204 protein-coding genes, 1 tRNA gene, 1 pseudogene and 3 riboswitches (1 of these 209 running past the window's edge) are annotated in these 230686 nt (G+C 65.6%); of the genes and pseudogenes, 128 read left to right on the forward strand and 78 right to left on the reverse strand.

Translation table 11 applies throughout. The annotated features are described in order from the left end of the window. Window positions 1–114: 114 nt before the first annotated feature. Window positions 115–1629: an efflux transporter outer membrane subunit gene (locus U5768_RS17090; protein WP_322031581.1), complete on the forward strand. Its 1515-nt coding sequence runs from the start codon at window positions 115–117 to the stop codon at window positions 1627–1629. Between the two features lie 43 nt (window positions 1630–1672). On the opposite strand, the gene U5768_RS17095 is transcribed toward U5768_RS17090, so the two are convergent. From U5768_RS17095 to gspG, 8 genes are read right to left on the reverse strand one after another with little or no spacing between them, the layout of a single operon-like run. Next, window positions 1673–2452 (reverse strand): type II secretion system protein N, encoded by a 780-nt coding sequence (locus tag U5768_RS17095; protein ID WP_322031582.1) that lies wholly within the window; start codon window positions 2450–2452, stop codon window positions 1673–1675. A 51-nt stretch (window positions 2453–2503) separates the two neighbouring features. Next, window positions 2504–3043 carry a type II secretion system protein M gene (locus U5768_RS17100; RefSeq protein WP_322031583.1) on the reverse strand — a complete coding sequence of 180 codons (540 nt, stop codon included), beginning with the start codon at window positions 3041–3043 and terminating at the stop codon, window positions 2504–2506. After that, window positions 3019–4395, reverse strand: a complete 1377-nt coding sequence (gene gspL, locus U5768_RS17105; protein ID WP_322031584.1) for a type II secretion system protein GspL — start codon at window positions 4393–4395, stop codon at window positions 3019–3021. The genes U5768_RS17100 and gspL overlap by 25 nt, the downstream gene beginning before the upstream one ends. A gap of 34 nt (window positions 4396–4429) precedes the next feature. Further along, complete coding sequence (gene gspK, locus U5768_RS17110; protein ID WP_322031585.1) at window positions 4430–5557, reverse strand: type II secretion system minor pseudopilin GspK; 1128 nt, start codon at window positions 5555–5557, stop codon at window positions 4430–4432. Beyond that, the gene (locus U5768_RS17115) at window positions 5554–6237 is read right to left on the reverse strand and encodes a prepilin-type N-terminal cleavage/methylation domain-containing protein (protein WP_322031586.1); all 684 of its coding nucleotides are present in this window, start codon (window positions 6235–6237) and stop codon (window positions 5554–5556) included. Before U5768_RS17115 ends, gspK begins: the two co-directional genes overlap by 4 nt. Next, window positions 6215–6643 (reverse strand): type II secretion system minor pseudopilin GspI, encoded by a 429-nt coding sequence (gene gspI / locus U5768_RS17120; protein ID WP_322031773.1) that lies wholly within the window; start codon window positions 6641–6643, stop codon window positions 6215–6217. The genes U5768_RS17115 and gspI overlap by 23 nt, the downstream gene beginning before the upstream one ends. A 13-nt stretch (window positions 6644–6656) precedes the next feature. Next, window positions 6657–7181: a GspH/FimT family pseudopilin gene (locus U5768_RS17125; protein WP_322031587.1), complete on the reverse strand. Its 525-nt coding sequence runs from the start codon at window positions 7179–7181 to the stop codon at window positions 6657–6659. A 21-nt stretch (window positions 7182–7202) separates the two neighbouring features. After that, window positions 7203–7685 (reverse strand): type II secretion system major pseudopilin GspG, encoded by a 483-nt coding sequence (gene gspG, locus U5768_RS17130; RefSeq protein WP_322031588.1) that lies wholly within the window; start codon window positions 7683–7685, stop codon window positions 7203–7205. Between the two features lie 216 nt (window positions 7686–7901). On the opposite strand from gspG, the gene U5768_RS17135 reads away from it, so the two are divergent. Next, window positions 7902–8315, forward strand: a complete 414-nt coding sequence (locus U5768_RS17135; protein ID WP_322031589.1) for a hypothetical protein — start codon at window positions 7902–7904, stop codon at window positions 8313–8315. A 47-nt stretch (window positions 8316–8362) separates the two neighbouring features. Here U5768_RS17135 and gspF read toward each other — a convergent pair whose 3' ends face one another. The 3 genes from gspF to gspD form a co-directional block, all read right to left on the reverse strand. Continuing rightward, a complete protein-coding gene (gene gspF / locus U5768_RS17140) occupies window positions 8363–9580 on the reverse strand; it encodes a type II secretion system inner membrane protein GspF (protein WP_322031590.1) in 1218 nt (405 codons plus the stop codon). A gap of 70 nt (window positions 9581–9650) precedes the next feature. Beyond that, window positions 9651–11147: a type II secretion system ATPase GspE gene (gene gspE / locus U5768_RS17145; RefSeq protein WP_322031591.1), complete on the reverse strand. Its 1497-nt coding sequence runs from the start codon at window positions 11145–11147 to the stop codon at window positions 9651–9653. Continuing rightward, window positions 11144–13504, reverse strand: coding sequence for a type II secretion system secretin GspD (gspD, locus tag U5768_RS17150; protein ID WP_322031592.1), 2361 nt, complete (start codon window positions 13502–13504; stop codon window positions 11144–11146). Before gspD ends, gspE begins: the two co-directional genes overlap by 4 nt. A gap of 517 nt (window positions 13505–14021) precedes the next feature. On the opposite strand from gspD, the gene U5768_RS17155 reads away from it, so the two are divergent. Next, entirely contained in the window at window positions 14022–14468 is a 447-nt protein-coding gene (locus U5768_RS17155; protein ID WP_322031593.1) for a lytic transglycosylase domain-containing protein, read from the forward strand. A gap of 176 nt (window positions 14469–14644) precedes the next feature. Then, the gene (locus tag U5768_RS17160) at window positions 14645–15991 is read left to right on the forward strand and encodes a GTP-binding protein (RefSeq protein WP_322031594.1); all 1347 of its coding nucleotides are present in this window, start codon (window positions 14645–14647) and stop codon (window positions 15989–15991) included. Between the two features lie 135 nt (window positions 15992–16126). Here the strand turns inward: U5768_RS17160 and U5768_RS17165 are convergent, their stop codons facing one another. Next, complete coding sequence (locus U5768_RS17165) at window positions 16127–16405, reverse strand: HU family DNA-binding protein (protein WP_027815965.1); 279 nt, start codon at window positions 16403–16405, stop codon at window positions 16127–16129. A gap of 464 nt (window positions 16406–16869) precedes the next feature. Here U5768_RS17165 and mnmC point away from each other — a divergent pair, with 464 nt between their 5' ends. The 7 genes from mnmC (at window position 16870) to U5768_RS17200 (ending at window position 26460) form a co-directional block, all read left to right on the forward strand. Continuing rightward, complete coding sequence (mnmC, locus tag U5768_RS17170) at window positions 16870–18849, forward strand: bifunctional tRNA (5-methylaminomethyl-2-thiouridine)(34)-methyltransferase MnmD/FAD-dependent 5-carboxymethylaminomethyl-2-thiouridine(34) oxidoreductase MnmC (protein WP_322031595.1); 1980 nt, start codon at window positions 16870–16872, stop codon at window positions 18847–18849. An 859-nt stretch (window positions 18850–19708) separates the two neighbouring features. Then, a complete protein-coding gene (locus tag U5768_RS17175; protein ID WP_322031596.1) occupies window positions 19709–20914 on the forward strand; it encodes a cation:proton antiporter in 1206 nt (401 codons plus the stop codon). 55 nt (window positions 20915–20969) lie between these two features. Continuing rightward, window positions 20970–22085, forward strand: coding sequence for a YbdK family carboxylate-amine ligase (locus U5768_RS17180; RefSeq protein WP_322031597.1), 1116 nt, complete (start codon window positions 20970–20972; stop codon window positions 22083–22085). 796 nt (window positions 22086–22881) lie between these two features. Next, window positions 22882–23520, forward strand: coding sequence for a MarR family winged helix-turn-helix transcriptional regulator (locus tag U5768_RS17185; protein WP_322031598.1), 639 nt, complete (start codon window positions 22882–22884; stop codon window positions 23518–23520). 312 nt (window positions 23521–23832) lie between these two features. Then, the gene (locus U5768_RS17190) at window positions 23833–24561 is read left to right on the forward strand and encodes a glutamine amidotransferase (RefSeq protein WP_322031599.1); all 729 of its coding nucleotides are present in this window, start codon (window positions 23833–23835) and stop codon (window positions 24559–24561) included. A gap of 106 nt (window positions 24562–24667) precedes the next feature. Next, window positions 24668–25780: an NADH:flavin oxidoreductase/NADH oxidase gene (locus tag U5768_RS17195; RefSeq protein ID WP_322031600.1), complete on the forward strand. Its 1113-nt coding sequence runs from the start codon at window positions 24668–24670 to the stop codon at window positions 25778–25780. A gap of 173 nt (window positions 25781–25953) precedes the next feature. Continuing rightward, complete coding sequence (locus U5768_RS17200; RefSeq protein WP_322031601.1) at window positions 25954–26460, forward strand: SET domain-containing protein; 507 nt, start codon at window positions 25954–25956, stop codon at window positions 26458–26460. A 71-nt stretch (window positions 26461–26531) separates the two neighbouring features. Here the strand turns inward: U5768_RS17200 and U5768_RS17205 are convergent, their stop codons facing one another. Together U5768_RS17205 and U5768_RS17210 are read right to left on the reverse strand one after the other, a co-directional pair. After that, window positions 26532–28100, reverse strand: a complete 1569-nt coding sequence (locus U5768_RS17205; RefSeq protein ID WP_322031602.1) for a sensor histidine kinase — start codon at window positions 28098–28100, stop codon at window positions 26532–26534. A gap of 194 nt (window positions 28101–28294) precedes the next feature. Continuing rightward, entirely contained in the window at window positions 28295–28981 is a 687-nt protein-coding gene (locus U5768_RS17210) for a response regulator transcription factor (RefSeq protein ID WP_027815974.1), read from the reverse strand. A gap of 106 nt (window positions 28982–29087) precedes the next feature. On the opposite strand from U5768_RS17210, the gene U5768_RS17215 reads away from it, so the two are divergent. Then, a complete protein-coding gene (locus U5768_RS17215) occupies window positions 29088–29318 on the forward strand; it encodes a DUF3717 domain-containing protein (protein ID WP_028203283.1) in 231 nt (76 codons plus the stop codon). A 67-nt stretch (window positions 29319–29385) separates the two neighbouring features. Here the strand turns inward: U5768_RS17215 and U5768_RS17220 are convergent, their stop codons facing one another. Then, the gene (locus tag U5768_RS17220) at window positions 29386–29745 is read right to left on the reverse strand and encodes a 4a-hydroxytetrahydrobiopterin dehydratase (protein ID WP_322031603.1); all 360 of its coding nucleotides are present in this window, start codon (window positions 29743–29745) and stop codon (window positions 29386–29388) included. A gap of 171 nt (window positions 29746–29916) precedes the next feature. After that, window positions 29917–30810 carry a phenylalanine 4-monooxygenase gene (gene phhA / locus U5768_RS17225; protein WP_322031604.1) on the reverse strand — a complete coding sequence of 298 codons (894 nt, stop codon included), beginning with the start codon at window positions 30808–30810 and terminating at the stop codon, window positions 29917–29919. Between the two features lie 141 nt (window positions 30811–30951). On the opposite strand from phhA, the gene U5768_RS17230 reads away from it, so the two are divergent. Continuing rightward, on the forward strand, window positions 30952–31443 hold the full coding sequence (locus U5768_RS17230) for an Lrp/AsnC family transcriptional regulator (RefSeq protein WP_028203286.1): 492 nt from the start codon (window positions 30952–30954) through the stop codon (window positions 31441–31443). A gap of 39 nt (window positions 31444–31482) precedes the next feature. Here the strand turns inward: U5768_RS17230 and U5768_RS17235 are convergent, their stop codons facing one another. Together U5768_RS17235 and U5768_RS17240 are read right to left on the reverse strand one after the other, a co-directional pair. Continuing rightward, window positions 31483–32007: a class IV adenylate cyclase gene (locus U5768_RS17235; RefSeq protein ID WP_322031605.1), complete on the reverse strand. Its 525-nt coding sequence runs from the start codon at window positions 32005–32007 to the stop codon at window positions 31483–31485. A gap of 224 nt (window positions 32008–32231) precedes the next feature. Then, the gene (locus tag U5768_RS17240) at window positions 32232–33119 is read right to left on the reverse strand and encodes a LysR family transcriptional regulator (RefSeq protein WP_322031606.1); all 888 of its coding nucleotides are present in this window, start codon (window positions 33117–33119) and stop codon (window positions 32232–32234) included. A 112-nt stretch (window positions 33120–33231) separates the two neighbouring features. On the opposite strand from U5768_RS17240, the gene U5768_RS17245 reads away from it, so the two are divergent. From U5768_RS17245 to U5768_RS17375, 27 genes are all read left to right on the forward strand, one after another. Continuing rightward, window positions 33232–34755, forward strand: coding sequence for a CoA-acylating methylmalonate-semialdehyde dehydrogenase (locus U5768_RS17245; protein WP_322031607.1), 1524 nt, complete (start codon window positions 33232–33234; stop codon window positions 34753–34755). Between the two features lie 96 nt (window positions 34756–34851). Beyond that, entirely contained in the window at window positions 34852–36570 is a 1719-nt protein-coding gene (locus U5768_RS17250; protein ID WP_322031608.1) for a GMC family oxidoreductase, read from the forward strand. A gap of 369 nt (window positions 36571–36939) precedes the next feature. Then, a complete protein-coding gene (locus U5768_RS17255) occupies window positions 36940–37719 on the forward strand; it encodes an ABC transporter ATP-binding protein (RefSeq protein WP_322031609.1) in 780 nt (259 codons plus the stop codon). Beyond that, window positions 37716–38486, forward strand: coding sequence for an ABC transporter ATP-binding protein (locus U5768_RS17260; RefSeq protein ID WP_322031610.1), 771 nt, complete (start codon window positions 37716–37718; stop codon window positions 38484–38486). The genes U5768_RS17255 and U5768_RS17260 overlap by 4 nt, the downstream gene beginning before the upstream one ends. 109 nt (window positions 38487–38595) lie before the next feature. Next, complete coding sequence (locus U5768_RS17265; RefSeq protein WP_322031611.1) at window positions 38596–39813, forward strand: ABC transporter substrate-binding protein; 1218 nt, start codon at window positions 38596–38598, stop codon at window positions 39811–39813. A 128-nt stretch (window positions 39814–39941) separates the two neighbouring features. Beyond that, entirely contained in the window at window positions 39942–40826 is an 885-nt protein-coding gene (locus U5768_RS17270) for a branched-chain amino acid ABC transporter permease (RefSeq protein WP_322031612.1), read from the forward strand. Next, window positions 40826–41797, forward strand: coding sequence for a branched-chain amino acid ABC transporter permease (locus U5768_RS17275; RefSeq protein WP_322031774.1), 972 nt, complete (start codon window positions 40826–40828; stop codon window positions 41795–41797). Before U5768_RS17270 ends, U5768_RS17275 begins: the two co-directional genes overlap by 1 nt. 694 nt (window positions 41798–42491) lie before the next feature. Next, window positions 42492–43658 (forward strand): ABC transporter substrate-binding protein, encoded by a 1167-nt coding sequence (locus tag U5768_RS17280; protein WP_322031613.1) that lies wholly within the window; start codon window positions 42492–42494, stop codon window positions 43656–43658. A 295-nt stretch (window positions 43659–43953) separates the two neighbouring features. Beyond that, a complete protein-coding gene (locus tag U5768_RS17285) occupies window positions 43954–45123 on the forward strand; it encodes an ABC transporter substrate-binding protein (RefSeq protein ID WP_322031614.1) in 1170 nt (389 codons plus the stop codon). Window positions 45124–45292: 169 nt separating this feature from the next. After that, entirely contained in the window at window positions 45293–46348 is a 1056-nt protein-coding gene (locus U5768_RS17290) for a branched-chain amino acid ABC transporter permease (protein WP_322031615.1), read from the forward strand. A gap of 4 nt (window positions 46349–46352) precedes the next feature. Beyond that, a complete protein-coding gene (locus tag U5768_RS17295; RefSeq protein WP_322031616.1) occupies window positions 46353–48140 on the forward strand; it encodes a branched-chain amino acid ABC transporter ATP-binding protein/permease in 1788 nt (595 codons plus the stop codon). Continuing rightward, window positions 48137–48886: an ABC transporter ATP-binding protein gene (locus U5768_RS17300; RefSeq protein ID WP_322031617.1), complete on the forward strand. Its 750-nt coding sequence runs from the start codon at window positions 48137–48139 to the stop codon at window positions 48884–48886. The genes U5768_RS17295 and U5768_RS17300 overlap by 4 nt, the downstream gene beginning before the upstream one ends. Window positions 48887–49083: 197 nt before the next feature. Further along, complete coding sequence (mnmG, locus tag U5768_RS17305) at window positions 49084–51051, forward strand: tRNA uridine-5-carboxymethylaminomethyl(34) synthesis enzyme MnmG (RefSeq protein ID WP_322031618.1); 1968 nt, start codon at window positions 49084–49086, stop codon at window positions 51049–51051. After that, a complete protein-coding gene (gene rsmG, locus U5768_RS17310) occupies window positions 51048–51746 on the forward strand; it encodes a 16S rRNA (guanine(527)-N(7))-methyltransferase RsmG (protein ID WP_322031619.1) in 699 nt (232 codons plus the stop codon). The genes mnmG and rsmG overlap by 4 nt, the downstream gene beginning before the upstream one ends. 96 nt (window positions 51747–51842) lie before the next feature. Beyond that, complete coding sequence (locus U5768_RS17315) at window positions 51843–52613, forward strand: ParA family protein (protein WP_254355731.1); 771 nt, start codon at window positions 51843–51845, stop codon at window positions 52611–52613. Window positions 52614–52633: 20 nt separating this feature from the next. Continuing rightward, entirely contained in the window at window positions 52634–53521 is an 888-nt protein-coding gene (locus tag U5768_RS17320) for a ParB/RepB/Spo0J family partition protein (protein WP_322031620.1), read from the forward strand. Window positions 53522–53591: 70 nt separating this feature from the next. After that, window positions 53592–54740: an SLC13 family permease gene (locus U5768_RS17325; protein WP_322031621.1), complete on the forward strand. Its 1149-nt coding sequence runs from the start codon at window positions 53592–53594 to the stop codon at window positions 54738–54740. A gap of 263 nt (window positions 54741–55003) precedes the next feature. Then, the gene (locus U5768_RS17330; RefSeq protein ID WP_322031622.1) at window positions 55004–55585 is read left to right on the forward strand and encodes an ATP synthase subunit I; all 582 of its coding nucleotides are present in this window, start codon (window positions 55004–55006) and stop codon (window positions 55583–55585) included. Window positions 55586–55756: 171 nt separating this feature from the next. Continuing rightward, window positions 55757–56608, forward strand: a complete 852-nt coding sequence (gene atpB, locus U5768_RS17335; RefSeq protein ID WP_322031623.1) for a F0F1 ATP synthase subunit A — start codon at window positions 55757–55759, stop codon at window positions 56606–56608. A gap of 67 nt (window positions 56609–56675) precedes the next feature. Next, window positions 56676–56945 (forward strand): F0F1 ATP synthase subunit C, encoded by a 270-nt coding sequence (atpE, locus tag U5768_RS17340; RefSeq protein WP_028203308.1) that lies wholly within the window; start codon window positions 56676–56678, stop codon window positions 56943–56945. Window positions 56946–57085: 140 nt separating this feature from the next. After that, window positions 57086–57556: a F0F1 ATP synthase subunit B gene (locus tag U5768_RS17345; RefSeq protein ID WP_322031624.1), complete on the forward strand. Its 471-nt coding sequence runs from the start codon at window positions 57086–57088 to the stop codon at window positions 57554–57556. A 2-nt stretch (window positions 57557–57558) separates the two neighbouring features. Beyond that, complete coding sequence (locus U5768_RS17350) at window positions 57559–58098, forward strand: F0F1 ATP synthase subunit delta (RefSeq protein ID WP_322031625.1); 540 nt, start codon at window positions 57559–57561, stop codon at window positions 58096–58098. A gap of 67 nt (window positions 58099–58165) precedes the next feature. Continuing rightward, window positions 58166–59707, forward strand: coding sequence for a F0F1 ATP synthase subunit alpha (gene atpA, locus U5768_RS17355; RefSeq protein ID WP_322031626.1), 1542 nt, complete (start codon window positions 58166–58168; stop codon window positions 59705–59707). A gap of 85 nt (window positions 59708–59792) precedes the next feature. Continuing rightward, entirely contained in the window at window positions 59793–60674 is an 882-nt protein-coding gene (gene atpG / locus U5768_RS17360) for a F0F1 ATP synthase subunit gamma (RefSeq protein WP_322031627.1), read from the forward strand. An 80-nt stretch (window positions 60675–60754) separates the two neighbouring features. Beyond that, complete coding sequence (gene atpD / locus U5768_RS17365) at window positions 60755–62149, forward strand: F0F1 ATP synthase subunit beta (protein ID WP_322031628.1); 1395 nt, start codon at window positions 60755–60757, stop codon at window positions 62147–62149. Window positions 62150–62293: 144 nt separating this feature from the next. Next, complete coding sequence (locus U5768_RS17370; protein WP_322031629.1) at window positions 62294–62719, forward strand: F0F1 ATP synthase subunit epsilon; 426 nt, start codon at window positions 62294–62296, stop codon at window positions 62717–62719. A gap of 340 nt (window positions 62720–63059) precedes the next feature. Continuing rightward, window positions 63060–64820, forward strand: a complete 1761-nt coding sequence (locus U5768_RS17375; RefSeq protein WP_322031630.1) for an AMP-binding protein — start codon at window positions 63060–63062, stop codon at window positions 64818–64820. A gap of 766 nt (window positions 64821–65586) precedes the next feature. Here U5768_RS17375 and U5768_RS17380 read toward each other — a convergent pair. Beyond that, window positions 65587–66402, reverse strand: a complete 816-nt coding sequence (locus U5768_RS17380) for a transporter substrate-binding domain-containing protein (protein ID WP_322031631.1) — start codon at window positions 66400–66402, stop codon at window positions 65587–65589. A gap of 227 nt (window positions 66403–66629) precedes the next feature. Between U5768_RS17380 and hemE the strand changes: the two genes are divergently transcribed. Together hemE and U5768_RS17390 are read left to right on the forward strand one after the other, a co-directional pair. Further along, on the forward strand, window positions 66630–67721 hold the full coding sequence (hemE, locus tag U5768_RS17385) for a uroporphyrinogen decarboxylase (RefSeq protein WP_322031632.1): 1092 nt from the start codon (window positions 66630–66632) through the stop codon (window positions 67719–67721). Between the two features lie 417 nt (window positions 67722–68138). Next, window positions 68139–70394 (forward strand): primosomal protein N', encoded by a 2256-nt coding sequence (locus U5768_RS17390; protein WP_322031633.1) that lies wholly within the window; start codon window positions 68139–68141, stop codon window positions 70392–70394. 92 nt (window positions 70395–70486) lie between these two features. On the opposite strand, the gene U5768_RS17395 is transcribed toward U5768_RS17390, so the two are convergent. After that, window positions 70487–70636: a hypothetical protein gene (locus U5768_RS17395; RefSeq protein ID WP_322031634.1), complete on the reverse strand. Its 150-nt coding sequence runs from the start codon at window positions 70634–70636 to the stop codon at window positions 70487–70489. A 291-nt stretch (window positions 70637–70927) separates the two neighbouring features. Between U5768_RS17395 and putA the strand changes: the two genes are divergently transcribed. Further along, entirely contained in the window at window positions 70928–74887 is a 3960-nt protein-coding gene (putA, locus tag U5768_RS17400; protein ID WP_322031635.1) for a trifunctional transcriptional regulator/proline dehydrogenase/L-glutamate gamma-semialdehyde dehydrogenase, read from the forward strand. A gap of 96 nt (window positions 74888–74983) precedes the next feature. After that, a complete protein-coding gene (locus tag U5768_RS17405) occupies window positions 74984–76132 on the forward strand; it encodes a branched-chain amino acid ABC transporter substrate-binding protein (RefSeq protein ID WP_322031636.1) in 1149 nt (382 codons plus the stop codon). A 123-nt stretch (window positions 76133–76255) separates the two neighbouring features. Here U5768_RS17405 and U5768_RS17410 read toward each other — a convergent pair whose 3' ends face one another. The 8 genes from U5768_RS17410 to U5768_RS17445 form a co-directional block, all read right to left on the reverse strand. Further along, window positions 76256–77959, reverse strand: a complete 1704-nt coding sequence (locus U5768_RS17410; protein WP_322031637.1) for a thiamine pyrophosphate-binding protein — start codon at window positions 77957–77959, stop codon at window positions 76256–76258. 74 nt (window positions 77960–78033) lie between these two features. Continuing rightward, entirely contained in the window at window positions 78034–79422 is a 1389-nt protein-coding gene (locus tag U5768_RS17415) for an L-serine ammonia-lyase (protein ID WP_322031638.1), read from the reverse strand. Window positions 79423–79519: 97 nt separating this feature from the next. Next, window positions 79520–80656 carry an alginate lyase family protein gene (locus tag U5768_RS17420; protein ID WP_415913921.1) on the reverse strand — a complete coding sequence of 379 codons (1137 nt, stop codon included), beginning with the start codon at window positions 80654–80656 and terminating at the stop codon, window positions 79520–79522. A gap of 118 nt (window positions 80657–80774) precedes the next feature. After that, window positions 80775–83759 carry an aminomethyl-transferring glycine dehydrogenase gene (gene gcvP / locus U5768_RS17425; RefSeq protein WP_322031639.1) on the reverse strand — a complete coding sequence of 995 codons (2985 nt, stop codon included), beginning with the start codon at window positions 83757–83759 and terminating at the stop codon, window positions 80775–80777. Between the two features lie 81 nt (window positions 83760–83840). Continuing rightward, entirely contained in the window at window positions 83841–84221 is a 381-nt protein-coding gene (gene gcvH / locus U5768_RS17430) for a glycine cleavage system protein GcvH (RefSeq protein ID WP_322031640.1), read from the reverse strand. A 74-nt stretch (window positions 84222–84295) separates the two neighbouring features. Further along, window positions 84296–85414, reverse strand: a complete 1119-nt coding sequence (gene gcvT, locus U5768_RS17435) for a glycine cleavage system aminomethyltransferase GcvT (protein WP_322031641.1) — start codon at window positions 85412–85414, stop codon at window positions 84296–84298. A 100-nt stretch (window positions 85415–85514) separates the two neighbouring features. Then, window positions 85515–85631, reverse strand: a riboswitch (glycine riboswitch). A gap of 58 nt (window positions 85632–85689) precedes the next feature. Next, window positions 85690–85790: riboswitch (glycine riboswitch) on the reverse strand. A 204-nt stretch (window positions 85791–85994) separates the two neighbouring features. Beyond that, complete coding sequence (locus U5768_RS17440; protein WP_322031642.1) at window positions 85995–86363, reverse strand: hypothetical protein; 369 nt, start codon at window positions 86361–86363, stop codon at window positions 85995–85997. A 177-nt stretch (window positions 86364–86540) separates the two neighbouring features. Continuing rightward, entirely contained in the window at window positions 86541–87602 is a 1062-nt protein-coding gene (locus U5768_RS17445) for an oxidoreductase (RefSeq protein ID WP_322031643.1), read from the reverse strand. A gap of 291 nt (window positions 87603–87893) precedes the next feature. Between U5768_RS17445 and U5768_RS17450 the strand changes: the two genes are divergently transcribed. Both U5768_RS17450 and U5768_RS17455 read left to right on the forward strand, forming a co-directional pair. After that, the gene (locus tag U5768_RS17450; protein WP_322031644.1) at window positions 87894–89984 is read left to right on the forward strand and encodes a UvrD-helicase domain-containing protein; all 2091 of its coding nucleotides are present in this window, start codon (window positions 87894–87896) and stop codon (window positions 89982–89984) included. Between the two features lie 95 nt (window positions 89985–90079). Beyond that, window positions 90080–90649: a hypothetical protein gene (locus U5768_RS17455; RefSeq protein ID WP_322031645.1), complete on the forward strand. Its 570-nt coding sequence runs from the start codon at window positions 90080–90082 to the stop codon at window positions 90647–90649. Window positions 90650–90741: 92 nt separating this feature from the next. Here U5768_RS17455 and U5768_RS17460 read toward each other — a convergent pair whose 3' ends face one another. Further along, complete coding sequence (locus U5768_RS17460) at window positions 90742–91665, reverse strand: c-type cytochrome (RefSeq protein WP_322031646.1); 924 nt, start codon at window positions 91663–91665, stop codon at window positions 90742–90744. A 294-nt stretch (window positions 91666–91959) separates the two neighbouring features. Here U5768_RS17460 and U5768_RS17465 point away from each other — a divergent pair. After that, window positions 91960–92035 (forward strand) — tRNA-Arg (locus tag U5768_RS17465). Between the two features lie 155 nt (window positions 92036–92190). Here the strand turns inward: U5768_RS17465 and U5768_RS17470 are convergent. After that, a complete protein-coding gene (locus U5768_RS17470) occupies window positions 92191–93468 on the reverse strand; it encodes an ATP-grasp domain-containing protein (protein WP_322031647.1) in 1278 nt (425 codons plus the stop codon). Between the two features lie 66 nt (window positions 93469–93534). Then, entirely contained in the window at window positions 93535–94530 is a 996-nt protein-coding gene (locus U5768_RS17475; protein ID WP_322031648.1) for a hypothetical protein, read from the reverse strand. Between the two features lie 253 nt (window positions 94531–94783). On the opposite strand from U5768_RS17475, the gene U5768_RS17480 reads away from it, so the two are divergent. Then, the gene (locus tag U5768_RS17480; RefSeq protein WP_322031649.1) at window positions 94784–95500 is read left to right on the forward strand and encodes a WbqC family protein; all 717 of its coding nucleotides are present in this window, start codon (window positions 94784–94786) and stop codon (window positions 95498–95500) included. 45 nt (window positions 95501–95545) lie between these two features. Here the strand turns inward: U5768_RS17480 and U5768_RS17485 are convergent, their stop codons facing one another. Further along, window positions 95546–96700, reverse strand: coding sequence for a DegT/DnrJ/EryC1/StrS family aminotransferase (locus U5768_RS17485; protein ID WP_322031650.1), 1155 nt, complete (start codon window positions 96698–96700; stop codon window positions 95546–95548). A 375-nt stretch (window positions 96701–97075) separates the two neighbouring features. On the opposite strand from U5768_RS17485, the gene U5768_RS17490 reads away from it, so the two are divergent. Next, entirely contained in the window at window positions 97076–99376 is a 2301-nt protein-coding gene (locus U5768_RS17490) for a glycosyltransferase family 4 protein (RefSeq protein ID WP_322031651.1), read from the forward strand. A gap of 72 nt (window positions 99377–99448) precedes the next feature. Here U5768_RS17490 and U5768_RS17495 read toward each other — a convergent pair whose 3' ends face one another. The 4 genes from U5768_RS17495 to U5768_RS17510 form a co-directional block, all read right to left on the reverse strand. Further along, complete coding sequence (locus U5768_RS17495; protein WP_322031652.1) at window positions 99449–102535, reverse strand: tetratricopeptide repeat protein; 3087 nt, start codon at window positions 102533–102535, stop codon at window positions 99449–99451. 271 nt (window positions 102536–102806) lie between these two features. Further along, window positions 102807–103106 carry a flagellar protein FliT gene (fliT, locus tag U5768_RS17500; protein ID WP_322031653.1) on the reverse strand — a complete coding sequence of 100 codons (300 nt, stop codon included), beginning with the start codon at window positions 103104–103106 and terminating at the stop codon, window positions 102807–102809. 23 nt (window positions 103107–103129) lie between these two features. After that, window positions 103130–104713 (reverse strand): flagellar filament capping protein FliD, encoded by a 1584-nt coding sequence (fliD, locus tag U5768_RS17505; protein ID WP_322031654.1) that lies wholly within the window; start codon window positions 104711–104713, stop codon window positions 103130–103132. Window positions 104714–104867: 154 nt separating this feature from the next. Next, window positions 104868–106037 (reverse strand): flagellin, encoded by a 1170-nt coding sequence (locus U5768_RS17510; RefSeq protein WP_322031655.1) that lies wholly within the window; start codon window positions 106035–106037, stop codon window positions 104868–104870. 334 nt (window positions 106038–106371) lie between these two features. Here U5768_RS17510 and U5768_RS17515 point away from each other — a divergent pair, with 334 nt between their 5' ends. Both U5768_RS17515 and rpsU read left to right on the forward strand, forming a co-directional pair. Continuing rightward, entirely contained in the window at window positions 106372–107313 is a 942-nt protein-coding gene (locus U5768_RS17515) for an aldo/keto reductase (protein WP_322031656.1), read from the forward strand. A 395-nt stretch (window positions 107314–107708) separates the two neighbouring features. Beyond that, entirely contained in the window at window positions 107709–107921 is a 213-nt protein-coding gene (gene rpsU, locus U5768_RS17520; protein WP_004198205.1) for a 30S ribosomal protein S21, read from the forward strand. A gap of 106 nt (window positions 107922–108027) precedes the next feature. On the opposite strand, the gene U5768_RS17525 is transcribed toward rpsU, so the two are convergent. Next, window positions 108028–108486 carry a hypothetical protein gene (locus U5768_RS17525; RefSeq protein ID WP_322031657.1) on the reverse strand — a complete coding sequence of 153 codons (459 nt, stop codon included), beginning with the start codon at window positions 108484–108486 and terminating at the stop codon, window positions 108028–108030. 314 nt (window positions 108487–108800) lie between these two features. Further along, entirely contained in the window at window positions 108801–109397 is a 597-nt protein-coding gene (locus U5768_RS17530) for a DNA-3-methyladenine glycosylase I (RefSeq protein WP_322031658.1), read from the reverse strand. A 186-nt stretch (window positions 109398–109583) separates the two neighbouring features. Between U5768_RS17530 and U5768_RS17535 the strand changes: the two genes are divergently transcribed. Together U5768_RS17535 and U5768_RS17540 are read left to right on the forward strand one after the other, a co-directional pair. Continuing rightward, a complete protein-coding gene (locus tag U5768_RS17535) occupies window positions 109584–110480 on the forward strand; it encodes a BadF/BadG/BcrA/BcrD ATPase family protein (protein ID WP_322031659.1) in 897 nt (298 codons plus the stop codon). A 93-nt stretch (window positions 110481–110573) separates the two neighbouring features. Continuing rightward, entirely contained in the window at window positions 110574–111395 is an 822-nt protein-coding gene (locus U5768_RS17540; RefSeq protein WP_322031660.1) for a Cof-type HAD-IIB family hydrolase, read from the forward strand. A gap of 36 nt (window positions 111396–111431) precedes the next feature. On the opposite strand, the gene U5768_RS17545 is transcribed toward U5768_RS17540, so the two are convergent. Together U5768_RS17545 and aqpZ are read right to left on the reverse strand one after the other, a co-directional pair. Beyond that, entirely contained in the window at window positions 111432–112154 is a 723-nt protein-coding gene (locus U5768_RS17545) for a histidine phosphatase family protein (RefSeq protein WP_322031661.1), read from the reverse strand. Window positions 112155–112366: 212 nt separating this feature from the next. Next, entirely contained in the window at window positions 112367–113113 is a 747-nt protein-coding gene (gene aqpZ / locus U5768_RS17550; RefSeq protein ID WP_322031662.1) for an aquaporin Z, read from the reverse strand. A gap of 286 nt (window positions 113114–113399) precedes the next feature. On the opposite strand from aqpZ, the gene U5768_RS17555 reads away from it, so the two are divergent. After that, window positions 113400–113696: an H-NS histone family protein gene (locus U5768_RS17555; RefSeq protein ID WP_322031663.1), complete on the forward strand. Its 297-nt coding sequence runs from the start codon at window positions 113400–113402 to the stop codon at window positions 113694–113696. A 216-nt stretch (window positions 113697–113912) separates the two neighbouring features. Here the strand turns inward: U5768_RS17555 and U5768_RS17560 are convergent, their stop codons facing one another. Beyond that, window positions 113913–114977: a glycosyltransferase family 4 protein gene (locus U5768_RS17560; RefSeq protein ID WP_322031664.1), complete on the reverse strand. Its 1065-nt coding sequence runs from the start codon at window positions 114975–114977 to the stop codon at window positions 113913–113915. Window positions 114978–115572: 595 nt separating this feature from the next. On the opposite strand from U5768_RS17560, the gene flhD reads away from it, so the two are divergent. The 22 genes and pseudogenes from flhD to U5768_RS17670 all read left to right on the forward strand — a co-directional run bounded on the left by flhD (window position 115573) and on the right by U5768_RS17670 (window position 139787). Next, window positions 115573–115890: a flagellar transcriptional regulator FlhD gene (gene flhD / locus U5768_RS17565; RefSeq protein ID WP_028203344.1), complete on the forward strand. Its 318-nt coding sequence runs from the start codon at window positions 115573–115575 to the stop codon at window positions 115888–115890. A 107-nt stretch (window positions 115891–115997) separates the two neighbouring features. Next, the gene (gene flhC / locus U5768_RS17570; RefSeq protein ID WP_322031665.1) at window positions 115998–116540 is read left to right on the forward strand and encodes a flagellar transcriptional regulator FlhC; all 543 of its coding nucleotides are present in this window, start codon (window positions 115998–116000) and stop codon (window positions 116538–116540) included. Between the two features lie 343 nt (window positions 116541–116883). Further along, complete coding sequence (gene motA / locus U5768_RS17575; protein WP_322031666.1) at window positions 116884–117744, forward strand: flagellar motor stator protein MotA; 861 nt, start codon at window positions 116884–116886, stop codon at window positions 117742–117744. A gap of 9 nt (window positions 117745–117753) precedes the next feature. Further along, the gene (gene motB, locus U5768_RS17580) at window positions 117754–118827 is read left to right on the forward strand and encodes a flagellar motor protein MotB (RefSeq protein WP_322031667.1); all 1074 of its coding nucleotides are present in this window, start codon (window positions 117754–117756) and stop codon (window positions 118825–118827) included. Between the two features lie 13 nt (window positions 118828–118840). Continuing rightward, window positions 118841–119215 (forward strand): response regulator, encoded by a 375-nt coding sequence (locus tag U5768_RS17585; protein WP_322031668.1) that lies wholly within the window; start codon window positions 118841–118843, stop codon window positions 119213–119215. 65 nt (window positions 119216–119280) lie between these two features. After that, window positions 119281–121587 carry a chemotaxis protein CheA gene (gene cheA, locus U5768_RS17590; protein WP_322031669.1) on the forward strand — a complete coding sequence of 769 codons (2307 nt, stop codon included), beginning with the start codon at window positions 119281–119283 and terminating at the stop codon, window positions 121585–121587. Between the two features lie 59 nt (window positions 121588–121646). Further along, window positions 121647–122183 carry a chemotaxis protein CheW gene (gene cheW / locus U5768_RS17595; RefSeq protein ID WP_322031670.1) on the forward strand — a complete coding sequence of 179 codons (537 nt, stop codon included), beginning with the start codon at window positions 121647–121649 and terminating at the stop codon, window positions 122181–122183. Between the two features lie 150 nt (window positions 122184–122333). Continuing rightward, window positions 122334–124223 carry a methyl-accepting chemotaxis protein gene (locus tag U5768_RS17600; RefSeq protein ID WP_322031671.1) on the forward strand — a complete coding sequence of 630 codons (1890 nt, stop codon included), beginning with the start codon at window positions 122334–122336 and terminating at the stop codon, window positions 124221–124223. Window positions 124224–124451: 228 nt separating this feature from the next. Next, window positions 124452–125393, forward strand: a complete 942-nt coding sequence (locus tag U5768_RS17605) for a CheR family methyltransferase (protein WP_322031672.1) — start codon at window positions 124452–124454, stop codon at window positions 125391–125393. After that, the gene (gene cheD, locus U5768_RS17610) at window positions 125390–126190 is read left to right on the forward strand and encodes a chemoreceptor glutamine deamidase CheD (protein WP_322031673.1); all 801 of its coding nucleotides are present in this window, start codon (window positions 125390–125392) and stop codon (window positions 126188–126190) included. Before U5768_RS17605 ends, cheD begins: the two co-directional genes overlap by 4 nt. Window positions 126191–126195: 5 nt before the next feature. Beyond that, window positions 126196–127302: a chemotaxis response regulator protein-glutamate methylesterase gene (locus U5768_RS17615; RefSeq protein WP_322031776.1), complete on the forward strand. Its 1107-nt coding sequence runs from the start codon at window positions 126196–126198 to the stop codon at window positions 127300–127302. Between the two features lie 130 nt (window positions 127303–127432). Beyond that, window positions 127433–127828 (forward strand): chemotaxis response regulator CheY, encoded by a 396-nt coding sequence (gene cheY / locus U5768_RS17620; RefSeq protein ID WP_028203354.1) that lies wholly within the window; start codon window positions 127433–127435, stop codon window positions 127826–127828. Between the two features lies 1 nt (window position 127829). Next, window positions 127830–128597 carry a protein phosphatase CheZ gene (gene cheZ / locus U5768_RS17625; protein ID WP_322031674.1) on the forward strand — a complete coding sequence of 256 codons (768 nt, stop codon included), beginning with the start codon at window positions 127830–127832 and terminating at the stop codon, window positions 128595–128597. 299 nt (window positions 128598–128896) lie between these two features. Continuing rightward, the gene (locus tag U5768_RS17630) at window positions 128897–129421 is read left to right on the forward strand and encodes a DUF2844 domain-containing protein (RefSeq protein ID WP_322031777.1); all 525 of its coding nucleotides are present in this window, start codon (window positions 128897–128899) and stop codon (window positions 129419–129421) included. 16 nt (window positions 129422–129437) lie between these two features. Then, window positions 129438–130745: a DUF3443 domain-containing protein gene (locus U5768_RS17635; protein ID WP_322031675.1), complete on the forward strand. Its 1308-nt coding sequence runs from the start codon at window positions 129438–129440 to the stop codon at window positions 130743–130745. A gap of 251 nt (window positions 130746–130996) precedes the next feature. Beyond that, on the forward strand, window positions 130997–132304 hold the full coding sequence (gene flhB / locus U5768_RS17640) for a flagellar biosynthesis protein FlhB (protein ID WP_322031676.1): 1308 nt from the start codon (window positions 130997–130999) through the stop codon (window positions 132302–132304). Continuing rightward, window positions 132301–134400, forward strand: a complete 2100-nt coding sequence (gene flhA, locus U5768_RS17645) for a flagellar biosynthesis protein FlhA (protein WP_322031677.1) — start codon at window positions 132301–132303, stop codon at window positions 134398–134400. The genes flhB and flhA overlap by 4 nt, the downstream gene beginning before the upstream one ends. 306 nt (window positions 134401–134706) lie before the next feature. Beyond that, window positions 134707–136824, forward strand: coding sequence for a flagellar biosynthesis protein FlhF (gene flhF / locus U5768_RS17650; protein ID WP_322031678.1), 2118 nt, complete (start codon window positions 134707–134709; stop codon window positions 136822–136824). After that, window positions 136817–137674 (forward strand): annotated as a pseudogene (locus tag U5768_RS17655) (MinD/ParA family protein); the annotation flags it as partial. The gene flhF and the pseudogene U5768_RS17655, both read left to right, overlap by 8 nt. 308 nt (window positions 137675–137982) lie before the next feature. After that, complete coding sequence (locus U5768_RS17660) at window positions 137983–138714, forward strand: RNA polymerase sigma factor FliA (RefSeq protein WP_322031679.1); 732 nt, start codon at window positions 137983–137985, stop codon at window positions 138712–138714. Between the two features lie 292 nt (window positions 138715–139006). Further along, complete coding sequence (locus tag U5768_RS17665) at window positions 139007–139339, forward strand: DUF1778 domain-containing protein (protein WP_322031680.1); 333 nt, start codon at window positions 139007–139009, stop codon at window positions 139337–139339. Next, complete coding sequence (locus U5768_RS17670; protein ID WP_322031681.1) at window positions 139302–139787, forward strand: GNAT family N-acetyltransferase; 486 nt, start codon at window positions 139302–139304, stop codon at window positions 139785–139787. Before U5768_RS17665 ends, U5768_RS17670 begins: the two co-directional genes overlap by 38 nt. Before the next feature lie 101 nt (window positions 139788–139888). Here the strand turns inward: U5768_RS17670 and U5768_RS17675 are convergent, their stop codons facing one another. From U5768_RS17675 to flgA, 3 genes are all read right to left on the reverse strand, one after another. Then, the gene (locus U5768_RS17675) at window positions 139889–140332 is read right to left on the reverse strand and encodes a flagellar protein FlgN (RefSeq protein ID WP_322031682.1); all 444 of its coding nucleotides are present in this window, start codon (window positions 140330–140332) and stop codon (window positions 139889–139891) included. 48 nt (window positions 140333–140380) lie between these two features. Beyond that, window positions 140381–140737 (reverse strand): flagellar biosynthesis anti-sigma factor FlgM, encoded by a 357-nt coding sequence (gene flgM / locus U5768_RS17680; RefSeq protein ID WP_322031683.1) that lies wholly within the window; start codon window positions 140735–140737, stop codon window positions 140381–140383. A gap of 175 nt (window positions 140738–140912) precedes the next feature. Beyond that, window positions 140913–142217 (reverse strand): flagellar basal body P-ring formation chaperone FlgA, encoded by a 1305-nt coding sequence (gene flgA / locus U5768_RS17685; protein ID WP_322031684.1) that lies wholly within the window; start codon window positions 142215–142217, stop codon window positions 140913–140915. 257 nt (window positions 142218–142474) lie between these two features. On the opposite strand from flgA, the gene U5768_RS17690 reads away from it, so the two are divergent. The 12 genes from U5768_RS17690 (at window position 142475) to flgL (ending at window position 154731) form a co-directional block, all read left to right on the forward strand. Continuing rightward, window positions 142475–142990 carry a flagellar basal body protein gene (locus U5768_RS17690; RefSeq protein WP_322031685.1) on the forward strand — a complete coding sequence of 172 codons (516 nt, stop codon included), beginning with the start codon at window positions 142475–142477 and terminating at the stop codon, window positions 142988–142990. Window positions 142991–143092: 102 nt separating this feature from the next. Continuing rightward, complete coding sequence (gene flgC / locus U5768_RS17695; RefSeq protein WP_322031686.1) at window positions 143093–143518, forward strand: flagellar basal body rod protein FlgC; 426 nt, start codon at window positions 143093–143095, stop codon at window positions 143516–143518. Between the two features lie 185 nt (window positions 143519–143703). Then, entirely contained in the window at window positions 143704–144354 is a 651-nt protein-coding gene (locus U5768_RS17700) for a flagellar hook assembly protein FlgD (RefSeq protein ID WP_322031778.1), read from the forward strand. A 38-nt stretch (window positions 144355–144392) separates the two neighbouring features. Continuing rightward, on the forward strand, window positions 144393–145664 hold the full coding sequence (gene flgE, locus U5768_RS17705) for a flagellar hook protein FlgE (protein WP_322031687.1): 1272 nt from the start codon (window positions 144393–144395) through the stop codon (window positions 145662–145664). Window positions 145665–145691: 27 nt separating this feature from the next. Then, the gene (gene flgF, locus U5768_RS17710) at window positions 145692–146450 is read left to right on the forward strand and encodes a flagellar basal-body rod protein FlgF (protein WP_322031688.1); all 759 of its coding nucleotides are present in this window, start codon (window positions 145692–145694) and stop codon (window positions 146448–146450) included. Between the two features lie 63 nt (window positions 146451–146513). Further along, complete coding sequence (flgG, locus tag U5768_RS17715; RefSeq protein ID WP_321915340.1) at window positions 146514–147302, forward strand: flagellar basal-body rod protein FlgG; 789 nt, start codon at window positions 146514–146516, stop codon at window positions 147300–147302. 34 nt (window positions 147303–147336) lie between these two features. After that, window positions 147337–148050, forward strand: coding sequence for a flagellar basal body L-ring protein FlgH (locus tag U5768_RS17720; protein ID WP_322031689.1), 714 nt, complete (start codon window positions 147337–147339; stop codon window positions 148048–148050). Continuing rightward, window positions 148044–149243 (forward strand): flagellar basal body P-ring protein FlgI, encoded by a 1200-nt coding sequence (locus U5768_RS17725; RefSeq protein WP_415913922.1) that lies wholly within the window; start codon window positions 148044–148046, stop codon window positions 149241–149243. Before U5768_RS17720 ends, U5768_RS17725 begins: the two co-directional genes overlap by 7 nt. Before the next feature lie 9 nt (window positions 149244–149252). Next, the gene (flgJ, locus tag U5768_RS17730; protein ID WP_322031690.1) at window positions 149253–150242 is read left to right on the forward strand and encodes a flagellar assembly peptidoglycan hydrolase FlgJ; all 990 of its coding nucleotides are present in this window, start codon (window positions 149253–149255) and stop codon (window positions 150240–150242) included. A 268-nt stretch (window positions 150243–150510) separates the two neighbouring features. Next, a complete protein-coding gene (locus U5768_RS17735) occupies window positions 150511–151281 on the forward strand; it encodes a flagellar brake protein (protein ID WP_322031691.1) in 771 nt (256 codons plus the stop codon). A 166-nt stretch (window positions 151282–151447) separates the two neighbouring features. Continuing rightward, window positions 151448–153475: a flagellar hook-associated protein FlgK gene (gene flgK / locus U5768_RS17740; protein WP_322031692.1), complete on the forward strand. Its 2028-nt coding sequence runs from the start codon at window positions 151448–151450 to the stop codon at window positions 153473–153475. Between the two features lie 11 nt (window positions 153476–153486). Next, entirely contained in the window at window positions 153487–154731 is a 1245-nt protein-coding gene (flgL, locus tag U5768_RS17745) for a flagellar hook-associated protein FlgL (RefSeq protein ID WP_322031693.1), read from the forward strand. Between the two features lie 140 nt (window positions 154732–154871). Here the strand turns inward: flgL and U5768_RS31975 are convergent, their stop codons facing one another. After that, the gene (locus U5768_RS31975; RefSeq protein WP_415913923.1) at window positions 154872–155486 is read right to left on the reverse strand and encodes a DUF3592 domain-containing protein; all 615 of its coding nucleotides are present in this window, start codon (window positions 155484–155486) and stop codon (window positions 154872–154874) included. A 300-nt stretch (window positions 155487–155786) separates the two neighbouring features. Between U5768_RS31975 and U5768_RS17750 the strand changes: the two genes are divergently transcribed. Beyond that, window positions 155787–156785: a hypothetical protein gene (locus U5768_RS17750; protein WP_322031694.1), complete on the forward strand. Its 999-nt coding sequence runs from the start codon at window positions 155787–155789 to the stop codon at window positions 156783–156785. A gap of 25 nt (window positions 156786–156810) precedes the next feature. Further along, window positions 156811–157275 (forward strand): hypothetical protein, encoded by a 465-nt coding sequence (locus tag U5768_RS17755; RefSeq protein ID WP_322031695.1) that lies wholly within the window; start codon window positions 156811–156813, stop codon window positions 157273–157275. Window positions 157276–157484: 209 nt separating this feature from the next. Here the strand turns inward: U5768_RS17755 and fliR are convergent, their stop codons facing one another. From fliR to fliF, 13 genes are all read right to left on the reverse strand, one after another. Then, window positions 157485–158276, reverse strand: a complete 792-nt coding sequence (fliR, locus tag U5768_RS17760; protein ID WP_322031696.1) for a flagellar biosynthetic protein FliR — start codon at window positions 158274–158276, stop codon at window positions 157485–157487. Between the two features lie 37 nt (window positions 158277–158313). Then, entirely contained in the window at window positions 158314–158583 is a 270-nt protein-coding gene (gene fliQ / locus U5768_RS17765; protein ID WP_322031697.1) for a flagellar biosynthesis protein FliQ, read from the reverse strand. A gap of 10 nt (window positions 158584–158593) precedes the next feature. Then, window positions 158594–159337 carry a flagellar type III secretion system pore protein FliP gene (gene fliP / locus U5768_RS17770; protein ID WP_322031780.1) on the reverse strand — a complete coding sequence of 248 codons (744 nt, stop codon included), beginning with the start codon at window positions 159335–159337 and terminating at the stop codon, window positions 158594–158596. A 102-nt stretch (window positions 159338–159439) separates the two neighbouring features. Next, window positions 159440–160081, reverse strand: coding sequence for a flagellar biosynthetic protein FliO (gene fliO / locus U5768_RS17775; RefSeq protein ID WP_415913924.1), 642 nt, complete (start codon window positions 160079–160081; stop codon window positions 159440–159442). Further along, the gene (fliN, locus tag U5768_RS17780) at window positions 160078–160548 is read right to left on the reverse strand and encodes a flagellar motor switch protein FliN (RefSeq protein WP_415913925.1); all 471 of its coding nucleotides are present in this window, start codon (window positions 160546–160548) and stop codon (window positions 160078–160080) included. Before fliN ends, fliO begins: the two co-directional genes overlap by 4 nt. Continuing rightward, the gene (gene fliM, locus U5768_RS17785) at window positions 160541–161539 is read right to left on the reverse strand and encodes a flagellar motor switch protein FliM (protein WP_322031783.1); all 999 of its coding nucleotides are present in this window, start codon (window positions 161537–161539) and stop codon (window positions 160541–160543) included. Before fliM ends, fliN begins: the two co-directional genes overlap by 8 nt. A gap of 46 nt (window positions 161540–161585) precedes the next feature. Then, window positions 161586–162089 (reverse strand): flagellar basal body-associated protein FliL, encoded by a 504-nt coding sequence (fliL, locus tag U5768_RS17790; RefSeq protein WP_322031698.1) that lies wholly within the window; start codon window positions 162087–162089, stop codon window positions 161586–161588. A gap of 263 nt (window positions 162090–162352) precedes the next feature. Continuing rightward, a complete protein-coding gene (locus tag U5768_RS17795) occupies window positions 162353–163933 on the reverse strand; it encodes a flagellar hook-length control protein FliK (protein WP_322031699.1) in 1581 nt (526 codons plus the stop codon). 35 nt (window positions 163934–163968) lie between these two features. Then, on the reverse strand, window positions 163969–164421 hold the full coding sequence (fliJ, locus tag U5768_RS17800) for a flagellar export protein FliJ (protein ID WP_322031700.1): 453 nt from the start codon (window positions 164419–164421) through the stop codon (window positions 163969–163971). Next, entirely contained in the window at window positions 164418–166145 is a 1728-nt protein-coding gene (gene fliI / locus U5768_RS17805; RefSeq protein ID WP_322031701.1) for a flagellar protein export ATPase FliI, read from the reverse strand. The genes fliJ and fliI overlap by 4 nt, the downstream gene beginning before the upstream one ends. Then, window positions 166139–166816, reverse strand: a complete 678-nt coding sequence (gene fliH / locus U5768_RS17810) for a flagellar assembly protein FliH (protein ID WP_322031702.1) — start codon at window positions 166814–166816, stop codon at window positions 166139–166141. Before fliH ends, fliI begins: the two co-directional genes overlap by 7 nt. Continuing rightward, entirely contained in the window at window positions 166809–167804 is a 996-nt protein-coding gene (fliG, locus tag U5768_RS17815; protein ID WP_028203385.1) for a flagellar motor switch protein FliG, read from the reverse strand. Before fliG ends, fliH begins: the two co-directional genes overlap by 8 nt. Next, window positions 167794–169599: a flagellar basal-body MS-ring/collar protein FliF gene (gene fliF, locus U5768_RS17820; RefSeq protein WP_322031703.1), complete on the reverse strand. Its 1806-nt coding sequence runs from the start codon at window positions 169597–169599 to the stop codon at window positions 167794–167796. The genes fliG and fliF overlap by 11 nt, the downstream gene beginning before the upstream one ends. A 215-nt stretch (window positions 169600–169814) precedes the next feature. On the opposite strand from fliF, the gene fliE reads away from it, so the two are divergent. From fliE to U5768_RS17845, 5 genes are all read left to right on the forward strand, one after another. Continuing rightward, entirely contained in the window at window positions 169815–170150 is a 336-nt protein-coding gene (gene fliE / locus U5768_RS17825; RefSeq protein ID WP_322031704.1) for a flagellar hook-basal body complex protein FliE, read from the forward strand. A 156-nt stretch (window positions 170151–170306) separates the two neighbouring features. Continuing rightward, on the forward strand, window positions 170307–170753 hold the full coding sequence (fliS, locus tag U5768_RS17830) for a flagellar export chaperone FliS (RefSeq protein WP_322031705.1): 447 nt from the start codon (window positions 170307–170309) through the stop codon (window positions 170751–170753). Continuing rightward, window positions 170750–171082 (forward strand): flagellar protein FliT, encoded by a 333-nt coding sequence (locus U5768_RS17835; protein WP_322031706.1) that lies wholly within the window; start codon window positions 170750–170752, stop codon window positions 171080–171082. Before fliS ends, U5768_RS17835 begins: the two co-directional genes overlap by 4 nt. An 86-nt stretch (window positions 171083–171168) precedes the next feature. Then, window positions 171169–172638, forward strand: coding sequence for a flagellar hook-length control protein FliK (locus U5768_RS17840; protein WP_322031707.1), 1470 nt, complete (start codon window positions 171169–171171; stop codon window positions 172636–172638). Then, complete coding sequence (locus tag U5768_RS17845) at window positions 172638–173048, forward strand: EscU/YscU/HrcU family type III secretion system export apparatus switch protein (protein WP_322031708.1); 411 nt, start codon at window positions 172638–172640, stop codon at window positions 173046–173048. The genes U5768_RS17840 and U5768_RS17845 overlap by 1 nt, the downstream gene beginning before the upstream one ends. On the opposite strand, the gene U5768_RS17850 is transcribed toward U5768_RS17845, so the two are convergent. Together U5768_RS17850 and U5768_RS17855 are read right to left on the reverse strand one after the other, a co-directional pair. Beyond that, window positions 173026–174468 carry a coniferyl aldehyde dehydrogenase gene (locus U5768_RS17850; protein ID WP_322031709.1) on the reverse strand — a complete coding sequence of 481 codons (1443 nt, stop codon included), beginning with the start codon at window positions 174466–174468 and terminating at the stop codon, window positions 173026–173028. The two genes, U5768_RS17845 and U5768_RS17850, sit on opposite strands and share 23 nt — an antisense overlap. A 67-nt stretch (window positions 174469–174535) precedes the next feature. Next, entirely contained in the window at window positions 174536–176293 is a 1758-nt protein-coding gene (locus U5768_RS17855; RefSeq protein ID WP_322031710.1) for an isovaleryl-CoA dehydrogenase, read from the reverse strand. A 291-nt stretch (window positions 176294–176584) separates the two neighbouring features. Here U5768_RS17855 and U5768_RS17860 point away from each other — a divergent pair, with 291 nt between their 5' ends. Both U5768_RS17860 and U5768_RS17865 read left to right on the forward strand, forming a co-directional pair. Continuing rightward, window positions 176585–178213: a GMC family oxidoreductase gene (locus U5768_RS17860; RefSeq protein ID WP_322031711.1), complete on the forward strand. Its 1629-nt coding sequence runs from the start codon at window positions 176585–176587 to the stop codon at window positions 178211–178213. A 213-nt stretch (window positions 178214–178426) separates the two neighbouring features. Further along, window positions 178427–180202, forward strand: coding sequence for an OmpA family protein (locus U5768_RS17865; protein WP_322031712.1), 1776 nt, complete (start codon window positions 178427–178429; stop codon window positions 180200–180202). A 90-nt stretch (window positions 180203–180292) separates the two neighbouring features. Here U5768_RS17865 and U5768_RS17870 read toward each other — a convergent pair whose 3' ends face one another. Next, a complete protein-coding gene (locus U5768_RS17870) occupies window positions 180293–181240 on the reverse strand; it encodes a LysR family transcriptional regulator (RefSeq protein ID WP_322031713.1) in 948 nt (315 codons plus the stop codon). Between the two features lie 153 nt (window positions 181241–181393). Between U5768_RS17870 and U5768_RS17875 the strand changes: the two genes are divergently transcribed. The 6 genes from U5768_RS17875 to metF all read left to right on the forward strand — a co-directional run bounded on the left by U5768_RS17875 (window position 181394) and on the right by metF (window position 186584). Further along, the gene (locus U5768_RS17875; RefSeq protein ID WP_322031714.1) at window positions 181394–181870 is read left to right on the forward strand and encodes a CidA/LrgA family protein; all 477 of its coding nucleotides are present in this window, start codon (window positions 181394–181396) and stop codon (window positions 181868–181870) included. Window positions 181871–181906: 36 nt separating this feature from the next. After that, the gene (locus tag U5768_RS17880) at window positions 181907–182629 is read left to right on the forward strand and encodes an LrgB family protein (protein ID WP_322031715.1); all 723 of its coding nucleotides are present in this window, start codon (window positions 181907–181909) and stop codon (window positions 182627–182629) included. A gap of 153 nt (window positions 182630–182782) precedes the next feature. After that, window positions 182783–183553, forward strand: a complete 771-nt coding sequence (locus U5768_RS17885) for a glycosyltransferase family A protein (RefSeq protein WP_322031716.1) — start codon at window positions 182783–182785, stop codon at window positions 183551–183553. Between the two features lie 93 nt (window positions 183554–183646). Next, window positions 183647–183777, forward strand: a riboswitch (S-adenosyl-L-homocysteine riboswitch). A 33-nt stretch (window positions 183778–183810) separates the two neighbouring features. Beyond that, entirely contained in the window at window positions 183811–185229 is a 1419-nt protein-coding gene (gene ahcY, locus U5768_RS17890; protein WP_322031717.1) for an adenosylhomocysteinase, read from the forward strand. A gap of 160 nt (window positions 185230–185389) precedes the next feature. After that, complete coding sequence (locus tag U5768_RS17895; RefSeq protein WP_322031718.1) at window positions 185390–185743, forward strand: phage holin family protein; 354 nt, start codon at window positions 185390–185392, stop codon at window positions 185741–185743. A 10-nt stretch (window positions 185744–185753) separates the two neighbouring features. Beyond that, the gene (gene metF, locus U5768_RS17900; RefSeq protein WP_322031719.1) at window positions 185754–186584 is read left to right on the forward strand and encodes a methylenetetrahydrofolate reductase [NAD(P)H]; all 831 of its coding nucleotides are present in this window, start codon (window positions 185754–185756) and stop codon (window positions 186582–186584) included. Here metF and U5768_RS17905 read toward each other — a convergent pair. After that, complete coding sequence (locus U5768_RS17905) at window positions 186527–186880, reverse strand: hypothetical protein (protein ID WP_322031720.1); 354 nt, start codon at window positions 186878–186880, stop codon at window positions 186527–186529. The two genes, metF and U5768_RS17905, sit on opposite strands and share 58 nt — an antisense overlap. Between U5768_RS17905 and U5768_RS17910 the strand changes: the two genes are divergently transcribed. The 8 genes from U5768_RS17910 to U5768_RS17945 all read left to right on the forward strand — a co-directional run bounded on the left by U5768_RS17910 (window position 186879) and on the right by U5768_RS17945 (window position 197298). After that, window positions 186879–189056: a tetratricopeptide repeat protein gene (locus U5768_RS17910; protein ID WP_322031721.1), complete on the forward strand. Its 2178-nt coding sequence runs from the start codon at window positions 186879–186881 to the stop codon at window positions 189054–189056. The genes U5768_RS17905 and U5768_RS17910 overlap by 2 nt on opposite strands. A 194-nt stretch (window positions 189057–189250) precedes the next feature. Further along, complete coding sequence (locus tag U5768_RS17915) at window positions 189251–190885, forward strand: ABC transporter substrate-binding protein (protein ID WP_322031722.1); 1635 nt, start codon at window positions 189251–189253, stop codon at window positions 190883–190885. A 137-nt stretch (window positions 190886–191022) separates the two neighbouring features. Continuing rightward, entirely contained in the window at window positions 191023–192036 is a 1014-nt protein-coding gene (locus U5768_RS17920) for an ABC transporter permease subunit (RefSeq protein WP_322031723.1), read from the forward strand. 54 nt (window positions 192037–192090) lie between these two features. Next, entirely contained in the window at window positions 192091–193008 is a 918-nt protein-coding gene (locus tag U5768_RS17925; protein ID WP_322031724.1) for an ABC transporter permease subunit, read from the forward strand. A 2-nt stretch (window positions 193009–193010) separates the two neighbouring features. Further along, the gene (locus U5768_RS17930) at window positions 193011–194009 is read left to right on the forward strand and encodes an ABC transporter ATP-binding protein (protein ID WP_322031725.1); all 999 of its coding nucleotides are present in this window, start codon (window positions 193011–193013) and stop codon (window positions 194007–194009) included. Beyond that, window positions 194006–195040 carry a peptide ABC transporter ATP-binding protein gene (locus U5768_RS17935; RefSeq protein WP_322031726.1) on the forward strand — a complete coding sequence of 345 codons (1035 nt, stop codon included), beginning with the start codon at window positions 194006–194008 and terminating at the stop codon, window positions 195038–195040. Before U5768_RS17930 ends, U5768_RS17935 begins: the two co-directional genes overlap by 4 nt. 190 nt (window positions 195041–195230) lie before the next feature. Beyond that, window positions 195231–196388 (forward strand): TraB/GumN family protein, encoded by a 1158-nt coding sequence (locus tag U5768_RS17940; RefSeq protein ID WP_415913926.1) that lies wholly within the window; start codon window positions 195231–195233, stop codon window positions 196386–196388. 112 nt (window positions 196389–196500) lie between these two features. Further along, complete coding sequence (locus U5768_RS17945) at window positions 196501–197298, forward strand: glycosyltransferase family 2 protein (protein WP_322031727.1); 798 nt, start codon at window positions 196501–196503, stop codon at window positions 197296–197298. A 54-nt stretch (window positions 197299–197352) separates the two neighbouring features. On the opposite strand, the gene U5768_RS17950 is transcribed toward U5768_RS17945, so the two are convergent. The 5 genes from U5768_RS17950 to pxpB form a co-directional block, all read right to left on the reverse strand. Continuing rightward, window positions 197353–198306 carry a DUF979 domain-containing protein gene (locus U5768_RS17950; protein WP_322031728.1) on the reverse strand — a complete coding sequence of 318 codons (954 nt, stop codon included), beginning with the start codon at window positions 198304–198306 and terminating at the stop codon, window positions 197353–197355. Then, window positions 198303–199070: a DUF969 domain-containing protein gene (locus tag U5768_RS17955; protein ID WP_322031729.1), complete on the reverse strand. Its 768-nt coding sequence runs from the start codon at window positions 199068–199070 to the stop codon at window positions 198303–198305. The genes U5768_RS17950 and U5768_RS17955 overlap by 4 nt, the downstream gene beginning before the upstream one ends. Before the next feature lie 212 nt (window positions 199071–199282). After that, window positions 199283–200038 carry a 5-oxoprolinase subunit PxpA gene (gene pxpA / locus U5768_RS17960; protein WP_322031730.1) on the reverse strand — a complete coding sequence of 252 codons (756 nt, stop codon included), beginning with the start codon at window positions 200036–200038 and terminating at the stop codon, window positions 199283–199285. A 44-nt stretch (window positions 200039–200082) separates the two neighbouring features. Then, window positions 200083–201186, reverse strand: a complete 1104-nt coding sequence (locus tag U5768_RS17965; RefSeq protein WP_322031731.1) for a biotin-dependent carboxyltransferase family protein — start codon at window positions 201184–201186, stop codon at window positions 200083–200085. After that, a complete protein-coding gene (gene pxpB, locus U5768_RS17970; RefSeq protein WP_322031732.1) occupies window positions 201183–201842 on the reverse strand; it encodes a 5-oxoprolinase subunit PxpB in 660 nt (219 codons plus the stop codon). Before pxpB ends, U5768_RS17965 begins: the two co-directional genes overlap by 4 nt. Before the next feature lie 203 nt (window positions 201843–202045). Here pxpB and U5768_RS17975 point away from each other — a divergent pair, with 203 nt between their 5' ends. Continuing rightward, a complete protein-coding gene (locus U5768_RS17975; protein ID WP_158758835.1) occupies window positions 202046–202558 on the forward strand; it encodes a winged helix DNA-binding protein in 513 nt (170 codons plus the stop codon). 15 nt (window positions 202559–202573) lie between these two features. Here U5768_RS17975 and U5768_RS17980 read toward each other — a convergent pair whose 3' ends face one another. Continuing rightward, window positions 202574–203188, reverse strand: coding sequence for a 5-formyltetrahydrofolate cyclo-ligase (locus tag U5768_RS17980; protein ID WP_415913927.1), 615 nt, complete (start codon window positions 203186–203188; stop codon window positions 202574–202576). 20 nt (window positions 203189–203208) lie between these two features. Between U5768_RS17980 and U5768_RS17985 the strand changes: the two genes are divergently transcribed. From U5768_RS17985 to U5768_RS18000, 4 genes are all read left to right on the forward strand, one after another. Then, on the forward strand, window positions 203209–205182 hold the full coding sequence (locus tag U5768_RS17985) for a lytic transglycosylase domain-containing protein (RefSeq protein ID WP_322031733.1): 1974 nt from the start codon (window positions 203209–203211) through the stop codon (window positions 205180–205182). Between the two features lie 142 nt (window positions 205183–205324). Beyond that, window positions 205325–206281: a complex I NDUFA9 subunit family protein gene (locus U5768_RS17990; protein ID WP_322031734.1), complete on the forward strand. Its 957-nt coding sequence runs from the start codon at window positions 205325–205327 to the stop codon at window positions 206279–206281. Between the two features lie 54 nt (window positions 206282–206335). Continuing rightward, window positions 206336–206986, forward strand: coding sequence for a glutathione S-transferase family protein (locus tag U5768_RS17995; protein WP_322031735.1), 651 nt, complete (start codon window positions 206336–206338; stop codon window positions 206984–206986). Next, the gene (locus U5768_RS18000) at window positions 206983–208224 is read left to right on the forward strand and encodes a multifunctional CCA addition/repair protein (RefSeq protein ID WP_322031736.1); all 1242 of its coding nucleotides are present in this window, start codon (window positions 206983–206985) and stop codon (window positions 208222–208224) included. The genes U5768_RS17995 and U5768_RS18000 overlap by 4 nt, the downstream gene beginning before the upstream one ends. A 17-nt stretch (window positions 208225–208241) precedes the next feature. Here the strand turns inward: U5768_RS18000 and U5768_RS18005 are convergent, their stop codons facing one another. Together U5768_RS18005 and U5768_RS18010 are read right to left on the reverse strand one after the other, a co-directional pair. Beyond that, entirely contained in the window at window positions 208242–208436 is a 195-nt protein-coding gene (locus U5768_RS18005; protein ID WP_224015803.1) for a DUF2905 domain-containing protein, read from the reverse strand. Window positions 208437–208459: 23 nt separating this feature from the next. Beyond that, the gene (locus tag U5768_RS18010) at window positions 208460–209707 is read right to left on the reverse strand and encodes a class I SAM-dependent methyltransferase (RefSeq protein WP_415913928.1); all 1248 of its coding nucleotides are present in this window, start codon (window positions 209705–209707) and stop codon (window positions 208460–208462) included. A 19-nt stretch (window positions 209708–209726) separates the two neighbouring features. Between U5768_RS18010 and U5768_RS18015 the strand changes: the two genes are divergently transcribed. The 6 genes from U5768_RS18015 to U5768_RS18040 all read left to right on the forward strand — a co-directional run bounded on the left by U5768_RS18015 (window position 209727) and on the right by U5768_RS18040 (window position 216632). Continuing rightward, window positions 209727–210545, forward strand: coding sequence for an SDR family oxidoreductase (locus U5768_RS18015; protein ID WP_322031786.1), 819 nt, complete (start codon window positions 209727–209729; stop codon window positions 210543–210545). A 209-nt stretch (window positions 210546–210754) separates the two neighbouring features. Continuing rightward, window positions 210755–211150 (forward strand): dihydroneopterin aldolase, encoded by a 396-nt coding sequence (locus tag U5768_RS18020; protein WP_254318755.1) that lies wholly within the window; start codon window positions 210755–210757, stop codon window positions 211148–211150. 3 nt (window positions 211151–211153) lie between these two features. After that, window positions 211154–212125, forward strand: a complete 972-nt coding sequence (gene ttcA, locus U5768_RS18025) for a tRNA 2-thiocytidine(32) synthetase TtcA (protein WP_322031738.1) — start codon at window positions 211154–211156, stop codon at window positions 212123–212125. Window positions 212126–212327: 202 nt separating this feature from the next. Further along, window positions 212328–213689, forward strand: a complete 1362-nt coding sequence (gene glmU / locus U5768_RS18030; protein ID WP_322031739.1) for a bifunctional UDP-N-acetylglucosamine diphosphorylase/glucosamine-1-phosphate N-acetyltransferase GlmU — start codon at window positions 212328–212330, stop codon at window positions 213687–213689. Window positions 213690–213761: 72 nt separating this feature from the next. After that, complete coding sequence (gene glmS, locus U5768_RS18035) at window positions 213762–215588, forward strand: glutamine--fructose-6-phosphate transaminase (isomerizing) (RefSeq protein ID WP_322031740.1); 1827 nt, start codon at window positions 213762–213764, stop codon at window positions 215586–215588. 276 nt (window positions 215589–215864) lie between these two features. Further along, the gene (locus U5768_RS18040; RefSeq protein ID WP_322031741.1) at window positions 215865–216632 is read left to right on the forward strand and encodes an SIR2 family NAD-dependent protein deacylase; all 768 of its coding nucleotides are present in this window, start codon (window positions 215865–215867) and stop codon (window positions 216630–216632) included. Between the two features lie 449 nt (window positions 216633–217081). Here the strand turns inward: U5768_RS18040 and U5768_RS18045 are convergent, their stop codons facing one another. After that, the gene (locus U5768_RS18045; RefSeq protein WP_415913931.1) at window positions 217082–218005 is read right to left on the reverse strand and encodes a DMT family transporter; all 924 of its coding nucleotides are present in this window, start codon (window positions 218003–218005) and stop codon (window positions 217082–217084) included. A 447-nt stretch (window positions 218006–218452) separates the two neighbouring features. On the opposite strand from U5768_RS18045, the gene U5768_RS18050 reads away from it, so the two are divergent. Beyond that, window positions 218453–218662 carry a hypothetical protein gene (locus U5768_RS18050; protein WP_322031743.1) on the forward strand — a complete coding sequence of 70 codons (210 nt, stop codon included), beginning with the start codon at window positions 218453–218455 and terminating at the stop codon, window positions 218660–218662. A gap of 73 nt (window positions 218663–218735) precedes the next feature. Here the strand turns inward: U5768_RS18050 and U5768_RS18055 are convergent, their stop codons facing one another. Together U5768_RS18055 and U5768_RS18060 are read right to left on the reverse strand one after the other, a co-directional pair. Next, window positions 218736–219020 carry a hypothetical protein gene (locus U5768_RS18055; protein ID WP_322031744.1) on the reverse strand — a complete coding sequence of 95 codons (285 nt, stop codon included), beginning with the start codon at window positions 219018–219020 and terminating at the stop codon, window positions 218736–218738. Window positions 219021–219137: 117 nt separating this feature from the next. Then, the gene (locus U5768_RS18060; protein WP_322031745.1) at window positions 219138–219947 is read right to left on the reverse strand and encodes a Mut7-C RNAse domain-containing protein; all 810 of its coding nucleotides are present in this window, start codon (window positions 219945–219947) and stop codon (window positions 219138–219140) included. Window positions 219948–220083: 136 nt separating this feature from the next. Between U5768_RS18060 and U5768_RS18065 the strand changes: the two genes are divergently transcribed. Then, window positions 220084–220956, forward strand: a complete 873-nt coding sequence (locus U5768_RS18065; protein ID WP_322031746.1) for an NAD(P)-dependent oxidoreductase — start codon at window positions 220084–220086, stop codon at window positions 220954–220956. A 261-nt stretch (window positions 220957–221217) separates the two neighbouring features. Next, entirely contained in the window at window positions 221218–221583 is a 366-nt protein-coding gene (locus U5768_RS18070) for a response regulator (protein WP_322031747.1), read from the forward strand. A 247-nt stretch (window positions 221584–221830) separates the two neighbouring features. Here the strand turns inward: U5768_RS18070 and argC are convergent, their stop codons facing one another. The 3 genes from argC to U5768_RS18085 all read right to left on the reverse strand — a co-directional run bounded on the left by argC (window position 221831) and on the right by U5768_RS18085 (window position 224239). Next, window positions 221831–222778, reverse strand: a complete 948-nt coding sequence (argC, locus tag U5768_RS18075; RefSeq protein WP_322031748.1) for an N-acetyl-gamma-glutamyl-phosphate reductase — start codon at window positions 222776–222778, stop codon at window positions 221831–221833. Between the two features lie 145 nt (window positions 222779–222923). After that, a complete protein-coding gene (locus tag U5768_RS18080) occupies window positions 222924–223505 on the reverse strand; it encodes a flavodoxin family protein (RefSeq protein WP_322031749.1) in 582 nt (193 codons plus the stop codon). A 146-nt stretch (window positions 223506–223651) separates the two neighbouring features. Then, window positions 223652–224239 (reverse strand): YbhB/YbcL family Raf kinase inhibitor-like protein, encoded by a 588-nt coding sequence (locus tag U5768_RS18085; RefSeq protein ID WP_322031750.1) that lies wholly within the window; start codon window positions 224237–224239, stop codon window positions 223652–223654. Between the two features lie 267 nt (window positions 224240–224506). Between U5768_RS18085 and U5768_RS18090 the strand changes: the two genes are divergently transcribed. Beyond that, a complete protein-coding gene (locus U5768_RS18090) occupies window positions 224507–225214 on the forward strand; it encodes a response regulator transcription factor (protein WP_322031751.1) in 708 nt (235 codons plus the stop codon). 96 nt (window positions 225215–225310) lie between these two features. On the opposite strand, the gene U5768_RS18095 is transcribed toward U5768_RS18090, so the two are convergent. Continuing rightward, window positions 225311–225997 (reverse strand): orotate phosphoribosyltransferase, encoded by a 687-nt coding sequence (locus U5768_RS18095; RefSeq protein ID WP_028203433.1) that lies wholly within the window; start codon window positions 225995–225997, stop codon window positions 225311–225313. Window positions 225998–226384: 387 nt separating this feature from the next. On the opposite strand from U5768_RS18095, the gene U5768_RS18100 reads away from it, so the two are divergent. Together U5768_RS18100 and U5768_RS18105 are read left to right on the forward strand one after the other, a co-directional pair. Next, window positions 226385–227626 carry an MFS transporter gene (locus U5768_RS18100; protein WP_322031752.1) on the forward strand — a complete coding sequence of 414 codons (1242 nt, stop codon included), beginning with the start codon at window positions 226385–226387 and terminating at the stop codon, window positions 227624–227626. A gap of 215 nt (window positions 227627–227841) precedes the next feature. After that, window positions 227842–230127, forward strand: coding sequence for an NADP-dependent malic enzyme (locus tag U5768_RS18105; protein WP_322031753.1), 2286 nt, complete (start codon window positions 227842–227844; stop codon window positions 230125–230127). A 101-nt stretch (window positions 230128–230228) separates the two neighbouring features. Here the strand turns inward: U5768_RS18105 and U5768_RS18110 are convergent, their stop codons facing one another. Continuing rightward, on the reverse strand, window positions 230229–230686 hold the final stretch of the coding sequence (locus U5768_RS18110) for an indolepyruvate ferredoxin oxidoreductase family protein (protein WP_322031754.1). The gene runs 3157 nt beyond the window's last position; only the last 458 of its 3615 coding nucleotides appear in the window; the start codon falls outside the window, past its right edge — the gene reads right to left on this strand; its stop codon occupies window positions 230229–230231.

A 230686-nucleotide genomic window follows, 5' to 3' on the forward strand; every position in this document is an offset into this window, starting at 1 on the left:
GCGCGCGCCGGTTGCATCGACAGGAATCCTTGCATGCCTTGCCGTTTTGTCCGTCCCGGCGCCTCCGTTGGATCCGCAGGGTCCGGGGCGCGCCGCGCGCCCACGCCGCTCTCCATGTTGGCGCTGTGCGCCGCCGCCGCGCTCGCCTTCCAGTTGACAGGCTGCGCCGTCGGCCCCGACTATCACCGGCCGTCCGCCGCCGTGCCCGCCTCGTTCAAGGAAGCGCCCGAGGGCTGGAAGGTCGCGCAGCCCGCCGATACCGCCGATCGCGGCGCCTGGTGGCTGATCTACGACGACGCGCCGCTCAACGCGCTGATGGATCAGCTCAACACGAGCAACCAGACGGTCGCGCAATATGCCGCCGCCTTCCGCCAGGCGCGCGCGCTCGTGGGCGAGGCGCGGGCCGCGTACTTCCCCGTGATCAGCGGTTCCTTCTCGGGCACGCGCTCGCACACGCCTACGCGCGTGGCCAATTCGAGCGGCGGATTATCGAGCGGCAGCATCACCAACAACATCAACCTGGGGCTCGACGCCACCTGGGAGCCCGACCTGTGGGGCAAGGTGAGCCGCACAGTCAGTTCGCAGGAGGCGAGCCAGCAGGGCGCCGCCGCCGATCTCGCGAATGCGCGTCTGTCGGCCCAGGCCACGCTCGCGCAGACCTACTTCACGCTGCGCTCGCTCGACGCGCAGCAGAAGCTGCTCGACGACACGGTCGCGGCGTACCAGAAGTCGCTGCAACTCACGCAGAATCAGTACGCCCAGGGCGTAGCGGGCCGCGCCGACGTGATTCAGGCGCAAACGCAACTGCAATCCGCCCAGGCTTCCGCAATCGACAACGGCGTGGCGCGCGCCCAGGACGAGCACGCGATCGCGGTGCTGGTCGGCCAGCCCGCCTCCACGTTCTCGATTCCGCCGTCGCCGCTCGCGGCCACGCCGCCCACAGTGCCGCTCGCCATGCCTTCGGCGTTGCTCGAACGCCGGCCCGATATCGCGTCGGCCGAGCGCAAGGCGGCGTCGGCCAACGAGCAGATCGGCGTCGCCATCGCGGCGTACTTCCCGGCGCTCACGCTTTCCGCGAGCGGCGGCTTCGAAAGCTCGGTGATGTCGCAGTTGTTGCAGATGCCGTCGCGTTTCTGGACGCTCGGGCCGTCGCTGGCCGGCACGATCTTCGACGCCGGTTTGCGCCACGCGCAGACCGAAGCCGCGCGCGCCGCCTACGACCAGCAGGTCGCCACCTACCGTCAAACGGTGCTAGCCGCGTTCCAGGACGTGGAGGACAATCTCGCGTCGCAGCGCATCCTGGGGCAAGAGGTCGTGGTGCAGCAGCAGGCGGTGGATTCGGCGCAACATGCGCTCGCGATCGTCACGAACGAGTACAAGGCGGGCACGACCGACTTCCAGAACGTGCTTTCCGCGCAGGCCACGGCCTTTACCGCCCAGCAAAAGCTCGTGAGCATCGGCGGGCAGCGCATGGTGTCGTCGGTGGGACTCGTGAAGGCGCTGGGCGGCGGCTGGGATGCCTCGCAGATGGATCGCGAGACGGGCGGCGTCGCCGCGCCCGCGGCGGCTTCTGCGGCCTCCGCGCCGGCGGCCGTTGCGGCCACCGCAACGGGCGCGCAGTCGCAGTAATGCATACGCGCGCGCAAGCGGGCGCGCGCTCAAACCCGGAACGTCAGCGCATGAAGGTCAGCGCCACGGTTCCCGGCCCGACCGGCCGGCCCAGCAGATTCAACAGGCCGGCCAGGTTGTCGCGCTGATCCGGCGTCGCGCTCGCGGTCCCCTGGAACGACGCGGACTCGCGCGAGAACGAGCCGCGCCCCTCGAGCATCAGCGGTCCTTTTTGCGTCGACAGATCGAGCGTCGACGTCGCCCCCTGCGCCTGCACCACTACCTGATACGTGCCGAGCGGCTTCACGAGCGAAACGCGCGAACTCATGTCCGCGAGCGAGACGGTTAGTCGTCCGAACGCATCCGTGCCGAACGTGCGCCACGGACTCCACGAAAGCCGCACCTTGCCGTCCAGATCGAGCGTGTTGAACGGCGCGCCGAGACCCGCGAGCAGCGATGCCGGCACGGCGATCGCGCCTGCGCTTACATTCGCGCCGCGCAACGACGCATCGACCGTCACGGCGTCGGGCATCGCCTCGGTTTGCAGCATTTCCATGCGTACACGCGCGACGAACAGCGGCCAGAACGCCGTGCGCCAGACGATGCGCCCCGGCAGCAGCGTCGCGCCGCGCGCGTCCTGGCCCGCGGCGAGCATCAGCGTCGCGGAGCCGTGCCAGAGCGAGCCTTCGGGGTCGATCAGATTTACGTGCCCTTGAGTCGCGCGCGCGAATTGCGGCGCGATCCACGCGGCAGGCAGCCGGGCGAGCAGCACGACCGCGATCGACAGCACACCCACGATCAACCAGGGCAACGCGGCGAGCAGCCGCCGCATCCAGTAACTCATTGCGTATTTCTCCGGCGCTTCCTGACGCGCGCTTTTTCTTTTAATGCGTTGTTAACGCGTATTCGCCGGTTGCAGCGAGGCGGTGAGATCGACCTGGCCATCGGTCTTCAGCGCGGTGATGTGCGCCTCGACCACCTGCACCTTGAACTGCTTGCGCACGTCGTCGACCCACGCGGCCCACGCCGGAAACGACGCATTCTTCATCTGCACCTGAACCGTCGTGCCGATTAGCTGAATCTGCGCGCCCGCGAGCGCATGATCGGCCAGCGAAGCGGCGATCGCGTCCTTGAGCGCCTGGCCGCCCGGCGCCACGCTCGCCGCCGCGCCCGCAAGCGAGCGCGCCTCGTCGGCCTCGGCCGTCATCAGCGCGAGTTCGCGCTGCATGCCGGGCAGGCTCTCGCGCAGGCGCGCGCGGCCGTCGGCGGCCGGCTGCCACAGCACCGACCAGACGATCGCCAGCGCGAGCACCGCGCCGCCCCATGTGAGCAGCGTTTTTTCGCGCGTCGTGCGCGCCTCCCAGAAGTTCGCCCAGGCCTCGGCCCATGCGCCGCTCGTAGCCGTTGTCTTCACGATGCGCTCCTGATAGTCCATTTACCCGTGCTGGTATCCGCCGTGCCCGCAAGGCCGTTGGCCGCGAGGCGTTTGGCGAGATCGGCGTCGACGTCGACGCCTGGCTTGAAGGTCACTTCCAGACGCCGGTCGTGATAGTCGAGCGCCGCAATGCCGTTCGCGGGCACCGGGCCGAGCGAGCGGGCGAAGCCGTCGGAGAGCGCGAGGAAGTCGTCGGGCGAGGGCTCGCCCGCGGCCAGGCGCAACTGCTGCAACTGGCGCGCCATCTGCCCGGCGGGGTCGAGTACGACGGTCGTTTTCGGGAACGCGTTGAGGAGCAGTTCGGTCATCTGCGCGCTGATGGCGTCGCGCTGGCGCGCCATCATGAGCCACTGGATATTCGCGCCGACGACCGCCACGACGAGCGACGCCGCCACGAGCACGATCGGCACGCGCAGACGACGCAGCGTCGCGCGGTCGAGCCGCCACGGCTGCGAGGCGAATTCGAACTGGCACAGGTCGAAGCGGCACGCGAGCGCGCGGCGCGCGAGCGCTTCGAACGTGAGCGTCTGCGCACCGGGCAACGCGGCGGCCAGCGACGCGCGTGCGGCAGCGCTCGCCGGCTCGCCCGGAAGATTGGCGAGCACATAGCCCGAAACCGGCGCGTCGCCCGCGAGCGCCGCCACGGTGGGGGCCACGCTTGCGGCAGGCACCGCGAAGCCCTCGGCAAGCGCGCCGCGCACGATCGCGAGTTCGAGCGGCGCTTGCCCCACGGCGGCCGCCGGCTCCAGGGCGACGCCAGGCAGCAGCGCCGGGGCGGTCGAGACGACATGGCCCAGCACGCACGCGGTCACGGGTTCGAGTGCTGGCGTGGCGGACTTTGCGACACCGGGCGCGGCGCCCGGCTCTGCAGGCTCAGTCAGCGGAATTTCGTGAGCCGCCTCAACCGTCTGAGCGGCAGGCAGACAGCGCGCCACCGGCACGGCGCGCAGATTGCGGTGCCCCGCGGCGGCAAAGCCTTCCAGGAGGAAGCGGAACCAGCCGCGATCGATGGCCGCCACGACCTGGCGTCCGTCGGCCAGACGCTTCGGGTCGAGCGCGAGATGGCAAGTCTGCGCGTCCTGGATCAGATGATCCTCGACCACATTCGGCAGCGCCTGACGCAGCCGCGGGCCTCTGAGCGGCGGCACGGCGGCGGCGAGCATGAGCAGGTCGCGCGCGGCGATCAGCAGGATGGTGGTCGAAGCCTTCGGCAGCAGCCCGAGCGCGGAGCGGCCCGCGCGCTGCGTGTTGCCCGTCTTGTCGAGCAGCACGAAGGGCAGTTCCGGCAGTTGCCATTCCTGCGAGTGGACCGCCGGGTCGCGGGGCGGCATGAGAACGATCAGCGTGCTCAAACGCACCTCTTTTCGATGTGGATCGGGGACGGATTCATGGTTCGTCGCTCACGCGCACGATGCGCGTCGAATGGGTGAGCGGATCGCGCCAGACAAGCGTGGTGCGGTCCACCTCGGCGCGCTCGTGCTGCACGCGCCCATGTACCAGAAAATAACTCGTGTTGACGTCGATCTGCGTGGTGTCGATCGAGACCTGCTTCACGCCCACGCCTTCGAGCGCGAGCTGCACGTCGCCCACGTTGCGGAAAAAAACGTTCTGTCGATGTGCGACGAGGGCCTGCGCGCTCGACAGGCTCATGCCCGTCACGACGGAGGCGATCACCTCGGCGCTCGCCGTGTTCATGTTCACGGGCGTCACGGTGGGGAGCACCGTCACGAACGGGCGCAGGCGCGCGACGGTGTCGGGCGTGAAGCCGGGCACGTCGAGGAGCGAATCGACGCTCGTCATCAGAAGCGGGGCGACGCCACTGTTGTTGTCGGAATCGGCGAGACCGGGATTGTCGGTGTAGTTGCCGCCGCCCGTCGTTCCGCCGCCTGCGAGCGCCTCCGTTGGCGAACTCGTGTTCGTCGTCGCGGTTTGCGTCTGGAAGCGCGTTGCCGAGTAACTGAGACCCGAGCGCAGGTACACGGCGGTGTTCTTCGCGAGCGACTGGTCGATGCCGAGAATCTGCAACAGGCGCGCAAACGCTTCGATCTCCGTAAGATTCAGTTGCAGCGAGCCGGGCGCGCTGGTCGCCACGAGATCGCGCAGATTGAAGCGCGCCTGAGCGTCTTCGATCGAGCCCGAGAGCCAGGTGTCCGCGCCCTGTTGCGCGCGCGCCTCGCCGATCTGGCCGAGAAAGTCGGACAGGCGCGTTCTCGCGAGGGGCACGCCCCACGCGCCGCCAAGATAGGTGATGCCCGCCGACGTGTCCGCTTCGGAGCGCAGCACGAGGCGCGTCCAGTCGAGCGAGGCGCGCGAGATCCACTGCGCCTGCGCGAGCAGCCGCTGGTTCTCGATGCGCCGCAATTGCACCTGCTGGCGCCACAACATGCCCGAAACAAGGATCGCCGAAAGCGCAACGACAAGCAGCGCGCTGATGATGGCCGCGCCGCGCCGCGCACGCGGGGAGCGGCGGCGTGCGAATGGCCCGGTGGAGGTTCGTTGTGCGCGCAACGTCATTCTCCCACCAGGAAAACGCGGGTCACCGGCTGCTCGAGCGAATGCGAGCCCACGCTCACCTGCACGCCCGTCACCGAGCGCGGCAGCGGCGCGTTGCCGAGTTGCGGCACCTTGAGATCGTTGTTGTTGCCCGCTATCTGCGAGCGCACGTCCGCCATGTTCGCCGTCCAGCCGGTTTTCGGCACGTAGAGGCGCGCGTTGATGGCGCTCACGCCGCTCATCATCGGCAGCGCGGCCCAGTTGCCGCCTTCGCCGCCGCGCAGCGCTCGCCGCAGTTCGCCGAGATTGGCAAGCGGCGGCGAGGCATAGCGCACCACCTGGCCGCCCGTCACGCGGTAACGCACCACTTGCAGGCGCGGCGCGGCGCCCGGCGGCACTGCGAACGCGCGCACGATCTGCAGCGCGCCGCCCTCGAGCGAGACGGCGACGCCGCCCGCTTCGTCGTCGGAGGCCGCTTCGCGCAAGTCGATGCGCATCTGGTCGAACATCTGCGCGAACACGCGCTCTTGCGCCATCGCGCGTGTGATGGTCTCGCGCCCGCGCACGATCTCGTCGAGGCCGCGCCACGAGAGAATCGCCACCACGGCCATGATGGCGATCGCCACGAGCAGCTCGATCAGCGTGAAGCCGCGCGCTGACGAGGCGGCGCGCACGCGGTCACAACGAGCGGTTCGTCTCATTGGCGAGCACCGTGACGAGTTGCGCGAGATTGCCGGCGCGGCCGGGCGTCGCCACCGACACCTCCACGCGCCGGAAGATGGGGTTGGGCGTCGCCGCGACGCGCTGCGTGCAGGTCAGCCGCAGATTGCCCTGCGAGCAGTCGAAGCGGCTCTCGCCGAGGTCCGGCCACGCGTGCACGAGACGCAGTTGCGCAAGCGCGTTGTCCGCGCTCCAGCCCGCGAGCAGGCGGTCGTGCAGATCGGATTCGCTCGCGGCGAGACTGCCCACGGCGCGCAGCGAAGCGGCAAGCGCAATCGCGATGATTGCGAGCGCAACCAATACTTCGATCATCGTGAAGCCGCGCCCACGCGCGCAATGAGCCTTATGAGCCGGACGAACGCATTGGCCGCGCTTTTGCGCGCGCATCGAAAACCGCATCTCAGCGCACCTCGAAACGGCCGGTGCCCGTGCCGACTATCGTCGCGCGGCCGGCTGCCGAGAAGAGCGTGACCTGCACGGGCACGTCCACGGCTTCCGTGCCGAAGATGAGCCGGTTGGCCTGCGTGTCGTCGCTGCCGGGGTAGGTGATCGCCACGCCGGTCACGCCGCCTTCCCACTGGCGCGGCCCGAGCAGATCGTCGCGCAGCGGGCGCCAGCCGTCCTCGGTATGCACGTCGAAGCGAAACCCGCCCGCGAGCGGCTGCCATGCGATGGGCCGCGCGCGCACCTGCGCCTCGTCGCCCGCCGATTCGAACAGGAGCGCGAGCCGCTGCGCCTCTTCGTTGAGGTCGGTGCGCGGATTGCGCGTGAGCGTGAGCGAGGCGAGCGAAATGAGAATCCCGGCGATCAGCAGCACCACGAGCATTTCGAGCAGCGTGAAGCCCGCCGCGCGCGAGCGCATGCGCGCGCTCGCGGTGCGCGGCGCCCGGCGGTCCCGGCAAGGGGAAAGGCGGCTCGGTTGCATGGATGCGTCGTGGCGGTGGACTTACTGCCAGGACCCTACGTCGGCGTCGTTGCCTTCACCGCCGGGTTTGCCGTCTGCGCCATAACTGAATACGTCGATCTCGCCGTGCACGCCCGGGTTCAGGTACTGATACGGATTGCCCCACGGGTCGTTGGGCAGGCGTTCCAGATAGCCGCCGTCCTTCCAGTTGTTCGGCACGGGGTCGGTGGTCGGCTTTTGCACGAGCGCCTGCAGCCCCTGGTCCTGAGTCGGATAGCGGCCGTTGTCGAGGCGATAGAGCTTCATCGCCTGCATGATCGTGCCGATGTCCTGGCGCGCGGCGACGCGGCGCGCTTCGTCGGGGCGGCTCATGATCTTCGGCACGATCAACGCGGCCAGAATGCCGAGAATCGCGATCACGACCATGATTTCGATGAGCGTGAAGCCGCGTTGGCGGCGCGCGCGCGCACCTTCACGCGTTGACTCGATTTCGGCGCGGCGCTGGGTCCACAATTTGGCCGACATGGGCATGAGTTCTTTCCTCCCTCGCTAGATATGGTTGCGGTGCACGCGAGTGCGCCGCGTTTCGTCCTGCCTGCAATCGGACCCGCCGCCTGAATCGGCCGGTCCTCGCACGCATGACGGGTCATTGTAATGTCACACGATGACGCCTTTCCGACGCCTTGCGGGCATGGCAAACGCGTACATCAAAATTTTCATAAACCTTCGTACAATGGGCGCATGAACCCACTGCAAATCCGCCTTCTTTCCCTCGCCGCGTTTGCGGTGTTCTGCGCCACGGCCACGTGGTGGACGATCACTCTCGCCGCGAACCGCGCGGCGCCGGTGCAGGCCGCCGCCGCCCAGCCGCCGGTCTCGCTCGACCAGGCCGGCACGCTGTTCGGCGGCAAGCTCGAACGCAACCCCGTGCAAGACATTCACCTCTTCGGCATCCTCGCGCTCGCGCAGGGCGCCGCGGCCATCGTGAGCGTGGGCGGCGAACCGCCGAGGGCCATCTCGCTCGGCGGCCCGCTCGACCAGAACTCGAAACTCTTCGAAGTGCGTCCCCGCTCGATCATCATCGACCGCCACGGCGCGCACTCCGAAATCTTCCTGCCGCCCAACGCCGCCGGTCCCACCATCTACGTGCGCTAGTTTCCGCGCGCTCAACCTCGCGCAGGTCGCAAACCTGTCCGGGCGCCTTACTGCACGAGGTTGTTCAGCTCGATGATCGGCAGCATCACCGCGAGCACGATCACGAGCACCACGCCGCCCATCGCCAGAATCAGCAGCGGTTCGAGCAGGCTCGTGAGGAACATCGTGCGCCGCTCGAGTTCGCGCGCCTCGCCTTCGGCCGCGCGGTCGAGCATGGTCGTGACGTCGCCGGTCGCCTCGCCCGAGCGGATCAGATGCACGAGCACGGGCGGAAACGTCTTCGTGTTGCCGAGCGCGCGAGAAAGCGACGTGCCTTCGCGCACGCGCACAATGGCATCGTCGATGTTCGTGCGCATCGCCTTGTTCGAGAGCGTTTCGCCCGCCGCCTGGAGCGCGCGCAGGATCGGCACGCCCGCCGCGCTCAGAATGCCGAGCGTGCTCGCGAAGCGCACGGTGTTGTAGCCGCGCACGAGCTTGCCCGCGAGCGGCGCGGTGAGCATCCAGCGGTCGAATGCGAGGCGCGGGCCGGGCCGGCGCAAGATCGAGCGCACGATCCACGCCGCCACGGCCACGGCGATCAGCACCGCCCACCACCACTGCCGCACGAACCCCGAGAGCGCCATCATCACGATGGTGAGGAAGGGCAGTTGCTGCTTGGTGCTCGCAAACACGTTCACCACTTGCGGCACCACATAGCTCAACAGGAACGTGACGATGCCGAACGCGATGATCGTGACGATCGTCGGGTACGTGAAGGCGAGCACGATCTTCTGCTTGAGCGCGTTGCGCTGCTCGATGTAGTCGGCCAGACGCGAAAGCACGATGCCGAGCTTGCCGGTGTGCTCGCCAGCGGCCACGAGCGCACGGTAGATGTCCGGAAAGTCGCGCGGATGCTGTTCGAGCGCGCTGGCAAGCGAATGGCCGCCGAGCACTTCGGCGCGAATCGCCGCCATCAGTTCGCGGATGTAGTCGCGCTCGGACTGCTCGGTGAGCACCGCGAGCGCCTCGCCGAGCGGCAGGCCCGCCACCAGCAGGCTCGCGAGCTGACGCGTGAGGATGGCCTGTTCGCGCTGCGAGAGCTTGCGCCCGAGCGCGAGCCGCTGCGCTCGCGCGCCGCGCGTGCGGCTCGCCGCGGGCTCGACCACGAGCGGCGTGAGGCCCTGGCCGCGCAGCAGCGCGCGCGCGCCGCGTGCGCTGTCGGCGTCGAGCACGCCTTTTTGCGCTTTGCCCGTGGCGTCGATGGCTTCGAAGCGAAATGCCGGCATGTTGCTGATCGCCCTCGCTTTTATTGAGCGTCCATCTTGTGGTTCTTCCTGTGCGTCATCGTGCGGCCCGTCATGCGCCGCCCGTCACGCGCAGCACTTCTTCGAGCGACGTGCTGCCCGCGTCGATCCAGCGCTCGCCGTCTTCGCGCAGCGTGCGCATTCCTTGCGCGCGGCCGGCCTCGAAGATCTCCGCATCGGCGGCATTGCGGTGGATGAGCGCGCGAATCGGCTCGTCGATGAGCAGCAGTTCGTACACGCCGCGCCGCCCCGAGTAGCCCGAGTGGCCACAGCGATCGCACCCCACGGGGTGCCAGCGCTTTCTGCCGTCGTCTTCCACGCGTTCTTCCTTGCACACGGGGCAGAGCTGTCGCACGAGGCGCTGCGCGAGCACGCCGAGCAGCGACGACGCGAGCAGATACGGCTCGACGCCCATGTCGGTCAGACGCGTCACGGCCGAGGCGGCGTCGTTGGTGTGCAGCGTGGCGAGCACGAGGTGGCCCGTGAGCGAGGCCTGCACGGCGATCTGCGCGGTTTCGAGGTCGCGGATTTCGCCGATCATGATGATGTCCGGGTCCTGACGCAGGATCGAGCGCAACGCGCGCGCGAACGTCATGCCGATGCGCTCGTTCACCTGCGTCTGTCCGATGCCCGCGAGGTCGTACTCGATCGGGTCTTCCACGGTCATGATGTTGGTCGTGGCCGTTTCCAGACGTGACATCGACGCATAAAGCGTGGTCGTCTTGCCCGAGCCCGTGGGGCCCGTCACGAGCACGATGCCGTGCGGCTTCGCGATGAGCTGGTCGAACTTGCCGAGCGTGTCGCCGGCCATGCCCAGTGCTTCGAGATTCAGGCGCTGCGCGTCTTTTTCCAGCAGACGCAGCACCGCGCGCTCGCCGTGGCCCGTGGGCAGCGTGGAGACGCGCACGTCCACCGGACGCCCGCCCACGCGCAGCGTGATGCGGCCGTCCTGCGGCAGGCGTTTCTCGGCAATGTCGAGCTGCGCCATGATCTTGATACGCGAGATGAGCGCGCCGTGCAGCGCCTTCTTCGGGCGCACGACGTCGCGCAGCGTGCCGTCCACGCGAAAGCGCACCACGGACGCATTCTCGAACGGCTCGATGTGAATGTCCGATGCCTGTTCGCGCGCGGCTTGCGTGAGCAGCGCGTTGATCATGCGGATGATCGGCGCGTCGTCTTCGGATTCCAGCAGGTCTTCCACTTCGGGAATGTCCTGCATGAGGCGCGACAGATCGACTTCGCCTTCCACTTCGCCCACCACCTGCGCGGCGCTGCCGTCCTGGCGCGCGTAGGCCGTGTTGATCGCCTGCGCGAGTTCGTCCGCGGGGACGCGCACGAGCGCGAACGCGCCGAAATTGCGCGCGACTTCGGCGATGGCCGCTTGCGACGTGCGCTCGCTGATCCACACCTCCAGCCCCTCGGCGCGCTGCTGGGCGACGAGAATCTGGCCGCTGCGCGCAAAGCCGTACGGCACGAGGCGAGCGGCGAGCGGCGAGGGCGGCTCGCGGTCCGCGCCGCCGACTGCCGCGCTCGCGTGAGGCGTGCTCACGGCTGCACCCGCGTCGTGGCCGGCGCCGCCCCTTGCACCGGCGTGGTTTCCACCGGGGCGGTTTGCACGGGCGCGGTTTGCACCGGTTCCGCGGGCTGCATCTGCACGGCGTTCGACGGATAGACCGTTGCCGCAGGCGCCGCGGGCTGCACGCCCACCGCCTGTTGACGGCGCATCTGGTCGAGATCGAACAGGTTCAATGCCGAACCGCCCTGACTCGGGCCGAGCGGCATCGGCGGCACGACCGGATCGTCCCGGTCCTTGATCAGGTTGTTGTCGGACTTGTACGCGCCCGTCACGCCCTGGATGTAGTCGTAGCGATTCGATGTCACCGCTTGCGCCGTATCGCGGTCGCTGATGATCACCGGACGCAGGAACACCATCAGGTTCGTCTTCTCGCGCGTCTTGTTTTCGGAGCGGAACAACTGGCCGATCCACGGAATGTCGCCGAGCAGCGGCACCTTGCTGTTCGCGACCTGATAGTTGTCCTGCATCAGGCCGCCGAGCACGATGATTTCGCCGTTGTCGGCCAGCACGGTGGACTGGATCGATCGCTTGGTGAACTCGGGACCCGCCGGATTGGTCGTCGCGTTGGTCGTGCCCGTCACGATCGCCGAGTCTTCCGTGTATAGCTGCAGCTTGAGAATGCCGCCGTCGGTGATCTGCGGCTTGATGTGCAGCGTCAGGCCGACGTCCACGCGGTCGTACGTGTTGAACGCCGTGCTCGCCGTGCCGCTCGTGAGGTTGGAATACGAACCCGTCTGGATCGGCACGTTCGTACCCACGACGATCTTCGCTTCCTGGTTGTCGAGCGTGATGAGGTTAGGCGTGGACAGCACGTTGGCGTCGGCCGTCTGCGAGAGCGCCTGCAGCAATGCGCCCAGCCCCTGCACGCCGAAGATGTTCTTGATCCAGCCGACATTCAGGCCCTGCTGGAGACCGGAACCGAGCGCGGTGGCGAGGCCGCCGGTACTCGCCGCCGCCGCCGCGGCAGCCGTCACGTTGACGATGCTGTTGCCGCTGCCCGTGGCCAGATTGGTGTTCGCGTACACATTGCCGCTCGCCACCTGCCACTGGATGCCGAGGTTGGCGTTCGTGGTCGAGTTCAGTTCGACGATCAGCGCTTCGATGTAGACCTGCGCGCGCCGCGCGTCGAGCTGGTTGATCACGGCGCGCAGGTTGCGGTACACCGCGTCAGGCGCCGTGATGATCAGCGAGTTGGTGGCCGGGTCCGCCTGGATCATGCCGCCGGGCTGGTTGTCGTCGCCCTTGTCCTTGTCGCCGCCGAGGAACGGCGCTTCGTTGTTGCCCCCGCCGCTGCTGCCGTATCCGCCGCCGCCGCCGAGCGAGCTGCCCGACGAGCTTGCGCCGCCGAGCGAATTCGACGGCAGCGGCGGCGTGCCGGAGGTGCCCGTGGACATGTTGCCGCCACCGCCGCCGCCGCTGTTGCCGCTCTGGTTGAAGCCGTTCGCATTGCCCGACGACGTATCGTTGCCGCCCTTGCCGAGCATGCCGCGCAGCGTCTTGGCGAGTTGCGTGGCGTCGGCGTTGCGCAGCGGGACGACGTGAATGTTGCCCGGCATGCTGGTCGGCGCGTCGAGCTGCTTCGAGAGCTGGACCGCGGAGGCGAGGCGTTGCGCGTTCGAGGCGCGCAGCATCAGCGAGTTGGTGCGCGGGTCGGCGATAACCGAAACCTTCAGCGACGGGTCGGAGGCGCCGATCGCGCCCGGGTCGAGCATCTTCGCGATTTGCGGCGCGATGTCGAGCGCATTGGCGTTGTGCAGCGGCACGACCTGCACCTGCTGACCGGCGGCCGAGTCCACGCCCGCGATGATCGAGGCGATGCGGCGCACGTTGTCCGCATAGTCGGTCACGATGAGCGTGTTGTTGGCCGGATAAGCGGCAATGGTGTTGTTCGGCGAGATGAGCGGGCGCAATACCGGCAGCAGGTTGTTCGCCGATTCGTGCCTGAGCGTAAACACCTGCGTCACTACCTGGTCGCCGCGCGCGACAGGCGCATTCCCCACATAGGTGGGCACGCCTTGGAGCTTGGCGTCGGCCTCCGGCACGACCTTGAGTACACCGTGATCCTGCACGAGCGCGAAGCCTTGCATGCGCAGCGCCGACTGCAGGGTCTTGAGCGCCTGGTCCTCGGGTACGGGGTTTTCGGAAACGAGATTGAGCTGCCCCTTTACACGGGGATCGACGATGATCGTTTTGCCGGTGGCGGCGCCGATTGCCCTCGCCACCTGGTCGATGTCGGCGTTGACGAAATTGAGCGTGACCTGCGCGTAGGCAAGTTGTGCCGTAATGAGTCCGCTCACGAGCAGCGCCGTGGCGACGCGACGCAAAGCCATACGATTTCTTCTCATGGATGTCTTATCGAAGCCGGCGGCAGACGCGCGCGGCTATTCGTCCTCGACGTACGGCTGTGGGGCCGACTCGCCTGTACTTTCCGACTGGTGCCGGCGCCCGCTCTCCTCAGCCCGGACGTCCGTCAGTCAACAAAAGATGGAACAGTAGCAGTTTTTCATGTCGAATTTGTCACAAAAAAGGCTCTCCGGGGAATTCTTCTAATCGCCGGGCCGCGCCAGCCGCCATTCCCAAGGTATTTGTAAGCATGCGGGCCGCGTCGCGCGCGGCTCCTGGGTCCAAGCGCAGCGCCTTGGCCGGGCGGGTAGCTTGACGCGTCATCGGTGACCGGTATCATACGAGCGGCCCGAAGGATGGCCAACGCACTTTTCCCCCGTCTTTATGTGGGAATTCCCGCATTGTTCGCCAGAAAACCGGCCAGGCGGCGAGAGATTGCGTCATTCTTCAAGCTACCCGTTCGTTGCTTCGATTGTCTTTTTGTCAGCTTCCGCGCGAATCGCCATGCAAAACCTCTGGTCCGCTACGCTTGCCGCCGCCGTGGTGCTCGTTACCGCGAGCGCCAGCACGCTCGCACGCGCGGACTGCTTCGACGAGGCGGCGCATTATCAAAAGGTCAATCCGCTGATCCTGCGCGCCATCGCCTGGCAGGAGTCGCACAACCGCCCCGACGCAGTACACAGGAATGCGAACGGTTCGACCGACTACGGCGTCATGCAGATCAATTCCGTGCATCTGCCCGTGCTCTCGCAGTACGGCATCTCGCAAAGCACGCTCATGGAGCCGTGCAAGAACGTCTATATCGCCGCGTGGCACCTGCGCCAGAAGATGAACAAGTACGGCAACACGTGGGCGGCCGTCGGTGCTTACCATTCCGAAACGCCCTCGCTGCGCGACCAGTATGCGCAGGATATCGCCGACATTCTGCGCAAGTGGCATCTCATGCAGTAGCGCTTTCGGGCGCGCGTTGACGGCGCGCGGCGTGCTCGCGCCCCCAGAGCGGGGCACGCGCGTCCTGCGCCGCCCGCGTGCATGGTGCAAAATGCTGGCTGGCGCCGCGCCCTGACGAAGATTTCGGTCCTTTCGCGCGGCGCGCCTCCCGACCCACTTTCTGCACCCCAACTGCGATGAACCAGCCGCCACTGCCCGTTACCGTGCTTTCGGGTTTTCTGGGCGCGGGCAAGACCACGCTGCTCAACCATATCCTGTCGAACCGCGCGGGCCTGCGCGTGGCCGTGATCGTCAACGACCTCGCCTCGGTCAACATCGACGCCGCGCTCGTGCGCGACGCCTCGGCGCTCTCGCGCGTGGAAGAGCGCATGGTCGAAATGTCGAACGGCTGCATTTGCTGCACGCTGCGCGACGATCTGCTCACCGAGATCCAGCATCTCGCCGACCCCGCGCGCGCCGGTCAGCGCTTCGACGCCATCGTGATCGAATCGACCGGCGTGGCCGAGCCCATGCCGATTGCCGAAACCTTCACGTTCGCGGGTGAAGACGGCGTCGCGCTCGACGCGTTCGCGCGCCTCGACACGATGGTCACGGTCGTAGACGCATTCAATTTCCTGCGCGACTACGCGAGCGCCGACCAACTCGCCGAGCGGGGCGTGGCGGCGAGCGAAGAGGACGACCGCGCGATCGTGGAGCTGCTCGTCGATCAGGTGGAGTTTTGCGACGTGCTCGTGCTCAACAAGGCCGACCTCGTGAGCGACGACGAACTCGCGCGCCTGCAGCACATTCTCGCGCGCATCAATCCGCGCGCCGTGCAGGTGGTGAGCCGCTTTGGCCAGGTGCCGCTCGAGGAAGTGATCAATACCGGGCGTTTCGATTTCGATGCGGCGTCGAGCGCGCCGGGCTGGCTCGCATCGCTGCACGAGCACGACCATTGCGACGACCCCGCGCATTGCCACGATCCGGCGCATACGCATCCCCACACGCATCCCGATACGCACGCGCCGCGCAAGGACGCCGACGAATATGGCATCAGCAACTTCGTTTATCGCGCGCGCCGGCCGTTTCACCCCGAGCGCTTCTGGGCGCTGCTCAACCAGGAGTGGAAGGGCGTGCTGCGCTCGAAGGGCTTCTTCTGGCTCGCCACGCGCAACGACGTGACAGGCACGCTCTCGCAGGCGGGCGGCGTGTGCCGTCACGGTCCGGCGGGCACGTGGTGGGCGGCGCTGCCGCGCGAGGAGTGGCCTCAGGACGCCGGGCTTGAAAAGGAAATCGCCGCCGACTGGCAAGGCGATCTCGACGACCCCAGCATCGGCGACCGTCGCCAGGAACTCGTGATGATCGGCGTGGATCTCGAGCGCGACGCATGGCGCGCGAGGCTCGACGCGTGTCTGCTGACCGATGCGGAGTATGCGGCGGGCCCCGAAGCCTGGCTGAGCTACGCCGACCCGTTCCCGTCCTGGGAACTCGAAGACGACGACCACGACCACGATCACGACGAAATCGTCCACCGTCCCAAGTAGGCGGAATGATGCACTGAAAGAGCAACGGCGCTGCAACCACGCAGCGCCGTTTGCTTTTGCGCCCGCGATGCGTACGAACCGCGCAGGCGAAAAAAAACCCGCCAGGGGCGGGTGTCAACTTAAAGCGGGAATGCCTTAGCGCTTGTTGACGGCGTCCTTGAACGCCTTGCCAGCCGTGAACTTGACGGTCTTGGCTGCGGGAATCTTGATGGTTTCGCCGGTCTTCGGGTTGCGGCCCGTGCGGGCTGCGCGCTTGCCCGAACCGAAGCTGCCGAAGCCGATCAACTGAACCGCGTCGCCCTTCGACACAGCCTTCTTGACCACTTCGAGGAGCGTGTCCAGCGTTTCGCCGGTTTGTGCCTTGCTAGCGCCCGTCTGTGCTGCGACGGCGTCGATCAGTTCCTGTTTATTCATTGAGAAGTTCCTTTCTGTGTTTAGGTTGACACGAACAGCGCGAACGCGCCGATTATACGGACGCGTGCCGCGCCGTCGAGCAGCGACGGACCCGGAGCACCCCGGCGTTTTTCGCGTTGCGGCGGCTAGCGTGTGCCTGATGCCGCAACGTCCGTGCTGCCGCTTCCCTGGGCGGCGCTTGCTATGATAGCGCAGCGCAAACCCAATAACGACAAGGGTTTCGAAGAATTCGCGGGGGACATGCGGGTTTTTTGGCGCTTGCCGATGTTTTTGGGCTTTCCACCCCCGCAAATCGCTCGACCTGCGACGTTTTTGCCACCGTACGCGTTGCGCCGCGCCAACGCAGCATGCGCGCAAACCCCGGCCCGGCAAGCGTTTGCGGCGATACGGCCAGGCTTCGCCGCACGCTTTTTCGAGCCTCGCTCCATGTCCGTTTCGTCCTCATCTCTGGCTTCGCGCTCCTCATGACCGCCACCCTGACACCCGCCACGCTCGCTTTTCGGGAAGACGGCACGCCGTTTTCCCCTGTCTACGGCGACGTTTATCACAGCACTGCAGGCGCATTCGCACAGGCGCATGCCGTCTTTCTGAAGGGCAACGCGTTGCCTCAGCGCTGGCAGAACCGCCGGATCTTCACCGTGGTCGAAACCGGCTTCGGCATGGGCGTGAATTTTCTCGCCACGTGGTCGGCATGGCGCGATGATCCGGCACGCTGCGAGCGCCTGCACTTCGTTTCGGTCGAAAAACATCCGTTCTCGCGCAAGGACCTGGAGCGCGTGCTCGACGCAATCGTTGCGCACGCACGCGAAGCACCGCTCGCGCGCGAACTCGTGGACGCGTGGCCGATGCTCGTGCCGGGCACGCATCGGCTCGAATTCGAGGGCGGACGCGTCACGCTCACGCTAGTTTTCGGCGATGCGCTCGAGGTATTTCCCAAAATGTGGATGCGCGCCGATGCGATCTACCTCGACGGCTTCGCGCCCGCGAAGAATCCCGATCTCTGGTCGCCGGCCATCTTCAAGGCGCTCGCGCGCATCGCAGGCGACGACGGCACGTTCGCCACCTGGAGCAGTTCCGGCGACGTAAAACGCGCGCTGGAGCAAAGCGGTTTCGAATACCGCAAGGTCGAAGGCTTCAACGGCAAATGGGCGATGCTGGTCGGACGCTTCGCGCCGCGCTGGCGCGTGCGCCGCTACGAACCGCCGCTGCCGCTTGCGCTACGCGAGCGGCACGCCGTCGTCGTGGGAGCGGGACTCGCCGGCTGCGCGCTGGTCGAGCGCCTCGCCGCGCGTGGCTGGCGCGTGACGCTCATCGAACAAAACGCCGCGCCGGCGCTCGAGGCATCGGGCAATCCGGCCGGTGTGTTTCATCCGCTGATTTCGCGCGACGACAGCAGCGCGTCGCGCATCACGCGCGCGGGGTTTCTCTACGCGCTGCGACGCTGGGCCGCGCTCGAAGCCGCGGGCCACGCGCCAAGGCGCTCGCACGCGGGCTTGCTCCATCTCGCCACCGACGACGAATCGCGCGCCGTGGCCGCCGCTCTCGAATCGTTCGGCTATCCCGAAGAATTCGCGAGCGCCGTCACGCGCGAGCAGGCCCAGGCGCTGGCCGGCGTCGCGCTCAATCAGGGTGGTTGGTTCTATCCGCAGGGCGGCGCGATCGACCCCGCATCGCTGTGCCGCGCGCAATGCGCCTACGCCGCCGCGTTGCCTCAAGCGCAGGTCGAAATACGTTTCGGTGTCCGTATTGGTCGCATCGCGCGCGCGGGTTCTCAGGAATCCGACGGCGAATGGCAGGTGTTCGACGATGCCGGTCAGCTCGTCGCCCAGGCGGGGGCGGTGATCTTCGCCAACGCCCAGGACGCCTCGCGCGCCGCCGCGCTCGCGCATGCGCCCACGCGCATCGTGCGCGGCCAGCTCACGCTCGTCGAGCCCAGCCCGCTCGCCAACCTGCGCGTGCCCGTGATCGGCGAAGGCTACGCGGTGCCGCTCGACGGCGGCGTGACACTCGCGGGCGCCACCTACGAAGTCGACGACGCCGACGACGCGCTGCGCGCCGCCGGCCACACCGAGAATATCGAACGCGTCGCCCGCATGCTGCCCGAGCTTGCGGCGGCGCAAGGCGAGCGCGACTTCGGGGGCCGCGTGGCGTTTCGCTGCGTCACCAGCGACCGCATGCCGATGCTCGGCCCGCTCGCCGACGAAGCCGCCGCCCGCCGCGACGCCCAACGTCTGGCGGGCGCGTGGCCGCTCGATCTGCCACGCGCGAGCGGCCTCTATGGCGCGTATGCGTTCGGCTCGCGCGGGCTCGTATGGGCGGGGCTCGGCGCGGAACTGATCGCGTCGCAACTCGAAGGCGAGCCGTGGCCGCTGGAGCGCGAACTCACGGACCAACTCGATCCGGCGCGCTTCCTGCAGCGCGCCTTGCGCCAACGCAGTCTTTGAGCGCGGCGCGCGCAAACGTGCCGGCCAGGTTATCCACGCGAATCTGTGGATAACCGCGCGGATTGCCGGCGAATCGAGTGTGGAACCGATGTGGACGTAAACGGGGTAACTCTGCCTGCACTGTTTTAGTCCCGAAAGTTGTTCTCCGAAGCTCTCGCGGACCGCACACACTTTGCGCCCGGTTGTGCGAGCGCCAAGTCGCGGATTCCTATCGGTAAACCAAGGTTATCCACAGGAAACGCAGGCCCTTGTTAACTTCTACTACGTATACATACGGTAAACCGTAAACCCGAAGCCAAGGCCACCGCTGCCGGCAAGCACGGGCAGATCGGGTCTCGAAAACCCCCTGATGAATGCGTCCTGCGCATGCGGTCATTTTTTCCGCATGCGTCGCCAAAATCGCGTAATGAGGACGCTATTACCGCCTTTGTGCAGGCTTTCGAAGAGGCGGGACAATTGCAAAAAAGCTATGGCACAATCGCCGTTCTTTCCGCGTCCAAGCCGCGTCAGACGGCCGGCGCATCCAAGGAACGGTTGTCCCTCATCCCGAATCTGAATGCTCAGGGGAGAGGGCGGCGTTCATTCATCCAACGCGGGCGCAGCCACACCATACGCAAGGCGCCCGTACCGGCTATTCGCCGTCTCGTCAGATCGTTGCTCCAGCCGGGTTGCGGCAGTGGCGCGCCGCGCCGCGCGCAAAGCATGCAGGCGCCAAACGGGACGTAGAGGCGGAAACAGGGGCGCCTTCTGGCTCGCGCGGCACGCGGCTTGCCTGAGAGCCAGCCGTATTGTCGATCTGACGCCGGATAGCCGGAATCGATCCCCCGCAAGATGTCGGTGCCAAGGAGAAGCCACCACGATGAAGTCGGCGTTTTCGTTTTTTCCCGCCTGGCCATTACCGCTCGACGGTATTTTCTGGGCCGGGCTCGCGCTGCTCGCCGCCGGTTTGTGCGGCGAGCTTTGTTATCGGGCGTGGCGCTTGCCGCGGATCTCGGGCTATGGGGTAATCGGGCTCATTGCCGGATCGGCCGGATTCGGCGTGATCGACGCCAATGTCGGCACGTCCGCGCGGCCGCTGCTCGACGTCGCGCTCGGCCTGCTGCTGTTCGAACTGGGCAGCCGGCTCGATTTGCGCTGGATCCGGCGCAATCCCTGGCTCATCCTTTCGAGCCTCGCCGAAGCCTCGCTCACCTTTGTGCTCGTGCTCGCAGTGCTGCTATTCCTCTCGGTGCCGACGATGATCGCGCTCGTCGTGTCGGCGATCGCCATGGCCACGTCGCCCGCCATGGTGATCCAGCTCAAGACCGAGTTGCGCGCGGAAGGCCAGGTCACGCAGCGCCTGCTCACGCTCACGGCGTTGAACAGCATGTACGCGGTGATCGTGGAAAAGCTCGCCTCGACCTGGCTGCATCAGGAAATGTACGGCAACGTGTTCGCGACCATCTTGCAGCCGCTTTATCTGCTGATCGGCTCGCTGATTCTCGCGTACGTGCTCGCCCGTGCGTGCACGCTCTTTTACCGTCGTCTGAGCCCGCAGGACGAGCACTCGTTCGTCGCGCTCTTCGGCCTTGTGCTGCTGGCGATCGCCATTGCGCACCTGCTCAAGCTTTCGACGATCCTGAGCCTGCTTGCCGCCGGCATCATCGTGAAGAATCTGGAGCCGCGCCCGCAGCTATGGCCGCAGCATTTCGGCACGGCCGGCTGGCTGCTGACGGTGATTCTGTTCGTGCTCACGCTCACCACGTTCGAGTGGCACGACATTCTCGTAGGCGGCGCAGCCGCGGCGGGGCTGATCGTCGCGCGCCTCGTGGCCAAACTCGTCGGTGTCCTGATGTTCGCCAAACCGAGCGGGCTGCACTGGAAGCAGGGTATCGCGCTCGGCATCGCCTTGACGCCGATGTCGGCGCTCGCGTTGCTGCTCGTCGAGGACACCTACGAGCTGTACCCGACGTTCGATCCGCGCCTGAGAGCGATCATTCTTTGCTCGATCGTCGTGCTGCAGCTTCTCGGACCGTGGTTGGTCTATCGCGCGCTTGCGCTCGTTGGCGAGCGCGACGAGAAATGAATTTCGCGTCGCGCGCGGCGTGCGGTTCGCGCGCGACGCCCTGATAGGAAACGCCATGTCACTCGAAACATTTGTCAATTCGAAGCCGTTCACGTTCGGCATCGAACTCGAAATGCAGATCGTCAACACGCATGACTACGATCTGACCAAGGCGGGCAGCGACCTGATGCGCCTTGTCAAAGATCAGGAGATTCCGGGCAACATCACGCCCGAAATCACCGAAAGCATGATCGAACTCTCCACCGGCATCTGCACGAATCACGAGCAGGCCGTGACCGATCTGCGCAAGATTCGCGACGTGCTGGTCGCCGCGGCCGATCGTCTCAACGTCGGCCTGTGCGGCGGCGGCACGCACGCGTTCCAGCAATGGAGCGACCGGCGCATCGTCGATACGCCGCGCTTCCAGTATCTTTCCGAGCTGTACGGTTACCTTGCGAAGCAATTCACGGTATTCGGCCAGCACGTGCATATCGGCTGCCCGGACGCGGACAGCGCGCTCTTTCTGCTGCACTCCCTTTCGCGCTTCATCCCGCATTTCATCGCGCTCTCGGCGTCATCGCCCTATGTGCAGGGCGTGGACACCGGATTTCATTCGGCACGACTGAATTCCGTGTTCGCGTTTCCGTTGTCTGGCCGCGCGCCGTTCGTGCTGAGCTGGGAAGAATTCAAGGAGTACTTCTCGAAGATGGTGCACACGGGCGTTGTCAACAGCATGAAAGACTTCTACTGGGACATCCGCCCGAAGCCCGGCTTCGGCACGATCGAGGTACGCGTGATGGACACGCCGCTTTCGGTGGAGCGCGCCGCTGCTATCGCCTGCTACATCCAGACGCTCGCGCGCCATCTGCTGACCGATCGACCGATCGCGCCGCTCGAGGACGACTACCTCGTGTACACGTTCAACCGCTTCCAGGCGTGCCGCTTCGGTCTGGCCGGCACCTGCGTGAACCCGCAAACGGGCGAGCGACGCACGATTTCCGAAGACATTCTCGAAACGCTGGACCGGATCGCGCCGCACGGCGAAGCGCTCGGTTCGACGCGCGCGCTCACCGAAATCGGCACGATCGCGCGCGCGCAGAACAACGACGCCACCTGGTTGCGCAGCGTGGTGGCCGAGGAAAAATCGCTGCACGAAGCCGTGCGGCAACAGTGCCTGCGCTGGCGCGCCTGACGGAAATCAAACGAGGAGCCGGCCGACACAAAGGACCCCTGACCGATTTTTTCCGGGTGGAGAAGCGCCCGGCCTCGGCAAAACAGGACGTAAGGGCAGCTTTCGGGCTGCCCTTTTTGTTTTCCGGAGGCAGCAAAGCGGGCGGGTAGCACCGCAAAAGCGCGCCAGAAACAGGCTGGAAGCGGGCCGGGAGCGGGCCGAAAGCGGGCCGCGTTGGTTCGGCGCACCACTTTTTTCGAGGCAGACGAAATTTTTTTTGCCGGCGCAAAACTACCTGGGGGTTCTTATTTTTTTGACCTGGGTCCCGACATGGGCCATATTCATGCACATATGGCCGCGCCCGCTGTGCGTAACCTTCGATTTCCCTGCAAACTCAACGGACTACGTAATGATTGGTTAGCTACAATCGTGCAGATTCCAGTTGCGTTCAAGACGGAAATCCGCGATAACCTGCAGGGGCCACGGGGCGAAGGCGGCGAGGGGTCCGCAAATTGTTCACAGTGAGATAGCGTGCTTATCAACGGGTTATCCACAATTCACGCTGGATAAGTTAGCTGTGCGATTTGCCGCTCTCGCATAGAATGTCGGTTTGTTGCACCGGCGTCGGGTCTTGAAGGATGTTTTCGGCGCCTGCGGCAATAAAAATGAAGATGCAACGCATACCATGGCGTACGCGAAGCAGAAATTTTTAGATGGTGCGGCGTTCGGGACAACCGGGCGCCAGCGTTCCCACAGGCCGTCGGTCAAAGCGGCGGCTGACGATGCAGCGCAAGCTGCCAATAACCAGCGAAAGACTATGAGCGAAGGCGTATACGGAGAGCAGGCAGCCGGGCGGGTGACCCATAGCCTGCTGCGACTTAGCACGGCTATGCGGAGCCAGGCGTGGGACTGGGCCGAAGGGGCAGGACTCACGCCTACCCAGGGCGAAATTCTCGTGCTGCTGATGCAGCGCAAGGGGCCGATGCGTCTCGGCGAGATCGCGCGTGAAACGGCCCTCACGGCCGCAACCACCAGCGACGCGGTGAGCACGCTCGAAACCAAGGGGCTCGTCGAAAAGCGCCGCGCGCTCGACGACGGCCGCGCACTCGCGGTGCGTCTTAGTTCGCGCGGCCGTACGGCAGCGAAGAAGGCGTCGCAGTGGCCCGACTTCCTTTCGAAGGCGGTCGGCACGCTGAAGGCGGACGAGCAGTCCACGCTTTATCGCACGCTGCTCAAGACGGTTTATCTGCTCGAATCGCAGGAAACCAGCCCGCAACACCGCATGTGCCTGACGTGCTCGCATTTCGAGCCGAGCAAGAACCCGAAGAAGACGCCGCATCACTGCCAGTTGTTGAACATCGACATGGCTGACACGGATCTGCGTCTCGACTGCTCGGTCTACGCACAGGCCGACGTGACGACCCAGAAGAAAAACTGGAAGATCTTCGCGGTTTAAGGCTGAAGCTGCGCGCCGCTCCAACGCGGGCGGCGCGCGCCGACAACTGCGCGCCATGCGTGTAATGCGCAGTAATGCAAAGCATTGCGATGTCGATTGCGTGCAGGCGCGGCGTACGTTAGACGTGTGCGCGGCAATTTGTGTAGTTCTCGCAAGTATTTGCCAGACTCATTCGCCGCCGCATTTGTCACACTCATTTGCCTCACTATTTGCCACAAGTTTCTGTCACGACCGGTAGGCGCAAACGTTCGCCCGCGCCGTACTAACAACGGTAACGTGCACGCCGTCCACAGCCGACCCGGGAACTAGCCGATGAATCGCGAAGTATTGGCTGTGCGCCATGTCTATTTCGAGGACCTCGGCAGCTTCGAGCGCGTGCTCGGCGACCGTGGCCGCCCCGTGCGCTACGTCGATGTCGGCTTCGCGCGGGTCGGTGCGCTCAATCCGTTGTCGGCGTCGCTCATGGTCGTGCTCGGCGGCCCGATCAACGCGTGCGACGACGCACGCTATCCCACTCTCGTTCCGCTCGCCGCGATGATAGAAAAGCGCATCGCAGCGGGTCTGCCCACGCTCGGTATTTGCCTCGGCGCGCAGCTCATCGCGCGCGTGCTCGGTGCGCGCGTCTATGCGGGACCCCAGCCCGAAATCGGCTGGACGCCGCTCACGCTCACCGACGCGGGCCGAGCCTCGCCGCTGCAACACATCGACGGCGCGGCAACCTCCATGCTGCATTGGCATGGCGATACCTTTGATCTGCCGCAGGGCGCGACGCGTCTCGCATCCACGCCCCTGTGCGCTAACCAGGCGTTTTCGTGGGGCGAGCACGTGCTCGGCCTGCAATGTCATCCGGAAGTGCGCGCCGACCGCTTCGAGCCCTGGCTGATCGGTCATGCCGCCGAAATCGCCACTGCGGGCGTGGACGTGAACGCGCTGCGCGCCGACACGGCGCGCCACGGACCGACGCTCGAAGCGCAAGCGAGCCGCATGTTCGGCGAATGGCTCGACGTAGTCGATGCGTTGATGGCCGCGCGCCAGCCCTGAAGCGCGGCTGCTACGGCGCGCGTGTCAGCGTGCTGTTCCCGCTCCAGCGCGTGAAAAAAGCGCGTGCTATTCTCGGACGCTTCTGCCAACCGTCCGTGGACTTCCCATGAGCAAGCTCTTCACTCCGCTCGAACTGCGTGGCGTGACGCTCGCCAATCGCATCGTCGTTTCCCCGATGTGCCAGTACTCTGCCGAGCGCGGCGAAGCCACCGACTGGCACATGATCCACCTCGGCCACCTGGCGCTTTCGGGCGCGGCGATGCTGTGCATCGAAGCGACGGCCGTCGAACCCGACGGCCGCATCACGCCGGGCGATCTCGGCCTGTGGGACGACGCGACCGAAGCGGCGCTCGAACCGGTGCTCGCTGCGATCCGCCGTCATTCGCCGATCCGCGTCGCCATGCAGATTTCGCACGCGGGGCGCAAGGCGTCGAGCCATGTGCCCTGGGAAGGCGGCCAACTGATTTCGGTCGCCGACGGCGGATGGCTGCCGCACGCGCCTTCGGCGCTCGCGCACAAGGAGGGCGAGGCGTCGCCGCTCGCGCTCGACGTCGCGGGTCTGAATCGCGTGCGCGATGCGTTCGTCGCGACCGCGCGGCGCGCCGCGCGTCTTGGCATCGACGCCCTCGAAATACACGCGGCGCACGGCTATTTGCTGCACCAGTTTCTCTCGCCGATCGCGAACCAGCGCAGCGACGAGTATGGCGGCTCGCGCGAGAACCGCATGCGGTTTCCGCTAGAAGTGTTCGATGCCGTGCGCGCCGAGTTTCCCGCCGATCGCCCGATTGGCGTACGCGTTTCGGCAACGGATTGGGTCGAAGGAGGCTGGACGCCCGAAGACACGGTCGTCTTCGCGCAGGCGCTCAAGGCACGCGGCGCGGACTGGATCGACGTATCTTCGGGCGGCGTGTCGCCGCTGCAAAAGATTCCGCTCGAGCCCGGCTATCAAGTGCCGTTCGCGCGCAAGGTGAAGGCCGAAACCGGCATGACGACGATTGCGGTGGGACTCATCACCGACGCCTTGCAGGCCAACCAGATCGTCGAGGACGGCGAAGCCGACATGATCGCGATGGCGCGCGCCATGCTCTACGATCCGCGCTGGCCGTGGCACGCCGCGGCGCAACTCGGCGCGAGCGTGAGCGCGCCGCCGCAATACTGGCGCTCGCAGCCGCGCGAGTTGAAGAAGCTGTTCGGCGAGACGACGCTCGGCCAGCGCTGACGCGTTGCGCACGGCGCTTTCTCACGGCGCATTTGGGTTGAAGGAAAGAGGCGCGAGCGTGTACGATGCCGTCTGTGGCGCGCCGGGCGTCGCATGAGCGCGGCGCCCCATCGGCGCCGCGTTTGCGTACGGACCGCGACGAGCATCCCCCAGTACTTCAAAGGATTCATTCAATGAGTGAACGCAGGATCGTCGTGCGCCAGTCGGGCGTGCACGGCAAGGGCGTGTTTGCGGCGGTCCCCATTGCGACCGGCGAGCGACTGATCGAATACAAGGGCGAGCGCATTTCCTGGAAGGAAGCGCTGCGGCGTCATCCGCATAATCCCGACGAACCGAATCACACGTTTTACTTCGCGCTCGACGACGGCGACGTGATCGACGGCAAGGTCAAAGGCAACAGCGCGCGCTGGATCAATCACTCGTGCGCGCCGAACTGCGAAGCCGAGGAAATCGAAGGACACGTCTACATTCACGCGCTGCGCGATATCGCCACGGGCGAGGAGCTTTTCTACGACTACGGCCTCGTGATCGACGCGAAGCAGACCAAGAAGCTCAAGCGCGAATACGAATGCCGTTGCGGCGCCCGCAAGTGCCGCGGCACGATGCTCGCGCCGCCCGACGATGGCAAGCCCGCGAAGGGCGCAAAAGCGGCGAAGGGCAAGGGCAAAAAGAAGAAGTAAGCAACACGCCTCGCACAAGCACAAGGGCCGCATGATGAGCGGCCCTTGTCGTTTTCGTGTCGTATGCAGCGTCAGAGATCGATGCTCGCCTGATGGCTGGGTTTCTTCTCGCGCGCCGCTTCGTCGGACTCGATCGCCACGACCGGGTTGGTTTCGGCGGCGCTGCCTTCCTTGCTGTCGCGCTTGTCATTGGCGTCCTCGCGCACGGGCGCGCGCAGGTTCGCGAGCGGCACGCGCACGATGAAGCGCGCACCGCCTTCCGGCGCATCTTCGTAATGCACGCTGCCACGATGCAGCGCCATGATGTCGTGAACGATCGCGAGGCCAAGGCCGGCGCCGCTGTCCACGCCGTTCTCGCTCTGGGCGTCGCCGCGGAAGAAGCGCTTGAAGAGATCGGCTTGCTGTGAGGCGGGCACGCCGCTGCCGTTGTCCTCAACGACGATCTCGGCCATCTGCATGCCGTCAGCGCAGGACTGCGAAACAGTCACCGTGATCCGGCCGCCTTCGAGCCGCGCGTGCGGCAAATACTTGAGCGCATTGTCGAGCAGGTTCGCGATGACCTCGTGCAGCAGCACGGGGTTGCCGCGCACCATCAACGGCGTGTCGTTTTCGGGGTCGTCGAGGCGCTGGAAACCAAGGTCCACATGATTGGCCAGCGCACGCGGCACCCACTCGGCGCCCGTTTCGAAGGCGAGCGCGGCCATGTCGATATCGACGAAACGCGCGGCCTGTTCACCCGGCTCCGCACGCGCGAGCGAAAGCAACTGATTCGACAGACGCACTGCGCGATCGGCGGCCGCCCGCAACTCGCGCACGGCGTCGTTGACCTTTTGCGGCTCGCGCGCGTTCACGGCCTGCTCGGCGTGCAGCTTCACCGCGGTGAGCGGCGTGCGTAGCTGGTGCGCCGCGTCGGCGATGAACTTGCGCTGCGCGTCGAGCGCGGTCTTCAGGCGGCCGAGCAGCGCGTTGAGCGCGCCAGTCAGCGGACGGATCTCTACAGGCACGTAGGTCTCGTCCACGGGTTCGAGCGACGTGTGCGTCTGGCGATTGAGCGAGTCGGCGAGCGCGGTGAGCGGATTGAGCTGCTGGTTGACGACGCGCCACACGATGACCCAGCCGGCGAGCAGCAGGAGCAGCAACGGCATCATGATCGCGACAAGAAATTCGGCCGCGATGCGAAAGCGATGATGCACAGGTTGACCGACTTCCACGACGATCGGATTGCCGTGCGTCTGCGGCACGCGCACCTGGGCGACGCGCACGGTTACGCCCTTGTAGATCGTCTCGAACACGTACGCGTAGTGCATGCGGCGCACGTTGGTGCCCTGTAGAGGCAGGTCGTGGTCGCCCGCGATTTCCGTTTCGCCGTTGCTGATGCGATAGATGAGGTGCTCGACGGGGTCGGAGAACATCGCCTGCGCGAGCGGCGGGACGGTATTGGCGGCATCGTCGCCGGCGATCTGGATTTGCCGGGAAATGGCGGTGGCGAGGTCGGCGAGCGAGCGGTCGACCACGTGCTGCGTGTACTGCCAGGCGAGCCAATAGGCAATCAGGCCGCTCATCAGCGCGAGCAGCGAAAGCGGGGCGGCGAGGCGCCGTAGCAGCGTGCGCCGCAGACTCGTTGCGGCCGGTGAGGACATGATGGCTTCGGGGCGAATGAGGGATCGTGGGTGCGGCGGCATGCGCGGCACGGGACCGATCCATTGTACGCGGGCCGCGGGCGTGGCGGCTGAAGCGCCGGTGAGGCCCCGAAAGCGGGTACGGAAAACGGGCGCCAAAGCGCTGACGGCGGCGGAATGATCCGCCGCCGCTGGCTTTCAAGAAATGGGGCGGATCAGGCCGCCTGGCGGATTTCCTGCAGCAGATAGCCGAAGCCGCGCACCGTGACGATCTCGACGCGGCAGTTTTCGAGCTTTTTGCGCACGCGGTGCACGTAGACTTCGATCGCGGTGTCGCCGAGGTCGCCGCCGAAATGCGTGAGGTGGTCCTGCAGTTGCGCCTTGCTCACCACGCGGCCATGACGCAGCAGCAGCATTTCGAGCACGGCGAATTCGCGCGGCGAGAGTTCGAGCGGCTTGTCGTCGTTGAAGATGCGGCGATCGACGCCCGACAGGCGCACGCCGCCCAGCGACACTTCGGGGCGCGGCACGTCGCCGTGCGGGCCGCTGCGGCGCATCACGGCGCGAATGCGCGCTTCGAGTTCGGCCGGTTCGAACGGCTTGAGCATGTAGTCGTCGGCGCCCGAATTCAGGCCCTGGACGCGATCGTTCAATTCGTCGCGCGCGGTGAGCACGATGACGGGCGTGTGCCGGTTGCTCTGACGAAAGCGCGAAAGCAGCGTCATGCCGTCGATGCCGGGCAGCCCGAGATCGAGAATCACCAGCTCATGGCGATTTTGCGTGAGAGCCTGTTCGGCGAAAATGCCGTCGTGGACCATGTCGACCGTGAAGCCGGCTTGTTCGAGGCTGGACTGGATGCCGCGTGCGATAGGGCGGTCGTCTTCGATCAGAAGGAGTCGCATGGGATTCGCTCAAGTACAATGGGTTTTAGCGTTCAGGCACGCAGTTCGCGAAGCGTCGCTTGCTGACATGACGGCACACTCCGACGGTTGCGCGATCACGATCCACATGTCCGATATTTCGATCACCGAACTCGAAGCCGCCATCAACTTCTGGCGCAACCGCTCGCCTTCGATTGGCGATGAACTCGCGTTGTGCCAGGAGGCGAGTGCGCTCTCCAAGCCTTATGCGCTGCTGATTGTACAGCGTCAGAACGCCATATCGCCGGAACGTTTGGACCCGATTGCCCGCGCTGCCTGGGAGTCTTACGTATCCATCAAGAATAGCCTTCAAAGCTGAAGGTTTGAAGGCCTGACAACCTGCATTATGCTTTCACGGCGCTGCGCTCCTACCGCTCCTAAGTTACTTACGCGCTAAGCGGTCCCGGAGCAATCGAGTCGATGAAACGCGCCAGTTCGATGTCGCGCGAGGTGAGGCCGTCGGCTTCGTGGGTGGAAAGCGTGATTTCCACGCGGTTGTACACGTTGAACCACTCCGGGTGATGGTTCATTTCCTGGGCCTTGATGGCCACGCGCGTCATGAAGCCGAATGCCTCATTGAAGTCGGCGAAGCGAAAGTGGCGCTGGATTGCGTCGCGGCCGGCGACGGCTTGCCAACCGCGCAGGTCGGCGAGTTGGGATGCGCGCTCTTCGGATGTGAGTCGGTTGATCATCGTTGCACCTGTGTGAGCTTGGGGCCTGGCGTGTGCCGTTAGCCGATCAGCCATTTTTTCACTTCTGGGACGCGTGTGCGAGCGCGCCGGTCAAGGAATGTGCGCGTGCTGCGGCGCAAAGCGCGATTGCGCCCCGCGTTGCGTTCATTTTGCGGCCGGTTGCGTCTATGTGCCACGCCGCCCGGCCCGGTCTACCCGACCGGGTCTACCCCGACCGGCTCTGGTTCAGACATCTCCGTCGTCGAGCCAGCCTTCGCGGGTGCCCCGCGTGATGATCGTGTCGCTGTGCAGCACGTCGCCCGCTGCGTGAGGCTGCGTTGCGACGATGGCCGCGGGGTCTGCGAGACGCGACGCAATGCCAGCGCCCAGCGCATCGAAAAGCTGTGCGAACGAATCGATCACGAAGTAGGTCTTCTGGAACGTGTCGATGCGATAGCGTGTACGCAGCACGCGGTCGAGGTCGAACGCCAGCCGGTTCGGCGCTGCGCTTTCCACGCTGTAGAGCGTTTCGCCCTTGCTCGACACGATGCCCGCGCCATAGATCTTCACGCCGTTGGGCGCGCTTGCGTCGCGCATCAAACCGAATTCCACCGTGTACCAGTAGAGCCGCGCGAGCAGCGGCAGCGCGTTCGCTTCGACCGCGAGCGCGGCGCGGCCATAGGCGTGGATCGCATCGGCGAAAGTGGGGTCGGTGAGGAGCGGCACATGGCCGAACAGGTCGTGGAAACAGTCGGGTTCCTGCAGATAGTCGAGCTGATCGGGGCGGCGCATCCACCAGGTGACCGGAAAGCGCCGGTTCGCAAGGTGTTCGAAGAAAATGCGATCGGGCACGAGGCCGGGCACGGCGACGATGCGCCATCCGGTTGCCGCCATCAGGCGCTCGCTCACCTGCGCGAAGGAGGGAACGTGGGAGACGTTCAGGCCGATGCGCGTGGCGCCTTCGAGGAACGCCTCGCAGGCGCGGCCTTCGAGCAGCGCGCGCTGGCGCTGGTAGAGCTGGTTCCATACGGCGTGATCGGCCACGCCGTAGCGCTCGAGCGGCTGGTCAATGGTGAAATCGGCGCGGGTGGTGAGACCCGCGTCGAACTGCTCCTGTAGTTTGGCGGTGGCGGCGGCCATGTTCGTAACGCTCCACTAAAAAGGCTTGCTGTTACGCAAGTGTAGAGCGTTCGACACGCGGCATGCGCGCGTACTAAACGAGATTCGCGTTCAATATGCAATAATCGAGCGTCAATTATCCAATTAACGCGGATTCCATTCATGCTCGAACTCGACCACTTCGATCTGGCGCTTCTCGACGTGCTCCAGCGCTTTGGCCGCGCCACGCACCAGCAACTCGGCGAACAGGTGCCGCTCTCTCCCTCGCAGATCGGCAGGCGCCTGCAGCGCCTCGAGGCCTCGGGCGTGATCGACGGCTATCGCGTGGTGCTGCGGCCCGAAAAGCTCGGGCTGGGCGTGACCGCGTTCACGAGCCTCAAGCTCAAGCACCACGGGGATTCGATCATCGAGCAGTTCCAGCAGCAGATCGACGTGCTGCCCGAAGTGCTCGAATGCCATGCGGTGGTGGGAGACGCCGATTATTTACTGCGCATCGTCGCGCCCGATCTCAATGCGCTTTCGACTTTCGTCATGAAGAAGCTCATGCGCGTGCCCGGCGTGGACAGCGTGCGCTCGAACATCGTGCTGACCACGTTCAAGCGCAATGGGCCGCTGCCGCTCGGGCATCTGGAGCCGGGCGCGCCCGCTGCATGAGCGCGGGCCCGCTTGCTGCCCAGCTTGTTGCCGAAGCTGTCAGGCCGCGCTGGCCTTGTTGAGCAGATCCACGTAAGCCACCGCGACCAGATCGCTTTCGTCCACGCCGAGCTTCGCGAACACCGCGTGCGCTTCGGCCTCGCCCCCTTGCTCGTCGTCCTCGGGGCCGAGCACCACTTCCAGTTCGACGAAATCGCCCAGGCCGTCCACGCGGTCCAGATGGATGCGCGTGCGGCCTGCCAGATACACATGCCGCTCCTTCGAGACGATGCCGCGCGTGGTGAGCGCTGTGGCGAGCAGCGAGTGCATGGCCTCGGCGTTGGTGACGGGGCTGCGCGTGTAATACGACGCCTTCGGGCCGTCGCGGTCGTCGCGCTGGTAGAAGATCAGTTCGGGCGGCGTGCCGTCGTCGAACTGGCGCAGCTTCAGGCGGCCGCGCGGTACGTCGTAGAAGAAGTCCTGCTGGCGAAAGATCAGCGGCGCGTCGGTGGCGAGCTGGGAAGCGCGCTCGCGCAGGGCGTCGAATTGGCGGGCGCGAGCTTTGATTTCGATGTTGCGGGCCATGCAAGGCTCCTGTCGTGCGAAGGGAACGGGAAACAAGGGGAAAAGCCTGAACGTTGGGAGAGGCTGGCAACGCGCCGCGCTGATCGCACGCGCCGTGGATATGCGTGCCGAAAACGCGGAACGAATTCCCAATCTATCAAAACTCGTGTGACAGCGCTGTTACGCGACCCGCTCGGCGCTTACGTCAGACCTGAACGGCGCACGCCCCGCTTCATGAGCGCCGCTCATATCGCCCACTGCGTTTCGATCGACTTGAGCGCGGCCGCGATGGCGGGCTCGTCGCGCCGCGCGGCGAGCGTGATGAAGGTGAGTTCCGTGGGCACCGTCACGCCTTCGACGATGGTGAGCCCGTGCGCGTGCGCTTCGGCGAGCGCCGTGGAGTCGCGGGCGAGCGTGAGGCCCACGCCCGACTTCACGAGATCGAGCATCGACGGCTCCTGGTCCACTTCCGCCACCTTGATGGGCTTCGCCTGCGCGGCCTCGAACAGCGTGGTGAGCAGGCGGTTATGCGCCGATGCGGGCGGCGTCCAGATCCACGGCAGCGCGGCGAGCGCGCGCCAGTCGCGCGCGTCCTTCACGCGATCCTTCCAGCCTGCGGGCGCGAGCACGCGGTACTGAAAGCGCGTGAGCGTGATGGCGTGGAAGGTGTCGGGATCGGGCGCGGGCTGGCCGATGTAGTAGCCCACGTCGAGTTCGCGCGAGCGCACCTGATCGAGCACCCAGCCCGACATGCCGTGGCGCAGCGCCGTTTCGATCTGCGGCCAGGTCTCGACGAGCTGACGCAGAAAGCCGCCGAGGCGCAGGAACGCGGGATCGAGAATGGTGCCGATGCGCAGACGCCCACGCACCTCGTGCCGCAGCGCCGCCGCCGCGCGCTGCACGTCGCCGGCGGCGGCGAGCGCGCGTTCCGCGTGCGGCAGCAGCGCCTGGCCGTCGCGCGTGAGCGCAAGGCCGTGCGAGGTGCGCGTGAAGAGCGAGACGCCGAGCGTCTCCTGCAAATGCTTGATCTGCAGGCTCACGGCCGGCTGCGTGAGATGCAGATGCGTGGCCGCGCGCGTGAGGTTGCCCTCGCGCGCGACCGTGACAAACGCTCGGAGCAAGGTCAGGTCCATATCCTGATATTAAACCGCCTTATATGGCTGTTGAGCATTAATCATTGGATCGCGCCCCGGCCTCCCGATTACGCTAACCGGATTGAGGCTTCACGACAGAAGAGGCACGCACATGGGCGAGACACATCAGAGCGATGCGGGCGTACGCACGCTCACGCACTTCGTCAACGGCAAGCCGCTGGCCGGCACGAGCGACCGTTATGGCGACGTCTTCAATCCGGCGTTCGGCAAGCTGAGCGCGCGCGTGCCGCTCGCCACGGTGGCCGAAGTCGACGCCGCCGTTGCCGCCGCGCAGGCCGCGTTTCCCGAGTGGGCGGAGATGGCGCCCATCAAGCGCGCACGCATTCTCTTCAAGTTCAAGGATCTGCTCGACCAGCATCACGACGAACTGGCCGAACTGATCACGCGCGAACACGGCAAGGTGTTTTCGGACGCCAAGGGCGAGGTGATGCGCGGCATCGAGGTGGTCGAATTCGCGTGCGGCATTCCCAGTCTGCTGAAGACGGATTTCACCGACCAGATCGGCGGCGGCATCGACAACTGGAATCTGCGCCAGCCGCTGGGCGTCGTGGCGGGCATCACGCCGTTCAACTTCCCGATGATGGTGCCGTGCTGGATGTTCCCCATCGCGCTCGCGTGCGGCAACACCTTCGTGCTCAAGCCTTCGGAGCGCGATCCCTCGGCTTCCGTGCGCCTCGCCGAACTGCTCAAGCAAGCGGGTCTGCCCGACGGCGTGTTCAACGTCGTGCACGGCGACAAGGTGGCCGTGGACGCGCTGCTCGCGCATCCCGAGGTCACGGCGCTGTCGTTCGTCGGCTCGACGCCGATCGCGGAATACATCTACACCGAAGGCACGAAACGCGGCAAGCGCGTGCAGGCGCTGGGCGGCGCGAAGAATCACCTCGTCGTGATGCCCGATGCCGATCTCGACCAGGCCGTCGACGCGCTGATCGGCGCGGCCTATGGCTCGGCCGGCGAGCGTTGCATGGCGATTTCGGTCGCGGTGGCCGTGGGCCATATCGCCGACGAACTCGTCGAGCGGCTCACGCCGCGCGTGAAGGCGCTGCAGATCGGCAGCGGCATGGACGGCGCCTCGGAAATGGGGCCGCTCGTCACGGGCGCGCATCGCGCGAAGGTGCAGGGCTATATCGAGGCAGGCGTGGCGGCGGGCGCGAAGCTCGTGGTGGACGGGCGCGGCCACGAGGTGGACGGCCATGCGGACGGCTTCTTCATGGGCGGCACGCTGTTCGACGACGTGAACGCCGGCATGACGATCTACAAGGAAGAGATCTTCGGGCCGGTGCTCTGCGTTGTGCGCGTGCCCGATTTCGCGAGCGCCGTCGAGTTGATCAACGCGCACGAATTCGCCAACGGCGTATCGTGCTACACCTCGGACGGCGGCGTCGCGCGCGCGTTCTCGCGCCAGATCAAGGTGGGGATGGTGGGCATCAACGTGCCGATCCCGGTGCCCATGGCGTGGCATTCGTTCGGCGGCTGGAAGCGCTCGCTGTTCGGCGACCACCATGCTTATGGCGAGGAAGGCGTGCGCTTCTACACGCGTTACAAGAGCATCATGCAGCGCTGGCCCGACAGCATCGCCAAGGGCGCGGAGTTCACGATGCCGGTGGCGAAGTAGTTGTGCGGGAGCCGGACGGTTTATCAAGCATAACGAAGCATTCGACGAAGCATTCGAATCCGTCCGGCGCGGCAATCATGGCTGGAGACATACATCATGCCTGCAACGAGTGAAGCTCAAGGCGCACGCGGCGCGTCCTCGCGCCGCCTCGAAGGCGAATTCGACTACGTGATCGTCGGCGCGGGCACCGCGGGCTGCGTGCTCGCCAGTCGCTTGACCGAAGACGCGGATGTATCCGTCCTGCTCATCGAGGCGGGCGGCACGGACGACTATCACTGGATCCACATTCCCGTCGGCTACCTGTATTGCATCGGCAATCCGCGCACGGACTGGCTCTATAAAACCGCCGCCGAAAAGGGCCTCAACGGACGCGCGCTCGCGTATCCGCGCGGGCGTGTGCTGGGCGGCTCGTCGTCGATCAACGGCATGATCTATATGCGCGGCCAGCGCGAAGACTACGACAACTGGGCGCGTGAAACCGGCGACTCGGCCTGGTCGTGGGACAGCGTGCTGCCCGTGTTTCGCCGCAGCGAAGACCATCACGGCGGCGCGAACGAATTCCACGGCGCGGGCGGCCCTTGGCGTGTGGAAAAGCAGCGTTTGAAGTGGCAGATTCTCGAATCGTTCGCGCACGCGGCGCAGGAACAGGGCATCGCCGCGACCGACGACTTCAATCGCGGCGACAACAGCGGCGTGGGCTATTTCGAGGTGAACCAGAAGCGCGGCGTGCGCTGGAACGCGTCGAAAGCATTCTTGCGCGCGGCGATGAAGCGGCCCAATCTCACGGTCGTCACGGGCGCGCTCACGCAGCGCGTGATTTTCGAAGGCAAGCGCTGCGTGGGCGTGGAGTATCGCGGCGACGTGGATTACGTGGCGCGCGCGCGTTGCGAAGTCATCCTGAGCGCGGGCGCGGTGAATTCGCCGCAACTGCTCGAACTTTCCGGCATCGGCGACGCAGATCGGCTCGCGCGGCTCGGCGTTGGCGTCGTGCAGGATCTGCGCGGCGTGGGCGAGAATCTTCAGGATCATCTGCAGTTGCGCATGGCGTTTCGCGTGAACGGCGTGCGCACGCTCAACACGGCCTCCGCGCGCTGGTGGGGCAAGCTGATGATCGGCATGGAGTACGCGTTTTTCCAGAGCGGGCCCATGTCGATGGCGCCCTCGCAACTCGGCGCGTTCGCGAAATCGGACCCGAGCGACCCCGCGCTCACGCGGCCCGACCTTCAGTATCACGTGCAGCCGCTGTCGCTCGACCGCTTCGGCGAGCCGCTGCATCGCTTCAACGCGTTCACGGCCTCCGTGTGCAACCTGCGGCCCACCTCGCGCGGCAGCATCCACGCGGTATCGGCGGACCCGTCGCAGGCGCCCGCGATCGCGCCCAATTATCTTTCGACCGATCACGACTTGCGCGTGGCAGCCAACTCGATACGGCTGACGCGGCGTATCGCGGCTTCCGCGGCGCTCGCGCGTTACGAGCCGCACGAAATTCTGCCGGGGCTCGCGTTCCAGTCCGAGGAAGAACTGCGCGAGGCGGCGGGCAACGTCGGCACGACGATCTTCCATCCGGTCGGCACGTGCCGCATGGGCCGCGCCGACGATCCCGACGCCGTGGTCGACGCGCGCTTGCGCGTGCGCGGCGTGGAAGGCCTGCGCGTGGTGGATGCGTCGGTCATGCCGACCATTACCTCGGGCAACACGAATTCGCCGACGCTCATGATCGCGGAGCGCGCCGCTGAGATGCTGCGCGCCGAGCGCCGCGAGGGCGCGCGCGCGCAAACGGAGGCCGCCGCCGGTGCCACGCTGACGACCGCTTGAGGGTATGGAGCGGCGCGCAAGAAAGCGCCGCTTTCACGCGGATGCGGGATGCACGCGGAAGCGCTTCCGCTGGCACGTTCGCCCCTGTCTGTCAGAGGTCTTTTTGCGTCAATTTGGTGCGTAACTGCGCGCAACTTTTGTCGAATGGTCGTCAACTGTCGATTTGAATGTTCGCCGTTCTTGTGATGCGCCCTTAAGTGCAAATCCCAATGATTGCGCTGCATCAATGGCGAGACAATGACGCGAAAGTCGGCAGGCGCGCGTTGCGCGCATCGGGAGGCGCGCCGCCACGTCCGCGCCGGACCAACCCGTGCACCACAAGTCACGGACGGTCTGCAGTGTTACGCCTTACCACGCTCGGAAGGGGACATGATTCTCGGCGACACGATTCTGGAAACGCGCGACCTCACGAAACAGTTCAAGGGCTTCACAGCCGTGAACGGCGTGAATCTGCGCGTGTGCCGCAGCTCGATCCATGCGTTGATCGGACCGAATGGCGCGGGCAAGACCACCTGCTTCAATCTCCTCACCAAATTCCTCGTGCCCAGCGCGGGGCGCATCGTCTTCAACGGCATCGACATCACGCATGAGCGGCCCGCGCAGATCGCGCGGCGCGGCATCATCCGCTCGTTCCAGATTTCGGCCGTGTTTCCGCACCTCACGGCGCTCCAGAACGTGCGCGTGGGCCTGCAGCGCTCGCTCGGCACCGCCTACCACTTCTGGAAGAGCGAACGCACGCTCGCGGAACTCAACGACCGCGCGATGGACCTGCTCACGCAGGTGGGCCTCACCGATTTCGCCGACGTGCCCACGGTCGAACTCGCCTATGGCCGCAAGCGCGCGCTGGAAATCGCCACGACGCTCGCCATGGAGCCCGAACTGATGCTGCTCGACGAACCGACTCAGGGCATGGGCCACGAAGACGTCGACCGCGTGACGGCGCTCATCAAGAAGGTTTCGAGCGGCCGCACGATCCTCATGGTCGAGCACAACATGAACGTGATTGCGGGAATCTCCGACACCATCACGGTGCTCCAGCGCGGCGAGGTGCTCGCGGAAGGCAGCTACGCGGAAGTCTCGAAGAACCCGCTCGTCGCCGAGGCCTATATGGGCAGCGCTGACGCGGCGCTCACGGGGGCGCACGCATGAACACGGTCACCGAACGCGAGACCGCCGTCGCCGCGGGCGCGGCCGAAAGCGCGCAGGCGCTGGAAATCGCGGGGCTGCAGGCGTGGTATGGCGAATCGCACATTCTGCACGGCGTGGATCTATCGGTTGGGCGCGGCGAAGTCGTGACGCTGCTCGGGCGCAACGGCGCGGGGCGCACCACCACCTTGCGCGCCATCATGGGCCTCACTGGACGGCGCACGGGCTCGATCCGCATTGGCGGGCGCGAGACGATCCAGATGCCCACTTATCGCATCGCGCACTGCGGCGTGGGCTATTGCCCCGAGGAGCGCGGCATTTTTTCGAGCCTTTCGTGCGAAGAAAACCTGCTTCTGCCGCCGCATGTCGGCACGAAAGGGGCAAAGCTGGCCGAGGGCATGTCGATCGACGAGATCTACGCGATGTTTCCCAATCTCGCGGAGCGTCGCCACAGCCAGGGCACGCGGCTTTCCGGCGGCGAACAGCAGATGCTGGCCGTGGCGCGCATTCTGCGCACGGGCGCCAATCTGCTGCTGCTCGACGAGATTTCCGAAGGTCTCGCGCCGGTGATCGTGCAGACGCTCGCCCGCATGATCCTCACCCTGAAGGCGCGCGGCTACACGATCGTCATGGTCGAGCAGAACTTCCGCTTCGCGGCGCCGCTCGCGGACCGCTTTTACGTGATGGAGCACGGGCGCATTGTCGAGCACTTCGGCACGGCCGAACTCGAAGGAAAGATGCCGGTGCTGCACGACCTGCTGGGCGTTTAATTTTCGGTATGGGTTTGCGCGACGTGACACGCTCGCCGCGCGAATCGTTTTGCCTCCAGTGTTCATGGAGTATTCCTGAATAACTACGCAACCAAGGAAGGAGACTGCAATGAAAAAAACCACGTTCGCGCGGCTCGCGGGCCTGTTTGCCGCCTCGGCAGCCGCGATGGCGTTCAGCGCGGGAAGCGCGCAGGCCGCCGACGACGCGGTGAAGATCGGCTTCATCACCGACATGTCCGGCCTCTATGCCGACGACGACGGCCAGGGCGGCCTCACGGCGATCAAGATGGCCGTCGCCGACTTCGGCGGCAAGGTGCTCGGCAAGCCGATCCAGATCGAGTACGCGGATCACCAGAACAAGGCCGACATCGCCGCATCGAAGGCGCGCGAATGGTTCGACCGTGACGGGCTCACCATGCTGCTTGGCGGCACGAACTCGGCCACGGCGCTGGCGATGAACCAGGTCGCGCAAGAAAAGAAGAAGGTGTACTTCAACACGGGCGCGGGCACGGACGCGCTGACGAACGAGCAGTGCACGCCATACACGGTTCACTACGGCTACGACACCGTGGCGCTCGCGAAGGGCACGGGCCTCGCCGTGCTCAAGCAGGGCGGCAAGACGTGGTTCTTCCTCACGGCCGACTACGCGTTCGGCAAGTCGCTGGAGAAGAACACCGCGGACGTCGTGAAGGCGAACGGCGGCCAGGTGCTGGGCGAGGTGCGCCATCCGCTTTCGGCGTCGGACTTCTCGTCGTTTCTGTTGCAGGCGCAGTCGTCGAAGGCGCAGATTCTCGGCCTCGCGAACGCGGGCGGCGACACGGTCAACGCGATCAAGGCCGCGAAGGAATTCGGCATCAACAAGACGATGAAGACGGCGGCGCTGCTGATGTTCCTGCCCGACGTGCACAGCCTCGGGCTCGACACCACGCAAGGCCTCGTGCTGACGACCGGCTGGTACTGGGACCAGAACGACGACACGCGCAAGTGGGCGCAGCGCTACTACGACCAGACGAAGAAGATGCCGTCCGAACTGCAGGCGGCCGACTATTCGGCGGTGACGACGTATCTGAACGCGGTGAAGGCGGCCGGCACGACGGATTCCGACAAGGTCATGGAGCAACTGAAGAAGACAAAGATCAACGACTTCTACACCAAGGGCGGCTATATCCGCCAGGACGGCGTGCTGATTCACGACATGTATCTCGTCGAGGTGAAGAAGCCGTCCGAGTCGAAGAAGCCGTGGGACTACTACAAGGTCGTGCAGACGATTCCGGGCGAGCAGGCCTATACGACGAAGCAGGAGAGCAAGTGCGCGCTGTGGAAGTAAGCGCGAGGGCGTAAATACCGCAGTCGCGCCGCAGTCGTATGCCGCGCCCGGCGCCCGAGGTTCGTGCGCCGGGCGCGGCGCGATTGCGTAATCCGTTAATGCGTTAATGCCTCGAAAGGGCGGCTTTCATGATGATTTTTGGCATTCCGCTTCCGGCAATGCTGAGCCAGTTGCTGCTTGGGCTCGTGAACGGCTCGTTCTACGCGATCCTGAGCCTTGGCCTCGCGGTGATCTTCGGCATGCTCAACGTGATCAACTTCGCCCACGGCGCGTTGTTCATGCTGGGCGCGATGCTCACGTGGATGGGGCTCGCCTACTTCAATCTGCCGTACTGGGTGATGCTCGTCGTCGCTCCGCTCGTGGTCGGTGCGTTCGGCGTCGTGATCGAGCGCACGATGCTGCGCTGGCTCTACCGGCTCGATCATCTGTACGGACTCCTGCTCACTTTTGGGCTCACGCTCGTGGTGGAGGGCGTGTTCCGCTCGATCTACGGCTCGTCGGGGCAGCCTTATGACGTGCCCGATCTGCTTGCGGGCGCAACCAATCTCGGCTTCATGTATCTGCCGAACTATCGCGCGTGGGTGGTGGTGGCGTCGCTCGCCGTGTGTTTCGCGACCTGGTTCGTGATCGAGAAAACGCGTCTGGGCGCCTATCTGCGCGCGGGCACGGAAAATCCCAAGATGGTCGAGGCGTTCGGCATCAACGTGCCGCTCATGATCACGCTCACCTACGGCTTCGGCGTTGCGCTCGCGGCATTCGCCGGCGTGCTCGCCGCGCCCGTGATCCAGGTGTCGCCGCTCATGGGGCAGTCGATGATCATCACGGTATTCGCCGTGGTCGTGATCGGCGGCATGGGCTCGATCATGGGCTCGATCGTCACGGGCCTCATGCTCGGCGTGATCGAGGGCTTCACGCGGGTGTTCTGGCCCGAAGCCTCCGCGACGGTGGTGTTCGTCATCATGGCGATCGTGCTGCTGATTCGCCCCGCTGGCCTCTTTGGCAAGGAACGATGATGCAAAGAAAAGCGCTCTATGGTTTGTTGCTGATCGGGTTGATCGTCGCGCCGTTCGCGGGCGCGTATCCGCTCTTCGTGATGAAGGTGCTGTGCTTCGCGCTATTCGCGGCAGCGTTCAATCTGCTGATCGGCTACACGGGCCTGCTTTCGTTCGGCCACGCGATGTTTCTCGCAAGCGCGGGCTACACCGCCGGCTACGCAATCCAGTCGCTCAATTTCACGCCCGAGCTGGGCGTGCTCGCGGGCACGGCGGTGGCCACGCTCCTCGGTCTCGTGGTGGGAATCTTCGCGATCCGGCGGCAAGGCATCTACTTCGCGATGGTCACGCTCGCGCTCGCGCAGATGGTCTACTTCGTGTTCCTGCAGTCGCCGTTCACGCATGGCGAAGACGGGCTGCAAGGCGTGCCGCGCGGCAAGCTGTTCGGCGTGCTTGCGCTCGATTCCGACCTCACGCTCTATTACGTCGTGCTCGTGGTGATGGTGCTCGCGTTCGGGCTGATCGTACGCACCGTGCATTCGCCGTTCGGGCAGGTGCTCGTCGCGATCAAGGAGAACGAGCCGCGCGCGATATCGCTCGGCTACGACACCGACCGTTTCAAGCTGCTCGCGTTCGTGTTGTCTGCCGGGCTCGCGGGTCTGGCCGGTGCGCTCAAGGTGCTCGTGCTCGGCTTCGAAACGCTCGGCGACGCTTACTGGACCATGTCCGGCCTCGTGATCCTCATGACGCTCGTGGGCGGCATGGGCACGCTGTTCGGGCCGCTGCTCGGCGCGACGCTGATCGTGGCGCTGGAGGACCGGCTGGGCGACATCGGCACGGTGCTCGCGCGAGGAACCGGCGTGGACTGGTTCCGCTCACTAGGTGAGTCCACAACGATCGTCACGGGCATCATCTTCATTGCCTGCGTGCTGGCGTTCCGGCGTGGCATTGTGGGCGAGATCGTGGCGCGCGTGCGGCCGTTGCGCGCGTGACGATCTGGCGTGACAGGGCGCGTCTGGGCTGCGATAGAATGAGTGCCCATCTACCCCGGACCGGTAAAACGAGCCAAACGTGCCGCGCTGCGGCATGCCGGCGCGCCCCGCCGTGCGACAAACCCGTGGCGCCGCGCCCCATTTCGGTGCCGCACTGCACCACTAGGGTAAATGCTAGTTGCTGCCAGGGGGGGTGAAGTTTAAAGTTGCACCTAGTTCTGATGCACCGAATTTGCAGGTGGAGAACGAGGAGACAACTGAGGCACCAAGTGCCCGGACAAGGAAGCGCTGTTGGATGAGAGTCCAACAGCGCTTTTTATATTTCTACGCGCCTTCTTTCAGCGTCGCGGCGATTATCTTTTCTCCGCTCCCGCACGCCTGCTTTGCGCACTTTCATACGCGCGAATTACCCCTTTCCAATTACGCATATCGGCGCGTGCAACCTGCTTTCGGCCGCTGCATAAGCGTTTGCGCATTACGCGAAGCGAGCGCGTTAATAGCCCCTCTGTAAGCGGATGGAAAGCGCTTGCCATCCGAATACGCAGACCGCTACACTCGCCAGTCACCGACCATGCGGTCAGCATTTTTGCGTCGATTTCCCGCAGCCGATCATCGGCTTTGCCTGTGAAGGAATCGGCTGCGGTGCGCCACAAAATCCGTAGCAATAAAGAAAACGAATATCGAAGGAGTGGAGATGCAGTTGGTTTTGCGTTGGGTAGGGGCGGCTTGCGTCGCGACCGGGGTGCTCGCGGCCACAGCCGGCGGAGCGTATGCAGACGTGAAGATCGGCGTGACGCTGTCGGCTACGGGCCCGGCGGCCTCGCTCGGCATTCCGGAAAAGAACACGGTTGCGCTGCTGCCCAAGGAAATCGCGGGCCAGAAAGTCGATTACATCGTGCTCGACGACGCCACGGATTCCACCCAGGCGGTGAAGAACGCGCGCAAGCTCACGAGCGAAGATCACGTCGACGCACTGATCGGCTCGACCGTCGTGCCCAACTCGCTCGCCATGATCGACGTGGCCGCGGAAACGTCCACGCCGATGATCTCCATGGCCGCCGCGGCCACCATCGTCGAACCGATGGACGCGAGGCGCTCGTGGGTCTTCAAGACGCCGCAAAACGACGCGCTGATGGCCGGCGCGATCGCGCAGCACATGGCCGCGCACGGCGTGAAGACGGTGGCCTTCATCGGCTTTGCCGACGCCTATGGCGAGAGCTGGTACAAGGAATTCGGCGCTGCCGCCGCGAAGCAGGGCATCAAGGTCGTCGCCAACGAACGCTTCGCGCGTAACGACGCCTCGGTCACGGGCCAGGTGCTCAAGATGATTTCGCAGCACCCCGACGCGGTGCTTGTCGCCGGCGCTGGCACGCCGGCCGCGCTGCCGCAGAAAACGCTCAAGGAGCGCGGCTACGCGGGCAAGTACTACCAAACGCACGGCGTGGCCAACAACGACTTCCTGCGCGTGTGCGGCAAGGATTGTGATGGCACCTATCTGCCGGCCGGGCCGCTGCTCGTCGCCGATCAATTGCCTGATTCGAATCCCGTGAAGCAATCGGCGCTCGCGTACAAGGCCGCTTATGAAAAGGCCTATGGCGTGGGCTCCATTTCGACCTTCGGCGGTCACGCGTGGGACGCGGGCCTCCTGCTCCAGCACGCGATTCCGGTCGCGCTCAAGGCCGGGCAGCCAGGCACGAAGGCGTTCCGCGAAGCGCTGCGCGCCGCGCTCGAAAACTCGCGCGACGTGGCGGGCGCGCACGGCATCTTCAACATGAGCGCGACAGACCATGCGGGCCTCGACCAGCGGGCCCGCGTGATGGTGGAGATCGTCGGCGGCAAGTGGAAGCTCGCCGGCGATTGAGCGCCGGGTGAATGACACGCGAAACACGAAAAGGCACGCTCGTTTGAGGTGCCTTTTTTGTTGTCGTCGCAACAGATTCGCAGCAGCAGGGAAGGCAGGGCAGCAGGCAGTCGATAAAAAGGGAGAGCGCACCCACGCGTGCGGCGGCTTGTGCGGTGCCGCAGGCAGGGAAAACCATGCATTACACGCGCGATCCCGATTACTACACTCAAAGGCCAGCGCCGATTTACGAATATCCTAGTAATCGGCGCAGGATCAATCGACAACACGCAGACCAGGCGTTTGGAGACGCGCAATGAAAACGAAGAAGTGGGTTTCAAGCTCGATTAGTGCCGCACTCGCAGCGGCGCTGATGGGCACGGCAGGCATGGCCACCGCGCAGGTGAAGATTGGCGTGACGCTCTCGGCAACGGGGCCGGCCGCGTCGCTCGGCATTCCCGAGAAGAACACCATCGCGCTGCTGCCCAAGGAAATCGCGGGCAAAAGCGTGCAGTACATCGTACTCGACGATGCCTCGGACACGAGCAAGGCCGTGCAGAACACGCACAAGCTGATCGACGAAGACCACGTGGATGCCATCATCGGCTCGTCGGTCACACCGAACTCGCTCGCGATGCTCGACGTCGTCGCGCAGGGCAAAACGCCGATGATCTCGCTCGCCGCGTCGGCCGCGATTGTCGAGCCGATCGACGCGAAGCGTCAGTGGGCCTTCAAGACGCCGCAGAACGACAGCCTGATGGCCGACGCGCTCGCGAGCTACATGGAGAAGCAGGGTGTGAAGACGGTGGGCTTCATCGGCTTCACCGACGCCTACGGCGATAGCTGGCTCAAGGAATTCAACGCCGCGGCCGCGAAGCACAACCTGAAGATCGTGGCGAGCGAGCGCTATAACCGCACCGATTCGTCGGTGACGGGCCAGGCGCTCAAGCTGATGTCTGCGAACCCCGATGCCATCCTGATCGCGGGCTCCGGCACGCCCGCGGCGCTGCCTGCGACGACGCTGAAGGATCGCGGCTACAAGGGCAAGATCTATCAGACGCACGGCGTGGCGAATAACGACTTCCTGCGCGTCTGCGGCAAGGATTGCGACGGCGAACTGCTGCCCGCAGGCCCGATCCTCGTGGCCGACCAACTGCCCGATTCGAACCCCGTGAAGAAGTCGGCGCTGGCCTACAAGGCGGCCTACGAGAAGGCGTACGGCGTTGGCACGGTGGCGACCTTCGGAGGCCATGCGTGGGACGCAGGCCAGTTGCTCCAGCGCGCGATTCCTGTTGCGCTCAAGGCTGGCCAGCCGGGCACCGAGGCGTTCCGTGTGGCGCTGCGCGCCGCGCTCGAAAACTCGCAGGACGTGGCGGGCGCGCACGGCATCTTCAACATGAGCGCGACCGATCATGCGGGCCTCGACCAGCGCGCGCGCGTGATCGTCGAGATCGTCAACAACAAGTGGAAGCTGCAGAGCGAATAACGTGTGGCGCGCGGGAAAGCGCGGCGCGTTTTCCCGTGAAACACGCGCGCGCGTCACGGCGTCATTCTGGCCGCTGACAATCATGCGCAAGCACGAACAAGTGTGACCGGTGTGCGGCTTCGTGCTGCACACCGGCTTTCGCACGTGAAGGTTTCAGGAAGAGGGGAGTATGGATTTATCGATCGCCGCGATCCTCGCGCAGGACGGCATCACCACCGGAGCGATCTACGCGCTGCTCGCGCTCGCGCTGGTGCTGGTGTTCTCCGTCACGCGGGTGATCTTCATTCCGCAGGGCGAATTCGTTTCGTATGGCGCGCTCACGCTCGCCGCGCTGCAATCGCAGAAGTTTCCGGCCACCTGCTGGCTGCTCGTCGCGCTCGGGGCGGCGTGCTTCGTCGTCGAGACAGCCGCTCTCGTGCGTCACGCCGAACGGCGCCGCCACGCGGCGCGCACGCTCGTCACGCTCGCGGGCAAGTATCTGCTCTTTCCCATCGCGCTCTACGCGGTGACGCGCGGCGTCGCCAGCCAGCCACTGCCCATGCTCGTGCAGATTGCGCTCACGCTCGCGATCGTGGTGCCGATGGGATCGTTCATCTATCGCCTCGCGTATGAGCCCATTGCCGAGGCGACCACGCTGCTGCTGCTGATCGTCGCGGTGGCCGTGCACTTCGCGATGGTGGGCCTCGGGCTCGTGATGTTCGGCGCGGAAGGCTCGCGCACGAACGCGTTCTCCGACGCCACGTTCAACATCGGCAGCCTGTCCATCTCGGGGCAAAGCCTTTGGGTGATCGGCACGGCGGCGGTGCTGATCGTCGCGCTGTATCTATATTTCGACCGCACGATTTCAGGCAAGGCGTTGCGCGCGACGTCGGTGAATCGCCTGGGCGCGCGGCTTGTCGGCATCGGCACCACGCAGGCCGGCCGGCTCGCGTTCACGCTCGCGGCGGGCCTCGGCGCGCTGTGCGGCATTCTCGTCTCGCCGCTTACCACCATCTATTACGACTCGGGCTTCCTGATCGGCCTCAAGGGCTTCGTGGGCGCCATTATCGGCGGCCTGGTGAGCTATCCGCTGGCCGCGGCGGGTTCGGTGCTCGTGGGCCTGCTGGAGTCGTACTCGTCGTTCTGGGCGAGTTCTTACAAGGAAGTGATCGTGTTCACGCTGATCATCCCCGTGCTGCTGTGGCGCTCGCTCTCGACGCCGCACGCCGAAGAGGAAGAGGAGTGATGCGATGAAACGATTCGTCATGCACAACCGCTTCTTCTGGCTGTTCCTCGTGGTGATGTTCGCGCTGCCGGTGCTGCCGCATCCGGTGCACGTGCCCGAGTACTGGATCACGCTGCTCAACTACATCGGCCTGTATTCGATCGTCGCGATCGGGCTCGTGCTGCTCACGGGCATCGGCGGGATGACGAGCTTCGGGCAGGCCGCGTTCGTCGGGCTCGGCGCGTATGCGACCGCGTATCTGACGACGCAGTACGGCGTTTCGCCGTGGCTGGCGCTCATCGTCGGCGTGGTCATTACGGGGCTCGTGGCGCTCGTTCTGGGGCTTGTCACGATGCGTCTGTCGGGCCACTTCCTGCCGCTCGGCACGATTGCCTGGGGCCTCGCGCTGTTCTTCCTGTTCGGCAATCTCGACATGCTCGGCAAGTACGACGGCATCAACGGCATTCCCGTGCTGAACGTGCTGGGCGTCAACCTCGAATCGGGTCGCCATATCTACTACCTGATCTGGGTCGTGGTGCTCCTGTCCGTGGTGTCTGTTCAGAATCTGCTTAATAGCCGCATGGGCCGCGCGATTCGCGCGCTGCGCGGCGGCGGGCTGATGGCCGAGGCCATGGGCGTGAACACCGGCTGGATGCGCGTGGTGATCTTCGTCTACGCGGCCGTGCTCGCGGCCGTTTCCGGCTTCCTGTACGCGCATTTGCAGCGTGCGGTGAACCCGACGCCGTTCGGTCTGAATCACGGCATCGAGTATCTCTTCATGGCTGTGGTGGGCGGCGTGGCGCACGTCTGGGGCGCCGTACTCGGCGCGGCGATTCTCACCGTACTGCAGGACTGGCTGCAAACGCTGCTGCCGAAATTGCTGGGCGAGAACGGCAACTTCGAGATCATCGTCTTCGGCATTCTGATGGTGCTGTTGCTGCAATATGCGCGGCGCGGCGTCTGGCCGTTCGTGGCGCGCTTTTTCCCGAGCGGCCCCCAGGCGCACGTGCCCGAGCACGCCGAAGCGTTGCCGCAGCGCAGCAAGCCGGCCAGCGGCGAGATGCTGCTCACGGTGAACAAGGCGCGCAAGCAGTTCGGCGGCCTCGTGGCCGTGAACGATGTGAGCTTCGAGGTGAAGGCGGGGCAGATTATCGGCCTGATCGGTCCCAACGGAGCAGGCAAGTCGACGACCTTCAATCTCGTGACCGGTGTGCTCCAGCCTACCAGCGGCGAGATCACGTTCCGCGGCGAGCGCATCGACCGGCTGACTTCACGTGAAATTGTCGCGCGGGGCATCGGCCGGACATTCCAGCACGTCAAACTGCTGCCGACCATGACGGTGCTCGAGAACGTCGCCATCGGCGCGCATCTGCGCGGTCACGCGGGCGTGCTGCGCAGCGTCGCGAAGCTCAACGCGGCGGAGGAAGGGCGGCTCATGAAGGAGGCAGCGCAGCAGATCCGCCGCGTCGGGCTCGAGCAGCATATGTATGACGAAGCGGGTAGCCTGGCTCTGGGCCAGCAGCGCATCCTCGAAATTGCGCGCGCGCTTTGCTGCGATCCGACTTTGCTGCTGCTCGACGAACCGGCGGCGGGCCTGCGTTACCAGGAAAAGCAACAGTTGGCGGCATTGCTGCGAAAGCTGCGGGAAGAGGGGATGAGTGTGCTGCTGGTCGAACACGACATGGATTTCGTTATGAATCTCACCGACCGCCTCGTCGTGATGGAGTTCGGCACGCGCATCGCGGAAGGTCTGCCCGAAGACGTGCAGAAGGATCCGGCTGTGCTGGAAGCGTACTTGGGCGGGGTGGAATGATGACGACACCCGTACTGGAAGTCTCCGGACTCGCGGTTCGCTACGGCAAGATCGAGGCGCTGCACAAAGCGGCGATCAAGGTTGGCGCAGGGCAAATCGTCTCCGTGATCGGGCCGAACGGCGCAGGCAAGTCCACGTTGCTCAACGCCATCATGGGCGCGCTGCCCGTGACGGGGAACGCGAGCGGCCGCATCGCGTATATGGGCGAGGAGATCGGCTCGTTGCCAATCGAGCGGCGCGTGGCGCGCGGCATGTGTCTCGTGCCGGAAAAGCGCGAGCTATTTGCATCGATGACTGTGGAGGACAATCTCGTGCTCGGCGCGTATCGCCGTAAGCGCGCCGGCGCGCGAAATTTTCTCGATCAACTGGAGCCGGTTTTCACGCTGTTTCCGCGCCTCAAGGAACGCCGGGCGCAGGCGGCCGGCACGCTCTCGGGCGGCGAGCGCCAGATGCTCGCGGTGGGACGTGCCTTGATGGGCAAGCCTGATCTATTGATGCTCGACGAACCCAGCCTTGGGCTCGCGCCGCTGATCGTGAAGGAAATCTTCCACATCATTAGTGCGCTCCGGCAAACCGGCGTCGCGACGCTGCTCATCGAGCAGAACGCGCGCGCTGCGCTGCAAATTTCCGATTACGGCTACGTGCTGGAAACGGGGGATCTGGCGCTCGAAGGTCCGGCGGCGCAATTGGCGCAGAATCCGCGCGTTATCGAAACGTACTTGGGGCTGGCGAAGAAGCCGGTTTGATCTTGCGGGTTCGATTTCATCTGTCGCTGTAGAAATGAGCGGCGTGTTTCACGTGAAACACGCCGCTTTTTTTCGATATCGACCGGAACGGAATTCGGGTGCGAACGGCCCAAAACCTGAAACCGTTATAATTCGCGCATCCACTTTTTCTGAGAAGGCTCACGCGGTCGTTTTCGTCCATGCGTGAGGTCCCCGCCATGCTTTATCCCACAGAGTTTGACGTAATCGTCGTCGGCGGCGGTCACGCCGGAACCGAGGCTGCGCTTGCCGCCGCCCGCATGGGCGTCAAGACGCTCCTGCTCACGCACAACATTGAAACGCTCGGCCAGATGAGCTGCAACCCGTCGATTGGCGGCATCGGCAAAGGCCACCTGGTTAAGGAAGTCGACGCACTAGGCGGCGCCATGGCCGCGGCGACGGACGAGGGCGGCATTCAGTTCCGCATTCTCAATTCGTCCAAGGGCCCGGCGGTTCGGGCGACCCGCGCGCAGGCGGACCGTATTCTTTACAAGGCGGCGATCCGTCGACGTCTCGAGAATCAGCCGAATCTGTGGCTGTTTCAGCAGGCCGTGGAAGACCTGATGGTCGAAGGCGACCGCGTAGTCGGCGCCGTCACGCAGGTGGGAATTCGCTTCCGCAGCCGCGCAGTCGTGCTGACGGCGGGGACGTTCCTCGATGGCAAGATTCACGTGGGGCTGAACAACTACACGGGCGGCCGCGCTGGCGATCCCGCTGCTGTCACGCTCTCGTCGCGCCTGAAAGAGCTGAAGCTGCCGCAGGGGCGTCTCAAGACGGGCACGCCGCCGCGTATCGACGGCCGCACGATCGACTTCTCGGTACTCGAAGAACAGCCTGGCGACCTCGATCCGGTGCCGGTGTTCTCGTTCCTTGGCCGCGCGGAGCAGCATCCGCGGCAGATTCCGTGCTGGGTAACGCACACGAACGAGCGCACGCATGACATCATTCGCGGCGGTCTCGACCGCTCGCCGATGTACACGGGCGTGATTGAAGGGGTAGGGCCGCGCTATTGCCCATCCATCGAGGACAAGATCCATCGCTTTGCCTCGAAGGAATCGCATCAGATCTTTCTGGAGCCGGAAGGCCTGACGACGAACGAGTTTTACCCGAACGGCATCTCCACGAGCCTGCCATTCGACGTGCAGCTCGATCTCGTGCACTCGATGCGCGGCCTTGAGCACGCGCACATCCTTCGTCCCGGCTATGCGATCGAATACGATTACTTCGACCCGCGCGGGCTGAAGGCGTCGCTGGAAACCAAGGTGATCAGTGGATTGTTTTTTGCGGGCCAGATCAATGGCACGACCGGCTATGAGGAAGCGGCCGCGCAAGGATTGCTTGCTGGCATAAACGCTGGCTTGCAAGTGCAGGGCAAGGAGGCATGGTGTCCCCGCCGTGATCAGGCGTACCTTGGCGTGCTGGTTGACGATCTGGTCACGCGTGGTGTCTCGGAGCCGTATCGCATGTTCACGAGCCGCGCTGAATACCGCTTGAGCCTGCGTGAAGACAACGCCGATATGCGCCTGACGGAGATCGGCCGCGAATTGGGCGTGATCGATGATGTCCGCTGGGACGCGTTTAGCCGCAAGCGCGATGCTGTTTCACGTGAAACAGAGCGCCTGAAATCGACATGGGTGAATCCCAAGACGCTTTCGGTTGAAGAAGCGACGGCACTCCTCGGCAAGTCGATCGATCGCGAATACAACCTCGCGGATCTGTTGCGCCGCCCGGGCGTGAGCTATGACGGCGTTTGCGGCCTGCGTGAGGGCGCTTGCGCGCCGGAAGCCCCGTTGGCCGACGACGAAGTGCTGCTCGCGCAGATCAAGGAGCAGATCGAGATCGGCATCAAATATCAGGGTTATATCGATCGCCAAGCCGACGAGATCGAGCGCAACGGCGCGCAGGAGAATACGCGCTTGCCGGAAGGCATCGATTACGCGGAAGTGCGAGGCCTTTCGTTTGAGGCGCGTCAGAAGCTGAACCAGTTCCGCCCCGAGACCATCGGCCAGGCGTCGCGTATCTCGGGCATTACGCCCGCCGCGATCTCGTTGCTGATGGTTCATCTCAAGCGTGGCTTGGGCCGTCGTCGCCAGAATCCGGGTGCGGCGGACGAGAACGGCGCCGACTCGACGCCGGTGGCGCAATGACGGGCCGCTCGAGGCAACCCGGCATCGCGGACCGTGACGCGCTGGCTCGTCTGCTGAAAGAGGGCACAGCGGCGCTCGGCGTCGAACTCGCCGAGCGTCAGCACGAGCAGTTGCTCGATTACGTCGCGCTGCTCGCGAAGTGGAACGCCGTGTACAACCTTACGGCAATCCGCGACCCGCGTCAGATGCTGATCCAGCACATTCTCGATTCGCTTTCGATCGTGCCGCATCTGCCGAAGCGCGCCGACGCAACGGTGCTCGACGTTGGTTCCGGCGGCGGCCTGCCAGGCATCGTCCTCGCGATCGTGCGCCCGGACTGGCAGGTTACGCTCAACGATATCGTGCAGAAGAAGTCGGCGTTCCAGTCGCAGGCGAAGGCCGAACTTGGACTCGCTAACCTTTCGGTGGTGACCGGCCGGGTCGAATCGCTGCGTCCCGGCGTGGAAGTGCCAAAAAAATTCGATCTGATCGTGTCGCGGGCATTCGCGGATCTCGCCGATTTCGTTACACTGGCCCGTCATCTCGTGGCCGATGGCGGCGCGATCTGGGCGATGAAGGGCGTGCACCCCGAAGGCGAGATCGAACGCCTGCCATCCGGCACCCGGGCGCTCAATACGATCCGCTTGAGCGTGCCGATGCTCGATGCGGAGCGGCACCTGATCGAAGTGTCGGTCGAGCCGGTCGCGGCGGCCTGAGCGGCGCGGCACTGGCCAATCGGCCGAATGGTGGGCGAGTCCGTTGCGTCATATCGTTAGCAAACTACTTAAGGCAGTAAAAGGGACACACAAAAGATGGCAAAAATCTTCTGCGTTGCGAACCAGAAGGGCGGCGTCGGCAAGACGACGACAACGGTCAATCTCGCCGCGAGCCTCGCATCGCAGGGACAGCGTGTCCTTCTCATCGACCTCGACCCGCAGGGCAACGCCACGATGGGCAGCGGCATCGACAAGGCCGCTTGCGAGAACACGGTGTACGAAGTGCTGGTCGACGGCGTCACGGTGAACGCCGCGCGCACGCGGCCGGAACAGGTGGGCTACGACGTCCTGCCGGCCAATCGCGAACTGGCTGGCGCCGAAGTCGAACTGGTGACGGTCGAGCAGCGCGAGCGGCGCCTGAAGGCCGCGCTCGCCGAAGTCGACGCCGAGTACGACTTCGTCCTGATCGACTGCCCGCCGGCGCTTTCGCTGCTCACGCTCAACGGGCTGTGTGCCGCGCACGGCGTGGTGATCCCCATGCAGTGCGAATATTTCGCGCTCGAAGGGCTCTCGGATCTCATCAATACGATCAAGCAGGTCCACGCAAACATGAATCGCGACCTGAAGGTGATCGGTCTTTTGCGCGTGATGTTCGACCCGCGCATCACGCTTCAGCAGCAGGTTTCCGAGCAATTGAAGGAGCACTTCGGCGACAAGGTGTTCGACGCCGTGATCCCGCGCAACGTCCGCCTTGCCGAAGCGCCTAGTTACGGCTTGCCGGGTGTGGTGTTCGATCGCGCCTCGCGCGGCGCACAGGCCTACGTGCAGTTTGGCGCGGAAATGATCGAGCGCGTGCGCGCACTCTGACGAGAGACTGGGGAAGCACGATGAATGCAGTAGCACGGAAGAAGGGGCTGGGCCGAGGGCTGGAAGCATTGCTCGGCGGCAGCGCGGACATCACCGAAGCGGTGAAGATCGAAGGCGCGCCTAACACGCTGCCGCTCACGCAGATGCAAGCCGGCAAGTATCAGCCGCGCACGCGCATGGACGAAGGCGCGCTCCAGGAACTGGCCGCGAGCATCCGCGCGCAGGGTTTGATGCAGCCGATTCTCGTGCGTCCGATCGCGACGGGGCGCTACGAAATCATCGCGGGCGAGCGACGCTTCCGTGCGGCGCACATCGCCGGCCTGACCGAAGTACCCGTGCTCGTGAAGGACGTGCCCGATCAGGCCGCCGCCGCGATGGCGCTGATCGAAAACATCCAGCGCGAGGACCTCAATCCGCTGGAAGAGGCGCAGGGCATCCAGCGCCTGCTTGACGAGTTCAGCTTCACGCACGAACAGGCGGCCGAGTCGGTGGGCCGCTCGCGCAGCGCGGTGTCGAACCTGCTGCGTCTGCTGAACCTCGCGGCGCCCGTGCAGACCATGCTGCTGGCCGGCGATCTCGACATGGGCCACGCGCGTGCGCTGCTCGCCGTGGACGCCGCCACGCAAATCACGCTGGCGAATCAGGTGGTCAACCGGCGCATGTCGGTGCGCGAAACGGAGAAGCTCGTTTCGGCCACGACGAAGGCCGCACCGGCCGTGAAGGCGAAGGCCGCGCACGACGGCGGCCGCGACACGCGCCGCCTCGAGGAGGAACTGTCGGACCTGCTCGCCGCCTCCGTGCGGATCAAGCTTGGCCGGCGCGGGCGCGGGCAACTGACCGTCGACTTCGGCGACCTCGACGCGCTCGACGGCATTTTGCTGCGTCTGCGCGGCGAAACGGCGGCGTGATGAGTGCGATGAGTGTGACGGACATGATGGGCGTCGCCGCCGCAAACGCGTGCGCCGGGACATAACGCCGGTGCGCGAAACTCAGCAGGGCGCGCGCGCGCCCTTGAACCTGTTGCGCCGTATCGGCGCGTTCGCCGCATCGGAGCCCGTGCTCGCGATCCTCGTCGTGGCGTTCGTGGTGTTGCAGATCTACGCGCCGCGTCCCATTGCCTCGCTGCCCGCACTCGTCGACTGGCAAACGGTGATGACGCTCGCGGGGCTGCTCATTCTGACGAAGGGCATCGAATATTCAGGACTACTGACCTGGCTCGCCCACAAGCTCGTCCATTACATCCACTCGGAACGCGGGCTCGCGCTGCTGCTCATCGCGCTGGCCGCCGCGCTATCGACGATCGTGACCAACGACGTGGCGCTTTTCGTCGTCGTGCCGCTCGTGCTTTCACTCCATAAGCTCACGCCGCTGCCGCTCAAGCGCCTCGTGATCGTCATCGCGCTTGCCGTGAACGCGGGCTCGGTGCTCACGCCGCTCGGCAACCCGCAGAACCTGTTTCTCTGGCAGGTGAGCGGAGCGTCGTTCGGTCGCTTCGTCGTTGCGCTCGCTCCGCTTTGCGCGCTGCTGATGGCGATGCTCTTCGCGCTCGCCACGTTCCTCTTCAAGGGCGCATCGCTCGACCTATCGAAAGACGCCGCGCCGCAGCGCGTCGATCGCGCGCTGGCGAGCGTCGCGGCCGCGCTCTTCGTCGCGTTCGTGCTGCTCGCCGATGCGCACCATGCAGGCGTCGCGCTCGCCGCCGTGGCCGCGGGCTTCGTGATCTGGCGCATACGCATCGTGCTCAAGATCGACTGGCTGCTGCTGCTGATCTTCGTGCTGATGTTCATCGTCCTGCGCAGCGTGGCCGCGCTGCCCGGCGTACATCACGCCCTGACGTCGCTGTCGCTGCAAACGCCGATGCGCGCTTTTGCCGCCGGCGCGGTGCTGTCACAGGTGATCAGCAACGTTCCGGCCGCCATCGTGCTTGCGGGCTTCACGCACGACTGGCGTGCGCTGGCGTTCGGCGTGAGCGTCGGGGGCTTCGGAGTCGCCATCGGCTCGCTCGCCAATCTCATCGCCGTGCGTCTGTCGGGCGAGCGGGGCGTGTGGCTGCAGTTTCATCTCATTGCCGTGCCGTTCTGGATCACGGCGTTTCTGGGCGGCGCGTTGCTGCTGCGTCTGTTCTGACGCCACCTGTTCCGATATCCGGAATTACCTGGTCATCCTGACCATTGCGTGTTGCCTGCTTCGTCCCTTACAGTTATCGGTCACAACCCGGCAGCGCCGGGTTTTCCGCATCATGAAGTCGCATTTCACAGGTGTTATTGAAGGGCCTAAAGTCTTGAATTGCCTGCAACTATCGCTTACAATCGCCCGGATTTATTTGGTTGGCGATGCTGTAAGCACGCTGTAATTAACGCGCGTGCCAGGCGAATTTCCGGAATAAAGCGATGGTGGGTCAGAGGCCGGACGAAGCGCCGCAGGCGCATGAGGGGCCCGCTGTACCGCCGGGCGAAGTCGGAGCATCCGGCCGGGGGCAGGATGCGGCGGCGAAACATTCCGGACGCGTTGATCACAACGCGCGCTGGGACGAGCTGGACGCCAGCCTGCAAGATAACAACGACATCGTTCCGCTCACCCGGGCCGAAGCCGAGCAGATCTTCGGCGCGCAGGTGAGCCGCCCATCGCGCGTCACGCCGTTTCGTGTCGTGGCGGCGCAAGTGGTTTTGTCCCTGGTAGCAACGTTGGCGTGGTGGCTGTTTTATAAGCCGCCGGGCAGTGCTGCGTTGTCGGCGTTCCTGGGGGGAGCGATTTGCTGGTTTCCGGGTGCGCTGTTCGCGGCGCGCCTGAAGCAGTTGAGCCGTGCCGGCACCGTCTTTAACTGGATGCTCGGCGAAGCCTTCAAGATGGGGGCGACGATTGCGATGTTCGTCGCCATCGCGTTCTGGTATCACGACGTGCAGTGGATTCCCTTGCTCGTCACGTACCTGATCGCACTAAAGACATACTGGGTCGCCCTCGCTTGGCGCTGATCCACCAACATCGCGCCGCCTCAATTCAGGGCGTCGAAGCGATGACAGTGGAAGTTGGCTGGCCGATGCGAAGCAGATAAGACACGATCCACGGCGGCGCGTTCCCGCAATACAGTATTGCGGCGGGAACGGCCGAAAACGATTTTCGACAATTTGGGTGGCATTCACGATATGGCAGCTAGCGAAGGAACAAGCGGACCGGGTCCGTCCGAGTACATTGCTCACCACTTGCAGAACTTTGCGACCTCGCACCAGACTTCGATCGTCGACTTCAGCGTCTGGAACATCGACACGCTGTTCTGGTCGATCCTGTGCGGCGTCGTGACTATCCTCATCCTGCGCCTCGCTGCGCGCAAAGCGACGCCGGGCGTGCCGGGCCGCTTCCAGTGCGCCATCGAAATGCTGGTCGAGATGGTCGAGGACCAGTCCAAGTCCATCGTCCATGGCAACCGCGCATTCATCGCTCCGCTCGCGCTGACCGTTTTCATCTGGGTCGCGCTCATGAACTCGCTCGACTTCATTCCCGTCGACCTGCCCACGCGCGTGATCGGCTGGCTCGGCCTGTCTGAAGTGTTCCCGCATCAGCGCATCGTTCCGACGGCCGACCTCAACGGCACGTTCGGCATCGCGCTCGGCGTGTTCGTGCTGATGATTTACTACAACCTCAAGATCAAGGGTCCCGGCGGCTTCGCACACGAACTGCTCTCGGCCCCGTTCGGCGCGCATCCGCTCCTGTGGATCCCGAACCTTGCACTGAACATCATCGAGTTTGTCGCCAAGACGGTTTCGCTCGCCCTGCGGTTGTTCGGCAACATGTATGCAGGCGAGCTGCTGTTCCTGCTGATCGCGCTGCTGGGCGGTCTGTGGAGCTTCGGCGCGGACACGACGGTGCTTGGCTTCATCGGCCACGTGATTGCGGGCAGCGTCTGGGCGATCTTCCACATCCTGATCGTTCTGCTGCAGGCGTTCATTTTCATGATGCTGACGCTGGTGTACATCGGCCAGGCACACGACAAGCACTGAGTGCTCGTCAAAACCAGATTTGCAGTTTTAAATCCCAAGTTCCAAAAAATCTCACAAAGGAGTGATCATGCAAGCTTTCATCGCCAACATCCAGGGTTTCACGGCCATCGGTATCGGCATCATCATCGGCCTGGGTGCAATCGGCGCCTGTATCGGTATCGGCCTGATGGGCGGCAAGTACATCGAAGCCTGCGCACGTCAGCCTGAACTGATGAACCCGCTGCAGACGAAGATGTTCCTGCTGGCTGGTCTGATCGACGCGGCGTTCCTGATTGGCGTGGGTGTTGCAATGCTGTTCGCGTTCGCTAACCCGCTGCTCTCGAAGCTCGCGGGCTAAGTTCCCTGGAAGGTTGCGCCTGACCTATAACGGGTAGTGGGCGCATGGCGGAACGGGAGACGAGGCGCTGATCGAGTTTCACAACCGATGAGCGCCTTGCCGTTTCAATTCCCCGGAATAGCAACGATTAAGGAAACACCGTGAATCTCAACGCAACCCTGTTTGCGCAAATGGTCGTGTTCCTGATCCTCGCGTGGTTCACGATGAAGTTCGTGTGGCCGCCGTTGATCAACGCCCTCGACGAGCGCTCGAAGAAGATCGCAGACGGCCTCGCCGCTGCGGAAAAGGGCAAGGCGGAACTCGAAGCGGCGCACAAGCGCGTCGGCGAAGAGCTCGCTACGGCCCGTAACGAGGGTCAAAGCCGTATCGCCGACGCCGAAAAGCGCGCGCTGGCCGTCGCAGAAGAAATCAAGGCCCAGGCACACGCCGAAGCGGCACGCATCATCGCTCAAGCGAAGGCCGACGCCGACCAGCAGGTCGTCAAGGCGCGCGAAGTACTGCGCAGCGAAGTCGCGGCACTGGCAGTGCAAGGCGCCGAGCAGATCCTGAAGCGCGAAGTCGATCAGTCGGCCCACGCCGAACTGCTGAATCAACTGAAAGCCGAGCTCTGATCATGGCCGAACTTGCAACCATCGCCCGCCCGTACGCAGAAGCATTGTTTGGCGTGGCCGAAGCTGGTGACACCGCCGCCTGGTCCACGCTCGTTTCGGAGCTGGCACAGGTTGCGGCCTTGCCCGAGGTGCAGTCGGTCGCGACGAGCCCGAAGGTGAGCCATGCCCAGGTCCTCGAGCTGCTGCTCGCGGCGGTGAAGTCGCCGGTCAAGGAATCGGCCGAGGTGAAGAACCTCGTGCAGATGCTGATCGAGAATCATCGCCTGGCGCTGCTGCCGGAAATCCAGACGCAGTTCGAAGCGCTCAAGAACGCCAAGGCAGGCGCCGCTGACGCAGTGATCGTCAGCGCGTTCCCGCTCGAAGGCGCCCAGTTGAACGACCTCGTCGCCAGCCTCGAACGCAAGTTCAAATGCAAGCTGAAGCCGGCCGTCGAGATCGACAAGTCGCTCATCGGCGGCGTGCGCGTCACGGTCGGCGACGAAGTGCTCGATACCTCGGTCCGCGCGCGGCTCGCCAGCATGCAGGCGGCTCTGACCGCCTGAGCGTCTCGATCCCAGGGATCAGGCGCGGCGGCTGGCACGCAACAGAATTGAACATCAGGAGCGAATAATGCAACTCAATCCCTCTGAGATCAGCGAGCTGATCAAGAGCCGGATCCAGGGCCTTGAAGCGAGCGCCGACGTTCGCAACCAGGGCACCGTGATCTCCGTGACCGACGGCATCGTGCGTATCCACGGCCTGTCGGACGTGATGCAGGGCGAAATGCTCGAATTCCCGGGCAACACGTTCGGCCTCGCGCTGAACCTCGAACGCGACTCGGTCGGCGCCGTGATTCTCGGCGAGTACGAGCACATCTCGGAAGGCGACATCGTCAAGACGACGGGCCGCATTCTCGAAGTGCCGGTTGGCCCGGAACTGATCGGCCGCGTGGTCGATCCGCTCGGCAACCCGATCGACGGCAAGGGTCCCGTCAACGCGAAGATGACCGACGCGATCGAAAAGATCGCTCCGGGCGTGATCTGGCGCGAAGGCGTGTCGCAGCCGGTGCAAACGGGTCTGAAGTCGATCGACTCGATGGTGCCGATCGGCCGTGGCCAGCGCGAGCTGATCATCGGCGACCGTCAGTGCGGCAAGACCGCAGTGGCCGTCGACACGATCATCAACCAGAAGGGCAAGGACCTGATCTGTATCTACGTCGCCATCGGTCAGAAGGCTTCGTCGATCCAGAACGTGCTGCGCAAGCTCGAAGAAACGGGCGCGATCGAATACACGATCGTCGTGGCCGCTTCGGCTTCGGAATCGGCCGCGCTGCAGTACCTCGCGCCGTACGCCGGCTGCACGATGGGCGAATACTTCCGCGACCGCGGTCAAGACGCCCTGATCATTTACGACGACTTGACCAAGCAAGCCTGGGCATACCGTCAGATCTCGCTGCTGCTGCGCCGCCCGCCGGGCCGTGAAGCTTACCCCGGCGACGTGTTCTATCTCCACTCGCGTCTGCTCGAGCGCGCCGCGCGCGTGTCGGCCGACTACGTCGAGAAGTTCACGAACGGCGAAGTGAAGGGCAAGACGGGTTCGCTCACCGCACTGCCGATCATCGAAACGCAAGCAGGCGACGTGACCGCATTCGTTCCGACGAACGTGATCTCGATTACCGACGGCCAGATCTTCCTGGAAACCGACCTCTTCAACGCAGGCATCCGCCCGGCTATCAACGCCGGCGTGTCGGTCTCGCGCGTGGGTGGTGCGGCTCAAACGAAGGTCGTGAAGAAGCTCTCGGGCGGTATCCGTACCGACCTCGCGCAGTACCGTGAACTGGCTGCATTCGCCCAGTTCGCCTCGGACCTCGACGAAGCGACCCGCAAGCAGCTCGAGCGCGGCCGCCGCGTGACGGAACTGCTCAAGCAGCCGCAGTATCAGCCGCTGCAAGTGTGGGAACTGGCTGTGGCGCTGTTCTCGGCGAACAACGGCTACCTCGACGACATCGACGTCAAGGACGTCCTGCCGTTCGAAAAGGGTCTGCGCGAATACCTGAAGTCGAAGCACGCCGACCTCATCGGACGCATCGAGGACAAGAAGGACCTGTCGAAGGACGACGAGAACGCGCTCCACGCGGCTCTCAAGGACTTCAAGAAGTCCGGCGCATACTGATCCGTCCGGGGATCAATCCAGATAAACGGACTGGGACCCGGGGCGGCGCTTCAAGCGCTGGCCCGGGTCGACAAAGGAGCAAGCAATGGCTGGAATGAAGGAAATTCGCGGCAAGATCAAGAGCGTGCAAAACACGCGCAAGATCACCAAGGCGATGGAAATGGTCGCGGCGTCGAAAATGCGCCGTGCCCAGGAGCGCATGCGCGCCGCCCGCCCGTACGCCGACAAGGTCCGCGACATCGCTGCGCACATGAGCCGTGCGAACCCCGAGTACCGCCACCCGTTCATGGTGGAAAACACCGGTGCGAAGGTCGCAGGCGTGATTCTCGTCACGACCGACAAGGGTCTGTGCGGCGGGATGAACACCAACGTGCTGCGCGCGACGCTGCAGAAGTTCAAGGATCTGGAAGCATCCGGCACGACGATCGAAGCCACCGCGATCGGCAGCAAGGGCCTCGGTTTCCTGAACCGTCTGCGCGCGAAGGTCGTCTCGAACGTTGTGCAACTCGGCGATACGCCGCACCTCGAAAAGCTGATCGGCGCGATCAAGGTGCAGCTCGACCAGTACTCGGAAGGCAAGCTTTCCGCCGTGTACCTCGCGTACACGCGCTTCGTCAACACGATGAAGCAGGAGCCTGTGATCGAGCAACTGCTGCCGCTGTCGGCCGAGCGTCTCGAAGCGAACGACGACGGCACGACGCCGAAGTCGTCGTGGGACTACATCTACGAGCCGGACGCGCAAACCGTCGTGGACGAACTGCTGGTGCGCTATGTCGAAGCCCTGGTCTATCAGGCCGTGGCGGAAAACATGGCTTCGGAGCAGTCGGCCCGCATGGTCGCGATGAAGGCGGCGTCGGACAACGCGAAGACGGTCATCAACGAACTGCAGCTCTCGTACAACAAGAGCCGCCAGGCCGCGATTACGAAGGAACTGTCGGAAATCGTCGGCGGCGCAGCAGCCGTCTGACAGGCGCGAACCGATTGCGAAACCGCGCCGGTGTCGAACCGGTGAGCGAGTGAAGAATTCAGGTATCTAAAGGAAAATCGATGAGTACAACTGCTTTGGTAGAAGGCAAGATCGTACAGTGCATCGGCGCGGTGATCGACGTGGAATTCCCGCGCGAGAGCATGCCGAAGATCTACGACGCGCTGATTCTCGAAGGGTCGGAACTGACCCTGGAAGTGCAGCAGCAGCTTGGCGACGGCGTTGTCCGCACCATCTGTCTGGGTTCGGCTGACGGCCTGCGCCGCGGCACCGTGGTCAAGAACACGGGCAAGCCCATCAGCGTGCCGGTCGGCAAGCCGACGCTGGGCCGCATCATGGACGTGCTCGGCCGCCCGATCGACGAAGCGGGCCCGATCGCGAGCGAAACGACGCGCTCGATCCACCAGAAGGCCCCGGCGTTCGACGAACTGTCGCCTTCGGCGGAACTGCTCGAAACCGGCATCAAGGTTATCGACCTGATCTGCCCGTTCGCGAAGGGCGGCAAGGTGGGTCTGTTCGGCGGTGCTGGCGTGGGCAAGACCGTCAACATGATGGAGCTGATCAACAACATCGCGAAGGAACACGGCGGTTACTCCGTGTTCGCGGGCGTGGGCGAGCGTACCCGTGAGGGCAACGACTTCTACCACGAAATGAAGGACTCGAACGTTCTCGACAAGGTCGCGCTGGTGTACGGCCAGATGAACGAGCCGCCGGGCAACCGTCTGCGCGTCGCGCTGACCGGCCTGACGATGGCCGAGCACTTCCGTGACGAAGGTCTCGACGTGCTGTTCTTCGTCGACAACATCTACCGTTTCACGCTGGCTGGCACGGAAGTGTCGGCACTGCTCGGCCGTATGCCGTCGGCAGTGGGCTACCAGCCGACGCTGGCAGAAGAGATGGGCAAGCTGCAAGAGCGCATCACGTCGACCAAGAAGGGCTCGATTACGTCGGTTCAGGCCGTGTACGTCCCTGCGGACGACTTGACCGACCCGTCGCCGGCTACGACCTTCGGCCACCTTGACGCAACCGTCGTGCTCTCGCGGGACATCGCCTCGCTGGGTATCTATCCGGCAGTCGACCCGCTCGACTCGACCTCGCGCCAGATCGACCCGAACGTGATCGGCGAAGAGCACTACTCGATCACGCGCGGCGTGCAGCAAACGCTGCAACGCTACAAGGAACTGCGCGACATCATCGCGATTCTGGGCATGGACGAACTCTCGCCGGAAGACAAGCTGTCCGTCGCCCGCGCGCGCAAGATCCAGCGTTTCCTCTCGCAGCCGTTCCACGTCGCGGAAGTCTTCACGGGCTCGCCGGGCAAGTACGTGCCGCTGAAGGAAACCATCCGCGGCTTCAAGATGATCGTCGATGGCGAATGCGATCACCTGCCGGAGCAGGCGTTCTACATGGTCGGCACGATCGACGAAGCCTTCGAAAAGGCCAAGAAGATCCAGTAAGGGGCAGGTGCAGATAAAGAGGCGAGATTCGCAGTGCTACCTGGCGCCGGCAGATCTCGCCGCTGCAACCCACTGACCCCAAGCCATGCATGGGATCGGAATAAGCGCTGAAGCGCTAACTCCGATCGACAGGAGTCGACACATATGGCAGCAACCATCAAGGTAGACGTCGTCAGCGCCGAAGAGAACATCTTCGACGGCCAGGCGAAGTTCGTCGCGCTTCCGGGCGAGGCGGGCGAGCTTGGCATTCTGCCGGGCCACACGCCGCTCATCACGCGTATTCGTCCGGGTGCCGTGCGCATCGTGGCGGAAGACGGCAACGAGGAGTTCGTGTTCGTCGCGGGCGGCATTCTGGAAGTGCAGCCGGGCGCCGTCACGGTGCTCGCCGACACGGCGATCCGCGGCAAGGACCTCGACGAGGCGAAAGCCACGGAAGCGCGCAAGCGCGCCGAAGAGACGCTGCAGAACGCCGGTTCGAACCTCGAGTACGCCACCGCCCAGGCCGAGCTGGCCTACGCGGTCGCGCAACTCGCGGCGATCCAGCGCCTGCGCAAGATGAACCAGCACTAACCGGTTCTCGTACGCGCGCCCGCGTGGCGTGGCGTCCGAAGCGAAAAGGGCTCCCTGACCGGAGCCCTTTTTGCATTTGCGCGTTGCTGAACAACGGGCCGAGCCCGCGGGCAGCGCGAGGAAAAGCGCGGCATAAATGCCGGTGAGTCGCGGTGGCCGACCAAAACGCTCTGACATACTTGACGTTTACGGAAAGGTAATGCCAAATCATGCGTTCGCGCGCGGGCTCGAACCTCGCGCTGCGGGTAAGACTTGATGCCTTCGCCGGGAAAGCCGGTGGCACAATGGTTTTCAAAATCATTTCAAACGCGGGAGTGACGCTCCCCAGGAGACAGCCATCATGGCAATCGACGCAGCAGGCGGGCGCGCCGCGCCCGGTGTACATGAGCCGCTCATCGCGCCGAAAGACGGCCTTTCCTACGTGCGAGGCGCGACCGACGTGCCGCTCAGCGACGCGACGCTCGGCGCGTTCCTGCGGGAGACCGCGAACCGCTTTCCCGAGCGGCCCGCTGTGGTGTTCCGCGAGCAGGGAATTCGCTGGAACTGGCGCGAATTCGCCGCGGAAGTGGACGTGCTGGCTGCCGGCTTCGCGGAGCTGGGCATCGTCAAAGGGGATCGCGTCGGCATCTGGTCGCCCAATCGCGTCGAATGGCTGCTCACGCAGTTCGCGACCGCGCGCATCGGCGCGGTGCTGGTCAACATCAATCCTGCTTATCGCCTCGCCGAACTCGAATACGCGCTGAACAAGGTGAGTTGCAAGGCGATCGTCTCCGCGGAAAGCTTCAAGACCTCGAAGTACCTGGAGATGCTGCAGACGCTCGCGCCGGAGCTTGAGAGCGCGGCGCCCGGCCAGTTGCGGGCCGCGCGCCTGCCGGAGTTGCGTTCGGTCGTGCGCATGTGCGACACCGCCACGCCCGGCATGCTCTGCTTCAGCGAACTCGTGGAGATGGGCCGCGAGCGCATCGCCCGCGACGGCACGGCCTGGCTCGACGCCATCGACGCGACGCTGTCGCCCGACGACGCCATCAACATCCAGTTCACGAGCGGCACGACCGGCAATCCGAAGGGCGCGACGCTCACGCACCGCAACGTGCTTAATAACGGGCGTTTCATCGCCCAGGCGATGCGCCTGACCGAGGAAGATTCGCTCTGCATTCCGGTGCCGCTCTATCACTGCTTCGGCATGGTGCTCGCGGTGCTCGCGTGCGTTTCGGTGGGCGCGAACATGGTGTTCCCGGGCGAGGCCTTCGATCCGCGCGCGACGCTCGAAGCCGTCTCGGAAGAGGGCTGCACCGCGCTGCACGGCGTGCCCACCATGTTTATCGCGGAGCTGGATCATCCGGAGTTCGCGCGCTTCGATCTGTCGAAGTTGCGCACGGGCATCATGGCCGGCTCGCCATGCCCCATCGAGACGATGAAGCGCGTGGTCTCGAAGATGCATCTCGCCGAAATCACCATCGCCTATGGCATGACGGAAACGAGCCCGGTGTCGTTCCAGAGTTCGACCACCGACCCGCTGGACAAACGCACCACCACGGTGGGCCGCATTCAGCCGCATCTCGAAGTCAAGATCGTCGATGCGCTCGGCAATATCGTGCCCGTAGGCGAGACGGGCGAGCTATGCACGAAGGGTTATTCGGTGATGCAGGGCTACTGGGGCGACGAGGCGAAGACGGCCGAGTCGATCGTCGATGGCTGGATGCATACGGGCGATCTCGCCACGCTCGACGCCCAAGGCTACTGCAATATCGTCGGCCGCCTGAAGGACATGCTCATTCGCGGCGGCGAGAACATCTATCCGCGCGAGATCGAGGAGTTTCTGTTCCGCCATCCGAAGGTGCAATCGGCGCAGGTGTTCGGCGTGCCCGATGCGAAATACGGTGAAGAAGTATGCGCGTGGATCGTGCTGCGCCCGGGCGAAGCGGCGACGGCCGAAGAAATTCAGGCGTTCTGCCAGGGGCAGATTGCTCACTACAAGATTCCCAAGTACATCCGCTTCGTCGACGAACTGCCGATGACCGTGACGGGCAAGGTGCAGAAGTTCGTAATGCGCGCGCGCATGATCGACGAACTCAAGATCGGCGAGCAAAAGACGGCTTGATGAACGATGTGAACGATGGCCGCGGCGACGAATCATCCAGTCGCCGCGGCTTCTTCGATGCGCGCGCAAAAACAGTCGGGAATCCGAATGATTGCCTCACGCAAGCGCAGCGGAAAGGGAAGTACTGCAAAACGATGCCTGTTGAATAACGAAACGTACAGGCGAAAAAAAAGCGGGCCTGGAGCCCGCTAAAAACCACACGCTACGGGGTTAGCGCGAGGAGACCAAAGGAGGAGCCGGGTCATGAAACGTCTGCGACGCCGGTCACGGCTCCCACAAGGATGCCCCTCGAGAGGGCTTCGGCGTAGTGCCGACCGGCAGGTGTTTTGTGTCCGCTCACACTGGCACCGCGCCACATCCGTGTTGAAACCGTTGAAGGCATTGTGGGCGAATTAAGAAGGGTTGGCGGTAACAAAGTGTTTCAGGTTGTAACGCCCGCCAGATAAGGCTCCGAGCCTCTTTTTGCTTTCCCGAGCCTTTTGCGGAAGTCATTTTTACCGCTATTTTTCGAGGCTGTCTGACCGCCTTGACGACCATACGCGCGCGAGGATTCGTATCGCATGAACGAAGGCCCGCGACATGGGCCTTTTACCCGCGGCGCGCTTCGTACAGATTTACCGGCTGCGCACATGCGCAATGTGTCGACATCGCCCATGTGCGCGACAGGCGAACTTCGGGGCAACCTTCGCGCGCTTCGCGTGACGACCTGGTTTGCAACTCATCGTAGCAATTCGAAGGGCCATAACATCGAGGCGTTGTTAGCCGTTCACTTCAGCCACTTGTCCGAGATTGCCTGATATTCGCCGCTCGCGCGCGCAAGGTGCAGCCACTGATCGACGTACTGCTGGAACACCACGTCGCCGCGCGGCACCATCCACGCTTTCTCGCCGTACTGGAACGGCTTGTCGGGATGCACCGAGCACAGTCCCGGGTTGAGCTTCTGCTGCAGCAGGGTTTCGGAAGCGTCGGTCACCATCACGTCGGCTTTGCCTGCTAGGATCTGCTTGAAGATCGTCACGTTGTCCGGATACATGATGAGATTCGCGTTCGGAAAGAACTGCTTCGCAAAGCGCTCGTTCGTGCCGCCCGGATTCATGATCACGCGCACCGAAGGCTGGTTGATCTGCGCGACGGTCTGGTACTTCCTGACGTCGTCGCACCGCACGATCGGTGTCTTGCCGTCGACCTGATACGCCTCGGTGAAGAACGCGCGCTTCTGGCGATCGAGCGTCGTGGAAACGCCGCCCACCGCAACGTCGCACTTCGCGAGGAAGTCGGTCATGAGGTTCGACCACGACGTTTTCACAAACTCGGCCTTCACGCCCAGCGACTTCGCGAGCGACTGGGTCATGTCGATGTCGATGCCTTCGAATGTGCCGTCCTGTCTATAGAACGAGTAGGGCTTGTAGTCGCCGGTCGTACAGGCGCGCAGCGTGCCCCGCGCGATGATTTCATCGAGGCGCGAATGTCCAGCGGCGGCGGCTTGCGTTCCGTTGTTCGACGTACCGGCAGACTGGTTCAAGGCGCAGGCGCTCAGCAATGCGGCACTAACGATCGTCAGGCCGAGGGCGGCTTTTTTCATCGTGTCTCCGTTTATGGTTTTGATCGATGTAATTTTCCAGAAAGCCGTCCGATCATAGTCCGCGCGTACCCCTACGGTTAAGCGAGGACTTACCTGGGTATGCAAGGACCTATACTTCGGTGTTATTGCGCTTTCCGATCCCGTCCATCAGCGGCATGGCGCGGCGGCGGCTCCGGTAAAATGGCCGCTTGCTTTCGAACCTTGGCGCGACTTCGCGCATCCAGCACGTGGCCCACACTCTCCTGAACGACACCTTCCTGCGCGCGCTGCTGCGCCAGCCGACCGAGTACACGCCAATCTGGCTGATGCGCCAGGCAGGCCGCTATCTGCCCGAGTACAACGCCACGCGCAGCCGCGCGGGCAGCTTCCTCGGTCTCGCCAAGAATCCCGATTACGCGACCGAGGTCACGCTGCAACCGCTCGAGCGTTATCCGCTCGACGCCGCGATCCTGTTTTCCGACATCCTCACGATTCCCGATGCGATGGGTCTCGGCCTCTCGTTCCAGGCGGGCGAAGGGCCGAAGTTCGCGCATCCCGTGCGCACCGAGGAAGACGTCGCGCGCCTGGCGGTGCCGGACATCGGCGCGACGCTCGGCTACGTGACCGACGCCGTGCGCGAAATTCGCCGCGCGCTCACGAACGCGGACGGGCGGCAGCGCGTGCCGCTCATCGGCTTTTCCGGCAGCCCGTGGACGCTCGCGTGCTACATGGTCGAGGGCGGCGGTTCGGACGACTTCCGCAGGGTGAAGTCGATGCTGTACGCGCGGCCGGACCTCATGCAGCGCATTCTCGAAGTCAACGCGCAGGCCGTGGCGGCCTATCTGAATGCGCAGATCGAAGCCGGCGCGCAAGCCGTGATGATCTTCGACACGTGGGGCGGTGCGCTCGCGGACGGCGCCTATCAGCGCTTCTCGCTCGCGTACATCGCGCAGGTCGTGGCGCAGCTCAAGCGCGAGCACGATGGCGAGCGCGTGCCGGTGATCACCTTCACGAAGGGCGGCGGCCTCTGGCTCGACGAAATAGCCAATACGGGCGTGGACGCAGTGGGGCTCGACTGGACCGTCAACCTCGGCCGCGCGCGCGAACGCGTGGGGGATCGCGTGGCGCTTCAGGGCAACCTCGACCCCACGGTGCTGTTTGCTTCACCGGCCGCGATTCGCGAGCAGGCGCGCGCGGTCCTCGACAGCTTCGGGGCGCATCCGGGCCACGTGTTCAACCTGGGTCACGGCATTTCGCAGTTCACGCCGCCCGAAAGCGTGGCCGAACTCGTGGACGAGGTGCATCGTCACAGCCGCGCCATTCGCGCGACCGGTGCGTGACATTTTTGGTGCGTTGCAACAGGCTGGGCTCCGGGCATCAGGGTATGACCGGGCTCAAGAGGCCATCCAGACGCCATCGCGCTCCTGTCAAGACTTGACTTATACACACCTGCCACGTTGCGGCGCGCAAGAGGGAAAGGTTGTCGCAGGGGGCCGCAAATGTCTGAGCAGAATCAATCAGACCCTTGACAGACAAGGCTTTCGGCGCTCCACGGCGCTCTGTGCGGTATCCCACATAACGGCGGCACGCGGGCGCGCCGCGGCGGCGTCCGGCAAGTTCTCAACAAAGTTATCCACAGGCGCAGATTCGGGGGCGCGATTGTTCTGCGGAATCCAAAACTTAGCGCGAAATCTCAAGTATTACTTTAGGTTTGCGCGTCTGCGCGCTGGCGTACGGATCTTCCCTGGGGGCGGGGCATGACGGGAAAGTACGTGCGCGTGGCGCTGGACCACCCTCTGGATGCGCTCTACGACTATCGCTACGGGCTCGACAGCGCGCCCGAACCCGGCATGCTCGTGCGTGTGCCGTTCGGGCGTCGCGACGTGGTGGGCCTCATTTGCGAAGTGAACGCTCACAGCGACGTGCCCGCCAACAAGCTTCGCGACGTGAGCGCCGTGTGCGCCGCGTGCCCGCCGCTTTCGGCGCAATGGCTCGCGCTGGCAGGCTTTGCCGCCGACTACTATCAGCGTGGCCTGGGCGAGGTCGCGTTGCCGGCGTTGCCGCAGGCGTTGCGCGATCCGTCGCGCTGGCCGCGGCTTCTGGCTCCCGAGGAGCGCTATCGGTTATTGCCGCAAGGGCGCGCCGCGTTGCCGGACGCCTTGCCGGCGCGCGCGCAGGCGCTGCGCCGTCTCGCGCAGGCGCTGGCGGAGGCCGGTGAATTCGACGCCGCCGCGGCCCGCGCGCTGCATCCCAAGGCGATTGCGACGCTCGACGCCTGGCGCGAGGCCGGCTGGGTCGAGCACGAATGCATCGAGTTCGGCGCTCACGCAGGCGCGTCCAGCAGCGCCGCCGCTGTCACGGCGCTCGCCGACGTCCCGCGCCTGAGCGACGAGCAGGCGCAAGCAGTGGAAGCGATCGACGCGGCGAGCGGCTTCGCGCCCTTCCTGCTGCACGGCGTGACCGGCAGCGGCAAGACCGAGGTTTATCTGCGCGCGCTCGCTGCGCTGCTCGAACGCGACCCTGGCGCCCAGGCGCTGGTGCTCGTTCCCGAAATCAATCTCACGCCGCAGTTCGAGGCGGCCTTTCGCACACGCTTCGCGGCCACGCTTGCGAGCGAAGCCATCGTCGCGCTTCACAGCGGGCTGGCCGAAGGCGAGCGCGCGCGCAACTGGCTCGCGGCGCACACGGGCCGCGCGCGCATCGTGCTCGGCACGCGGCTCGCCGTGCTCGCGTCGTTGCCGCGCCTCGCGATGCTCGTGGTCGACGAAGAGCACGACCCCGCCTACAAGCAGCAGGAAGGGCTGCGCTATTCGGCGCGCGACCTGGCGGTGTGGCGCGCGAAGCAGCTTGGCGTACCGGTCGTGCTGGGTTCGGCCACGCCGTCGCTGGAAAGCTGGTGGCAGGCCGAGCAGGGGCGCTACACGCGCCTCACGCTCTCGCGCCGCGCGATGGCCGACGCCGTGCTGCCGAGCGTCAAGCTGATCGATCTCGAGGAAGAGCGGCGGCGCGGCCGCGCCTCGTTCGAAGGGCTCTCCGGGCCGTTGGTCGCGGCGATGAAGGCGCGTCTGGAGCGCGGCGAGCAGAGCCTCGTGTTCCTGAACCGTCGGGGCTATGCGCCCACGCTCGCATGCGACGCCTGCGGCTGGGTGGCAGGCTGCCCGCGCTGCAGCGCCTACGTCGTGCTGCACAAGCCCGAGCGCGCGCTGCGTTGCCACCACTGCGGATGGGAATCGCGCATTCCTCGTTCGTGCCCCGATTGCGGCAACGTCGACATCGCGCCGATGGGCCGAGGCACGCAGCGCATCGAGGAGGCGCTCGCGAGTGCGGTGCCTGGCGCACGGGTGTTGCGCATCGACGCCGACAGCACGCGCCGCAAGGGCAGCGCGCAGGCGCTTTTCTCCGACGTGCACGCGGGCGAAGTCGACATCCTGGTGGGCACGCAGATGATCGCGAAGGGGCACGACTTCCAGCGCGTGTCGCTCGTTGGCGTGCTGAACGCCGACAACGCGCTCTTTTCGCACGATTTCCGGGCGAGCGAGCGCCTGTTCGCGCAACTGATGCAGGTGAGTGGGCGTGCGGGGCGCGCCGGTCTGCCCGGAGAGGTACTCGTGCAGACGCGCTATCCGCGCCATGCGCTTTATCACGCGCTGGCGCGCCACGACTATGTGGGTTTTGCGAATACGCAGGTGGCGGAGCGGCGCGATGCGCACCTGCCGCCGTTTGTCTATCAGGCGCTATTGCGCGCCGAAGGCCGCACGCTGGAAGCCGCGCTGGCATTTCTGGCGCAGGCCGCCGAAGCGCTCGCGGCGATTCCGGGCGCCGGGCGCGTCATGGCTTACGACGCAGTGCCGCTCACCATCGTCAAGGTGATGAACGTGCATCGCGCGCAACTGCTCGTGGAAAGCCAGTCGCGCGCCGCGCTGCAGGCAACGCTGCGCGCGTGGCAACCCGCGCTGCGCGCATTGCGCGGCGTGCTGCGCTGGAATCTCGAAGTCGATCCACTCGATATCTAGCCTCTAGCCGGGCGTGCGCCCGGCGCACGAGCGGAAGCGGCCCCCTTGCCGTAAAGGCGGGGCCGCCTCACATCAACTGCGCGTTTCCTGCCTCAGTGGCCGACGGTATCGGCCACTTCCCCGCGCGCTGCCCGCTTCAGGCTCATGCGGCGTTCATCGGGCGCCGTCGCGCCGCGCATGAAAAGCACGGCGCACATGGCGCACATCGTCCAGATCCCAGCGATTACCAGCAGCTTTTCCATTTTTCGGTCCCTTCGCTCTTTCTTGTGACCAACAACCCCCGCTCTGTTTGTATAACGGCACGGCCGCGGAATCGATTAGGGTTGTCCTGCGTGTTGCTCGACCAGGGAAAATACCGAGCGCAATCTGTGTGCGACGGTGGGCAGGCATTCGCCCGCAAAGCCCGGCTGCACAAGGTTTTCCGCGTGGTGCAACCATATTGATAGAGTGGTTGCACCTTTTTATTTGAAGGGTTACGATTCGCCAACTTTTTGGTCACCGTCGGCAGGAATGTGCCGGCATACGAAGGAAACATGGCTAGCACCACACTTGGCGTCAAAGTCGACGATCTCCTGCGCTCCCGCCTCAAGGACGCTGCCACGCGGCTCGAGCGCACGCCGCACTGGCTCATCAAGCAAGCCATCTTTGCCTATCTCGAGAAAATCGAGCACGGCCAATTGCCTCCCGAACTCAACGGCCATGTCGGAGCGACCGATCTCGCCGATGGTGCCACCGCCGCCGACGACGAAGCCGCCTCGCACCCGTTCCTCGAATTCGCGCAGAACGTGCAACCGCAGTCGGTGCTGCGCGCGGCCATCACGGCTGCATACCGCCGCCCCGAGCCGGAGTGCGTGCCGTTCCTGATCGGCGAAGCGCGCCTGCCGGCCAACCTCACCGGCGAAGTGACGAAGCTCGCCACGAAGCTTGTGGAAACGCTGCGCGCGAAGGGCACGGGCGGCGGCGTGGAAGGCCTGATCCACGAGTTTTCGCTGTCCAGCCAGGAAGGCGTGGCGCTGATGTGCCTCGCCGAAGCGCTGCTGCGCATTCCCGACCGCGCCACGCGCGACGCGCTCATTCGCGACAAGATCAGCAAGGGCGACTGGAAGTCCCACGTCGGTCACGCGCCGTCGCTGTTCGTGAACGCCGCGACGTGGGGCCTCATGATCACCGGCAAGCTCGTCACGACGAACAGCGAAACCGGCCTTTCGTCGGCGCTCACGCGCATGATCGGCAAGGGCGGCGAACCGCTGATCCGCAAGGGCGTGGACATGGCCATGCGCCTGATGGGCGAGCAGTTCGTCACGGGCGAGAACATTTCCGAAGCGCTGGCCAACAGCCGCAAGTTCGAAGCGCGCGGTTTCCGCTATTCGTACGACATGCTCGGCGAAGCCGCGACGACGGAAGCCGACGCCCAGCGCTACTACGCATCGTACGAGCAGGCCATTCACGCCATCGGCAAGGCCGCGGGCGGCCGCGGCATCTACGAAGGCCCAGGCATCTCGATCAAGCTTTCCGCGCTGCACCCGCGCTACTCGCGCGCGCAGCAGGAACGCACCATGGGCGAACTGCTGCCGCGCGTGCGCGCGCTCGCGGTGCTCGCTCGCCGGTATGACATCGGCCTGAATATCGACGCCGAAGAAGCCGACCGCCTCGAACTCTCGCTCGATCTGCTCGAAGCGCTGTGCTTCGATCCGGAACTCGCGGGCTGGAACGGCATCGGCTTCGTGGTGCAGGCTTACCAGAAGCGCTGCCCGTTCGTGATCGATTACATCGTCGATCTCGCGCGCCGCAGCCGCCACCGCATCATGGTGCGCCTCGTAAAGGGCGCGTACTGGGACACCGAAATCAAGCGCGCGCAGGTGGACGGCCTCGAAGGCTATCCGGTCTACACGCGCAAGATCTATACGGACGTCTCGTACCTCGCGTGCGCAAAGAAGCTGCTCGGCGCGCCGGATGCCGTGTACCCGCAGTTCGCCACGCACAACGCGTACACGCTCTCGGCGATCTACCACCTCGCGGGCCAGAACTACTATCCCGGCCAGTACGAATTCCAGTGCCTGCACGGCATGGGCGAGCCGCTGTACGAAGAGGTCACGGGCCCGCTTTCGCAGGGCAAACTCAACCGTCCGTGCCGCGTCTACGCGCCGGTCGGCACGCATGAAACGCTGCTCGCGTATCTCGTGCGACGTCTGCTCGAAAACGGCGCGAACACGTCGTTCGTGAATCGCATCGCCGATGCCTCGGTGCCGGTCGCCGAACTGGTCACGAACCCTATCGACGACGCCACGAAGGTCGTGCCGCTCGGCGCGCCGCACGCGAAGATTCCGCTGCCGCGCGAACTGTACGGCAACGAGCGTCTCAACTCGATGGGCCTCGATCTGTCGAACGAGCATCGTCTCGCGTCGCTCTCGTCGGCGCTGCTGGCGAGCGCGCATCATCCGTGGCGAGCCGCGCCGATGCTCGCCGATAGCGACATCGCAGAAGGCGCCGCGCGCGACGTGCGCAACCCCGCCGATCATCGCGATCTCGTCGGGACCGTTGTGGAAGCCACAAGCGAGCACGTGAGCGCCGCGCTCACGCACGCCGTGGCCGCCGCGCCGATCTGGCAGGCTACGCCCGTCGAAGCGCGCGCCGATTGCCTCGCGCGCGCCGCCGATCTGCTCGAAGCGCAGATGCACACGCTGATGGGCCTGATCGTGCGCGAAGCGGGCAAGTCGCTGCCGAACGCGGTGTCGGAAATCCGCGAAGCGATCGACTTCCTGCGCTACTACTCCACGCAGATCCGCGAAGAGTTCTCGAACGACACGCATCGTCCGCTCGGACCCGTGGTGTGTATCAGCCCGTGGAACTTCCCGCTCGCGATCTTCATGGGCCAGGTGGCCGCCGCGCTCGCGGCCGGCAACACGGTGCTCGCGAAGCCCGCTGAACAAACGCCGCTGATCGCCGCGCAAGCCGTGCGCATTCTGCGTGAAGCCGGCGTGCCTGCGGGCGCGGTGCAACTGCTGCCGGGCAACGGCGAAACCGTGGGCGCGGCGCTCGTCGCCGATCACCGCACGCGCGCCGTGATGTTCACGGGGTCGACGGAAGTTGCGCGCCTCATCAACAAGACGCTTTCCGAGCGCCTCGACTCCGAAGGGCGCCCGATTCCGCTGATCGCCGAAACCGGCGGCCAGAACGCGATGATCGTCGATTCGTCGGCGCTCGCGGAACAGGTCGTTGCCGACGTGCTGCAAAGCGCATTCGACTCGGCGGGCCAGCGCTGTTCCGCGCTGCGCGTGCTGTGCCTCCAGGACGACGTGGCGGACCGCACGCTCGAAATGCTCACGGGCGCGATGAAGGAACTCGCGGTGGGCAACCCCGACCGTCTTTCGACCGACGTCGGCCCCGTGATCGACATCGACGCGAAACGCGGCATCGACGCGCACGTGGCCGGCATGCGCGAAAAGGGCCGTAAGGTCCAGCAAATGCCGACGTCCGACGCCTGCGCGCAGGGCACGTTTGTCCCGCCCACGCTCATCGAGCTGGACAGCCTCGACGAACTGAAGCGCGAAGTGTTCGGGCCGGTGCTGCACGTGATCCGCTATCGCCGCAGCCAGCTCGACAAGCTGCTCGAACAGATCCGCGCAACGGGCTACGGCCTCACGCTCGGCATTCACACGCGTATCGACGAAACCATCGCGCACGTCATCGGCCGCGCGCACGTGGGCAACATCTACGTGAACCGCAACGTGATCGGCGCGGTGGTGGGCGTGCAGCCGTTCGGCGGCGAAGGTCTTTCGGGCACGGGTCCGAAGGCGGGTGGCGCGCTGTATCTCTCGCGCTTGCTCGCGAAGCGTCCCGCTGGCTTGCCGAAGTCGCTCTCCGACGTGCTCGTCGTGGATGCGCCGCAAAGCGCCGAGCGCAACCACGGCGCGCCGCAATCGGCGCCGCAGTCCGCACATTCGGCGCTCACGACGCTGCGCGACTGGCTCATCGCCGAGCGCGAGCCCGCGCTCGCGGCACGTTGCGAGGGCTACCTCGAATACGTGCTCGCGGGCGCCACGGCGGTTCTGCCGGGCCCGACGGGCGAGCGCAACACGTACACGCTTTCGGCGCGCGGCACGGTGCTTTGCGTGCCCTCCACCGCAACGGGTGCGCGCGCGCAACTGGCCGTTGCGCTGGCAACGGGCAACCGCGCGCTATTCCAGGGCGCGGCGGGCGAAGCGCTCGTGAACGCATTGCCGGCGGCGCTCAAGGCGCACGCGGCAAGCAGGAAGACGGCCGACGCCGACTTCGATGCGGTTCTCTTCGAAGGCGACAGCGACGAGCTGCTCGCACTCGTGAAGGAAGTCGCCAAGCGTCCTGGCCCGATCGTCACGGTGCAGGGCGTGGCAGCGCACGCGCTCGCCAACGGCGATGAAGATTACGCGCTCGAACGACTGCTCGCGGAACGTTCGGTCAGCGTGAATACGGCAGCAGCAGGCGGTAATGCAAATTTGATGACGATCGGTTAAGCACAAGCCATACTGTCGGTCGTCTCAAGACAAGGAAGCGGCAAGGCTCATCGAATCCGAAGCCGCTCGTTCGATACCTGGTACCAAGGAGAAGCAATGCAACACACGATGAAGCAGCTGGCAGGCGCGACGCTTGTTGCCGCCCTGTCGCTGGCGGGGACTGCGCATGCACAACAAGCCGAAGACGTGAAGATCGGTTTCGCCGGTCCGATGACGGGTGCGCAGGCGCACTACGGCAAGGACTTCCAGAACGGCATCACGCTCGCAGTCGAAGAAGAAAACGCAACGAAGCCCGTGATCGGCGGCAAGCCGGTTCACTTCGTGCTCGATTCGGCCGACGATCAGGCTGACCCGCGCACCGGCACGACGGTCGCGCAGAAGCTCGTGGACGACGGCATCAAGGGCATGCTCGGTCACTTCAACTCGGGCACGACGATCCCGGCTTCGCGCATCTACGCGAACGCGGGCATCCCGCAGATCGCCATGGCGACTGCGCCCGAGTACACGCAGCAAGGCTTCAAGACGACGTTCCGCATGATGACCTCCGACACGCAGCAAGGCTCGGTTGCCGGCGCGTTCGCGGTGAAGAACCTCGGCATGAAGAAGATCGTCGTGATCGACGACCGCACGGCTTACGGCCAGGGTCTCGCCGACGAGTTCTCGAAGGCTGCGAAGGCAGCGGGCGGCACGATCATCGATCGCGAGTACACCAACGACAAGGCCGTCGACTTCAAGTCGGTCCTGACGAAGGCGAAGGCGATGAACCCCGACCTGGTCTACTTCGGCGGCGCGGATTCGCAAGCGGCTCCGATGGTCAAGCAGATGAAGTCGCTCGGCATCAAGGCGCCGCTGATGGGCGGCGAAATGGTGCACACGCCGACCTTCCTGCAGATCGCGGGTGACGCGGCGAACGGCACGGTGGCGTCGCTCGCCGGCCTGCCGCTCGACCAGATGCCGGGTGGCAAGGACTACGTAGCGAAGTACAAGAAGCGCTTTGGCGAAGACGTGCAGACGTACTCGCCGTACGCCTACGACGGCGCAATGGCCATGTTCGCGGCCATGAAGAAGGCCAACTCGACGGACCCGGCGAAGTATCTGCCGTTCCTCGCGAAGACCAGCATGCCGGCTGTCACGACGTCGGAACTCGCGTACGACCAGCGCGGCGACCTGAAGAACGGCGGCATCACGCTGTACAAGGTTGTCGACGGCAAGTGGACGACGCTGCAAAGCGTGGGCGGCAAGTAAGCGCCTGACGTTCGGCTGAAGTCAAAAGCCCCGCACGATCGAAAGATCTGCGGGGCTTTTCTTTGTGCGCTCGCACGACGCAAAGGTGAGCTTATTCAGGATTCCTGTTCAGTCATCCTTCGGTCACTGCGCGCGCATTTTCTTGCCCGCTTCGCGAATCTGTTCGAGCGTCGCGGCCGGCGTGCTCGCTTCCTTCGTCACGCGAATTTCGATGAGTGCAGGCTTGCCGGCAGTGAGCGCGCGTTCGAGCGCCGGCGCGAACTGCGCGGTCGTCGTGACGACTTCGCCGTGCGCACCGAACGACTGCGCAAACGCCGCGAAATCCGGATTCGTGAGCTGCGTGCCATGCACGCGGTTCGGATAGTGACGCTCCTGGTGCATACGGATCGTGCCGTAGTGCGAGTTGTTCACGACGATGAATACCACGTTCAGCCCGTACTGCATCGCCGTGGCGAGTTCCGACGAGGACATCATGAAACAGCCGTCGCCCGCGAGCGCGACCACGGTGCGCTGCGGATAGAGCGACTTTGCAGCGATCGCGGCGGGCACGCCGTAGCCCATCGCGCCGCTCGTGGGCGCGAGTTGCGAGCGGAAGTGGCGATACGCGAAGTGCCGATGCAGCCAGGTCGCGTAGTTGCCCGCGCCGTTCGTGACGATCGCGTCGTCGGGCAGGCGCGCGCGCAGTTGCTGCATGACTTCGCCGAGCTGCACGTCGCCGGGCATCGGCAGCGGCTTGCGCCATGCGTGCCATGCTTCGTGCGCTTGTGCCGCGCTGCCCGCCCACGCGGGTAGTGCAGGCGCGGGAAGTTCCGCGAGCAGCGCCGCGAATTCCGCGAGGCCCGAAACGATCGGCAGATCGGCGGCATAGACGCGGCCGAGTTCCTCCGCGCCCTGATGCACGTGAATGAGCGTTTGCTTCGTCTTGGGGATGTCGAAGAGCGTGTAGCCGCCCGTCGTCGATTCGCCCAGACGCGGACCGAGCGCGAGCAGCACGTCGGCTTCGCGGATGCGTTTGGCGAGCGCCGGATTCACGCCGAGGCCCACGTCGCCCGCATAATTCGGGTGCTCGTTGTTGAGCGTGTCCTGGAAGCGGAAGGCGAGACCCACCGGCAATTGCCAGTTCTCGACGAAGCGCTGGAAGTCGGCGCACGCCTGCGTGTTCCAGCCATGTCCGCCCGCGATCACGAACGGCTTCTTCGCGCCTGCGAGCAGTTCGCGCACGCGCTCCATCTGCGCGGCGGAAGGCGAGGCCTGCACGCGTTGCGCGGGCGGCGCGATGGGCTGCGCTTCGGATGCGGGAATCGCGCCGCTCAGCATGTCCTCCGGCAGCGCGAGTACGACCGGGCCGGGCCGGCCAGACATCGCGACATGGAACGCGTGGCTCAGATATTCGGGCACGCGGCGCGCGTCGTCGATCTGTGTGACCCACTTGGCCATCTGGCCGAACATGCGCCGGTAGTCGATTTCCTGGAACGCCTCGCGGTCCATCTGATCGCGCGCAACCTGGCCGATCAGCAGGATCATCGGCGTGGAGTCCTGAAACGCCGTGTGCACGCCAATCGAGGCGTGCGTGGCGCCCGGCCCGCGCGTGACGAGCGCGACGCCCGGCTTGCCCGTTAGCTTGCCGATCGCTTCCGCCATGTTCGCCGCCGCCGCCTCGTGGCGGCACACCACGGTTTCGATCTTCGCGGTTTCATCGGACAACGAATCGAGCACCGCGAGATAGCTCTCGCCCGGCACGCAGAACACGCGCTCGACGCCATTGGCGACAAGCGCATCGACGACGAGGCGGGCTCCGGTGGTGGTTGAAGCGTTCGGCTGCTGCATGGCGGTCAAGTCTCCTTCAATCGTTACGTGATGACGTCCTGATGTTTCGGGCAAGGCGACAGCGCTTCAACGAATCAGCACTCGACGATATTCACCGCGAGGCCGCCGCGCGAGGTCTCCTTGTACTTCGTCTTCATGTCGGCGCCGGTCTCGCGCATCGTCTTGATGACGGAGTCGAGCGAGACGTAATGCGCGCCGTCGCCGCGCAGCGCCATGCGCGCGGCGTTCACGGCCTTCACCGAAGCCATGGCGTTGCGCTCGATGCAGGGAATCTGCACCATGCCGCCCACGGGATCGCAGGTGAGGCCGAGGTTGTGCTCCATGCCGATTTCGGCGGCGTTTTCCACCTGCAGCGGCGTGCCGCCCAGCACGGCTGCGAGCGCACCCGCGGCCATCGAGCAGGCCACGCCAACTTCGCCCTGGCAGCCCACTTCCGCACCGGAAATCGACGCGTTGAGCTTGTAGAGAATGCCGATGGCGGCCGCCGTGAGCAGGAAATCGATCACGCCCTGTTCGTTCGCGCCGGGCGTGAAGCGCACGTAGTAGTGCAGCACGGCGGGAATGATGCCCGCGGCGCCATTGGTCGGCGCGGTCACGACGCGCCCGCCCGCGGCGTTTTCCTCGTTCACGGCGATCGCGTAGAGGTTGATCCAGTCGATCATCGAAAGCGGGTCTTGCAGCGCGCGCTCGGGGTTGCTGGTGAGCGCGCGATAGAGTTGCGGCGCGCGGCGCTTCACGGCGAAGGGGCCGGGCAGCGTGCCTTCGGCGTCGGGGTTGTTGATGCCGCAACCGCGCGAGACGCACGACTGCATCACGTGCCAGATGTGCAGGAGACCTGATCGAATCTGCTCGTCGCTGTGCCAGACACGCTCGTTTTCCAGCATCAACCGGGCGATGCTCTTGCCGGTCGAGGCGCACAGCGCGAGCATCTGCGCGCCCGTGCGGAAGGGATGCGGTAATTGCTGCGCGGCGGCGAGCACCTTCGTGTTCGGCGCGCCCGCCGTGACGACGAAACCGCCGCCCACGGAAAGGTATGTGCTCTCGCGCAGCGTTTCGCCATTCGCGTCCAGCGCGCGCAGCTTCATGCCGTTCGGGTGCTCGGGCAGCGCCTGGCGATAAAACGCCACGTGCTCTTTCGGCACGAAGGCGATCGGATGACGGCCGAGCAGCGCCAGCTGGCGCGAAGTGCGCACGGCTTCGAGACGTTCGCCGATGGTGTCGGGATTGACGGTGTCGGGCGCGTCGCCCATGAGGCCGAGCATGACGCCGCGGTCGGTGCCGTGGCCCTTGCCGGTTGCGCCGAGCGAGCCGTACAGCTCGACCTTCACGGCGGCGGTGCTCGCGAGCAGGCCGTCGCGTTCGAGTCCTTCGGCGAACATGAGCGCCGCGCGCATCGGCCCGACCGTGTGCGAGCTGGAGGGCCCGATGCCGACTTTGAAGAGATCGAAAACGCTCACTGCCATGGGTACTGCTCCTGCTTGTCTGACGTTGGTTTGTGGGGATGCGGCGCGATTGCGGCATCACTGTTTCCGTGCCGCCGCTGCGTCCCTCGCGCGCTTTTCAGCGCGCCGGCAACGGCAGACAGACGGCGAGCCACGCGGGCGGCGTGGGCGCGAGTTTCAGCGCGACTGGCGCAAAGCGGCCGTCGAGTCGCGCCGCGAGATGAAACAGCTCCGCGGCGTTCTTCGGGTCCCACTGGCCGGTGTAGCCGGGCAGGCCCGCTTCGCGCCGCTTCGCGTCGAACGGTACGTTCGAATGCACGAATTCCTCGTGCGTTTTCTGGCCGAGCGCATACGGCGTGAGCCAGTCGAGCGCGCCCGCGAGTGTCGCGCCGTTGGCCGCGCGCTCGGTCAGCCAGTTGCGGTTGTGACGGCGCGCGGCGAGCGCGGCGGTCACGAGCGGCTGCAAATCGTAGGTCACGTAGTGCAGCGCGTCGCGCTCGGTGAAGTCGAGCGTCGAGCCGTCGGGCGCGACGTTGTCGCCGAGATGCTCCACGAACAGGCGCTGCGCCGTCGCGATCATCTTGCGGTTGTCGAGCGTGAACGCGATCATCGCGATCAGTTTGACCCGATGGCTCTGCCAGTTGTTCGCGAAAGTTCCCTTGAGCGGGCGCGGCTGCGCGTCGATCTGCGCGATATAGCCGTTCGCGAAGCTGTTCAGGAACTGCATCGTCGCGTTGCGCGTTTTCACGGGAAGCGCGCTCGCGGTCATGTCGTAGGCGAGGATCAGCCCCTCGAAACGCGTTTCGTCGATGGGATTGAAGCTCGGCTTGTATGTGGTGACCCACGCGAGCAGAAAGCGGTCCACGAGCCTCAGGAAGCGCTCGTCGCTCGTCGCGCGCCATGCGAGCGCCGCGTTGCGCATGAGGTCGAGTTCCTTCGCGGCCTCGACGCTCTGGTCGTAAATGCCCTCGTGCGGCAGCGTGCCCTCGGTGTGGAGGCGCGGCAGCGGACGCGGCGTGTCGTTCACGTGCGTCACGACCTCGGCCACGAGCGCCTTCACGCCCGGGTCGGAGTTGGTGCGCTCGCTCGATTGCAGCGCGGGCGCCGCGCAGAAGTTCATGGCCGCGTGGGCCGCGCCCGCGAAGGTGCCGGTGAAGGTGGCGCAGGCAAGCGCCAGCGCGGCGACCCGCAGTGGATCCCGCAGTTGTTTCCGCATTTGATCCCGCAGATGTTCCGTTTCCACCTTCCGCGCCATGCGCGACTCCCTGATTCAAGGCTGACAGGTGTGTGATGTTAGCGGTTTGCGGCGGCAAATGTGAGAGGGATGGCTGCCGCTGCGCTCTCCGGGGATGACGCAGCGGCTCGGACGAGGCTTATTCGCCTGCCGTTTCGGCGGCATTTTCGCCCGCATATTCACTAAGCGGCACGCACGAGCAGAACAGGTTGCGGTCGCCATACGCGTTGTCGGCGCGGCCAACCGGCGGCCAGTACTTGCGCGCGACGAGCGACGCGACCGGGTACGCGGCCTGTTCGCGCGAGTAGGCGTGCTTCCAGTCGTCGGCGACCACCACGGCGGCCGTGTGCGGCGCATGGCGCAGCGGGTTGTCCTCCTTGTCCGCGCGGCCTTCCTCCACGGCGCGGATTTCCTCACGGATTGCAACCATCGCGTCGATGAAGCGGTCCAGCTCTTCCTTCGACTCCGACTCGGTCGGCTCGACCATCAGCGTGCCCGGCACCGGGAAGCTCATGGTCGGGGCGTGGAAGCCGTAGTCCATCAGGCGCTTGGCCACGTCGTCCACGGTGATGCCGCTCGCGTCCTTGATCGGGCGCAGGTCGAGAATGCACTCGTGCGCGACCAGGCCGCCCGGGCCGCTGTAGAGCACCGGGAAGTGCGGCGCGAGCTTGTTCGCCACGTAGTTGGCGTTGAGGATCGCGTTTTCGGTCGCGGCAGTGAGGTTGGCCGCGCCCATCATGGCGATGTACATCCACGAGATCGGCAGGATCGAAGCCGAGCCGTAAGGCGCCGCGCTCACCGCGCCGATGCCGTGACCCTTGTCGGTCGAGCGCTTGTAGCCCGACGAAAGCTGGTTCGGCAGGAACTGCGCGAGGTGCGCGCCCACCGCGACCGGACCGACGCCCGGGCCGCCGCCGCCGTGCGGAATGCAGAAGGTCTTGTGCAGGTTCAGGTGCGAGACGTCGCCGCCGAACTGGCCGGGCGCCGCGAGACCGACCATCGCGTTCATGTTCGCGCCGTCCACGTACACCTGGCCGCCCGCCGAGTGCACGATTTCGCAGACTTCGCGCACGTTCTCCTCGAACACGCCGTGCGTGGACGGATACGTGATCATGATCGCCGCGAGCCTGGCCGCGTGCTGTTCGGCCTTGGCCTTGAGGTCGGCGAGATCGATGTTGCCTTGCGCGTCGCAGGCGACCACGACCACCTGCATGCCCGCCATCTGCGCCGATGCGGGGTTCGTGCCGTGCGCCGAAGCGGGGATCAGGCAGACGTTGCGATGCGCTTCGCCGCGCGAGGCGTGGTACGCCTGGATGATGAGCAGGCCCGCGTACTCGCCCTGCGAGCCCGCGTTCGGCTGCAGCGAGACGGCGGCGTAGCCGGTGGCGGCCACGAGCATCTGTTCGAGCTGATCGACCATCTCGCGATAGCCGACGGTTTGCTCGGCGGGCGCGAACGGGTGGATGCGGCCGAACTCGGGCCACGTGACCGGCAGCATTTCCGAGGTCGCGTTGAGCTTCATCGTGCACGAGCCGAGCGGGATCATCGAGCGGTCGAGCGCGAGGTCCTTGTCGGAGAGGCCGCGCAGGTAGCGCAGCATTTCCGTTTCCGAATGGTGACGGTTGAACACCGGGTGCGTGAGGTACGCGCTTTCGCGCGCGAGCGCGGCCGGGAATGTCGAAGCGGCGCTTTGCGTGAGTTCGGCGTCGAGCTTGTCGACCGAAGGCGCTTCGCCCGCAAACGCGGCTTGCGCGAACACGGCGAGCAGGTCGGTCAGATCGGCGCGCGAGGTGGTTTCATCGACGGACACGCCCACGCGCGTCTCGCTCACGTGGCGCAGGTTCATGCCGCGTGCGAGCGCCGCGTCGTGCAGCGCCTGGGTGCGCGGGCCCGCTTCGAACGTGAGCGTGTCGAAGAACGCTTCGTTGACGAGCGTGTAGCCCAGTTGTTTCGCGCCCGCGGCGAGGATCGCGGCGACGCGGTTCACGCGCTGCGCGATGCGCTTCAGGCCTTGCGGGCCGTGGTAGACCGCGTACATGCTCGCCATGATCGCGAGCAGCGCCTGCGCCGTGCAGACGTTCGACGTGGCCTTTTCGCGGCGGATGTGCTGTTCGCGCGTTTGCAGTGCGAGGCGCAGCGCCGGGTTGCCCTGTGCGTCCACAGTCACGCCGACGAGACGGCCCGGCATCTGGCGCTTGAATTCGTCCTTCACCGCGAGGTAGGCGGCGTGCGGGCCGCCGAAGCCCATCGGCACGCCGAAGCGCTGCGAGTTGCCCACGGCCACGTCCGCGCCCCATTCGCCCGGGGGCGTGAGCACGGTGAGCGCGAGCAGGTCGGCGGCGGCGATCACCGCGCCGCCGGCGGCGTGCACGGCCTGGGCGAGCGCGCGGAAGTCGCGCACGTCGCCGTTCACGCCCGGATATTGCAGCAGCACGCCGAAGGCGCCTGTGGTTTTGGCCACTTCGGCGGCTTCTTCAGCGGGGCCCACCTTCACCTCGATGCCGATCGGCCTGGCGCGCGTCTTCACGACTTCGATGGTCTGCGCGAGCACGTCGTCGGCGACGAAGAACACGTTCGACTTCGACTTGCCCACGCGCTGCACGAGCGTCATGGCTTCGGCGGCGGCGGTGGCTTCGTCGAGCAGCGACGCGTTCGAGATCGCGAGGCCCGTCAGGTCGGTGATCATCTGCTGGAAGTTCAGCAGGGCTTCGAGGCGGCCCTGCGAGATTTCCGGCTGGTACGGCGTGTACGCGGTGTACCACGCCGGGTTTTCGAGCACGTTGCGCAGGATGACGGCCGGCGTGTGCGTGTCGTAGTAGCCCTGCCCGATGTACGAGCGGAACACCTGGTTCTTGTCCGCGAGCGCGCGCAGGGCGGGGAGCGCCTCGGCTTCCGAGCGCGGCTGCGAGAACGGCCCGAGCGGCAGCGTCTCGTTGCGGCGGATCTTCGCCGGAATCACCGCATCGATCAGCGCGGCGCGCGAGGCGAAGCCGAGCGCGTCGAGCATCGCCTGCTGGTCGGCCGTGTCGGGGCCGATGTGGCGGGCGGCGAAAGCGTCGTGCGCTTCGAGCGCGGCAAGCGAGAGCGGGGAGTTCATCAGACGATCCGGGTGTTCGAGCTTCATGGGGATTCCGGGTTTTGACTGCTGGCGCGGGCGGCGTTGTGAGCACGCCGCCGCGCCGTGCGGTTGAGGCAAGGTTGCGATTTACGCGCCGATGGCCTTTTCGTAGGCGGCAGCGTCGATCAGCGAGTCGAGCTTGGCGTCGGCGGCGGGCTTGATCTTGAAGAGCCACGACTCGTACGGCGCGCCGTTCACCTGGTCGGGCGTATCGACGAGCGACGTGTTCGCATCGACGATCTCGCCCGAGACCGGCGCGTAGATGTCCGAGGCGGCCTTGACCGACTCGATCACGGCGACAGCGTCGCCGGCCGTGACCGCGCGGCCGGCTTCCGGCAGTTCGAGGAAGACGATGTCGCCGAGCGCTTCCTGCGCGTGGTCGGTGATGCCGATGGTCAGCGTGCCGTCGGCTTCGGTGCGGATCCACTCGTGCGATTCGGTGTATTTCAGATCGGCCGGGATGCTCATGGTTGCTCCAGTGCGTGGTTCGGTTTTTGTGGCTTAAAGGGGGAGGGCGCGCGCGGCGGCAGGATCGTCGCGGATCAGGCGGCGAGCACCTTGCCGTTGCGCACGAACGGCAGTTTTACCACGCTTGCGGGAAGGGCTTTGTCACGGATCTGCACCTGCACGACATCGCCCGGCTGCACGCCCTGAGGCACGCGCGCGAAGGCGATGGATTCCTGCATGCTCGGCGAGAACGTGCCGCTCGTGATCTCGCCCTCGCCATGCGGCGTGAGCACTTTCTGGTGCGCGCGCAGCACGCCGCCGGCCTTGCCGTTTTCCTTCTGCAGGATCAGGCCGACGAACGCCGAACGCGAGCCGTTCGCCTCGAGCACCTTGCGGCCGACGAAGTCGCGCGGCTCTTTCATGTCGACGGTCCAGGCGAGGCCCGCGTCGAGCGGCGAGACGCCGTCGTCCATGTCCTGGCCGTAGAGGTTCATGCCGGCTTCGAGGCGCAGCGTGTCGCGCGCGCCCAGGCCGCAGGGCTTCACGCCCTGGCGCTGCAGGGCGTCCCAGAATTCGCACACGGCGGCGGCGGGCAGCACGATTTCGAAACCGTCTTCGCCGGTGTAGCCCGTGCGCGCGATCATCAGCTCGCCGAACGGCGACGCTTCGATCTTCGCGGCGTTGAAAGGCTTGAGCACTTCGGTGGCGCTGCGCGACGAGGGCGCGACCTGCCAGACCTTTTCGCGCGCGTTCGGGCCCTGAACGGCGACGATCGCGAGATCGCGGCGCGGCGTGATGGTGAGGCCAAAGCCGCCTTCGGCGTTGAGCTTTTCGAACCAGGCGATGTCTTTTTCGGCCGTGCCCGCGTTCACGACGGTGCGGAACTGGTCGTCGGCGAAAAAGTAGACGATCAGGTCGTCGATCACGCCGCCTTCGGGGTTGAGCATGCACGAGTAAAGCGCCTTACCCGGCGTGGTGAGCTTCGCGACGTTGTTGGCGAGCGCGCGGGAAAAGAACTCGCGCGCCTTCGCGCCCGAAAAGTCGACCACACACATGTGCGAGACGTCGAACATGCCGGCGTCGGTGCGCACGGCGCGGTGTTCGTCGATCTGCGAGCCGTAGTTGACGGGCATGTCCCAGCCGCCAAAATCGACCATGCGGGCGTTCAGCGCGCGGTGCGTGTCGTTCAGCGGGGTGCGTTTGAGTTCGGTCATGGGGCCTCAGGCGGTCGCGAGGTTTCGCGCGGCGTTCGCGCGAAAACGAAAAAGGCCATGCAGGAAACGCCGCAGGCACGATGCCCGTGGTCGGTTCTTGCATGGCCCCTCTGTCCTCGGTACCTGAGAGATTGCGCCTTGTTGCGGTTGGCGCGCGCCCCTTCGGTGGGCAGCTTGAACGCGGTGCGTTCTACTGCCGCTCTCCAGAGTTGCGGACTTGTTTGCTGCTTCGCGTTACCTCGCGCGAAGAGCGCAAAGGCGGCGAATCAGCGGTCCGGCGCGCACGGTCCTTTTGCCTGAGAGTTTGTGGGTTGCCCCTTCGGCGGCGCCGGTTGCCCTTGCTGCGACAAACGGCGCGCTCTCCCGGCGCGCGCAGCGATTGTGCGCGACGCCCCTGCGCTATGTCAATGCGGAAAAATTCTGCGGTTGGCGCGTCCAGAGGGCCGGGAGGCTTGCTGGTATTGGCCTGGGCGGATCGGCAACGGGCGTTTCGCGGCGCAGACGAAAAACGGGGGCGCAGCGGGAGGCTCCGCACGAACCGCGAGCGCGGTCCGAACGGCTACGCCAACGCGCGCAGCGCTTATTCGCCGATGGCGCGCGCCGCCGTATCGAGTTCCTGGTTCAATACGCGCTGCTCCTCGGGCGAGATGCCGCCGCCGTGCTGGGCGGCCATGTCGTGCGCTTCGCCGCGAATCGTGTCGAGGCGGTGATGCAGTGCGCCGCCCTGGGGCGGCGGGTAGTAGCCCTGGCCCACGCGCATGTCGATTCGGTGGCCCAGGTTGTCGATGCGGCTGTCGACCTGATGCAGGCGATCGACGGCGACTTCGTGCGGATTCGGCCCGGGCGGCGGAGCGGGGCGCGGCGCCGGCTGGTTGACCACGCACGCGGCGAGGGTCGAGACGAGCGCGCCAGCGGCGACGAACCGTAGGGCGTGGGTGTAGCGGGTCATTAGACTCTCCTTTGTCTTGTCGTTGCTGCTTTTTTGTCCTGCATGTCTACAAACGTCTGGGTATAGCCGCGTGATGACCCCGCAGCGGCAACCAGATGTAACCATTTGTATGGACCTTTCAGCGGCGTCGGCGCAATGCAAGGTCGACGCCGCCGCCGAAAGCGCAGGACAGCGCGATCAGGACCGGCGCGCGAACGCCAGCGTGCGGCCTTCCTTCACGCTTTGCATGGCGAGTTCGATGAGCGTCATGACGTCGATGGCGTCCTGCGGGCTCACCGGGAACGGCTTGCCTTCGCGGATCGCCGCGGCGAGTGCGCGGTACAGATCGGCATAGTTGCCCGCCGCATTGGGCACTTCGAGGTCGGCTTCCTGGCCATCGTCGCGCAGCACGTGCAGACGGCCCGCCTCGTTGCCCGCGCCGAAACCGGGCTGGCCCGGACGCAGGCCGTCCTTGAGCTGATCTTCTTGGGTGTCGAGGCCGTTCTTCAGATAGCTGCCGCGCGTGCCGTGAATCGCGAAGCGCGGAGCGTACGCGGCGAGCGCGCTGGCATGCAGCACGGCGTCGTGGGTCGGGTAGCGCAGCACGAGGTGCGCGTAGTCCGGCGCGCTCGCGTTTTCGCGGCGCGTGTGGACGAACGCGGTGATCGACTCGGGTGCGCCGAAGAGCGCGAGCGTCTGGTCGATCAAATGCGGGCCGAGATCGTAGAGCAGGCCGCCGCCGCGCGTGGCGTCCTCGCGCCAGCGCTGCTTCACCTGCGGCCGAAAGCGGTCGAAATGCGATTCGTAGTGCGTGACGCGGCCGAGCTGGCCGCTCGCGATCAACTCGCGCACGGTGAGGAAATCGCCGTCCCAGCGGCGGTTGTGGAACGGCGCGAACACGAGGCCGCGCTGCTTCGCGATGGCCGCGAGCGTATGCGCTTCTTCGGAAGTGAGCGTGACCGGCTTGTCGACCAGCACGTGCTTGCCGCGCTCGAGCGTGCGGCGCGCGAGGTCGTAGTGCGTGTCGTTGGGCGTGGCGATCACGACGCATTCGATGGCGTCGATCGAGAGCAGCGCGTCGAGGTCGGGCACGATCGCGGCGTCGGGATAGTCGGCGGTGGCGCGCTCGCCCTGGCTCGTCGCGATGGCCGCGAGCTGCGCGGCGCCGCTATGCGCGATCACGGGCGCGTGGAAGGTCTGGCCGGCGAAGCCGTAGCCCATGAGGCCGATTTGCAGCGGTGCAGTCTGCGGTGCAGTCATATTGCGCTTCCTTTTCCAGCGAGTGCGGGTGGCGGGAGCCCGTTATTTTGGCACGACGCGCCTGGCGTGCGGAACGCGGCGAGGGACGGGTGGCGGATGGGCTCCGGAGAAACGCGACGTCCGCCGCAACATCGGGGGCGGCATCGGCGTATCGCCGTGCCGTGTTAACATCGCACCTCTCGCGTGAGAGGCCGCTGCGACGTTCGCACGCCTCGCGCCGTGCGGTGTTGCGACACTCGCACACGTCCCGGCCGTACCACCCATTCCATCCGTTTTTCCAGTCCAGCAACGATGTCCGCAGGCCTCAATTCCGCCCAAAACGAAGCGGTGCGTTACCTCGACGGTCCCTGTCTCGTGCTCGCCGGCGCGGGCAGCGGCAAGACGCGCGTCATCACGCAGAAGATCGCGCACCTCATCGAGGCGAAAGGCTTCGAGCCGCGCCATATCGCCGCCGTCACCTTCACCAACAAGGCCGCCGCCGAAATGCGCGAGCGCGTGGGCAAGCTGCTCGAAGGCAAGACGCTCACCACGCCCGGCAAGGAAGGCCGCAAGGTGCCGACCAACCAGTTGACGGTCTGCACGTTCCACTCGCTGGGCGTGCAGATCCTGCGCCAGGAAGCGGAGCATCTGGGCCTCAAGCCCCAGTTCTCGATCATGGACGCCGACGACTGCTTCGCCATGATCCAGGAGCAGGTGGGCTCGACGGACAAAGGCTTCATCCGCAAGATCCAGTCGATCGTCTCGCTCTGGAAGAACGGCCTCGTCATGCCCGAACAGGCGCTTGCCACGGCGTCGAACGAGGACGAGCACCAGGCCGCCATCGTCTACCGCAACTACATGGCGACGTTGCACGCCTATCAGGCCGTGGACTTCGACGACCTGATCCGCCTGCCCGCCGAGTTGTTCGCGAAGAACGAGCAGGTGCGCGATCGCTGGCAAAACAAGCTGCGCTACCTGCTGGTGGACGAATACCAGGACACCAACGCCTGCCAGTACGAGCTGCTGAAGCTGCTGGCGGGCCCGCGCGCCGCGTTCACGGCCGTGGGCGACGACGACCAGGCCATCTACGGCTGGCGGGGCGCCACGCTCGAAAACCTCGCGCAGCTCGGCAAGGATTTCCCGAAGCTGCACGTGATCAAGCTCGAACAGAACTATCGCTCGACGGTGCGCATTCTCACGGCGGCGAACAACGTCATCGCGAACAACCCGAAGCTGTTCGAGAAGAAGCTCTGGTCAGAGCACGGCATGGGCGACACCATTACCGTCACGCCCTGCAACGACGAAGAGCATGAGGCCGAATCGGTCGTGTTCCGGCTTTCGGCGCACAAGTTCGAGCGGCGCGCGCAGTTTCGCGACTACGCCATTCTGTATCGCGGCAACTTCCAGGCGCGCATCTTCGAACAGGTGCTGCGCCGCGAGCGCATTCCCTACGTGCTTTCGGGCGGCCAGTCGTTCTTCGATAAAGCCGAGATCAAGGACATCTGCGCTTACCTGCGCCTGATCGCCAATCACGACGACGATCCGGCGTTCATCCGCGCGATCACCACGCCGCGCCGCGGCGTGGGCAACACCACGCTCGAAGCGCTCGGCTCGTTCGCGGGGCAGGCGAAGGTCTCGCTGTTCGAGGCCGTGTACATGGGCGGCATCGAGGCGCGGCTGTCGGCGCGCCAGGTCGAGCCGATGCGCGTGTTCTGCGACTTCATGCAGCGCCTCGCCGAGCGCGCGCAGAAGGACCCGGCGACGGTCGTGCTCGACGACCTCATGGACGCGATTCACTACGAGGCGTATCTCTACGACGCCTTCGACGAGCGCCAGGCGCAATCGAAGTGGCAGAACGTGCTCGAATTCCTGGAGTGGCTCAAGCGCAAAGGCACGAAGCCCGAGCAGGAGATCGGCGAGGATGCCGAGGCGACCGGTTACGACAACGCCGACGGTCTCGCCGATACCGGCAAGAACCTGATGGGCCTGATCCAGACCGTCGCGCTGATGTCGATGCTCGAAGGCAAGGAAGAAGACCCCGACGCCGTGCGGCTTTCCACGGTGCACGCATCGAAGGGACTGGAGTATCCGCACGTGTTCCTGGTGGGCGTGGAAGAGGGGATCATGCCGCACCGCGGCGGCTCCGAAGACGACGTGATCGACGAAGGACGCATCGAGGAAGAGCGCCGCCTCATGTACGTGGCGATCACGCGCGCGCAGCGCAGCCTGCATCTGAACTGGTGCAAGAAGCGCAAGCGGGCGCGCGAGACGGTGGTGTGCGAAGCGTCGCGCTTCATCCCCGAGATGGAACTGGACGACGCGCCGCCGCCTACCGCGGAAGAAGCGCCGATGTCGCCGAAGGACCGGCTGGCGAGCCTGAAGGCATTGTTGCAGAAAGGATGATGACCCTGGCGGGCAGCGGGTGTTTGTTTTTTGGGACGCGGGCGGCAGTAGAGTGAACGCCCCTGTTCCGCTCGCTGCCGCCGATGGAAAACCTCTTGCTCCCGCATTACCGCCGCGCGCTTGAAACGTATATCGACGCGAAGGACAACACGAAGCCCGCGCGCATACACGAAGCATTTGCGCCCGACGCCGTGCTGACGTTCTCGCTGGCCACACCGAATATCGCGTTCCCGGCGCGTAGCGACGGCGCAGAAGCAATCGCGAAGACGCTGGTCAGCGATTTCGGTGAGCGTTATTCGCGCTGCCGCACGTACTACCTCTGCGAAGCCGATGCGCTTGCGGTTCGCGAGCGCACGATCGAAGCCCTGCCGTGGCTCGTCGTGATGCGCGAGGAAGCGGCGGGCGCGCTGCGCATCGGTCACGGCACCTACCGCTGGACTTTCGAAGGAAACGGCGCCGCGCCGCGCGTCTCGGCACTCCACATTCACATCGCCCGGATGGATGTGATCGACGACCCGGACGGCGCACGGCTTGAGCGTTTGCAGGAGGGCTTGAGCTATCCGTGGCTTGCGCCCGGCGATCTGGCCGCCCGCTACGGCGCGCTTGCGCGGGATGCGTCGGGTGCGTTCGACTTTGTGCGTGAATTTGCCTACCCCGCGCGCTGATGCGCGACCGCTTTTTCATCGACGGATAAAAAAATCCCCGCGCCGTGTCGCCACGGGCGGGGATCGCTACGTGTGCCAGGATTTGCGACGGCTTACTTCGCCGCGCTGACCATGTAATCGACGGCGGCCTTCACGTCGGCGTCCGAGGCGGTCGAGCCGCCCTTGGGCGGCATCTGGCCCTTGCCGTGCAGCGCGTAGTTGTAGATGGTGTCCATCGGGTCCTTGAGGCGTGGCGCCCAGTCGGCCTTGTTGCCGAATTTCGGCGCGCCCAGCACGCCGGCGGCGTGACACGCCTGGCAGACCTGCTGATAGAGCGCCTTGCCTGCCTGCGAGGCGTCGGCGCTCTGCGAGCCGCCGCCTGCCGCGGGCGCGGACGCGGTTTGCGGAATGGCCGCGATTGCTGCCGCCGCGGCTTGCGCCTGGGCGGCGTTCGCATCGGCACCCGAGGCGCCCGAGGCTGGCGCCGCGGCCGCCGCGCCCGAAGCCGCCGTGGCTGCATTAGCCGCGCCCGGAGCGGGCTTGGGCGGATCCTGGAAGTTCGCGCCGGCGTGGTTCGCCATGTAGGCGACGGCGAGGCCGATTTCGTAGTCGCTATAGTCGTCGGGGCTTGTGCCGCCGCGCGGGGGCATTGCGCCCTTCCCGGAGAGCGCCGTTTTCCAGAGCGTGTCGAAGCCCTGCGCGATGCGCGGCGCCCAGTCGCCCGCGTTGCCGAACTTCGGCGCGCCCGCAGCGCCCGAGGCGTGACACGCGGAGCAGACCGCCTGGAACACCTGCTCGCCGGTCTTGTAGACGCGCGGCGCGTTGGCGTCGCGCACGTTGACCTGCGCGACCGGCGCGATACGCGCGGCGACCTGCTGGGTGGAAAGCTCGTCGGTGCCCGCGCCCGTGCGCGTCGTATTGTCGACGTAATAGGCGAGCAGAACGATGATGACGATGGGGACGGCAAACCCGGCGATGACAGCGGCGATCAGCTGGCCGGGCGTTTTGATCGGGGCTCCGTGGGGTGCTTCGCTCATGCTTGTCTCGACTCCCGTTGGTTTTATGGCGAGCGGTACAGCAGGACGGCAATGGCCATGCGGCAGATCAAACACCGACGATTATAGACGGAAGGTTTTCCGGCTGGTGGACGGGCGTGGGCGTAGTTCAGCGGGCGTTTACCCGGAGCGGCGGGGCCATTCAAGCTGGCCCGAATAATCGATGCCAAGGCCGCGCGGTGGACGGTTTAACCGAAACCGGTTATTCTCTCGGTCTCCCTTCGGCGCTGCTTTTCTCCGGGTTCTTCGGCAAGACGGCGGTGCCAGCAAGTCAATGCGCCCGTAGCTCAATGGATAGAGTACTGCCCTCCGAAGGCAGGGGTTGCTGGTTCGATCCCAGCCGGGCGCGCCAAGATTTCCTCACCAGATAGTGATCTAGCGGCGTCGGCGCTTTACGCGTCCGACAAGACCTACGCCGTCACCTTGATCATCAACCCGTGTCCGTTCAGGTTGTAGATAAACAGGCCGTCCGCGCGGCCAGATCGCCTCGAACGACTGCTTGACCGACTATCTAAGCAGAAGCCGGACCGCATCGACGTCGAATACCGGTACGCCGGTGCGCTCGTGAACTTCGCGGCGCTCGGGGAAATGGTTGTCGACGAAAATGGCATTCGGCGTGACATGTTGGCCCTTCGATGCGTACGCATCGAGGTGCACGATCTCGTCGAAGAGCGCACGGTCGATGCGCGCGGCCTTCAGCGTCGCTTCGATGTCGAACGCATGACGGGTGATGAGCACGACGCGATGTCCTTGCCTCACCGACTGATAAACAAACGCAATCACGCTCGGCACCGCGTGGCCGTCGATGACAAGCGTGTCGTCGAGGTCGATGAACACCGTGTCGTAGTCGAAGCTCAATTCGGCGCGCGTGGCGATGCAGCGTTCCACCAGCTTGACATGGGCGTTCACGAGCGGCACGAGGTCGCGCTCCTTGAAGTCCTGCACGGCCATCAGCGGCAGATTGATACCCCTCGCACGTTGCGCGACCATCGTGCCGGCGACGCGGCTCGATATTTCGAGCAGTTTCCAGCGGCCCTGCGCATCGGCTTTCACCTGGAAAAACCAGGGGCCGCGCATGAGCACGCGATCGTTGATTTCGCGCGCGATCGCTTCGATTTCGGGCATCGGCCCTTGCAGTCGCGAGCGCATCGCGATGCCGGCGCGCAAGCGCTCGCGCGTGCGCGGGCCGGCCCAGATCAGATTGCGTTTGCGATCGGTGAAGCAGTCGACGGTGAGTTCGTCGCCGGGCAGGTATTCAACTAGCAGCGGCTCGCTCACCCTTTCAAGCGCAAGCCGCGCCTCGTGCCCAGAGCGCACGATCGTCACGCCTTGCGCGCCCTGGCCGAGATCGGGTTTGACGACGGCGGGCCAGTCGCTCACGTTTTCGGGCGAATCGAACACGCGCGGCGCCCACGACAGGTCGGCGAAGCGCGCATAGGTGAGGCTCTTTCGACGAGTGAGCGCCGTGCTCGCCGGGTCGCCGTTCACGAGGTGCGCGCGCCATTTTTCCCTGCGCGCGGCCAGATATTCGATCACGGTGTCGTGTGTGGCGAACACCATGTCGATGCCGAGCCGGTCGAGCAGCGTCGCGAACGCGTCGTCGAAATGCGGATCACGAATGTTCGGCAGGCCGCCAAAGTAGCGCTCGAACGCGAAGCGGCCGTGGTCGTCCACGCTCGATGCGCCGTAAAGTTCCACGTGCACCGAATAGCGCAGCGCCTCGTGAATTTCGATGGCGTTCTCCGCGCCGCACGGAAATACGAGAACCTTGATTTTTTTAGTCATGCTTGCAAAGCGTTAATTGAGGCCCGAGGCGGCGCTCGCGAGAGCGTGCTCCAAACCGTGCGATGTTCAACCCAGCCACTCGCGCACGAGATGCGCGACCCGCTCACGTTGCTCACGGGTAAGACGTTGGTCGCACGGCAAGGCAAGCAGACTGCGAGGAAGGCTTCGCTCGAAGGCAGGTGCGTTTTCGTTGTCTTCTACGCCGGGCCAGTAGGTCGGGACATACACGCGCTGCTGGCGAAGGAATTCTCGCAGTGCGGTGGCGGTCCCCACGGCGTCGCCGCGTTCGGGAATGAGCGGATAACAAAGCGGCGCTTCGCCGGGCCCGATACTGATATCCAGACGGTTATACGAGCCTAGCTGCTCATGCAGCCAGGAAAAATTTTCGGCTCGACGGGCGCTCGCTGCGTCGTAGTCGATACTCGACAGCATGCGCTGCGTCAGCGCCGACATGCGTAGCGGCGGCAGATTGCTCAGCGACGCATCCGCGCGAACGAAGCTCGCATAGGTCGGTTCGGGCTCGCCGCCGAGGCGGCCAAGCAGGTGCTCACAGCGTGACGCCGAACCGCTGTCGATCCCGGCAGGCTCGCCTATGGCGTGACGCGTGACGAGATAGCCGCCGTCCGGCAAACCGAAGAACTTGCGCGGCGAATAGAGCGTCGCGAGCCCATCGGTGGGCGCGTTAAAAAAAGCCTGCGAATTGTCGATGACGACGCGCGATGGCCCGAAGCGCGCGAGCACGTCGTCAACATGCCGTCCGCAAATGCCGAAGTAGTTCGTATAAAGGAGCCAGTCGTCCGCGCCGGGTTCGGGGCCGTCGTCAACACGTACGTTCAGGGTGTCGTCGAGCGCGTAGCGGCGCACGCGAATGCCGGTCTGCGCAAACGGTTCGAACATGACTTCGCACTGGAACCACGGCATCCAGACAGTGCGCGGACGACCCGCCTGCAGCAGCGCCAGAAAGGCCGCGCGCGCGGACTGATAGCACAGCGCGTTGCGATGCCAGGCGCCGCTGCCAGCGGGCAATTCGAGTTCAAAATACCCGCCTATCGCAGTGCTCATCTCAAGTGTCCTTTCAGGGCTGGGAAATTGTATGGCGCGGGGCACGCTGCCGATGAATCGAGTTGGCGGCTAAAAGGCCCCCAGTTTCACTGATCGCTACGAGGCGTTTCGAGGCAAGCTTGACGGTGGGACGTACCGGTCCAAAACAGGCAAATTACGCGGCGAATTACACGGCAAACTACGTGGCTAACTTCGCGCCGCCGCCTGCCATTGCGCTTTCCAACATTGGGGTTCCGAAGTGAAGCTGGGCATCATGCAGCCGTACTTTTTTCCGTATCTAGGTCACTTTGCGTTGATCGCGAGCACAGATGCATGGGTCGTCTTCGACATTACGCAATACACGCCCAAAACATGGATGAGCCGAAACCGGGTTCTGCATCCGAAAGAAGGCTGGAATTACGTTAGCGTGCCGCTGTCGAATGCTTCCATTTCGATCCGCACGAGCGAGGCTCGTGTCATGGACCTCGAAAAGTCGCGCGCCAGTGTGCTCGGCAAGCTCAGTCACTATCGCGGCAAGGCGCCGTACTATCGCGCCGTCGAGAAACTCGTGCGCGAGACGATGCAGGACGGCGGCGACGCATCCCTGACGCGCTTGAACGTTCGGGGATTGCAGGCCGTTTGCGACTATCTCGCGCTGCCGTTCAACTACCGCATCTGTTCCGAAATCGATCTGCCGCTGCCGGATGCAATGGGCGCTGGAGAATGGGCGCCGACGATTTGCGCGCTGTTTGGCGCCAGCGGCTATGTGAATCCGGCGGGCGGCCGCGATCTGTTCGATCCCGCCGACTTCGCTTCACGCAATATCGGGCTGGAGTTCCTGACGTTCGCCCCCTTCTCGTACGACACCGGCGATTACCGGTTCGAGCCGGGGCTGTCCATCCTCGACGTGCTGATGTGGAATTCGCCGGAAGCCGTCGTCGAAGCCCTGCGCAGCGGCACGACGCTCAACCGGTGCGACGGCGCGCGCTGACGAACCGGACCGAAGGCGCGCCGCCAGGCGTGCCGCGACGGCCGATCAAGCTTCCCTGATGATCCTCACCACGCGCTCGACGTTTTCCATCGACAGCGCGGGGTAAACAGGCAGACACAGAACCTTGCGCGCGGCATTGGATGCGACCGGCAGGTTGTCGCGATGCGCCGAAGGCAAGCTGCGATACATCGGGAAGTCGGAGATTAGCGGATAGAAGTAGCGGCGCACGATCACGTCCTGCGCGCGGAACTTGTCGAAGAGCGCGTCGCGGCTCAGCGGATAATCGCTTTCAACGAGGATCGGGAAATAGGCGTAATTCGCCACGTCTTCACCCGCGTTGCCGAGGCAGTGGATGCCCGGGACGTCACGCAGCATCTCGCGGTAGGCGGCGTCGATCTGCTTGCGCGCGGCGAGCGCTTCGTCGATGTGCTGTAACTGGAGCAAGCCGAACGCCGCGTTGATTTCGCTCATTTTGCCGTTGATGCCCGGCGCGACGACCGTTACTTCGTCCACGAAGCCGAAGTTCTTCAGATGATCGATACGCTGCTTGGTTTTGGCATCCGGGCAAATCACGGCGCCGCCTTCGAACGTGTTGAAGACCTTGGTCGCATGAAAGCTGAGAACCGAAAGGTCGCCGTGCTGCAGCACGCTGCCGCTCTTTGTCCGTACGCCGAACGCGTGGGCCGCGTCGTAGATCACCTTGAGGTTGTAGTTGTCGGCGATCTTCTGGATTGCGTCGACGTCGCAGGGATGACCGTAGCAATGCACGGGCAGAATCGCGGTCGTATGGGGCGTGATCGCCGCTTCGATTTTCGCCGGATCGAGATTGAGGGTCTGCGGATCGACGTCGACGAATACGGGCTTCACGCCGTTCCACAGCAATGAATGCGCAGTCGCGACGAAGGAATAGGGCGTCGTAATGACTTCGCCGGTAATGCGAAGTGCCTGCAGTGCGGTCACGAGACCGAGCGTGCCATTGGAGAAGAGCGCGAGATGCTCGACGCCCAGATATTCGCTCAGGGCCCTTTCGAGTTGCTGATGGAACGGCCCGCCATTGGTGAGCACCCGGCTATGCCAGATTTCCTCCAGATAGGGAATGAACTCGCTCAGCGGCGCAAGATGCGGCTGGGTGACATAGATGCGTTCATTGCGTTCGAGCGCGAGATCGGCAAGGGACTCGGCGGGGAGGCTGGCATTCATGGTTCGCGGTCGGGGTCTCGCAGTCTTGTTCGCTGGGGGCTCGCTGGCCACCGCTGCGCGGCCCGCAGGGGCCGACGCCAGCGAACCAGGGCGATGTTGACTGATTATCGCGTTGCGCGCCGCCTCACCAAGGGCCGAGCTAGGGCCCAAATGCACGTTATTTTCGTGGATTGACTGCGGCGCTTTCGGGCGAACCTCGCCGTTGTGGCGGGCGCGGCGAGCCAGCACTTCAGAACGGCGCGCCGCGGTCCGTTAACTGCGGAAGCAGGTATTTCGATTTCGCGCGCCCGTGAATCGCCCGACTGGCGCCGTCCCGCCGACGATCCGCCTCTGCCTCACCGGTAACGCAGCCTTTAAACAGTTCTTCTGCGAATTATGTCGACCAGCGCTTCGCAACATCCACCACAGCATCCCTACTATATTTATGCGCCTGCGTATCGGGAGACTTCCGCCGGCATCGTCGTTCTGCACACGCTTTGCCATGAGCTGAACAGTCGCGGCCAGGAAGCGTATATCGTTGGCACTCCTGTGGTCAATCCTGCGTTGCGGACTCCCGTTTTGACGGCGGAGCACGCCAACAGTCATCGGCAGCGCGGACTGGTTCCCATCGTCGTGTACCCGGAGATCGTGTCCGGCAATCCGTTAGGGGCGCAGGTATGCGTCCGGTACATTCTGAACACCATCGGCCGTCATACGGGTCAACCGTTGAACGAAGGAAAGGAAGACCTGATCTTCTATTACTCCGAGAATTTCATCGGGGACAAGAAGAAAGACGAGGTCGACTATCTGTACCTGCCCGTTGTCGATCCCAATCTGTTCAAGCCGGATCCGGCAAAGGCAAGAGACAAGGCGTTTGTCTTTCAATATCGTTATCCGCTGGAGAAAATCGACTTTTCCCGGTTTCCTCCCGGCACCGAACTCCTGTCGATGGCGGCGCCCGTCTCCCTGCCCGAACTGGCGGAGAAGCTTCAGAGGGGCAAGGTCCTTTACAGCTACGAATTGTCGGCTGTCTGCGTCGAAGCCATGATGTGCGGTTGCCCCGTCATCTATATGAACGAGGGTGGTTTGCAGGAAACGCCGGACCGATTCATGTTCGGCACCAACGGCTCCGCCATGGCGAGCGAGAGGAACGGTCTGCTCCGTGCTGCCGCGACGGTGGACGTCATTCATCCCATCGTCGCCGGTCAGATGGGCGTATTCGCGGCGCATCTCCCGTGGTTCCTCGAAAGCACTCAGGAGGCGTCTCGCAAGGTGCAGGCGCGCAATCAGGCGGCCGTGGTTTCGCAAGTCGCCAGCCAGCAAGCGCAACGGCAGCCGGAGAAGCCAAAAGTCCGGACCGCGCTGATCGTCTCTAGCGAAGACTCACAGCATCCGCAGGCTTATGTCCATTTGACCCGGCCGTTTGCGTTGCTGGGGGCCGAGTGGAAACTCTCCTGGGCGAAGGCGGGCGAGCCCCTCGATCCGGCGGCGATGCGTAGCGCGGATCTGGTTTTCATGCACCGGATGGCGCCGGGTAAATTCACGCTCGACGAACTGGCGCAGATACTTGGCTTTGGCATTCCGGTTGTCTATGAAACCGATGAATCGCTTCACGATCTCCCCGTTAGTCATCCTCAGTACGCTGAAGGCGCTCGCGCCCGCGCGAACATTGAATATGTCGCGAAGCACGCTCGCGCAATCGTGGTGACAGCCGGGCATCTCGCCCCGGCGTTTCGCGAATTGAATCCGAATGTCCACGTGTTGCCGGGCCATGTCGATTTCGATCTCTTCTATCGCCCTGTCAGCGAGAGCCGCGAAGCGGTCAGGATCGGGCTCACTGCCGCCGCGTTTCGCGCGCCTGACTTCAGCGCGGTCATGCGGGCGCTGGGTGAGATTCAGGCCCGGCATGGTGAACGGGTTCAGTTGTATTGCCTCGGTGCTTTGCCGCATAACGGCGCGGCCTTGCCGAATGTAACCGTGGTCGATGCGCCGCAATCGTACGAGGGCTACGCGGCCGCGCTGAAAGCGATGCGGCTGGATATCGCGCTGGTGCCGTCGTCAAACGATGGTTTTGACGCGGACCGCACGCCAATGTCCTGGTTCGAGCATTCGGCAGCCGGCGCGGCCAGCATATGCAGCGACGTCGCGGTATACAGCGGCGTGGTCCGTGACGGCGAGACGGCTTTGTCGGTTCCCGATACGGTCGAGGCGTGGGTGGACGCGATCGAGCGGCTCATCGATGCTCCTCGAACGCGGACAAGGATTGCCCGAACCGCTCAGGCCGAAGTTCGCAAGCGCTTTTCGTTGCAAACGAACAGTGGGCAGTATCAGCGCGCCTTCCTGAGTTTCGTGGATTCGGACCGCGCGGCAAACACGAGGCCGTTGCCCGAAAAAGCGTCTCTCACGCCCGGCGTTCTGATTCTCGATCCCGCAGGCGATGGCGAGAAAATTGAGCAGTCCTTGCAGAGTATCGACGCCAGCCGCGCGAAAGACCTTCTGGTCGTCGTCCTTACCACCCTGAACGCCGATGTACCGCAGTGGACCCCTCGTCTGCGTTATCTGAAGGCGACCGCGAGAGAGTATCCCGCTGTGGTGGAGGCGGTTTCAGCGCATGGTGAGATCCATTGGCTGACCATCGCCGAAGCGGGAACGTCGCTTACCGGTCTTGGCGCAAGCCGGAACGCGTCCGTGGGGTAAATGCCAAGCCGGGTTTCGTTTTCTCACGAAACCCGGCTGCGTTTTTCCTGCATCACGTTTTAAGAAGGGCGTTTATTCGCCGTATTTACGCAGATACCGGTCGTACCCTTCGCGCCAGCTCGGCGTGCCGACCGCGCCGCCGCTCTCGTGCACGACCGAGATTGGCCACGTGCCCATGCTCAGCCCCTTGAGTTCGGCGTCCCGGCAAAAGTCCAGATCGTAGAAGTGGAACTGGAACTGTTCGTCGAAGCGCAGGCCGCTGCGCGAAAGCGTGTCGCTGTCCGCGATCAGCATAAGACCGTCGAGGAGCTTGCATTCCTGTCCCGAGGGGCCGAAGTTCGACGCGACATTGCATGGGAATCCCTTGCCGTGGCCGACGGTCCCGCTCAGATACTGTTGCTCGTCCCACTGCATGCCCGGCGTGAAGGCCCATGACGGCTGGCGCGGCGTGCGGCGGCGGTTTCCGGCGAGGCCCACCACGTCGAAGCGGGCGAGCGATTCGCGAATGCGCTCGGTCCAGAAAAAGTCGTTGAGCCAGACGTCGTCGTGAATGAAGACGAGCACCGCTGGATTCTGCTTCGCGTCGTCGATCGCCGCGTTGTAGATGGTGGACAGTCCGCGCGTGTTGCTGTCGAACAATTGAAGTTCGACGTTGGCCAGGTGCGCGTAGAGATTCAGGGAGCGGCCCAGTGCCGTCGCGCTCGGGAAGTCTTCGCGGCTGCTACGCGTGCCGCAGACCAGGCGGATGGGTTTTCTTGCCGCGGGAAGGTTCGTCGCCGTTCCGATGGAAACGATCGGCGCGCTAGCCGAAGCCAGGCGAGGCTGCGAGTCACGTGCCTGATTGGGGACGGGCACTGGCGCTGCGACTTCTGCTTCGACCTGGACCTCGAAATGCTCGGGCGCGAGCCCGTCGCACCAGCGCTGCCACATGATGCGCAGCGCGCGCGAGGCGGCGTTGGCGATCGTGCTTGCGCTGACGATGGGCGATTGCAGGCAGTGCTGGCGCAATTCGCGGCGTACCGTTGCGAGCGCTTCGATGTCGTCGGCCAGCGCGGCGCACTTGCTCACGTAGTCGTCCTTGTCGCGCGCGACGAATGCGTCCTCGAGCCCAAGGTGCGAGAGCCAGCCCGTGCTGCCGCGGCTCGCCATCGAAACGCCGGGCAACGTCACGGTGGGAACGCCCATCCAGAGCGCGTGCATGGTCGTGGTCGAGCCGGCGAAGGGGAACGGGTCGAGACACACATCGACGAGATGATGCTGTTGCAGATACTCGGCGATGCCCTTGCGCAGGAGAAAGCTGACGCGGCTCACGTCGGCGCCTTCGCTCGCGAACATCGCGGCCAGCTTGCTCATTTGCTCCGTCGATGAAATCGCGCCGATGAGCAGGCGCGAATTCGGCACTTCGCGCAGCACGCGTGCCCAGAGCGCCACGACTTCCGGGCTGATCTTCACAAGCCGGCTGAAGCTCCCGAACGTCACGTAGCCGTTTTTCAGGGCGGGCAGTTCGTTCACGTCGGGCGCTTTCGGGTGCGGCTTGAACGGCGCGAGAGCCGGCAGGAATACGAGCTTTTCGGAGAACTGGCCGGCGAACTGCTCAAGCGGCGTGACAAAACGGTCCGACATGTAATAGTCGATGGCCGAGAGACCGGTCGTGGCCGGATTGCCGATCCAGCTTACCTGGACCGGCGCAGGCTTGTGCGCGAACGTGACGAGACGGTTGCGCCCGGTGTGGCCGGACAGATCGATCAGGATATCGATGCGATCGTCGCGAATCTTTTGCGCGATCGCGGCGTCGCTCATGCCGAAAATCTGATGCCAACCATCCGCGTGTTGCCGGATCAACTGGGTGAAGGCATCCGTGATGACATAGTTGGAATAGATCTGCAGCGACAGGCTTTTGTCGCGCGCCAGTTGCTCCACGACCGACTGGAAGAAATACGCGACCGGGTGATTGAGCAAGTCGCCGGAAACGAAGCCGACCCGCAGTTGCCGCGACGGATCGCGATCGTTCGTATGTTGCGGCCAGCTTGCCCGCAGCGGCGCCTCCTGGCGCTCGGCGAACTCGCGAAACTCCGCGAATGCGCTTGCTGCATCGAGATTGCTCTTGTGCATCAGGCAGAACAGCAGGTTGCTGCGCGTTGCGGCCTGCATCGGTGCGATTGCGAGTGCGCGCCGGAAGGCGTTTTCTGCTTCGTCATACTGACCATGCTCGGAAAGCAGGTTGCCGAGCGCGTCCAGTTCGAGCGCGTCGTCCGGTGCGAGTTCGACGGCGCGCTGCACCTGGGCGATGCCTTCGGCCTGCCGCCCGGTTGCCTGCAAGGCGGTGCCCAGTGCGCGATGCAGCGCTGCACACCTGGGAAATCTTTCGAGCGCGCGGCGGCAGTGCGCTTCGGCGCGAACATGCTGACGGGTCAGTGACAGCGCGTCGGCCAGCATTGTTTGCGCGACGAGATTGTTGGGCGCCAGGGCCGAGGCGCGCTCGGCGGCCGTCACGGACTCGGGGTAATTGCCTGTGCGCTGCAGGATATGCACGAGTGCGATCCAGCATTCGCCGTGCGCCGGGTATTGCTCCGTCAAGCCGCGAGCGACTTTCAGCGCTTCGTCGAGCTTTCTGTTGTTGAGAAGATCGGCGAACTCGCGGAGTTCCCTGGCGCTTGCCTTGCGTATATCGCTTTCGGGGATGGCGGGCGCGTCGTCCACCGTCGCGACTTCGCTTTTCGCAGTCGTCTCCTTGTCTACCGGGGCGTTTTGCTGGGGCAGGCGTGCGTTCAGCATATCGATGGCGTCGGCGGGAACGCCGCATCGCTGCGCAAGGGAAAGCGCATGCCGCGCCGCTTCGATCTGGCTGGTCTGGACGAGAGCGTCGAAATAGTAGACCCAAAGTTGCGCGAAGTACGGCGTGTGGCCGAGCACGGCTTCGAAGTGCGGCACGGCCTCGGCTGGCCGGTTCGTTTGCATGTACAGCACGCCGATGTGGTAGTTGGCGTCCACGTGATCGCCATCCGCTTCCAGCACGATGCCGTAGAGCGCCTCGGCCTCGCCGTATTCCTGCTTGCGATGATGCTCGATCCCGGCTTCCATGACGAGCTGGATGTCGCTCCCCATTTGCGATTGGGGCGCGGGCGCGAGGGTTTCGGTCGGTGTGTGGAAAGCGGTCATGACGAAGGCGTGCTTGCGCCGCAAGTAGCAGAAGTAGGGCAATTATCGGCGGCGCTCACTCGGGATGAATGGCCGAGTTGACGTCAAAACGCCCGCCAATTCGACGGGGGCGACGTCCGCAGACGGCGCGCGGCAACGGCCGCTGCGGCCAGACGCGTGCGCAATGAGGGCGCAAAGAAAAGCCCGCGCAAGGCGGGCCGAGGTACGCAGATGCGCCCGGGTGGGCGCACTAGTTGGTTGTTATTCCTGCACGCCCTGTGAAGGCCGTATTTCAGAACTGCGCCACGCGCTGATACTGGTTCACGTTGCGCGTGGCTTGCATGGCGCAGCGGTACTCGGCGCTGAGCGCGCTCTGTGCCGACGCCGCCGCCGTGGCAATCCGCGCGTCGATCGCGTGTATCTGCCTGAGCACGTCGAGCGCGGCACCGGTTTGCTTCGCCGGGAGCGACATGAGAAGCGGCGAGCGTTCGCTGGCAAGCACGGCCGCCGTTTCCCACTCGCCGGTGGCCGCCGCCTGCTCGATATCTTTCGTGATCTGCCAGATGCGATCGATGGTCGCTGCGAATTCCATGTCGTCTCTCCTGCCGGATGCCCTTAGCTCTTGTTGGTGGCCAGCGCGCCCGCGCTGTTGGTGCCGCCGAAGAGCTGCGTGAGGTACTGCTGGTTGCTGTTCATCGTCGCCATCAGCGTGTTGAGCGCGGTGAACTGCGCGGTGTACATGCTGGTGAGCTGCGACTGGTAATCGGCGAGATTCGACTGCTGTGTCGCGAGGTTCGTGAGGTCGGTCTGGATCGAATTGGTGCGCGTCGTGATCACGCCCGTGCTCGACGTATAGCTCGTGATGTTGTTGTTCAACTGGGCGGCCACGCCGTTGGTCGAATTGAACAGTGCGGCGACCGTCGATTGATTATTCTGCAGTGCGTTGTTCAGCGTGTCGTTGTCGACCGAGAGCGAGCCGTCGGAATTCAGCGTGACGCCGATCGAAGCCAGGCTCGTCGTCGTGTTGCCGCTCTTCACGCCCGTCGCCACGATCGTCGCGAGCTGGTTCTGGATCATGTTCAGCGTCGAGTCGCCGAGCAGCACGCCTTGCGACGTCGAGGTCGAGCTGAACGACGTGAGCGTGGCCATCGTCGTCACGAGCGTGTTGTACAGCGTGACGAAATTGTTGATCGCCGAGGATTCGGCGCTCGTGTTCTGCGAAACCGTGAGCGTTTGCGCGCCGGTGCCCGTGCTCGACGTATCGACGGCCGCCGCGGTGAGATTCAGCGTGACGCCGGACAGCGCGGTGGTGACGGTGTTCGTCGAGCTGGTGGCGCCCGTGCCGTCGATAGTGAAATAGGCGTCCTGCGCGGCCGTCGATTGCGTCCAGTTGGCCGTGCTGGAGATCGTCGACTGGTTGGCGGCGAGGTTGGCCGAAGTCGCGCTGGCGCTCGTGATCGCCGTCCCGGGCGTGGTCGTCACGGCGAGGTTGTTCACTGCGTCGCCGGAATTCGAATCGGTGATCCCGATGCTGATGCCGTTTTGCGAGCCGGTCGACGTAGAGTGCAGCACGAGGTGCGCACCGTCGGCGCCGTTGACGACCGTCGCCGTCACGCCCGGATTGTTGCTGGCCGAATTGATCGCCGACGCAATGCCGGCAACCGTGCTATTGGAGTTGTCTAGCGAAATCGTGGTGCTGGCGCCGTTGACGGTCAGCGTCATGGTGGCCGAACCGCCCGTGCCGACGAGCGGCGTGGTCGAGCCGTAACCGGTCGAGGTGAGCACCTGAGCCTGCGCCACCTGCTTCAGGTCGAGCGAATAGGACCCCGCTGCCGCGCCGGTGCCCGCCGTCGCCGTGATGCCGGTGCCGCTCGTCGTCGTGCTGAATGCGTTGAGCGTCGTGCCGTCCGAGAGCGGCGAGAGGCTTGCCTGGAGCGCGGAGAGCGCGGCGGAAAGCGCGCCGTACGCCGAAATTTCCGTGTTGTCCTGCGACTGCTCGGCGCTGATCGTAGCGGCCGTGCCGGCGGTCTTGGCGTTGACGAGCGCGGTGACGAGCGAGTTCACGTCCATCGACGAATTGCCGGTCGAGCCGCTGACGATCGATTGGGCGGCTTCCTGCAGGGCGGCATTGCTCGCTGCGGTGGTAGCGGCGACGTTACTCGCGATCGTGCTGGCTGTCGAACTGGATACGGTGGACATGAAGGGGCTCCGTGCGTCGGCGTTGCAGTGTGAATCGATTCAACTCGGTTCAAGTCTGGAAAACGCCAATCGGGAGGCGATCCTCCCGATTGGCTTGCGTCGCATTCACGGGTATGGCGGCCGGACGCGACGCTTGGGGCTACGGAAGCTCGTATTACTGGAGGAGCTTCAGGATCTGCTGCGGCTGCGAGTTCGCTTGTGCGAGCACCGAGATACCGGCTTGCTGCAGCACTTGCGCCTTGCTCAGGTTGGCCGTTTCTTGCGCGAAGTCGGCGTCCTGGATCGACGACTGTGCGGTCGAGAGGTCGGTCGACTGAGCTTGCTGCGTCGTGCCGATTGCCGTGAAGCGGTTCTGTGCTGCGCCGAGCGTTGCCTGCAGGTTGTTCAGCGTGTTCAGCGCGTTGTCGATCGACTCCATGGCCATGCTTGCGCCGCTTGCCGTGCTGATGTTGACGTTTGCAACATCGGTCGGCACGTTGTAGGAGTTGACTTGAGCTGCCACTGCGTCGGCGGCGGCGGAGCCGGCCGAACCCACAGCCGTGTCGAGGCCGCTGTCGGTGAGCGAGAGCGCCGTGCCCGAACCCACGATTGCGTTGCCGGTGACCGTTGCGCCGCTAGCCGAGAACAGGGCGCTGACAGCCGTGTTCGTCAGTGCCGTGTTGTTCTGGTCGGTGAACGTGAAGCCGCCGCTGCCGTCGGAGACGACGTTGATCGACGTGATGGTTGCCGACGAGCCGGTGGCTGCGGCGCCCGAAGCATTCAGGCTCAGGTTGCTGAACGTGCCGAGCGTCTGGCCGGCTTGCGGCACGCCGCTGCCGATCGATGCCGCCGACATGTTTTGCGACAGGTTCAGGCTGATCGTCTGGCCGACGTTTGCGCCGACCTGGAACGACACCGTGCCGAGCGTACCGTTCAGCACGTTCATGCCGTTGTACGTCGTTTGCGAAGCAACACGGTTGATTTCCGAAACCTGCTGCGCGACTTCCTGTTGCAGTGCTGCGCGGTCGTCGTCGGTCATCGAGCCGTTGGCGGCTTCCGTGGCCAACTGGCGGATACGCTGCAGGCTGCTCGTCAGCGACGAGAGGCCGCTCGATGCCGTTTGAACCAGCGAAACGCCATCGTTCGAGTTCGACACGCCCTGATTCAGACCGTTGATCTGGGTCTGCATGATGTTCGAGATCGCGAGACCTGCTGCATCGTCAGCCGCGCTGTTGATGCGCTTACCCGACGACAGGCGCGTGATCGCTTGCGACAGCGCGCTGCCCGAACCCGTCAGGTTCTGTTGCGCGACGAGCGAGTTGATGTTGCTGTTGATTCCGAGCATGGAAATTCTCCTAAGCGGGCGGCAAGCCCGTTACAAGCCACTATGGCCGCGGCGGAAGCAATCGTTCATTGCTGGCCGCCTCAGTGAAGGTTGTCGGCGCAGGTAAAAAAAACTTGAGGGGAAGCGCCGACAATCGGGACCTCATTTGCGCGGTGCATAAAAATCCTGCTGCGCCGCGCTCCGTGCTTCCCGCTTGTTTACGGCAGGGGCCGCACGCGGTTTAGCGCGAGGGCGCCGGCGGCGCTTCCCGGGCCGCGTGCCCGTGCCGGCTGCAACGCGCGGCGAGGCGGCGTATCCTCAACGGTTTCCCGTTCCCCTTTTTGCTGGAGGCCCCATGGAACTACGCAGGATCGGCACTTCCCCATTGCAGGTCGCCCCCCTCATGTTCGGCGGCAACGTTTTCGGCTGGACCGCGGATGAAGCCACCTCGTTTTCGATCCTCGACGCCTTCACCGACGCCGGCCTGAACTTCATCGACACCGCCGACGTCTACTCCGCGTGGGTGCCCGGCAACCGGGGCGGCGAGTCGGAGACGATCATCGGCAAGTGGATCGCGAAGAGCGGCAAGCGCGACAACGTGGTGATCGCAACGAAGGTCGCAAAGGACGCGCGCCGCCCGGGGCTTTCCGCCGCGAACATCACGGCCGCCGTGGAAGATTCGCTGCGCCGTCTGCAGACCGATTACATCGATGTGTACTTCTCGCACGAAGACGACCAGAAAGTCCCGCTCGAAGAGACGCTCGGGGCCTACCAGCGGCTCATCGAGGCGGGCAAGGTGCGCGTGATCGGGGCGTCGAACTACACGGGCGCACGCGTCGAGGAGGCGCTCGCGGTCTCGAAGAAGTCCGGCCTGCCCGCGTACCAGATCATCCAGCCCGAATACAACCTTTACGACCGCGCGCATTACGAGGCCGATCTCGAACCCGTGGCGATGGCGCAAAAGCTGGCGGTCGTGCCCTATTACAGCCTGGCGAGCGGCTTTCTTTCCGGCAAATACCGTTCGCGCGAGGATCTTGCAAAGAGCACGCGCGGCTCGCGCGTCGAGAAGTACCTCGACCACCGCGGCATCCGGATTCTGGCGGCGCTCGATTACGTGGCCGAGCGGCACGGCAGCACGCTCGCGGCGGTGGCGCTGGCGTGGCTGATCGCGCGCCCGAGCATCACCGCGCCGATCGCGAGCGCGACCTCGCTGGATCAACTGGAGAGCCTCGCGGCGGCCGTGCGGCTGAAGCTCGATCCGGCCGACGTCCAGGCGCTCAACGACGCGAGCGCCTGACGGGCGGAATAACATTAATCCAGGTGTCCTAAGTAAGGGGCCGGTGAGGGCACTTGCGCGGCGGCTGCGGCATGCGGCGCAAGTGCCTGACTAGAATCAAGAAACCCTGGTCAGGCGAATCGTTTGCTGATATCATTGAGAGTGAATTGAGATCTTTGCCTGTTTTGTTGCCGTGTTCGTTACTGTTGGCGGCCGCAAACCGGCGGTCAGGTGTGTTGCAGCAAGGTCGACCTGATCGCGTTCCGCTGTGAACCCCCTACTTCTCTTTTCCGGCCTCCGTGGCCGCCTTGCCTCTCGTTCAGCCCCACCGTGGCGAACGACCGGAGGGCCGGCGCGTGAGCGGCTTTGACGCCCACGCCTTTGAACCGTATTAAGCGATTTGAGTTAGGAAATACATGACGACGATTCTTCTGAAGGAAAACGAGCCGTTCGAAGTGGCGATTCGCCGCTTCCGCCGCGCAATCGAAAAGAACGGCCTGATCGCCGAGCTGCGTGAGCGTCAAGCTTACGAAAAGCCGACGGCAGTTCGCAAGCGCAAGAAGGCAGCAGCCGTCAAGCGCCTGCACAAGCGTCTGCGCAGCCAGATGCTGCCGAAGAAGCTCCACTAAGCTTTTTCGCTTTTCGATGTTCCGCCAGACGGCGGCGCATGCTTCGCAAGAGGCTGCGCCGCCGTTTGTGTTTTTGCGTCGATCTCGCGTTAAGCGCGCCGGCCGCTCAGGCGGCGTCTTTCATGTGTTCGGGCGACAGGCGGAACTGCGCGGCAATCGAGCAAAGGCGCTCGCGCCACTCCCACACGCCGAACACGTCGTGCACGTTCTGCAGGCAACTCAGCAGGTTGATCGTAGCGGGATCGTAGATGTTGATGTGAGCACGCAATAGCGCTTTTTTCAGCGCGGCTACGCCCACGTCCATATAGAGCGGCACGTCGGTCGCCTCACGGCCGAGGTAGCGCACGGGAATGCCTTCCATGGCGCTCATATAGTCGCGCGGCCGGATGAAACTGCCAACCGGACACCCGCCGTAGCTGTGCGCGCTGCCGTAGCCGCCGCCACAGCCACCGCCCCGGTAGGCGCCGCCGCCGCGTGGCAGCAGTGCCGCGCGCCCCTGGCCCAGGAGATGGGCCACCGCGCGGTCGAAGATTTCCTGATGGCTCAGGAAGTGGACGTTTTTCATTTCAGCCCCCTGCCGCCCAAGCGCCGGGCACAGGTTAATTCCCTTCTAATGCGGCGCCGCCGGCCTTCCGGCCGCATCAACTACCCGTTCCCCTGACACGCCTGCATTCACTTCCCGTTATAACGGCGCGCCGCTGAAAAACCGTGGGCCTGCGCACCATCGCGACGAGAAATTGCCGCGGCCGGTATTCGGCGCGACCGTGTTGATATCCAGCAAAACCCCGCCGGACAACGGTTGGCGAGGGGAGTCGCACCCCGCTCGGGACTTTCCCGGATCGCGGCTGAAAGGGTGCGCGCGCCCGCGCTTCGCTGCGCTCAGGCGCGCCGCTTCTTTTTCCCGAGCGTTGCGCAAGCGTCGCGGCGCATGCAGTCGCGCTCATGGTCGTTGACCATGCCGACAGCCTGCATGAACGCGTAACAGATCGTTGTGCCAACGAATTTGCAGCCGTATTTTTTGAGCGCCTTGCTGAGCGCGTCCGAGACCTCGGTGGACGCCGGCGCGTCGCGATACGACGCCAGGTCGTTCTGGATGGGCGTGTTGTTCACGAACGACCAGACGAACTGCGCGAGCGAGCCGTGTTCGGCCTGGATTTGCTGCACGGCGCGGGCGTTGGCGATGGCCGCTTCGATCTTGGCCCGGTTGCGCACGATGGAGGCATCCTGCATGAGCGTTTCGACATGCCCGGGCGTAAAACGCGCAACCTTCGCGATGTCGAAGTTGGCGAAAGCGCGGCGATAGCCTTCGCGCTTGTTGAGTATCGTGGACCACGAGAGTCCCGCCTGCGCGCCTTCGAGCACGATCATTTCGAACAGATGCTGGTCGTCCCGCGACGGCACGCCCCACTCCTCGTCGTGGTATTGCACGTACTGCGGCGACGCGTTGGCCGATACCCAGTTGCAGCGGTGTGTCACGGTAAGTTCTCCTTGCGAGACGTCATTCTGGCCACGCAAGCATAGCGGATCGGGGTTGCGCCGCCACCCTGGCCGGATGGCCGATTGTGCGAACGCAGGGAAGCCGTTAGTCTCTGCGGCACGACAAATCTTTTGGCTTTCGACCGGATACACGGACACAGAGACGCGCGAGGCGCGGCGGACATCATGCAGAAATACACCTGGTTGATCGGCGTTGACGGTGGGGGCACCGGCACGCGCATCGCGCTCGGCGACACGAACGGCGTCGAACTTGCGCGGGCGGCCGCGGGGCCGTCGGGGCTCGGACTCGGTATCGAACGCGCCTGGCAATCGATCGAGGAAGGTTGCCGCGCTGCGTTCGCGCAGGCCGGCGTGGCGTTTGACTGGTCGCAATGCGTGCTCGGCTGCGGGCTGGCAGGCGTGAACAACCCCGACTGGCTGGCGCCGTTTCGCGCTACCGCGCCGCCCGTGGCCGGCCTCGCGGTGGAAAGCGACGCTTATACGACGCTGCTGGGCGCGCACGGCGGCGAGCCGGGCGTGGTGGTCGCGCTTGGCACGGGCAGCATCGCGGCGGTGCTCGACGAGAACGGGCAGTGTCGCATTGCGGGCGGCTTCGGTTTTCCCTCTGGCGACGAAGCGAGCGGCGCCTGGTTCGGCCTGCGCGCAATCGTGTGGGCGCAGCAGGCGCTCGACGCGCGCGCACCCATGGACGACTTTGCGCGTGCCCTCCTCGCCCACGCGCAAGCGACCGATCGCGACAGCCTTATCGTGTGGCTGTGCGCGGCCAACCAGACGGCCTACGCCAGCCTCGCGCCGGTTGTCCTCGCGCATCGCGAACATCCGTTCGTTGCCAGGCTGCTCGCCGAAGCCGGTATGGAGATCGCGAAGCTCATCACGGCGCTCGATCCTTCGGGCAGCCTGCCCGCGGCGCTCTCGGGCGGGCTTGGGCAGCCGCTGCGCGAATGGGTGCCGGAAGCGGTGCGCGACCGCCTGCGCGCGCCGCTCGCCGATTCCACGACCGGCGCGCTGCGGCTCGCGCGGCGGGAAGCCCAAAGGCTGGCGCTTGCGGCCGCGGGCAACTGAGCGATGAATGGCGGGCGCCGCAAACGTAGGTCAAGGGCATAGCCGTGCCACAGATGCTACGATTCAGCGTTTCCCGCTAGCTGTCTGATCACCATGTACAAGGTCATTGCAACCGATCTCGACGGAACGCTGCTCAATAGCGACCATCAGGTCGATCCGTTCACGGTTGCCACGTTGGGCGCCCTCGATGCACAGGGGCTGCCGTTCGTGATCGCGACCGGCCGCCATTATTGCGACGTAGCCGGCATTCGCAACGTGCTCGGCATCCGGCCGTATCTCATCACCGCGAACGGCGCACGCGTGCATGCGCCCGACGACACGCTCATCCACGCGAGCAATCTGACCGCCGCCATGGTCGAGCGCCTCGTTGCGGCCAATACCGTGGGCGAGCACGGCCGCGTGATCGTGAGCATCTATACCGACGACGCCTGGCTCATCGACCGCCACGCGCCCGAACTGCTCGCGTATCACCAGGACTCGGGCTTCGAGTATCGCGTGGCGAATCTGCGCGACCATGCCGGCGCGGGCATTGCCAAGGCGCTTTATATTGGCGACCCCGCCGATCTCGCGCACGTCGCGCAGAATCTCGCGCGCGAGTTCGGCGACGCGCTTTACGTCACCTACTCGCTGCCCGATTGTCTCGAAGTGATGGTGGCCGGCGTTTCGAAGGGGCGCGCGCTGCGCGTCGTGCTCGAGCGGCTCGGCGTGGACGCCTCGGGTTGCGTGGCGTTCGGCGACAACATGAACGATATCGATCTGCTCGAAACGGCGGGTCATCCGTTCATGATGAACAACGCCAATCCCGATCTCATCAAGCGGCTGCCTTCGGTGCCGCGCATCGGCAACAACTTCGAGGCCGGTGTCGCGCACCATCTGCGCAAGCTGTTCGCACTCGACGACGAACTCGCGTCGTAGTCCACGCTCGCCGCTGTCGCGATTTCATTCCGACGGTTATTGCCCGGCGGGCAGTTGCGCGCACGGGCATTCGTCCGGGCGCCCGTCCAGCCCTTCGCGCTCGTGCGAAAAACGCGCGTGCGCCGCGCCGGCGCTCCAGTCGATACGCACCACATAAATGCTGTCGAAGTCCGCGCTTTCCCAGCGCGGCACATCGCTCGCGCTGCCGCCGTGCGCGGCGACCACGCGGCGCACGAGCGTCTCGATTTCCCGATGTTCCCATGCAACGAGCACGGTGCGGCCGCGCCACCTTGGATCGACGAGCGTGGTTTGCAGCGCGTCGATCTTCGAATAGCCATACGGCGTCTGGATCGGCATGCCGAACTGGATCGCGGTGGGTTCGATCGTCGCGAGCGGGCGCACGTAATACCAAAGATGGCCGTTGTCTTCCTTTTGCTCGCCGGGGTCCGGCGCGTAAATGGCATCGGGCTTGCCGTATTTCGCTGCGATTACCGCCGGCAGCGCAAGCGCGCGGTTCAGCCCTTTGCAACTGAGCTGGCCGAATCCCTCTGGCGGCTTTTCGCCATGCCTCACGAAGACGAGTGTTTCGACGTCGCTCGCGTTCGTTTGCGTTGCCCCGGCGACGTGAGCGCTGGCGGCGGATTCGCTGGCGGTGGACCCGCTGGCCTGCGGCAGCGGGGCGCACGCGCACACCAGCGCGCTCAGCCCAGCGGCGAGTGTCGGGGCGAACCGGATTGGCCAAAGGCGTGAGCGCTTCATACTGGGCGTCGTGGTGCTCCGTGTGGCAAGACAGGCGGAAAGTCGCCCGATTCTAGCAGCGTGGCCATCGCGGCAGGGTCCGCCGCGCACTCGTGACGCCCGGGCCGGCAAAGACAAACGGGCGCCGAAGCGCCCGTTTGATGATGCACGAAAAAGGTCGTGCGATTCAGCGTGGCTCGAGCCGCGCAGACATGCGGGAACGCGTCAGGCCGTCAAGCCGTCTCGCGCACGGACACCGCCGCTACCGCCTCGCGCCGCCCCGCCACTGCCGGATACACGATGCCCGCGATCACGGCGCCGACGATCGGCGCGACCCAGAACAGCCACAGTTGCGAGATCGCCTCGCCGCCCACGAAGAGCGCAGGGCCGGTCGAGCGGGCCGGATTCACCGAGGTATTGGTGACGGGAATCGAAATCAGGTGAATGAGCGTGAGGCACAGGCCGATGGCGATCGGCGCGAAGCCAGCCGGCGCGCGCTTGTCGGTCGCGCCGAGGATGACGAACAGGAAGAACGCGGTCATGACGGCTTCGCACACGAACGCGGCGCCCATGGCGTAGTGGCCCGGCGAGTGCTCGCCGTAACCGTTGGTCGCGAAGCCGCTGCCGACGAGGTCGAAGCCCGGTTTGCCCGTGGCGATGAGCGACAGCACGAACGCGCCGATCACCGCGCCCACCACCTGTGCGGCGATGTACGGCACGAGGTCGCGCGCCGGGAAGCGGCCCGCGACGGTCAGGCCCACGCTCACGGCGGGGTTCAGATGGCAGCCCGAAATATGGCCGATGGCGTAGGCCATGGTGAGCACCGTCAGGCCGAACGCGAGAGACACGCCCACGAAGCCGATGCCGAGTCCGTGAACCGGGCCGGCGAAGTTGGCCGCGAGCACGGCGCTGCCGCAGCCGCCCAGGACCAGCCAGAAAGTGCCGATCAGTTCGGCAATGAGTCGCTTGGATAAGTGCATTGCGTGACACCTCGAAAAGTCGAATTGAAGGAGCCGCGTAAAATGCCGGCGCCAGGAAATGCCAGATTCTAGGCAGTCGCCCTTTTCGATGCTGTCAAGGATTGTCAATTTTGACGTAATTGGCCGAATTATTTCGATTGGCGTCTGCGCAATTGCGCGCAGAAGCGACCAATCGTTAAATTGGGAAATGGCGTGATAAAGCAGTATTAATAGCGATTGCGAATTCCGTTATTTGCGTCTAATCTCCGGTCGAGTCGGTTTCACGAGCAATGAAGGGGGAATGGAAATGTCGCAATATTCAGAACTCAAGGCGCAGATCGCAAAACTCCAGGCTCAGGCCGAAGAGGCGCGACGCACGGAAATCGCGGAAGTCATCGCCGCGATCAGGGAAAAGATCAACGAATACGGCCTTTCCGCCCAGGATCTGGGCTTTGCCGAGGCCGCGCGCCGCGGGCGTCCGCCGAAAAAGGCGCCGCTCCCCGCGCGCTACCAGGACCCCAAGTCCGGCGCGACCTGGAGCGGGCGCGGCAAGCCGCCCAAGTGGATCGCGGGCAAGAACCGCGAACGCTACCTGATTGCCTGATTGCGCTTGAATGTGCTTGATTGTCCGTGCATGCGGCCGGGCGAACGGCCCACGCCGTCGTCTCGCCGCCACGACAAATGCAATAAAAGAGCCGCATGAAACATGCGGCTCTTTTTTATGCGGCATCGTAATCGAGATGTAATGACGCTATTCGGCGACTCGCAAACGATTCACATCGCCCTTTTGTCTGGATTTATCCCGAAAATCAGACGCCTCTCATCCAGCGGCGACACGTCGCAGCACCGGACGTTGTGCCGCTTCGATCAGCGCCGTATATGTGTCGACATAATTGCCGGCCATGATGTGCGACGTGAACCGTTGTTCGAACTGGTTGCGAATCGCCTCGCGCGACAGCGAATCGATATTCTGAAGCGCGGCCACGGCCCCTTGCACGTCCTCGACCACATGGCCCGTCACGCTGGGTTCGATCACCTCGGGCACCGAACCGCGATTGAAGGCGATGACCGGCGTGCCGCACGCCATGGCCTCGATCATCACGAGGCCGAACGGCTCAGACCAGTCGATCGGGAACAGGAGCGCTTTGGCGCCGGAAAGGAACGCGGGCTTCTGCTCTTCGTTGATCTCGCCGATGAATTCCACGTGAGCTTGCGACAGCAGCGGCTCGATCTCGGTCTTGAAATAGTCCTGATCGACCTTGTCCACCTTGGCGGCGATCTTCAGCGGCAGGCCGGAGAGCGCGGCGATCTTGATCGCCGTGTCCACGCGCTTTTCCGGGCAGATACGGCCGAGGAACGCGAGGTACTCGGGCTTGCGGTCGGTTTGCGGCGTGAGCAGGTTCTTCGGCAGTCCGTGATAGATCGTGTTCTGCCACGCGGCCTGCGGCAACGGCTGGCGCTGCGAGTCCGAAATCGAGATCACGGGCGCGTTGGAGAATTGCTCGAACACGGGTTGCAGTTCCGGCAGGTCGAGGCGGCCGTGGAGCGTCGTGACGAACGGCGTGTCCATGGACGTGAAAAGCGGGAACGGCAGGTAGTCGAGGTGAAAGTGCAGCACGTCGAACTCATGTGCGACGCGGCGCACGCGTTCGAGCAGCACCATGTGCGGGGCGAGCGCGTCGCGGATCGTCGGGTCGAGGCGTAGCGCGCGCGGCCACGCAGCTTCGAGGTTTGCCGAGGTGACCGAATCGCCGCTGGCGAACAGCGTCACGTCGTGGCCGAGCTCGACGAGCGCTTCGGTCAGATAGGACACGACGCGCTCGGTGCCGCCATAAAGCTTGGGCGGAACGGCTTCGTAGAGTGGCGCAATTTGTGCGATTCGCATTATTCGATCTCCTGGCAAAAAGCCGCGTGTGCAATGAACTCAGTGATGTGGCACTACGGCGGTACTGCGGTATCGGGTTATCCCTGAGTCCGATTATGGCCGTTTCGGCCGCCGACACACGCGGATTTGCAAACGCTTAATGTTGTTACAGCGGGATACAGCGGGTGTAAGAGCCCATTGCAAAGCGTGACCTCGCTTGCGCGCGCAACCCGCAAGCAACGTACCCGAGCCGCCCGGCGAGGGACACGACGATTTTCCGATGCCGTCCGGGCGAGGGCCAGATACCATGGGGCCGTGACGCATTGATGAAAAAGCCTATAATCAGCAGACAATTACGCGGCTTATGCGCATGACATGACGCGCGCCGCGTCCCGCCGCTGCTTTTCCCTCCTTGTCAGAAAAATTCCTACACGTTAGCGAAAGTTTTTCTCGCAACGCGTCGCGGCATCCGTCCGATTTCCATTTGTTCGCGCCCCAGCCACAATGCACCCACGACCATAAACAGCCGTTTGGATGCACGCGAGTTGCGTCCGGGCGAGCAAACGTTTTCCGCGGGCGGTCTGACCAGCCGCCGCGATTTGATTCGGGGGAATCCATGAGCGCGACGACGCATAGCGACATGCTCAATGAGATAAAGGAAGTGAACCTGTCGTACCTGTTGCTCGCGCAACGTCTTTTGCGTGAGGACAAGCCGACGGGCATGTTCCGCATGGGCATCTCCGAGCAGTCCGCCGAGGTGCTCGCCAATCTCTCTTTCGCGCAGACCGTGCGGCTTGCCGCGTCGAACCAGTTGCTTTGCCGCTTCCGGTTCGACGACCACGCCATCCTGAGCGCGCTTGCCGACAAGGGCAAAACCGCGCTGACCCACTCGGCCATCATCATGGCGGGCCAGGACGTCGAGCAGATCGGCTGAACCGCTTCGCTCCCGCGCCGCGCTACGCGGCCGCGCATTGCACTCTGGCCCGGCGCGAGCCGCGGCAGGGGCCACGCGCATTCCATTGCGGCTTCCAACGGGTGTCTATGGCGACAAAGAGTGTGGTTCAGGAGGTAAAGGAGATCGCGCTCGCAATCGAGCTGATCGAACTGGGCGCGCGCCTGCAGTTGCTCGAAGCCGAGACCTCGCTCTCGCGCGACCGGCTTATCCGTCTTTACAAGGAAGTGAAGGGCGAGTCGCCGCCCAAGGGCATGCTGCCGTTTTCGACCGACTGGTTCATGACGTGGCAGCCCAACGTCCACTCCTCGCTGTTCTACAACACGTTCGTGTTCATGAACCGTCACGGGCGCTGCGAGCCGATCCACGCCATCGTGAAGAGCTACCGGCTCTATCTGGAGCACCTTCGGCTGCACGACGAAACGCCCGCGCTGAGCCTCACGCGCGCCTGGACGCTCGTGCGCTACTTCACCTCGGGCCTGCTGCAGATGACGCCATGCAGCCGCTGCGGCGGCCGCTACGTGGCCCATGCGCACGACCCGCAGCGCGGCTTCGTCTGCGGGCTGTGCCAGCCGCCTTCGCGGGCGGGGCGCACGCGGCGCAGCGCGCTCGCAGCGCGGATCGCAGCCTGAGGCAGATCGACGCGGGCAAATCCCGTTCGATGCGGCGGGCGCACCGCCGGGACCCCGGATAAACCCGGCCCGTCCCGGTGCAGGCGCTGTCCGGCTCCGATCGACGGCACCGCCGCCAACGCTCACCGCCAGCCTCGGACGCAAACGATAACCCTTTCCCGCACGGCTTTGCGAACCGGCCCCACATTCCCCCGCGCTGCCCAGGCAAGGCGGGCGGCAAATGCCCGGCCGGCTTGCGATCCGCGCCCATTCAAACCCAAAGTTTTTCGCGCCGTTGCCGTAAACCCAGCTAAGGGCGCGGGCCGACGGCGGTTCGCGGCGCATTTCTAGTGAGGACCCGGCTGTGCTGATTATCGTTGGAACACTCTTGACGATCTTTTGCGTCTTCGGGGGCTATGCGCTCGAGGGTGGCCATCTGGGCGCCCTCATGCAGCCGATGGAGCTGCTCATGATCGGCGGTGCTGGCGTCGGCGCGTTCATCCTCGGCAACGGCATCAAGACCATCAAGGCCACCTTGCGCGTGCTTCCCACGCTGTTCAAGGGCGCCAAATACAACAAGGACGTGTACATGGAGCTGCTCGCGCTGCTCTATGTCCTGCTCGCGAAGGCGCGAAAGGAAGGCACGCTCACGCTCGAAGCGGATATCGACGATCCGCACAAGAGCCCGATCTTCACGCAGTATCCGAAGATCCTCGCCGACCATCACATCGTCGAATTCCTTACCGACTACCTGCGTCTCATGGTGGGCGGCAACATGAACGCCTTCGAGATCGAAAGCCTCATGGACGAGGAAATCGAAACGCACCACGCCGAAGGCGAGGCCCCCGCGCATGCGCTCGCCAAGGTGGGCGACGCAATGCCGGCGTTCGGTATCGTCGCGGCGGTGATGGGCGTCGTGCACACCATGGCTTCCGCCGACAAGCCGCCCGCGGTTCTCGGCGAGATGATCGCCCAGGCGCTGGTGGGCACCTTCCTCGGCATTCTGCTTTCGTACGGCCTGATCGGCCCGCTTTCGAGCCTCGCGGAGCAGCGCGTGACCGAGTCGACCAAGATGTTCCAGTGCATCAAGGTGACGATTCTCGCGAGCCTGAACGGCTACGCGCCGGCCATTGCCGTGGAGTTCGGCCGCAAGGTGCTGTTCTCGACCGAGCGTCCGTCGTTCACGGAACTCGAAGAGCACGTGCGCCGCGTGAAGGCGAAGTAAGGACCGGCCATGAGCAACAACAAGGACCGCGCGATCGTCGTCAAGCGCGCCGCGCCGAAGAAGGCCGGCCATCATGGCGGCGCGTGGAAGCTCGCCTACGCGGACTTCATGACCGCGATGATGGCGTTCTTCCTGCTGATGTGGCTGCTGTCGTCGGCTTCGACGGTGCAGTTGCGCGGCATTGCCGACTACTTCAACCAGCCGCTGAAGATCACGCTCTGGGGCGGCGACCGCAGCGCCGAAGACTCCAGCATCCTGAAGGGCGGCGGCCGCGATATTTCCTCGCAGGATCAGGGCATCACGCGGCGCAGCGACGGCGCGACCGAGCGCTCGGAGCGCAACCAGTCGAAGCACAACGACGACGACGCCACGAAGCAGCTCGAAGGCTCGCTCGAACGCAAGGAGCAGGTGCGCCTGCACGACCTGCAGGTGAAGCTGATGGCGGCGATCGAGGCGAACCCGGTGCTGCGCCAGTTCAAGCAGCAGATCCGCATCGATTCCACGCTGCAGGGCCTGCGCATCGAAATCGTCGATTCGCAGAAGCGCCCGATGTTCGCCACCGCGCGCGATGTGGTCGAGCCGTACATGCGCGACATCCTGCAGGCGATCGGCAAGACGCTCAACGACGTGCCCAACCGCATCGTCGTGCAGGGCCACACCGACGCCGTGCCCTACGCCGGCGGCGAAAAGGGCTATAGCAACTGGGAGCTTTCCGCCGACCGCGCGAATGCATCGCGCCGCGAGCTGATCGCGGGCGGCATGGACGAATCGAAGGTGTTGCGCGTGCTCGGTCTCGCTTCCACGCAGAACCTGAACAAGGCCGATCCGCTCGACCCGGAGAACCGCCGCATCAGCATCATCGTATTGAACAAGAAGTCCGAAGACGCGCTCATGCACGACGACTCGACCACCACCACGCTCTCCGACGACGCAGCGGGTTCGGGCAAGAGCCTGCCCGCGCTCACGCCGGACGCCGTGCCGGTCAGGGCCGCGCCCGCGCCGGTGGCGATCGCGCCGAAGATGGCGACAGCGGTTGCCCCCGCGGTGGCCCCGGCGATGAGCGTCGCGCCGGCAGCGCAATGACAACGAGGAACGGATGATCAGGAACATTCTGGCAATCGACGATTCGGTGTCCATGCGGGAGATCCTGCGTGCGGCGCTCGGCTCAGCAGGCTACGAAGTGACGGTGGCGAGCGACGGCGAGGAGGGGCTCGAGCATGCGCTCGCCCAGCGCTTCGATCTCGTGCTCACCGACCTTTACATGCCGCGCATGGGCGGACTCGACCTGATCAAGCAGTTGAGGGCGAATCCTTCGTACCTCGAAACGCCCATCCTCGTGCTGACCACGGAATCGGACGAAGGCTTCAAGGCAGCCGTACGCGACGCAGGCGCGACCGGCTGGATCGAAAAACCGGTGGACCCCGAGCTGCTCGTCGATCTGGCGAGCGCGCTCGGCGAGGCCCACCCTTGAGGTGCCGCGCGGCGACCGACCCGGCATCCCAGGCACTCCCAGGCAATTAACGCGGTGAAAGAGCAATGACTCTCGACATCACTCAGTTCTACCAGACGTTTTTCGACGAGGCGGACGAACTGCTCGCACAGATGGAGCAGCTTCTCCTGAACCTGAACGTCGGTCGCCCGGATCCCGAGGATCTGGCGGCGATCTTCCGCGCGGCGCACTCCATCAAGGGTGGCGCGGCGACGTTCGGCTTCACGGCCTTGACCGAGACGACCCACATTCTCGAATCGCTGCTCGACCGCGCTCGCAACAACGAACTCGTGCTGCGCAAGGACATGATCGACACGTTCCTCGAAACGAAGGACGTGCTCTCCGACCAGCTCGGCGCCTACCGCGCGAGCGCCGAACCCGACGCGCAAGCGGCTGCCGCCGTGCGCACGAAGCTCGAGCGCCTTTACGCGGAAAGCCGCGGCGTACCTGCGACCGAGCCGGCACCAGCACCGGCGCCGGCGCCCGCGCCGGCCCCGCAGGCAAGCGCCGGCGATTCGGAAGAAGATCTCGAAGCGGCTTTCGAAATGCACAGCGCGCTGGCGGCCAGCGGTTCGGGCGCGCCCGAGCACGTCGTGAGCGAAGCGATCGATGCAGCGGGCTCGACGCCCGCGCCCGGCGCCGATGCGCCCGCGGAAGGCCCGCATCTGCGCGTGACGCTGCGCGCCGTCGATGCGAAGGATCAGGAACTGCTCGTCGAAGAACTCGGCAACCTCGGCCGCATTCTCGGCCAGGTGAAGACCGGCGACGACCTCACGCTGTGGCTCGAAACCGATGTGACGTCCGACGACATCATCGCGGTGTGCTGCTTCGTGATCGACGAGAAGCAGATTTCGATTGGCCGGGGCGCAGCGCCGCAAGGCGATGCGCAACCGGCGGCGGCATCCGCTGCAACTGCACCGGCCCCCGCTGCGCCCGCAGCACCGGCGGCGCCCGTCGCGAGCGCGCCTGGCGTAGTCGCGGCCCCGGCGAGCGCACCGCATGCGGAACTCGAAGCGCCGCGCCCTCTCGTGAGCGCGCCGGGCGTCGCTGCGCCGGGCGTCGCTACGCCGGGCGTCGCGTCGCCCGCGCAGGCAGAAGGCGAGCGCAAGGCCCGTCCGGCTGCGGCCGCCAATTCGGCCGAAGGCAGCTCGATTCGCGTGGGCGTCGAAAAGGTCGATCAGTTGATCAACCTCGTGGGCGAACTCGTCATCACGCAGGCCATGCTGGCGGAAACGACCAGCACGTTCGACCCGGCGCTGCACGACCGCCTCTACAACGGCATGGCGCAGCTCGAGCGCAACGCGCGCGACCTGCAGGAAGCGGTGATGTCGATCCGCATGATGCCGATGGATTACGTTTTCAGCCGCTTTCCGCGTCTCGTGCGCGATCTCGCGGCGAAGCTCGGAAAGGAAGTCGAGCTTGTCACCTTCGGTCAGGCGACCGAACTCGACAAGAGCCTGATCGAGCGCATCATCGACCCGCTCACCCACCTCGTGCGCAACTCGCTCGACCACGGCATCGAAACCGTGGAAGCGCGCCGCGCCGCGGGCAAGGACGCAACGGGCCAGCTCGTGCTCTCCGCCGCGCACCACGGCGGCAACATCGTGATCGAGGTGAGCGACGACGGCGCGGGCCTGCGCCGCGACAAGATTCTCGCCAAGGCGATCAAGCAGGGCATGCAGGTGAGCGACACCATGTCCGACGACGAAGTCTGGAACCTCATCTTCCTGCCGGGCTTTTCGACGGCCGAGCAAGTGACCGACGTGTCGGGCCGCGGCGTGGGCATGGACGTGGTCAAGCGCAACATCCAGGCGATGGGCGGCCACGTGGAGATCACTTCGCACGCGGGCAAGGGCAGCACCACGCGCATCGTGCTGCCGCTCACGCTGGCGATTCTCGACGGCATGTCGGTGAAGGTCGGCGAAGAGATTTTCATTCTGCCGCTGAACTTCGTGATGGAGTCGCTGCAGCCCCGCCACGAAGACATCTACACCGTCACCAACGGCGACCGTGTGGTGCGCGTGCGCGGCGAATACTTGCCGCTCGTCGCGCTCCACAAGGCGTTCAACGTGGAAGGCGCGCGCACGGACCCGACGCAGGGCATCGTCACGATCATGGAAACCGAAGGCCGCCGCTTCGCCATGCTGATCGATGAGCTGGTGGGCCAGCAGCAGGTCGTGGTGAAGAACCTCGAAACGAACTACCGCAAGGTGCACGGCATTTCGGCCGCGACCATTCTCGGCGACGGCAGCGTAGCGCTGATCGTCGACGTGGCCGCGCTCAATCGCGAAACGCGCGCCACGCACGGCGTGAGCGCCAGCGCTAATTCGGGTGCGTTCGCCGAATTCGCGTGAGACGTAAATGAAGTCCGGACGCAGTCAACCCATCATCTCCCAACCGTTCAGGGGCTAACGTGGCAGAAGTCCAATCGATTCAAGGCAGCGGCGCGCACGGCGCTCTTGCCGGCGCGCAACGCCGCGACGCGCTGCAGGCCGACGCAGGCGGTCAGGAATTCCTCGTCTTCACGCTCGGCGCGGAAGAGTACGGCATCGACATCCTGAAGGTGCAGGAAATCCGCGGCTACGACAGCGTGACGCGCATTGCGAACGCGCCCGATTTCATCAAGGGCGTGATCAACCTGCGCGGCATCATCGTGCCGATCGTCGACATGCGCATCAAGTTTCATCTGGGCCGCGTCGAGTACGACCACCAGACGGTCGTCATCATCCTGAACGTCGCGCATCGCGTGGTCGGCATGGTGGTGGACGGCGTCTCGGACGTGCTTACGCTGCAGATGGAGCAGATCATGCCCGCGCCGGAATTCGGCGCGACGCTCACGACCGAGTACCTCACGGGTCTCGGCACCGTGGAAGGCCGCATGCTGATCCTGATGGATATCGAAAAGCTGATGACGAGCCGGGAAATGGCTCTGATCGAGGCGTTGGTTTAACGCGCCGAGAGGTACAAACGGGGAGGCCGCAAGGCCAGCGCGAGAGAGAGCGGAAAAGCCGCCGCGAAAGAGCGGCAAGCCGCCTTCGCTTTCGCGCGCGCCCGCATGAGCCGAGGCCGCCCCGATTCGCACAGGACAGGAGCAAACGAGATGCTGCAAAGATGGTCGATCCGCACGACGCTCACGGGCGTCGGGGTCATTCTGGTTGCGCTGACCGTGCTGGTCGGCGCACTCGGGCTCGTCGCGCTCGGGCGTGCGGGCGACGCGTTCACCGAGATCGTGCGAGGCGATCTGGTGGCGATGCATTCGCTCAACGACGCGTCGTCGTATCTGCTGCGTACGCGCGTCGCGATCGACCGCGCGAGCGCGCTCGCGGCGGCGGGCCAGGCCGACGAGGCGAACAAGGCGATCGATCGCGCCCAGGAACTGCTCGGCAAATCCAACGACGCCTGGCAGGCCTTCCAGAGCGCGCCCAGGAGCGGTCTCGACGCCGCCGCGCTCGACGCGCTCGCGGCCAAACGCGCCACGCTTATGCAAGACGGCGTGCAGCCCGAGTTCGCGGCCCTGCGCGCAAACGATCAAGCGGCCTATCACGCCGTCGCCGACACGAAGATCAGCCCGATGTTCGTCGACTACGACAACGTCGCGGGGCCGCTCGCGCAGGCACTGGAAGACAGCGCCCAGGCTCGCGAGGTCGCCGCGAACGACAAGATCGCCGTGATGCGCATCGCCATTGGCGTGGTGATCGCGCTGGCGCTCGTGCTCGTGGTGGCGATCCGCTTCGCCATGCGCGGCCTCATCGTGCAGCCGCTCGAGGACGCCGTGGCGTGCTTCGAGCGCATCGCGCACGGCGATCTGTCGCAGCCGGTCACGGTCTACAGCAACAACGAGATCGGGCGTCTCTTCGGCGGCATCAAGCGCATGCAGGAAAGCCTCGTCACGCTCGTGAGGGCGGTGCACACCGGCGCAAGCTCGATCGACGTGGGCGCGCGCGAGATCGCCATGGGCAACACCGATCTCTCGCAGCGCACCGAGCAGCAGGCCGCTTCGCTGCAGGAAACGGCGTCGAGCATGGAGCAGCTCACCGGCACCGTGCGCCAGAACGCCGAGAACGCGCGCCAGGCGAGCCAGCTTGCCGTGAACGCCTCCGACATCGCGACGCGCGGCGGCGAGGTGGTGGGCGAGGTCGTGAACACGATGCAGGGCATCGCGGTGAGTTCGGCCAAGGTCGTGGACATCATCAGCGTGATCGAGGGCATTGCGTTCCAGACCAACATTCTCGCGCTCAACGCGGCCGTGGAAGCGGCGCGCGCGGGCGAGCAGGGGCGCGGCTTCGCGGTGGTCGCGGGCGAAGTGCGCAGCCTCGCGCAGCGCAGCGCGAGCGCGGCGAAGGAAATCAAGGAACTCATCAACGACTCGGCCGAGAAGGTGCAAAGCGGCTCGCAACTGGTGGGCCGCGCGGGCACGACGATGGAAGAAATTCTTCAGGCCGTGCGCCGCGTGACCGACATCATGGGTGAGATCAGCGCGGCGTCCGAGGAACAGTCGGGCGGCATCGAGCAGGTCAACCGCGCCGTCACGCAGATGGATACCGTCACGCAGCAGAACGCCGCGCTGGTGGAACAGGCGGCCGCCGCGGCGGCCTCGCTCGAAGAGCAGACACGCCAGTTGCAAAGCGTGCTCGGCACGTGGACGACGGGCGGCGCGGCGGCACGCGTGGCGCCGCAGGCGCCGGCCGCCGCGAAACGCACGGCGCCCTCGTCGATGTCGGCGGGGGCGAAGGGCGTAGCGGCTGCGGCGCCGTCCGCATCCGCGGAAACCATCGCGCAGGCAACGAAAGCAGCAGCGAAGCCCGCCGCGCATTCGGTGACAAATGCGGTAACAAATGCGGTGACAAATGCGGCGGCAAATGCGGTAACAAGCCCGGCAGCAAAGGCAGCGGCAAGACCGGCGGCAAAGGCCGCCGCGCCCGCGCGCGCCGAGGCCCACGCGAGTACGGCGGCATCCGCTTCGGACGATTCGGACTGGGAAACGTTCTGATCGAACGCGGCACGCAAAAGTAGTGAAGCACTGAACACGACGAGCAACTGCAATGCACATGAGCGCTACACAACGGCAAGACCTGCCGCGCCGGACCCCAGGGTCCACGCGCGTTGCGCGGGCCGCCCATGCGCCGCACGCATTGCAACCGGGCAGGCGCGGCGCGCAGCAGTCCTGCGCCGCGAAATCCCAGGCAGTGGGCGGCGCGCAATGCGAAGGAGCATCAGCATGAAAGCGCTGCGAAATTCACGCCACGACGCCGGGGAGCCGGGCGGCCCGGGCGTCGAGAGCAACCGCGATTTCGATTTCACCTCGGCGGATTTCGAGCGCATTCGTGCGCTCATTCACCGCCGCGCGGGCATCTCGCTCTCGGATCACAAGCGCGACATGGCATACAGCCGCCTCGCGCGGCGCTTGCGCACGCTCGGCATCGACAGTTTTCGCGAGTACCTCGACCAGCTCGAAGCGCGCAACGACGCGAACGAGTGGGAAGCGTTCACGAACGCGCTCACCACCAACCTCACGGCGTTTTTCCGCGAGGCGCATCATTTCCCGATCCTCGCGGATTTCGTGAAGCGCAGGAGTTCCCAGCCGGTTTCCGTGTGGTGTTCGGCGGCATCGACGGGCGAAGAGCCTTACTCGATCGCGATGACGCTCGTCGAAGCGCTGGGCGAACGCGCCGCGCGCGAGGCGCGCGTGCTCGCCACCGACCTCGACACCCAGGTGCTCGCCAAGGCCGACGCGGGTGTCTACTCGTACGACCAGGTGAAGCATCTGTCGCCCGAGCGCCTCAAGCGTTTCTTCTTCAAGGGCACGGGCTCGCACTCGGGGCTCGTGAAGGTGCGCCCCGAGCTGCGCGCGATGATCAAGTTCGAGCAGCTCAATCTCACCGACGCGGACTACGGCCTGCGCACGACGTTCGACGCGATCTTTTGCCGCAACGTGATGATCTATTTCGACAAGCCGACCCAGGCGCAGGTCCTCACGCGTTTCGAGCCGCTCATGAAGCCGGACGGCCTGCTGTTCGCGGGCCACTCGGAGAACTTCACGTACGTCACGCAGGCGTTCCGTCTGCGCGGCCAGACGGTGTACGAACTCACGCGCGGCAGTCAGGCTCAGGCCAATGCCGCCCCGCGCCGCGCGAGCGACGCGCTCGGAGTGCCCGCATGAGCGCCCGCCTCCCGATCGCGACGAATCGCTATTTCGACACGCATTTCCAGCGCCCCGGCGTGAAGCTCCTGCCCAACGAGTTCTACACGACGGGCGAGGACATGGTGCTCGTCACCGTGCTCGGCTCGTGCGTGGCGGCGTGCATTCAGGACCGCACCGCCGGCATAGGCGGCATGAACCATTTCATGCTGCCCGACGACGGCGCCGATTCCGCCCACGCGCTCACCGGCGCCTCCGACGCGATGCGCTACGGCGCGTACGCGATGGAAGTGCTCATCAACGAGCTGATCAAGGCGGGCGGCCGGCGCGAGCGCTTCGAGGCCAAGGTGTTCGGCGGCGCGGCGGTGCTCGCGGGCATGACGACGATGAACATCGGCGATCGCAACGCCGTGTTCGTGCGCCGCTATCTCGCGACCGAGAACATCCGCATCGTGGCCGAGGACCTGCAAGGCTCGCATCCGCGCAAGGTGGCGTTTTTGCCGCGCACCGGCCAGGTGATGGTGAAGAAGCTGCGCCTTTCGCAGGACACGAGCGTGGCCGAGCGCGAACAGCAGCTTGCGGCGCAAACCGCGGAGGCGCGCGCCGAACGGCTCGCGCGGGCGCGCTCGCGCGTCGAGCTGTTCGGCGTCGGCAGCGCCGGGCGCGCGGCGAATGCGGCGAATGCGGCGGCGGCGTCCCAGATTTCCCAATCCCAGCCGCAGAGCGCGCGCCCTCGCATCGAGCTGTTCGGCTCGAGCGTGCCGTCCGCGCTGCGCGCATCCGGTCAAGACAACGCCAGGACAGTAGAGGAGGCGTGAACGCTGTGCAAAAAATCAAGGTTCTCTGCGTCGACGATTCGGCGCTGATCCGCAGTTTGATGACGGAAATCATCAACGGTCAGCCCGACATGACGGTCGTCGCCACCGCGCCGGATCCGCTCGTCGCGCGCGAGCTGATCAAGCAGCACAACCCCGACGTGCTCACGCTCGACGTGGAAATGCCGCGCATGGACGGCCTCGACTTCCTCGAGAAGTTGATGCGTCTGCGACCCATGCCGGTCGTGATGGTGTCGTCGTTGACCGAGCGCGGCAACGAAATCACGCTGCGCGCGCTGGAACTCGGCGCGGTCGATTTCGTGACCAAGCCGAAGGTCGGCATTCGCGACGGCATGCTCGAATACTCGGAAAAGCTCGCCGACAAGGTGCGCGCCGCCGCGCGCGCCCGCGTGCGCGCTCACCATGCGAGCCCGGCGCCCGCAGCGGGCGGCGCGGCGCATGCTCAAGCCGCCGCGCAGGCAGCGAGCCTGGCGCCGATGATCAACAACCGGCTCGTGTCGACCGAAAAGCTCGTGATCGTCGGCGCGTCGACGGGCGGCACCGAGGCGATCCGCGAAGTGCTGCAGCCGCTGCCGCCCGACGCGCCCGCGGTGCTGATCGCGCAGCACATGCCGCCGGGGTTCACGAAGTCGTTCGCACAGCGCCTGAACGGGCTGTGCCGCATCACCGTCAAGGAAGCGGAGCACGGCGAACGCGTGCTGCCCGGCCACGCCTATATCGCGCCGGGCCACGCGCATCTCCTGCTCGCGCGCAGCGGGGCGAACTACATCGCGCATCTGTCCGACGACCCGCCGGTCAACCGGCACCGTCCGTCGGTCGACGTGTTGTTCCGCTCGGCCGCGCTGCACGCGGGCAAGAACGCCATCGGCGTGATTCTCACGGGCATGGGCCGCGACGGTGCGGCCGGGCTGCTCGAAATGCGTCAGGCCGGGGCGTACACGCTTGCGCAGGACGAGGCGAGCTGCATCGTGTTCGGCATGCCGCGCGAAGCCATCGCCATGGGCGGCGCCGACGAAATCGCCCCGCTTGCCGACATGAGCCGGCGCGTGATGACCCGCCTCGCCTCGATGGGCGACCGGGTCCAGCGTGTCTAATGAACAACCAATATCGAGAGATCGCGTTGGCCGCAAACGCTTGCACGATCGCTCGCGATTAATTTATCTGGATAGGCAGTGGGCTTCTCTGGATAATTGCCCGGGTTTTCGCCTGGAGGAATGAAACGTGATGGATAAGGGAATGAAGATTCTGGTGGTGGACGATTTTCCGACGATGCGCCGGATTGTCCGCAACCTGCTCAAGGAACTGGGCTACTCGAACGTCGACGAAGCCGAAGATGGCGCAGCGGGCCTCGCACGCCTGCGCGGCGGCAACTACGAGTTCGTGATCTCCGACTGGAACATGCCGAACCTCGACGGTCTCGCCATGCTCAAGGAGATCCGCGCCGACGCGAACCTCACGCATCTGCCGGTGCTGATGGTGACGGCGGAGTCGAAGAAGGAAAACATCATCGCGGCGGCGCAGGCCGGCGCGAGCGGCTATGTGGTGAAGCCGTTCACGGCCGCCACGCTCGACGAGAAGCTCAACAAGATTCTCGAGAAGATGGCCAAGACGGGGAGCTGACGTGAACGAGCCCATCAGTTCCGGCGAGTGGCCGGAAGGCGAGGGCGCCGAGCCGCTCCCGCAGCCTCCGGAGTTCGACTTCGAGGCGCCGGCTGCGGGCGAGGCGGGCGAGCTTGCGACGGATCGCATCCTCGCGCGCATCGGCCACCTCACGCGGAGCCTGCGCGACTCGATGCGCGAACTCGGCCTCGACAAGCACGTGGAGCGCGCCGCCGAGGCGGTGCCCGACGCGCGCGACCGGCTGCGCTATGTCGCCAACATGACCGAGCAGGCGGCCGAGCGCGTGCTGACCGCGATCGACATCGCCAAGCCGCTGCAGGAAACGCTCGAGCACGACGCGAAGGAGCTGACGAGCCGCTGGGCGACGTGGTACGACGCGCCGATCGGCCGCGCGGAAGTGCGCCAACTGATGGACGACACGCGCGCCTTCGTGGACGGCGTGCCGCAAGCCACGGCAGCGACCAACCAGCAACTGCTCGAGATCATGCTCGCTCAGGATTTCCAGGACCTGACGGGCCAGGTGATCAAGAAGATCATGGACGTGGTCTATCTGATCGAGCAGCAGTTGCTCACGGTGCTGGTCGAGAACATCGCACCGGAGCGGCGCGAGCAGTTCGCGGCGACGGCGGCGGCGCTCGCGGAGACCCAGAGCAGCACGGGCAGCCCCGAAGGGCTGCTCAACGGCCCGCAGATCAATCCGGAAGGCAAGACCGACGTGGTGCAGGACCAGGCGCAGGTCGACGATCTGCTCGCGAGCCTCGGTTTCTGACCGGCGCGCGGGCGGCCCTGTACGCCCGCGCGCATGCCGTTAGCCGAACGGCCAACTGCCGTATGTAATCCAGGGCGGGCATACTAGTGCTCATGCCTTCGCGTCCTGCCGCCACCAACGTGTTGCGGCGGCGCAGCGAAGCATAGCCAGCCGTTGCCCGTCCTGCTGCGTCCCGCCGCGACATTCGCGCGCGGCCCCACAGCGTATGGTGCAACGCCCCATCGCCAGAGGGAGGGGACGCCTTGTATCCGTACACATCGCCATGTGGCCGCGCGTTCGGCGCGGCGCTTCCCGGTCCGCTGTTTTTCGCGTTGTTTTTTGCGTTGTCTGGCGCACTGCTTGCCGCGTCGCCGGCGCATGCGGCGCTTGGCGGCGCGCCCATGCCTGCGCCCGCGGGCGCGAGCGTCAGCATTCTGAGCGCCGCCTCAGCGGCGGCCGCGAACGGCAACGCACCCGCCGTTGCGCGCGCAGCCGCGCAAGGCGCCGCTTCCGGCGCTTCCGCGCCTGCCGCCTACACCGTCCAGCAGACCACGCTCGCCAGCGGCACCGTCGTGCGCGAGTACCTCACGCAGAGCGGCACCGTATTCGCGGTCGCCTGGGACGGCCCGCAGATGCCCAATCTCGCCACGCTGCTCGGCAGCTACTTCCCGCAATACACAGCCGGCGTGAAGGCGAGCCACGCCGCCGGTCTCGTGCGCGGGCCGGGCGTGGTCGAAAACACGAACGTCGTCGTGCATTCGGGCGGCCACATGGGCGCCTTCTCCGGGCAGGCATGGCTGCCGCAAGCGCTGCCCGCGGGCGTCAGCGGCGCCGATATCCAGTGACGAGCGGAGGCCGAACGTGCCGACTTCAGTGCTGACTTCACGTCAATCGCGCGGCTCGCGGGCGCGCCCTTTCCGGTTCCTTTCGACCGCCGCGCTCGTGGCCTTCGTTGCTCTCTTCGCCGCTTGCGGTGGCGGGGGCGGCAGCAGCAACAGCAGCAGTTCGGGCGGCAACAGCAACGGCAGCAGCGGCAATGGCAATGGCAGCGGCGGCAGCGCCGCGGTGCCCAGCCCCACGCAGCAGCCCACGGCGGCCACCGCCGCGAACACCGTGGCCGTCACCGTGAACAGCGGACTCACCGGCACGCTGCCCAACATTCCCACCGTCAGCGTGACGATCTGCGTGCCCGGCACGAGCACTTGCCAGACCGTCGACAACGTTCAGGTGGATACGGCGTCGTTCGGCCTGCGGCTGCTTGCGTCGGCGCTGCCGAACCTGCTGAACTCGCTGCCCGCCGCCGCGGCCAACGGCGGCACGCTCGCGGAATGCACGGCCTTCGCCGACGGCTACACGTGGGGCACCGTGCGTCCCGCAGACGTCAAGATCGGCGGCGAGACGGCATCCAGCATTCCTGTCCAGGTGATCGGCGACCTCGGCTCGAATACGGTGCCGCAGGCGTGCGCGGGCTTCGGCGACCCGCAGAATACCGTGCAGGACCTGGGCGCCAACGGCATTCTCGGTATCGGCGTCGCGCCTTATGACAGCTTCGGCAGTTACTTCGCTTGCCCGGGCAACGCGAACTGCAGCGCCGTGACGGTTACGCAAACGCAGCTCGTGGCCAACCCCGTGCCCAGGTTCGGCACGGACGGCAACGGGGTGATCCTGGAGATGGCGCCGGTGTCCGACAGCGGCGCGCCGAGCGCGACGGGCACGCTGGTGTTCGGCATCGGCACGCAGCCGAACAACGCGATGACCGCCTCGCAAAGCTTCACCACGGATTCGTCGGGCAGGCTCAGCGCCACGTTCAACGGGCGCACGCTCCAGGCCTTCCTCGACTCGGGCTCGAACGCCATCTTCTTCGCCAACGGCAACCTGCCGCAGTGCGGCGGCAATCTGGGCACGTTCTACTGCCCCTCGTCCACGCAGTCTTTCAGCGCGGCGCTCGTTTCCCATAACGGCGCGACTTCAGGCACCGCGGTCTTCAACGTCGCGAACGCGAACGCGTTGCTCGGCAGCGGCGCGAACTACGCGGCCAACAACCTGGCTGGAGAGTACGGGTCGTCGGCGAGCCTCGACCTGGGGTTGTCGTTCTTCTATGGCCGCTACGTGTACTACGGCATGGACATGACCGCGTCCGGTGGCAAGGCGCCGTATGTAGCGTACTGAGGCGGCGTGCTGACATGCCGCGCCGCGCGCGCGGTTTCGCGGCCCGCGAGCGCCCGTGCCGCTTTTGTGCCGCGCGCGCCCGCGCTCGCGGGTGAAAGCCCCCGCTTCCATCGGTCGAAATACCCGGATTTACCCGCCTTACTCCGTCAATCGGTACCCGGCTCGCGCGGCAATAATCGCTATCACTGAAAAAGGGCGCGCGCCAGCCGCGCAGCCGCGACGAGCGGCGCGCGCCCACGACCGGAGCATGCGTGGCTGAGGACAGCGACCTCGAGAAAACAGAATCCGCCACTCCCAAGCGCCTGCAAAAGGCGCGGGAGGAGGGGCAGGTTCCGCGTTCCCGGGAGCTTTCCACGTTCGCGCTGCTTTCGGCGGGCTTCTTCGGCACGTGGATGCTCTCGGGCACGATCGGCGTGCATTTGCAGGCCATGATGCGCGGCGCGTTCACGTTCAACCACGCCAGCGCGTTCGAAACCGGCCGCATGCTCACGGGCGCCGGCGTGGCCGCGCGCGAGGGGTTCATGGCGCTCATGCCGGTGCTCGCGCTCACGGGCCTCGCCGCGCTGCTCGCGCCGATGGCGCTCGGCGGCTGGCTCATCTCGACGAAGTCGCTTGAGCCCAACTTCGGCCGCCTCAATCCGGTGACGGGGCTTGGGCGCATCTTTTCCGTGAACGGGCCGATCCAGCTCGGCATGTCGCTCGCCAAGACGCTCGTGGTGGGGGTGATCGGCGGATGCACGCTCTGGAGCCGGCGCGACGAGATACTCGGGCTCGCCATGCAGCCCGCGCCGCGCGCGTTCGCCGACGCGATGCATCTGATCGGCGTGTGCTGCGGCATGACGGTTGCCGGCATGTTCGTGGTGGCCGCCCTCGACGTGCCGTATCAGCTCTGGTCGTATTACCGCAAGTTGCGTATGACGAAGGAAGAGGTCAAGCGCGAGCACAAGGAAAACGAAGGCGATCCGCACGTGAAGGGGCGCATTCGCCAGCAGCAGCGCGCCGCCGCCCGCCGCCGCATGATGACCCAGGTGCCCAAGGCCGACGTGGTCGTGACCAACCCGACACACTTCGCCGTCGCGCTCAAGTACGCCGATGGCGAGATGCGCGCGCCGAAGGTCGTCGCCAAGGGCGTGAACCTCGTGGCCGCGCGTATCCGCGAGATCGCCGCCGAGAACAACGTGCCGCTGCTCGAAGCGCCGCCGCTCGCCCGCGCGCTCTACTACAACGTCGACATCAATCGCGAGATTCCGGGGCCGCTCTACGGCGCGGTCGCGCAGGTGCTCGCGTGGGTTTATCAGCTCAAGCGCTTTCGCGAGCATGGCGGCGACGTGCCGATGGAGCCGACCGACCTCGACGTGCCGCCCGAAATGGACAAGGGCGCCGTGAGCGACGAAGACGAGGCCAGCGAAGCCGACGAAACCCTCACGCCTGAGGAGCGCGCGGCCGGGGAAGCCGCCGGGCGCGCCGACACGAACACCGCATCGAACACCGCATCGAACACCGCCGATCGCGCCGACAGGAATTCGGCGCGCGACGGCACTGAAGGAGCAACAGAATGAACGCCCGCACCGGTTTCCTCGCGCGGCGCCCGGAGATGCTGCAAAGCACGAATCTGCGCGCGCTGGCGGGACCGATCCTGATCTGCATGATCCTCGGCATGATGATCCTGCCGTTGCCGCCGTTCCTGCTGGATCTGCTGTTCACCTTCAACATCGCGCTTTCGGTGATGGTGTTGCTCGTCAGCATGTACACCATGAAGCCGCTCGACTTCGCGGCGTTCCCGAGCGTGCTGCTGTTCTCCACGCTCCTGCGGCTCTCGCTGAACGTGGCGTCCACGCGTATCGTGCTGCTCGAAGGCCACACCGGCCCCGGCGCCGCGGGCCAGGTGATCGAGTCGTTCGGCCACTTCCTCGTGGGCGGCAACTTCGCCGTGGGTATCGTCGTGTTCGTGATCCTCATGGTCATCAACTTCATGGTGATCACGAAGGGCGCGGGCCGTATCGCCGAAGTCTCCGCGCGCTTCACGCTCGATGCGATGCCAGGCAAGCAGATGGCGATCGACGCCGACCTGAACGCGGGCCTCATCAACGAAGAAGCCGCCCGCAAGCGCCGCAGCGAGATTGCCCAGGAAGCCGAGTTCTACGGCTCGATGGACGGCGCGAGCAAGTTCGTGCGCGGCGACGCCATCGCCGGTCTCCTGATCATGGTGATCAACATCGTGGGCGGCCTGATCGTGGGCGTCGTGCAGCACGGCATGCCGCTCGCCTCGGCGGGCGAGACCTATACGCTGCTCACCATCGGCGACGGCCTCGTCGCGCAGATTCCGTCGCTCGTCATTTCGACGGCGGCCGGCGTAATCGTTTCGCGCGTCGCGACCAACGAAGACATCGGCACGCAGCTTACCGGCCAGCTCTTCACGAACCCGCGCGTGCTCATGATCACGGGCACGATCATCGTCATGATGGGCCTGATTCCGGGCATGCCGCACTTTGCATTTCTGCTGCTCGGCGGCGGCGCGATCCAGCTTGGCCGCACGATGAAGAAGAGCGCCGAGGCGAAGAAGGCGAGCGCCGTGATCGTGGACGCCGCGCCCGCCGCGCTCGCGCCGGTCGAAAACGCCGAGGCGAGCTGGGACGACGTGGCGCTCATCGACACGCTTGGCCTCGAAGTGGGCTACCGCATCATTCCGCTCGTCGACAAGAACACCGACGGCGAACTGCTCAAGCGCATCAAGAGCATCCGCAAGAAGTTCGCGCAGGAAATCGGCTTTTTGCCGCCCGTCATCCATATTCGCGACAACCTGGAGCTGCGCCCGAACGCTTACCGCATCGCGCTGAAGGGCGTGGAAGTGGGCACGGGCGAGGCGTATCCGGGCCAGTGGCTCGCGATCAACCCGGGCCAGGTGAGCGCCGTGCTGCCCGGCACGCCGACCACCGACCCGGCGTTCGGGCTGCCCGCCGTGTGGATCGATTCGAACGTGCGCGAGCAGGCGCAGGTGTTCGGCTACACGGTGGTCGATTCGAGCACGGTGGTGGCGACGCACCTGAATCACCTCGTCGTCATGCATGCGGCCGAACTGCTGGGGCGCCGCGAGGTGCAGGCGCTGCTCGAGCGCGTGCAGAAGGACACGCCTTCGCTCGTGGACGACCTCGTGCCGAAGGTGCTGCCGGTCACGACGCTGCAGAAGGTGCTGCAGAACCTGCTGGAAGAAGGCGTGCCGATTCGCGACATGCGCACGATCATGGAGTCGCTCGCGGAGCACACGCCGCGCATTACCGATGCGCACGATCTCACGGCGGCGGTGCGCATCGCGCTGGGCCGCGCGATCACGCAGCAATGGTTCCCCGGCAACGCCGACATGCAGGTGATGGGGCTCGACGCGAACCTGGAGCGCGTGCTGTCGCAAACGCTGACCTCGGGCCCGAATCCCGGCCTCGAACCCGGACTCGCGCACACGCTGCTCACGCAGACGGAACAGGCGATGGGGCGTCAGCAGGCGATGGGGCTCGCGCCCGTGATGCTCGTGCAGCATGCGCTGCGGCCCATGCTTTCGCGTTTTCTGCGCCGCAGCTTGCCGCAGCTTAAGGTGCTCTCCTACGCCGAGGTGCCGGATACGCGCAACGTGAAGGTCGTGAATGTGATCGGGGCGCATTGATCGCGCCGGGCGCGGCGTAGCGCTGGATCGAGAGGGAGCCCGCTTTTCGCGGGCTTTTTTGTTGGTCGATGCGGGGCCGCGCCTTTGTGTACGGAATTTTTTCCCCGCCCGCACCCCCGCCACCGATTCCGCGAATTACCCGCATTTCTCCGCCCTGATCCATCGATCATGGGACGCCCACCTTCGAAATAATTCCAACATCGGAAAAGGCCTTGCGAGCAACGCACGGCGGGCAGCAATCCAGCGCCATTCCAGCATCGGACGACCGGCGGCGGCATAAGCCGCTCACCTCATCAGGGGCTCAGCTTGAACATTCGCAAATTCATCGGTGGCACCAGCCGCGACGCGTTACGGCTCGTACGCGAAGCGTTGGGTGCGGACGCCGTCGTTCTGTCGAACCGTACGCTCGAAGACGGCAGCGTCGAAATCGTCGCGCTCGCGGACCGCGACCTCGCGGCGATCGCGCCGGCCGATGTTGCCGCGGCACAAGGCCTGCCAGGCGCCGGTGGCCAAGGTGGTCAAGGTGGTCAAGGTGCTCAAGGCGGCCCGTTCGCGCAGCCTTCCGCCGCCATGACGCAGATGCCGCGCACGCCGCGCGCAGCGCTCGGCGCGGCCCCGGCGGCGCTCGCCGCTCCTGTCGGCGCGGCGAACCCCTACGCGAGCGGCATGCCGGACGTGTTCTCGTCGGTGTTCGGCGCGAGCCCGGAAGTGGGCGCCGAAAAGGGCGGCGCTAACGCCAACGCCGATGCCGATTCCGACGCCGATGGCGATCACGCCGCCGGCGCCGCCGTCTCGCTTGGCCAGGAAGCGTCGGCCGCCTCTGCCGCCGTCGCCGCGCTTTCGCCTTCTTCCCGCGCCGCAGCGGGTCAGCACGCCGCGCAATCGCCGATGCCGCCGACGCTGCAATCCGCGATGCAGGCCGCGCAATCGCAGCAAGCCATGCCGGGTCAGCAAACGCCGCTGCAAATGGCGCTCCAGGCCGCGACCGAATCGCTCGGCTCGCAAGCCTTCGCGCCGTCGTTCGCGTCCATGACGCCCGCCGCGAACGCCAACGCCCCGGCCGCCGCGCGCGAAGCCGCCGCGCGCCTCGAGCAGGCCGCCGCCGGCGCGAGCGCGAGCGACGCGCCGCGCACGATGGCCGAGTCGAATCCCTGGCTGATCGATCACGCTCGCCGTATAGCGAATCAGCAAAATGCGCCGCGCGTGCCGGGCATGACGCCCGCGGCCGCGGCAGCCCGTGGTCTTGGCAATGTCGCCGATCCGGTGCTGCCGCCCAATGTCGACGCCACCACGCCCGACTGGGCGCTCGAGGCCGCGCATGTCGCCGCGCGCCGCGCCGCCCAGCGCCTCGGCCACGGCCCGGAGGCCGCCGGTCCCGCGCCCACGTCCAGCAAGCATGCCGACGCAGCGCAAACCGTGAGCGAAGCGATCCGCACGCGCATCGAACAGGTCGTGAACGAAACGGTGATGAACGAGCTGGCCTCCATGCGCGGCATGATGGAAGAGCAGTTCGCGGGTCTCCTGTGGGGCGAGCGCCAGCGCCGCAGCCCGGTGCAGGGCGCGCTCACCAAGCAGCTTTTTGCCGCGGGCTTCTCGGCGCAGCTCGTGAAAATGATGATCGACCGCCTGCCCGACGTGCAAACCGAAGAGGCCGGCATGGAGTGGCTCCAGTCGGTGCTCGAATCGAATCTGCCCGTCCTCGAAGACGAAGAGGCGCTCATGGAGCGCGGCGGCGTATTCGCGCTGATGGGCCCGACGGGCGTGGGCAAGACCACGACCACGGCGAAGCTCGCCGCGCGCTGCGTGATGCGCTTCGGCGCGAGCAAGGTGGCGCTCCTCACCACCGACAGCTACCGTATCGGCGGCCACGAGCAACTGCGCATCTTCGGCAAGATCCTCGGCGTGTCCGTGCATGCCGTGCGCGACGGCGCGGACCTCCAGCTCGCGCTCACCGAACTCAAGAACAAGCACATCGTGCTGATCGACACGATCGGCATGAGCCAGCGCGACCGCGCCGTGGCCGACCAGATCGCCATGCTGTGCGGCGCGGGTCGTCCGGTGCAGCGCCTTCTGCTGCTCTCGGCGACGAACCACGGCGACACGCTCAACGAAGTCGTGCAGGCATACCAGAGCGAAAACGCACCGCTCACGGGCTGCATTCTCACCAAGCTCGACGAGGCGACCAACCTCGGCAGCGCGCTCGACACCGTGCTGCGCTACAAGCTGCCGGTGCACTACGTCTCGACCGGCCAGAAGGTGCCCGAGAACCTGTACGTGGCGACGCGCCGCTTCCTGATCCGCAGCGCTTTCTGCATTCCGCGAGAGAGTTCGCCGTTCGTGCCGCACGAAGACGATATTCCGGCGCTGCTGTCGGCACTCTCGACGCGTTCGAATTCGCAGGCTCCCGAGGTCAGGTTTGGATAAGTTCGTCATCGATCAGGCCGAAGGGCTGCGGCGGCTTCTCGCGCGCGAAGGCTCGCGGGTGGTCGCGGTGACGGGCGGAGCGGGTTCGCCCGGACGCACGACCACCGTGGTCAATCTCGCGGCGGCGCTCACCGCGCAGGGCAAGGACGTGCTCGTGATCGACGAGTGCCTCGGCTCGCGCTCGGTCTGCTCGCTCATAGGCGGCGTGCGCGGCGCGGGCAGCTTCGCTGCTGTGATGCGCGGCGAGCGCACGCTCGAGGAAGCCGTGGGGCGTCATGCGCTCGGCTTCGGCGTGCTGGCCGCCTCGCGTGACAACCGCGCGCAGTACACGGCCGCGCAGTTGCAGAAGGTGATCTCGGGCCCCGCGGACATCGTATTGATCGACGCGCAGCTCGACGCCGAAGGCGCGCTGTCGCCGCTCGCCATGCACGCGCATGACGTGCTGATCGTGATGCGCGTCGGCGCGCAGTCGATCACGGACGCCTATGCGTGCATGAAACGGCTGCACTTCGCGCATGCGATCGCGCAGTTTCGCGTGCTCGCGAATCATGTGGCGAACGCGAGCGACGCGCACGCCGCGATCGAGAACCTCGCGGGGGTGGCGAGCCGCTACCTGAGCGTTTCGCTCGAAAGCGCCGGTAGCGTCGCCGCCGATCAGCACATGGCGCAGGCGCTCAGGCTCGCGCGCTGCATCGTCGATGCGTTTCCGTCGACATCCGCCGCGCGCGACTTCCGGCACGTGGCCGCCGAACTGCCGCACTGGCCCATGCGACCCGCGGTTTCCGCGTGCTCGCCGGCCACGGCGCGCGCCGGGGCGGCGCTCGTCGAGTCGCACGAAGAACATGAAGCGGCGGGCGACGCATCCGCCGACGATACGGATGGCGCGCCGCAAGCCGCCGTCCAGCCACACGCTACCCATGCAACGCATGCAACAAGCACGACAAACGCAACAAACGCCGCACACAGCGCGCTCGCCGCGAACGCCGATTCGTTCGCAGCAAGCGTGACGGGTGTGCATCCCGCACCCAACGCAACATCGGCGTCCGCGTCGGCCCATGTGGGCTGGCGGACCGATACGCCCGCGCAGCGCACGTCGCCGCAGCACGTCTGACGTGCTCACGACGACGCCACACAGGGACATGAGAAGTGGAGAGCACGATGTATAACGCTCAAGGAAAAATTTCGCAGGCCGACGTGCTTGCGAAATACGCGCCGCTCGTGAGACGGCTCGGCTTGCAGCTCGTGGCCAAGATGCCGGCGAGCGTGGACCTCGACGACCTGATCCAGGCGGGCATGATCGGCCTGCTCGACGCGGCCAACCGCTATAAGGAAGATCAGGGCGCGCAATTCGAGACCTATGCGAGCCAGCGCATTCGCGGCGCGATGCTCGACGAACTGCGCAGCAACGACTGGCTGCCGCGCAGCCTGCGGCGCACCTCGCGCGAAGTGGAAAGCGCCGTGCATCAGGTGGAGCAGCGCCTTGGCCGCTCGGCGAGCGAAACGGAGATCGCCGAGCATCTGAGCATGCCGCTCGACGAGTATCAGAGCATGCTGCAGGACCTGCACGGCAGCCAGCTCATCTACTACGAAGACTTCGACCGCTCCGCCGAGGACGAACCGTTCCTCGACCGCTACTGTGTCGATCACTCGGACCCGCTTTCGGCCCTGCTCGACGACAGCCTGCGCGGCGCGCTCGTCGAGGCGATCGAGCGGCTGCCCGAGCGCGAGAAGCTGCTCATGTCGCTCTACTACGAGCGCGGCATGAACCTGCGCGAAATCGGCGCGGTGATGGAGGTGAGCGAGTCGCGCGTGTGCCAGTTGCACAGCCAGGCGGTGGCGCGCCTGCGCACGCGGCTGCGCGAGATGTCGTGGGCGGGCCAGGAGAGTTGAGACGAATGCCGTAGACAGACGCTCCGCGCGGTTTTTCGCGCGGGCCGGGTGCGGTGAAAAAGCCGGAGTGCGAAAGCGCTTCGGCTTTTTTGTTGATGTCAGGATGAAGCCGTTGGTGACAATTTGGCACCGTAAGTGATATAGTGGCTCCAGCCCGTGAACCGGGATCGAATCGGTCCGCCCGGGCTCCGGTATTTACGGTGGGGGGTGCCCCGCGTCGCGCTTCAGAACCCCGGGCCCGGCATCCGCCAAACGATGTAGGCGTGCCCCAAGCTCGAAAAAAGGATGAACAATGGCTATCAACAACGGTGTGGAAAGCTCCAGCCGCGGGCGAATCACTGCCCGGTTGAGTGCGGAGAAGCAGGAAATCCTGCAGCTTGCTGCAGATCTCTCGGGCAGTACCGTCAACCAGTTTATTGTGCAAGCCGCGCTCAGGGCGGCGGAGCAGGTCATCGAGCAGGAAGAGGTCATTCGCTCCATCCGCCTGACGATGGACGAATCGAAGCGCTTCTTCGCGCTGCTGGATGAGCCGCCGAAGCCCAACGAGGCGCTGCAGCGCGCGATGGCTCGCTTCAGGAAAAACAAGAGTGGAAACACAGATTCGTCAGTTGAGGGAGGGCGATGACCGCAACAGCTTCGATTGCGGCGTCGATTCGATGAACGAATGGATTCGCCACGTAGCGAATCAGCATCAAAAGAAGAATCTGTCTCGCACTTATGTCGCCGCGGCGTCGTCTGCTCCACGCACGATAGCGGGCTACTACGCGCTCGCGGCGACAGCGGTGGAAACGGACGGCATGCGCGGCGCAAAACTCCCGAGGAGCGCGTCGGCGGTCTTGCTCGCGCGGCTGGCGGTGGACGTGCGGCACCACGGCCAAGGCCTTGGCGAATTTCTGCTTATGCACGCGCTAAATGTCGTGCTGAAAGCGTCGGGCAGGGTAGGCGTGCAATGCGTCATCGTCGATGCGCTCGATGACAACGCAGCAGGGTTCTATCGAAAATACGGATTCGAGCCGTTCACGGATGCGCCGCGAAGACTCTTCCTGCCCGTCGCGACAATCGAGCAGGCATGAAGGCCCGATGGCTAGCCACACCACCCGTCAGTCCCAAACAAAAAGCCGAAGCATCCCTTGCTTCGGCTTTTGTCCTTGCGCCTACGACGCGCCCGCGCGCCTTACAGCCCGAACGCCGGCAAACGTCCATCGGGACCGTACAACATCGCGCCGTTGCCCGTTTCGCCGCGCAGGATCGAGAGCGCGCGGCGGTTATGTTCCATGCGCGTGCGGATCATCATGCCGATCGTGAGATTCTTGCGGCGCGCGCGTTCGGTCGAGCCCTTGAGCAGCGCCCACTGGCTCGCGAGGCGCGTGTCGCCGTCGCAGGCCATTTCGATGCCTTTGCGGCCGCCGGGCAGGCCGAGGCCAGCCAGTTGCGCGTCGCGCGCCTTTTCGAGACCCGCGAGGCGCTGCGTGAGCGTCGTCTTCTGTTCGACGATTTGCGGGAGCGCCTCGATGCCGTCGGCCGACACGAGCGCCTTTTCTTCATAGGCGAGCAGCGACGCGAACGCCTCGACAGTGGCGTGTTCGTCGATCAGCGTGGCTAACAGGGCATCTTTCATTGCAAGGCACCAAAAAACGAAGGTTGCGCGGCGCTCGTGGGCCGGGTGTCAGTTGCCCGACGTCGGCTTCATGAGGTCGCGCGCGGTCTGGATCACGCCGTCGGCGATCTTGCCCGCGTCGATCTGCAGCGTGCCGTTGCGGATCGCGTCCTTGATCGACTGCACGTGCGTCATGTCGATGTCGGCCGAGCCGCTCGCGGCGAGCGAGCGCAGCGTCGACGACAGCGACGAAAGGCTCACGTTCGAGCCGCCGGCCGCGCCCGCTGCGTTCGCGCTGCCTGCGGCGCCGGAAGCGGCCGCATTATCGGTGCTGGCGGTGCTTACGCCGGTCGAATCGCCTTGCGAACGCGCGAGGCCATCCTGCAGCGTGCGCGGATCATTGCGGGTGGAGGAGTCAACTTTCACGATGGGCTTTCCTGATCGATTTGACCTTGATAACGGCACAGGCCGGGCCGAACTTTAGCGCGAAAATCCCACCGTTACATGCTGTTACGTGTGCTGACGCACACAGCCGGAAAGCCGACGAAGCGAGCCGCCGGGAGGCGGTTGGCCCCCGCGAATCCGGCCCGTGGAACCGGCCCTAGATCTGCACCTGGACCGTCCCGGCGTCCTTGACCACGCCCGAGATGATCTGGCCGCCGCTCGTGCGCACGCGCACCTGCTGGCCGGGTTCGGCGTTGTTGAGCGCGCTGCCTTCGGCCGAGATCGTGAAGTTGCTGCCCACGGCGATTACCTTGACCGTTTGCCCGATCACGACCGAGGCCGCGCTGCGCAGCATGTCGGTGCGCAGCGGCAGTCCCGCCGAAATGCGCGCGAGCGCGACGGCGCCCGTCGCCTGATTGGGATCGGTGATGATGGTCTGCGGCAGGCTCGCGAGGTCGCCCGCGCGCGGCATGAAGTCGGCGGCCGAGAGGGCTTCGCCCGCGCCGATCTGGCGCGAGGCCACGTAGTAGGTCACGTCCACGGCAACGCGCGCGCTCACGTAGAGCGTCCACGGCTTCGCGCCGATGCAGCGCATCCCCACGGTCGTGTGGCCGTACGTGCGCGCGCCCGGCGGCATGAAGGGCTCCAGCGACGCGCAAGCCGCGAGGCCGCGCGGAAACACGGGCGCGACCGTGATGCTTACGCGGCCCGGCAAGCCCGCCGACTGCTGCTGCAGGAACGCGAGAGCGGCGGCGCGGATCGATTCGCCGTCCTGCTGGCCGGGCGGCGTCGTCTGCACGTTCGGGGCGACGGCGCTCGTATTGGGATTCGGTGGCGCGCCGATGTTTGCGTTCGCAACCGGCTTCGCGGCCGAGCCCGCTGCTGCCGCCCCATCGACGACTACCGGCGCGACGCGGTTCGCGGCGCCCGCCAGGTTCACGCGCTCAAGCGCGCCCGCGCTGTTCGGGCTGGCCGCCGGCACGCGCATCGGCTGGGCGCTCGCAGCGGGCGCGGGAATCGTGACGATGCGCGGCGCGTCGCCTTGCGGCGCGCGCTCGCCCGGACCCGGAATCGTGATCATGCCGTTCGACTCGACGCCCGCGCGCGCATCCTCTGGCACGCCGCGCGAATTCAGATCGGCGTAGCTGGCCGCGCGCAGCGGCGCGGCGTCACTGGCGGGCGCGTTAATGGCCGCGCCTGCGGCAGGCTTCTTTGCGTTGCGAACGAGCAGCGCGTTCATCTGCGCGGCGTCGGAGCCCGCGCGGTCGCCGTTGCCCGCGATAAAGATCTGGCCGCCCGCGCCTTCCGGTTGCGCCGTCGTTTGCGCATGGGCGTTCGCCGCGCCCAACGCGGAGCCGACCATACAGGCGAGCGCGCACGTCCACGGCACGCTCCACGACAGCGCGCGCGCACGCCGCTCCAGGCCGGCGTGCGGCCCGCGGAAAGAGGCAGTCTGCGGCATCGTCGTTCTCCATCGAATGCATTGACACGCCTCGCATTCTAGGGGGCGGCCCCTGCGCGCTTGCGTCGAATAGAGGGGCGCTTTACCGGCTATTCGTCCGATTGGTTCTTGCCACCCCCGCCTAATATTCCACTCCATGCGCAAAGGCCTTCTGGCCGCGCGCCTAACGTTTGCGCCGCGCTTGCACCGGTTTTCTCGCCGCTGGCGAGCCCGCCGCGCTCACGCCGAATCCATTTTCGTTTCACGGAGAACGCCCGATGCTGGACAAACTCGATGCCGAATTCGCCTTTGGGCGCGAAGCGCTCGACGTGCGCGCCACGCGGCAGGCATTGATCTCGTCGAACATCGCGAACGCCGACACGCCGGGCTACCAGGCGCGCGACGTCGACTTCGCGGCCTCGCTTGCCGGCGCGCTGCGCCAGCAAGGCGCGGGCGGCACGGTGGGCATGACGGCCACCGCGGGCGGCAACGCCCAGCCGCTCGCCATGGCGCAGCCCGCGGGCGTGACGAGCGGCATGCAGATGACGGCCACGGAGTCGGGCCATATGGCCGGCGACGCGAAGCTGATCCCCACGGGCGGCCCCGCCGACACCTACAAGAGTCAGCTCATGTACCGCACGCCGGTGCAGCCCGCGCTCGACGGCAACACGGTCGATCTCGACACCGAGCGCGTGCAGTTCGCCGACAACGCGCTGCACTTCGAGTCGGGCATGACGGTGGTCTCGCAGCAGATCAAGACGATGATGTCCGCGATTACCTCGGGTTCGACCTGATCGCCGCGCGAGCGAAGCCAGGAAAGCCGGCAAAGCGCAGTAACGAAGCCATGAACGACCAACGCGCGCGCGACGCGCACCTGATGTGAGGTCAACGAAACCATGCCATCCCTGATGAACATCTTCAGCGTTGCGGGCTCCGCCATGACGGCGGAATCGCAGCGTCTGAACGTGACGGCGTCCAATCTCGCCAACGCCGACAGCACGACCGGCCCCGACGGCCAGCCGTACAAGGCGAAGCAGGTCGTGTTCGCGGTCAATCCGCTCGGCGGCGCGCGCACGGCCTCGGGCCAGCAGGTGGGCGGCGTGCGGGTGACCGGCGTGGTGGACGACCCCACGCCCATGAAAGAGACGTACGACCCCGACAATCCTTCCGCCAACGCGGACGGCTACGTGACGATGCCCAACGTCGATCCGGTGCAGGAGATGGTGAACATGATCTCGGCGTCGCGCTCGTACCAGGCCAACGTCGAAACGCTGAACACGGCCAAGCAGTTGATGCTCAAGACGCTCACGATCGGCTCGTAAAGCGTCGCAAGCACTCCTACGCAGTAAAGACAGAGACCAGCGGGCGCCAGACGAAGCAGCGGAACAGGCGCCCGCCACCACCACACGCCAAGCACGAAGCGCAATCGAGGGAGAACGCGTTGAGTTCCAGCAACACAACCATCGGCGGCAGCACCGCCACCGTGTCGCAGCAACTGCTCGACACCATGAACGGCACGAGTTCGTCGAGTTCGGCCTCGTCGTCGTCGAGCGGCACGAGCGCAAGCGACCTGCAGACCACTTTCCTGCAACTGCTCGTCGCGCAATTGCAGAACCAGGATCCGACCGATCCGATGGACAGCTCGCAGATGACCTCGCAGCTCGCCCAGATCAACACGGTGTCGGGCATTCAGCAGCTCAATACGTCGCTGTCGTCGCTTTCCACGCAGCTTTCGGCGGGCCAGAACGCGCAGGCCGCGCTGCTCATCGGCTCGACCGTGCTCGCGGCGGGCAGCAGCGCCACGGTGTCGAGCGGCACCGCGCCGCAGCTCGGCGTGACGCTGCCTTCGGCGGTGTCGGACGTGAAGCTCACGATCACGAACTCGGCGGGCCAGGTCGTCAACACGCTCGACCTCGGCGCGCAGTCGGCCGGCACGGTGCCGATCACGTGGAACGGCAAGGACAGCGGAGGCAACGCGGTCGCCGACGGCACCTACACGATCAGCGCCACGGCGACGACCAACGGCCAGTCCGCCACCGCCACCGCGCTCGTCGCGAGCCAGGTGCAGGGCGTGGTCCAGCAGTCGGACGGCACCGCGAGCCTCTCGCTCGCCAACGGCAAGACGGTCCCGCTTTCGAGCGTCGGCGCCATTCTTTGAACGTGACAATCAACGCGAAAAGCGCGGAGTAGACAAACATGGGCTATCAGCAAGGATTGAGCGGCCTCGCCGCGGCGTCGAACGACCTCGACGTGATCGGCAACAACATCGCCAATGCGAACACCGTTGGCTTCAAGGAGAGCACGGCGCAGTTCGCGGACATCTACGCGAACACCATCGCGACGTCGGTGGGCAACCAGATCGGCCTCGGCGCCTCGCTCCAGACCGTGCAGCAGGACTTCTCGCAAGGCACGATCAACACGACGGGCCAGGCGCTGAACGTGGCCATCAACGGCAACGGCTTCTTCCAGATGTCGAACAACGGCACGATCACGTACTCGCGTAACGGCGTGTTCCAGCTCGACAAGAACGGCTATATCACCGACGCCTCGGGCAACGACCTGATGGGCTATGCCGCCGACTCGACGGGCGTGGTGAACACGGCGCAAACCGTGGCGCTGAAGGTGCCGACCACCAACATCGCGCCGAAAACGACGCAGAACATCACGGCGCAGTTGAACCTGAACGCCCAGGACACGACGCCGACGACCACGCCGTTCAACGCTTCCGACTCGACGAGCTATAACTATTCGACGTCGATCACCGGATACGACTCGCTCGGCGGTACGCAGACGATCAACATGTACTTCGTGAAGGGCGCGACGGACGCGAGCACGGGCCAGACGACGTGGAGCGTTTATGCGGGTACGCCCACCCAGGTGCCGACGTCGCCGACCGGCACGCTCGTGTACGACTCGTCGGGCAATCTCGTTTCGTCCACGGACGCAAGCGGCACGCAAGCGGCGGGGAGCAGCCAGATGACGCTGCAGATCGGCACGGCGGGCGGCACGCTCTCCGACGGCGCCGCTTCGATGGCCGTCAACCTGAACTTCAAGGGCTCGACGCAGTACGGCAGTTCGGACGGCGTGAACAACCTGACCGAGGACGGCTACGCGAGCGGCACGCTTTCGAACTTCTCGATCGGCGCGGACGGCACCATCACCGGCACGTACTCGAACCACCAGACCATGGTGCTCGGCCAGATCGTGCTCGCCAACTTCAACAACCCGAACGGGCTCGTGAATCTGGGCGGCAACCAGTTCCAGCAAACGAACGAATCGGGCGTCGCGCAGATCTCCACGCCGGGCAGCACGAACCACGGCAACCTCACGGGCGGCGCGCTCGAATCGTCGAACGTCGACCTGACGAACCAGCTCGTCGACCTGATCACGGCGCAGCGCAACTATCAGGCGAACGCGCAGACCATCAAGACGCAGCAGACCGTCGACCAGACGCTGCTGCAGATGTAACGCGCCTAACCACGTACCGGGCACATCATGGACCGACTGATCTATACCGCGATGACGGGCGCGAGCCAGGCGCTCGAGCAGCAGGCCGTCGTCGCGAACAATCTCGCGAACGTCTCGACCACGGGCTTTCGCGCGCAGCTCGCCAACTTTCGCTCCGTGCCGATGTCGTTCGGCGACGGCTCGACGGTGAACGACCAGACCACGCGCACGTATGTGCTCTCGTCTACGCCGGGCTCGGACATGACGCCCGGTGCGATCTCGCATACCGGCAATCCGCTCGACATCGCGATTCAGGGCCAGGGCTTCATGGCCGTGCAGACGGCCGACGGCAACGAGGCCTATACGCGCGCGGGCAACCTGCACATCGACGAAAACGGCCAGCTCGTCACGGCCGCGAACCAGCAGGTGATCGGCGGCGGCGGCCCGATCGCGGTGCCTCCGGGCTCGGCCATCACGATCGGCAAGGACGGCACGGTTTCGGCCATCGCGCCGGGCAGCCCCGCCAACGCGATCGCCATGATCGACCAGATCAAGTTCGTGAACCCGCCGGCAGGCGCGCTCACGCGCGGCGACGACGGCCTGTTCCACACCGCGGACGGCGACCCCGCGGACGCGGACCAGACCGTGCAGGTCGCGACCGAATCGCTCGAGGGCAGCAACGTGAACCCGGTGGCGGCGATGGTCTCGATGATCACCAATGCGCGTCAGTTCCAGATGCAGACCAAGCTGCTCTCGAACGCCGACCAGAACGAGCAGAGCGCGAACCAGTTGCTCAACTTCAGCTAAGCCATTTCAAGTTAAATGAAGGCCGCCTCGCGCCGCGCGAGGCCGGACCGGGAGAAAGACACCGTGAACCGATCGCTATACATCGCCGCTACCGGCATGCAAGCCCAGCAGTCGCAGATGGACGTGATCTCGAACAACCTCGCGAACGTGAGCACCAATGGCTTCAAGGGCTCGCGCGCCGTGTTCGAGGATCTCATGTACCAGACGCTGCGCCAGCCGGGCGCGAACTCGACCCAGCAAACCGAATTGCCCTCGGGCAGTCAGGTGGGCACGGGCGTGCAGCAGGTGGCGACCGAGCGTCTCTACACGCAGGGCAACCTGCAGCAGACCGGCAACTCGAAGGACGTGGCGGTCAACGGCGCGGGCTTCTTCCAGGTGCAGATGCCCGACGGCACGACGGCCTACACGCGCGACGGCTCGTTCCAGACCAACTCGCAAGGCCAGCTCGTGACGGCGAGCGGCTACCAGGTGATCCCCGCGATCACGGTGCCCGCCAACGCCACCTCGCTCACCATCGGCAGCGACGGCGTGGTGACGGTCACGACGCCGGGCACGGCCAACAACACGACCATCGGCACGCTGCAGCTCGCCATGTTCATCAACCCGGCCGGCCTGCAGTCGAACGGGCAGAACCTGATGTCGGAAACGGCTTCGTCGGGCGCGCCCACGGTTTCCACGCCGGGCCAGAACGGTTCGGGCACGCTCAACCAGGGCTACGTGGAATCGTCGAACGTGAACGTCGTGCAGGAACTCGTGAACATGATCGAGACGCAGCGCGCCTACGAAATCAACAGCAAGGCGGTCACCACCTCTGACCAGATGCTGCAAACGCTCAGCCAGATGCAGGTCTGAGGCTGGTCCCTGGTTAATCAAGTCGGTGAAGAATATGTCGCAGTCCGTTCGAAACCATCCTCGCATCCGCGCACGGCGGCCGGGCCACGCCCGCCCGCTCGTGGCGGCTGTGGCGCTCGCGATGCTGGCGGGCTGCGCCTACATTCCCAACCGGCAGCCCATTGTCCAGCAGCCCATGACGGCCGTGCCGCCGGCGCCGCCCGCGAATACGTCGCCGGGCGCGATCTACAACCCGGGCTACGCGGGACGGCCGCTCTTCGAGGACCAGCGTCCGCGCAATACCGGCGACATCCTCACGATCGTCATCTCCGAAAACATCAACGCGACCAAATCGTCGGGCGCGAACACCAAGCGCGGCAGCAGCACGAGCTTCGCGGGCACCGCGAACTTCCTGCCGGGCGTCTTCAACCGCGCGAACCTGAATTCCACGGGCGCGAACCAGTTCGACGCCACGGGCGGCGCGAACGCCTCGAACACGTTCACGGGCGTCATTACCGTGACCGTGACGAACGTGCTGCCCAACGGCAATCTCGTCGTCTCCGGCGAGAAGCAGATGCTCATCAACCAGGGCAATGAATTCGTGCGCTTCTCGGGCGTCGTCAATCCGAACACCGTTGCCGGAGACAACTCCGTGCTCTCGACCGACGTCGCCGACGCGAAGATCGAATACTCCGCAAAAGGCGTGATCGACGAAGCCGAGACGATGGGCTGGCTGCAACGCTTCTTCCTGAATCTCGCGCCATGGTAAAGATCCGCTTCCATCGTTCGCGCCGCTCGCGCGTGAAGGACGTGCTCGCCGCTCTCGGCGTGGCGTTCGGGTTCGTCGTCGCCTGCGGGGCGCTCGTCGCCTACGCGACGCCCGCGCGCGCCGAGCGCGTGAAAGACCTCGCGACCTTCCAGGGCGTGCGCGACAACCCGCTCATCGGCTACGGCCTCGTGGTGGGTCTCGACGGCACCGGCGACCAGACGACCCAGGCGCCCTTCACGACGCAAACGCTCGCGAACATGCTCGCGAACCTCGGCATCTCGATCAACAACACGTCGAGTTCGTCGGGCTCCTCTTCGACGCTGAACAACATGCAGTTGAAGAACGTCGCCGCGGTGATGGTGACGGCCGTGCTGCCGCCGTTCGCGCGGCCCGGCGAGCAGATCGACGTGACCGTTTCGTCGCTCGCCAACGCGAAGAGCATTCGCGGCGGCACGCTGCTGCTCACGCCGCTCAAGGGCGCCGACGGCCAGGTCTACGCGCTCGCCCAGGGCAACGTGGCCGTGGGCGGCGCGGGCGCCTCGGCCAACGGCAGCAAGGTGCAGGTGAACCAGCTCGCGGCGGGCCGCATCGCGGGCGGCGCGATCGTCGAGCGCTCGGTGATCTCGCCGGTTTCGCAGCAAGGCGGTCTCCTCACGCTGACCGTCAACGACATGGACTACGACACGACGCAGCGCATCGTCTCGGCCGTCAACAACATGTTCGGCCAGGGCACGGCCTCGCCGCTCGACGGCCGCACGATCCAGGTGCGCGGCCCGGCCGATCCGGCCTCGCAGGTGGGTTTCATCGCGCAGATCCAGGACCTCAACGTGAACCCGGCCACGCCGGCCGCGAAGGTGATCCTGAACGCGCGCACCGGCTCGATCGTCATGAACCAGATGGTGACGCTGGAAAGCTGCGCGGTCGCGCACGGCAATCTTTCGGTCGTCGTGAACACGCAGACGGCGGTGAGCCAGCCCGGCGCGTTCTCCAACGGCCAGACGGTGGCGACGCGCCAGTCGCAGATCCAGTTGAAGCAGGACAACGGATCGCTCAAGCTCGTCACGGCGGGCGCGAATCTCGCCGAAGTCGTGAAGGCGCTCAACGCGCTGGGCGCGACGCCGGCGGACCTGATGTCGATCCTGCAGGCGATGAAGGCGGCGGGCGCACTGCGCGCCGACCTCGAGATCATCTAAGGGGGTAACTTGGATAATACGAACAACATCGGCGGCGGCAGCCTCGACCTCACCAACCGCTTCGCGCTCGACGTGCAGGGCTTCGACTCGATGCGCGCCGCCGCGAACGCCTCGCCCCAGCAGGGCGTGAAGATGGCCGCGAAGCAGTTCGACGCGGTCTTCACGCAGATGATGCTCAAGAGCATGCGGGATGCGACGCCCGACGACGGCCCGCTCGACTCGCACGACGGCGCGCAGTTCACCTCGATGATGGACCAGCAGCTTGCGCAGCAGATGTCGAACAAGGGCATCGGCGTGGCGAACGCGATGCTCAAGCAGCTCATGCGCAGCATGGGCGGCGCAGGCGCCGACGGCGCGGGTGGCGCAGGCGGCCTCGCGGGCGCGATCTCGGGGCTCTCGGGCAAGGACGCCAACGAAGGCAACCTGGCGATGCTCAACGCGCTCGGCCGCGCCTACGGCAACGCTTCGGCCAACGGCGCGCTCGCCGGCGGCTCGGGCTACAGCGGCAACAGCGCGCTCACGCCGCCCATCAAGGGCAACGGCGACGCCTCGGTGGACGCCTTCGTCGACAAGCTCGCCAACGCCGCGCAGCAGGCCAGCTCGACCACGGGCATCCCCGCGCGCTTCATTCTCGGCCAGGCCGCGCTCGAATCGGGCTGGGGCAAGCGCGAGATCAGGAACGCCGACGGCTCGACGAGCCACAACGTGTTCGGCATCAAGGCGGGCAAGGACTGGGCCGGCAAGACGGTCTCGACGGTCACGACCGAGTACGTGAACGGCCAGCCGCATCGCGTGGTGGAAAAGTTCCGCGCCTACGACTCGTACGAAGACGCGATGACCGACTACGCGTCGCTGCTCAAAGGCAACCCGCGCTACGCATCGGTGATCAACGGCTCGAAGAGCGCCGAAGGCTTCGCGCACGGCATGCAGCGCGCGGGCTACGCCACCGACCCGCACTACGCGAAAAAGCTGCTGACCATCATGCAGCGGATGGCCTGACGGTCAACCCGACGGCCGGCGGCGCGATCGCCGCCGATGTGGCGAGCGCAAACGTTGCCTCGCCGCACTTGCCGGAAGAAGCTGCGCGCGCGTGTTTCATGCGGGGAAAGGACCGATTTTTTTTACGCCGGATCCCTAAATTTTTCGTAATGCCTGCCGCTAATGCAGGCGAGATGGAAAAGCAATCCGGGCAGGGAGACTGCCCGAACGGCGCGCGCGGAAAGGGTCCGCAGGCGCGCCGGCACGTTCACGAATTTCCGGCAAGCCCATGAATACCGTTCAGTCGAATCTACAGGAAGCAGGCGAGGGCGCCGAGGGTGCCGACGGCTCCCACGATTTCGGGCGCCGCAATCCGCTCGAGATCGGCGTCCAGCTACGCAATCTCGTCAATCGCGGCGACTTCCTGACCCTCCAGTATCGCGGCGGCCAGCTCGTCACGCGCATTCTGGCCGTCAACGGCCGCGAGCGCACTTTCGTGTTCGACTGGGGCGCGATCCCCGAGCAGAACACGGGCGTGCTCGCCGCGTCCGATTGCCAGTTCCACGCTTCGCCCGACGGCGTGCGCGTGGAGTTCAAGACGGCCACGCCGCGGCGCACCGAGTTCGAAGGGCGCGCCGCGTTCGAAGCCGACTTCCCCGAAGTGCTCTTTTACGTGCAGCGTCGCGAGTATTTCCGTGTCGATACGCCCGTGCTCGAGCCGTGCATCTGCCGCGGCGAACTGCCGAGCGGCGGCCCGCGCTTCGCGTACGAGGTGCACGACCTTTCGCTCGGCGGCCTCGGGTTGCGCACGACCGACGAGCGCGTCGCGGATCTCGCCATGGGGCTCGTGCTGCCCGGCATCGAACTGGACCTGCGCGCGCACGGCAAGCTGCGCGTGGATCTCGCGCTCGTCGTGCTGCGCTTCATCGACCTGCCCAACGGCGACCGCCGCTATCACATGGGCTTTCGCTTCGACTCGCTGCCCGGCTCCTCCGAGAACACGCTGCAGCGCTACATCACGCAGCTCGAGATGAAGCGCCGCGCACTCGCGCGCGCCTGAGCGGCGCAGCGTCGCCCGGATCGTCCGCACGATCCGGCGCGGGCGCACACGCGCGCGCTAACGTTTTCGCGCGCATCAGGCGCTCAATTTTCGCAGTGCGCTGCCGTTATACCGTGAGTACATCACGCGGTTTGCCAGGGGGGCAGGCCGTTTTCGAGGATCACGCATGTCCAACATTTTCTCGATCGGTCTGAGCGGCCTGCAGGCGGCGCAGATTGGTATCTCGACCACCGGCGAGAACATCAGCAACTCGACGACCGCGGGCTACACCGTCGAGACGCCCGTGTATCAGGAAGCGGCGGGTCAGTACACATCGAGCGGCTACATCGGCGGCGGCGTCACGACCGCGACCGTGCAGCGCGCCTACAGCCAGTACCTCACGACGGCGCTCAACAACGCGCAGTCGGCGGGCAGCGCGTACTCGGCCTCGTACACCCTCGCCACGCAGCTCTCGAACCTCGTGGGCAGCCCGACCTCCGGTATCGCCACGGCGATCACGAGCTTCTTCACGGGCCTGCAGAACGTCTCGAATTCGCCTTCGGATACCGCCGCGCGCCAGACCGTGCTTTCCGACGCGCAAACGCTCGCCACCCAGATCAACGCCGCGAGCCAGCAATACGACGCCATGCGCCAGAGCGTGAACACGCAGCTCACGAGCGCCGTATCGCAAATCAACACCTATACGCAGCAGATCGCGAACCTCAACGCGCAGATTACGTCGGCGAGCGCGAGCGGCCAGCAGCCGAACCAGTTGCTCGATCAGCGCGATCAGGCCGTGGCCAACCTCTCGCAACTGGTCGGCGTTTCGGTCGTGCAGGGCAACACGGGCTACAGCGTGTTCCTCGGCAACGGCCAGCCGCTCGTGGTGAGCAGCCAGAGCTACAACCTCGGTACGCAGCCTTCGAGCGCGAACCCGCTGGAACTGAGCGTGACGTGGCAGGGCCTGAACGGCGCGAGCGCCGCGTCGCAAGGCGCGCCGCAGGTGCTGTCGCAGGCGGCGCTGCAAGGCGGCACCGTGGGCGGCCTGCTTTCGTTCGTTTCGACTACGCTCGATCCGGCGGAATCGCAACTGGGCGCGATCGTGACGAGCTTCGCCGCGCAGGTGAATTCGCAGAATGCGCTCGGCCTCACGCTGTCGGGCGGCGCGGGCGGCAATCTGTTCACGGTGGGCAACCCGCTCGTCACGGCCAGCTCGACGAACGCGAGCACGTCCGGCACGGTGAGCGCGACGCTCACGAACAGCACGCAGCCGCTTACCGACAACTACAAGCTGAGCTACGACGGCGCGAACTGGAACCTCACCGACACGACGACGAACACGCAGGTCGCCACGCAGCCGAACGGCGCCGCGCCGATCACGATCGGCGGCTTTTCGATCACGCCTTCGGGCTCGGTGAGCGCCGGCGACTCGTTCATGATCCAGCCGACGGCCGGCGCGCTCGCGAGCTTTGCTGTCGCGACCTCCGACCCCGCGGCCATCGCGGCGGCCACGCCGGTCGTGGTGTCGGCGGGCACGACCAACGCGGGCACGGCCAACGTCACGCAAGGCGCGGTGGGCGCGGGCTATTCGACCACCAACCTGCCGGTCACGCTCACGTACGACTCGGCGGCGGGTACGCTCACCGGCCTGCCCAACGGCACGACCGTGACGATCGCGACGCCGGGCTCGACCACCACGAGCACCGTGACGATCGACAGCACCGCGACGCCTCCCGTAACCGGCGTGCCCTACGATCCGACCACGGGCGCGACGTACACCATTACGAATCTCACCGATTCGTCAGGCGCGAACGGCACCGCGACGAACCTGAGCTTTACGATGACGGGCACGCCCTCGAACAGCGACGCGTTCACGGTGGCGGCGAACAAGAGCGGCACGCAGGACGGCCGCAACGCGCTCGCCATGGCGAGCCTCACGTCGAGCACGGCGTACACGGGATCGACCACGCTCACCACGGCGTATGCTAACTACGTCAACACGATCGGCAACACCGCGAGCCAGTTGCAGGCGTCGAACACGTCGCAGCAGTCGCTCGTGACGCAGCTCACTTCGCAGCAGCAGTCGGTGCAGGGCGTGAACCTCGACGAGGAAGCCGCGAACCTGCTGCAGTACCAGCAGCTTTATCAGGCCAACAGCAAGGTGATCCAGACGGCGGCGTCGCTGTTCCAGACCCTGCTCGGCATTTTCCAGTGAGGCGCTAATCCATGCGTATCGCGACTTCCCAGATTTTTGCCTCCAGCGTGTCGACGATGGAGAACCAGCAGTCCCAGCTTCTCCAGGTCCAGCAGCAGATCTCGACCGGCGTGGCCATCGCGACGCCGGCCGACAATCCGCTCGGCGCCGCGCAGGCCGTGACGCTTTCCGCCACGAGCGCGACGCTCACGCAGTATTCGTCGAACCAGACCACGGCGCTCACCGCGCTGCAGCTCGAGGACACGACGCTCACGAGCGTGACGAGCACGATGCAGAGCATTCACTCGCTCATCATCGAAGCGCAGAACGGCTCGCTCACCGACCAGGCGCGCCAGGCGATCGCCCAGCAGATGCAGGGCGACCGCAACCAGTTGCTCACGCTCGCCAACACCACGGACGGCGCGGGCAACTACATCTTCTCCGGCTTCCAGAGCACCTCGCAGGTGTTCTCGAACAAGTCGGGCGGCGGCGTGACCTACAACGGCGATGCGGGCCAGCGCGTGATGCAGGTTGCCGGCACGCGCAACATCGCGGTGGGCGATACGGGCACGGCGGTGTTCCAGAGCGTGCAGGCCGTGGGATCGGACAACGTGGCCGCGGGCAGTTCGTCGAACACGGGTACGGGCGTGATCGGCGGCGTGACGGTCACGGACCCGACGCAGGCGACCAACAACGACCACTATTCGATTGCGTTCGCCACCGACCCCGGCACCGGCGCGCTCACCTACACGGTGACCGACAACAGCGTCAGCCCGGCGACCACGACGACGCCGGCCGCGTACACCGAAGGCAACGCGATTTCGCTGGGTTCGGGCATGAGCGTGACGATGTCGGGTACGCCTGCCGCGGGCGACTCGTTCTCGGTTACACCTGCCACGGCCTCGCAGAACACGGACGTGTTCGCGAGCATCGACAGCATCATCGCCGCGCTGAATACGCCCGTGAGCGGCTCTCAAGCGGCGGTCGCGAACCTCGGCAACGCGCTGAACACCGGCCTCTCGCAGATCGGCAATTCGCTCTCCAACGTGATCACGGTGCAGGCTTCGGTGGGCGGCCGCGAGCAGGAGGTGAAGGCGCTGCAAACGGTCACGTCGACCAATTCGCTGCAGGTGACGTCGAATCTGTCGGACCTCACGAGCACCGATACGGTGGCCGCCATCAGCCAGTTCGAGCAGCTTTCGAACGCGCTCACGGCTTCGCAGAAGAGCTTTGCCGCCACGCAGAATCTGTCGCTGTTCCAGTACATCAATCCTTGATCGCTGGGTGGTGGGTAGGGCTCGGTTCGAGCCCAAGCGGTCTCTCGCCATTCCCCAAAGCGGTCCTTCACGCGCTGCCGGACCCGGACATCCATTTTCTTCGATGCCTGAGTTCACAAGGGCCAAACGGATAAACCACTCTACGGCTGTCGAGAGCGCAATTCTGCTCTGGAGTTACGCATGGCTCGGAAGAGAACCAAGGAGATCCAGGCGACCATTCCCGGGATAAACACGCAAATGCCCCACATAACCCAGTCGCCAAAACTGGCGGTCCTTCGGTCAAGTACCGACCGTTGGGGGCGCTCGGGGTCGTAGTAAACACGCACGACGGACCCAATAGGCCTCGCTCGTGCATCCGCTTCGGCGGCTGCGGAAGATGTATACCAATGTGCGTTATAGGCCGACGGCATTGCGATGCTCATGCTGTCAAACTGCTGGCCATTCACCGTGTAGGAATACGACCAGTAAGGTGACCATGTCCGTCCCGAATATTTACTAACTGATGATCGAATAGCCCAGGACGTTACAACGCCCTCAGTCGTCGACCATGCTCGCTCCATCCGCTCCCAGCGTTCCACAGTTGCCTGTGTGTATCCCAACATGCCGGAGAACAGGACTGCGAAAATCACCGTGATGACGAACACAACCAGAAGGCTTGTTTTTTCTTTCATGCACTTCACTAAGCAAGAGAGAGGGTTAGTGTGATCAGAAGTTCTGATTGTCGACGATTTCCGCAGGGATTTCGAACGTCTCATCCTGGCCGACTACCGCCTGTCCACAATCGGTCTCCCGGAAATCCGCGAAGAACCTTTCTCATTAGGGCGTCGGAAAAGCTGCCTGTGGGGCTCGATACTCCGGACTAAACCGGGGCTTCGCCGTTAGCGGCTTCGTTACCTTCTTCCAGAGTGCTATTCGGCGTTGCATCGCCGCTACCTCACGGAAAGCCTCGACAGCTTCATTCGTTGCGCATTAAATCGATGGGCTCTTACCTACCGCAAAGGCTCCCCGCTTACCGCGTGCTACGTATACCAGTCTCGGATTGACGCGGAGGAGGCATGTCGCTTCCCGAATGGGGTTATTCGTATAACGCGCTGTACGTGCCACTGACGAGCGACTGGCAATGCTCGCTCGTCCCAGTCCGCTACCTGGAGGACGTGGACCATGGCTGGGAACTCTCGTATCAGGAGCGTCAGAAAGCACGCAAGGAGCGCGAGGAACAGATCGAACAGGACCGGAAGGACTTTGATCGTCTATTTCGGATTTCCATCAGCCGAGGCGAAGCGCGCGCCTGTAGCGAATTCAGCGCCTATGTAGCGTTTATCAGGGATCACTTACGCATCTCGGGTATATCCGCGCCAGTCGATGGCGACGACGTGACACGCATCCTTCGCGAAGCGGTACGCAAGGGTCAGCTCATTCCCGCGATTGATCGGACGTGGCGCGGCAGCCGGCGAGTGACCCAGCGCCACGCGCCGCAAAGCTGGCCAAAGCAAACGCCAGCCCCGAAGCCGACCGTCTATGGGGTCCGCGACAACCAGTTCGTACCCCTCGATAATAGCGGCTACTTTATCGATCGCATGCCATATGCACCGGTTGCCACTGCGGCCGCGAGTAGCACAGTCAGTTCCGGCAGCGGCGGCGTTGCCTGGCTGGGTGCGGCCGAAGATGCGGCGGGTGCTTTGCCTGGCAACGACGACGACTCGGACGATGTAGCCAACGGTACGCCTGACGTGGCCGAGAGCTTGACGGATGGCGAATGCGCGGACGTGTCTGACGAATCTACGCCGCTCGGCGATGCACCGCAGTTCGAATATCAGGCAGATATACCGGGCGGCGATAGGGAACAAGTAGCGGCGCGGGGCGTCCGTATGACGGGGAACGAGCCAGGGGGCTTCGCCATCAACCCAAATGGCCTGGACGTGGATTACTTCGACTCAGACGGCAATCTTTCGGCTCAATATCATGGAAGCCACGGTGATCCGCACGGACATAATGTTATTGATGGCGAGCGGGACAACACCCATATTCCAATGTCACCGATCAACTTTGATTAGGCGTGTGCCAAATAAAGGGACTGTCATGAGCGATGCAAGCAAGACATGGGGTTGGCATCTTGCCAGGAGTGGTGAATGGCTTGAATTGGTTCTTGGCGGATATTCGTCTTTCCACGATTCCGCTGTGCGATCATTTTGTTTGCAGAGAACTCGACGAACAAATGAAGGTATCAATGGCTTACCGTTGCCGGGAAATCGCACACGTGAATTGCTGGACCTTCGATTGGAAGTATTTCACAACCGCTATGGTGCACCGCCTGTTCCGGGGCGTCCTGACTACATTGCGCTACTCGATTTTCTGGATGTTCGAACGTCAAATATCGACGTGAACGGGATGGTGGAAGAAGCAACGATTATGGAAATGACCCTTGCAGCGACACCGGAAGGGTTGATCCAGCTTGACCTTACACCAAATGTCGGCCTTGATATTCGGCTAACGTGTAAAGAAGTCGTAGTAGTTGATATGCGTCCTTATATGCGTGAAGTCTAGTAGAGCATATCCATAGTGCCGCTAACTGCCGAATACCACAACTGGGACGGTTATCTTCGTTTCCCTGCTTCCCCGGTGAATGGAGTGACCGACAACATATTGACGTCGTGAGATCACTTCCACGACTGGTATCTGGGCAGTGTGATGTGACGGTGCGGGCAGCGTATCGCGAGTCGGCTTGGTTCGACGTCCAGCCGCCCTTGCGCCCCTCACCCCGCCGGCCGCAGCGCCCCGGCCACCCGCCCCATCTGATCGATCCCGCTATCGAACAGGCGCGCGAAATAGGGAATCAGATTCGGCATCATGAGCTGGATGAGCAGCATGCCCACGAGCATCGTGAGCGCGAAGCCGATCTGGAAGATGCCGATCTGCGGCGCCGCGCGGTTGAGAATGCCGAGCGAAAGATTGGTGATGAGGAGCGCCACCACCACCGGCAGCGAAAGCAGCAGGCCCGAAGTCAGTATCGTCGCGCCATAGTTGGCAATGAGGTTCCAGCCCGAGGCGCCGAGCACGCTCGCCGTGACCGGCAGCGACTGGAACGTCGCGACGAGCGCCGCGAGCATCTGCAGATGGCCGTCGAACACGAGGAAGGCGAGCATCGCCATCATGTTCAGCCAGGACGAAAGCGCGGGCGTGCTGGTGTTGGCCTGCGGGTCGAAGAAGCTTGCGAAGCCCAGGCCCATGCCGAGGCTCATCATGTCGCCCGCGGCGGTCACGACCGCGAACACGAGTTGCATCGTGAAGCCGAGCGCAATGCCGATCAGAAACTGGTTGACGAGAATCCACACGCCCTCGGCCGAAAACACGGTGACCTGCGGCATGGCGCCGAGCGTGGGCGCGACGATCAGCGTGACGAAGCCCGCGAGGCCGATCTTCACGCGCGTGGGCACCGAGCGGTTGCCCACCACGGGCGCGACCGCCACGAGCGCCAGAATGCGTGTGAACGGCCAGAGGAAAGCCGTGAGCCAGGCGTTGAGCTGCGCGTAGGTGACGGTGAACATCGTGTGCCGGAAGAAGTGCGCGGCGGCGCGGGCGCGCCTAGCCCGCGAGCTGCGGAATGCTCGCGAAGATGCGGTGCATGTAGTCGAGCATCGTCGTGAGCATCCACGGGCCGGCGATCACGAGCGTGACCGCAATGGCGATCAGCTTGGGGATGAACGAGAGCGTGGTTTCGTTGATCTGCGTGGCCGCCTGGAAAAGGCTCACCACGAGACCCACGACGAGCGACACGAGCAACAGCGGCGCGGCAAGCAGCAGCGCCACGTACATTGCCTCGTGGGAGAGCGTCATGACCATTTCGGGCGTCATGTCAGTGTCCTCAGGTGAAGCTCTGCGCGAGCGAGCCGATCAGCAGTTGCCAGCCGTCCACCAGCACGAACAGCATGAGTTTGAACGGCAGCGAAATGGTCGCGGGCGAGACCATCATCATACCCATCGACATCAGCACGCTCGCCACCACCAGGTCGATGATGAGAAACGGAATGAAGACCGTGAAGCCGATCTGGAAGCCCGTCTTCAGCTCGCTCGTGACGTACGAGGGCACGAGCAGCGTGAGCGGCACGTCCTCGGGACCCTGCATGGGCGCCGCGTGCGAGATGCGCGCGAAGAGCGCGAGGTCCGATTCGCGGGTCTGGCGCAGCATGAAGGTCTTGAAGGGCGCGACGCCGCGCGCCACGGCGTCGTCCATCGAGATCGCGCCGGCCGCGAACGGCTTGTAGCCGTCGTTGTAAGCCTTGTCGAGCACCGGCGACATCACGAACAGCGTGAGAAACAGCGCGAGGCCCACGAGCACCTGGTTGGGCGGCGTGGTCGTCGTGCCGAGCGCCTGGCGCAACAGCGAGAGCACGATGATGATGCGCGTGAAGCTCGTCATCATCAGGACCATCGCCGGCAGGAACGACAGCATCGTGAGCAGCAGCATCGTCTGCACGCTCAGCGAATACGTGGTGCCGCCGTTCGGGCCCGGGCTCGTGTTGAAGGCGGGCAGGCCTTGCGGGCCGCCCACGCTTTGGGCGTGCGCCAGATGCGGCAGCGCGAGGGCGAAGGCGCCCGCGCCGAGCATCAGCGCGAACGGCAGCGCCGTTCTGGCGATTTTGGCGAGGGTGGCCGCGCGCGCGCGGGCGTCGCCGCCCGCGACCGGCGCATGAAGGGAACTGCCGTGCATTTACTGCGCTCCGCCGTCGTGACGCATGAAACGCGCGTGGATGCGTTTATTCGCCTCGCTTTTCAGCGCGTCACGAAAGCGCTGTGCGAAGGTGCCCGAGAGGGCGGGGGCATTGGGCGCAGCCGCCGCGACGCCTGCGGGAAGGTCGGCCGCCGGCAGCGTGTGAAGCAGGCGCACGTTGCCGGGCGCGGCGCCCAGCACGAGCCAGGTGTCGCCGATCTCGACCACGGCCACGCGTTCCTTGCCGCCGAGCGATGCGCCGCCCACGGTCTTCACCAGCGCGTTCTTCGGTCCGCCTTGCAGGCCCAGACGCCGCGCGAGCCAGGCGCAGCCGAACACCACGCCGATCACGAGCGCGAGTCCGAGCACCGTCTGCACGACGGCGCCGAAGCCAAGCGAGGGAACCGCGCTGCCAGTGATCACGGCGGAGGCGCCCAGGGAGCCCGAGGCCGCGCGCGTGGCTTCGTTCACCGCCTGAAGGTCGGCGGCCTTCGCGCTCATGACCGCGAAAACCGCGGCGCAGGCGAGCGAGAGATGCACGGCAACGCGCCACGCGAATCGCAGCACCCGCGCGCCGCGGGTTTTGCGCACTCGCGGTACAACGCGCGCGATCGAAGCGCCGCGAACAGCCTGGGGTTTCATCGGTTCAGCTTCCGGATCCGCTCGGACGGCGTGATGATGTCGGTCAGACGAATGCCGAACTTGTCGTTCACGACCACCACTTCGCCCTGGGCGATGAGGCAGCCGTTCACGAGCACGTCCATCGGTTCGCCGGCCATGCCGTCGAGTTCCACGACCGAACCTTGCGCGAGTTGCAGCAGGTTGCGGATGGCGATCTTGGTGCGGCCCAGTTCCACGGTCATCTGGACGGGAATGTCCAGAATCATGTCGATGTCGTTGGCCGTTTTCGTCGAATCGACCTTCGAGAGCGGCTGGAATACGGCCGTCGGTTGCGCCACGGGCGTTTCGTTGCTGTTCTGCTCGGCGAGCGCGCTTGCCCAGTCGTCGAGCGACGAGTCGCCGCCCGCGTCCTGCGCGGCAACGTCCATCGCCGGGTCGAGCACCGGCTCGTCCGCGCTCGTGCCGCTCGTGCCGTTTACGTCACTCATATCCACCTTCCTTCATCGTGTCGGCTGCGCTGATCATCTTCTGGACCCGCAACGCGTATTGACCATTGAAAATTCCGTAGCCGCACTCCATCACGGGCACGCCGTCCACCTTGGCGGTGATGTGTTCCGCGATGTTCATGGGCAGCACGTCGCCCTTCTTCATGTTCAGGATCTGCTCGAACGTCACGGGCACCTGCGCGAGGTCGGCCGTCAACTCGACTTCGGCGGCCTGCACCTGCTGCGAGAGCACGCGCACCCAGCGGCGGTCCACGTCGAGCACTTCGCCTTGCAGCGGCGAGGCGAGCACGTCGCGGATCGGCTCGATCATCGAATAGGGCATGCAGATGTGCAGCGTGCCGCCCGTCGGCCCGAATTCAATCGAGAACTGCGTGACGATCACGATCTCGTTGGGCGTGGCAACGTTTGCGAACTGCGTATGCATTTCGGAGCGCACGTATTCGAACTGCAGCGGCCGCACGCTTTTCCATGCGCTCGTGTAGTGCTCGAACACGAGATTGAGCAGCTTGCCGATGATGCGCTGCTCGGTTTGCGTGAAGTCGCGGCCTTCCACTCGCGTGTGAAAGCGCCCGTCGCCGCCGAAGAGGTTGTCCACGACGAAGAACACGAGGTTCGGGTCGAACACGAACAGCGACGTGCCGCGCAGCGGCTTCACGTGCACGAGGTTCAGGTTCGTCGGGATCGGGAGGTTGCGGGTGAACTCGCTGTACTTCTGCACGCGCACGGGGCCCACCGAGATTTCGGCGGTGCGGCGCATGAAATTGAAGATGCCGACGCGCAACAGGCGCGCAAAGCGCTCGTTGATGATTTCGAGGCCGGGCATGCGGCCGCGAACGATACGTTCCTGCGTCGCGATGTTGTAGGGCCGCACGCCCTGCTTTTCGGAGCCGCCGGAATCGGTGTCGACTTCGCCGGTGACGCCTTTGAGGAGGGCATCGACCTCCTCCTGGGACATGAACTCGTCGTGACCCATCGTCATGATGACTGGTCCTCCATCGCGGGAATCATTTCAGTCATGCTCACTGGACGACGAATTCGGTGAACAGCACGTCGTCGACGTGCACCGGCTTTTCGTTCGCCGACGAAGGCTGCGAGATCAGCACGGCGAGTTCGGTGGCGAGCGCGCGCTTGCCGTCGAGCGGCGCGAGGTCGGACGGATGCTTGTTCGAGAGCGCGAGCAGGATGCGGCTGCGGATCTCGGGCATGCGGGCAACGAGCGCGTCCTGGGTGGCCTGGCTGTCGAGCTTGAGCGTCAAGCCGATGCGCAGATAGTGCGATTCGCCGTCGTCGGCTTGCAGATTGACGGTCATCGGCTCGAGCGCGTAGTACACGGCCGCGGCCGGCGGCGCTGCGGCCGGCGTGGCGGGCGCGCTCGGCGCGTGGCGCGACATGAAGAACCACGTCGCGCCGCCTGCCGCCGCGGCGGCGAGGATCGCAATGAGCGCGATGAGGAGAATGCGCTTCATCGGTCCGGGTTTCGCGCTTTGGGGCGCGGCTTGCTGGGATGCGGTGGTGGTCGCCATGTCGAAAAGTCAGCCTGGGATGCTTGCAAGGGTCCGGGGCGCCGACCTGATGGTCAGTCCGGGCATGCTGCATTGTTCCGGCTTTTGCCTTTGCGCGATGGGAGGAATAGACGGGGGAATTCCGGCTATCTCGTGGTTTTGTTGCGCGCCGCCGCAAGCCGGGCGCGCGCCGATGCGTCATGCGAGTCTGGAGCGAACGTACGCAGCCGCGCGGGCGGCTGCGCGGCTCCCGGTCCGGCAGAGGGGAATGCGGTGAGGAAGGATCAGGCGAACGTGTCGATCAGGCCGACCGAGCGCTGCGTGACGCTCGCGGCGGCGCTGGCCGTGTCGTTCGCGGCGTCCGCCGCGCCCAGCGCGCTGCCCGAGTCCGCACCGGAACCGCCCCGGCGGCCTGAGCCCCCTGAGCCGCTGCCGTCCTGCTGCGCCTGCTGGTTCATCTGCCGCGAGAAACCGTCGCTCACGCTCGCGCTGCCAAGGCCGATGCCGTTTTGCTCCATGGCTTCGCGCAGCTTCGGCAGGGCCGCCTCGACGGCCTCGCGCACCTGCGGGTGCTGCGAGACGAAGAGCGCGTGCGCGTGGCTTTCCGTGACCTGCAGGACGACCTGGAGCGGCCCGAGATCCTTCGGGTTGAGCGTGAGTTCCGCCGACTGCTGGTGCGCGTTCGAGAGGAACACCACCTTCTGGCTGAGCGCGTCTTCCCAGTCGTTCGTGCCGACCTGCGGCGCGATCGACGCGGAAGCGGCCGCCGCGGCCGCCGGATTCGCGGTGGCGCTGGCCGCCTGAGCCGCCTGGGCTTGCGCGGCTGTCGCGGCTGCGACAGCCGCGGCCTGGGTTGCGGCGAGCGCGTCGGTGGCGGCGGTGCTCGCCGTGACGTCGGTCTGCGTGGCGGCGCCGGACTGCTGCTGCGCGGCTGCCGTGAGCGCGTCGGCGGCGGCCTTCGCGGCGTCGGTCGCGGCTGTGGTGCTCGCCGTGGCGCTCTTGGCCGTGTCGGCGCTCGCGCCACTGCTAGCCGCCGCGCCGAACGCCTTGCTTTGGGCGTTGGCGCTCAAATGCGAGGCGAAGCTGCTGGCGATGCCCGAGCCCGTGCTGCTCGTGCTCGCGCTGTTTGCCGCCGCGGCCGCCGTATTCAACGTGTGCGTGGCGAGCGCGCCCGCGCCGCCGCGCAACTGCGCGAGCGCGGCTTGCAGGGCGTCGTGTACCGACTTCGAGCCGCCACCGGCCGCGCTGCCCGCATCCGCGCCGTCGCCTGTCGCGCCTGCTGCCGCCGTGGCCGCTGCCGCGGCAGCGGCGGAAGCCACGCCTGCGAGCGTGCTGTCGCTGCTCGCCTGGCTGCCGTCGGCGCTTGCGTCGGCGTTTGTGTTCGCGCTCGCGCCGTTCTGCGCCTGTTGTGCCTGCTGCGCCTGCTGGGCTTGCTGCGCCTGCTGGGCTTGCTGCGCCTGAGCCGCGGCGGCCTGCGCGCCTGCGTCGGCGGCCTGTTTTTGCTGCGCGCGCGCGGCGGCGCGACGGTCGGCGCTCGCGCTCGACTGCGCGTTCTGGCTCGCGTCAGAGCTGGACGTCTGCGAAGCGCTGCTGCTGCTTTGCGACGCATTGCTGCTCGACGCGTTCGAACCCGACTGCGCAGCGGCATTCGACTGCGCGCTTTGCGCCGCCTGCGCGTTCTGGTTCGCCTGGGCGTTTTGCGCGTTCATCTGCTGTTGCAGCGTCTGCGCGAAATCCTGGCTCGCGGCGTCCGCCTGGCTAATGCCGTTCGAAGCGGCGTTCGACGCTGCGTTCGATGCGGAATTGCCCGTCACGGCGTCGGCGGCGGCGCCGAACACCGAGGAGAGGGAAGAGAGGAGCGACATGCTGGCGGCCTCGAAAGCGGATGACAGATTGCGAATTACGGATGTTGCGACGTTCGCGTGCGCAGCACGCGGGCGGCGTGCTCGTCGGCGTCGCGCTGTTCGAGGCGGGCGTCCTTGCGGGCCTGCACATCCTCCTGGCGCGTTTGCAGGACCTCGTAAGAACCGAGCTTCTGCTTGCTGCGCTGCCATTCGGGTCTCGCGGCATCCACGCGCGCGGTGGCCTGCTCCAGCATGCGCCGCTGCTGTTCGATCGCCGCGTCGAGCGTGTCGATGAACGCCTGGAAGTTGCGCACGTTGCCGGCGGCCATGCCGCTGCGCGCCGATTCGGTGAAACGCGCATGATACTCGTCGCGGTAGGTGATGAGCGCCTGCAACTGCTTTTCGACCTCGCCGCGCTCGCGCTGCACGCGGCCGAGCTTTTGCGTGGCAGCGTCGACGTCGTCCTGCGCGAGGCCGATCAAGGTTTGCAGCGCGGTCTGTTTCGTCATGTCCTGGCTCCGATCAACTGGCCGAGCATCTCGACGCTTTGATCATAGTTCGCGGTTTCGCGAAAACCCTGCTGAAGAAAGGCCTCGATGCGCGGATACAGCGCGATCGCGCGGTCGAGCACGGCGTCGCGCCCGCTCACGTACGCACCCACGTTGATGAGGTCGCGGTTGCGCTGATAGCGCGAGAGCATCTGCTTGAACGCACGGGTCTGGTTCAGATGCGTGTCGTCGATCAGCGCCGTCATCGCGCGGCTGATCGAAGCCTCGATGTCGATGGCCGGATAATGCCCCGCTTCGGCGAGCGCACGCGAGAGCACGATGTGGCCGTCGAGAATCGCGCGCGCCGAATCGGCGATAGGGTCCTGCTGGTCGTCGCCTTCGGTGAGCACGGTGTAGAACGCCGTGATCGAGCCGCCGCCTTCGGGACCGTTGCCGGTGCGCTCGACGAGCGCGGGCAGCTTCGCGAACACCGAAGGCGGATAGCCCTTGGTCGCGGGCGGCTCGCCGATGGCGAGCGCGATCTCGCGCTGCGCCATCGCGTAGCGCGTGAGCGAGTCCATGAGCAGCAGCACGTGTTTGCCCTGGTCGCGGAAGTACTCGGCGAGCGACGTGGTGTACGCGGCGGCCTGCATGCGCAGGAGCGGCGACACGTCCGCAGGCGCGGCCACGACAACCGAGCGCGCGAGGCCGTCCTCGCCCAGGATCTGCTCGATGAATTCCTTCACTTCGCGGCCACGCTCGCCGATCAGCCCGATCACGATGACTTCCGCGCTGGTCGCGCGCGCCATGGTGCCGAGCAGCACCGATTTACCCACGCCCGAGCCCGCGAAGAGGCCCATGCGCTGGCCGCGCCCGACCGTGAGCAGCGAGTTGATCGCGCGCACGCCGACGTCGAGCACCTTGTGGATCGGCTCGCGGTTCAGGGGATTGATGACGGGCGCGGTGAGCGGCGCGTCGGCTTCGGTGTTCAGGGGGCCGAGGCCGTCGAGCGGGCGGCCCGAGGCGTCGACCACGCGGCCGAGCATGCCCCAGCCCACGGGCAGGCGCTTCGCTCCCGCCTTCGGGTCGGCAATCGGCGCGGTTTCAAGCGGCCAGACGCGCGCGCCGGGCAACAGGCCCGCGACTTCGGTCGTCGGCATCAGAAAGAGTTTGTCGCCGCCGAAGCCGACCACCTCCGCTGCGGCCATCGGCAGCGAGCTGCCCGGCGGCAGTTCGATCAGCACCTCGGCGCCCACGGCGAGGCGCAGCCCCACCGCTTCGAGCACGAGGCCCGCCGCGCGCGTGAGACGCCCGCAGCCGCGCAGCGGCAGGGCGAGCGCGTTGCGCTCGCGCACGCCGCGCAGTTGCGCGTTCCACGAGGTCAGGAACGGGTTGGCCGGGTCGTAGTTCGCAGGCGGCACGTAGGGCGCGGGTGTGGTTTTGACATCGGCCTCGGCCGGCGCGTTGCTCGCGCCGTGAGCCGCCTGGGCCGGCGACGCTTCGGCGCTGTCCGCGTCGATCACGGCGTCGATCGCGTTAATGGCGTGGATGGCGTCGAGGGCGCCTGGCTCGCGCTTGCCCGGAATGTCGAGGTCGCCCACGAGCAGCGCGCCAAGCTGCGCGGGGTCGCTCGCGAGCGGGCCGAACGAGGCGAGCGCGAGTTCCTGTTCGAGCGGCGTGAGGCCGCCCGTGTGGATCGCTTGATGGATCGCCTGATGGCTCGGCGGTTGCGGATGATTCACCATGGCCGCGCCTTGCCGAGCGCGGCCGTCACGCGCTCCCAGCGCGTGCGGATGCTGGCGTCGGTTTCGCCCGTCGCGGCCTGCGCGCGGCAGCCGCCGCGCTCGATCGTCGGGTCGGTGCGCACGCTCCAGCCGCGCGTCTGAAGATCGTCCAGCAGATAGGCTTCGACAATCGGCAGGTCGGCGGGGCTTACCACGAGCTGAGGGGAGCCGGAAAGCTGCGGCTCGGCCACGAGCACTTCGCGCGCGACCGCGACGAGCGCCGTGGGGTCGTGCTGCACGTGCTGGCGCACGACCTGCTGCGCGATGTCGAGCGCGAGTTCGACGAGCGTTTCCGCCACGCCCGCCTGCGCCGTTTCGAGCGCATCGCTAAAGCGGCTCGCGAGCGCGGCGAGTTGCGCCGCTTGCGCGCGCGCCTCGGCCTGGCCCTGTTCGAATCCTTGCCGGCGTCCTTGTTCGTGCCCCGCCTGATAGCCGAGCGCCTGGCCCGCCACGTGGCCGGAGCGCAGCCCTTCCTCGCGCGCCGCGTCGCGCAGCGCGTGAAGCTGGGCCTCGAACGCGGCCGTTTCGTCGGGCGTGGGCGGCGGCGGCGGGGGAGGCGGCGGGTCGAACGAAGCCATCTCCCAGCGCTGATACGCCGAGAGGTGACTGTTCGCGGAGCTGCTGTCAGACATAAGCGTCTTCTGCCTTGCCGCCTAGAACGATCTGGCCGCTCTCGGCGAGGTTGCGCACGATCTGCAGGATGCGGCGCTGCTGCGCCTCGACTTCCGAGACGCGCACCGGACCGCGCGCGTCGAGGTCTTCGGCGAGCAGTTCGGCCGCGCGCTGCGACATGTTCGAGAGGAACTTGGTGCGCAGCGCGGGCGGCGCGCCCTTGAGCGAAATGATGAGCGATTCCGACTCGACTTCCTTGAGCAGCAACTGGATCGCGCGGTCTTCGAGGTCGAGCAGGTTCTCGAACACGAACATCTGATCGATGATCTTCTGCGCGAGTTCCGCGTCGTACTGGCGGACGTTCTCGATCACGCCTTCTTCATGCTGGCTCGTCATGAAGTTGAGGATTTCGGCCGCCGTGCGGATGCCGCCCATCGGGCTGCGCTTGAGGTTGTCGCTGCCCGAGAGGAGGTTCGTGAGCACGTCGTCGAGTTCGCGCAGCGCCTGCGGCTGGATGCCGTCGAGCGTCGCGATACGCAGGAGCACGTCGTTGCGCAGGCGCTCGGTGAAGCACGAGGCGATTTCCGAGGCCTGGTCGCGGTCGAGGTGCACGAGAATCGTCGCGATGATCTGCGGGTGCTCGTTCTTGATGAGTTCGGCCACCGACCCCGAATCCATCCACTTGAGGCCTTCGATGCCGCTCGTGTCGCCGCCTTGCAGAATGCGGTCGATGATCGCGCCGGCCTTGTCCTCGCCCAGCGCCTTGTTGAGCACGTTGCGGATGTAGTCGTTCGAGTCGAGCGAGAAGGCCGTGTGCTGCTCGGCTTCCTTAACGAAGTCCTGCAGCACGATCTCGATCTCTTCGCGCTTGACGTTCTTGAGCGCCGCCATCGCGGCGCCGATTTTCTGCACTTCGCGCGGACCGAGGAACTTGAAGACCTCGGAGGCCTCCTGTTCGCCGATCGACATGAGCAGCAGCGCGCTCTTGGTTGCGCCTTCAGCGTTCATCGTTCACCCAGCTTTTCACGACGGTTGCGACGATCTTCGGGTCCTGGCGCGCGATGTTGCGCGCGTACTCCAGGTTGCGTTCGAACTTGTTTTTCTCGCTTTCGAAGGCGAGCAGGGCGGCTTCGTTGTCCGCGTTGTCTTCGCCTTCCACGCCGCCGCCGATGCGCGCGGCTTCGGGAATGCCGTCGAGCAGCAGCGGCTCGCCATCGCCCATGCCCGGCAGCGAGGGCGCGACCGGCTCGGGCGGCGGGAACGCGCGGCGCAGCGCCGGCTTCACCATCACGAAGTAGAGGAACAGGGCCACCGCGCCGATGCCGAGCCACGTCGCAATCTGCCTGGCCAGGGCGAGGATGTCGGGCTGACGCCACCACGGCAGGTTCGCGTTCGGGTCGACTTCGGTCTGGAACGCGGCGTTCACCACGTTCACCGAGTCGCCGCGCCGGGCGTCGTAGCCCATGGCGTCCTTCACGAGCTGCTCGACCTGGGCGAGCTTCTGCGCGTCGAGCGGCTGCATGGTGGCGTGGCCCTTGGCGTCGAGCTTCTGCTGATAATTCACGATCACGGCCACCGACAGGCGCTTCACGTCGCCCGGCGCCTGTTGAAAGTGGCGCACGGTCTTGTCCAGCTCGTAGTTCGTGGTGGTGTCGCGATGATCGGAAACCGGCACCGCGCCGGACGCGCCGTTCGCACCCGTGGGCGCGTTGATGGGCGCCGAGGCCGGCTGCGGCGGCTGGTTCGTGAGCGCGCCGGGCACGCCGCCCGCGCCGCTTTGCTGCATTTCCGTGGAAACGTTCTGCTGCTGGCTGCGGATGGCGGCCGCCTGCGGGTTGCCGTTCGGCCCGTAGGCTTCGGAAGTCTGCTCGAGCTTCGAGAAGTCGAGGTCGGCGCTCACCTGCGAGCGCGCGTTGCCCGCGCCGAAGAGCGGCGCGAGGATCGCGTCGATGCGCGCCTGGGTGTCGTGCTCGACCTGGCGCACGTACTTGAGCTGCGAGGCGTCGAGCCCCACGCCCGTGGCGCTCTGGGTGAGGAGGTTGCCGTCCTGGTCGACCACGGTCACGTTGCGCACCGGCAGGTCCGGCACGGCCGAAGCCACCATGTGCGTGATCGCGGCGACCTGGCCGTCGTCGAGAATGCGGCCCGGATACAGGTTCACGAGCACCGACGCCGAGGGCGCTTCGCGCTCGCGCACGAATACCGAAGGCTTCGGAATGGCCAGATGCACGCGCGCCGACTTCACGCTCGCGATCGACTGAATCGTTTGCTCGAGTTCGCCTTCGAGCGCGCGCTGGTAGTTCACCTGCTCGGCGAACTGGCTGATGCCGAACTTCTGGTTGTCCATCAGCTCGAAGCCGACCGAACCGTTCTTCGGCAGGCCCTGTGAGGCGAGGCGCAGGCGCATTTCGTTGACCTGCTCGGCGGGCACCAGAATGGCGCCGCCGGCGTCCGAGAACCTGTAGGGAACGTTTGCGGCCTGAAGCGCGGTGATGATGGCGCCGCCGTCGCGGTCCGAGAGGTTGCTGTACAGCACCTTGTAATCGGGCGCGCGCGACCACAGCACGAGAGCCGCGACCACGGCCACGAGCACCGCCACGGCAAAAATGAGGGGCGCGCGCGGGTTGCCGCGCACGTGGCGCAATGACGAGAGCGAGCCGAGGCGTTGCGCGAAGCCGCCGCCGAGGTCTTCCGCGCCGCCCAGGCCTGCGCCCGCGCCGGCTCCGGGCGCGGCGCCCGCGCCAGAGGGGGCGAGGCCCATGCGGGCGTCGGGGTTGATCAAAGAATTGGCAGTCGAATCCATACGACGGGTATCTCCGGGAGGCTTCCAGGTCTCGCCTTCTCATGGCGGAGACTTTCACGTGACGCATTATCCGGGGCCGCTGGCAAGCCGATTGCGCGAATAGAGCCGGGTTTTCCCCCTAGTTTCGGGGCTGCCGCAACGCACCCGCTGCTATGCTCTCCTCCAGATTCGCAATACCCCGCATGTCCCCGCATTTCTCTTCTCGTGGAGCAAACATGACCGTGCCAGTATCCCCGCTCACGTCCGCCCTGGCCCAGATGCAGTCGATGGCGACCCAGGCGGGCGGCGGCCCCACCGCCGCCGACGAGAAGTCGGGCGCGGCCACGGCCGGCGGGTTCGCGGCGGCGCTCAAGTCGTCGCTCGACCAGATCAGCGACGCCCAGCAGAAGGCCGTTGGCGAGTCGCAGGCGTTCGAACTCGGCGCGAACAACGTGTCGCTCAACGACGTCATGGTCGACATGCAGAAGGCCAACATCGGCTTCCAGTTCGGATTGCAGGTGCGCAACAAGCTCGTGGCCGCCTACACCGACATCATGCAGATCCAGGTGTGACGGTGCCCGCGGCCTTTGTCTCGCTTTTGCCTCGCCAGCGCGCTAAAGCTTCCTCCCCTACGTTCCGATAACCCGGCTAGAAGAGTCTGTCGCCCGTGCTTCGCGCCGCGCGCCGGGCGACCGCATTCAAGCCAAACGTATCAAGGAGAAGCGCCGATGTTTTCCCCTGCCCAATCTGGAGCCAACGCCTATGCGCGCGTGGGCGTCGAAACGGGGGTCATGGGTGCGAGCCCGCACAAGCTGATCTCGCTCCTGTACCAGGGAGCGCGGCAAGCCATCGCGCAGGCGCGTATGCATTTGCAGGCCGGCAACGTCGGCCCGCGTTGCGAGGCGATCGCCAAGGCGATCCGGATTGTCGAGAGCGGACTTCAGCTCGCGCTGAACGTCGAGGCGGGCGGCGAGATCGCTCAACGCCTGAATGCGCTGTACAGCTACATGACGAAGCGCCTGCTGGAAGCCAATATCAAACAGAGCGAGTCCATGCTGGTCGAGGTCGACGGACTGCTGGCTACGCTCGAAGAAGCCTGGTTGGGGATAGCGCCGGAAGTGGCGAGGATGGCCGAACAGTCATCCGCGCCAGCCCCCGGCTCGTGGATGAGATGAGTTCAAAAGCAGACTACTTCGCCCGCTACGAAGCGATAGCGGCCGTGTCGGGGCAGATGCTCCATGCGGCGCGCGATGCGCACTGGAACGATCTGATCGGCTTGCAGGAGGAGTACCGGGTCCTCGTCGACGCCCTGAAGGACGTCGAAGGCGCCGTGCGGCTCACGGTTGCCGAGCGCACGCGCAAATACGAGCTGATCCGCCAGATCCTCGCCGACGACGCCGCCATTCGCGATATCGCCAGCCCTTGCATGGCGCGGCTTTCGGCGCTCTTTTACGGCACCGTGCAGCCCGCGCGGGTCTTGCAGGAAATCTACGGCGCCCGCTAGCGCGGCGCGCGGCGCGCCTCCCGAGGCAACGGCGCGCAACGCACCATGAACCGGCGGGTCGGCGCTGTGCGCAGATCCGGAACACCATGAACGGAATCGACACCGGAGCCGCCGCGCTCCTCGCGAGCCGCATCGCGGCACTGACTCCGGTCGGCCCGCAGGGCGCCTCGGGCGCCGCGCAAGCGGGCGTTTCCGCGCTCGCGACGGGCGCCGCCGCGCTCGCCGACCCCGTCGCCGCCGGCAATACGCAGGATTCCACGCAGACGGTGCTTTCGGCGGTGGCGCTCGCGCTCGACGCCATCATCCGCTCGGGCGGCGAAGCGACGCCCGCCGTGGTGGGCCGCGCGCCGCTGTGGGCCAATCCCGATGCCGATGCGGCGGCTGATGGCGCGGCTGCCGTGCCGCTGCCGGGACTTGCCGGCGATGAAGCCCAGGCAGCGCAAGCCGCGTTGCTCGCCGATGTGGCTCTCGCGGCGCAAGGCCTGGACGGCGACGCACCGGACGGGACCGGCGCTTTCGCGCAGGCAGCGTCCTCGCAAAACCCGCAAGCGGGGCAAGCGACTCAAAACGCACAAGCCGCACAAGCCGCCGCTACACAAACCGGCCCGCTCGCCGCGCTCGCCGCGTCGCTCGCGCAGACGGTGAGCACGAGCGGACTCTTCTACGAAGCTCACCTCGCGCAATGGCTGCGCGGCCAGCTTTCGCCCGCCCAGCTCGCCGACGAGCCGCAGAACCGCCTGCTCGGCGCGCACTCGCAACTGCCGCTCGACTGGACGCTCGACGCAGACGACATCGACGACGTGCAGTGGACCGAAACGTTTGCCCAAGCGCCGGGCGGCGCGCGCGGCGATACCGGCAATGCGTCGAATGCGGCAAGCGCGGTCAATGCCGCACTGGCGCGCGCTTTCCCCGCACTGGCGGACGCGCACGGCGAAGCGGCCACGGCCCAGGCGCGCGCGGCGCTCGCCGACACCCTGCTGCCCGCCATGCACGAAGCCGCGGCGCAGGCGGGCGGCCCGTCTGTGCATCCGGCTGTGATTCCTCTCGTGCGCCAGCAGCTCGATCTGCTCGCGACTGGCGAGTTTCGCTGGAATGGCGAGGCGTGGCCCGGTGTGCGGGTGGACTGGAGCATCCAGCAAGACGACTACGACGCCCGCGACGCTCACTCGGGCGCGGCTGGTTCAGAAGCCGGCGACATTCCGTGGCGCACGCGCCTCACGCTGGCATTGCCGAAGCTCGGCACGGTGGACGCGGAACTCACGCTCACGGGCTCGACGCTCGCCGTGCGTGTGCAGGCGAACGCGGGCGGCGCCGCGCGTCTGTCCGCCGAAAGCGAGTCGCTGCGCGGGCGGCTCGAAGCGCTCGGGCTCACGCTCGCCGGGCTGTCGATCCGCGAGATCGGCAGCGGCGCGGCGGCCAACCCGGCCAATGCGGCCGAGGCCGCGAGAGCCGCGAGTGCCTACGCCGCGCAGAACACCGCCGCCGCATCCGCCACGCAGGCCGCGCCGGAGACGGCCGCCGCCGCGGAGCGCCTCGATCAGGACTGGGAGATGTAATGAGCCGCACGCACCGCAGGAGCGCCGCCGCGCTCGCCTACGACGCGCCGGAAGGCGACGGCGCGCCGCGCGTGGTCGCGAAGGGCTACGGCCTCGTCGCGGAGATGATCGTGCAGCGCGCGAAGGAAGCGGGCCTCTACGTGCATGAAGCGCCGGAGATGGTTTCCCTGCTCATGCGCGTGGACCTCGATGCGAAGATCCCGCCGCAGCTCTACCAGGCGGTGGCCGAACTGCTGGCCTGGCTGCATCGCCTCGAAGCGGAAAACAACGCGAACGCCAAAGAGGCCGCGCAAGCGCAAAGCGCCACGGCGGCCGGCAGCGCCCCGCGCGACATCGGCGACATCAGCGACGTTCGCAGGGTCGGCGGCGGCCGCCCCGCGTTGCCGTTCAACCCTTCAACATCCACTTGATCAGCAGGGCGAAGCGCCTGCCGTAGGGCGGCGCGATGAGCGCGCGCGCATTGAGCCGCGCCTGGGTGAACACGGGCTTCATCTTCGAGAAGGTGACGAAGCCCTCGTAACCGTGATACGCGCCCATGCCGCTCGCGCCGACGCCGCCGAACGGCAGTCCCTCGGCGGCGATGTGCATGAGCGTCTCGTTCACCGACATTCCGCCCGCGACCGTTTCGCGCGTCACGCGCTCGACCGTGCGTGGGTCGTCGGCGTAGAGGTAGAGCGAGAGCGGGCGAGGGCGCGCGTTCACGTAGCGCAACGCTTCGTCGAGCGTGTCGTAGGGCACGAGCGGCAGGAGCGGCCCGAAGATTTCCTCCTGCATGAGCGCCGTTTGCGCACCGGCATTCGTCACGATGACGGGCGCGAAACGCCGCGTGGCGGCGTCGTGCGCGCCAAGCGCGTGCAACTGCGCGCCGCTTGCCTGCGCTTCGTCGGCGAGCCGTTGCAGGCGCTCGAAGTGGCGCGCCGAGATGATCGACGTGTAGTCGCGGTTGTTCGCGAAGTCCGGATAAAGCTGCGCGAAACGCTTGTGCGCGCGAACGATGAACGGCTCCTCCTGGCCGCGCGGCAGGAGCACGTAGTCGGGCGCGATGCAGGTTTGCCCCGCGTTCAGGGTCTTGCCGAGCAGCAGGCTGTCCACGGCGTAGTTCAACCGCGCGTCTTCGCCGATGATCACCGGCGACTTGCCGCCCAGTTCGAGCGTGACCGGCGTGAGGTTCGCGGCGGCCGCGCGCATGACCTCGTGTCCCACGCGCGTCGAGCCCGTGAAAAGCAGATGATCGAACGGCAGCGCGCTGAAGGCGGCGCCCACCGCTGAGTCGCCGTTCACCACTGCAACGTGGTCGCGCGCGAAGGTCTTGCCGATCAGTTCCTCGAAAAGCGCGGACGTGCGCGGCGTCAGCTCCGACATCTTGATCATCGCGCGGTTGCCCGCCGCGAGCGCGCAGACGAGCGGGCTCGCGGCGAGCAGCAGCGGATAGTTCCACGGCACGACGATGCCCGCCACGCCAAGCGGCTGCGGCACCACCTTCGCGCGGCCCGGCAGCAGCCATTTGCCCACCGGTTTGCGGCGCGGCTTCATCCAGCGCGCGCCATGCTTGAGCGCGGCATCGATTTCCTGCTTGAGGACGACGAATTCCGCGAGCGCGACTTCCGCCTTCGAGCGCTGGCCGAAGTCGGCGTTCATCGCCTCGGCGAGCGCGTCGCGGCGCGAGAACAGCACGTCGCGCAGCGCCTTGAGATGGCGCGCGCGCGTGTCCCAGGACGGGAACGGGTCGCGCAGGAAGGCTTCGCGCTGGGAAGCCAGCAGCGTGGCCAGCGCGGCGCCCGGGTCGCCGGGCGATTGGCGGGCGAAGTCTTCGGGCAGGTCCTGCTTCATGGTCGGTCCTCGTAGCGTTCGCGCGCGCTCTCGCACATGCGCGAACGGGAAAATGGGTCATGCATCGTCAACGCGACGGAAACGCCCGCTCGATGATCGCCGCGTGATCGAAGCGCGCGGGCAGCGTGCCGAATACGCGGTCGCAGTCGGCGTCGTGTTCGTCAAGACGCGTGGCGATGAACGCTTCGGCGATGTCGGCAGGCCCCTCGCGCAGCAGCATGGCCTGCGCGATCAGCACGATCTGCTGCGCGATGCGCCGCGCGCTCGTCTCGCGCGTGCCCGGCGCGCCGTTGAGCAGCACCGAGAGGCGGTCGAGCGCGGCATTGAGAACCGGGTGGGTTTGCGCGTCGCGGCGCCACGCGAGAAAGAGCGCCTGGGCGGCGTCGGCCTCGCGCTCGAGCGAGCGCAGCACGTCGAGGCACATCACGTTGCCCGAGCCTTCCCAGATCGAGTTGACTGGCGCTTCGCGGTAAAAGCGCGCCATCGGCCCTTCCTCGACGTAGCCGTTGCCGCCCCATACCTCCATGGCTTCGCCCGTGAACGCGAGCGCGCGCTTGCACACCCAGAACTTCGCCGCCGGGGTGACGATGCGCCGCCAGGCGCGCGCTTCGAGCGATGTGTCGTCCGTGTTGTCCAGGTCGTCCGTGTTGTCGATCTCGCCGGGTTTCGCGTCGGCGCTGTCCTCGAACGCGCGCGCGAGACGCATGAAGAGCACCGTCGCCGCCTCCGATTCGAGCGCGAGATCGGCGAGCACGTTCTGCATGAGCGGCTGTTCGGCGAGCACGCGGCCGAACGCGCTGCGGTGGCGCGCGTGGTGAATCGCCTGCACGAGCGCCGCGCGCATGAGCGCCGCGCTGCCGATCACGCAGTCGAGCCGCGTGTAGTTCGCCATCTCGATGATGGTCGGCACGCCGCGGCCTTCGTCGCCGATCATGACGCCGTACGCGTCGAAGAATTCCACCTCGGCGCTCGCGTTCGAGCGGTTGCCGAGCTTGTTCTTCAGGCGCTGCACGTTGACCGCGTTTTTCGTGCCGTCCGGACGGTAGCGCGGCACGTAGAAGCACGAGAGTCCGGGGGCGCCCGAGCCGTTGTGTTCCGTAGTGCGCGCGAGCACGAGATGCGCATCGCATTGCGGCGCCGAGAAAAACCACTTGTGGCCGGTGAGCAGATACGCCGCGCCGCGTCCCGTTTCGATGCCCGCCGCGCGCGCCTCGGTGCGATTGCTGCGCACGTCCGAGCCGCCTTGTTTCTCCGTCATGCCCATGCCGATCATCATCGAGCGCTTTTGCGCGAGCGGCAGGTCGCGCGCGTCGTGTTCGCGTGCGTAGAGCGGCGCGCGCAACGTGTCGAACAACGCCGCTTCGCGCTGCAGCACGGCAATGCTCGCGAACGTCATGGTCAGCGGGCACAGCGATCCCGATTCGAGCTGCGCATGCAGGAAATAGCCCGCGCACCGCGCCGCCATCGCGCCCGGACGCGGGTCCGAGTACGGCAGCGCATGCAGCCCCTGCTCGCGCAGCAGCGTCAGCAACTGGTGCCAGGCGGGGTGGAATTCGATCGCGTCGATACGCTCGCCGCGCGGGCTGTGCGTGTGCAGTTCGGGTTCGTGGCGGTTGGCGAGGTCGGCGAGCGCGAGCGTTTCCGCCCGGCCGAGCGTTTCGCCGTGGCGCACGAGCGTTTCGCGGTGCCAGTCCGCGCCAGCGCGCGCGAGGGCCTCGCCGAGCGCGGCGTCGGCGGTGAAGAGGTTGTAGCCGGCGAGCGCCGGCGCCTGGTTCGTGACTTCGTGGGTCGTGCCGGGGCGATGCGTGACTTCCGTCGGGTTCATCTGCGTCTCCGATATAACGCGTCCGATGTAACGCGTCGTGCTGTATTCGCTGTGGTGACGGGCAGGCGTGCGCAGCGGCCGCTCTCCGGCGGCTGGACCTCTCATCATAGGCGGCGAACCGCCGTCAGGTTTAGAGGCGACGCTCTGACATAAAAGCTGACCGCCGAATCCGACGCTTCCTACAATGCGCGATTGGACCCGAAAGCGAACGAGCGTGCAATCAGGCGTTCAATCAGGCGTGCAATCAAGCGCGCGCCCGCTTCGGCCGACAGCGTTGCATGGGGGGAGACGATGCAATATGACTACATCATCGTAGGCGGCGGATCGGGCGGCGCGTCGCTGGCGGGGCGTCTCGCCGACCGCTGCCCGCTCGCGAGCATCGCGCTCGTCGAGGCGGGGCCTCACACGGCGCGCAATCCGTTCGTCAACATGCCGCTGGGCGTCGCCGCGCTCGTTCCGTTTCGCACCAAAAACAACTACGCCTATGAAACCGTGCCGCAACCCGGACTCGCCGGGCGGCGCGGCTACCAGCCGCGCGGGCGCGGTTTCGGCGGCTCCAGCAGCATCAACGCGATGATCTACACGCGCGGCCATCCGCTCGACTACGACGAATGGGCGCAGCTTGGCTGCACGGGCTGGGCGTGGCGCGACGTGCTGCCGTACTTTCTGCGCGCCGAGGACAACGAGCGCGGCGCGAGCGCCTGGCATGGCGCGGGCGGCCCGCTAGGCGTGGCCGACCTGCGCGAGCGCAATCCGGTGGCCGCGCGCTTCGTCGAGGCCGCTCGCGAAGCGGGCTTTCGCCTGAACGACGACTTCAACGGCGAGGAGCAGGAGGGCGTCGGCTTCTATCAGGTGACGCAGCGCGGCGGCGAACGCTGCACGGTGGCGCGCGCGTATCTGTATGGGCGCGAGCGGCCGAACCTGCATCTGATCGCCAACGCGACGGTCCTGCGCGTGAGCTTCGACGGCGCGCGCGCAAGCGGCGTGGAACTGGCGCGCGGCGGCGCGATCGAGACGCTGCGGGCGCGCGCCGAGGTGATCCTCGCGGCGGGCGCGTTCAACTCGCCGCAACTGCTGATGTGCTCTGGCATCGGGCCGGCCGACGAACTGCGCGCGCTCGGCATTGCGGTGCGCCACGCGGCGCCCGAAGTGGGCCGCAACCTGATCGACCATATCGATTTCACCTTCAACAAGCGCGTACCTTCGAGCGAGACCGTGGGCTACTCGCTGCGCGGCGCGGCGCGCATGACCGCGGGTCTCGTGCGTTATGCGCGCGGGCGGCGCGGCATGCTCACGACCAACGTGGCGGAGGCCGGCGGTTTTCTGAAGAGCCGCGCCGACCTCGACCGGCCCGACCTGCAACTGCATTTCTGCACGGCGCTCGTAGACGATCACAGCCGCCGCCTGCATTGGGGCCATGGCTATTCGCTGCACGTGTGCGTGCTGCGCCCGGCGAGCCGCGGCACGGTCACGCTCGCGAGCGCCGACGCGCGCGTGGCGCCCGTGATCGACCCGCGCTTTCTCTCCGATACGCGCGATCTCGACGCCCTCGTGCAGGGCGCGCGCCTCGCGCGGCGCATTCTCGATGCGCCCGCGCTGGCGCGCCTGGGCGGCCGCGAACTCTATACGTATAGCGGCGAGAGCGATACGCAGTTGCGCGAAGCCATCGCGCAACACGCCGACACGATCTACCACCCCGTCGCGACCTGCCGCATGGGCGGCGACGCGCGTTCTGTCGTCGATCCGCTATTGCGCGTGCGCGGCGTGGAGGGTTTGCGCATCGCGGACGCCTCGGTCATGCCGACACTCATCGGCGGCAACACGAATGCGCCGAGCGTGATGATCGGCGAGCGCGCGGCCGACTTCATCGCACAAGCGGAATATGCGCGCGATACGGCGCGTCAGCCTGTCGGCGCCTGACGCATAACTTCGCTTTTTCCTACAGTACTAATTGCGCATCGCGGGCCTGCGAGCGAGGCGCCCGGCGTCGGTTCGTTCAGGTTTTCAGGGCTTTTCGTCAAACAATGTGCGGTTTGCCCTTCGCGTGCTTTTTCGAGATTTCGCACTCCCTATAATCGCGCTCGCATTTGGGCGTGTCAGGTGGCGCGTCCGCGAACTGGAGGGTCCGCCTCGATGAGCATCAATGTCTTTCAACTGCTGGAAACGGTTCTGAGCGACAACGTCGTCAAAACGATGGGAACGCGTTACGGGCTCACCCCCGAATTCACGCGCAAGGTCGCAGGCGCCGCGGCGCCCGCCATCATGGCCGCCATCATGAACCGGGGCGCGACGCCCGAAGGCGCGCGCAGCCTCTTTTCCACCATCATGTCGTCCGACGTCAATCCGTTGATCGGCAAGCAACTGCCCGAGCTGCTCACGAGCACCGCGGGCCTGGGCCAGCTCGAAGCCACTGGCCGCGACCTGCTGCAGAAGGCGACCGGCGCGAATGTCGGCGCGCTCGCCGACGCGGTCGCGGCGCAAACGGGTGCGCCGCAGTCCACGGCCTTCTCGCTCACGGGTGTGGTCGGCGCGGCCATCATGGGCATTTTCAAGCAACACTTCGCGGGTTCCCAGGGCTTCGTCGGACAACTGCCGACGCTGCTTGGCCATCAGCTTCCATCGGTCAACGCGAGCCTGACAGATCATCTGGCGAGCGCCATCGGGCTTGGTAGCGCCGCCGCGTTCGCGGGCTCGATCATGAGCCGCCTGAAGGATGTCTCCGCGCATCTCGATCATCCGCAGCCCGTGGTGCGGCCGGTGCCGGCTTCGGTGCCGCCGCAGACCGTGGCTGCGTCCACGCCGCCCATCGCCGAGGAAAAGCGCCGCCACCACTGGCTCTGGTGGCTGCTCGCCGCGCTCGCGCTGATCGTCGCGTTCTTCGCGCTGCGCTCGTGCCAGCACGACGAAGCGGCGCCGCAGGACGCCACGCCGGCGGCCTCGCCGGCCTCGCAGCCCGCCGCGGCGAGCGCCGTGGCGCCGGGCGCGGTCGCCGCATCGGATGCCGCCTCGCAAGCGGATAGCGCCTCGGCGCCCGCGGCTGCTTCCGCCACGGTCGCTTCTGGCGCTGTCGCCTCCGGTGTTCCCGCTGCGGCCGCCGCGAGCGACGCCGCTCCGGCGCCGACCCAGGATGCCCATCTGTCGTTCACGGTCGACAAGGCCGGTGTCCCGACGATCACGGCCACGGTGGGCACCGAAGCCGAAAAGGCGCAGCTCATCGACGCGCTCACGAAGAAGTTCGGCGCAGGCAAGTTCACGGCGAACGTGAACGTCGATGCCGCGACGAAGCCCGCCGAGTGGCTCGCGCACCTCGACGGGCTGCTGCCGCTCATGGCGCTGCCCGGCGCGGAAGTGAAGATCGACGGCACGCACGTCGAGTTGAGCGGCGCCGCCGCCGACGCGAAGGCCGGCTGGCTGGACAAGCTCAAGGCGCTGTTCGGCTCGGGCTTCGACATCGGCGTGTTCAACGTGCAGAAGGCCGTGGCCGACGCAACGCAGTCGTTCCGCGACGCCGTGAAGGGCCTGTTCGCCGCGGACAGCTCGTGCGCGGGTGCCGACGTGGCGAAGGTGCTCAACCTCCAGGTCGTGAACTTCAAGACGGGTAGCTCGATCGTGCCGGCTTCGGCCGCAGACGATCTGCGTCAGTCGGCGCGTGCGCTCATCGCATGCTCGAAGCGCGGCCAGCCGGTCGCGCTCGAAGTGGCGGGCTACTCCGACAACGTGGGCGACAAGGCGACGAATCTCGCGCTTTCGAAGCAGCGCGCCATGGCTGTGCGCACGTACCTCGTGTCGCAGGGCGTGTCGATGAGCCGCCTCACGGCGCAGGGCTATGGCGACGCGAATCCGGTGGCCAGCAACGACACCGAAAGCGGCCGCTTCCATAACCGCCGCATCGAGTTCGTCGCAAAGTAGTCCGAAGGACCTGGCGCGCAAGCGACGCGCTCCGTCAGTGCGAAAAGCCGTCCGGCGAAAGCCGGGCGGCTTTTTTCGTTGCGCGCCGCTTCAGCGTGGCTTGCCCGGCGGCTTCTCCATGCCGGGCGGATGCACGAAGTCGTCGAGAAACGTGAAGGGCTTGCCGTACTCCGAGCGCGCGGCGTCGAGCCAGGCACGCGCCGCGTGCGAGAGATAGCCGCTGCGCTTCCAGCCGATCGCCATGTCCCATGTGATCTGCGGCTCGCTCACGGGCAGGCAGGTGAAGCGCCCGGCGTCGAGCCGGCGCACGTACGGCGCGGGCAGCAGCGCAATGCCCACGCCCGCGAGCACGAGCGCCGCCATCAAGTCCCAGTGGCCGCTGCGTCCCACCACCTGGGGCACGAAACCGGCCGTGCGGCACGCGCCCAGCACGACATCGTTGAGCGCGAGACTTTCACCATAGAACACGAACGGCTCGCGGGCCAGTTCCGCGAGCGGCACGGCGAGCTTGTTGTCCCAGCGCGAGCCGCGCCGCGCGACGAGCCACAGGAGTTCGTGCGCGACGGGCAGGACGTCGATGAGGGCGGGGTCCACAGGCAGCAGCACGCCGCCGAGTTCCAGTTCGCCGGAGATCAGCGCGGCTTCGATCGCGCGCGAGCCCTGCTCGAACAGCTTCAGCTCGATCTTCGGATAGCGCTGGCGAAACGTGGCGATGGCGGGCGTGAAGAGCGAGCCGCCCATCGGCGGAATGCCGATGGTGAGTTCGCCGCGCCCGAGCGTGCCGAGATCGGCGAGTTCGGCTTGTAGCTGCGCCTGGGCGGCGAGCACGTCCTGGCCGCGCTGGTAGACGATGCGCCCGGCGTCGGTGAGCACCATCTGGCGCGCGTCGCGCAGCAAAAGCTGCGTGCCGGTTTCGTCTTCGAGCGCCTTCACCATCTTGCTGATGGTCGGCTGCGTGACGTGCAGTTTTTCGGCCGCGGCGGTGAAGCTCTGTTGCCGTACCACTTCGATGAAATAGCGAAGCGCGCGCAGTTCCACGATCGGGACTCCACAAATGTGCAGGAAGCACGCCCAGCCGGTGCCGGGTTGGTGCATTCCATTATGGAATGAAATGGATGATCCTAAGTCATTATGTTTATGCTGCGCTGCACCCTATACTAATTTCCATTCCAGTGTCACTCAGGGTTTGCCATGACTGCTCCGACGACCGCGAAAGTCTCCGAAAGCGCCACGCCGGACGTGGGCGGCGTGGCGAGCGTTGGGCGCCATATCGGCCGCATTGCCGCGCAGTCGGCGCTGCTCGCAGGCGTCTGGTACGCCGCCGACGCCCTCACGCGCCTCACGCACCTGCCGGTGCCGGGCGGTGTGGTCGGCCTCGTGCTGCTGCTCGCGCTGCTTTTTTGCGGCGGCGTTACGCCGCGCTGGGTGAAAGCGGGCGCGGACTGGCTGCTTTCCGACATGCTGCTGTTCTTCATTCCGGCCGCCGTGGCTGCCGTGAAATACGGCGGTCTCTTTCGCGCCGATGGCTGGCGCCTCGCGCTCGTCGTGATCGGCGGCACGCTGATGGTGATGGTGGCCGTGGCATTCGCGGTCGAACAGGCCGCCAGGCTCGAACGCCGCCTCGCGCTGCGCCGCGTACGCCATTCGCGCCACCTGGCGCGGGCTTGACGCGGCAACGTCCTGAACAGAAAGGGTAACGCCGTCATGAACACGTTTTATTCGTCGCTGTTCGCCGACGACGCGGCGCGGCTCATCGCCGCCGGCTGTTTCATCCTCACCGTTGCGCTCTATTTCGCGTCGAAGGCGCTCTACGCGCGCTTTCGCTCGCCGTGGCTCACGCCGCTCGTCGCGGTGCCCGCGGTGCTGGGCGCGCTCGTGCTCGCGCTCCACATTCCGTATCCCGTGTACTTCCAGGACACGCGCTGGCTCATGTGGCTGCTCGGCCCGGCCACGGTGGCCTTCGCGGTGCCGATCTACGAATATCGCGACCTGCTCAGGCGCCACTGGATTTCGCTCACGGTGGGCGTGACGGTTGGCATCGTCGTGGCGGTGGGCGGCTCGCTCGCGCTGGCCAAGCTGCTGCATCTTTCGCCCGATCTCCAGCGCAGCCTGATGACGCGCTCGATCTCCACGCCGTTCGCGCTCGCGGTTTCGGACAAGATCCACGCGCCGCGCGACCTCACCGCGCTCTTCGTGATCGCCACGGGCGTGTGCGGCATGCTGTTCGGCGAACTGGTGCTCGGGCTCGTGCCGCTGCGCACCCGGCTGGCGCGTGGCGCGCTCTTTGGCGCGGCGGCCCACGGCGTGGGCACCGCGAAGGCGCGCGAGTTGGGCAGCGAAGAGGGCGTGGTGGCGAGCCTCACGATGATGATCGCGGGCGTGGTGATGGTGCTGCTCGCGCCGGCGCTGGGATTCCTGCCGGTCTGATCCGGCGCGCGGCTGCCTCGCGCGGTTGCCTCTTAGGCGTCGGCTTTATCGGGATAGACCTTTTCCGGACGCGGGTAGGATTCGCCGTTTTGTCGTGTCAGCCGCTCTCGGATGCGGCTTACGGGCATTGTCTGTCATCTTCATCCCTGTTCCATGCAATCCATCACCATCATCGTTGCTTGCCGCAACGGCGCGGCCACGCTTGGCCGCGCGCTCGATAGCTGTATCGCGCAGCCCGAAGCCGAACGCATTCTCGTCGTCGACGACGGCTCGACCGACGCCTCCGCCAATGTCGCGCGCATCTACGCGCTGCGCGAACCGCGCGTGCGGCTCGTGCAGATTCCCGACTCAGGCGGTGCGGCCCGCGCGCGCAACTGGGGCGCGCTGCAGGCGGCCACGCCGTACCTCGCTTTCCTCGACGCGGGCGACGAATACCTGCCTCACGCGCTCGCCGCGGCTCAAGCGCATCTGGAGCAACATCCGCAGGAAGCCGCGATCCGGCTCGACGTCGACTATGCCGGGTTTCCGGAGCGGCTCGCCGCGCACCCCGATTTCGCCAGGCTCACGGAAACGGTCAGCAACACGGTGCCGAGCAGCCTCGTGATCCGGCGCGGCGCCTTTCTCGCGCTGGGCGGCTTTCCCATGGACGAAACCTTTCGCCGCCACGGCGGCGAAGACGGCGCGCTCGCATGGGCGCTGAACGAAGCCTTCGGCCAGCGCCGCCTGATCGATGCGAAGCGGGTGCGTCTGCACTATCGCGAAGGCGTGACCGCGGAGCGCTATCTGAACATTCAGCTAGGCTTGCGCGAAGCACAGCCGTCGCTCCAGGGCGAAACGCTGCGCGCCTCGCAAGCCTTTCTCGCCACGGCAAAGGCGGGCGTGCAGCAGGCACGCGGGCTCGGCTTGCGCAGCCCGGGGCACTGAGAGCGGGGCAGCGGCGGTTCCAACCGGCCGTCCCAACCGGCCGTCCCAACCGGCCGTCCAACCCGCCGTCCCAATTTGATACAATCTTGGCTCGCTTTCGAGGAGCGTTGCGACGGGTTTTGGCATTCGAACAATGCGCCCGCCAGGCTCGAAGGCGCTCAATACGGTCGATTCGAGGGCGCAATGCCGCGAAATCGCCGCACTGAAAACGGCGCTCACGTCTTTAATTTCTAGTCACTTTTAGAAAGGAGGGCGTGATGAACGCCGCAGTTCCGCAAGATCAAGCCAAAGATTTCGTCGTCGCCGATATGTCGCTCGCAGCCTGGGGCCGCAAGGAACTCGACATCGCCGAGACCGAAATGCCGGGCCTCGTGCAAACGCGCGAAGAATACAAGGCGAAGCAGCCGCTCAAGGGCGCGCGCATTGCCGGCTCGCTGCACATGACCATCCAGACGGGCGTGCTGATCGAAACGCTGACGGCGCTCGGCGCCGATGTGCGCTGGGCCTCGTGCAACATCTTCTCGACGCAGGACCACGCCGCCGCCGCCATCGCCGCGGGCGGCACGCCGGTGTTCGCGTTCAAGGGCGAATCGCTCGACGAATACTGGGAGTTCTCGCACCGCATCTTCGAATGGCCGAACGGCGAGTTCGCCAACATGATCCTGGACGACGGCGGCGACGCCACGCTCCTGCTGATCCTCGGCTCGAAGGCTGAAAAGGACCGCTCGGTCATCGCGAAGCCCACCAACGAGGAAGAAGTCGCGCTGTACAAGTCGATTGCCGCGCACCTCGACGTCGATCCGCAGTGGTACTCGAAGCGTCTCGCGCACATCAAGGGCGTGACGGAAGAAACCACGACGGGCGTGCACCGCCTGTACCAGATGGAGAAGGAAGGGCGCCTGCCGTTCCCGGCCATCAACGTCAACGACTCCGTCACGAAGTCGAAGTTCGACAACCTGTATGGCTGCCGCGAGTCGCTCGTGGACGGCATCAAGCGCGCAACCGACGTGATGATCGCGGGCAAGATCGCGGTCGTGGCCGGTTACGGCGACGTGGGCAAGGGCTGCGCGCAATCGCTGCGCGGTCTGGGCGCAACCGTGTGGGTCACGGAAATCGATCCGATCTGCGCGCTGCAAGCCGCGATGGAAGGCTACCGCGTCGTGACGATGGAATACGCCGCCGACAAGGCCGACATTTTCGTGACGGCCACCGGCAACTACCATGTGATCAACCACGACCATATGAAGGCGATGCGCCACAACGCGATCGTCAGCAACATCGGCCACTTCGACTCGGAAATCGACGTCGCTTCCACGCGCCAGTACACGTGGGAAAACATCAAGCCGCAGGTCGATCACATCATTTTCCCGGACGGCAAGCGCGTGATCCTGCTGGCCGAAGGCCGCCTCGTGAACCTGGGCTGCGCCACGGGCCACCCGTCGTTCGTGATGTCGAACTCGTTCACGAACCAGACGCTCGCGCAGATCGAACTGTTCTGCGAAGGCCAGAAGTACGAGAACAAGGTGTACGTGCTGCCGAAGCATCTCGACGAGAAGGTCGCGCGCCTGCACCTCGCGCGCATCGGCGCGAACCTCTCCGTGCTGTCCGACGACCAGGCTTCGTACATCGGCGTCGACAAGAACGGTCCGTTCAAGCCGAACCACTATCGCTACTAAGGCGATACAACGCGATACAAAGTGGGCTGCGGTTTTAAGCCCGCTTTAAGCGGTCAAGCGGATGCTGACCCCCATCCCCGCGCATGGCGCGCGGGGACCGCGGGCGGCATCCGCCGCCGGCACCTGGCGATAAAAAAGCAACGACGCAAAAGGAGTCCTTATGACCGTGCTGCTGACCTGGTTGATCAACGCGCTCGCGCTCCTGATCATCACCTGGCTCGTTCCGTCGATCCATATTCGCAGTTTCGGCACCGCGCTCATCGTGGCGATCGTGCTCGGCCTCATCAACGCCGTGCTGCGTCCGCTGCTGATCGTGCTCACGCTGCCCGTGACCATTCTCACGCTCGGGCTATTCATCCTCGTGGTGAACGCGCTGTGCTTCTGGCTGGCGGCGTCGCTCCTCAAGGGCTTCGAGGTGTCGGGCTTCTGGTCGGCGTTTTTCGGCTCGATCCTGTACAGCATCGTGTCGTGGCTGCTGTCGGCGCTGATTTTCGGCAACCGTACCCTCGGCTGACCTCATCAACATGAAACCGATCGAACTCTCATTCGAATTCTTCCCGCCGAAGACGCCGGACGGGCTGGAAAAGCTGCGCGCCACGCGGGCCGAACTCGCCACGCTCAAGCCGAAGTTCTTCTCCGTGACGTTTGGCGCGGGCGGCTCGACGCAGCAGGGCACGCTCGATACCGTCGTCGATATTGCGAAGGCGGGTATCGAAGCGGCGCCGCACCTGTCGTGCATCGGCTCCTCGAAAGAGAGCCTGCGCGCGATTCTCGGCGAGTACCGCTCGCACGGCATCCGCCATATCGTGGCGCTGCGCGGCGACCTGCCCTCGGGCATGGGCGCGGTGGGCGAGCTGCGTTATGCGTCGGAACTCGTCGCCTTCATCCGCGAGGAAACGGGCGACGCGTTCCATATCGAGGTGGCCGCGTATCCCGAGTACCACCCGCAGGCGCGCTCGCCGCGCCACGACCTCGAAGCGTTCGCGCAAAAGGTGAAAGCGGGCGCCAATTCGGCCATCACGCAGTACTTCTTCAACGCGGACGCGTATTTCCGCTTTGTCGACGACGCGAGGAAGCTGGGCGTGGACATTCCCATCGTCCCCGGCATCATGCCGATCACGAACTACTCGCAGCTCATGCGCTTCTCCGAGATGTGCGGCGCCGAAGTGCCGCGCTGGGTCGCGAAGCGTCTGGAAAGCTTCGGCGACGATCGCGAGTCGATTCGCGCGTTCGGGCTCGACGTGGTGACGGACCTGTGCCGCCGCCTCGTGGACGCGGGCGTGCCGGGCGTCCACTTCTACACGCTCAACGCGGCGGCGCCCTCGAAGGCGATCTGCGAGCGGCTGTTCGCCTGATCGACATACGGCATGGCGATGGCGCGCGCGAGCAGCGTTGCGCGCCAAGCCACGAATCGCGCGGCGCCGCTTTGGCGGGCCGCGCGGTTTTTTTTGCCTGCGGAGTTTGGGCGCGCCTGCACGATTTCACCGATGTTTCGGCTGACGCAGATCAGCCAGCCGCGCAGGAGATCGGCCGCCGCAATTTGAGATGTGACGAAAATCAAGGTTTTCTCGTTTTCCGGCGGGTGTAAGCGCGGTGCGTGCCGCATGCCGTGTATCGCGCTTCTCGCGCCTGCGACCGCCGCTTTCGTCATGACTGCACCCGCCCATTCCTCTTTCGCCGCGTCCACGTTCGACAAGGCCGTGACGGCCTGGCGCGCCGGCGCGAACGACGCCGCGCTGGCCGCTTGCGAGCAACTGCTCGCCGTCGATCCCCAGCATTTCGATGCGCTGCATCTCGCGGGCATGATCCAGCTACGGCGCGATCGCGCGGCGGCGCGCGCGCTGTTCGAACGCGCGCTCGCGCTGCGCGAGGCGCCCGATATCCTTGTGAGCTTCGCGCTCGCCTGCGACGGGACCGACCCTGCCCAGGCCGCGCAGGCGCACGCGGCGTTGCAGCGCGCGCTCGAACTCGATCCGCACCAAGCCGACGCGCTCAACAATTTCGCGAACCTGCACGCGGCGCGCGGCGACTTCGCCACCGCCATCGCGCTGTTCGAACGCCTGATCGCCGAACGTCCCGGTAACGCCATCGCGCACTATAACTACGGCAGCCTGCTGCTCACGAGCGGACAAAACGCGCGCGCCGTCGCGCCGCTCGTCCGCGCGATCGAACTCGAACCCGCGCACGTGAGCGCGCATGTCAATCTCGGCAACGTACTGATCGCGCTGAACCGGCTCGACGAAGCGCTCGCGGTGCTCGCAGCGGCGCGAACGCTCGACCCGGACGCGTCGGACGTCCTCACCAATCTCGGCTGCGTGCAGCGCCTGCTCGGGCGGCACGACGAAGCGCGCGCGCAGCTCGAGCGCGCGGTCGCACTCGCGCCCGGGAACGCCTCGGCCTGGAACAATCTCGGCAACGTGTTCTACGACCTCGGGCACATCGACGAGTCGCAGGCGGCTTCGCTGCGCGCCATCGAGCTGCGGCCGAATTTCGCGGACGCGCACTGCAATCTCGGCAACGCGCTGAAGTCGATGGGCGATGTCGAGCCGGCGCTCGCGGCGTATCGGGGCGCGCTTGCCTGCGACCCGGACCATCGCGGCGCGGGCGGCAATCTCGTCTACATGCTCGCGTTCGCGACCGAAAACGGGGCCGAAATCCGCACCCAGGCCGAAGCCTTTGCCGCGCGCCACGAGGCGCCGCTGCTCGCGCAGCCGGTCTCGTACGCCAACCTGCGCGATCCGGCGCGGCGGCTGCGTATCGGCTACGTGTCGCCCGACTTCCGCAATCATTGTCAGTCGCTGTTCACGCTCCCGCTGTTCGCGCATCACGACCGCGCGGCGTTCGAGATCGTCTGTTATTCGACGCTTACGCAGCCGGACGCGATCACGGCGCAACTGGCGGCGCATGTCGACCGCTGGCGCGACGCGCGCGCGCTGACCGACGCGCAGCTCGCGCAGCAGATTCGCGACGACGGCATCGACGTGCTCGTCGATCTCACCATGTACATGGCCAACGCGCGGCGCGAGGTATTCGCGCGGCGGCCGGCGCCGGTGCAGGTCGCGTGGCTCGCGTATCCGGGCACGACGGGCAGCCGTGCGATCGGCTGGCGGCTCACCGATCCCTGGCTCGATCCGCCCGGCGTGCCCGGCATCGACGCCCAGTACACCGAACGATCGCTGCGCCTGCCCGACACGTTCTGGTGCTACGCGCCGCTCGACGCGCCCGCCGAGGTCGGGCCATTGCCCGCGCTAGCCGCAGGGCACGTCACCTTTGGCTGCCTCAACAATCCCTGCAAGATCACCGACGCCACGCTCGCGCTCTGGTCCGGCGTGTTCGCGGCGCTGCCCGACGCCCGGCTCGTGCTGATGGCGCCGCCGGGTCAGGCGCGCGCACGGCTCGCCGGGCGCCTGACGGCACATGGCATGGACGCGGCGCGCGTGAGCTTCGTCGGGTTCCAGCCGCGCGACGATTATCTGCGCACGTGGTCGCGGGTCGACATCGCGCTCGACACCTTTCCGTACAACGGCCACACCACCAGCCTCGATGCGTTCTGGATGGGCGTGCCCGTGCCCACGCGCGCGGGCCGCTCCGCGGCGAGCCGCGCGGGGCTGTCGCTGCTCGCGAATCTGGGCCTGCCCGAACTGGTCGCGCACCACAACGCCCACTACGCGCGCATCGTCGTCGAACTCGCGCGCGATTTGCCGCGCCTGGCCGCGCTGCGCGCCGGCCTGCGCGCGCGCATGGCCGCTTCGCCGCTCATGGATGCCGCCCGCTTCGCGCGCGGCATCGAGGCTGCGTACCGGTTTATGTGGCTAATCGCGGTCTAACCCCGTCTAAACGTGCCCAAACCGCCCGCGGAGCCTCCAGGCGGGCGCTGTGCACTGCAACATGCCAAACCCTGCGCGCTGTCAACCCGGCGTTTTCCACAGGCAAAGCGGCTTTTTGGCTGGCTTGTGGCACTGGCGCGCGGTCGGTAAGATCGCGCTACGCCGGCTCCGGCCGGCATTGAACTGGAGGAAACATGAAAGAAAACAAACTGTTGCGCGCTGCCCGATTGACGTCTCTCGTGGCGCTCGCAGCGGCATCGATTGCTGGAGCCCCGCTCGCGCACGCCGCGCAAAGCATTCCGAACAAGACGCTCGTCTACTGCTCGGAAGGCAGCCCCGCTGGCTTCGACCCCGCCCAATACACCACGGGCGTCGACTTCACCGCGAACACGTTCACCGTCTACAACCGTCTCGTCGAATTCGAACGCGGCGGAACGAAGGTCGAACCGGGCCTCGCGCAGTCGTGGGATGTTTCCCCTGATGGCAAGACCTACACGTTTCATCTGCGACATGGCGTGAAGTTCCAGACCACCTCGTTCTTCAAGCCCTCGCGCGAATTCAACGCCGACGACGTCGTGTTCACGTTCGACCGCATGCTCGATGCGAACAACGCGTTCCGCAAGGCGTACCCGGTGTCGTTCCCGTACTTCACGGACATGGGCCTCGACAAGCTGATCGCGAAGGTCGAAAAGGTCGATCCGTACACGGTCAAGTTCACGCTGAACGAGCCGAACGCGCCGTTCATCCAGAACATGGCGATGGAATTCGCCTCGATCCTCTCGGCTGAATACGCGGATCAACTGATGAAGGCCGGCAAGGCCGCCGACATCAACCAGTTCCCGGTCGGCACGGGTCCGTTCATCTTCAAGAGCTACACGAAGGACGCGACCATCCGTTTCGACGGCAATCCCGACTACTGGAAGCCGGGCGCCGTGAAGCTCTCCAAGCTGATCTTCTCGATCACGCCGGACGCGAGCGTGCGCGTGCAGAAGATCAAGCGCGACGAATGCCAGGTGATGAGCTATCCGCGCCCCGCCGACATCGCGCCGCTGAAGGCCGAGGCCAACATCGCGATGCCGTCGCAGCCGGGCTTCAACCTGGGCTATCTGTCGTACAACGTCACGCACAAGCCGCTCGACAACGCGGACGTGCGCCACGCGCTCGACATGGCGATCAACAAGAAGGCGATCATCGACTCGGTGTACCAGGGTGCGGGCCAGCTCGCGACCAACCCGATGCCGCCGACGCAATGGTCCTACGTCAAGAACCTGCCGGCCAACGCGTACGACCCGGCGAAGGCCAAGGCGCTGCTCGCCAAGGCCGGTCAGCCGAACGGCTTCGAGATCACGCTGTGGGCCATGCCCGTGCAACGCGCCTACAACCCGAACGCACGCTTGATGGCCGAAATGATCCAGGCCGACTGGGCGAAGATCGGCGTGAAGGCGAAGATCGTTACGTATGAGTGGGGCGAGTACATCAAGCGCGCGCACGCGGGCGAGGACGACTCGATGCTGATCGGCTGGACGGGCGACAACGGCGACCCCGACAACTGGCTCGGCACGCTGCTCGGCTGCGAAGCCGTGAACGGCAACAACTTCGGCAAGTGGTGCTACAAGCCGTTCGACGAACTGATCCAGAAGGGCCGTCAGACCTCGGACGTGGCGCAGCGCACGAAGTTCTACCAGGACGCGCAGCACATCTTCGCGCAACAACTGCCGTTCTCGCCGATCGCTCACTCGACCGTGTATCAGCCGGTCAGCAAGAAGGTGATCGACATGCGCATCGAACCGCTCGGCTACGCGCGCTTCGACGGCGTGGGCATGCAGTAAGTTTTATCGCGAGTCTATCGGTTAGTTTTCGCCCGGCTTTCACCTGATCGAAAGCGGGCGAAATATGGTCCGGCGACCGGGGTCACGAGCCCCCGTCGCCGGTTGCGTTTCATTTCAAGCTTTTGGGGGAACACCACATGTTCCGCTTCGTATTGCGCCGTATCGGCATGGTCATACCGACGTTCATCGGTATCACCATTCTGGCGTTCGCACTCATCCACCTGATTCCGGGCGATCCCATCGAAGTGATGATGGGCGAGCGCGGCGTCGATCCGCAAATGCACGCCGACGCGATGCACCGCCTGGGGCTCGACGAGCCCTTGCCGATGCAGTATCTGCACTACGTCTGGCACGCCGTTCACGGCAACCTCGGCACTTCGATCATCACCAACACGAGCGTGATGGGCGAGTTTCTCGCGCGCTTTCCCGCCACCGTCGAGCTGTCGATCTGCGCGCTCATTTTCGCGCTCGCGGTCGGCTTGCCCGCGGGCGTGTTCGCGGCGCTCAGGCGCGGCACCGTCGTCGATCACGGCGTCATGGGCACCGCGCTCACCGGCTATTCCATGCCGATCTTCTGGTGGGGGCTCATCCTCATCATGGTGTTCTCGTCGAAGCTCGGCTGGACGCCCGTGTCGGGCCGCATCGCCGTGGAATTCGACATTCCGCACGTGACCGGCTTCATGCTGATCGACTCGCTCCTGCCCGGCACGGACGAAGGCTCGTTCCGCTCGGTCGTGAGCCACCTGATCCTGCCCGCCATCGTGCTCGGCACGATTCCGCTCGCCGTGGTCGCGCGCATGACGCGTTCTTCCATGCTCGAAGTGCTGCGCGAAGACTACATCCGCACGGCGCGCGCCAAGGGCCTTTCGCCCGCGCGCGTGATCGTCGTGCATGCGCTGCGCAATGCGCTCATTCCCGTGGTGACCGTGATCGGCCTGCAGGTCGGCACGCTGCTCGCGGGCGCGGTGCTCACCGAAACGCTGTTTTCCTGGCCCGGCATCGGCAAATGGCTGATCGATGCGATCAGCCGGCGCGACTACCCGGTGGTGCAAGGCGGCATTCTCATGATCGCGACGCTCGTGATCGTCGTGAACCTGTTCGTCGATCTGCTGTACGGCGTGCTCAACCCGCGCATTCGACATACGAGGTAAGCGAGCCATGACAATGCGAACCCCACAACACAACATTCGAAACCAGGAGGCATGATGGCTGACATTCAGAACACCGTGCCTCGCGCCGTCACGCCGCCTTCGGGCCGCGCGCTCGTGCTGCGCGAATTCTGGGCGAACTTCTCGCGCAACAAGGGCGCAGTGGGCGCGGGCGTGATCGTGCTCTTGCTCATCTTCATCGCGATCTTCGCGCCGCTCATCGCGCCGCACAGCCCGATCGAGCAATACCGCGACTACGTGAAGATTCCGCCCGCGTGGCTCGACGGCGGCAACTGGAAGTTCGTTCTCGGCACCGACGAAGCGGGCCGCGACATCCTCTCGCGTCTCATGTACGGCGCGCGGCTCTCGCTGTGGATCGGCTGCGTTTCGGTCGTGCTCGCGCTGATTCCGGGCATCGTGCTCGGGCTCGTGGCCGCGTTCTTCGAGAAATGGGCCGACACGCCGATCATGCGTCTCATGGACGTGCTGCTCGCGCTGCCTTCGCTGCTGCTGGCCGTGGCCGTGGTGGCGATCATCGGCCCGGGTCTCACGAATACGATGCTCGCCATCGCGATCGTGGCGCTGCCGGGTTACGTGCGTCTCACGCGCGGCTCGGCGCTGGGCGAACTGCACAAGGAGTACGTAACCGCCTCGCGCGTGGCCGGTGCCGGCACGCTGCGCCTGATGTTCTCGCAGGTGCTGCCCAACTGCACGGCGCCGCTCATCGTGCAGGCGACGCTCGGCTTTAGCTCGGCGATTCTCGACGCCGCCGCGCTCGGCTTCCTCGGTCTCGGCGTACAGCCGCCGCGTGCGGAGTGGGGCGCGATGCTCGCCTCGGCGCGCGACTATATCGACAGCGCATGGTGGATCGTCACGATGCCGGGTCTGTCCATCCTCATTTCGGTGCTCGCGATCAACCTGCTCGGCGACGGGCTGCGCGACGCACTCGATCCCAAGCTCAAGCGGATGGCCTGATCATGACTCAAGACCTTTTGACCATCCGCAATCTGGCGGTGAACTTCAACGGCCTGCCCGCCGTGGACCGCGTGAACCTTTCCGTCGGGCAGGGCGAAGTGCTCGGCATCGTGGGCGAATCGGGCTCGGGCAAGAGCGTGACGATGATGGCGCTCATGGGCCTCATCGACGCGCCGGGCAAGGTCACTGCCGATTCGATCACGTTCGATGGGCGCGATCTCCTCAACGCCACAGGCAAGCAACGCCGGCGCATCGTGGGCAAGGACATCGCCATGGTGTTCCAGGACGCGCTCACGAGCCTGAATCCGAGCTATACGGTCGGCTACCAGATCAAGGAAGTGCTCAAGCTGCACGAAGGCCTGCGCGGCTCGGCGCTTCATGCGCGCGCGCTGGAACTGCTAGACCAGGTGGGCATTCCCGACGCGAAGAACCGCATCGACAACTTCCCGCACCAGATGTCGGGCGGCATGAACCAGCGCGTGATGATCGCGATGGCCGTGGCCTGCAACCCGAAGCTGCTGATCGCCGACGAGCCCACCACGGCGCTCGACGTGACGATCCAGGCGCAGATCATGGAACTGCTCGTGCGCCTGCAGAAGGAGCGCGGCATGGCGCTCGTGCTGATTTCGCACGATCTGGCCGTGGTTTCCGAAGTCGCGCAGCGCGTGGCCGTGATGTACGCGGGCGAGATCATCGAAACGAACCGCGTGCCCGACATCTTTTCGCGGCCGCATCATCCGTACACGCAAGCGCTGCTTGCGGCTATCCCCGAGCACAACAAGGGGGCGATGCGGCTGGCCGCGCTGCCCGGCATGGTGCCCGGCCGCGACGACCGGCCGAGCGGCTGCCTGTTCGCGCCGCGCTGCAAGTATGTGGTGGACGACTGCATGAAGGCGCGGCCCGCGCTCGACGCAGTGGCGGACGAAAGCAGCTACGCGCAGGTGCGCTGCATCAAGCCGCTGAACGCGGCGGTGACTCAATCCAACGGAGGCGCGCGATGAACGCAGTCCAGCAACACGCGGCTCACGAGGACCATAAAGACGACAAGGTTCTGGTCGCGGAAGATCTCAAGAAGCATTACTCCGTCAAGCGCGGCATGTTCGGCACGGGCACCGTGAAGGCGCTCAACGGCGTGTCGTTCTCGCTCACGCGCGGGCGCACGCTTGCCGTGGTGGGCGAGTCCGGCTGCGGCAAATCGACGCTCGCACGCCAGCTCACGATGATCGAGCCGCCTACCGCGGGCAAGCTCACCATCGACGGCGAGGACGTGGCGCACGCCAACGCCGCGAAAATCGCCGCGCTGCGCCGCCGCGTGCAGATGGTGTTCCAGAACCCGTTCGCCTCGCTCAACCCGCGCAAGACCGTGGAGCAGACGCTCGGCGAGCCGCTCGCCATCAACACGCGGCTCACGGCGAGCGAGCGCGCGGACCGCATCGCGCACATGATGCGCATCGTCGGCCTGCGGCCCGAGCACGCCAAGCGCTATCCGCACATGTTCTCGGGCGGCCAGCGCCAGCGCGTGGCGATCGCGCGCGCGATGATTCTCGATCCGCAGATCGTCGTGGCCGACGAGCCGGTTTCCGCGCTCGACGTCTCGATCCAGGCGCAGATTCTCAATCTGTTCATGGACTTGCAGGAGCAGTTCCGCACCAGCTACGTGTTCATCTCACACAACCTGGCCGTGGTCGAGCACATCGCCGACGACGTGATGGTGATGTATCTCGGCGGCGTGGCGGAACTGGGCGACAAGGAAACGGTGATCTCGCGGCCGCGCCATCCGTACACGCGCTCGCTGCTTTCGGCCACGCCCGCGATCTTCGAGGCGGACCGCCGCGTGAAGATCAAGCTGGAGGGCGAGCTGCCTTCGCCGCTCAACCCGCCGTCCGGTTGCACGTTCCACCAGCGTTGTCCATACGCGATCGACAGGTGTCGTAAGGAAGTTCCTGCCCTTCGCGAAGTGGACGGCCGTCAGGTATCCTGCCATCGTGCAGAGGAGGTGGGGGAAGAGGATGGGCGGCCCATGCCGGCCTGAAGCGACGGCGGCGCGTCGTTTTATCGTTACGCGCCGCTCGTGGATGGGCGGCCGTCGCGCCGCCTTTTTCACGGTTTTTTCCTCCGTTTTCTCCGCCGCTCTTTCGATCGTTCCGGTTGCCGTTTTTGACGTGCTTGCCGGGCTGGCGGGTCGCGTGACATTCGGGGTGGCTTCGGGTTTGGCATTCGGTGTGGCATTGGCTGTGGCGTGGCGTGCGGCGCGGAAGTCGGCGTTGCGCGGGGCGCTACGCGCAGCGCGCTCGCTGGCGCTTGCGTTCGGGGCGCTCAGCGCGCTCGGTATGCTCGCGCCGTGCGTGGCGTTAGCCGGGAGCGCCGTGGCCGACACGCCCGGCGTGCGGCCCGCGGTGCCCGTTCCGCCAGGTGCGGCGCGGGGCGCGAACGGCACAAGCGGCGCAAGCGGCGCAAGGGGCGGCATTCCCGGCTTTCACGCCGCGCCCGCCGTGCCGAGCTACGCCTCGGGCACGACGGCTGGCGGCCCGGTGCGCACGCAACCCGCGCGCATGCCATTCTATGTCGCCACGCGCGGCAATCTCACGATCTATCTGCTCGGCACGCTCCACGTGGGCGACCCCGCCGATTACCCGCCCGGCCAGCCGTTTCGCCCGCCGATTCTCGCGGCGCTCGCCGCGTCGCCCATTCTTGCGCTGGAGCTTTCCCCCGACGATCTGCTGGTTTCCCAGGACGACGTCTCGAAATACGGCGTGTGCAAACGGCCCTGTCTGCCGGGCCTCCTGCCCGAACCGCTCTGGCAGAAGCTGGAGGCGCGCATGCGCGGCAACCCCGAGGCGCTGGCCGAAATCCGCAAGATGCGGCCGTGGCTCGCCTCGCTGCTCGTGGAAACCTACGATTCGCTGAGCGCCGGGCTGCAGACCGAGTACGGTACCGAGGCGCAGCTACAGAACGTGTTCCTGCGCTGGAAGGGCCGCCGCATCGTCGGTCTGGAGACGCTTTCCGAGCAGATGCGCGCCTTCACGAACCTGAGCCTCGCGCAGCAGCGCGAGATGCTCGCGCAGGATCTCGGGCAAACGCCCGCGCAAAACGTGTCCGACGTGCAGACGCTCCTGCGCCTGTGGCGCGTGGGCGACGCCGACGCCATCGCCGCCTGGGAATCGGCGCGCACCGAAAAGCTTTCGCACGACGCGCGCGTGGCGGCGTCGGTCGACAACCGCATCGTCTACGAGCGCAACCGGCGCTTCGTCGCGCGCATGCAGCAGTACGTGGCGCCCAACAAGCCGCTTTTCGTGGCCGTCGGCGCGCTGCATCTGGGCGGCCCGAAAGGCGTGCTCCAACTGCTGCGCCAGCGCGGATTCAACGTCGATCCGGGTTGAGCCGCATCGAATCTTTGCGCTCGATCAAGAGCGGACTCATTTAGTCAACGTTCGATATCGGCGGTTCGAACGTGCACCTACCATGCGGTTTTTTGCTGCGGAGGTTGCCTCCATGTTTCCTTCGTCCGACGTCCAGGCGAAAGCGCCCAGCGTGAGCGTCATCACGCCCACCTGGAACCGCGAAGCATTTTTGCCGCTCGCGTACCGCTCGTTCGCGTCGCAGCGCGCAAGCGGGCTCGAATGGATCGTGATCGACGACAGCGATACGCCCAGCGCCTTCATGGCGAGCCTGAACGACGAGCGCGTGGTGTATCGCCACTTGCGTACGCGTTTGACGATTGGCGAGAAGCGCAATCTCGCGATCGAGCTTGCGCGCGGCGAGGTGATCGCGCATTTCGACGACGACGAGATCTACGCGCCCGACTACCTGAGCACGATGCTCGCGCACATGCGTCTGCACGACGCGCAGTTCGTGAAGCTCGGCGCGTTCTTCCTTTACAGCCGCGTGTACGGCCAGTTCGCGTACTGGGACCTGATGCGCAAGAGCGGCCTGCATTTTGGCTGGAGCGACCAGCCCATGACGGTGCTCAATTTCCCGCAGGACAACGCCGCCTTCGCCGACAACCACCTGGGCTACGGCTTCAGCTACGTCTATACGAAACGCGTGTGGGCGGCGCAGCCATTCGAGCCCCGTTCGTTCAACGAAGACGGGCGCTTCATCACGGCTGCGCTCGCGCGCGGCGCGCGCATCGCGCTTGCCACCGACGACGTCGGCCTGTGCCTGCACGTGCTGCACGCCCACAACACGTCGAAGTGCTTTCCGCAGTATCTGCTGCCCGAGGTGCTCGTCGCGCGGCAGTTTCCGCACCTTTGCCAGGCGCTCGAGGCTGCTTCGCTGCACCCGGCCTGAACGAAAAAAGCCGGCTTTCCGCCGGCTTTTTCGTCACTGCGCGCGTGCGCCACTTCAAAACCCGAACACGTTCAGCAGCACGATGTTCGCGGCGAGTATGCCCAGCGCCGTGGGCACCTGCACGCGTATCACGGCGTTCTTGTCGGGCAGTTCCAGCAGCGCCGCGGGCACCATGTTGAAGTTCGCGGCCATCGGCGTCATGAGCGTGCCGCAGTAGCCCGAGAACATGCCGATGGCGGCCATCATCGCCGGATTGACGTGGAACACGCCCACCAGCACCGGCACGCCCACGCCGCCCGTCATCACCGGAAACGCGGCAAAGCCGTTGCCCATGATGATCGTGAAGAGCGCCATGCCCACGCAATAGACCACCACCGCGACGAAGCGCACGTCCATGTTGATGTACGACGTCGTCACGTGCGCGACGGCCTTGCCCACGCCCGCATCCGAGAACACGAGGCCGAGCATGCCGAGCATCTGCGGCAGGACAGCGGCCCACGAAAGCGCATCGACGAGACGGCGCGTCTCCTTCATCGACTGGCCGACGCTGTCGCGCGTGATGATGCAGGCAATGAGGAGCGCGATCACGCAGCCAATGCCGAAGCCGATTAGCGTGACGTTTTTCGGGTCGATGAGCGGTTTGCCGCCGAATACGAGATGACTGGCCGCGAGCGTGAGCACGACGGTGACGACGGGAATGGTGAGCGCGGGCACGAAGAGTTTATTGCCCAGGCGCTTCGCACTGGCGAGGCGCGTTTCGAGCGCGAGCACCCTGGGTTTCGCGGCGGTCACGCCGCCGAGACCCGCGATCAGCGCCATGGCGAGCACGAGCACGCCGACGACCTCGGCGGGCAGCAGATCGCCGACGAGGAAGATGAGCGCGTAGAGCAGCCAGAAGCCGCCCGCCGTGAAGCGGCGCGGATGCTCGCGGTCCATCACGATCATGCCGCCCACGATGAGCAGCACGATGCCGAGCAGCCAGAAGAGCCAGTTGAGGGTGAGCGTCATGCTTCGTCTCCCCGCGCCCGGTCGGCGGCCGCTGCGTTGCCGTTCGCGTTGGCGTTGCCATTGGCCGCGTGGCGCAAGCCCCCAAGCTCGCGTTCGAGCTTGCGGTCGAGCAGCCAGAGCCGCGCGCCGTGAATCAGAAACGCGCAGATCGCCGTGGGAATGCCCCAGAGCGCCACGTGGATCGGCTCGACCGAAACGCCCGCTTCCTTGAGCAGCGTGACCATCAGCACGATCGCGCCGAACGCGACGAAGATGTCCTCGCCGAAGAAGAGGCCTACGTTGTCGGTCGCGGCCGACCAGGCGCGCAGCTTGTAGCGCACGGCGTCGGAGAGCTTGCCGAATCGGTTTTCCGTGGCGCCTTCGGCCATCGGCGCGATGAGCGGGCGCACCATCTGCGGATGCCCGCCGAGACCTGTCAGGCCAACGGCGGCGGTGAGTTCGCGCACAAGCAGATAGACGATGAGCAGACGCCCGGCCGTGGCCGCCTTGATGCTGCCGATCCAGATCTGCGCGCGCTCGCGCAGGCCGTGGCGCTCCAGCAGGCCGATCACGGCGAGCGGCAGCAGGATGATGAGCGGAATGTTGCGGGTCTTGATGAAGCCGGTGCCGATGGCGGCAAGAATCTTCGCCACCGGAAAGCCGCCGGCGAAACCGGTGACGACGGCCGCCGCGGCGACGATCAGCATCGGATTGAACCGTAACAGGAATCCGGCGATGATGACGGCCACGCCGATCAGCGGCCATAAGTTGACGGTGCTCTGCATGTGGATCTCCAAACGTATTGGCTTGTCGTTGATTGCCGCGGATAGCGGCGTTGACTTCGCGGCTCTGATGGCCGTTCGTACAACTACGAACCTGCTGGGTACAACTACGTCTGCAACTTGCGCTGCCGTGGGATTGCCTTGCGAAAACCTTCGATGATCGAACGGCGCGCGGCCCTCACCGCGCGCTTTGCTGCATTCAGGCTGGGGATGCGTCAGGCCTCGCCCGCGCCCGCCGCGCGAACGCCGATGCCCGCCTCGTCGAGGGCAGTGCGGATGCGCCGCGCGAACGCGAGCGCATGCGGGCCGTCGCCGTGCAGGCAGATGGTCTGCGCGTTGAGCGGCACCCAGGCGCCGTTCACGGCCTGCACGCGCTGCTCGCGGATCATCGCGAGCGTGCGCGCGAGCACGGCGTCTTCGTCGTCGAGCAGCGCGCCCGGTTCGCTGCGCGGCACGAGCGAGCCGTCCGCGCGATAGCCGCGGTCGGCGAACACTTCCTCGATCGCCACGAGCCCGGCCTCGCGCGCCGCCGTGACGAGGCCGCTGCCCGCGAGCGCGAACACCGTCACGGACGGATCGAAGTCGTGCACGGCGCTGACGATTGCCTCGGCGATCTGCGGGTCGCGCGCTGCCTGGTTGTAGAGCGCGCCGTGCGGCTTCACGTGGGCGATGCGGCCGCCTTCGGCCTGGGCGATCGCGGAGAGCGCGCCGAGCTGATAAAGCACGCCCGCGTAGATTTCCTCGGCCGGCAAGGTCATCTCCTTGCGGCCGAAGTTCTCGGGGTCGTTGAAGCTCGGATGCGCGCCGATCGACACGCGTTTTTCCACGGCCCAGCGCACGCACTCGCGCATGGCGTTGGCGCCGCCCGCGTGCCAGCCGCACGCGATGTTGGCCGAACTCACGAGGTCGAGCAGCGCCTCGTCGGAGCCGCAGCCTTCGCCGAGATCGGCGTTCAGATCGATGGTGGTCATGATGTGTTCCTCTTGCTGCTCGTCTTGCCGATGATGCTTGAAAATCACGCGTCTGCTGCCGCGCTTGAAATCGCGTCTGAAATCGCGCCTGAAACCCTGTTCGCGGGGCGGCTCGCCAGGCGCTCGTCGTGCATGGCGATCGCGGCGTCGATCTGCCGCAAGTACGCCCGTTCCTCTTCCAGCGCCGCGCGCGCGACGGCCGCCGTCGCTTCCACGAAACGCACGCCGCCCGTCAGCCGCACCTGGGCGAGCTTCCACCAGTCGGCGCGAATCACCGCGCCAATCTTCGGATAGCCGCCCGTGGTCTGCGCGTCGGCCATCAGCACGATGGGCTGGCCGCTCGGCGGCACCTGGATCGTGCCGGGCAGCACCGCGTGCGAGAGCAGGTCCGCGCCGTTCGTGCGCGCGAGCGGTGTGCCCGTGAGCCGGAAGCCCATGCGGTTGCTGTTGGGGGTGATCTGCCATTCGTCGGACCACAGCGCGCGCTGGGCCTCGGGCGTGAAGCTGTCGTACTCGGGGCCGCGCAGCACGCGCACGGGCGCGGCCCATGCCATGCCGTCCGGGTGGCGGCCGCGCCGGTGATGCGGCTCGTCGGCCAGCGCGAAGTTGCACCACGCGGGCGCCTTCACGCCGAAGGCCGGAGCGCCCGGGTCGAGCGCGGCGCGCTCGCGGCCCGGCGCGAACGAGGCGCCCGTGGCGAGGCGGTCGCCGTCCTTGAGCGCGCGCCCCGCAAGACCGCCGAAGCCCGCCGCGAGGTCGGTGCTGCGCGAGCCGAGCATGGGCAGTACGTCGATGCCGCCCGCCACGCATACATAGGCGCGCATGCCGCGCTTCGCGCCGTTGAGCACGAGTTCTTCGCCGGCGGCCACGGGCAGGCTCCACCACGACCAGACCGGACGGCCGCCGAGCGTGGTGCCGAAGTCGGTGCCCGTGATGGCGACGCGCGTGGCGCGCGCAAAGCGCAGCGCGACGGGGCCAAAGGTGATTTCGATGCCCGCCGCGTCGGGCCGGTTGCCGACGAGGCGGTTGCCCACTTCGAGCGCGAGCGTATCGAGCGCGCCGCCGGTGGCGACGCCCAGATGCCGGTAGCCGGGCCGGCCGAGATCCTGGACCGTGGTGAGCAGGCCCGCGCGCAAGACTTCGATCATGCGTGAAGCTCCGCGATGGTGAATCGCACGCGGTCGCCGGGCATGAGCAGCGTGGGCGGATTGCGCGCGGGGTCGAACAGCTTCGCGGCGGTGCGGCCGATCAGTTGCCAGCCGCCGGGCGACGCGGCCGGATAAATGCCCGTCTGCTCGCCGCCGATGCCCACCGATCCGGCCGGGACGGCGAGGCGCGGCTCGCGGCGGCGCGGCGTGTGCAGCACGCGTTCGAGGCCGCCGAGATAAGCGAAGCCCGGTTGAAAGCCGAGGAAAAACACCGTGTAGACGCCCGCGGCGTGGCGCGCGGCGACGTCGGCGGCGGGGAGCGAGCAATGCTGCGCGACCGCTTCGAGATCGGGCCCATTCTCGCCGCCGTAGATCACGGGTATTTCGATCTCGCGGCCGGCTTCGCTCGCGTCTTCGGCGTCGCGCCACGCGTCCCGCAGCGCGCCTGCGAGCGCGGCGGCGTCGGCGGCGAGCGGATCGAAGGTGATCGTCAGGTTGTTCATGCCGGGCACCACTTCGCGCACCGGCGCCCAGTCGCGCGCGAGCGCGGCGACGGCCCAGACGCGGCGCTGGACCTCGAGCGTGGCGGGCGGCGGCGCTTCGCAGACAAGCGCTTCGTCGCCGAGGGGAAAAATGCGGGGGTCGGAATTCGGCATGTTGGATCGATCAGGGGACGGGTTCGACCAGTCGAAAACGGCGCACGCGGGCGGCCATGGCATTTCTGCCTAGCGTACATTGTCGATAATTTATCTACAATTTATCAATAAGCGTTTTCGCCAGGCGCACCGAAAACGCGCTGCAATTACACTCACGCCACACCGCTTTGCCTCTTCGACCACCGACTACCGGGTTATCTGCCATGTCGCGCCAGCCGACCAAGATCGTTTCGTCCGAACATCTCGTCTCCGAGTCGAGCGCCGAGCTTTCGGAATTCGAGTACGCGCTCATCATGGCGAGCAACGCGTTCAACCGCTGGATGGTGCGCTGCATGTCGGCGGCGGGCGTGAAGGACATGACGCCGATCGAGGTGTCGCTGCTCCATCACGTCGGCCATCGCGAGCGGCGCAAGAAGCTCGCGGATATCTGCTTCGTGCTCAACATCGAGGACACGCACGTGGCCACGTATGCGTTGAAGAAGCTTGTTTCCAGAGGGTATGTAAAAAGCGAAAAGACCGGCAAGGAAGTCTTCTTCTCGGTCACGCCCGAAGGGCAGGCGCTATGCCTGCGCTACCGCGACGTGCGCGAGAGCTGCCTCATCGCGACGCTCAAGGAAAGCGGCCTCACGAACCAGCAGATCGGCGAGGCCGCGCAACTCATGCGCAACGCGTCGGGGCTCTACGACACGGCCGCGCGCGCGGCGGCTTCGCTTTGATCGGCTGAGGCGCTTTCAGCGCCCGCGCGAACGTTGGCGCAGATGCGTGGCGGCTTCGGTCACCACGGCGTCAAGCGGCAGGTCGTGCGCCTCGCGCGCGAGCACGCCGTCGTTGATGCGGCACGCTTCATACGCAATGCCCACCGTGACGGGCAACTCGTCGCCCGGCCAGGCGGCCAGCGTGCGGTCGTAGTAGCCGCCGCCGTAGCCGAGGCGATAGCCGTCGCGATCGAAACCCACGCACGGCACGAGGAGGAGATCGGGCACGATCGCTTCCTGCGACTGCGGCTCGAGTATCCCGTGATGGCCTTCGCGCATCGGTGCGTCGGGCGTCCAGGCGTGAAACACGAGCGGCGTGTGGCGCTCGGGAATGGCGGGCAGCGCCGCGCGGCGCGATGCATCGGCGGCGAGCCACGCGGCGATCCAGGCGCGCGCATCGAACTCTCCGCGAAGGGGCCAATAGAACGCGATCGCGCGCGGCGCAAATTGCGCGACGAGCGCATCGAGACGAGCCGTCAGCGCAAGACCGATTGCCACGTCGGAAGCGGCCTCAATTCGCCGAGGAAGCAGCCTTGCACGCCAGTCCTTTTTGGATTCCGTGTGGGGGTTGCGTGCTATGCTTGGGTTCACCTCGCGCTCCAGAAATAACGATGTCCAAACGCCTTGTCCGAGTATATCGCGTGGTCGGTCTCGCACTGACTGCCGCGGCGCTCGTAGCATGCAGCACGGCGGACGCCGTGCGCCCCGTCGCTCTGCCCATAGGCGCAGTCCTTTCCAGTGACGATCAGACCTTCATCCAGCTTCGCGAAGCCGCGCGCACCAACGATCCCGCGCGCGCCGCGCAACTCGCTGCGATGATTCCCGATTACCCGGCGCCGTCGTATCTCGAATACTTCCAGCTCAAGCCGCAACTATTCGATTCGCAAGGCCACGCGCGCGTGGACGCGCCCGATGCGCCGGTGCTGTCGTTCCTGCAGCGCTACGATGGCCAGGCGATCGCCGACCGTCTGCGCAACGACTATCTGCTCGTGCTCGGCGCGCGTCACGACTGGGCGAATTTCGACCAGCAGTACCCGCGCTTCGTGCTCAACGACGACACGCAGGTGAAGTGCTACGCGCTCGAATCGCGCGCCGCGCGCGGCGAGAACGTCGCGAACGATGCGCGCGCGCTGCTCACCGAGCCACGCTATTACGGCGACGGCTGCGTCGATCTCATCACGGCGCTTGCGATCAAAGGCCAGTTCTCCAGCGACGACGTCTGGCAGCAGATCCGCCTCGCCTACGAGCAGAACCAGACCTCGACAGGCGCGAAGCTGCTCGACGGCCTCTCGCAGCGTCCCGACCCGACGGCGTTCAGCCAGGCGGTGAGCACGCCGCCGCTCACGCTCGCGCAAGGTGTCGGCGCCGATCCGCAATCGCATCAGCTCGCGCTGCTCGCCGTCACCGTGATGGCGCGCAACGATCCCGCCATGGCCGCCGCAACCTACGCCGCGGTCGCGCCGCAGCTCACGTCGCCGGAGCGCGCGATCGGCTGGGGCACGATCGGCTATCAGGCGGCGCAAAAGCGCTTGCCCGCCGCGCTCGACTGGTATCGCCTCTCGGCCAATGCGCCGCTCTCCAAGCCGGCTTACGAATGGCGTACGCGTGCAGCGCTGCTTGGCGGCGACTGGACCATGGTGCGGTGGTCGATCGAGCAGATGCCGGCCACGCTGCGCGCGCAACCGTCGTGGGTCTACTGGCACGCACGCGCGCTCAAGCAGGCCGGCGAAACGGGGCAGGCGAACCAGGAGTTCGCATCGATCTCGCAGGGCTATAACTTCTACGGCCAGCTCGCCACCGAAGAACTCGGCCAGAAGATCACCATCCCGCCCAAAACCACGGTGAGCGACGCGGAAATCGCCCAGGCCGCGCAAACGCCGGGCTTCGCGCTCGCCCAGCGCTTCTACGCGCTGAACCTGCGGCTCGAAGGCAATCGCGAATGGAACTGGCCGCTGCGCGGTATGAGCGACCGGCAACTGCTCGCCGTGGCCGAATACGCGAAGCGCATCCAGTTGCTCGACCGCACCGTCAACACGGCCGACCGCACGCAAACGGAGCACGACTTCTCGCTGCGCTACATCGCGCCGTTCCGCGACGTGGTGGAGCGCGACGCGCAGACCAACGGCCTCGACGTCGAATGGGCCTACGGCCTCATCCGCCAGGAGTCGCGTTTCATCCTCAACGCGAAGTCGGGCGTGGGCGCGAGCGGGCTCATGCAGATCATGCCGGCCACGGCGCAGATGGTGGCGAAGAAGATCGGCCTCGGCCCGCTGTCGCGCGACCAGTTGAACGATCTCGACACCAACATCCTGCTCGGAACGAACTATTTGTCGATGATCTACAATCAGTTCGACGGCTCCGCCGTGCTCGCCACCGCGGGCTACAACGCCGGGCCGGGCCGCCCGCGCGCATGGCGCCAGACTTTGCAGGGCGGCGTCGAGGGCGCCATCTTCGCGGAAACCATTCCGTTCCAGGAAACCCGCGATTACGTGAAAAACGTGTTGTCGAACACGGTCTACTATGCGGCGCTGTTCGAGGGCCGTCCGCAATCGCTGAAGGCGCGTCTCGGCTACATTTCGCCGTAAGCGCCTGGCCGTCACGCCGCGCCGCATCCCAGAGGGCGCGCGCGGCGCGATGGCACGCTGCGTGCTGCGCCTTCAGGCTGGCGCGCTGCGAGACGAACCGGACCTCTTGCGCGGCGGCGCCGCCTGCCCGAGGAGGTCGAAGATGAGACATCAAGCCATTGCGGTCATCGGCGGTTCGGGATTCATCGGCAGCCATCTCGTCAATGCGCTCGTCGAGGCGGGCAAGGACGTACGCATCGCCACGCGCCGCCGCTACAACGCGCGCCATCTCACCCTGCTTCCCGTCGACGTGGTCGAGGTCGATGTGTCCGATCCGGTCGCGCTCGCGGCGTTCGTCGAGAATGCGGACGCGGTCGTCAATCTCGTCGGCACGCTCAATGGCGGACGCGGCGATCCCTACGGGCCCGGTTTCGCGAAACTGCATGTGGACCTGCCCACGAAAATCGTCGCCGCGTGCGAGGGCAAAGGCGTGCATCGGCTCATCCACATAAGCGCACTCGGCGCCGACTCGCGCGGGCCGAGCATGTACCTGCGCTCGAAGGGCGACGGCGAAAAAGCCGTACACGCGGCCACGGCGCTTGCCACGACGATCTTCCGGCCTTCGGTCGTGTTCGGCCCCGAAGACACCTTCCTCAACCGCTTCGCCCTGCTGCAGCGGCTTTTTCCGATAATTCCGCTCGCCATGCCCGACGCGAAGTTCCAGCCCGTATTCGTGGGCGACGTGTCAAAGGCGATCGTCAATGTGCTCGATCTCGACGCCGCGAGCGGGCACACTTACGAACTTGGCGGCCCGACGGTCTACACGCTCGAGCAGTTGGTGCAGTATTGCGGCGAAGTGCTGGGCCGGCACGCGCGCATCATGCGGCTGCCCGATGCGTTCGGGCGGCTCCAGGCGCTGTCGTTCGAGATGGCGCCAGGCGTGCCGGTGCTCACGCGCGATAATCTCGATTCGATGAAGGTGGACAGTGTGCTGACCGGGCCGCTTGCACCCGAACTCGATATCGAGCCCGCGAGCATCGAAACGATCGCGCCGCTGTATCTCGCCGACGCCTCGCTGCGCTCGCGGCTGAACATCTTTCGCGCGAGCGCCGGACGGTAGCTGAAAAGCGGACTATCCGCCGGCGCCCTTTCAACTCATTACGGTATGTGAACAATGAAGCTCGTAATCGGAGACAAGAACTATTCGTCGTGGTCGATGCGTCCGTGGGTGCTGCTCAGGCACTTCGGCATTGCGTTCGAGGAAGTGCTGATCGAGCTGGACGAGCCGGCCACCAAGTCCGCGATCCTCGCGTTCTCGTCCTCGGGCAAGGTGCCGTGCCTCGTCTGCGACGACGGCTTTACCGTGTGGGATTCGCTCGCGATTGCCGAAACGCTCGCCGAGCGTTTTCCGCAGCATGCGCTGTGGCCGCGCGACGCGAACGCGCGGGCCCGCGCGCGCAGCGTGAGCGCCGAGATGCATTCGGGCTTCGGCGAAGTGCGCAACCACATGCCGATGAACATCCGCAAGGTGAAGCCCGGCGCGGGCGCAACGCCTGGCGCGCTCGCCGATATCGCACGCATCGACGCGCTCTGGCGCGAGTGCCTGGCCGCGAGCGGCGGCCCGTTCCTGTTCGGCGAATTCACCATTGCCGACGCGATGTATGCGCCGGTCGTCATGCGCTTCAATAGCTACCAGCCGAAGCTCTCGCCCGAAGCGGCGGCATACGCGCAGCGCGTGAGCGCATTGCCCGCGGTGGCCGAGTGGGTGGAGGCCGCGCGCCGCGAAACGCACATCGTCGCCGACGACGAACGCGACGACGAATGAAGATCTATGTCGTAGGCGGCGCGATCCGCGACGAAATGCTCGGGCTGCCCGTGCGCGACCGCGACTATGTCGTGGTGGGCGCGACGCCCGAGCAGATGGCCGCGCAGGGTTATCGTCCGGTCGGCAAGGATTTTCCTGTCTTTCTGCATCCCGAAACGCACGAGGAGTACGCGCTCGCGCGCACCGAGCGCAAGACGGCGGCGGGCTATCACGGCTTCCAGTTTTTCTACGCGCCCGACGTGACGCTCGAAGAAGACCTCGCGCGGCGCGACCTCACGATCAACGCGATGGCGCAGGAAGTGCAGCCGGGCGGCGTGCTCACGGGAGAAGTGGTCGATCCGTTCGGCGGCGCGCGCGACCTCGAAGCGCGTGTCTTTCGCCATGTGAGCGAAGCGTTCCTCGAAGACCCCGTGCGCATTCTTCGCATCGCGCGCTTTGCCGCGCGTTTCGCCGATTTCACCGTCGCGCCCGAAACGCTCGAACTCATGCGCGCGATGGTCGCATCGGGCGAAGCCGATGCGCTCGTGCCCGAACGCGTGTGGCAGGAAATCTCGCGCGGCCTCATGGAAGCGAAGCCTTCGCGCATGTTCGAGGTGCTGCGCGATTGCGGCGCGCTCGCTCGCGTGCTGCCCGAACTCGACGCGTTATGGGGCGTGCCGCAGCGCGCCGACTATCACCCGGAAGTCGATACGGGCGTGCACGTGATGATGGTGATCGACCATGCGGCCGCGCAGGGCTACACGCTGCCCGTGCGCTTCGCGGCGCTCACGCACGATCTGGGCAAAGGCACGACGCCCGAAGACGTGCTGCCGCGTCACATCGGCCACGAAGGGCGCAGCGTCGATCTGCTCAAGCCGCTTTGCGACCGTTTGCGTGTGCCCAACGATTGCCGCGAACTCGCGGTGCTGGTCGCGCGCGAACACGGCAACGTGCATCGCGTGATGGACATGGGTGCGGCGGCGCTCGTGCGCATGCTCGAGCGTTGCGACGCGCTGCGCAAACCGGCGCGTTTCGCGGAGGCGTTGCAGGCCTGCGAATCGGATTTGCGCGGGCGGCTGAACTGGGAGAACGCGCCTTATCCGCAGGCCGAACGCTTGCGCGTGGCGCTCGTGGCCGCACGCGGCGTGGATGCCGGGGCGATTGCGCGCTCGATCGAACGCGGCGGCGCCGAGAAGATCAAGGAGGCGGTGCACGAAGCGCGCGTGGCGGCGGTGGAGGCTGCGCTCGCTACGGCATGAGCGAGTCGTGCGTGCGCTTAGAGCGCACGCACTAGAAACGAAAGCGCCATCGAAAGCACGAGCGTCGACATGAACGGCAGCGGATACTCGCGGCCGAATATGCGCAGCGTGACGTCCCCCGGCAGGCGCCCGATGCCGAGCTTCCTGAGCCACGGCTGCGCGCTGGAGAGAATCGCGACAGCGATGAAAGTGGTGAGGAACCAGCGGATCATGGTGGCGTGGCGTGGCGTGAGCGTCAGAGTGTGTGGCTGCGGTCGCCGCGCGCGAACGCCGCGATGGTTTCGTCGATGCCGCGCGAAAACGCAATCACCTTGAATAGCTCGCCCATCTCCGCTTCGGAAACGAGTTTCTGCACCGCGTTCGCGGCGGGCAGGAAGCGCTGCGCATCGCGCGGATCGATTTCGCTCAGTACGTCGGTAATGCCCGCGTTCATCAGAAAGCGCGCCTGCGTGGTGTAGCCGAGCAGGTCCGCGCCCGCTTCGACGCCCGCTTCGGCGATGCCCGAGAATTCCACGTGCGCCGTGATGTCCTGCAAACCGGGGTAGAGAAATGGGTCGCCGTGCGCACGGTGCCGGTAGTGGCACATCAGCGTGCCTTGCTCGCGCTGCGCATGGTAGTACTCATGGCGCGGAAATCCATAGTCGATGAAGAACGCCGCGCCGCGCTTAAGCATCGCGCAAACCGTGCGCGTGAACGCGAGAGCGGCTTCGTGCGTTTCGGTCACGTAGTCTTCGCTGCCTTCCACGCCCGCTAGCGCGCTCTCGGGGGCGCCGTTTGCCCAGTTGGCGTCGCGTCCGGAATTCGCGGGCTGATCGGCGAACGCGAGGGCGCCTTGCGCGTTCACGCTCACGCCGCGCTCGTGCCACACGGCGTCCTTGCGCGCGAAGAGGCGCACGGGCATGGCGTCGAGCACCTCGTTGCCGATCACGACGCCTTCGAACTGTGCGGGCAGCGCGTCGAGCCATGTCACGCGATCCAGGAGCGCGGGCGCGAGTTGCGCAATGGTGTTGCGCTGGCGCTCGCGCAACTCGCCCGAGAGATCGACGATGGCGTAGGACTCGAACGTCACACCTGCTGCTTCGAGTGCGAGCATCACGCCCGCCGCGAGGCGGCCGGTGCCCGCGCCGAACTCCATCAGGCGCTGCGTGCCGCTGGCGGCGAGCGCTTCGCCCACGGCGCGCGCGAGCGTCGCGGCAAAGAGCGGGGAAAGCTCGGGCGCGGTCACGAAGTCGCTGCCGTCTTCGGCGAAAAGGCCGAATTTGCGCGCGCCGCCGCTGTAATAGCCGAGTCCCGGCGCGTAGAGCGCGCGCTCCATGTAGCGGTCGAACGGGAGCCACCCGCCCGCCGATGCGATCTCGGCGCGCAGCGTGGCCGCGAGCGCCTCGGACTGCGCGAGCGCGATCGGCTCGGGAACAGGTAAACTATCGGGTTCGTGAGCTTTCGGATTCATCCCGGCATTGTAAATGAGCGCAACTCCCGGCATTCGCCCGGCTGACGCCGACATGAGCGCCTCCGGCAAAGGATCGCGCCCCAATTCCGACATGGCGGCGCCCGTGGTGCTGGTGACGGGCGGGGCACGCCGCATCGGCCGCGAGCTGTCGCTCGGCTTTGCGGCGCGCGGCTGGGACGTCGCGGTGCATTACGGCGAGTCGCGGGAGGCCGCCGCCGAAGTCGTCGAGCAGATCGCCGCAATGGGCCGCAGGGCCGTGGCGCTGCACGCCGACCTCGGCGACGAGGCTCAGGTGGCGCGGCTCGTGCCGGACTGCACGGTGGCGCTCGGTCGTCCCGCGTGTGTGCTCAACAATGCCTCGCGCTTCGACGAGGACACCGCGCGCGACGTGGGCTACACGAAGCTGCTGCAGCTCATGGCGATCAATGTGGGCGCGCCGCTCGTGCTCGCGCGCATGCTGTTCGAGGCGACGCCCGAGGCGGCCGTGAACGACGAGACGCTGCGCACCTGCGTGATCAATGTGCTCGACCAGAAGCTGTACAACATGAACCCCGACTATCTGTCGTACACGCTGACGAAGGCCGCGTTGCAGAACGCCACCGTCGCGCTCGCCCAGGCGCTGGCGCCCAAGGTGCGCGTGGTGGGGCTCGCGCCCGGTCTCACGCTGCAGTCGGGCGACCAGACGCTGGAGAGCTTCGCCGCCGCGCATCAGGTCACGCCGCTCAAGCGCGCGTCGCGGCCTGCGGATCTCGTGGAAGCCGCGCTGTATCTCGCGCGGGCTTCCGGCGTGACGGGCACGACGCTCGTCGTGGACGGCGGCCAGCACCTGGTGCCGCTGCCGCGCGACGTGATGTTTTTGACGGGCGGCTGAACGGTTACGCCGCCCGCTGGTTGCAGCCATATTTGCAACTAAATGCATAGCCCGCCGGGTGCAAACCTGCAAACTCGCGGTGCTGACGAATACAAAGGAACGCAAGCCGCCGCGCACGAGCGGTTTTGCAGACCGGCTGAACGACCCGCCGGGCGCGACGCGCCGGCATACGTGCGAGAGAACGCACGCTTTTATCGACTGGAACCTGTATGTCCACCGTTTTGCTTCACCCCCGGCTCGCCGATTGCCGCCGGCTCTTCCTGCGCGACTACGAAGTGCATATCAACATCGGCGTGCATGAGTTCGAAAAGCGCGGCGAACAACGCGTCGTCATCAACGTCGATCTGTTCGTGCCGCTCGCTTCGACCACGCCGCACGAGGACAAGCTGCGCGAAGTCGTCGATTACGACTTCATGCGCTCGACCGTTGCCGAACGCGTGGGCAAAGGCCACATCCATCTACAGGAGACGCTCTGCGACGATCTCGCCGCGGCGCTGCTCTCGCACGAACTCGTGCGCGCGGTGCGCGTCTCGACGGAGAAGCCCGACGTTTATCCGGACTGCGACGCAGTGGGCGTCGAGGTCTTTCGCATCAAAGAGGACTGATTCATGAACGCCCCCGAAACGCTACCCGTTGGCGAGGACGCCGCGACCGAAGAAACGGGCCGCCAGGCGCTCACGCGCCGCGAGCAGAAGGAAGCCTACGAGAACAACAAGCTGTTCAAGCGCATCGTGCGTCAGGTCGGTCAGGCGATCGGCGACTACAACATGATCGAGAACGGCGACAAGGTCATGGTCTGCCTGTCGGGCGGCAAAGATAGCTACGCGATGCTCGACGTGCTGCTGCGCCTGCGCGAGCGCGCGCCGATTCACTTCGACATCGTGGCCGTGAACCTCGACCAGAAGCAGCCGGGCTTTCCGGAGCACGTGCTGCCCGAGTACCTCGACAAGGTGGGCGTGCCGTATCACATCGAGAACCAGGACACGTACAGCATCGTCAAGCGCCTCGTGCCCGAGGGAAAGACGACGTGCTCGCTGTGCTCGCGCCTGCGCCGCGGCATTCTCTACCGCGTGGCGGGCGAACTCGGCGCGACCAAGATCGCGCTCGGCCATCATCGCGACGACATTCTTCAGACGCTGCTGCTGAACCTGTTCTACGGCGGCAAGCTCAAGGGCATGCCGCCCAAGCTCCAGTCGGACGACGGCAAGAACGTGGTGATCCGTCCGCTCGCGTACGTGAAGGAAACCGATCTGGAGAAGTACGCGGTGCTGCGCGAATTCCCGATCATTCCGTGCAACCTGTGCGGCAGCCAGCCGAACCTCAAGCGCGCGGAAATGAAGGCGCTGATCCGCGAATGGGACAAGCGCTTCCCGGGCCGCGTGGAGAACATGTTCAACGCGCTCGGCAACGTCGTGCCCTCGCACCTCATGGACGCGAACCTGTTCAACTTCGCTGGCCTGCGCGCGACGGGCGTGGCCGATCCGGCGGGCGATATCGCGTTCGACGAGGAGCCGTGCTCCACCGACCCGGCGCCCGCGGAAGGTACGGCCATCAAGTTCACGCCGCTCGACGATCTATAGGCCGCGCGTTCCAGGCCGGCTCCGCGATTTTTCTTAAACGCTCCGACCCCGCATCGGAGCGTTTTTCATTTCGGACCGATTGCTCTGAAAAGCAGTTGTAAAACAGTGTTTATCGGAGCGCGAGCGCCCGCGTGGCCGGCGGGTCGGGGATATCCCGCATGCTAAAATCGGCCGCTTCATCCCTCATCCAGTCACCGATGCAATGAACATCGTGATCCTCGCGGCAGGCATGGGCAAACGCATGCACTCCGCGCTGCCGAAAGTGCTCCATCCGCTCGCCGGCAAGCCGCTCCTCTCGCACGTCATCGATACTGCCCGCACGCTTTCGCCCACGCGGCTCGTGGTCGTGGTCGGCCATGGCGGCGAGGCCGTGCGCGAAGCCGTTGGCGCGCCCGACGTCCAGTTCGCGGTGCAGGCGCAGCAGCTCGGCACGGGCCACGCGCTCGCGCAGGCGCTGCCGCTGCTCGACGCGAACGTGCCCACGCTCGTCCTCTATGGCGACGTGCCGCTCACGCGCGCCTCGACGCTCAAGCGCCTCGTGGATACGGCAGGCCCGAATGGTTACGGCATCCTCACCGTCACGCTCGACGACCCGAACGGTTATGGCCGCATCGTGCGCGACGCGGCGGGCAAGGTCGTGCGCATCGTCGAACAGAAAGACGCGAACGAAGCGCAACGCAAGATCGCCGAGATCAACACGGGTATCGTCGTGACACCTACGGCGCCGCTCGCGGGCTGGCTTTCGGCGCTCAAGAACGACAACGCGCAGGGCGAGTACTACCTCACCGACGTCGTGGAAGCCGCGATCGCCGCCGGTCATCCGGCCGTGACCGCGCAGCCCGACGACGAATGGGAAACCCTCGGCGTGAACAGCAAGCAGCAGCTTGCGGAACTCGAGCGCGTGCATCAGCGCAACGTGGCCGATGCGCTGCTCGTGGCGGGCGTGACGCTCGCGGACCCGGCGCGCATCGACGTGCGCGGCTCGCTCACGTGCGGGCGCGACGTGTTCATCGACGTGAACTGCGTGTTCGAAGGCGAGGTGACGCTGGCGGACAACGTGAGCGTGGGCCCGAACTGCGTGATTCGCAGCGCGTCGATCGGCGCGGGCACGCGCGTGGACGCGTATACGCACATCGAAAACGCTACGGTTGGCGCGAACGCGGTGCTAGGTCCCTATGCGCGGCTGCGCCCGGGCGCGAAGCTCGCCGACGACGTACACGTGGGCAACTTCGTCGAAGTGAAGAACGCGAACATCGGCGTGGGCTCGAAGGCCAATCACCTGAGCTACGTGGGCGACGCCGATGTGGGCGCGGGCGTGAACATCGGCGCGGGCACCATCACCTGCAATTACGACGGCGCGAACAAGCACCGCACGATCATCGAGGACAACGTGTTCGTGGGTTCGGACACGCAGTTCGTCGCTCCCGTGCGCGTGGGCCGCGGAGTGACCATCGCGGCGGGCACGACGGTGTGGAAGGACGTGCCCGAAGCCACGCTCGTGCTCAACGAGAAAACGCAGATCGCGAAAACCGGCTACGTTCGCCCGGTCAAGAACAGGAAGTGAACGGTTGAAACCCGGCGCCGCTGCCCAAAAAAGGCGCGGCGCCCACGCCTCTCATTGCAAAGGATCGAATCCATGTGCGGCATCGTCGGCGCAGTATCGCAACGTAACATCGTTCCCGTCCTCATCGAAGGACTGCGGCGCCTCGAATATCGCGGCTACGACTCGTGCGGCGTGGCCGTCGTGACGGCCGACGGCCCGCAGCGCGTGCGCAGCGTCGCGCGCGTGGCCGAACTCGACGAGCAGGTGCGCGAGGCGCGCTTCGAAGGCGTGACCGGCATCGCGCACACGCGCTGGGCCACGCACGGCGCGCCCACGGTGAACAACGCGCATCCGATCTTCTCGCGCGACACGCTCGCGATCGTGCACAACGGCATCATCGAGAACTACGAGTCGCTGCGCGACATGCTGCGCGCGAAGGGCTACGAATTCGTTTCGCAGACCGACACCGAAGTCATCGCCCACCTGATCCACAGCCTTTATCAAGGCGATCTGTTCGCCGCCGTGCGCGCGGCCGTGCAGCAGCTTGCGGGCGCGTATGCGATCGGCGTGGTGCACAAGAGCCAGCCGCATACGGTGGTCGGCGCGCGCGCCGGTTCGCCGCTCGTGGTGGGCTATGGCAAGGGCGAAAATTTCATCGCGTCGGATGGACTCGCGATTGCGGGCAGCGCGGAACACATCAGCTATCTGGAAGAGGGCGATGTGTGCGAGATCACGCTGGAAGGCGTGCGCATTGCCGACCGCGCGGGCAACATCGTGACGCGCGAAATGCGCGACGTGCAGGCCTATGGCGCATACGGCGGCGCGGTCGATCTCGGCCCGTATCGCCATTACATGCAGAAGGAAATCTTCGAACAGCCGCGCGCGATTTCCGACACGATTCCCGCCGCCGACGCCTTCACGCCCGAACTCTTTGGCGACAACGCGGGCGAGGTGTTCAAGGGCATCGACAGCATTCTGATTCTTGCGTGCGGCACGAGCTATTACGCGGGCCTGACGGCCAAGTACTGGCTCGAATCGGTCGCGAAGATCCGCACCGAGGTCGAGATCGCGAGCGAATACCGTTATCGCGAGTCGGTGCCGAATCCGCGCGCGCTCGTCGTGACCATCTCGCAGTCGGGCGAAACCGCCGACACGCTCGCCGCGCTCAAGCACGCGCAATCGCTCGGCATGGAGCACACGCTCGCTGTGTGCAACGTGGCGACGAGCGCGATGGTGCGCCTCACCGAACTCAGGTTCCTCACGCACGCGGGGCGCGAGATTGGCGTGGCGTCGACGAAGGCGTTCACCACGCAGCTCGTGGGCCTGTTCATTCTCGCAGTCACGCTTGGCAAGCTGCGCGGTCATGTGAACGGCGCACAGGAAGCCGCGCACCTGAAGCTGCTGCGCCACCTGCCGGCGGCGCTCAACGGCGTGCTCGCGCTGGAGCCGCAGATCATCGCGTGGTCGGAGGAGTTCGCGCGCAAGGAAAACGCATTGTTCCTCGGACGCGGGCTGCATTACCCGATCGCGCTCGAAGGCGCGCTCAAGCTCAAGGAAATCTCGTACATCCATGCCGAGGCGTATCCGGCGGGCGAACTCAAGCACGGGCCGCTCGCGCTCGTGACGGAGGCGATGCCCGTCGTGACGGTGGCGCCCAACGACGCGCTGCTCGAAAAGCTCAAGTCGAACATGCAGGAAGTGCGCGCGCGCGGCGGCCAGCTTTACGTGTTTGCCGACGCCGATACGCACATCACGAGCGAGGACGGCATCCACGTGATCCGCATGCCGGAGCACTACGGGCTGCTTTCGCCGATCCTGCACGTCGTGCCGCTGCAACTGCTCGCGTATCACACGGCGTGCGTGCGCGGCACCGATGTGGACAAGCCGCGCAATCTCGCGAAATCGGTGACGGTGGAGTGAGATTCGTCGCGCGCTGATCGTTTGGCGGTGTTGTGAAAGAGGGATGCCATTGCGGCATCCCCTTTTTATTTGGCCGATTATTTTTCCGATCGCGCGGAAGCGTTGTGAGGCCGCCCATGCGGCCGCCGCGGTTCGCTGCATACGCCGGGCCGCCCGGATGCCCTGCATCGCCCCTGAGCCCCCTTCTTGGGCCCCTGAGCGTGTCCGCCCTTGCGCACCTCAGCCGAAACATCGCCGTAAGGTCATAATGTCGCCGTTCGATCAAGGAGGCGAAAAGTGGCAAACGTGGCGCAATCCCGGCAACCGGGGCAGTCCGGCAGGCTCCCCCGCCTGTTCGTGTTTTCCGGCGCGGGCCTTTCGGCGGAGAGCGGCATTTCGACGTTCCGCACCGGCGACGGCATCTGGTCCCACGCGAACATCGACGAGGTCTGCAACTACCTCACGTGGCGCCGCAACCGGCCCGCGGTTTTCCGTTTCTACAACCAGCGCATTGCCGAGTGCGGCGACGCGCGCCCCAACGCCGCTCATCAACGGCTCGCGAAGTGGCAGGACACCTGGGGCACGGAGCGCGTGCACCTCGTCACGCAGAACATCGACGACATGCTCGAGCAGGCCGGCGCGCGCCAGGTCACGCATCTGCACGGCGACATGATTTCGCTTTTGTGCACCGACTGCGACTACCGGTTTCCCGCCTCCGGCCGCGCGCTCGATCCGCAAGCCGCTTGTCCGTCGTGCGGGCAGGCGGAGGGCGTGAAGCCCGGCGTCGTGTTCTTCAACGAGGCCGCGCCCGAGTACGAAACGCTCTGGCGCATTCAGCGCGATATGACGCCGGACGATCTCTTCATCGCCGTGGGAACGGCGTTCGAAGTGATTCCGCCTGAACGGCTTTTGCCGCCGGAGCGTTGCGGGGATTACGCGCGCAATTTCCTCGTCGATCCCGCGCCGCGCCGCACGGAGTGTTTCGGAGTGGTCGAGGCCAAGCCCGCGACCGTCGGTTTGCTCGATCTCGAACCGACTATCGAACGGATGATGGCGGGCGAGTAACGCCGACCCAGCGTGGAATGGTTTTGCGCGAATGCGCAGCACGCGAGCGCAGCGAGCGTCGGGCGTTTCCCCATAGTCTTTTCAGTATTTATATTTATAAGTAGTAGCAGTTAACAAGTCCTGGCATTAACTGTGGACAACAGGAAAATTGCCTGACGGTTCATATCGCTGCAAAACGGATAGCCATGCGGACAAAGCTTGTACGCGCTGCGAGCACCTGGGATAACTTTTCAGGCCGCAACGCCTGGCGCCTGGTTATCAAGAAGTGATCCACAGGTCGTTCGCCAGGTCGTCCCCAGGTTGTCCAGAGGTGAGCGTGGATAACCTGGCTTCGGCGCCGCGCAATCACGCGTTATCCACACGAAAAAAATGGCGTCGCTCGAGAGCGACGCCATTCGTTCACAAGAACCGCAGCGCGCGATGTCAGCGCCGGAAAATCGTGTGGAGTTTTACGCCGTTTCGGCGGGCTGTGTGGTCGCGCGCTGACGGGCGCGCAGGCGTGCTTGCCAGGCGGGCAGCAATTGGCAGGCGAGCAAGCCGGCAAGCATGAGCGCGCAGCCGGCAAGCGCGCGCGGTGTGAGCGTTTCGCCGAGCGCGGCCCAACCCGCGAGCGCCGCGAACACGCCCTCCATGCTGAAGATCACGGCGGCGTGCGCGGGCGCCGCGTCGCGCTGCGCGACGACCTGCAGCGTATAACCGATGCCCACCGAAAGCGCGCCGCCATAGAGGATGGTGGGCGCGGCGCGCACGATGTCGGCCGCGCGCAGCGGTTCGCACGCGAGCCCGATGGCGAAGCACACCACGCCGCAGGCGACGAACTGTACGATCGAAAGCGCGAGCGGATCGTGGCGCGGCGCGTAGTGGCCCACGAGCATGACCTGAACGGAAATCACGAGCGCGCAGCCGAGCTGATACCAGTCGCCGTACATCACCGAAAAATGCTCGTTGATGCTGAGGAAGTAGAGCCCAACCGCAGCGAGCGCCGCGCCGACCCACGTGCCGATTCCCGTGCGATGGCGCAGCAGCACGCCCAGCATCGGCACGATCACGACGTAGAGCGAACTGATGAAGCCCGCGTTGGCGATCTTCGTGTAGCCGAGTCCGATCTGCTGAAGCGAGATGGCGACGGCCAGCACGAGGCCGAGCACGGTGCCCGAGCGCACGAGCGCGGCGTTGAACAGCGCCGGGGCCGCCGCATTGTTGCTGCTCGCAGCGCGGCGCGCGCTGGCGCGGCGGCGCGCAAGCATAAAAGTGGCGACGACGCCGGCGCCCAGCAGGAAACGCAGGCCGGTGAACAGGAACGGGCCGATGGCGTCGAGGCTCAGGCGCTGGGCGACGAACGCGGAGCCCCAGATGAGGGCGGCGGTCAGCATCAGCAGATTGGCGCGCAGGTGGCGGCGGGTAGCGGATTGCAAGCGGAGATCTCTTTTCGCGGCGAACGGGGGCGGCAACGTTTTCGGCGGGTGGCGCGCGGCGCGCCCCGTTGCGCAAGGACAGGTTGCCCATTTTCTCGCGATTGCAACCGAACCGGGCGACAATCCAGCCCGAACTTGCGCGGGAAAGGCCTATTCAGCGTATTACGTGAAAAGACAACGAGCTGCCAGAAAACGAACGCGTAAATCGCGATCGTATCCGAATTGAAAGGGAATTGTCTCCCGGAAAATACACCGGCCCATTAGCGGATGACAAACGCCCTACGCTGCGTAATACTGCTTCGCGCGAAACGCCCGCCCAGATCGGCAAGCGGATCGTTTCGCCGTTTCAGGCTGTTCTAATTCACAACGTGCCGGTCATTATTTGTCAGGTTTGGGGAACAACAGATGAAAAAGATTCTCGCCTCGCTCATCGCAGCATCGTTCGCACTGGTTACGGCTCAGGCATTCGCGCAAGACGCTTCGGCTCCCGCTGCAGCCAGCGCACCGGCCAAGGCCAAGAAGCAACACAAGCAACTCAAGCACCACGGCAAGCGCGCCGCTGTGTCGGAAGGCGCATCGGCCGCCGGCACGGCAGACAAGGGCCAGGCTAACTAAAGCCCCCTTCAGCCGTAAAAAAGCCAGAGCATCTGCTCTGGCTTTTTTTTTGCGCTCGCCGCGGGTGAGCGTTTCAGGACGCGTCGTTTGCGAGCGCGGTTTCGAGCAATTCGGCGAGCAGACCGTTCACGCCGCCCGGGTGACCCTCGGCGCGCGCTTTCAGCTTCTCCACGAGATCGGCGTTGAGCTTGCACGCGAACGGCACGAGCCCTTGCGCCTGGTCGAGCTTGCGCTGTTCGCGGCGGTCCAGCGCCGGTTGCGCCGAGCCTTTGCCGAAGCGGTCGGGCCCGCTCTTGTTCGTCGCTTGCATCAGTTTCAGCGCCTTGTTCTTCTCAAGGTCGGTTTTCTTCATGGCCATGTGTCGTGCTCCGGTGTTGGGCGGTGGCGCGCATTGTACGCAAACGCGTGCGCGCGTCCATCGCGGCTATGGGCTTATCGAACGCCTTTGCGCCGCGGCGCGTACCCGCGAATGCCGTCAGGCGCCCGTGTTTCCTTCCGGCCCTTCATGGCCGTTGTGCCGGTCGTGTGCCGTGGGCGCTTCGTCCGCGCGGCGCGTCAGGCCGTCGATCAGCGTGCGCATGCGCTGCCAGTGCGAGCCTTCCCAGAACACCCGCCGGCAGACATCGCAGGTCACGAAGCGCGTCTGCCGGTCGTAGACGCCGGCGGGCACACGCTCGCGCACGGCCGCGCGCTCGATCGGCCGCAGCGGCGCGTTGCACATGAGGCAGAGCCGGAACGGCCGCGCGCTCGCCGCGAGGTCGAGGCGCTCGAAAATCTCGTGGACCTGAGCGCGCGGCTTGAGCGCGCGCACATAGCAGCCATGAGTGATGCTGCGTCGCTTGAGCAGTTCGCGGTCGCGCGTGAGAACGATGCGGTGCTCGGCGGCGGCGAGCGCTTCGATCTCGTCGTCGGGGAAGTGGTTGTCGTAGAGCGTATCGAAGCCGGCCAGCCGCAGGAGTTGCGCGAGGCCGCCGAGATGAGCATCGGCGACGAAGCGCAGTTCGCGCAGCGGCGCGTCGCGCACGCGCAGCAGCGGCCGGATGTCGAGAGCCTCGAACTTCGGGTAGACCGCCACGCGGTCGCCGTCCGCGAGCGGATGTTCGAATCCCACTGATTCGCCATTCACGAGGATCAGCTCGACTTCCGTATGCGGCACGCCGAGCGCTTCGATCATGTGTTTCGCCGTGGCGTTGCGCGCGCAGGCGCAACTGAACGCACGCCGGCGCAGCGGCCGCGCAAGAAAGTCGTTCAGCTCCTCGTAAAAGCGGAAGGTGGCGGTGACCATGCAAAGCAGTATCGCACCGCGCGCCTGAGCGCGTGCGGGCGCACGGGCGACGCGGGCGCCGCCTGCAGCGCGGCCCGCGTTGTGCTGTACTGCACCTTTCCCGGATTTCCCCGCGTTTTCATGCAAGGAGCAGGCGATGGACATCGGATTTATCGGTCTTGGCGAAATGGGCGGCGCGATGGTCGGCAATCTGCTGAAGGCGGGCCACACGGTGCGCGTGTGGAACCGCACGGCGGCGAAGGCGCGGGCGCTTGCCGACGCGGGCGCGCGCATCGTCGGCAGGCCGGACGAGGCGTTCACGGGCGACGCCGTGATCTCGATGCTCGCCGACGATACGGCGCTGCGCGAAGTCATCGATGCGACGCTGCTCGACCACGCGCCACAAGGTCTCGTGCACGTGAATATGGCGACGATTTCCGTCGAACTGGCCCAGGCGCTGACGCAGGCGCATGCCGGGCGGGGCTTGCACTACGTGGCGGCGCCTGTGCTCGGGCGTCCGGACGTCGCGCAGGCGGCGAAACTCACGATCATGGCGGCAGGCGCTGCGGAGGCGATCGACCGCGTGCAGCCGCTTCTCGACGCCATCGGTCAGAAGACGTGGCGCGTGGGCGCAGAGCCGCAGCAGGCGAACGTGATGAAACTCGCCGCGAACTTCATGCTGGCTTCGGCCGTGGAGTCGCTCGGCGAGGCCGCGGCGCTGCTCGACGGCTACGGCGTCGCGATGCGCGATTTTCTCGACGTCGTGACGGGCGGCCCGTTTCCGGGCCCGGTGTATGCCGGCTACGGCGGCATGATCGCGCAGCGGCGCTACGAGCCGGCACTCTTCAAGGCGCGCCTCGGCCTGAAGGACGTGCGGCTCGCGCTGGCCGCCGCCGACTCCGCCGCCACGCCCATGCCGCTCGCGAGCGTGCTGCGGGACAGTCTGCTCGAAGCGGTGGCGCACGGCGACGGCGAGCGCGATTTCGCGGTGCTCGGCAAAGTGGCTGCGCGGCGTGCTGGGCGCGGCTGATCAGTCTGCGTAAAACGAACGGGCCAATGAGGTGCGGCGAACGTTCGCAGTCGGTTTGCGCCCAAAATCTTCAGGCGACCGCTCGGTGACGCACAAAGACGCGGCGCGCCGCTGAGCACAATGTGGCGCATCTCGATGGAAGGCGTGCGCGTTTGCGGCGCCGGCCGCGATGTGGGACGGGGAACCGAAGACGACGACAGGGCACGCACCAGGTCCAGCCGGAACTGATTGCGAGGCCACCTCAGGGTAGGAGAACGGCGGATGGAGACGCGCATCCTGATCGCCGATAACGACGAGAAGTCGCTGGACGGTCTCAGCACCTTGCTGACCGATCTGGGCTATAGCGTATCCTTGGCCCGCACGCTGGAAGAGGCGTTCGATCTCGCCGCGCGCGGCGCGCCCGACGTGGCGATCGTGGCGCTCTCGCTCGCGCACGACGCGCCCGGAACGATCGTGCGGCGTTTGCGCGCGGTGAGCGGCGAGCGAACTCCGCTCCTGATCGCTCTCGCCGGTTGGGGCGAATCGCGCCATCGCGACGAGGCGCTCGCAGCGGGCTTCGATGTGCATCTCGTGCGGCCAGTGGGGCTCGACCAGTTGATGTTTATCCTCTCGATGACCGGGCAATGATAAATGTGTTGTTATGATGCAACATTCAGGGTGCGCACTACTTTACATGTTGCATTGCATCACGCTAGTCGATATACTCGTTTCTGTCTCCTCCATGTCTCCTCTGATATGGATTCAGCCCGCCAAACATTTGGCGGGCTTTTTTTCGTCCGGAGGTTTTGCATCGGCGCAAAGCCAGGACGCAGGGGCGTAAAAAAACCGGCTCAGCGAGCCGGTTTTTTATTCGGGAAGCGCAAATGCCGCCGCTTCAGGCATGCAAGCCCGTGTTTTCCGCCGCGCCAATCGCGAGATTCATGCACTGGATAGCCGCGCCCGAAGCGCCCTTGCCCAGGTTGTCGAGGCGCGCAACAGTGACGAACTGCTCGTCGTTGCCGAACACGAACAGGTCCACGCGGTTCGTGTCGTTGTTCGCCTGAACGTCGAACATGCCGCCGTCGAGGTTCTCATCCGCGTTGAAGGGCGCCACGCGCACGAACGGCTCGCCCGCGTAGTACTCGGCGAACAGCGCCTGCACGTCCTGCGGCTTTGCGCCGCGCGCGAGCTGCTTCGGCGAAAAATACGTCGTGACCGCGAGGCCCTTATAGAACGGTCCGACGATGGGCGTGAACACCGGCGCCGACTTCAGGCCGCCATGCACCGCCATTTCCGGCAAATGCTTGTGCGTAAGGCCGAGCGCGTAGGGGCGCGGGCTCGCGAGCTTCGCATTGCCGCCTGCTTCGTACTCCGCAATCATTTTCTTGCCGCCGCCGCTGTAGCCCGTGAGCGAGTAGCTGTGCGCGGCGAAGTCCGGCGCGACGAGGCCGCCTTCGACGAGCGGACGCATGGCGAGAATGAACGCCGAAGCGTGGCATCCCGGCACGGCGATGCGCTTCGATTTGCGCACCTTCTCGCGCTGGGCTTTGGTCAGCTCGGGCAGGCCGTACGCCCAGTCGGCCTGCGTGCGGAACGCCGTGCTCGCATCGATGAGCACGGTGCGGTCGTTTTTGACGAGCGACGCCGACTCGCGGGAGGCGGCATCGGGCAGGCAGAGAAACGTGACGTCCGAAGCATTGATGAGACGGCGGCGTTCCTCGACGTCCTTGCGCTTCGCGTCGTCGATACGCAGGATCTCGACGTCGGTGCGCGGCGACAGGTATTCAAAAATCTTCAGGCCGGTCGTGCCTTCCTGTCCGTCGACAAAAACTTTCGTGCTCATCTCAGTCTCTCTGAACGCGGGATTGCGGGGCGCCATCATCCAGGGCGGCGCTGGAACGGTATTTTAAGACTTCATGCGGACGTACGTGTGAACGCGTCCGGAAAAAATCCGGGCTTACCCTCGGGACACATCCGCCGGCAGAGGCTCAGGCGTTCGCCGCGCGGCCGGCCAGCCAGCGGTCCGTGACGGCGGCAACGCGTACGCCGAAGGCGCGCGCCGTTTCCAGGTCGCCTGCGGGCGGCGCTTCTTCAGGCGTGGCGTCGGCCGGCGACTGCGCGAGCAGCCCGGTAAAGCCGCCCACGAAGTTGACGTCGTTGCGCGTGGCCGCCTTCGTGTTCGCGGGAAGCATGCCGGTGCCGGTCCAGACCATGCCATGCTGCATCGCCAGCGTGACGAAATACTGGATGGTCGAAAATTTGTCGCCGTTCATGGTCGCCGAGTTGGTGAAACCCGCCGCGATCTTGTCTTTCCACTTTTGCGTGAACCACGCCTTCGAACTGGCGTCCGCGAACTTCTTGAAGTCGGCGGACGGCCCGCCCATGTACGTGGGCGCGCCGAACACGACAGCGTCGGCGGCGTCGAGCGCGTCCCAGCCCGCATCGTCGATCTCATTGACGGCGATCATCTTTGCGTCGGCGCCCGCACCCTGCAGGCCCAGCAGTACGTTCTCCGCGAGTTTCTTCGTGTGGCCGTAGCCGCTGTGATACGCAATGACGATCCTGGACATGGACGACTCCTTGCAGGGAAGGGAACGATGCGCCGCGCCGCAGCCCGCGCCGTTGGCACGGGAACGTAACGCGTCATCTTAAACAGTTCCGTCGTGCAGCATCCGTCGTACGGCCAGCGATCGGGGCGCCGCGCTAGCGCGCCCGGTCAGCGGCCATATGTCACGGTGAGTTGCGCGCTTCCGAGCGTCGAGCCGCTGATTTCGCGATCGAACAGCGCGGCGGGGCGCCCCTGGCTGAGCGGGAGCGTGTCGACATTCAGCGCGTAAACAGTGATGACGTAGTGATGCGGACTGCCCGGTGGCGGGCACGGTCCGCCATAGCCTTCGACGTTGAAGTCGTTGCGCGACTCGATTGCGCCGAGCTTGCGCAGTGCGCCCGAAGCGCTGGCATTCTCGGGCAGGCTCTGTACGTTCGCGGGAATATTCGCGACGGCCCAGTGCCACCAGCCGCGCCCGGGCGCGTCGCGATCGAAGATCGTGATGGCAAAACTGCGCGTAGCGGCAGGAGCATTGCGCCAGGTCAAGCTTGGCGATTGATTCGGCCCCTTGCAGCCTGCATCGTTGAAGATCTGACGAGGTCCGAATTTTCCGCCGTCGCTGAAGTTGGCGCTCGTCACTATGAAGTTTTCGCCCGCACAGGCTACGTTGGCCGCCATCACGACGCTCATGCCGAGCCACGCGAGCAGGCTTGCGCGGCGCGGGCAAGATGGCTCAAAGTCATGGGGAGTGCGCATCAGCGAGTTCTCCTTTAGTTTGTTAAATTCGGACCATGCATTCCTGTCGGAAAGTTTTTAATTGTTCCCTAGTCCGAATTTGATCAAATATAGCGGTATAAACGAAGCGAGTTTTCGCCTGCGCGCGTACAGATTGAGCGCGAGGATTCCGCTATAGTCATATATTCTCTTGCTTGGGCACGTGAAAGCCGTCGGGCGCCGGAAACAAAAAGCCAAAATATGGCCGCGCGCCTGAGCAATAAGCAGGTTTGCCTACACGGAGGGGTAATGCAGCAACCAATCAGGGTCGTAGTCGCCGACGATCATCCGGTGATCTTGTTTGGTGCGGAACATGCACTGCTCAATTTTCCAGGGATCCAGGTCGTTGGCCGGGCGCGCCAATCCACCGAACTCGTCAAGGCGCTGCAAACGGTTCCGTGCGACGTACTCGTGACGGACCTCGCCATGCCCGGCGGCCAGTACGGCGACGGCTTGCCGCTAATCGGCTATCTGCGCCGCAACTTCCCGAATGTTCCCATTGTTGTCCTGACGATGCTCGAAAATGCCGCGCTGCTCAAACGCCTGGGCGAGCTTGGCGTGATCGCGGTAGTGCACAAGTCCGACGACCTGAGCCACATCGGCCTCGCGGTGCAGCATGTCAGCCGCAATCTCGAGTATATGAGCCCGCAGGTGAAGGTCGCGCTCGATCAGTTGCGCATCAACAGCGGCGGGAAAACCGAGGAGGTAATTCTTTCCAAGCGAGAGCTGGAAGTTGTGCGGCTCTTTGTTTCCGGAATGACGATTAAGGAAATATCCGAAAAGCTGAGTCGAAGCATTAAGACGATTAGTACGCAAAAAAACACGGCGATGCGTAAGCTCGGACTCGATAGAGACTCCGAACTGTTTCAGTACGCGCAGAGCAATGGCTTGCTCAATCTTTCTTCGCACGCGCCCGATGTGCCTGACGAAGGTAGCGAGGCACGCACGGCGCATTGATCGGGTTGCGCTGCGCCGGCCATAAAAAAGGCCATCTGCCCCATGAGGGCAGATGGCCTTTTTGCTACGTGCTATGTGCTCGCGGGCTTCGGGCGCTTACTGCGGTGCCGACGTTGCGCCGCCGTGCGCCGCCGACCATTCGGCCGGTGCGTGCAGGAATTTCTCGACTTCGTCGAGCGTCTTCGTTTCGAAGTAGCCCGATTCCTTGGCGACGCGCAGCACGTCCCACCATGTAGCGAGTGCGTGCAGATCGACGTCGATGTCCTTCAGGACCGAGACGCTTTCCTTGAAGATGTTGTAGTGGAACAGCACGAAGCAGTGGTTCACCTGCGCGCCGGCCGTGCGCAGCGCGTTGATGAAGTTGATCTTGCTGCGGCTGTCGGTGGTCAGGTCTTCGACGAGCAGCACGCGCTGGCCTTCGGTGAGCAGACCTTCGATCTGCGCGTTGCGGCCGAAACCCTTGGGCTTCTTGCGCACGTACTGCATCGGCACCATCAGGCGGTCCGACAGCCATGCCGCGAACGGGATGCCTGCGGTTTCGCCGCCGGCGACGGCGTCGATCTGCTCGTAGCCGACGTCGCGCAGAATCGTGGCTTCGGCCATTTCCATCAGGCCGCGGCGCACGCGCGGATACGAGATCAGCTTGCGGCAGTCGATGTAGACCGGGCTCGCCCAGCCGGAAGTGAAGATAAAGGGCTTTTCGGCATTGAAGTGCACGGCCTTCACTTCGAGCAGCATTTTCGCGGTTGCGTCCGAGATCGTCTGGCGATCGTAGCCTGTCATGGGCGAATCCTTGGATATGAGTGCGGGAGGGGGCGGGCGCGGGGCCCGGTGGCGCTGGCACGGCGGCCCGAAGCGTGGCTTCGGCCTGCGGTGCGCGGCCCGAAGGCGTGGATCGTTCGACCTTTGGCGCAGCTTGGGGTCAAGGCGACTCGCACAGTCCGGACGGCTTCTCTTGCGCGCGTAGGCCGGTATTTTACCTGACTTGACGATTGCCGACGAGTCGCGATGGCAACCATCGGATGGCAATCGTGGGTGTCGATGTGGGGCGCGAACGGCAGGGGCGCCACGCTGCGCGCGGCTGGCAGCGTGGTTGTGAGGTGCAGGCCACCCCTTTACACTCACGCCGGTTTGCGCGCCCGTGAGCGCACGTTTCCCAGGATTGTCCACATGACCGCCGTCTCTACCAACCCAGCCGCCGCCACGCGCGGCCACGCCCTGCGTGCGCTAGCCGCTTCGGTGCTCGGCTACGCCATGGACGGCTTCGATCTGCTGATGCTCGGCTTCATGCTGCCCGCGATCAGCGCCGATTTGCGTCTCTCCGCCGCGCAGGCGGGCGCGCTCGTTACGTGGACGCTCGTCGGCGCAGTGGTGGGCGGCATCGTGTTCGGGCTGCTGAGCGACCGGTATGGACGCGTGCGCGTACTTACGTGGACCATCCTGCTGTTCGCCGTCTTCACCGGCATGTGCGCGCTCGCGCGCGGCTACGGCGACCTGCTCGTGTATCGCACGATCGCCGGCATCGGGCTGGGCGGCGAATTCGGCATTGGCATGGCGCTCGTGGCCGAGGCCTGGCCCGCGCATCTGCGCGCGCGGGCGTCCTCGTACGTCGGGCTCGGCTGGCAACTGGGCGTGCTGGCCGCGGCGCTGCTCACGCCGCTGCTGCTGCCGCTGATCGGCTGGCGGGGCATGTTCGCCATCGGGCTGCTGCCGGCGGTCGTTTCGTTCGTGGTGCGGCGGCGCGTGGAAGAGCCCGGGCTTTTCGTCGCGCATGCACAGCGTGTGGCCGTTGCGGCCAAGGCCGAGCGGCCGCGCGCGCTGCGCATGCTCGTGGCCGACGCGCGCACTGCGCGAGCGAGCCTCGGCGTGGCTGTGCTGTGCTCGGTGCAAAACTTCGGCTACTACGGGCTGATGATCTGGCTGCCCGCGTATCTTTCGAAGGCCTTCGGCTATTCGCTCACGAAGTCGGGGCTCTGGACCGCCGCGACGGTCGCCGGCATGGCGCTCGGCATCTGGCTTTTCGGCATCGCCGCCGACCGCTTCGGGCGGCGCCCCGCGTTCCTGTTCTACCAGGCAGGGGCCGTGGTGATGGTGTTTGTCTACGCGCAGCTTTCCACCCCGTTCGCACTCCTGATTGGCGGCGCGGCGATGGGCGTGTTCGTCAACGGCATGATCGGCGGCTATGGCGCGCTTATCTCCGAGCTGTACCCGACCGCGGCGCGCGCGACCGCGCAGAACGTGCTGTTCAACATCGGCCGCGCGGTGGGCGGCTTCGGGCCGCTCGCCGTGGGCGCACTGGCCGCGCGCTATTCCTTCACAGCGGCGCTCGGCATGCTCGCCGCCATCTATGTGCTCGATATTCTCGCGACCCTTTTCCTGATTCCCGAACGGCGCGGCGCGGCGCTCGAATGAACGCGGCGCATCCCTAAGACGAATATGCGCGTCAAATAGCGGCGCTTGATCGCCTGCGCGAATTCCCGGTATCAGTCATTGACCCACGTGGAGGCGAAGAGCGCCAGGTGTACACTAATCGGCCCTGCTGGAACGCTCGTGCCGCGCGAACCGGCGGGCCTACGACCATAAAAGCTTCTCTCTCTTACGTCTCTCATGTCCAGGCAGGCCTGAAAATGGATGAACAACTGAAGCAAAGCGCGCTCGCGTATCACCAGAATCCGAAGCCCGGCAAGATCTCCGTCACGCCGACCAAACCGCTCTCCAACCAGGTCGATCTTTCGCTTGCCTACTCGCCCGGCGTTGCCGCCGCTTGCGAGGCGATTCACGCCGACCCGCTCGATGCACAGAAGTACACGTCGCGCGCCAACCTCGTCGGCGTCGTGACGAACGGCACGGCCGTGCTCGGCCTCGGCAACATCGGCCCGCTCGCGGCCAAGCCGGTGATGGAAGGCAAGGGCTGCCTCTTCAAGAAGTTCGCCGGCATCGACGTGTTCGATATCGAACTCGACGAACTGGACCCGGACAAGCTCGTCGACGCCATCGCCATGCTCGAGCCCACCCTTGGCGGCATCAACCTCGAAGACATCAAGGCGCCCGAGTGCTTCTACATCGAGCAGAAGCTGCGCGAGCGCATGAAGATTCCCGTTTTCCACGACGACCAGCACGGCACGGCCATCATCGCTTCGGCTGCGATCCTCAACGGCCTGAAGGTCGTGGGCAAGGATCTCGGCAGCGTGAAGCTCGTGTGCTCGGGCGCGGGCGCGGCGGCGATTGCGTGTCTGGACCTGCTCGTGAAGCTCGGTCTGAAGAAAGAGAACATTCTCGTCACCGACTCGAAGGGCGTGATCTACGAAGGCCGGGGCAATCTCGATCCGTCGAAGCAGCGCTACGCGGCGAACACGGAAGCGCGCACGCTCGGCGACGCGATCAAGGGCGCCGACGTGTTCCTCGGCTGCTCGAGCGCCGGCGTGCTCAAGCCCGAGATGGTCAAGGAAATGGGCGACAAGCCGCTGATCCTCGCGCTCGCGAACCCGGAGCCGGAAATCCGCCCGGAAGAAGCGAAGAAGGTGCGCCCGGACGCAATCATCGCCACGGGCCGTTCGGACTATCCGAACCAGGTCAACAACGTGCTGTGCTTCCCGTTCATCTTCCGCGGCGCGCTGGACGTGGGCGCGACGACCATCACGGAAGAGATGAAGCTCGCGTGCGTGCGCGCAATCGCGGAACTCGCCGAGGAAACCGATCAGGGCGACGAAGTGGCGAAGGCCTATGAAGGCCACACGCTCGAATTCGGCCCGGAATACCTCATTCCGAAGCCGTTCGACCCGCGCCTCATCATCAAGATCGCGCCGGCCGTGGCGCAGGCAGCGATGGATTCGGGCGTGGCCACGCGTCCGATCCAGGACATGGAAGCCTATCGCGAGCAGCTTGGCGCGACGGTGTATCGCTCGGGCATGGTGATGCGGCCCGTGTTCGCGGCGGCGAAGGCCAACTGCGCGCGCATCGTGTTCGCCGAGGGCGAGGACGAGCGCGTGCTGCGCGCCGCGCAATTCGTGCTGGCCGAGAAGATCGCCAGGCCGATCATCGTGGGCCGTCCGTCGGTCGTGGAAATGCGCCTGAAGAAGATGGGCTCGAAGCTGCGTCCGGGCACCGATTTCGAGATCGTCGATCCTGAAGACGATCCGCGCTTCCAGAAGAGCTGGCAGGCGTACCACGAACTCGGCGCGCGCCAGGGCATCACGCCCGATGTGGCGAAGGCTTCGGTGCGCAAGTTCAACACGCTGATCGGCGCGATCCTCGTTCATCTGGGCGACGCCGACGGCATGATCTGCGGTCTGCTCAACAGCTTCGACTATCACCTCAAGTTCGTCGATCAGGTGTTCGGCAAGGCGAGGGAGGCGCAGAACTACGCGGCGATGAATCTGCTGATGCTGCCGGGCCGCAACATCTTCATCAGCGATACCTACGTGAACGAAGTGCCGAGCGCCGAGCAACTCGCCGACATGACGATCCTCGCCGCGCGCGAAATCGAGAAGTTCGGCATCGCGCCGAAGGTCGCGCTGCTTTCGTCGTCGAACTTCGGCAGCGTGCGTTCGTCGACGTCGCAGCGCATGCAGGCCGCGCGCGAGCTGATCGCCGCGCGCGATCCGCAACTCGAAGTGGACGGCGAAATGCACGGCGATGCGGCGCTCTCCGAGCTGATCCGCAAGCAGTCGTTCCCGGGCACCACGCTTACGGGCGAAGCGAACCTGCTGATCATGCCGAACGTGGAAGCGGCGAACATCGCGTACAACCTGCTGAAGGTGATCGGCGGCGAAGGCGTGACGGTCGGCCCGTTCCTGCTCGGCGCGTCGAAGCCGGTGCACATCCTCACGCCGGCGGCGACTGTGCGACGCATCATCAACATGACGGCGGTGGCTTCGGCTAACGCGAAAGTGGAGAAGGCGGCCGCGAAGTAAGCGCGCTTTCGGCAATCGCCTGATGTGATGTGAAAAGGGCGCTCCGCGGGGTGAATCGACCCCACGGAGCGCCCTTTGTTTTTTACTGCTTCAATCAAGCATCAAGCCGCGTGGCGTGCCACGCTGTTTTCCGGCGAGCGCCACTTCGCGAGCAGCGTGCTCCACTTCGCGCGCGTGGCCTTGAGGTTGTTTTCCTTGATGTGGCCGTAACCGCGAATGGCGTCGGGCAGGTTCGCGAGTTCCACCGCGAGCGGCAGATTCGCCTCGCTCAATCCGCCGATCACTTCGCGCATCAGCGCTTCGTACTCGCCGATCAATGCACGTTCGTGGCGACGTTCCTCCGTGCGGCCGAACGGATCGAGCGCCGTGCCGCGCAGGAACCGGAACTTCGCGAGCACGCGCATGGCGGTGAGCATGCGCGGGCCGTACTGCTTCTTCTGCAGATGGCCCTTGTCGTCGTGCTTCGCGAACGACGGCGGCGCGAGATGGAAGTTCACCTTCCAGTCGCCTTCGAAACTCGCCTTGATCTTCTCGATGAACGCCGGATCGGCGTAGAGGC

Source organism: Paraburkholderia sp. J76, from assembly GCF_905220295.1.
In the GTDB taxonomy this organism is placed as follows: Bacteria; Pseudomonadota; Gammaproteobacteria; order Burkholderiales; family Burkholderiaceae; genus Paraburkholderia.

Bases quoted from the DNA above. Each gene is read 5' to 3' on its own strand.
- U5768_RS17100 (WP_322031583.1), bottom strand. From the start codon at position 3,043: ATGGACTATCAGGAGCGCATCGTGAAGACAACGGCTACGAGCGGCGCA.
- U5768_RS17440 (WP_322031642.1), bottom strand. From the start codon at position 86,363: ATGACCCGCTACACCCACGCCCTACGGTTCGTCGCCGCTGGCGCGCTC.
- mnmC (WP_322031595.1), top strand. From the start codon at position 16,870: ATGACCGCCACCCTGACACCCGCCACGCTCGCTTTTCGGGAAGACGGC.
- atpD (WP_322031628.1), top strand. From the start codon at position 60,755: ATGAGTACAACTGCTTTGGTAGAAGGCAAGATCGTACAGTGCATCGGC.
- U5768_RS17155 (WP_322031593.1), top strand. From the start codon at position 14,022: ATGCAAAACCTCTGGTCCGCTACGCTTGCCGCCGCCGTGGTGCTCGTT.
- U5768_RS17995 (WP_322031735.1), top strand. From the start codon at position 206,336: ATGAAGCTCGTAATCGGAGACAAGAACTATTCGTCGTGGTCGATGCGT.
- U5768_RS17450 (WP_322031644.1), top strand. From the start codon at position 87,894: ATGTCCGCAGGCCTCAATTCCGCCCAAAACGAAGCGGTGCGTTACCTC.
- U5768_RS18080 (WP_322031749.1), bottom strand. From the start codon at position 223,505: ATGTCCAGGATCGTCATTGCGTATCACAGCGGCTACGGCCACACGAAG.
- U5768_RS17735 (WP_322031691.1), top strand. From the start codon at position 150,511: ATGAATACCGTTCAGTCGAATCTACAGGAAGCAGGCGAGGGCGCCGAG.
- gspF (WP_322031590.1), bottom strand. From the start codon at position 9,580: ATGCCGGCATTTCGCTTCGAAGCCATCGACGCCACGGGCAAAGCGCAA.
- fliG (WP_028203385.1), bottom strand. From the start codon at position 167,804: ATGAACGCTGAAGGCGCAACCAAGAGCGCGCTGCTGCTCATGTCGATC.
- gspK (WP_322031585.1), bottom strand. From the start codon at position 5,557: ATGACGTTGCGCGCACAACGAACCTCCACCGGGCCATTCGCACGCCGC.
- U5768_RS17690 (WP_322031685.1), top strand. From the start codon at position 142,475: ATGCTGGACAAACTCGATGCCGAATTCGCCTTTGGGCGCGAAGCGCTC.
- U5768_RS17215 (WP_028203283.1), top strand. From the start codon at position 29,088: ATGTCCGATATTTCGATCACCGAACTCGAAGCCGCCATCAACTTCTGG.
- U5768_RS17220 (WP_322031603.1), bottom strand. From the start codon at position 29,745: ATGGCTGATCGGCTAACGGCACACGCCAGGCCCCAAGCTCACACAGGT.
- U5768_RS18105 (WP_322031753.1), top strand. From the start codon at position 227,842: ATGGATGAACAACTGAAGCAAAGCGCGCTCGCGTATCACCAGAATCCG.
- flgE (WP_322031687.1), top strand. From the start codon at position 144,393: ATGGGCTATCAGCAAGGATTGAGCGGCCTCGCCGCGGCGTCGAACGAC.
- atpE (WP_028203308.1), top strand. From the start codon at position 56,676: ATGCAAGCTTTCATCGCCAACATCCAGGGTTTCACGGCCATCGGTATC.
- argC (WP_322031748.1), bottom strand. From the start codon at position 222,778: ATGAGCACGAAAGTTTTTGTCGACGGACAGGAAGGCACGACCGGCCTG.
- U5768_RS17925 (WP_322031724.1), top strand. From the start codon at position 192,091: ATGGCTGACATTCAGAACACCGTGCCTCGCGCCGTCACGCCGCCTTCG.
- ttcA (WP_322031738.1), top strand. From the start codon at position 211,154: ATGAACGCCCCCGAAACGCTACCCGTTGGCGAGGACGCCGCGACCGAA.
- U5768_RS17945 (WP_322031727.1), top strand. From the start codon at position 196,501: ATGTTTCCTTCGTCCGACGTCCAGGCGAAAGCGCCCAGCGTGAGCGTC.
- fliT (WP_322031653.1), bottom strand. From the start codon at position 103,106: ATGGAATTCGCAGCGACCATCGATCGCATCTGGCAGATCACGAAAGAT.
- U5768_RS17095 (WP_322031582.1), bottom strand. From the start codon at position 2,452: ATGAGTTACTGGATGCGGCGGCTGCTCGCCGCGTTGCCCTGGTTGATC.
- U5768_RS17860 (WP_322031711.1), top strand. From the start codon at position 176,585: ATGCAATATGACTACATCATCGTAGGCGGCGGATCGGGCGGCGCGTCG.
- U5768_RS18015 (WP_322031786.1), top strand. From the start codon at position 209,727: ATGAGCGCCTCCGGCAAAGGATCGCGCCCCAATTCCGACATGGCGGCG.
- fliO (WP_415913924.1), bottom strand. From the start codon at position 160,081: ATGAAACCCCAGGCTGTTCGCGGCGCTTCGATCGCGCGCGTTGTACCG.
- U5768_RS17905 (WP_322031720.1), bottom strand. From the start codon at position 186,880: ATGACGAAAGCGGCGGTCGCAGGCGCGAGAAGCGCGATACACGGCATG.
- U5768_RS17245 (WP_322031607.1), top strand. From the start codon at position 33,232: ATGGGCGAGACACATCAGAGCGATGCGGGCGTACGCACGCTCACGCAC.
- U5768_RS18045 (WP_415913931.1), bottom strand. From the start codon at position 218,005: ATGCTGACCGCCGCCCTCATCTGGGGCTCCGCGTTCGTCGCCCAGCGC.
- U5768_RS17535 (WP_322031659.1), top strand. From the start codon at position 109,584: ATGCAGAAATACACCTGGTTGATCGGCGTTGACGGTGGGGGCACCGGC.
- U5768_RS18005 (WP_224015803.1), bottom strand. From the start codon at position 208,436: ATGATCCGCTGGTTCCTCACCACTTTCATCGCTGTCGCGATTCTCTCC.
- rsmG (WP_322031619.1), top strand. From the start codon at position 51,048: ATGACGGGCCGCTCGAGGCAACCCGGCATCGCGGACCGTGACGCGCTG.
- U5768_RS17265 (WP_322031611.1), top strand. From the start codon at position 38,596: ATGAAAAAAACCACGTTCGCGCGGCTCGCGGGCCTGTTTGCCGCCTCG.
- U5768_RS17585 (WP_322031668.1), top strand. From the start codon at position 118,841: ATGATCAGGAACATTCTGGCAATCGACGATTCGGTGTCCATGCGGGAG.
- U5768_RS17525 (WP_322031657.1), bottom strand. From the start codon at position 108,486: ATGAAAAACGTCCACTTCCTGAGCCATCAGGAAATCTTCGACCGCGCG.
- metF (WP_322031719.1), top strand. From the start codon at position 185,754: ATGAAACCGATCGAACTCTCATTCGAATTCTTCCCGCCGAAGACGCCG.
- U5768_RS17375 (WP_322031630.1), top strand. From the start codon at position 63,060: ATGGCAATCGACGCAGCAGGCGGGCGCGCCGCGCCCGGTGTACATGAG.
- U5768_RS17540 (WP_322031660.1), top strand. From the start codon at position 110,574: ATGTACAAGGTCATTGCAACCGATCTCGACGGAACGCTGCTCAATAGC.
- U5768_RS17090 (WP_322031581.1), top strand. From the start codon at position 115: ATGTTGGCGCTGTGCGCCGCCGCCGCGCTCGCCTTCCAGTTGACAGGC.
- U5768_RS17275 (WP_322031774.1), top strand. From the start codon at position 40,826: ATGCAAAGAAAAGCGCTCTATGGTTTGTTGCTGATCGGGTTGATCGTC.
- fliD (WP_322031654.1), bottom strand. From the start codon at position 104,713: ATGTCCACCGTATCCAGTTCGACAGCCAGCACGATCGCGAGTAACGTC.
- U5768_RS18090 (WP_322031751.1), top strand. From the start codon at position 224,507: ATGCAGCAACCAATCAGGGTCGTAGTCGCCGACGATCATCCGGTGATC.
- U5768_RS17420 (WP_415913921.1), bottom strand. From the start codon at position 80,656: ATGGCGCGGAAGGTGGAAACGGAACATCTGCGGGATCAAATGCGGAAA.
- U5768_RS17555 (WP_322031663.1), top strand. From the start codon at position 113,400: ATGTCGCAATATTCAGAACTCAAGGCGCAGATCGCAAAACTCCAGGCT.
- U5768_RS17990 (WP_322031734.1), top strand. From the start codon at position 205,325: ATGAGACATCAAGCCATTGCGGTCATCGGCGGTTCGGGATTCATCGGC.
- U5768_RS18020 (WP_254318755.1), top strand. From the start codon at position 210,755: ATGTCCACCGTTTTGCTTCACCCCCGGCTCGCCGATTGCCGCCGGCTC.
- U5768_RS17410 (WP_322031637.1), bottom strand. From the start codon at position 77,959: ATGCAGCAGCCGAACGCTTCAACCACCACCGGAGCCCGCCTCGTCGTC.
- U5768_RS17250 (WP_322031608.1), top strand. From the start codon at position 34,852: ATGCCTGCAACGAGTGAAGCTCAAGGCGCACGCGGCGCGTCCTCGCGC.
- flhC (WP_322031665.1), top strand. From the start codon at position 115,998: ATGGCGACAAAGAGTGTGGTTCAGGAGGTAAAGGAGATCGCGCTCGCA.
- U5768_RS17545 (WP_322031661.1), bottom strand. From the start codon at position 112,154: ATGAAGCGCTCACGCCTTTGGCCAATCCGGTTCGCCCCGACACTCGCC.
- U5768_RS18055 (WP_322031744.1), bottom strand. From the start codon at position 219,020: ATGGCCATGAAGAAAACCGACCTTGAGAAGAACAAGGCGCTGAAACTG.
- cheY (WP_028203354.1), top strand. From the start codon at position 127,433: ATGGATAAGGGAATGAAGATTCTGGTGGTGGACGATTTTCCGACGATG.
- U5768_RS17125 (WP_322031587.1), bottom strand. From the start codon at position 7,181: ATGCAACCGAGCCGCCTTTCCCCTTGCCGGGACCGCCGGGCGCCGCGC.
- U5768_RS17320 (WP_322031620.1), top strand. From the start codon at position 52,634: ATGAATGCAGTAGCACGGAAGAAGGGGCTGGGCCGAGGGCTGGAAGCA.
- U5768_RS17260 (WP_322031610.1), top strand. From the start codon at position 37,716: ATGAACACGGTCACCGAACGCGAGACCGCCGTCGCCGCGGGCGCGGCC.
- U5768_RS17915 (WP_322031722.1), top strand. From the start codon at position 189,251: ATGAAAGAAAACAAACTGTTGCGCGCTGCCCGATTGACGTCTCTCGTG.
- atpB (WP_322031623.1), top strand. From the start codon at position 55,757: ATGGCAGCTAGCGAAGGAACAAGCGGACCGGGTCCGTCCGAGTACATT.
- U5768_RS17195 (WP_322031600.1), top strand. From the start codon at position 24,668: ATGAGCAAGCTCTTCACTCCGCTCGAACTGCGTGGCGTGACGCTCGCC.
- gcvP (WP_322031639.1), bottom strand. From the start codon at position 83,759: ATGAAGCTCGAACACCCGGATCGTCTGATGAACTCCCCGCTCTCGCTT.
- U5768_RS17795 (WP_322031699.1), bottom strand. From the start codon at position 163,933: ATGTCGCTCCTCTCTTCCCTCTCCTCGGTGTTCGGCGCCGCCGCCGAC.
- U5768_RS17470 (WP_322031647.1), bottom strand. From the start codon at position 93,468: ATGACTAAAAAAATCAAGGTTCTCGTATTTCCGTGCGGCGCGGAGAAC.
- phhA (WP_322031604.1), bottom strand. From the start codon at position 30,810: ATGGCCGCCGCCACCGCCAAACTACAGGAGCAGTTCGACGCGGGTCTC.
- U5768_RS17315 (WP_254355731.1), top strand. From the start codon at position 51,843: ATGGCAAAAATCTTCTGCGTTGCGAACCAGAAGGGCGGCGTCGGCAAG.
- U5768_RS17370 (WP_322031629.1), top strand. From the start codon at position 62,294: ATGGCAGCAACCATCAAGGTAGACGTCGTCAGCGCCGAAGAGAACATC.
- mnmG (WP_322031618.1), top strand. From the start codon at position 49,084: ATGCTTTATCCCACAGAGTTTGACGTAATCGTCGTCGGCGGCGGTCAC.
- fliP (WP_322031780.1), bottom strand. From the start codon at position 159,337: ATGCTCGGCGCGGGCGCCTTCGCCCTCGCGCTGCCGCATCTGGCGCAC.
- U5768_RS17180 (WP_322031597.1), top strand. From the start codon at position 20,970: ATGTCACTCGAAACATTTGTCAATTCGAAGCCGTTCACGTTCGGCATC.
- U5768_RS17160 (WP_322031594.1), top strand. From the start codon at position 14,645: ATGAACCAGCCGCCACTGCCCGTTACCGTGCTTTCGGGTTTTCTGGGC.
- U5768_RS17910 (WP_322031721.1), top strand. From the start codon at position 186,879: ATGACTGCACCCGCCCATTCCTCTTTCGCCGCGTCCACGTTCGACAAG.
- gspG (WP_322031588.1), bottom strand. From the start codon at position 7,685: ATGTCGGCCAAATTGTGGACCCAGCGCCGCGCCGAAATCGAGTCAACG.
- ahcY (WP_322031717.1), top strand. From the start codon at position 183,811: ATGAACGCCGCAGTTCCGCAAGATCAAGCCAAAGATTTCGTCGTCGCC.
- U5768_RS17885 (WP_322031716.1), top strand. From the start codon at position 182,783: ATGCAATCCATCACCATCATCGTTGCTTGCCGCAACGGCGCGGCCACG.
- U5768_RS17330 (WP_322031622.1), top strand. From the start codon at position 55,004: ATGGTGGGTCAGAGGCCGGACGAAGCGCCGCAGGCGCATGAGGGGCCC.
- U5768_RS17295 (WP_322031616.1), top strand. From the start codon at position 46,353: ATGAAACGATTCGTCATGCACAACCGCTTCTTCTGGCTGTTCCTCGTG.
- gspD (WP_322031592.1), bottom strand. From the start codon at position 13,504: ATGGCTTTGCGTCGCGTCGCCACGGCGCTGCTCGTGAGCGGACTCATT.
- U5768_RS17395 (WP_322031634.1), bottom strand. From the start codon at position 70,636: ATGGAAAAGCTGCTGGTAATCGCTGGGATCTGGACGATGTGCGCCATG.
- U5768_RS17485 (WP_322031650.1), bottom strand. From the start codon at position 96,700: ATGAATGCCAGCCTCCCCGCCGAGTCCCTTGCCGATCTCGCGCTCGAA.
- U5768_RS18100 (WP_322031752.1), top strand. From the start codon at position 226,385: ATGACCGCCGTCTCTACCAACCCAGCCGCCGCCACGCGCGGCCACGCC.
- U5768_RS17855 (WP_322031710.1), bottom strand. From the start codon at position 176,293: ATGAACCCGACGGAAGTCACGCATCGCCCCGGCACGACCCACGAAGTC.
- U5768_RS17660 (WP_322031679.1), top strand. From the start codon at position 137,983: ATGTATAACGCTCAAGGAAAAATTTCGCAGGCCGACGTGCTTGCGAAA.
- cheA (WP_322031669.1), top strand. From the start codon at position 119,281: ATGACTCTCGACATCACTCAGTTCTACCAGACGTTTTTCGACGAGGCG.
- fliM (WP_322031783.1), bottom strand. From the start codon at position 161,539: ATGGGTCACGACGAGTTCATGTCCCAGGAGGAGGTCGATGCCCTCCTC.
- U5768_RS17285 (WP_322031614.1), top strand. From the start codon at position 43,954: ATGAAAACGAAGAAGTGGGTTTCAAGCTCGATTAGTGCCGCACTCGCA.
- U5768_RS17560 (WP_322031664.1), bottom strand. From the start codon at position 114,977: ATGCGAATCGCACAAATTGCGCCACTCTACGAAGCCGTTCCGCCCAAG.
- U5768_RS17290 (WP_322031615.1), top strand. From the start codon at position 45,293: ATGGATTTATCGATCGCCGCGATCCTCGCGCAGGACGGCATCACCACC.
- gspI (WP_322031773.1), bottom strand. From the start codon at position 6,643: ATGCGCGCGCAAAAGCGCGGCCAATGCGTTCGTCCGGCTCATAAGGCT.
- flgF (WP_322031688.1), top strand. From the start codon at position 145,692: ATGGACCGACTGATCTATACCGCGATGACGGGCGCGAGCCAGGCGCTC.
- U5768_RS17185 (WP_322031598.1), top strand. From the start codon at position 22,882: ATGAGCGAAGGCGTATACGGAGAGCAGGCAGCCGGGCGGGTGACCCAT.
- fliE (WP_322031704.1), top strand. From the start codon at position 169,815: ATGACCGTGCCAGTATCCCCGCTCACGTCCGCCCTGGCCCAGATGCAG.
- U5768_RS17475 (WP_322031648.1), bottom strand. From the start codon at position 94,530: ATGAGCACTGCGATAGGCGGGTATTTTGAACTCGAATTGCCCGCTGGC.
- U5768_RS17755 (WP_322031695.1), top strand. From the start codon at position 156,811: ATGAGCGATGCAAGCAAGACATGGGGTTGGCATCTTGCCAGGAGTGGT.
- U5768_RS17725 (WP_415913922.1), top strand. From the start codon at position 148,044: ATGGTAAAGATCCGCTTCCATCGTTCGCGCCGCTCGCGCGTGAAGGAC.
- U5768_RS17975 (WP_158758835.1), top strand. From the start codon at position 202,046: ATGTCGCGCCAGCCGACCAAGATCGTTTCGTCCGAACATCTCGTCTCC.
- U5768_RS17875 (WP_322031714.1), top strand. From the start codon at position 181,394: ATGACTGCTCCGACGACCGCGAAAGTCTCCGAAAGCGCCACGCCGGAC.
- U5768_RS18010 (WP_415913928.1), bottom strand. From the start codon at position 209,707: ATGCCGGGAGTTGCGCTCATTTACAATGCCGGGATGAATCCGAAAGCT.
- U5768_RS17965 (WP_322031731.1), bottom strand. From the start codon at position 201,186: ATGATCGAAGTCTTGCGCGCGGGCCTGCTCACCACGGTCCAGGATCTC.
- U5768_RS17190 (WP_322031599.1), top strand. From the start codon at position 23,833: ATGAATCGCGAAGTATTGGCTGTGCGCCATGTCTATTTCGAGGACCTC.
- U5768_RS17210 (WP_027815974.1), bottom strand. From the start codon at position 28,981: ATGCGACTCCTTCTGATCGAAGACGACCGCCCTATCGCACGCGGCATC.
- glmS (WP_322031740.1), top strand. From the start codon at position 213,762: ATGTGCGGCATCGTCGGCGCAGTATCGCAACGTAACATCGTTCCCGTC.
- U5768_RS18000 (WP_322031736.1), top strand. From the start codon at position 206,983: ATGAAGATCTATGTCGTAGGCGGCGCGATCCGCGACGAAATGCTCGGG.
- U5768_RS17115 (WP_322031586.1), bottom strand. From the start codon at position 6,237: ATGAGACGAACCGCTCGTTGTGACCGCGTGCGCGCCGCCTCGTCAGCG.
- U5768_RS17280 (WP_322031613.1), top strand. From the start codon at position 42,492: ATGCAGTTGGTTTTGCGTTGGGTAGGGGCGGCTTGCGTCGCGACCGGG.
- fliI (WP_322031701.1), bottom strand. From the start codon at position 166,145: ATGGTGAATCATCCGCAACCGCCGAGCCATCAGGCGATCCATCAAGCG.
- U5768_RS17720 (WP_322031689.1), top strand. From the start codon at position 147,337: ATGTCGCAGTCCGTTCGAAACCATCCTCGCATCCGCGCACGGCGGCCG.
- U5768_RS17985 (WP_322031733.1), top strand. From the start codon at position 203,209: ATGTCCAAACGCCTTGTCCGAGTATATCGCGTGGTCGGTCTCGCACTG.
- U5768_RS17880 (WP_322031715.1), top strand. From the start codon at position 181,907: ATGAACACGTTTTATTCGTCGCTGTTCGCCGACGACGCGGCGCGGCTC.
- U5768_RS18070 (WP_322031747.1), top strand. From the start codon at position 221,218: ATGGAGACGCGCATCCTGATCGCCGATAACGACGAGAAGTCGCTGGAC.
- U5768_RS17920 (WP_322031723.1), top strand. From the start codon at position 191,023: ATGTTCCGCTTCGTATTGCGCCGTATCGGCATGGTCATACCGACGTTC.
- U5768_RS18085 (WP_322031750.1), bottom strand. From the start codon at position 224,239: ATGCGCACTCCCCATGACTTTGAGCCATCTTGCCCGCGCCGCGCAAGC.
- U5768_RS17895 (WP_322031718.1), top strand. From the start codon at position 185,390: ATGACCGTGCTGCTGACCTGGTTGATCAACGCGCTCGCGCTCCTGATC.
- U5768_RS17350 (WP_322031625.1), top strand. From the start codon at position 57,559: ATGGCCGAACTTGCAACCATCGCCCGCCCGTACGCAGAAGCATTGTTT.
- fliS (WP_322031705.1), top strand. From the start codon at position 170,307: ATGTTTTCCCCTGCCCAATCTGGAGCCAACGCCTATGCGCGCGTGGGC.
- U5768_RS17405 (WP_322031636.1), top strand. From the start codon at position 74,984: ATGCAACACACGATGAAGCAGCTGGCAGGCGCGACGCTTGTTGCCGCC.
- U5768_RS18095 (WP_028203433.1), bottom strand. From the start codon at position 225,997: ATGACAGGCTACGATCGCCAGACGATCTCGGACGCAACCGCGAAAATG.
- U5768_RS17950 (WP_322031728.1), bottom strand. From the start codon at position 198,306: ATGACGCTCACCCTCAACTGGCTCTTCTGGCTGCTCGGCATCGTGCTG.
- U5768_RS17175 (WP_322031596.1), top strand. From the start codon at position 19,709: ATGAAGTCGGCGTTTTCGTTTTTTCCCGCCTGGCCATTACCGCTCGAC.
- U5768_RS17930 (WP_322031725.1), top strand. From the start codon at position 193,011: ATGACTCAAGACCTTTTGACCATCCGCAATCTGGCGGTGAACTTCAAC.
- pxpA (WP_322031730.1), bottom strand. From the start codon at position 200,038: ATGACCACCATCGATCTGAACGCCGATCTCGGCGAAGGCTGCGGCTCC.
- U5768_RS17510 (WP_322031655.1), bottom strand. From the start codon at position 106,037: ATGCTCGGAATCAACAGCAACATCAACTCGCTCGTCGCGCAACAGAAC.
- gcvH (WP_322031640.1), bottom strand. From the start codon at position 84,221: ATGAGCATCCCGGCCGATCTGAAATACACCGAATCGCACGAGTGGATC.
- U5768_RS17235 (WP_322031605.1), bottom strand. From the start codon at position 32,007: ATGGCCCGCAACATCGAAATCAAAGCTCGCGCCCGCCAATTCGACGCC.
- U5768_RS17300 (WP_322031617.1), top strand. From the start codon at position 48,137: ATGATGACGACACCCGTACTGGAAGTCTCCGGACTCGCGGTTCGCTAC.
- fliN (WP_415913925.1), bottom strand. From the start codon at position 160,548: ATGAGTGACGTAAACGGCACGAGCGGCACGAGCGCGGACGAGCCGGTG.
- U5768_RS17835 (WP_322031706.1), top strand. From the start codon at position 170,750: ATGAGTTCAAAAGCAGACTACTTCGCCCGCTACGAAGCGATAGCGGCC.
- aqpZ (WP_322031662.1), bottom strand. From the start codon at position 113,113: ATGCACTTATCCAAGCGACTCATTGCCGAACTGATCGGCACTTTCTGG.
- U5768_RS31975 (WP_415913923.1), bottom strand. From the start codon at position 155,486: ATGAGACGTTCGAAATCCCTGCGGAAATCGTCGACAATCAGAACTTCT.
- U5768_RS17480 (WP_322031649.1), top strand. From the start codon at position 94,784: ATGCAGCCGTACTTTTTTCCGTATCTAGGTCACTTTGCGTTGATCGCG.
- pxpB (WP_322031732.1), bottom strand. From the start codon at position 201,842: ATGCCGAATTCCGACCCCCGCATTTTTCCCCTCGGCGACGAAGCGCTT.
- U5768_RS17495 (WP_322031652.1), bottom strand. From the start codon at position 102,535: ATGACCGCTTTCCACACACCGACCGAAACCCTCGCGCCCGCGCCCCAA.
- U5768_RS17935 (WP_322031726.1), top strand. From the start codon at position 194,006: ATGAACGCAGTCCAGCAACACGCGGCTCACGAGGACCATAAAGACGAC.
- U5768_RS17205 (WP_322031602.1), bottom strand. From the start codon at position 28,100: ATGTCCTCACCGGCCGCAACGAGTCTGCGGCGCACGCTGCTACGGCGC.
- fliR (WP_322031696.1), bottom strand. From the start codon at position 158,276: ATGTTCACCGTCACCTACGCGCAGCTCAACGCCTGGCTCACGGCTTTC.
- U5768_RS17675 (WP_322031682.1), bottom strand. From the start codon at position 140,332: ATGAAAGATGCCCTGTTAGCCACGCTGATCGACGAACACGCCACTGTC.
- fliF (WP_322031703.1), bottom strand. From the start codon at position 169,599: ATGGATTCGACTGCCAATTCTTTGATCAACCCCGACGCCCGCATGGGC.
- flgK (WP_322031692.1), top strand. From the start codon at position 151,448: ATGTCCAACATTTTCTCGATCGGTCTGAGCGGCCTGCAGGCGGCGCAG.
- U5768_RS18065 (WP_322031746.1), top strand. From the start codon at position 220,084: ATGGACATCGGATTTATCGGTCTTGGCGAAATGGGCGGCGCGATGGTC.
- U5768_RS17415 (WP_322031638.1), bottom strand. From the start codon at position 79,422: ATGGCAGTGAGCGTTTTCGATCTCTTCAAAGTCGGCATCGGGCCCTCC.
- U5768_RS17955 (WP_322031729.1), bottom strand. From the start codon at position 199,070: ATGCAGAGCACCGTCAACTTATGGCCGCTGATCGGCGTGGCCGTCATC.
- U5768_RS17605 (WP_322031672.1), top strand. From the start codon at position 124,452: ATGAAAGCGCTGCGAAATTCACGCCACGACGCCGGGGAGCCGGGCGGC.
- U5768_RS17490 (WP_322031651.1), top strand. From the start codon at position 97,076: ATGTCGACCAGCGCTTCGCAACATCCACCACAGCATCCCTACTATATT.
- atpG (WP_322031627.1), top strand. From the start codon at position 59,793: ATGGCTGGAATGAAGGAAATTCGCGGCAAGATCAAGAGCGTGCAAAAC.
- atpA (WP_322031626.1), top strand. From the start codon at position 58,166: ATGCAACTCAATCCCTCTGAGATCAGCGAGCTGATCAAGAGCCGGATC.
- motB (WP_322031667.1), top strand. From the start codon at position 117,754: ATGAGCAACAACAAGGACCGCGCGATCGTCGTCAAGCGCGCCGCGCCG.
- flgA (WP_322031684.1), bottom strand. From the start codon at position 142,217: ATGCCGCAGACTGCCTCTTTCCGCGGGCCGCACGCCGGCCTGGAGCGG.
- cheD (WP_322031673.1), top strand. From the start codon at position 125,390: ATGAGCGCCCGCCTCCCGATCGCGACGAATCGCTATTTCGACACGCAT.
- U5768_RS17390 (WP_322031633.1), top strand. From the start codon at position 68,139: ATGACGGGAAAGTACGTGCGCGTGGCGCTGGACCACCCTCTGGATGCG.
- U5768_RS17600 (WP_322031671.1), top strand. From the start codon at position 122,334: ATGCTGCAAAGATGGTCGATCCGCACGACGCTCACGGGCGTCGGGGTC.
- flhD (WP_028203344.1), top strand. From the start codon at position 115,573: ATGAGCGCGACGACGCATAGCGACATGCTCAATGAGATAAAGGAAGTG.
- U5768_RS18060 (WP_322031745.1), bottom strand. From the start codon at position 219,947: ATGGTCACCGCCACCTTCCGCTTTTACGAGGAGCTGAACGACTTTCTT.
- rpsU (WP_004198205.1), top strand. From the start codon at position 107,709: ATGACGACGATTCTTCTGAAGGAAAACGAGCCGTTCGAAGTGGCGATT.
- U5768_RS17200 (WP_322031601.1), top strand. From the start codon at position 25,954: ATGAGTGAACGCAGGATCGTCGTGCGCCAGTCGGGCGTGCACGGCAAG.
- U5768_RS17270 (WP_322031612.1), top strand. From the start codon at position 39,942: ATGATGATTTTTGGCATTCCGCTTCCGGCAATGCTGAGCCAGTTGCTG.
- U5768_RS17850 (WP_322031709.1), bottom strand. From the start codon at position 174,468: ATGAAGCAGGACCTGCCCGAAGACTTCGCCCGCCAATCGCCCGGCGAC.
- U5768_RS17135 (WP_322031589.1), top strand. From the start codon at position 7,902: ATGAACCCACTGCAAATCCGCCTTCTTTCCCTCGCCGCGTTTGCGGTG.
- U5768_RS17445 (WP_322031643.1), bottom strand. From the start codon at position 87,602: ATGACTGCACCGCAGACTGCACCGCTGCAAATCGGCCTCATGGGCTAC.
- fliL (WP_322031698.1), bottom strand. From the start codon at position 162,089: ATGGCGACCACCACCGCATCCCAGCAAGCCGCGCCCCAAAGCGCGAAA.
- U5768_RS17845 (WP_322031708.1), top strand. From the start codon at position 172,638: ATGAGCCGCACGCACCGCAGGAGCGCCGCCGCGCTCGCCTACGACGCG.
- flhA (WP_322031677.1), top strand. From the start codon at position 132,301: ATGAACGCCCGCACCGGTTTCCTCGCGCGGCGCCCGGAGATGCTGCAA.
- U5768_RS18050 (WP_322031743.1), top strand. From the start codon at position 218,453: ATGAAAAAGATTCTCGCCTCGCTCATCGCAGCATCGTTCGCACTGGTT.
- U5768_RS17255 (WP_322031609.1), top strand. From the start codon at position 36,940: ATGATTCTCGGCGACACGATTCTGGAAACGCGCGACCTCACGAAACAG.
- U5768_RS17865 (WP_322031712.1), top strand. From the start codon at position 178,427: ATGAGCATCAATGTCTTTCAACTGCTGGAAACGGTTCTGAGCGACAAC.
- flgL (WP_322031693.1), top strand. From the start codon at position 153,487: ATGCGTATCGCGACTTCCCAGATTTTTGCCTCCAGCGTGTCGACGATG.
- flgC (WP_322031686.1), top strand. From the start codon at position 143,093: ATGCCATCCCTGATGAACATCTTCAGCGTTGCGGGCTCCGCCATGACG.
- U5768_RS17240 (WP_322031606.1), bottom strand. From the start codon at position 33,119: ATGGACCTGACCTTGCTCCGAGCGTTTGTCACGGTCGCGCGCGAGGGC.
- U5768_RS17515 (WP_322031656.1), top strand. From the start codon at position 106,372: ATGGAACTACGCAGGATCGGCACTTCCCCATTGCAGGTCGCCCCCCTC.
- U5768_RS17230 (WP_028203286.1), top strand. From the start codon at position 30,952: ATGCTCGAACTCGACCACTTCGATCTGGCGCTTCTCGACGTGCTCCAG.
- U5768_RS17840 (WP_322031707.1), top strand. From the start codon at position 171,169: ATGAACGGAATCGACACCGGAGCCGCCGCGCTCCTCGCGAGCCGCATC.
- U5768_RS17380 (WP_322031631.1), bottom strand. From the start codon at position 66,402: ATGAAAAAAGCCGCCCTCGGCCTGACGATCGTTAGTGCCGCATTGCTG.
- U5768_RS17165 (WP_027815965.1), bottom strand. From the start codon at position 16,405: ATGAATAAACAGGAACTGATCGACGCCGTCGCAGCACAGACGGGCGCT.
- U5768_RS17700 (WP_322031778.1), top strand. From the start codon at position 143,704: ATGAACGGCACGAGTTCGTCGAGTTCGGCCTCGTCGTCGTCGAGCGGC.
- fliH (WP_322031702.1), bottom strand. From the start codon at position 166,816: ATGTCTGACAGCAGCTCCGCGAACAGTCACCTCTCGGCGTATCAGCGC.
- fliJ (WP_322031700.1), bottom strand. From the start codon at position 164,421: ATGACGAAACAGACCGCGCTGCAAACCTTGATCGGCCTCGCGCAGGAC.
- putA (WP_322031635.1), top strand. From the start codon at position 70,928: ATGGCTAGCACCACACTTGGCGTCAAAGTCGACGATCTCCTGCGCTCC.
- fliQ (WP_322031697.1), bottom strand. From the start codon at position 158,583: ATGACGCCCGAAATGGTCATGACGCTCTCCCACGAGGCAATGTACGTG.
- U5768_RS17665 (WP_322031680.1), top strand. From the start codon at position 139,007: ATGGCTATCAACAACGGTGTGGAAAGCTCCAGCCGCGGGCGAATCACT.
- gcvT (WP_322031641.1), bottom strand. From the start codon at position 85,414: ATGACCGAACTCAAACGCACCCCGCTGAACGACACGCACCGCGCGCTG.
- U5768_RS17460 (WP_322031646.1), bottom strand. From the start codon at position 91,665: ATGAGCGAAGCACCCCACGGAGCCCCGATCAAAACGCCCGGCCAGCTG.
- U5768_RS17750 (WP_322031694.1), top strand. From the start codon at position 155,787: ATGTCGCTTCCCGAATGGGGTTATTCGTATAACGCGCTGTACGTGCCA.
- glmU (WP_322031739.1), top strand. From the start codon at position 212,328: ATGAACATCGTGATCCTCGCGGCAGGCATGGGCAAACGCATGCACTCC.